Annotated in this window: 230 protein-coding genes, 3 tRNA genes, 3 pseudogenes and 1 riboswitch (2 of these 237 only partly in view); of the genes and pseudogenes, 116 read left to right on the top strand and 120 right to left on the bottom strand. The window is 52.1% G+C overall.

Annotation, left to right across the window (positions count from 1 at the left end; genetic code table 11):
• The 6 genes from L3K52_05820 to L3K52_05795 all read left to right on the top strand — a co-directional run.
• Nucleotides 1–2,347, top strand: the end of a protein-coding gene (locus tag L3K52_05820) for an Ig-like domain-containing protein (GenBank protein ID UOG93249.1). It extends 4,730 nt beyond the left edge of the window; only the last 2,347 of its 7,077 coding nucleotides appear in the window; its start codon lies off the left edge, out of view; its stop codon occupies nt 2,345–2,347.
• 150 nt (nt 2,348–2,497) lie between these two features.
• Nucleotides 2,498–3,130 carry a cadherin gene (locus L3K52_05815; GenBank protein ID UOG93248.1) on the top strand — a complete coding sequence of 211 codons (633 nt, stop codon included), beginning with the start codon at nt 2,498–2,500 and terminating at the stop codon, nt 3,128–3,130.
• 62 nt (nt 3,131–3,192) lie between these two features.
• On the top strand, nt 3,193–7,119 hold the full coding sequence (locus L3K52_05810; GenBank protein UOG93247.1) for a hypothetical protein: 3,927 nt from the start codon (nt 3,193–3,195) through the stop codon (nt 7,117–7,119).
• A 68-nt stretch (nt 7,120–7,187) separates the two neighbouring features.
• Complete coding sequence (locus L3K52_05805) at nt 7,188–9,092, top strand: hypothetical protein (protein UOG93246.1); 1,905 nt, start codon at nt 7,188–7,190, stop codon at nt 9,090–9,092.
• 48 nt (nt 9,093–9,140) lie between these two features.
• Nucleotides 9,141–11,525: an IPTL-CTERM sorting domain-containing protein gene (locus L3K52_05800; GenBank protein ID UOG93245.1), complete on the top strand. Its 2,385-nt coding sequence runs from the start codon at nt 9,141–9,143 to the stop codon at nt 11,523–11,525.
• Between the two features lie 334 nt (nt 11,526–11,859).
• A complete protein-coding gene (locus L3K52_05795) occupies nt 11,860–12,396 on the top strand; it encodes a TlpA family protein disulfide reductase (GenBank protein UOG93244.1) in 537 nt (178 codons plus the stop codon).
• A gap of 75 nt (nt 12,397–12,471) precedes the next feature.
• On the opposite strand, the gene L3K52_05790 is transcribed toward L3K52_05795, so the two are convergent.
• From L3K52_05790 to surE, 3 genes are all read right to left on the bottom strand, one after another.
• On the bottom strand, nt 12,472–13,149 hold the full coding sequence (locus L3K52_05790; protein UOG93243.1) for a LysM peptidoglycan-binding domain-containing protein: 678 nt from the start codon (nt 13,147–13,149) through the stop codon (nt 12,472–12,474).
• 137 nt (nt 13,150–13,286) lie between these two features.
• Nucleotides 13,287–13,955: a protein-L-isoaspartate(D-aspartate) O-methyltransferase gene (locus tag L3K52_05785; protein ID UOG93242.1), complete on the bottom strand. Its 669-nt coding sequence runs from the start codon at nt 13,953–13,955 to the stop codon at nt 13,287–13,289.
• Complete coding sequence (surE, locus tag L3K52_05780; GenBank protein ID UOG93241.1) at nt 13,942–14,706, bottom strand: 5'/3'-nucleotidase SurE; 765 nt, start codon at nt 14,704–14,706, stop codon at nt 13,942–13,944. The genes L3K52_05785 and surE overlap by 14 nt, the downstream gene beginning before the upstream one ends.
• On the opposite strand from surE, the gene L3K52_05775 reads away from it, so the two are divergent.
• From L3K52_05775 to L3K52_05765, 3 genes are all read left to right on the top strand, one after another.
• Nucleotides 14,705–15,229, top strand: coding sequence for a Smr/MutS family endonuclease (locus L3K52_05775; protein UOG93240.1), 525 nt, complete (start codon nt 14,705–14,707; stop codon nt 15,227–15,229). The two genes, surE and L3K52_05775, sit on opposite strands and share 2 nt — an antisense overlap.
• A 65-nt stretch (nt 15,230–15,294) precedes the next feature.
• Nucleotides 15,295–17,370, top strand: coding sequence for a M12 family metallo-peptidase (locus L3K52_05770; GenBank protein UOG93239.1), 2,076 nt, complete (start codon nt 15,295–15,297; stop codon nt 17,368–17,370).
• A complete protein-coding gene (locus tag L3K52_05765; protein ID UOG93238.1) occupies nt 17,367–17,798 on the top strand; it encodes a hypothetical protein in 432 nt (143 codons plus the stop codon). Before L3K52_05770 ends, L3K52_05765 begins: the two co-directional genes overlap by 4 nt.
• Here L3K52_05765 and rpiA read toward each other — a convergent pair.
• The gene (gene rpiA / locus L3K52_05760; protein UOG93237.1) at nt 17,795–18,451 is read right to left on the bottom strand and encodes a ribose-5-phosphate isomerase RpiA; all 657 of its coding nucleotides are present in this window, start codon (nt 18,449–18,451) and stop codon (nt 17,795–17,797) included. The genes L3K52_05765 and rpiA overlap by 4 nt on opposite strands.
• Before the next feature lie 93 nt (nt 18,452–18,544).
• On the opposite strand from rpiA, the gene ilvA reads away from it, so the two are divergent.
• Entirely contained in the window at nt 18,545–20,056 is a 1,512-nt protein-coding gene (gene ilvA / locus L3K52_05755) for a threonine ammonia-lyase, biosynthetic (GenBank protein ID UOG93236.1), read from the top strand.
• Between the two features lie 130 nt (nt 20,057–20,186).
• A complete protein-coding gene (locus L3K52_05750; GenBank protein UOG93235.1) occupies nt 20,187–23,336 on the top strand; it encodes a CAP domain-containing protein in 3,150 nt (1,049 codons plus the stop codon).
• Here L3K52_05750 and L3K52_05745 read toward each other — a convergent pair.
• A complete protein-coding gene (locus tag L3K52_05745; GenBank protein ID UOG93234.1) occupies nt 23,326–24,024 on the bottom strand; it encodes a pseudouridine synthase in 699 nt (232 codons plus the stop codon). The two genes, L3K52_05750 and L3K52_05745, sit on opposite strands and share 11 nt — an antisense overlap.
• 52 nt (nt 24,025–24,076) lie before the next feature.
• Here L3K52_05745 and L3K52_05740 point away from each other — a divergent pair, with 52 nt between their 5' ends.
• The gene (locus tag L3K52_05740) at nt 24,077–25,255 is read left to right on the top strand and encodes a PilT/PilU family type 4a pilus ATPase (GenBank protein UOG93233.1); all 1,179 of its coding nucleotides are present in this window, start codon (nt 24,077–24,079) and stop codon (nt 25,253–25,255) included.
• Here the strand turns inward: L3K52_05740 and argS are convergent, their stop codons facing one another.
• On the bottom strand, nt 25,256–26,986 hold the full coding sequence (gene argS / locus L3K52_05735) for an arginine--tRNA ligase (GenBank protein UOG93232.1): 1,731 nt from the start codon (nt 26,984–26,986) through the stop codon (nt 25,256–25,258).
• Nucleotides 26,987–27,084: 98 nt separating this feature from the next.
• On the opposite strand from argS, the gene L3K52_05730 reads away from it, so the two are divergent.
• Nucleotides 27,085–27,822 carry a M48 family metallopeptidase gene (locus L3K52_05730; GenBank protein ID UOG93231.1) on the top strand — a complete coding sequence of 246 codons (738 nt, stop codon included), beginning with the start codon at nt 27,085–27,087 and terminating at the stop codon, nt 27,820–27,822.
• Between the two features lie 3 nt (nt 27,823–27,825).
• Here the strand turns inward: L3K52_05730 and yciA are convergent, their stop codons facing one another.
• From yciA to dusA, 4 genes are all read right to left on the bottom strand, one after another.
• A complete protein-coding gene (gene yciA / locus L3K52_05725; GenBank protein UOG93230.1) occupies nt 27,826–28,221 on the bottom strand; it encodes an acyl-CoA thioester hydrolase YciA in 396 nt (131 codons plus the stop codon).
• A 38-nt stretch (nt 28,222–28,259) separates the two neighbouring features.
• Nucleotides 28,260–29,276 carry a hypothetical protein gene (locus tag L3K52_05720; GenBank protein ID UOG93229.1) on the bottom strand — a complete coding sequence of 339 codons (1,017 nt, stop codon included), beginning with the start codon at nt 29,274–29,276 and terminating at the stop codon, nt 28,260–28,262.
• 77 nt (nt 29,277–29,353) lie between these two features.
• Nucleotides 29,354–29,429, bottom strand: a tRNA-Asn gene (locus L3K52_05715).
• Nucleotides 29,430–29,474: 45 nt separating this feature from the next.
• Nucleotides 29,475–30,443 carry a tRNA dihydrouridine(20/20a) synthase DusA gene (dusA, locus tag L3K52_05710; GenBank protein ID UOG93228.1) on the bottom strand — a complete coding sequence of 323 codons (969 nt, stop codon included), beginning with the start codon at nt 30,441–30,443 and terminating at the stop codon, nt 29,475–29,477.
• 90 nt (nt 30,444–30,533) lie between these two features.
• On the opposite strand from dusA, the gene L3K52_05705 reads away from it, so the two are divergent.
• A complete protein-coding gene (locus tag L3K52_05705; protein UOG93227.1) occupies nt 30,534–30,728 on the top strand; it encodes a hypothetical protein in 195 nt (64 codons plus the stop codon).
• Nucleotides 30,729–30,791: 63 nt separating this feature from the next.
• Here the strand turns inward: L3K52_05705 and mutM are convergent, their stop codons facing one another.
• On the bottom strand, nt 30,792–31,604 hold the full coding sequence (mutM, locus tag L3K52_05700; protein ID UOG93226.1) for a bifunctional DNA-formamidopyrimidine glycosylase/DNA-(apurinic or apyrimidinic site) lyase: 813 nt from the start codon (nt 31,602–31,604) through the stop codon (nt 30,792–30,794).
• Between the two features lie 161 nt (nt 31,605–31,765).
• Between mutM and tpx the strand changes: the two genes are divergently transcribed.
• Together tpx and L3K52_05690 are read left to right on the top strand one after the other, a co-directional pair.
• Entirely contained in the window at nt 31,766–32,260 is a 495-nt protein-coding gene (tpx, locus tag L3K52_05695) for a thiol peroxidase (protein ID UOG93225.1), read from the top strand.
• Nucleotides 32,261–32,333: 73 nt separating this feature from the next.
• Complete coding sequence (locus L3K52_05690; protein ID UOG93224.1) at nt 32,334–32,780, top strand: hypothetical protein; 447 nt, start codon at nt 32,334–32,336, stop codon at nt 32,778–32,780.
• Between the two features lie 10 nt (nt 32,781–32,790).
• Here the strand turns inward: L3K52_05690 and L3K52_05685 are convergent, their stop codons facing one another.
• Together L3K52_05685 and L3K52_05680 are read right to left on the bottom strand one after the other, a co-directional pair.
• Complete coding sequence (locus L3K52_05685) at nt 32,791–35,925, bottom strand: efflux RND transporter permease subunit (protein ID UOG93223.1); 3,135 nt, start codon at nt 35,923–35,925, stop codon at nt 32,791–32,793.
• Nucleotides 35,925–36,962 carry an efflux RND transporter periplasmic adaptor subunit gene (locus L3K52_05680; protein ID UOG93222.1) on the bottom strand — a complete coding sequence of 346 codons (1,038 nt, stop codon included), beginning with the start codon at nt 36,960–36,962 and terminating at the stop codon, nt 35,925–35,927. The genes L3K52_05685 and L3K52_05680 overlap by 1 nt, the downstream gene beginning before the upstream one ends.
• Before the next feature lie 90 nt (nt 36,963–37,052).
• On the opposite strand from L3K52_05680, the gene L3K52_05675 reads away from it, so the two are divergent.
• A complete protein-coding gene (locus L3K52_05675; GenBank protein UOG93221.1) occupies nt 37,053–37,466 on the top strand; it encodes an SCP-2 sterol transfer family protein in 414 nt (137 codons plus the stop codon).
• Nucleotides 37,467–37,542: 76 nt separating this feature from the next.
• The gene (locus L3K52_05670; protein UOG93220.1) at nt 37,543–38,166 is read left to right on the top strand and encodes a DUF302 domain-containing protein; all 624 of its coding nucleotides are present in this window, start codon (nt 37,543–37,545) and stop codon (nt 38,164–38,166) included.
• Here the strand turns inward: L3K52_05670 and L3K52_05665 are convergent.
• Nucleotides 38,163–38,630: a hypothetical protein gene (locus L3K52_05665; GenBank protein ID UOG93219.1), complete on the bottom strand. Its 468-nt coding sequence runs from the start codon at nt 38,628–38,630 to the stop codon at nt 38,163–38,165. The genes L3K52_05670 and L3K52_05665 overlap by 4 nt on opposite strands.
• Before the next feature lie 201 nt (nt 38,631–38,831).
• Between L3K52_05665 and L3K52_05660 the strand changes: the two genes are divergently transcribed.
• A complete protein-coding gene (locus L3K52_05660) occupies nt 38,832–40,025 on the top strand; it encodes an ammonium transporter (protein UOG93218.1) in 1,194 nt (397 codons plus the stop codon).
• Nucleotides 40,026–40,065: 40 nt separating this feature from the next.
• Nucleotides 40,066–40,440, top strand: coding sequence for a PGPGW domain-containing protein (locus L3K52_05655; protein ID UOG93217.1), 375 nt, complete (start codon nt 40,066–40,068; stop codon nt 40,438–40,440).
• Here L3K52_05655 and L3K52_05650 read toward each other — a convergent pair.
• The 23 genes from L3K52_05650 to L3K52_05540 form a co-directional block, all read right to left on the bottom strand.
• Nucleotides 40,437–44,291, bottom strand: a complete 3,855-nt coding sequence (locus L3K52_05650) for a DUF3683 domain-containing protein (protein ID UOG93970.1) — start codon at nt 44,289–44,291, stop codon at nt 40,437–40,439. The two genes, L3K52_05655 and L3K52_05650, sit on opposite strands and share 4 nt — an antisense overlap.
• 85 nt (nt 44,292–44,376) lie before the next feature.
• Nucleotides 44,377–44,862: a hypothetical protein gene (locus tag L3K52_05645; protein ID UOG93216.1), complete on the bottom strand. Its 486-nt coding sequence runs from the start codon at nt 44,860–44,862 to the stop codon at nt 44,377–44,379.
• Nucleotides 44,859–45,092, bottom strand: coding sequence for a hypothetical protein (locus L3K52_05640; protein ID UOG93215.1), 234 nt, complete (start codon nt 45,090–45,092; stop codon nt 44,859–44,861). The genes L3K52_05645 and L3K52_05640 overlap by 4 nt, the downstream gene beginning before the upstream one ends.
• Nucleotides 45,082–45,354 (bottom strand): BrnT family toxin, encoded by a 273-nt coding sequence (locus L3K52_05635; protein ID UOG93214.1) that lies wholly within the window; start codon nt 45,352–45,354, stop codon nt 45,082–45,084. Before L3K52_05635 ends, L3K52_05640 begins: the two co-directional genes overlap by 11 nt.
• Nucleotides 45,355–45,437: 83 nt before the next feature.
• Nucleotides 45,438–46,394, bottom strand: coding sequence for a porin (locus L3K52_05630; GenBank protein UOG93213.1), 957 nt, complete (start codon nt 46,392–46,394; stop codon nt 45,438–45,440).
• A gap of 308 nt (nt 46,395–46,702) precedes the next feature.
• Nucleotides 46,703–47,095 (bottom strand): 30S ribosomal protein S9, encoded by a 393-nt coding sequence (gene rpsI / locus L3K52_05625; protein UOG93212.1) that lies wholly within the window; start codon nt 47,093–47,095, stop codon nt 46,703–46,705.
• 17 nt (nt 47,096–47,112) lie between these two features.
• Nucleotides 47,113–47,541, bottom strand: a complete 429-nt coding sequence (rplM, locus tag L3K52_05620; protein ID UOG93211.1) for a 50S ribosomal protein L13 — start codon at nt 47,539–47,541, stop codon at nt 47,113–47,115.
• Nucleotides 47,542–47,846: 305 nt separating this feature from the next.
• Nucleotides 47,847–48,929 carry a glycosyltransferase gene (locus L3K52_05615; protein ID UOG93210.1) on the bottom strand — a complete coding sequence of 361 codons (1,083 nt, stop codon included), beginning with the start codon at nt 48,927–48,929 and terminating at the stop codon, nt 47,847–47,849.
• A gap of 16 nt (nt 48,930–48,945) precedes the next feature.
• Nucleotides 48,946–49,851, bottom strand: a complete 906-nt coding sequence (locus L3K52_05610; protein UOG93209.1) for a glycosyltransferase family 2 protein — start codon at nt 49,849–49,851, stop codon at nt 48,946–48,948.
• Entirely contained in the window at nt 49,851–50,033 is a 183-nt protein-coding gene (locus L3K52_05605; GenBank protein ID UOG93208.1) for a hypothetical protein, read from the bottom strand. The genes L3K52_05610 and L3K52_05605 overlap by 1 nt, the downstream gene beginning before the upstream one ends.
• A 13-nt stretch (nt 50,034–50,046) precedes the next feature.
• Nucleotides 50,047–52,110, bottom strand: a complete 2,064-nt coding sequence (locus L3K52_05600; GenBank protein ID UOG93207.1) for an HAD hydrolase-like protein — start codon at nt 52,108–52,110, stop codon at nt 50,047–50,049.
• Entirely contained in the window at nt 52,095–53,477 is a 1,383-nt protein-coding gene (locus L3K52_05595) for a glycosyltransferase (protein ID UOG93206.1), read from the bottom strand. Before L3K52_05595 ends, L3K52_05600 begins: the two co-directional genes overlap by 16 nt.
• A gap of 51 nt (nt 53,478–53,528) precedes the next feature.
• Nucleotides 53,529–54,416: a class I SAM-dependent methyltransferase gene (locus tag L3K52_05590; GenBank protein UOG93205.1), complete on the bottom strand. Its 888-nt coding sequence runs from the start codon at nt 54,414–54,416 to the stop codon at nt 53,529–53,531.
• Nucleotides 54,385–55,314, bottom strand: a complete 930-nt coding sequence (locus tag L3K52_05585; protein ID UOG93204.1) for a lipid A biosynthesis acyltransferase — start codon at nt 55,312–55,314, stop codon at nt 54,385–54,387. The genes L3K52_05590 and L3K52_05585 overlap by 32 nt, the downstream gene beginning before the upstream one ends.
• Nucleotides 55,295–56,494, bottom strand: a complete 1,200-nt coding sequence (locus tag L3K52_05580) for an ABC transporter ATP-binding protein (protein ID UOG93203.1) — start codon at nt 56,492–56,494, stop codon at nt 55,295–55,297. The genes L3K52_05585 and L3K52_05580 overlap by 20 nt, the downstream gene beginning before the upstream one ends.
• Complete coding sequence (locus tag L3K52_05575) at nt 56,491–57,267, bottom strand: ABC transporter permease (protein UOG93202.1); 777 nt, start codon at nt 57,265–57,267, stop codon at nt 56,491–56,493. The genes L3K52_05580 and L3K52_05575 overlap by 4 nt, the downstream gene beginning before the upstream one ends.
• Entirely contained in the window at nt 57,260–58,141 is an 882-nt protein-coding gene (locus L3K52_05570) for a peptidyl-prolyl cis-trans isomerase (GenBank protein ID UOG93201.1), read from the bottom strand. The genes L3K52_05575 and L3K52_05570 overlap by 8 nt, the downstream gene beginning before the upstream one ends.
• A gap of 107 nt (nt 58,142–58,248) precedes the next feature.
• On the bottom strand, nt 58,249–60,210 hold the full coding sequence (locus L3K52_05565; GenBank protein ID UOG93200.1) for a hypothetical protein: 1,962 nt from the start codon (nt 60,208–60,210) through the stop codon (nt 58,249–58,251).
• 146 nt (nt 60,211–60,356) lie between these two features.
• Nucleotides 60,357–60,755: a hypothetical protein gene (locus L3K52_05560; GenBank protein ID UOG93199.1), complete on the bottom strand. Its 399-nt coding sequence runs from the start codon at nt 60,753–60,755 to the stop codon at nt 60,357–60,359.
• A complete protein-coding gene (gspD, locus tag L3K52_05555) occupies nt 60,745–63,012 on the bottom strand; it encodes a type II secretion system secretin GspD (GenBank protein ID UOG93198.1) in 2,268 nt (755 codons plus the stop codon). Before gspD ends, L3K52_05560 begins: the two co-directional genes overlap by 11 nt.
• A gap of 125 nt (nt 63,013–63,137) precedes the next feature.
• Nucleotides 63,138–63,923 carry a hypothetical protein gene (locus L3K52_05550; GenBank protein ID UOG93197.1) on the bottom strand — a complete coding sequence of 262 codons (786 nt, stop codon included), beginning with the start codon at nt 63,921–63,923 and terminating at the stop codon, nt 63,138–63,140.
• On the bottom strand, nt 63,907–64,512 hold the full coding sequence (gene gspM, locus L3K52_05545; GenBank protein UOG93196.1) for a type II secretion system protein GspM: 606 nt from the start codon (nt 64,510–64,512) through the stop codon (nt 63,907–63,909). The genes L3K52_05550 and gspM overlap by 17 nt, the downstream gene beginning before the upstream one ends.
• A complete protein-coding gene (locus L3K52_05540) occupies nt 64,502–65,557 on the bottom strand; it encodes a PilN domain-containing protein (protein UOG93195.1) in 1,056 nt (351 codons plus the stop codon). The genes gspM and L3K52_05540 overlap by 11 nt, the downstream gene beginning before the upstream one ends.
• A gap of 194 nt (nt 65,558–65,751) precedes the next feature.
• On the opposite strand from L3K52_05540, the gene L3K52_05535 reads away from it, so the two are divergent.
• From L3K52_05535 to L3K52_05510, 6 genes are all read left to right on the top strand, one after another.
• Nucleotides 65,752–65,839 (top strand) — tRNA-Ser (locus tag L3K52_05535).
• Nucleotides 65,840–66,004: 165 nt separating this feature from the next.
• On the top strand, nt 66,005–67,327 hold the full coding sequence (locus L3K52_05530) for an integrase arm-type DNA-binding domain-containing protein (protein ID UOG93194.1): 1,323 nt from the start codon (nt 66,005–66,007) through the stop codon (nt 67,325–67,327).
• 302 nt (nt 67,328–67,629) lie between these two features.
• On the top strand, nt 67,630–67,920 hold the full coding sequence (locus L3K52_05525) for a DUF6516 family protein (protein ID UOG93193.1): 291 nt from the start codon (nt 67,630–67,632) through the stop codon (nt 67,918–67,920).
• The gene (locus tag L3K52_05520) at nt 67,917–68,291 is read left to right on the top strand and encodes a transcriptional regulator (protein ID UOG93192.1); all 375 of its coding nucleotides are present in this window, start codon (nt 67,917–67,919) and stop codon (nt 68,289–68,291) included. Before L3K52_05525 ends, L3K52_05520 begins: the two co-directional genes overlap by 4 nt.
• A gap of 43 nt (nt 68,292–68,334) precedes the next feature.
• The gene (locus L3K52_05515) at nt 68,335–68,568 is read left to right on the top strand and encodes a DUF433 domain-containing protein (protein UOG93191.1); all 234 of its coding nucleotides are present in this window, start codon (nt 68,335–68,337) and stop codon (nt 68,566–68,568) included.
• Nucleotides 68,565–68,759, top strand: coding sequence for a hypothetical protein (locus tag L3K52_05510; protein ID UOG93190.1), 195 nt, complete (start codon nt 68,565–68,567; stop codon nt 68,757–68,759). Before L3K52_05515 ends, L3K52_05510 begins: the two co-directional genes overlap by 4 nt.
• Before the next feature lie 118 nt (nt 68,760–68,877).
• On the opposite strand, the gene L3K52_05505 is transcribed toward L3K52_05510, so the two are convergent.
• Nucleotides 68,878–69,717, bottom strand: coding sequence for a hypothetical protein (locus tag L3K52_05505; protein ID UOG93189.1), 840 nt, complete (start codon nt 69,715–69,717; stop codon nt 68,878–68,880).
• 326 nt (nt 69,718–70,043) lie between these two features.
• On the opposite strand from L3K52_05505, the gene L3K52_05500 reads away from it, so the two are divergent.
• From L3K52_05500 to L3K52_05475, 6 genes are all read left to right on the top strand, one after another.
• Nucleotides 70,044–70,250, top strand: a complete 207-nt coding sequence (locus L3K52_05500; GenBank protein UOG93188.1) for a hypothetical protein — start codon at nt 70,044–70,046, stop codon at nt 70,248–70,250.
• On the top strand, nt 70,247–70,552 hold the full coding sequence (locus L3K52_05495; protein ID UOG93187.1) for a hypothetical protein: 306 nt from the start codon (nt 70,247–70,249) through the stop codon (nt 70,550–70,552). The genes L3K52_05500 and L3K52_05495 overlap by 4 nt, the downstream gene beginning before the upstream one ends.
• Before the next feature lie 24 nt (nt 70,553–70,576).
• Nucleotides 70,577–70,834 carry a hypothetical protein gene (locus L3K52_05490; protein ID UOG93186.1) on the top strand — a complete coding sequence of 86 codons (258 nt, stop codon included), beginning with the start codon at nt 70,577–70,579 and terminating at the stop codon, nt 70,832–70,834.
• 57 nt (nt 70,835–70,891) lie between these two features.
• Nucleotides 70,892–71,257, top strand: a complete 366-nt coding sequence (locus L3K52_05485) for a hypothetical protein (protein ID UOG93185.1) — start codon at nt 70,892–70,894, stop codon at nt 71,255–71,257.
• Nucleotides 71,241–71,465, top strand: coding sequence for a hypothetical protein (locus L3K52_05480; protein UOG93184.1), 225 nt, complete (start codon nt 71,241–71,243; stop codon nt 71,463–71,465). The genes L3K52_05485 and L3K52_05480 overlap by 17 nt, the downstream gene beginning before the upstream one ends.
• A 166-nt stretch (nt 71,466–71,631) precedes the next feature.
• Nucleotides 71,632–72,198 (top strand): hypothetical protein, encoded by a 567-nt coding sequence (locus L3K52_05475; GenBank protein UOG93183.1) that lies wholly within the window; start codon nt 71,632–71,634, stop codon nt 72,196–72,198.
• A 211-nt stretch (nt 72,199–72,409) separates the two neighbouring features.
• Here L3K52_05475 and L3K52_05470 read toward each other — a convergent pair whose 3' ends face one another.
• Entirely contained in the window at nt 72,410–72,619 is a 210-nt protein-coding gene (locus L3K52_05470) for an Arc family DNA-binding protein (GenBank protein UOG93182.1), read from the bottom strand.
• 111 nt (nt 72,620–72,730) lie between these two features.
• Here L3K52_05470 and L3K52_05465 point away from each other — a divergent pair, with 111 nt between their 5' ends.
• From L3K52_05465 to L3K52_05410, 12 genes are all read left to right on the top strand, one after another.
• Nucleotides 72,731–72,901 (top strand): Arc family DNA-binding protein, encoded by a 171-nt coding sequence (locus L3K52_05465; protein UOG93181.1) that lies wholly within the window; start codon nt 72,731–72,733, stop codon nt 72,899–72,901.
• Nucleotides 72,902–73,005: 104 nt separating this feature from the next.
• Nucleotides 73,006–73,287, top strand: coding sequence for a hypothetical protein (locus L3K52_05460; GenBank protein ID UOG93180.1), 282 nt, complete (start codon nt 73,006–73,008; stop codon nt 73,285–73,287).
• On the top strand, nt 73,284–73,727 hold the full coding sequence (locus L3K52_05455; protein UOG93179.1) for a hypothetical protein: 444 nt from the start codon (nt 73,284–73,286) through the stop codon (nt 73,725–73,727). The genes L3K52_05460 and L3K52_05455 overlap by 4 nt, the downstream gene beginning before the upstream one ends.
• Nucleotides 73,720–74,028, top strand: a complete 309-nt coding sequence (locus L3K52_05450) for a hypothetical protein (protein ID UOG93178.1) — start codon at nt 73,720–73,722, stop codon at nt 74,026–74,028. The genes L3K52_05455 and L3K52_05450 overlap by 8 nt, the downstream gene beginning before the upstream one ends.
• On the top strand, nt 74,025–74,381 hold the full coding sequence (locus L3K52_05445; protein ID UOG93177.1) for a hypothetical protein: 357 nt from the start codon (nt 74,025–74,027) through the stop codon (nt 74,379–74,381). Before L3K52_05450 ends, L3K52_05445 begins: the two co-directional genes overlap by 4 nt.
• Before the next feature lie 9 nt (nt 74,382–74,390).
• Entirely contained in the window at nt 74,391–76,577 is a 2,187-nt protein-coding gene (locus L3K52_05440) for a hypothetical protein (protein UOG93176.1), read from the top strand.
• Nucleotides 76,578–76,644: 67 nt separating this feature from the next.
• A complete protein-coding gene (locus L3K52_05435; protein UOG93175.1) occupies nt 76,645–76,902 on the top strand; it encodes an AlpA family phage regulatory protein in 258 nt (85 codons plus the stop codon).
• Between the two features lie 4 nt (nt 76,903–76,906).
• Complete coding sequence (locus L3K52_05430) at nt 76,907–77,953, top strand: toprim domain-containing protein (protein UOG93174.1); 1,047 nt, start codon at nt 76,907–76,909, stop codon at nt 77,951–77,953.
• Complete coding sequence (locus L3K52_05425; protein ID UOG93173.1) at nt 77,950–79,413, top strand: DUF3987 domain-containing protein; 1,464 nt, start codon at nt 77,950–77,952, stop codon at nt 79,411–79,413. The genes L3K52_05430 and L3K52_05425 overlap by 4 nt, the downstream gene beginning before the upstream one ends.
• A gap of 842 nt (nt 79,414–80,255) precedes the next feature.
• Nucleotides 80,256–81,101 carry an ethylbenzene dehydrogenase-related protein gene (locus L3K52_05420; GenBank protein UOG93172.1) on the top strand — a complete coding sequence of 282 codons (846 nt, stop codon included), beginning with the start codon at nt 80,256–80,258 and terminating at the stop codon, nt 81,099–81,101.
• 28 nt (nt 81,102–81,129) lie between these two features.
• Nucleotides 81,130–83,466, top strand: a complete 2,337-nt coding sequence (locus L3K52_05415; GenBank protein ID UOG93171.1) for a response regulator — start codon at nt 81,130–81,132, stop codon at nt 83,464–83,466.
• Nucleotides 83,447–83,770: an Hpt domain-containing protein gene (locus L3K52_05410; GenBank protein ID UOG93170.1), complete on the top strand. Its 324-nt coding sequence runs from the start codon at nt 83,447–83,449 to the stop codon at nt 83,768–83,770. Before L3K52_05415 ends, L3K52_05410 begins: the two co-directional genes overlap by 20 nt.
• An 11-nt stretch (nt 83,771–83,781) precedes the next feature.
• Here L3K52_05410 and L3K52_05405 read toward each other — a convergent pair whose 3' ends face one another.
• From L3K52_05405 to L3K52_05365, 9 genes are all read right to left on the bottom strand, one after another.
• Nucleotides 83,782–84,801: a sensor histidine kinase gene (locus L3K52_05405; protein UOG93169.1), complete on the bottom strand. Its 1,020-nt coding sequence runs from the start codon at nt 84,799–84,801 to the stop codon at nt 83,782–83,784.
• Complete coding sequence (locus L3K52_05400; GenBank protein UOG93168.1) at nt 84,798–85,487, bottom strand: response regulator transcription factor; 690 nt, start codon at nt 85,485–85,487, stop codon at nt 84,798–84,800. The genes L3K52_05405 and L3K52_05400 overlap by 4 nt, the downstream gene beginning before the upstream one ends.
• Before the next feature lie 16 nt (nt 85,488–85,503).
• Nucleotides 85,504–86,151 carry a hypothetical protein gene (locus L3K52_05395; GenBank protein UOG93167.1) on the bottom strand — a complete coding sequence of 216 codons (648 nt, stop codon included), beginning with the start codon at nt 86,149–86,151 and terminating at the stop codon, nt 85,504–85,506.
• A 119-nt stretch (nt 86,152–86,270) separates the two neighbouring features.
• Nucleotides 86,271–86,939, bottom strand: coding sequence for a DUF2202 domain-containing protein (locus tag L3K52_05390; protein ID UOG93166.1), 669 nt, complete (start codon nt 86,937–86,939; stop codon nt 86,271–86,273).
• Nucleotides 86,940–86,968: 29 nt separating this feature from the next.
• Nucleotides 86,969–87,748, bottom strand: coding sequence for a DUF2202 domain-containing protein (locus tag L3K52_05385; GenBank protein ID UOG93165.1), 780 nt, complete (start codon nt 87,746–87,748; stop codon nt 86,969–86,971).
• Nucleotides 87,749–87,878: 130 nt separating this feature from the next.
• Entirely contained in the window at nt 87,879–89,090 is a 1,212-nt protein-coding gene (locus tag L3K52_05380) for a transposase (protein ID UOG93164.1), read from the bottom strand.
• Nucleotides 89,091–89,320: 230 nt separating this feature from the next.
• Nucleotides 89,321–89,932 (bottom strand): cytochrome b/b6 domain-containing protein, encoded by a 612-nt coding sequence (locus L3K52_05375; protein UOG93163.1) that lies wholly within the window; start codon nt 89,930–89,932, stop codon nt 89,321–89,323.
• A 12-nt stretch (nt 89,933–89,944) separates the two neighbouring features.
• Nucleotides 89,945–90,472: a diheme cytochrome c gene (locus L3K52_05370; protein ID UOG93162.1), complete on the bottom strand. Its 528-nt coding sequence runs from the start codon at nt 90,470–90,472 to the stop codon at nt 89,945–89,947.
• Nucleotides 90,473–90,476: 4 nt separating this feature from the next.
• Nucleotides 90,477–90,893, bottom strand: coding sequence for a DUF1924 domain-containing protein (locus L3K52_05365; protein UOG93161.1), 417 nt, complete (start codon nt 90,891–90,893; stop codon nt 90,477–90,479).
• 164 nt (nt 90,894–91,057) lie between these two features.
• Here L3K52_05365 and L3K52_05360 point away from each other — a divergent pair, with 164 nt between their 5' ends.
• The gene (locus L3K52_05360) at nt 91,058–91,582 is read left to right on the top strand and encodes a helix-turn-helix transcriptional regulator (protein UOG93160.1); all 525 of its coding nucleotides are present in this window, start codon (nt 91,058–91,060) and stop codon (nt 91,580–91,582) included.
• A 95-nt stretch (nt 91,583–91,677) separates the two neighbouring features.
• Nucleotides 91,678–91,971, top strand: coding sequence for a hypothetical protein (locus tag L3K52_05355; protein ID UOG93159.1), 294 nt, complete (start codon nt 91,678–91,680; stop codon nt 91,969–91,971).
• A 52-nt stretch (nt 91,972–92,023) separates the two neighbouring features.
• On the opposite strand, the gene L3K52_05350 is transcribed toward L3K52_05355, so the two are convergent.
• From L3K52_05350 to L3K52_05335, 4 genes are all read right to left on the bottom strand, one after another.
• On the bottom strand, nt 92,024–93,274 hold the full coding sequence (locus L3K52_05350) for an NAD(P)/FAD-dependent oxidoreductase (GenBank protein ID UOG93158.1): 1,251 nt from the start codon (nt 93,272–93,274) through the stop codon (nt 92,024–92,026).
• On the bottom strand, nt 93,274–93,735 hold the full coding sequence (locus tag L3K52_05345; GenBank protein UOG93157.1) for a c-type cytochrome: 462 nt from the start codon (nt 93,733–93,735) through the stop codon (nt 93,274–93,276). The genes L3K52_05350 and L3K52_05345 overlap by 1 nt, the downstream gene beginning before the upstream one ends.
• Nucleotides 93,736–93,768: 33 nt before the next feature.
• Complete coding sequence (locus L3K52_05340; protein UOG93156.1) at nt 93,769–94,311, bottom strand: cytochrome b; 543 nt, start codon at nt 94,309–94,311, stop codon at nt 93,769–93,771.
• Nucleotides 94,312–94,443: 132 nt separating this feature from the next.
• A complete protein-coding gene (locus tag L3K52_05335) occupies nt 94,444–94,956 on the bottom strand; it encodes a LuxR C-terminal-related transcriptional regulator (GenBank protein ID UOG93155.1) in 513 nt (170 codons plus the stop codon).
• Nucleotides 94,957–95,171: 215 nt separating this feature from the next.
• Here L3K52_05335 and L3K52_05330 point away from each other — a divergent pair, with 215 nt between their 5' ends.
• The 4 genes from L3K52_05330 (at nt 95,172) to L3K52_05315 (ending at nt 100,314) form a co-directional block, all read left to right on the top strand.
• Nucleotides 95,172–95,675, top strand: coding sequence for a LuxR C-terminal-related transcriptional regulator (locus L3K52_05330; GenBank protein ID UOG93154.1), 504 nt, complete (start codon nt 95,172–95,174; stop codon nt 95,673–95,675).
• A 149-nt stretch (nt 95,676–95,824) separates the two neighbouring features.
• Complete coding sequence (locus L3K52_05325) at nt 95,825–96,862, top strand: efflux RND transporter periplasmic adaptor subunit (GenBank protein UOG93153.1); 1,038 nt, start codon at nt 95,825–95,827, stop codon at nt 96,860–96,862.
• 3 nt (nt 96,863–96,865) lie between these two features.
• Complete coding sequence (locus L3K52_05320; GenBank protein UOG93152.1) at nt 96,866–99,958, top strand: CusA/CzcA family heavy metal efflux RND transporter; 3,093 nt, start codon at nt 96,866–96,868, stop codon at nt 99,956–99,958.
• Nucleotides 99,959–100,122: 164 nt separating this feature from the next.
• Entirely contained in the window at nt 100,123–100,314 is a 192-nt protein-coding gene (locus L3K52_05315; GenBank protein UOG93151.1) for a hypothetical protein, read from the top strand.
• Nucleotides 100,315–100,361: 47 nt separating this feature from the next.
• Here L3K52_05315 and L3K52_05310 read toward each other — a convergent pair whose 3' ends face one another.
• Both L3K52_05310 and L3K52_05305 read right to left on the bottom strand, forming a co-directional pair.
• Nucleotides 100,362–100,901 (bottom strand): pseudouridine synthase, encoded by a 540-nt coding sequence (locus L3K52_05310; GenBank protein UOG93150.1) that lies wholly within the window; start codon nt 100,899–100,901, stop codon nt 100,362–100,364.
• A 71-nt stretch (nt 100,902–100,972) separates the two neighbouring features.
• Entirely contained in the window at nt 100,973–101,542 is a 570-nt protein-coding gene (locus tag L3K52_05305) for a hypothetical protein (GenBank protein UOG93149.1), read from the bottom strand.
• A gap of 211 nt (nt 101,543–101,753) precedes the next feature.
• On the opposite strand from L3K52_05305, the gene L3K52_05300 reads away from it, so the two are divergent.
• Genes L3K52_05300 through L3K52_05290 form a run of 3 tightly spaced genes read left to right on the top strand, consistent with a single transcriptional unit; the run spans nt 101,754 to nt 104,526 of the window.
• Nucleotides 101,754–101,993 (top strand): ferrous iron transport protein A, encoded by a 240-nt coding sequence (locus L3K52_05300; GenBank protein UOG93148.1) that lies wholly within the window; start codon nt 101,754–101,756, stop codon nt 101,991–101,993.
• A 3-nt stretch (nt 101,994–101,996) separates the two neighbouring features.
• A complete protein-coding gene (gene feoB / locus L3K52_05295; protein ID UOG93147.1) occupies nt 101,997–104,303 on the top strand; it encodes a Fe(2+) transporter permease subunit FeoB in 2,307 nt (768 codons plus the stop codon).
• Nucleotides 104,260–104,526: a FeoC-like transcriptional regulator gene (locus tag L3K52_05290; GenBank protein UOG93146.1), complete on the top strand. Its 267-nt coding sequence runs from the start codon at nt 104,260–104,262 to the stop codon at nt 104,524–104,526. The genes feoB and L3K52_05290 overlap by 44 nt, the downstream gene beginning before the upstream one ends.
• Here L3K52_05290 and L3K52_05285 read toward each other — a convergent pair.
• The 14 genes from L3K52_05285 to gspG form a co-directional block, all read right to left on the bottom strand.
• Nucleotides 104,523–105,362, bottom strand: coding sequence for a DUF1566 domain-containing protein (locus L3K52_05285; protein ID UOG93145.1), 840 nt, complete (start codon nt 105,360–105,362; stop codon nt 104,523–104,525). The genes L3K52_05290 and L3K52_05285 overlap by 4 nt on opposite strands.
• Before the next feature lie 191 nt (nt 105,363–105,553).
• On the bottom strand, nt 105,554–106,363 hold the full coding sequence (locus tag L3K52_05280; GenBank protein UOG93144.1) for a hypothetical protein: 810 nt from the start codon (nt 106,361–106,363) through the stop codon (nt 105,554–105,556).
• A gap of 231 nt (nt 106,364–106,594) precedes the next feature.
• Complete coding sequence (locus L3K52_05275; GenBank protein ID UOG93143.1) at nt 106,595–107,626, bottom strand: FAD:protein FMN transferase; 1,032 nt, start codon at nt 107,624–107,626, stop codon at nt 106,595–106,597.
• On the bottom strand, nt 107,598–109,043 hold the full coding sequence (locus L3K52_05270) for a dynamin family protein (GenBank protein UOG93142.1): 1,446 nt from the start codon (nt 109,041–109,043) through the stop codon (nt 107,598–107,600). Before L3K52_05270 ends, L3K52_05275 begins: the two co-directional genes overlap by 29 nt.
• 2 nt (nt 109,044–109,045) lie before the next feature.
• Nucleotides 109,046–109,810, bottom strand: coding sequence for a hypothetical protein (locus tag L3K52_05265; GenBank protein UOG93141.1), 765 nt, complete (start codon nt 109,808–109,810; stop codon nt 109,046–109,048).
• A 214-nt stretch (nt 109,811–110,024) separates the two neighbouring features.
• Complete coding sequence (locus L3K52_05260; GenBank protein ID UOG93140.1) at nt 110,025–110,759, bottom strand: hypothetical protein; 735 nt, start codon at nt 110,757–110,759, stop codon at nt 110,025–110,027.
• A gap of 41 nt (nt 110,760–110,800) precedes the next feature.
• The gene (locus L3K52_05255) at nt 110,801–111,424 is read right to left on the bottom strand and encodes an AAA family ATPase (GenBank protein UOG93139.1); all 624 of its coding nucleotides are present in this window, start codon (nt 111,422–111,424) and stop codon (nt 110,801–110,803) included.
• A 65-nt stretch (nt 111,425–111,489) separates the two neighbouring features.
• Nucleotides 111,490–112,173, bottom strand: a complete 684-nt coding sequence (locus L3K52_05250; protein UOG93138.1) for a hypothetical protein — start codon at nt 112,171–112,173, stop codon at nt 111,490–111,492.
• Nucleotides 112,174–112,191: 18 nt separating this feature from the next.
• Complete coding sequence (locus L3K52_05245; GenBank protein UOG93137.1) at nt 112,192–115,887, bottom strand: efflux RND transporter permease subunit; 3,696 nt, start codon at nt 115,885–115,887, stop codon at nt 112,192–112,194.
• Between the two features lie 39 nt (nt 115,888–115,926).
• On the bottom strand, nt 115,927–117,075 hold the full coding sequence (locus tag L3K52_05240) for an efflux RND transporter periplasmic adaptor subunit (GenBank protein UOG93136.1): 1,149 nt from the start codon (nt 117,073–117,075) through the stop codon (nt 115,927–115,929).
• 168 nt (nt 117,076–117,243) lie between these two features.
• Complete coding sequence (gene gspJ / locus L3K52_05235; protein ID UOG93135.1) at nt 117,244–117,870, bottom strand: type II secretion system minor pseudopilin GspJ; 627 nt, start codon at nt 117,868–117,870, stop codon at nt 117,244–117,246.
• Complete coding sequence (gspI, locus tag L3K52_05230) at nt 117,867–118,256, bottom strand: type II secretion system minor pseudopilin GspI (GenBank protein UOG93134.1); 390 nt, start codon at nt 118,254–118,256, stop codon at nt 117,867–117,869. Before gspI ends, gspJ begins: the two co-directional genes overlap by 4 nt.
• 1 nt (nt 118,257) lies before the next feature.
• Nucleotides 118,258–118,794: a prepilin-type N-terminal cleavage/methylation domain-containing protein gene (locus tag L3K52_05225; protein ID UOG93133.1), complete on the bottom strand. Its 537-nt coding sequence runs from the start codon at nt 118,792–118,794 to the stop codon at nt 118,258–118,260.
• On the bottom strand, nt 118,763–119,185 hold the full coding sequence (gene gspG / locus L3K52_05220) for a type II secretion system major pseudopilin GspG (protein UOG93132.1): 423 nt from the start codon (nt 119,183–119,185) through the stop codon (nt 118,763–118,765). The genes L3K52_05225 and gspG overlap by 32 nt, the downstream gene beginning before the upstream one ends.
• Nucleotides 119,186–119,242: 57 nt before the next feature.
• Here gspG and rrtA point away from each other — a divergent pair, with 57 nt between their 5' ends.
• From rrtA to L3K52_05195, 5 genes are all read left to right on the top strand, one after another.
• On the top strand, nt 119,243–119,842 hold the full coding sequence (gene rrtA / locus L3K52_05215; protein ID UOG93131.1) for a rhombosortase: 600 nt from the start codon (nt 119,243–119,245) through the stop codon (nt 119,840–119,842).
• Complete coding sequence (locus L3K52_05210) at nt 119,839–120,531, top strand: ComF family protein (protein UOG93130.1); 693 nt, start codon at nt 119,839–119,841, stop codon at nt 120,529–120,531. Before rrtA ends, L3K52_05210 begins: the two co-directional genes overlap by 4 nt.
• Nucleotides 120,532–120,564: 33 nt before the next feature.
• Entirely contained in the window at nt 120,565–121,431 is an 867-nt protein-coding gene (locus L3K52_05205) for a YicC family protein (protein UOG93129.1), read from the top strand.
• 84 nt (nt 121,432–121,515) lie between these two features.
• The gene (locus L3K52_05200; protein ID UOG93128.1) at nt 121,516–122,427 is read left to right on the top strand and encodes a DnaJ domain-containing protein; all 912 of its coding nucleotides are present in this window, start codon (nt 121,516–121,518) and stop codon (nt 122,425–122,427) included.
• Nucleotides 122,428–122,492: 65 nt separating this feature from the next.
• Nucleotides 122,493–123,659: a Do family serine endopeptidase gene (locus L3K52_05195; GenBank protein UOG93127.1), complete on the top strand. Its 1,167-nt coding sequence runs from the start codon at nt 122,493–122,495 to the stop codon at nt 123,657–123,659.
• 317 nt (nt 123,660–123,976) lie between these two features.
• On the opposite strand, the gene yihA is transcribed toward L3K52_05195, so the two are convergent.
• Nucleotides 123,977–124,576, bottom strand: coding sequence for a ribosome biogenesis GTP-binding protein YihA/YsxC (gene yihA, locus L3K52_05190; GenBank protein ID UOG93126.1), 600 nt, complete (start codon nt 124,574–124,576; stop codon nt 123,977–123,979).
• 308 nt (nt 124,577–124,884) lie between these two features.
• On the opposite strand from yihA, the gene L3K52_05185 reads away from it, so the two are divergent.
• The 5 genes from L3K52_05185 (at nt 124,885) to coq7 (ending at nt 130,164) form a co-directional block, all read left to right on the top strand.
• The gene (locus tag L3K52_05185) at nt 124,885–125,496 is read left to right on the top strand and encodes a cytochrome c4 (GenBank protein ID UOG93125.1); all 612 of its coding nucleotides are present in this window, start codon (nt 124,885–124,887) and stop codon (nt 125,494–125,496) included.
• Between the two features lie 100 nt (nt 125,497–125,596).
• Nucleotides 125,597–127,606, top strand: coding sequence for a cytochrome c biogenesis protein ResB (locus tag L3K52_05180; GenBank protein ID UOG93124.1), 2,010 nt, complete (start codon nt 125,597–125,599; stop codon nt 127,604–127,606).
• Nucleotides 127,581–128,759, top strand: a complete 1,179-nt coding sequence (gene ccsB / locus L3K52_05175; GenBank protein ID UOG93123.1) for a c-type cytochrome biogenesis protein CcsB — start codon at nt 127,581–127,583, stop codon at nt 128,757–128,759. The genes L3K52_05180 and ccsB overlap by 26 nt, the downstream gene beginning before the upstream one ends.
• A 91-nt stretch (nt 128,760–128,850) precedes the next feature.
• Nucleotides 128,851–129,504, top strand: coding sequence for a thiol:disulfide interchange protein DsbA/DsbL (locus L3K52_05170; protein UOG93122.1), 654 nt, complete (start codon nt 128,851–128,853; stop codon nt 129,502–129,504).
• A 15-nt stretch (nt 129,505–129,519) separates the two neighbouring features.
• Nucleotides 129,520–130,164 carry a 2-polyprenyl-3-methyl-6-methoxy-1,4-benzoquinone monooxygenase gene (gene coq7 / locus L3K52_05165; GenBank protein ID UOG93121.1) on the top strand — a complete coding sequence of 215 codons (645 nt, stop codon included), beginning with the start codon at nt 129,520–129,522 and terminating at the stop codon, nt 130,162–130,164.
• Here the strand turns inward: coq7 and lipB are convergent.
• The 8 genes and pseudogenes from lipB to ppa all read right to left on the bottom strand — a co-directional run bounded on the left by lipB (nt 130,161) and on the right by ppa (nt 138,253).
• Nucleotides 130,161–130,736, bottom strand: a pseudogene (gene lipB / locus L3K52_05160) (lipoyl(octanoyl) transferase LipB). The gene coq7 and the pseudogene lipB sit on opposite strands and share 4 nt — an antisense overlap.
• Before the next feature lie 74 nt (nt 130,737–130,810).
• Nucleotides 130,811–131,092, bottom strand: a complete 282-nt coding sequence (locus L3K52_05155) for a DUF493 domain-containing protein (protein ID UOG93120.1) — start codon at nt 131,090–131,092, stop codon at nt 130,811–130,813.
• A gap of 22 nt (nt 131,093–131,114) precedes the next feature.
• A complete protein-coding gene (locus L3K52_05150; protein ID UOG93119.1) occupies nt 131,115–132,356 on the bottom strand; it encodes a D-alanyl-D-alanine carboxypeptidase in 1,242 nt (413 codons plus the stop codon).
• A gap of 19 nt (nt 132,357–132,375) precedes the next feature.
• Complete coding sequence (locus tag L3K52_05145) at nt 132,376–133,161, bottom strand: septal ring lytic transglycosylase RlpA family protein (GenBank protein UOG93969.1); 786 nt, start codon at nt 133,159–133,161, stop codon at nt 132,376–132,378.
• Between the two features lie 133 nt (nt 133,162–133,294).
• A complete protein-coding gene (gene mltB / locus L3K52_05140; GenBank protein UOG93118.1) occupies nt 133,295–134,500 on the bottom strand; it encodes a lytic murein transglycosylase B in 1,206 nt (401 codons plus the stop codon).
• 46 nt (nt 134,501–134,546) lie between these two features.
• Nucleotides 134,547–135,659 (bottom strand): rod shape-determining protein RodA, encoded by a 1,113-nt coding sequence (gene rodA, locus L3K52_05135; GenBank protein UOG93117.1) that lies wholly within the window; start codon nt 135,657–135,659, stop codon nt 134,547–134,549.
• On the bottom strand, nt 135,656–137,638 hold the full coding sequence (gene mrdA, locus L3K52_05130) for a penicillin-binding protein 2 (protein ID UOG93116.1): 1,983 nt from the start codon (nt 137,636–137,638) through the stop codon (nt 135,656–135,658). Before mrdA ends, rodA begins: the two co-directional genes overlap by 4 nt.
• 60 nt (nt 137,639–137,698) lie before the next feature.
• Nucleotides 137,699–138,253 carry an inorganic diphosphatase gene (gene ppa, locus L3K52_05125; protein ID UOG93115.1) on the bottom strand — a complete coding sequence of 185 codons (555 nt, stop codon included), beginning with the start codon at nt 138,251–138,253 and terminating at the stop codon, nt 137,699–137,701.
• 103 nt (nt 138,254–138,356) lie between these two features.
• Here ppa and L3K52_05120 point away from each other — a divergent pair, with 103 nt between their 5' ends.
• Nucleotides 138,357–138,950: a DUF2058 domain-containing protein gene (locus tag L3K52_05120; GenBank protein ID UOG93114.1), complete on the top strand. Its 594-nt coding sequence runs from the start codon at nt 138,357–138,359 to the stop codon at nt 138,948–138,950.
• On the opposite strand, the gene rsmI is transcribed toward L3K52_05120, so the two are convergent.
• Nucleotides 138,947–139,789 (bottom strand): 16S rRNA (cytidine(1402)-2'-O)-methyltransferase, encoded by an 843-nt coding sequence (rsmI, locus tag L3K52_05115; protein ID UOG93113.1) that lies wholly within the window; start codon nt 139,787–139,789, stop codon nt 138,947–138,949. The genes L3K52_05120 and rsmI overlap by 4 nt on opposite strands.
• A gap of 28 nt (nt 139,790–139,817) precedes the next feature.
• A complete protein-coding gene (locus tag L3K52_05110) occupies nt 139,818–141,839 on the bottom strand; it encodes a sodium-translocating pyrophosphatase (GenBank protein ID UOG93112.1) in 2,022 nt (673 codons plus the stop codon).
• Nucleotides 141,840–141,995: 156 nt separating this feature from the next.
• Between L3K52_05110 and L3K52_05105 the strand changes: the two genes are divergently transcribed.
• From L3K52_05105 to L3K52_05055, 11 genes are all read left to right on the top strand, one after another.
• Nucleotides 141,996–143,489: a trypsin-like serine protease gene (locus L3K52_05105; protein ID UOG93111.1), complete on the top strand. Its 1,494-nt coding sequence runs from the start codon at nt 141,996–141,998 to the stop codon at nt 143,487–143,489.
• A 94-nt stretch (nt 143,490–143,583) separates the two neighbouring features.
• Nucleotides 143,584–144,099, top strand: coding sequence for a DUF2799 domain-containing protein (locus L3K52_05100; GenBank protein UOG93110.1), 516 nt, complete (start codon nt 143,584–143,586; stop codon nt 144,097–144,099).
• Between the two features lie 54 nt (nt 144,100–144,153).
• On the top strand, nt 144,154–144,378 hold the full coding sequence (locus L3K52_05095) for a hypothetical protein (GenBank protein ID UOG93109.1): 225 nt from the start codon (nt 144,154–144,156) through the stop codon (nt 144,376–144,378).
• A 91-nt stretch (nt 144,379–144,469) separates the two neighbouring features.
• Nucleotides 144,470–145,432 (top strand): tetratricopeptide repeat protein, encoded by a 963-nt coding sequence (locus tag L3K52_05090; GenBank protein UOG93108.1) that lies wholly within the window; start codon nt 144,470–144,472, stop codon nt 145,430–145,432.
• Nucleotides 145,433–145,492: 60 nt separating this feature from the next.
• A complete protein-coding gene (locus tag L3K52_05085) occupies nt 145,493–146,065 on the top strand; it encodes a hypothetical protein (GenBank protein ID UOG93107.1) in 573 nt (190 codons plus the stop codon).
• Between the two features lie 164 nt (nt 146,066–146,229).
• The gene (locus L3K52_05080; GenBank protein ID UOG93106.1) at nt 146,230–146,628 is read left to right on the top strand and encodes a PEGA domain-containing protein; all 399 of its coding nucleotides are present in this window, start codon (nt 146,230–146,232) and stop codon (nt 146,626–146,628) included.
• Between the two features lie 177 nt (nt 146,629–146,805).
• Nucleotides 146,806–148,323, top strand: coding sequence for a penicillin-binding protein activator (locus L3K52_05075; GenBank protein UOG93105.1), 1,518 nt, complete (start codon nt 146,806–146,808; stop codon nt 148,321–148,323).
• A complete protein-coding gene (locus tag L3K52_05070; protein UOG93104.1) occupies nt 148,313–148,678 on the top strand; it encodes a YraN family protein in 366 nt (121 codons plus the stop codon). Before L3K52_05075 ends, L3K52_05070 begins: the two co-directional genes overlap by 11 nt.
• A 3-nt stretch (nt 148,679–148,681) precedes the next feature.
• Nucleotides 148,682–149,272 carry a phosphoheptose isomerase gene (locus L3K52_05065; GenBank protein ID UOG93103.1) on the top strand — a complete coding sequence of 197 codons (591 nt, stop codon included), beginning with the start codon at nt 148,682–148,684 and terminating at the stop codon, nt 149,270–149,272.
• Between the two features lie 4 nt (nt 149,273–149,276).
• Nucleotides 149,277–150,557: an amino-acid N-acetyltransferase gene (gene argA, locus L3K52_05060; GenBank protein UOG93102.1), complete on the top strand. Its 1,281-nt coding sequence runs from the start codon at nt 149,277–149,279 to the stop codon at nt 150,555–150,557.
• Nucleotides 150,558–150,659: 102 nt separating this feature from the next.
• Nucleotides 150,660–151,457: a hypothetical protein gene (locus tag L3K52_05055; protein UOG93101.1), complete on the top strand. Its 798-nt coding sequence runs from the start codon at nt 150,660–150,662 to the stop codon at nt 151,455–151,457.
• Here the strand turns inward: L3K52_05055 and L3K52_05050 are convergent.
• Nucleotides 151,384–152,931: an MFS transporter gene (locus L3K52_05050; GenBank protein ID UOG93100.1), complete on the bottom strand. Its 1,548-nt coding sequence runs from the start codon at nt 152,929–152,931 to the stop codon at nt 151,384–151,386. The genes L3K52_05055 and L3K52_05050 overlap by 74 nt on opposite strands.
• A 1,483-nt stretch (nt 152,932–154,414) precedes the next feature.
• On the opposite strand from L3K52_05050, the pseudogene L3K52_05045 reads away from it, so the two are divergent.
• The 3 genes and pseudogenes from L3K52_05045 (at nt 154,415) to L3K52_05035 (ending at nt 157,962) form a co-directional block, all read left to right on the top strand.
• Nucleotides 154,415–155,407: pseudogene (locus L3K52_05045) on the top strand (hypothetical protein).
• 1,102 nt (nt 155,408–156,509) lie between these two features.
• Nucleotides 156,510–157,622, top strand: a complete 1,113-nt coding sequence (locus L3K52_05040; GenBank protein UOG93099.1) for a glycosyltransferase — start codon at nt 156,510–156,512, stop codon at nt 157,620–157,622.
• Nucleotides 157,623–157,656: 34 nt separating this feature from the next.
• Entirely contained in the window at nt 157,657–157,962 is a 306-nt protein-coding gene (locus L3K52_05035) for a DUF2288 domain-containing protein (GenBank protein ID UOG93098.1), read from the top strand.
• A 54-nt stretch (nt 157,963–158,016) separates the two neighbouring features.
• Here L3K52_05035 and L3K52_05030 read toward each other — a convergent pair whose 3' ends face one another.
• The 8 genes from L3K52_05030 to pip all read right to left on the bottom strand — a co-directional run bounded on the left by L3K52_05030 (nt 158,017) and on the right by pip (nt 164,742).
• On the bottom strand, nt 158,017–158,745 hold the full coding sequence (locus tag L3K52_05030; GenBank protein ID UOG93097.1) for a rhodanese-like domain-containing protein: 729 nt from the start codon (nt 158,743–158,745) through the stop codon (nt 158,017–158,019).
• 46 nt (nt 158,746–158,791) lie between these two features.
• Nucleotides 158,792–159,076: a hypothetical protein gene (locus tag L3K52_05025; protein ID UOG93096.1), complete on the bottom strand. Its 285-nt coding sequence runs from the start codon at nt 159,074–159,076 to the stop codon at nt 158,792–158,794.
• Between the two features lie 164 nt (nt 159,077–159,240).
• Nucleotides 159,241–159,924 carry a hypothetical protein gene (locus L3K52_05020; GenBank protein ID UOG93095.1) on the bottom strand — a complete coding sequence of 228 codons (684 nt, stop codon included), beginning with the start codon at nt 159,922–159,924 and terminating at the stop codon, nt 159,241–159,243.
• Nucleotides 159,925–159,956: 32 nt separating this feature from the next.
• Nucleotides 159,957–161,138, bottom strand: a complete 1,182-nt coding sequence (locus L3K52_05015; protein UOG93094.1) for an SDR family oxidoreductase — start codon at nt 161,136–161,138, stop codon at nt 159,957–159,959.
• A 35-nt stretch (nt 161,139–161,173) separates the two neighbouring features.
• Complete coding sequence (locus L3K52_05010) at nt 161,174–161,464, bottom strand: phosphopantetheine-binding protein (protein UOG93093.1); 291 nt, start codon at nt 161,462–161,464, stop codon at nt 161,174–161,176.
• Nucleotides 161,465–161,470: 6 nt separating this feature from the next.
• Nucleotides 161,471–163,138, bottom strand: a complete 1,668-nt coding sequence (locus tag L3K52_05005; GenBank protein ID UOG93092.1) for an HAD-IIIC family phosphatase — start codon at nt 163,136–163,138, stop codon at nt 161,471–161,473.
• Between the two features lie 213 nt (nt 163,139–163,351).
• Nucleotides 163,352–163,789, bottom strand: a complete 438-nt coding sequence (gene dtd, locus L3K52_05000; protein ID UOG93091.1) for a D-aminoacyl-tRNA deacylase — start codon at nt 163,787–163,789, stop codon at nt 163,352–163,354.
• Nucleotides 163,786–164,742, bottom strand: coding sequence for a prolyl aminopeptidase (gene pip / locus L3K52_04995; GenBank protein UOG93090.1), 957 nt, complete (start codon nt 164,740–164,742; stop codon nt 163,786–163,788). The genes dtd and pip overlap by 4 nt, the downstream gene beginning before the upstream one ends.
• A gap of 132 nt (nt 164,743–164,874) precedes the next feature.
• Here pip and L3K52_04990 point away from each other — a divergent pair, with 132 nt between their 5' ends.
• Nucleotides 164,875–165,810 (top strand): DUF808 domain-containing protein, encoded by a 936-nt coding sequence (locus L3K52_04990; GenBank protein UOG93089.1) that lies wholly within the window; start codon nt 164,875–164,877, stop codon nt 165,808–165,810.
• Here L3K52_04990 and L3K52_04985 read toward each other — a convergent pair.
• From L3K52_04985 to orn, 5 genes are all read right to left on the bottom strand, one after another.
• Nucleotides 165,803–167,812, bottom strand: a complete 2,010-nt coding sequence (locus L3K52_04985; protein UOG93088.1) for a DUF3488 and DUF4129 domain-containing transglutaminase family protein — start codon at nt 167,810–167,812, stop codon at nt 165,803–165,805. The two genes, L3K52_04990 and L3K52_04985, sit on opposite strands and share 8 nt — an antisense overlap.
• Complete coding sequence (locus L3K52_04980) at nt 167,805–168,767, bottom strand: DUF58 domain-containing protein (protein ID UOG93087.1); 963 nt, start codon at nt 168,765–168,767, stop codon at nt 167,805–167,807. The genes L3K52_04985 and L3K52_04980 overlap by 8 nt, the downstream gene beginning before the upstream one ends.
• Nucleotides 168,760–169,695, bottom strand: coding sequence for a MoxR family ATPase (locus L3K52_04975; GenBank protein ID UOG93086.1), 936 nt, complete (start codon nt 169,693–169,695; stop codon nt 168,760–168,762). The genes L3K52_04980 and L3K52_04975 overlap by 8 nt, the downstream gene beginning before the upstream one ends.
• Nucleotides 169,696–169,811: 116 nt before the next feature.
• Nucleotides 169,812–170,090 carry a hypothetical protein gene (locus L3K52_04970; GenBank protein UOG93085.1) on the bottom strand — a complete coding sequence of 93 codons (279 nt, stop codon included), beginning with the start codon at nt 170,088–170,090 and terminating at the stop codon, nt 169,812–169,814.
• A 519-nt stretch (nt 170,091–170,609) separates the two neighbouring features.
• A complete protein-coding gene (gene orn / locus L3K52_04965; protein UOG93084.1) occupies nt 170,610–171,155 on the bottom strand; it encodes an oligoribonuclease in 546 nt (181 codons plus the stop codon).
• Nucleotides 171,156–171,203: 48 nt separating this feature from the next.
• Between orn and L3K52_04960 the strand changes: the two genes are divergently transcribed.
• From L3K52_04960 to L3K52_04920, 9 genes are all read left to right on the top strand, one after another.
• Nucleotides 171,204–172,445 carry a M48 family metallopeptidase gene (locus L3K52_04960; protein UOG93083.1) on the top strand — a complete coding sequence of 414 codons (1,242 nt, stop codon included), beginning with the start codon at nt 171,204–171,206 and terminating at the stop codon, nt 172,443–172,445.
• 13 nt (nt 172,446–172,458) lie between these two features.
• On the top strand, nt 172,459–172,731 hold the full coding sequence (locus L3K52_04955) for a hypothetical protein (GenBank protein UOG93082.1): 273 nt from the start codon (nt 172,459–172,461) through the stop codon (nt 172,729–172,731).
• Nucleotides 172,732–172,772: 41 nt separating this feature from the next.
• Nucleotides 172,773–173,681: a ribosome small subunit-dependent GTPase A gene (rsgA, locus tag L3K52_04950; GenBank protein UOG93081.1), complete on the top strand. Its 909-nt coding sequence runs from the start codon at nt 172,773–172,775 to the stop codon at nt 173,679–173,681.
• Nucleotides 173,682–173,938: 257 nt separating this feature from the next.
• On the top strand, nt 173,939–174,454 hold the full coding sequence (locus L3K52_04945; protein UOG93080.1) for a hypothetical protein: 516 nt from the start codon (nt 173,939–173,941) through the stop codon (nt 174,452–174,454).
• A gap of 75 nt (nt 174,455–174,529) precedes the next feature.
• A complete protein-coding gene (locus L3K52_04940) occupies nt 174,530–176,488 on the top strand; it encodes a transglycosylase SLT domain-containing protein (GenBank protein ID UOG93079.1) in 1,959 nt (652 codons plus the stop codon).
• Complete coding sequence (gspK, locus tag L3K52_04935; protein UOG93078.1) at nt 176,460–177,536, top strand: type II secretion system minor pseudopilin GspK; 1,077 nt, start codon at nt 176,460–176,462, stop codon at nt 177,534–177,536. Before L3K52_04940 ends, gspK begins: the two co-directional genes overlap by 29 nt.
• Nucleotides 177,505–178,701, top strand: a complete 1,197-nt coding sequence (gene gspL / locus L3K52_04930) for a type II secretion system protein GspL (GenBank protein ID UOG93077.1) — start codon at nt 177,505–177,507, stop codon at nt 178,699–178,701. The genes gspK and gspL overlap by 32 nt, the downstream gene beginning before the upstream one ends.
• Complete coding sequence (locus L3K52_04925; protein ID UOG93076.1) at nt 178,698–179,177, top strand: type II secretion system protein M; 480 nt, start codon at nt 178,698–178,700, stop codon at nt 179,175–179,177. The genes gspL and L3K52_04925 overlap by 4 nt, the downstream gene beginning before the upstream one ends.
• Nucleotides 179,174–179,941, top strand: a complete 768-nt coding sequence (locus L3K52_04920; protein ID UOG93075.1) for a type II secretion system protein N — start codon at nt 179,174–179,176, stop codon at nt 179,939–179,941. Before L3K52_04925 ends, L3K52_04920 begins: the two co-directional genes overlap by 4 nt.
• Nucleotides 179,942–180,023: 82 nt before the next feature.
• Here the strand turns inward: L3K52_04920 and L3K52_04915 are convergent, their stop codons facing one another.
• Complete coding sequence (locus L3K52_04915) at nt 180,024–181,388, bottom strand: ammonium transporter (GenBank protein ID UOG93968.1); 1,365 nt, start codon at nt 181,386–181,388, stop codon at nt 180,024–180,026.
• Nucleotides 181,389–181,409: 21 nt separating this feature from the next.
• Nucleotides 181,410–181,748 (bottom strand): P-II family nitrogen regulator, encoded by a 339-nt coding sequence (glnK, locus tag L3K52_04910; GenBank protein ID UOG93074.1) that lies wholly within the window; start codon nt 181,746–181,748, stop codon nt 181,410–181,412.
• A 246-nt stretch (nt 181,749–181,994) separates the two neighbouring features.
• Here glnK and L3K52_04905 point away from each other — a divergent pair, with 246 nt between their 5' ends.
• Nucleotides 181,995–182,243, top strand: coding sequence for an accessory factor UbiK family protein (locus tag L3K52_04905; GenBank protein ID UOG93073.1), 249 nt, complete (start codon nt 181,995–181,997; stop codon nt 182,241–182,243).
• Nucleotides 182,244–182,246: 3 nt separating this feature from the next.
• Here L3K52_04905 and L3K52_04900 read toward each other — a convergent pair whose 3' ends face one another.
• Nucleotides 182,247–184,031 (bottom strand): ABC transporter ATP-binding protein/permease, encoded by a 1,785-nt coding sequence (locus L3K52_04900; GenBank protein UOG93072.1) that lies wholly within the window; start codon nt 184,029–184,031, stop codon nt 182,247–182,249.
• A 103-nt stretch (nt 184,032–184,134) separates the two neighbouring features.
• Nucleotides 184,135–185,178: a c-type cytochrome gene (locus L3K52_04895; protein UOG93071.1), complete on the bottom strand. Its 1,044-nt coding sequence runs from the start codon at nt 185,176–185,178 to the stop codon at nt 184,135–184,137.
• A 226-nt stretch (nt 185,179–185,404) separates the two neighbouring features.
• Between L3K52_04895 and L3K52_04890 the strand changes: the two genes are divergently transcribed.
• A tRNA-Arg gene (locus tag L3K52_04890) sits at nt 185,405–185,480 on the top strand.
• Nucleotides 185,481–185,504: 24 nt separating this feature from the next.
• Here the strand turns inward: L3K52_04890 and L3K52_04885 are convergent.
• The gene (locus tag L3K52_04885; GenBank protein ID UOG93070.1) at nt 185,505–185,849 is read right to left on the bottom strand and encodes a metalloregulator ArsR/SmtB family transcription factor; all 345 of its coding nucleotides are present in this window, start codon (nt 185,847–185,849) and stop codon (nt 185,505–185,507) included.
• A 157-nt stretch (nt 185,850–186,006) separates the two neighbouring features.
• Here L3K52_04885 and L3K52_04880 point away from each other — a divergent pair, with 157 nt between their 5' ends.
• Together L3K52_04880 and arsJ are read left to right on the top strand one after the other, a co-directional pair.
• Complete coding sequence (locus tag L3K52_04880) at nt 186,007–187,005, top strand: ArsJ-associated glyceraldehyde-3-phosphate dehydrogenase (protein UOG93069.1); 999 nt, start codon at nt 186,007–186,009, stop codon at nt 187,003–187,005.
• Entirely contained in the window at nt 187,002–188,195 is a 1,194-nt protein-coding gene (arsJ, locus tag L3K52_04875; GenBank protein ID UOG93967.1) for an organoarsenical effux MFS transporter ArsJ, read from the top strand. The genes L3K52_04880 and arsJ overlap by 4 nt, the downstream gene beginning before the upstream one ends.
• 7 nt (nt 188,196–188,202) lie before the next feature.
• Here the strand turns inward: arsJ and L3K52_04870 are convergent, their stop codons facing one another.
• Nucleotides 188,203–188,667, bottom strand: coding sequence for a YaiI/YqxD family protein (locus L3K52_04870; GenBank protein UOG93068.1), 465 nt, complete (start codon nt 188,665–188,667; stop codon nt 188,203–188,205).
• Nucleotides 188,668–188,766: 99 nt separating this feature from the next.
• On the opposite strand from L3K52_04870, the gene L3K52_04865 reads away from it, so the two are divergent.
• From L3K52_04865 to uvrD, 3 genes are read left to right on the top strand one after another with little or no spacing between them, the layout of a single operon-like run.
• Nucleotides 188,767–189,030, top strand: a complete 264-nt coding sequence (locus tag L3K52_04865; GenBank protein UOG93067.1) for a hypothetical protein — start codon at nt 188,767–188,769, stop codon at nt 189,028–189,030.
• Nucleotides 189,024–189,377 (top strand): type II toxin-antitoxin system PemK/MazF family toxin, encoded by a 354-nt coding sequence (locus L3K52_04860; protein UOG93066.1) that lies wholly within the window; start codon nt 189,024–189,026, stop codon nt 189,375–189,377. Before L3K52_04865 ends, L3K52_04860 begins: the two co-directional genes overlap by 7 nt.
• Nucleotides 189,374–191,584, top strand: coding sequence for a DNA helicase II (uvrD, locus tag L3K52_04855; GenBank protein ID UOG93065.1), 2,211 nt, complete (start codon nt 189,374–189,376; stop codon nt 191,582–191,584). The genes L3K52_04860 and uvrD overlap by 4 nt, the downstream gene beginning before the upstream one ends.
• Here the strand turns inward: uvrD and L3K52_04850 are convergent.
• The 7 genes from L3K52_04850 to msrA form a co-directional block, all read right to left on the bottom strand.
• Nucleotides 191,581–192,201: a precorrin-8X methylmutase gene (locus L3K52_04850; GenBank protein ID UOG93064.1), complete on the bottom strand. Its 621-nt coding sequence runs from the start codon at nt 192,199–192,201 to the stop codon at nt 191,581–191,583. The genes uvrD and L3K52_04850 overlap by 4 nt on opposite strands.
• Nucleotides 192,198–193,025, bottom strand: a complete 828-nt coding sequence (locus L3K52_04845) for a DUF3298 and DUF4163 domain-containing protein (GenBank protein UOG93063.1) — start codon at nt 193,023–193,025, stop codon at nt 192,198–192,200. Before L3K52_04845 ends, L3K52_04850 begins: the two co-directional genes overlap by 4 nt.
• 9 nt (nt 193,026–193,034) lie before the next feature.
• Nucleotides 193,035–193,499 (bottom strand): isoprenylcysteine carboxylmethyltransferase family protein, encoded by a 465-nt coding sequence (locus L3K52_04840; protein UOG93062.1) that lies wholly within the window; start codon nt 193,497–193,499, stop codon nt 193,035–193,037.
• Nucleotides 193,496–194,131, bottom strand: a complete 636-nt coding sequence (pdxH, locus tag L3K52_04835; GenBank protein UOG93061.1) for a pyridoxamine 5'-phosphate oxidase — start codon at nt 194,129–194,131, stop codon at nt 193,496–193,498. Before pdxH ends, L3K52_04840 begins: the two co-directional genes overlap by 4 nt.
• Nucleotides 194,132–194,323: 192 nt before the next feature.
• The gene (locus L3K52_04830) at nt 194,324–194,614 is read right to left on the bottom strand and encodes a hypothetical protein (protein UOG93060.1); all 291 of its coding nucleotides are present in this window, start codon (nt 194,612–194,614) and stop codon (nt 194,324–194,326) included.
• Nucleotides 194,615–194,724: 110 nt separating this feature from the next.
• On the bottom strand, nt 194,725–195,774 hold the full coding sequence (queG, locus tag L3K52_04825; GenBank protein ID UOG93059.1) for a tRNA epoxyqueuosine(34) reductase QueG: 1,050 nt from the start codon (nt 195,772–195,774) through the stop codon (nt 194,725–194,727).
• On the bottom strand, nt 195,775–196,275 hold the full coding sequence (msrA, locus tag L3K52_04820; GenBank protein UOG93058.1) for a peptide-methionine (S)-S-oxide reductase MsrA: 501 nt from the start codon (nt 196,273–196,275) through the stop codon (nt 195,775–195,777). It lies immediately after the preceding gene.
• Between the two features lie 86 nt (nt 196,276–196,361).
• Between msrA and hisA the strand changes: the two genes are divergently transcribed.
• From hisA to tatC, 9 genes are read left to right on the top strand one after another with little or no spacing between them, the layout of a single operon-like run.
• Nucleotides 196,362–197,102, top strand: a complete 741-nt coding sequence (hisA, locus tag L3K52_04815; protein UOG93057.1) for a 1-(5-phosphoribosyl)-5-[(5-phosphoribosylamino)methylideneamino]imidazole-4-carboxamide isomerase — start codon at nt 196,362–196,364, stop codon at nt 197,100–197,102.
• Nucleotides 197,102–197,974, top strand: a complete 873-nt coding sequence (locus tag L3K52_04810; GenBank protein ID UOG93056.1) for a hypothetical protein — start codon at nt 197,102–197,104, stop codon at nt 197,972–197,974. The genes hisA and L3K52_04810 overlap by 1 nt, the downstream gene beginning before the upstream one ends.
• A 1-nt stretch (nt 197,975) precedes the next feature.
• The gene (locus tag L3K52_04805; GenBank protein ID UOG93055.1) at nt 197,976–199,205 is read left to right on the top strand and encodes a site-specific DNA-methyltransferase; all 1,230 of its coding nucleotides are present in this window, start codon (nt 197,976–197,978) and stop codon (nt 199,203–199,205) included.
• Nucleotides 199,205–199,978, top strand: coding sequence for an imidazole glycerol phosphate synthase subunit HisF (gene hisF / locus L3K52_04800; GenBank protein UOG93054.1), 774 nt, complete (start codon nt 199,205–199,207; stop codon nt 199,976–199,978). Before L3K52_04805 ends, hisF begins: the two co-directional genes overlap by 1 nt.
• 5 nt (nt 199,979–199,983) lie before the next feature.
• A complete protein-coding gene (locus L3K52_04795; protein ID UOG93053.1) occupies nt 199,984–200,508 on the top strand; it encodes a hypothetical protein in 525 nt (174 codons plus the stop codon).
• An 18-nt stretch (nt 200,509–200,526) separates the two neighbouring features.
• Nucleotides 200,527–200,847 carry a phosphoribosyl-ATP diphosphatase gene (locus L3K52_04790; protein UOG93966.1) on the top strand — a complete coding sequence of 107 codons (321 nt, stop codon included), beginning with the start codon at nt 200,527–200,529 and terminating at the stop codon, nt 200,845–200,847.
• 26 nt (nt 200,848–200,873) lie between these two features.
• A complete protein-coding gene (tatA, locus tag L3K52_04785; GenBank protein UOG93052.1) occupies nt 200,874–201,119 on the top strand; it encodes a twin-arginine translocase TatA/TatE family subunit in 246 nt (81 codons plus the stop codon).
• 14 nt (nt 201,120–201,133) lie between these two features.
• Nucleotides 201,134–201,421, top strand: coding sequence for a Sec-independent protein translocase protein TatB (gene tatB / locus L3K52_04780; GenBank protein UOG93051.1), 288 nt, complete (start codon nt 201,134–201,136; stop codon nt 201,419–201,421).
• Entirely contained in the window at nt 201,405–202,442 is a 1,038-nt protein-coding gene (gene tatC, locus L3K52_04775; protein ID UOG93050.1) for a twin-arginine translocase subunit TatC, read from the top strand. Before tatB ends, tatC begins: the two co-directional genes overlap by 17 nt.
• On the opposite strand, the gene L3K52_04770 is transcribed toward tatC, so the two are convergent.
• On the bottom strand, nt 202,434–202,859 hold the full coding sequence (locus tag L3K52_04770; GenBank protein ID UOG93049.1) for a hypothetical protein: 426 nt from the start codon (nt 202,857–202,859) through the stop codon (nt 202,434–202,436). The two genes, tatC and L3K52_04770, sit on opposite strands and share 9 nt — an antisense overlap.
• Before the next feature lie 263 nt (nt 202,860–203,122).
• Here L3K52_04770 and gpmI point away from each other — a divergent pair, with 263 nt between their 5' ends.
• The 6 genes and pseudogenes from gpmI to L3K52_04740 all read left to right on the top strand — a co-directional run bounded on the left by gpmI (nt 203,123) and on the right by L3K52_04740 (nt 208,353).
• Entirely contained in the window at nt 203,123–204,694 is a 1,572-nt protein-coding gene (gene gpmI / locus L3K52_04765; GenBank protein ID UOG93048.1) for a 2,3-bisphosphoglycerate-independent phosphoglycerate mutase, read from the top strand.
• A gap of 2 nt (nt 204,695–204,696) precedes the next feature.
• Entirely contained in the window at nt 204,697–204,897 is a 201-nt protein-coding gene (gene thiS, locus L3K52_04760; protein UOG93047.1) for a sulfur carrier protein ThiS, read from the top strand.
• A 15-nt stretch (nt 204,898–204,912) separates the two neighbouring features.
• Nucleotides 204,913–205,695, top strand: a complete 783-nt coding sequence (locus L3K52_04755; protein UOG93046.1) for a thiazole synthase — start codon at nt 204,913–204,915, stop codon at nt 205,693–205,695.
• Between the two features lie 15 nt (nt 205,696–205,710).
• Nucleotides 205,711–206,400, top strand: coding sequence for a tRNA (guanosine(46)-N7)-methyltransferase TrmB (trmB, locus tag L3K52_04750; protein ID UOG93045.1), 690 nt, complete (start codon nt 205,711–205,713; stop codon nt 206,398–206,400).
• Nucleotides 206,401–206,406: 6 nt separating this feature from the next.
• The gene (gene purU, locus L3K52_04745) at nt 206,407–207,270 is read left to right on the top strand and encodes a formyltetrahydrofolate deformylase (protein ID UOG93044.1); all 864 of its coding nucleotides are present in this window, start codon (nt 206,407–206,409) and stop codon (nt 207,268–207,270) included.
• A 25-nt stretch (nt 207,271–207,295) separates the two neighbouring features.
• Nucleotides 207,296–208,353 (top strand): annotated as a pseudogene (locus L3K52_04740) (alkene reductase).
• A gap of 23 nt (nt 208,354–208,376) precedes the next feature.
• Here L3K52_04740 and L3K52_04735 read toward each other — a convergent pair.
• From L3K52_04735 to tkt, 6 genes are all read right to left on the bottom strand, one after another.
• A complete protein-coding gene (locus L3K52_04735; GenBank protein UOG93043.1) occupies nt 208,377–208,895 on the bottom strand; it encodes a hypothetical protein in 519 nt (172 codons plus the stop codon).
• Nucleotides 208,896–208,991: 96 nt separating this feature from the next.
• The gene (gene fba, locus L3K52_04730) at nt 208,992–210,056 is read right to left on the bottom strand and encodes a fructose-bisphosphate aldolase class II (GenBank protein UOG93042.1); all 1,065 of its coding nucleotides are present in this window, start codon (nt 210,054–210,056) and stop codon (nt 208,992–208,994) included.
• Nucleotides 210,057–210,102: 46 nt separating this feature from the next.
• Complete coding sequence (gene pyk, locus L3K52_04725; GenBank protein UOG93041.1) at nt 210,103–211,545, bottom strand: pyruvate kinase; 1,443 nt, start codon at nt 211,543–211,545, stop codon at nt 210,103–210,105.
• A 108-nt stretch (nt 211,546–211,653) separates the two neighbouring features.
• Complete coding sequence (locus L3K52_04720; GenBank protein UOG93040.1) at nt 211,654–212,835, bottom strand: phosphoglycerate kinase; 1,182 nt, start codon at nt 212,833–212,835, stop codon at nt 211,654–211,656.
• Nucleotides 212,836–212,941: 106 nt separating this feature from the next.
• Nucleotides 212,942–213,946 (bottom strand): type I glyceraldehyde-3-phosphate dehydrogenase, encoded by a 1,005-nt coding sequence (gap, locus tag L3K52_04715; protein ID UOG93039.1) that lies wholly within the window; start codon nt 213,944–213,946, stop codon nt 212,942–212,944.
• Between the two features lie 77 nt (nt 213,947–214,023).
• On the bottom strand, nt 214,024–216,021 hold the full coding sequence (gene tkt / locus L3K52_04710) for a transketolase (GenBank protein ID UOG93038.1): 1,998 nt from the start codon (nt 216,019–216,021) through the stop codon (nt 214,024–214,026).
• Between the two features lie 359 nt (nt 216,022–216,380).
• Nucleotides 216,381–216,462: riboswitch (S-adenosyl-L-homocysteine riboswitch) on the top strand.
• A gap of 25 nt (nt 216,463–216,487) precedes the next feature.
• Here tkt and metK point away from each other — a divergent pair.
• From metK to L3K52_04690, 4 genes are all read left to right on the top strand, one after another.
• Nucleotides 216,488–217,651 carry a methionine adenosyltransferase gene (gene metK / locus L3K52_04705; protein UOG93037.1) on the top strand — a complete coding sequence of 388 codons (1,164 nt, stop codon included), beginning with the start codon at nt 216,488–216,490 and terminating at the stop codon, nt 217,649–217,651.
• A gap of 20 nt (nt 217,652–217,671) precedes the next feature.
• Nucleotides 217,672–219,078, top strand: a complete 1,407-nt coding sequence (gene ahcY / locus L3K52_04700) for an adenosylhomocysteinase (protein UOG93036.1) — start codon at nt 217,672–217,674, stop codon at nt 219,076–219,078.
• 71 nt (nt 219,079–219,149) lie between these two features.
• Nucleotides 219,150–220,019 carry a methylenetetrahydrofolate reductase [NAD(P)H] gene (metF, locus tag L3K52_04695; protein UOG93035.1) on the top strand — a complete coding sequence of 290 codons (870 nt, stop codon included), beginning with the start codon at nt 219,150–219,152 and terminating at the stop codon, nt 220,017–220,019.
• On the top strand, nt 220,019–220,750 hold the full coding sequence (locus L3K52_04690) for a 16S rRNA (uracil(1498)-N(3))-methyltransferase (GenBank protein ID UOG93034.1): 732 nt from the start codon (nt 220,019–220,021) through the stop codon (nt 220,748–220,750). Before metF ends, L3K52_04690 begins: the two co-directional genes overlap by 1 nt.
• Nucleotide 220,751: 1 nt before the next feature.
• Here the strand turns inward: L3K52_04690 and L3K52_04685 are convergent, their stop codons facing one another.
• From L3K52_04685 to hemL, 3 genes are read right to left on the bottom strand one after another with little or no spacing between them, the layout of a single operon-like run.
• Nucleotides 220,752–221,711: an FHA domain-containing protein gene (locus tag L3K52_04685; GenBank protein ID UOG93033.1), complete on the bottom strand. Its 960-nt coding sequence runs from the start codon at nt 221,709–221,711 to the stop codon at nt 220,752–220,754.
• Nucleotides 221,699–222,964: a serine protease gene (locus L3K52_04680; protein UOG93032.1), complete on the bottom strand. Its 1,266-nt coding sequence runs from the start codon at nt 222,962–222,964 to the stop codon at nt 221,699–221,701. The genes L3K52_04685 and L3K52_04680 overlap by 13 nt, the downstream gene beginning before the upstream one ends.
• A gap of 18 nt (nt 222,965–222,982) precedes the next feature.
• Nucleotides 222,983–224,263 (bottom strand): glutamate-1-semialdehyde 2,1-aminomutase, encoded by a 1,281-nt coding sequence (hemL, locus tag L3K52_04675; protein UOG93031.1) that lies wholly within the window; start codon nt 224,261–224,263, stop codon nt 222,983–222,985.
• Between the two features lie 67 nt (nt 224,264–224,330).
• Between hemL and L3K52_04670 the strand changes: the two genes are divergently transcribed.
• Nucleotides 224,331–225,827, top strand: a complete 1,497-nt coding sequence (locus L3K52_04670; protein UOG93030.1) for a hypothetical protein — start codon at nt 224,331–224,333, stop codon at nt 225,825–225,827.
• On the opposite strand, the gene thiE is transcribed toward L3K52_04670, so the two are convergent.
• The 4 genes from thiE to L3K52_04650 form a co-directional block, all read right to left on the bottom strand.
• Nucleotides 225,748–226,383, bottom strand: a complete 636-nt coding sequence (gene thiE / locus L3K52_04665; protein UOG93029.1) for a thiamine phosphate synthase — start codon at nt 226,381–226,383, stop codon at nt 225,748–225,750. The genes L3K52_04670 and thiE overlap by 80 nt on opposite strands.
• A 9-nt stretch (nt 226,384–226,392) precedes the next feature.
• Complete coding sequence (locus tag L3K52_04660) at nt 226,393–226,581, bottom strand: type II toxin-antitoxin system ParD family antitoxin (protein UOG93028.1); 189 nt, start codon at nt 226,579–226,581, stop codon at nt 226,393–226,395.
• A gap of 223 nt (nt 226,582–226,804) precedes the next feature.
• Nucleotides 226,805–227,611, bottom strand: a complete 807-nt coding sequence (locus L3K52_04655; GenBank protein UOG93027.1) for a hydroxymethylpyrimidine/phosphomethylpyrimidine kinase — start codon at nt 227,609–227,611, stop codon at nt 226,805–226,807.
• A complete protein-coding gene (locus tag L3K52_04650) occupies nt 227,605–230,316 on the bottom strand; it encodes a bifunctional acetate--CoA ligase family protein/GNAT family N-acetyltransferase (protein ID UOG93026.1) in 2,712 nt (903 codons plus the stop codon). The genes L3K52_04655 and L3K52_04650 overlap by 7 nt, the downstream gene beginning before the upstream one ends.
• 93 nt (nt 230,317–230,409) lie before the next feature.
• On the opposite strand from L3K52_04650, the gene L3K52_04645 reads away from it, so the two are divergent.
• Nucleotides 230,410–230,686 carry the 5' end (the start) of a histone deacetylase family protein gene (locus L3K52_04645; protein UOG93025.1) on the top strand. 653 nt of this gene lie beyond the right edge of the window, so the window shows 277 of its 930 coding nt (coding positions 1–277); the start codon lies at nt 230,410–230,412; its stop codon lies off the right edge, out of view.

Here is a 230,686-nt window from a genome sequence, read left to right as displayed (position 1 = left end):
TAGCGGCGGTGATAGCGCAGAATTGCCTGTGGACGAAAACACCACAGAAGTGACCACCGTTACGAGTACTGATCAGGACGGTGATACCCCCACTTACAGCATTGGTGGGGGTGCTGATGCAGGTTTGTTCCAAATTGACCCGGTAACTGGTTTAATCAGCTTCAAAATCGCACCCGATTTTGAACATCCGCAAGACAGTAATAACGATAACCGCTATGAAGTCATCGTTACCGTAGAAGATGGCAAAGGTGGCACTGATGAGCAAACATTGCTTATTGTTATTCACAACGTCAACGACCCACCAACGATTATTTCCAACGGTGCTGGGGATACTGCCAGTGTGACATCTGACGAAAATCAAGTCGGCGTGACCCTCGTAGATGCTGAGGATGATGACGGTGACACGCTCACTTACAGCATTAGTGGCGGCGCAGACGCTGCACTGTTCGCGGTGAATAATGTGACAGGCAACTTAGTCTTCACCAAAGCGCCCGATTTTGAAAAACCCACAGACAGTGATCGCGATGGCGTTTACCAAGTAGAAGTCAAGGTGGTGGATGGCAAAGGCGGACAAGACACTCAACTCGTTAACGTGACGATTATTGATACCAATGAACCCCCTGCCTTTACCAGCCATGAGGGTGCTACTTCAGCCACGGTGAACGTTGCGGAAGAGCAACTTCATGTAACCACCATGACAGCGGAAGACCCCGACCAAGGTGATAATCTCAGCTACTCCATTACCGGCGGCCCTGATTTCGGCTTGTTTGCGGTTGACCCGAATACAGGTGTCTTAACGTTCAAAACTGCCCCAGATTATGAAAAACCAGCCGATGCTGATAAAAATAATCAGTATGTGGTGGAAGTCACCGTCAGGGATAGCAACGGGCGTTTCGATGTACAAACCCTGACGGTGACAGTGCAAGACACGAATGATGCGCCACAGATCACCTCTAACGGTGGTGGTGTATTGGCTGATCTTGCTGTGCCAGAGCAAACAACACCAGTCACAACCGTCATATCGGTTGATGCTGATAATGACAATGTGACTTACAGCATTAATGGCGGTGAAGACAGTACATTGTTCAGCATTAATCCACAGACAGGTGTACTGACCTTTGTCACAGCACCGCTATTCACTACACCTACCGATGCTGACAACAACAATATCTACAATGTTGGGGTATTGGTTAATGACGGCAAAGGTGGGCAGGATACCCAAGTGCTGAACATTACTGTACAGGACACCAATGATGCCCCAATCATTACCTCCGATGGTGGTACACCCACAGCCGCGTTGAGTGTGGAAGAAAACACCCCTGCTGTCACAACCGTTACAGCAACAGACCCGGATGGTGATACCTTAAACTACAGCATGAGTGGTGGCGCAGATGCCAGCCTTTTCACCTTAGACCCGGTAACAGGCAAACTGACATTCACCAACGCACCAGACTTTGAAAACCCGGCAGATAGTGATCAAAATAACCGTTACGAGATTAGCGTGACTGCTACCGACCCCAATGGCAAACAATCTAGCCAAACGCTAACGATTACGGTCACAGATGATAAGCAGATTGCCCTGAATGTACGAGCCTTCCTGCAAGGTGCTTATGTAGCAGGTACTGGCATGATGACCGATCACCTACGTCTTCAAGGTATTATTCCAATGGCGCAACCTTATACGCTTGGCCTAATCCGTTACAGCGGCAACGAAACCTTAAACCCTGCTATCGCGGGTATTGAAGGCAAGGACGCACCAGTGGACTGGATGCTGGTCGATTTACGCGATGCCACCCAACCAGCTACCATCATCAAGACTCAAGCAGTGATGTTACAACGCGACGGTGATTTGGTTGACCCACAGACTGGCAGTAACAAACTGATCTTCAAAGATACCTTAGCAGGCGATTACCTCGTGAGTGTGCGTCATCGTAACCACTTAGGTGTCATGAATGCCAGTACGATACGGTTGAGTGATACCACCACATTGGTCGATTTCACCACCACCGCAACGGCAACCTATGGTAACAATGCACGCCTAGAAACCACTCAGGCTGCGCTATTATGGGCAGGTGATGCCAACCAAAGCCAACAACTCATTGCGAATGGTCCATTTAACGACACCAACTTAGTATTGGGTACAGTACTCAGTGATACGAAGAATAGTCAGGCTAATAGCAACTATCGTTTGTACGGTTATATATCAACTGACTTGAATTTGGACGGGATTACGCTGTTCGCCGGTCCTAGTAATGACGTCAACATCTTATTAGGAAATGTATTGCTACATCCCAATAACAGTACAGTTGCCGCTAATTACATCGTGAACGGCACACTTCCCAAATAATGCCATCTCCTTTCCACCTATCCCTAAAGCTCAAGCCGAAGGGATAGCGTGGTTAACAATATCCATTTATCAGTAAAAAATTAACTTGCATCTAAAAACATTTATCATCGCTATACCATAACAATGGGCTAACCCAACTGGAGACTATCAATGAAAACAACTAAATCCCTACGCCACGCTTTGACACTGAGCAGCGCACTGGCTATCGCTTTGACAACCGGCAGCCTGATGGCAGCCGACACCGCAAAAGTAGCGAAAACCCCGAAAGCAGAAGCCGCAGCGACTGACATTCTCACTTACAAAATCGCCTTGGCAGAAGACGGCAAAACCTACCAAGTGATTATGAAACCGTCTGTCACCCCAAAACCGGACATCAGTTTGACCGGGCAAGTTACCATCAAAGCCCCACACGACAGCGGCTTTGCCGTGACAGGTCTGACGAGCGCAGTCGAAGGTTCTAACTGGGTCGAAGCCTCCCGCGTGGATGCGCCGAAAGAAGACGCGAAAAGCGACTACATTTCCTTCTCTTTCGTGGGTTTGCAAGGCGCGAGCGCGCGTAACTACAACTGGGAAGCAGGCAAAGAACAAGTCGTGTTCAGTTTCCAAAATGCAGACGGGTGTGTCGACGGCGTTTCCTTGATGGCGAAAGACGATGCCTTCAATGCCGCACCGAACTCCGCCAACACCAATCCCGGCAACCAGTTCACCAATTTGGGCTGGGGTTCCGTCAGCGACAACCATTACGCTGGCAATGAAGGCGCGGCAATTAGCTGTAAAAAATAATACGGCTTTGTTTTACGCAATACTCGATTAAGCATTATAAAAATTAGCGAGAGAGTCCACTTATGCATTCCACAGCACTTCGCAAATACCTTGGGTTGAGCGCCTCCGTCCTGTTACTCGCGGGTAACAGTGCGTGGGCAGCGCAAACCTTGGAATACAGTATCCGTTGGGATACCAAAGATGACCGTTACCATGTTTTCATGAAACCCAACGCGACACCGTCGCCCAAAGACATGAGCATGACGGGGCAATTCACCATTCGCGTTCCCCACGCGACGGGAGCCAGCGCATTCACAGTTGATGACCCTGCCATCACTGTCACCAATACCATTTGGTCAAATGACTCGCGCGTCGATGCGCCGGTTGAAGATGCCGCCGTCGACTATTTGTCGTTCAGCTTGAATATGATCAAATCGGATGCTTTCCAATGGAAAGCGGGCGAAGAAAAAGAAGTCTTCAACTTCAGGAACGCGGGCGCGTGTTTGGGGCCGGTTGCCTTGATCGACAACCAAAACGACCCTTTCAATAAACCGCTATTGAACGGCGGCAACAACTCCGAAGGCACTAACCCCGGCAACCAATTCACCAACTTGGGTTGGGGCGGTTCCGATGAAAATAACTATCTGAGCAATTACGGCACGGCAGCGGATTGTAGCGACAGCTTAGACAGTGACAAAGACGGCCTGAAAGACGGTGTGGAAAAAGCCATCGGCACTAACCCACTGAATCCCGATTCTGACGCTGACGGCATTCCTGACGGCGTAGAAGCACCCGGCGGTGCAACCACTGACACCGATGGCGACAAGCTTATCAATGCCATGGATCCTGATGACGATGGCGACGGCGTATTCACCAAAAATGAAAATTACAACGGCGGCACCCCGGCGGATGATGATAGCGACGGCGACAAAATCCCCGACTATCTGGACGTGGATGACGACAATGACGGCATTCTTTCCAAACAAGAAAATAATGACATCAACACCGACGGCTCGCCAACCGATGCCAAAGACACCGACGGTGACAAGATTCCAGACTACTTGGATAACGAAGATAGCCGTCCTGACACTGACAAAGATGGGATTAAAGACGCGGACGATCTCGACGACGACAAGGACGGCATTTTGGATACCGCTGAAGGCGCTGGCGTCACCGATACCGACAAAGACGGCACGCCCGATAGCTTGGATTCCGACAGCGATAACGACGGCGTAATCGACGCTATCGAAGGCCATGACGCTAACCACGATGGCAAAGCCGATGTTGTACCCGCTGGTAAAGATACCGACAAAGACGGTTTGGACGATGCGTTTGACCCCGACAATGGCGGCAAAGCGGCTACCCTGCCGGATTTGGATGGCGATAAAATTCCCGATTTCCAAGACCGGGATGATGATGGGGATGGCCTGCCTACTACCGCAGAAGATGCCAACACCGATGGTGACACCAATCCATCCACCGCCATAACCGACACCGACAAAGACGGCGTACCCAACTATTTGGATACCGATGACGACGGCGACGGCAAACCTTCCGCGACAGAAGGCAATGACCCGGATAAAAACGAATCCCCCACGGATGCAACTGACGTTGATGGCGATAAAATTCCCGACTACTTGGATGCCAACGACAAAGACGGCCCCAAAGGTGACACCGACGGTGATGGCCTGAGCAACGCCGACGAAACCAAAGCCGGTACTGACCCCACCAACCCGGATACGGACGGCGATGGTATCAACGACAAAGTTGAAGTTGGCGCAGACCCGGCGATTCCTGTCGATAGCGACAAAGACGGCACGCCCGATGCCAAAGACACCGACGATGACAACGACGGCGTTTTGACCAAAAACGAAAACTACAACGGCGGCACCCCAGCGGATGACGACAGCGACGGTGATAAAATCCCAGACTATCTGGATACTGACGATGACGGCGATGGCAAACTGTCCAAAGACGAAAACAACGACCCGAACAAAAACGGCTCCCCAGACGATGCCAAAGACAGCGATGGTGATAGCAAGCCCGATTATTTGGACAAAGACGACACCGACGGCCCTAAAGGTGACCCGGACGGTGACGGCGTAACCAACGCAGACGAAACCAAACTCGGCACTGATCCAAAAAACCCGGACACTGACGGCGACAGCCTCAAAGACGGCGAAGAAGTCACCAAAGGCACCGATCCGAAAAACCCAGACACTGACGGCGATGGCATCAAAGACGGCGAGGAAGTTACCAAAGGTACTGACCCGAAAAACCCGGACACTGACGGCGATGGCCTCAAAGACGGCGAAGAAGTCACCAAAGGCACTGATCCGCTGAAACCGGATACCGACGGTGACGGCCTCAAAGACGGTGATGAAATCAAAGCCGGTACTGACCCACTGAACAAAGACAGTGACGGTGATGGTGTTGACGACAAAACCGAAGTCGGCGCGGATCCTACCAAACCCATCGACACCGACGGTGACAGCAAGCCCAACGCGCTGGATACCGACGATGACAATGACGGCATTTTTACCAAAAACGAAAACTACAACGGCGGCACGCCTACCGATGACGACACCGACAAAGACACCAAACCCGACTATTTGGACAGTGACGACGACGGTGACGGCAAAGTTTCTCAAAACGAGAAAAATGACCCCAACGGCGACGGCAGCCCTGTGGACGCGGTGGATACCGACGGTGACGGCAAGCCAGATTACCTCGACATTGATGAAACCAACGGCCCGAAAGGTGACCCGGATGGTGATGGCGTAACCAACGAGGATGAAGCCAAACTGGGTACCGATCCGAAAAACCCGGACAGTGACGGCGATGGCCTCAAAGACGGTGAAGAAGTCAAAGCAGGCACCAACCCACTGAATAAAGACAGCGACGGTGACGGCATTGACGACAAAACCGAAGTCGGTGCAGACCCCGCCAAGCCGGTGGATAGCGATGCTGACGGCAAGCCGAACGCCGTGGATGCCGATGATGACAACGATGGCATCATGACCAAGAACGAAAATTACAACAGTGGCACGCCGCTGGATGACGACACCGACAAAGACGGCAAACCCGACTATCTGGATACCGACGACGACGGCGATGGCGTTTTGACCAAGGATGAAAAACCGGACACCAACCAAGACGGCAGCCCGCTGGATGCCACCGACGGTGACGTGGACGGCATTCCTGACTACTTGGATACCACCGTCGATGCGGTCAAAATCCAAGTCAAAGCCATGTTACAAGGCGCTTACAACAGCACCAGCAAATTGATGCAAGACGACTTGCGCACCAAGACGCTACTGCCATTGAGCCAGCCTTACAATATCGGCACCATCAAGTACGCGGGTAAAGAATTGGCAGCGGCGGCACAGTTTGCTGTCACGGGTAACAATGCGCCGGTTGACTGGATATTGGTAGAAGTGCGCGATGCCACCACGCCAACCACGATCAAAGCACGGGTAGCGGGCTTGATACAACGCGATGGCGACATTGTGGATGCAGCAACCGGCAGCACTTCGCTGATGTTGACGGGTTTGGTACCGGGCACTTATCACGTTTCGGTGCGTCATCGTAACCATTTGGGGGTCATGACCGCTGCGCCGGTAACGATTGCCGCCGGTTCCGTGCCCAGCATTGACTTTACCAAACCTAGCACCACGGTCTACGGGAAAGAATCCCGGATTCTAGCCAGTGGTGGCACCGTGTCACTGTTGTGGGCAGGTAATGCGAATACGGATGTTCGCGCGATTGCCAACGGCCCTTCCAACGACACCGGCGTGATCTTGGGCGATGTTTTGCTGGCAAAAGAAAACTTGTCGGTGAGTACCAACTTCCGTCTGGCGGGTTATCAAGCCACGGACATCAATATGGACGGTACAACTATCTTCGCAGGTCCATCTAACGATGTGAACATGCTGCTGGGTAACGTCTTGTTGCATCCGGGTAACAGCACTTTCAGTGCCAACTACATCATCAATCAGCAATTGCCTTGATGATCAACGGTCTGGGGGCGGGTTTCCCGCCCTTGGGCTACACCATAACAATGATAAAGAACCCAGTAATGCTTATAAACCTGCGCCAGACCGTTCTCCATTGCCTTACCTTTCTGTTACTGCTGCAACTCAGTGCGGTTGCCTTAGCCAGCGACGGCGGCGTAGCGTATCGGGTGGCATGGGATGCGACCCATGAGCGTTACCGTGTCTATTTACGCCCTAGCAGCACGCCCTCGCCTGACTTAAGTCTGACCGGGCAAATCACGCTGCGGGTTCCTCACGGGGCTGGTGAACACCAGTTCAGCGTGACAGATATTCAATCCAAATCCGGCACCTCTTGGTCACTGGGGTCGCAGGTCATTGCACCCCCGGAAGACCCTAGTGTGGATTACCTTTCGTTTGCCTTCGTGCCGTTGGATGTAAAAGCCTTTGCTTTCAAAGCCGGTGAAGAGCAAGAAGTCTTCAGCTTTAAAAATGCAGACCCGTGTATCGGTGCAGTCGCGTTATTGGATAACGCCACCGACCCGTTTAACCAGCCGCCGAACAATCCTAGAAATTCCATTAACACCAACCCCAGCAATCAGTTTGCGAATGCCGGGTGGGGATCGAGTGACGATAATGATTACCTCGGCAATTATGGTACCCCGGCCAGTTGCGCGGTTGAATGCCTGAGTACACCGGCTGCACCGCTGGCCAATAACGTGTATTACCGCGTTGATTGGAGCAAGACTGACCAGCGTTACCACGTTTACATGTATCCGGGCAGCACCCCAACACCGAATATGAGCTTGACCAGCCAAGTGACGTTGAAAATGCCCCATGCCAGCGGTGCCGAGAGCTTCAAAGCCAGCGCGATCACGTCCGCGCTCAAGGGCATTACTTGGACAGAAAGCTCGCGGGTGAATGCTCCTAAAGAAAACACTGGCGTTGACTACTTGTCGTTCACCATGAATACCAGTGACGTGAAAGCTTTTCAATGGCAAGCCGGTCAGGAACTGGAAGTGTTCAGCTTTGCTAACAGCGGGGCTTGCATGGGCGCAGTCGCGCTGATGGACAATGCCAACGATCCTTTTAATGTATTGCCCAATTCCACGGGAACCAACCCCGGCAATCAATTTGCCAATTTAGGGTGGGGTGCTGCGGATAGCAATAATTACGCAGGTAATTACGGCTGCCCAGCCACCTGCACTGCCCCAACAGTTTTACAGCTTCAAGCACGCGTGTTGCTGCAAGGCGCTTTTGACCGCAGCACAAAGTTGATGCGCGATACGCTACGCACCAAAAACCAATTGCCCAGCAATACGCCGTATACCCTGTCGGATGTTCCCATGCTCGGCAGCCCAACGCTGGCGAATGCGGTGCTTAGCACCACTGGCAATGATGCGCCGGTGGATTGGGTATTGTTGGAATTGCGCGATGCAACTGACCCGACCCTAGTGAAAGCGCGTGTGACAGGTGTGGTTCAGCGTGATGGTGATATTGTAGATGCACAAACGGGGGGAAATACGTTCGAGCTAACGGGCTTGCCAGCCGGTAATTACTATTTGTCTGTCCGTCATCGCAACCATTTGGGAATTATGAGCGCTACCGCACTTAACTTTGGTGAAACACCCCTAACAGTGGATTTCAGTAGTGGAACCACCGCCACCTATGGCGAACATGCACGCGTCAGCGTCGCAGGCACAGCCTTATTGTGGGCAGGCAACACCAGTAATGACGAGCGGATTATTGCGCAAGGTCCGACCAATGATTCGGGCAGCGTCTTGAGCGGTGTATTGATGGCGGCAGGTAACAGCGCTTTCACCACCAATTATAAACTAAACGGTTATCAGGCTACTGATGCCAATATGGATGGGCTGACCATTTTTGCCGGGCCATCCAATGACGTTGATTTGCTGCTGGGGAATGTCCTGCTGCATCCGGTCAACAGCACCACCAGTGCAAATTACATTATCAGGCAACAACTGCCCTGATACCAACAAGCTTTAAAATCCAAAAACAAAATAAGAGAGTCGGTAATCATGAAAAAATCGATCAGACAAGCAGTTTCAAGGGGGTTAGCATTGCTGGTATTGCTACCGGCTGCGCATACGGCATTTGCAGGCGTGGATGGCAGTGTCGAATACCGCGTTGCATGGGATTCCGTGGACAGTCGCTACCGCGTATTTGTGCGCCCTACCACCGCGCCTACCCCAGATTTGAGCATGACAGCGCAGGTGACATTGCGCGTTCCGCACGCCACTGGCGATCAGAAATTCACCGTGTCGGACATTAAAACCAAGGCAGGCACGAGCTGGTCACTCAGTTCGGAAGTCTTTGCGCCAACCGAAGACACCGCCACGGATTACCTCTCGTTCAATTTTACCCCGATTGATGTGCGTGCGTTCGCCTTTAAAGCCGGGGCAGAGCAAGAAGCATTCAGCTTTAAAAATACCGGGCCGTGCTTGGGCAGTGTGGCACTGATGAACAATGCCACGGATCCGTTTAACCAACCGCCGGAAGCGCCGGACAATTCCGCTGGCACCAACCCCGGCAACCAATTTGCCAATGCCGGGTGGGGAACCACTGACGATAACGACTATTCTGGCAATTATGGCAGCGCCGCCAACTGCGCCGATGTGGTCATTCCGACCAATACCGCTCCGACTGCGGTTGCTGACCAAGCAAGCACCACGGCGGGCAATGCCGTGACGGTTGACGTGCTCGTCAATGACAGCGACGCGGACGGTGATACTTTAACCGTTAGCACCGTCACACCGGGCAAAAATGGCTCAGTCGTGCTGCAAAGCGGCAAGCCGGTATACACCCCGAACGCAGGCTTTAGCGGCACAGATAGCTTCACCTACACCGTTTCCGATGGCACCGACACCACCACGGCAACAGTCAATGTGACGGTCACTGCGGTTATGCCACCGTTGGAAGCCAGCACCGACGCGTTCACGATTGATACCGCCAATACCAGCAGCTTGTTGGATGTATTAGCTAACGACTCGGTTCCGAATGCAGCAACGGTTACAGTAGCAATTATTACGGCACCCAGCCACGGCGCTGCTACCGTCAGAGACAATAAGATTATCTACACACCAACAGCGGGTTACACAGGTTCTGACACGCTGCGCTACCGGATCACGGATGCGGATGGCAACACCACAGAAGCAGACATTACGTTGACGGTAAAAGCCTTGCCAACCAATACCGCCCCGGTTGCCGTGAATGACACGGCTGAAACCACCGCCAGCAGTTCAGTGATCGTTGAAGTGCTCGCTAACGATACCGATGCGGATGACGACACACTCACCGTCACTGGCGTTACCCCCGGCGCCAACGGCACGGTGGTATTACAAGCAGGTGAACCGATGTACACGCCGAATGCAGGCTTTAACGGCGTGGACAATTTCACCTACACCGTTTCTGACGGTCAAGACAGCGCTAAGGGTACCGTCACTGTCACGGTAACAGCTTCTTCCAACACCGGCACGGAATGCGCTACTGCCCCGGCAAATCCGCAAGCTGACCGCGCTTACTACCGCGTGGCATGGGACGACGCAGCGAAGCGCTACCGCGTTTACATGTATACCAGCAATATTCCTTCACCCAATGCCCTAACCAGCGCACAGGTAACGCTGAAAGTCCCGCACGTGGGTGAAGGCACGTTTGAAGTCACTGATCTGAAATCCGCGTTCAGTGGTTTAATGTGGAGCAACAATTCCAGCGTGTTTGCACCCAGTGAAAACAAAAATGTCGACTATTTGTCATTCACACCGGCCATCAGCAATGCCACAGCGATGCAATGGCGAGCCGGACAAGAAATCGAAGTCTTCAGTTTTGCAAATGCAGGCGCATGTGCAGGCGATGCTGTTTTGCTGGAAAACGCCACCGATCCTTTCAATCAGCCGCCAGAAGCACCGCAAAACTCGGTTGGCACCAACCCCGGCAACAGCATAGTCAACCTCGGCTGGGATTCAAGCACGGGCGAACATTACGCCGGTAACTACGGCTGCCCAGCGACCTGTACCACCGCAACCGCCCCCACAGACAGTGACGGTGACGGCCTGACCGACGCGGAAGAAGCCGTGCTGAAAACCGACCCCAACAACGCCGACAGCGACGCCGATGGCATCAAAGACAAGCAAGAAGTTGGCGCTGACAGCGGCAAACCACGCGATATGGACTTTGACGGCATTATTGATGCGCTGGATAAAGACGATGACGGCGACGGCATACCCACCAAAGACGAGCGCGGTGATGCGAATAACAATACCGTGCCGGACTACTTGGAAAAGCCTGACGCTATCCCGCCCCGGCAATCCGTTTCGGTTCCAACCCTAACAGAGTGGGGGCAATTATTATTAACGTTCCTGTTAGGTGCCGTTGCCATGCGCAGATACAACAAATTAATCAAGTAACTTATTCCATAAAAACAGCGTATTAAGCAGCAGTTGTGGCTGCCGTATTGATAAAAATCAGTGTGGCAGTCATGGCTTTGTCGTACAAATACCACTTGCGTGAAAAAACATATCCGCTTAGCCTTATGTTCTTTTTGATAAATTAGAAACAACTTAACTGCATTTTGACAGATAAGGTCATTAGCCTAGCTATAAAAGCCGATAGGAAAATTCGACAGGCAATTTGTGCAGGGGCATCTATTATAAGGATTAACCCTAGGATCACAGCACAAAACTGACAGTTGATGAGTGGCTTATCGTAGAGTGTGTTAAGTATTTAAGTTGAGGGTTCAACATGAAACTGATTAAGCAGGCATTTGCCTTTGTCGCATTTTTTTTGATCGCTGTCACGGCAGGCGCATCCGGGACTGAAGTACAAAAAGTACAAAACTTCAGTTTTACTGACGTTGACGGTCAGGCTCACCAATTTTCCGAATACAAAGGCAAGTGGGTGATTGTAAATTACTGGGCAACATTTTGTGGGCCATGCGTTGCCGAAATTCCTGCGCTGAATAGCGTGGCAAAACGTTTCAAAGACGAAGCGGTTGTTCTGGGCATGGAAGCGGGAGAGACCTCAAATGACGAACTCAAGCAATTCATGGCACAGAAAAAGATTGCTTACCCCATCATCCCCACGCAAGACAGCACCATGTTTGCTTTAGGCTTGGTGTATGGCGTGCCAACGACATTCATTGTCAATCCAAAAGGTGAAATCGTCGATACCCACATGGGCGCGATCACCTCTGCGATGCTACAGAACTACCTGAAAGCTGAGAAAGATGGCGGATCCACCATCGCTAAAGACGAAGATTGCGTCAACGGTTTCTGCTAAACAGAAGACGATGACACTCTGATAGGCAGCAAAAAGCCCGCGATGATCACGGGCTTTTTGCTGTTATGAATTGGATTATTTGAGTCGCAAGCGCTGCCCTGGCGTGATGGAATAATTGGGCGCTTCTAAATTATTCAGACGAATAATGTCCTTCCAATAAGCACCCGTGGTGCGCATTACCTGAAACACTGTGTCACCCTTTTGTACAACATATTCACTGCTGTTAGTCGCTGTCGGCGTGGTGGTGCGATAGGTACTGTTGGTATTAGACGACGTTGTTGATGTAGCCGGTGTTTTCGGCGCGGTGTATTCATAATAGCTACCGCTGTTGTAGCTGCCACTGTTGCTGCTACCACTGTTTGCGCTGTAATCAACATAAGGCGTGGTAGTCGGAGCGGTATTGTAACTGCCGTAATTGATCGCCGGTTGCTGAGGAATGGGCGTGGTCACAGGGGTTGTGTAACCATAATTGTAATTTGCCGAATTGGTCGCGGTCGTTGCTGCGCCGCCAGTGCCTGCTAAACAACCGTCACCGTGATGATGCGCCAAGCCTTCCGCCGGTAGCGCGTGGGAGTGGGTGCGTCCACAATGCGTGTGCGTCACCGCGTTACGGTTTACCGCACCACGATTGGTGGTTGTATTGGTCGCGTAGTTATTATAACCAGTACCTGTGTAATACGGGTTGGGGGCGCACGCCGCAGCCGTCAGTGCCAGCAAGGAAGTAGCTGCTGCCACTTTGATTTTTCTATCCATGATTCTTACACCTTAATGTTATTGGGGTTCAGGAATGTGAAGACACTCACATAATTCTTGAATAACTTTGGAATATATACCAAATTTAGGAAAAAACATCGCAATATTCCAATAACGTTCGTATTTGTTACCGGATTTTACTTGATCATGGGCACAAACTGTACCGCTTCATGCTCCACCGTTGCGTAAGTCGCGTCATGCGTGCGCGTAATGACTTGTAAGCGCTGCAATCCTCCCTGCCTGCCCACAGGTATCACCAACCGCGCGCCAATCGCAAGCTGTTCCAATAACGCCAGCGGAACCGTTTCCGGGGCAGCCGTGGCAATAATGGCATCGAACGGCGCTTCGTGAACGACCCCCCAACTGCCATCACTCAAATAAGAGCGAACATTCCGATAACCCAACGCTGCCAGCATCTCACGGGTGCTGCGATACAGCGGCTCAATACGTTCCACCGTGAATACCTTGTCAATCAACGCTGCTAACACTGCGGCCTGATAACCGGAACCTGTCCCGACCTCCAATACTTTGCGCGGTGGATTTTCGCCCGCTAAGAGCAACTCGGTCATGCGCGCCACAATATACGGTTGTGAGATGGTTTGCCCGTGCCCAATCGGTAAGGCAGTGTCTTCATACGCACGGCTGGCAAGTGCTTCGTCCACCAGCAAATGGCGCGGGGTTTTGCTGATAACCGCTAACACCGCTTCATTGCGAATGCCCTTTTCGCGCAACCGCGCCACCAAACGGTTGCGCGTGCGCTGCGAGGTCATGCCGATGCCTTGCACATCCAGCTTACGGGGCAACATGGCACGTCTCTAGCCAATGTGCTGTGGTTGCCAACGCGCTGTGGCGCGTCAAATCCGCGTGCAGCGGGGTAATCGACACAAAACCGGCTTGCACCGCGTGGAAATCCGTACCCTCACCGGCGTCGGCGGCATCACCCGGCGGGCCTATCCAGAAAATCTCACGCCCGCGTGGGTCTTGCGCCCGAATCACCGGCTCCGAGCGGTGGCGATTGCCCAAGCGCGTCACGCAAAAGCCGCGAATTTGCTCCCATGGCACATCCGGCACATTGATATTGAGGATCATCTGGCTGCTATCCGGGTAAGCCTGCACCTGTGGCAACAACTGCAACACCGCTTGCGCCGCCGTTGCATAATGCGAGACCGCTCCGCGCCCCAACGCTGCCAACGACACCGCCAACGCCGGATACCCCAGAAAGCGCCCTTCCATCGCAGCGGCCACTGTACCGGAATACAACACATCATCCCCCATATTAGCCCCGGCATTGATACCGGAAATCACAATGTCAGGGTCATGCGCGTATAATCCTAGGCCAAGATGAACGCAATCGGTCGGTGTGCCATTCACGCTGTAAATGGTGTCAGCGTGTTGCGTCAAGCGTAAAGGGTTGCGCAAGGTCAGCGAATTACTCGCGCCGCTGCAATCCTGATCGGGTGCAACTGTGATAACATCGCCAACTGTTATTAGTGCCTCACGCAAGCGGTTAATACCGGGCGCGTTGACGCCATCATCGTTACTGAGCAGTATATTCATGAGTACTGAAGAGTTTTCCTTGTTTCGAGAATCCATGCACGATGTGAAGCCGTTACGGGTCAAACACCATGCCTTACATCATAGCGCAAAACCGCCCGCTATACCCATGAAGACCTTGGAAGACGAACGCCAAGTTTTACGCGATATGCTCTCGGATGCGTATGACCCGATCGAAATTCAACCCGGTGATATGCTCAGCTACTACATACCCGGTTTACAAAATCGAATCGTGCGCAAATTGCGTTCGGGGCATTACCGCATTGCCAGTGAACTCGATTTACACGGCCTCAGTGCCCGCGATGCCAAATTGCAATTGCTGCAATTCCTGCACGACGCGCACCCCGGCCAGGGCGAATGCGTGCGCATTATTCACGGCAAAGGCAACCGTTCCACTTACAAAGGCCCGGTGATCAAAACCAAAATTAACAATTGGTTACGGCAACACGAGCGTATTTTAGCGTTCCATTCTGCACGTCCGGTTGACGGCGGCACGGGCGCAATTTACGTGTTGTTACGTCGCTAAACCCACCCAAATGGTTTATGATCATGCGCAAATTACCCACACATAAATCACAGAGAAACCAAACAATGAAAATTTTATGGGCTATCCTGTCACTGTTGGTGATGACCAACGTGGATGCCGCCACGTCTTTGTGGCAAGACATTCAAGCACGCGGCAGCGCCACGCCTACGACTGCGGGCTTACAGCATTACCGCTTGCTGCATTTGAATGAAACCGAATGGTTGGCACAACTGGCACAAACCGCCAGCGCTAACACCCAAGCACGCGGCGCATCCCCCAGCCTTGAACTGCCCTTGCCCGACGGCGGCTTTGCCAGCGTCACCGTCACCCCGACCGAAGTGCTCGCCCCCGACATCGCCGCCACCCACCCTGACATTGGCACTTGGAAAGTCTTTGGCACTGACGGTAAAGTCATCAGTGGTGTGTTGGATTTCACCCCCGCAGGTTTACACGCCATGCTCGACATGGCGAATGGCGACACATTATTCATTGATCCGCAGACGAACGGTACCGCCCGCGAATACCTCAGTTTCCGCAAAAGTGCCAATTCGGAAGCGTTCCGCCATGGCGACTGGTCATGCACCACGCACCAACAACCCACCGTGCCAAGTTTTGCCAGTGCCGTCAGCGCTAACACTGCGGCGCGTAGCCTGGCTGCCCGAGCGGGGGAAACCTTGCACACGTATCGGATTGCGATGGCGGCAACGGCGGAATACACCAATTTTCACGGCGGGCAAAGTGCGGCATTTAGCGCGATTGTCACCACCGTCAATCGTCTTAATCAGATTTACGAACGCGATTTATCAACGCGTCTCACCTTGGTCAGCGGCACGAATGTGGTGTATACCAATGCGCGGACTGACCCGTACAGCAACAGCAGCCCCCTGCTGCTGCTCACAGAAAACACCAGCGTCATCAACCAAGCCATCGGCGTGAATAATTACGATATTGGGCACGTACTCGCCACTTTCGGCGGCGGATTAGCCAGTGTTGGCGTGGCTTGCGGAGAATTTAAAGCCGAGGGCACCACCGGCTTGCCTGAACCCGTCGGCGATTCCTTCATTATTGATTACGTGGCGCATGAAATCGGGCATCAGGTAGGCGCCTCCCACACCTTCAACGGTACACGCGGTGCCTGCGCGGGCAACAACCGCCAGAAGGAAACCGCTTACGAACCCGGCAGTGGCAGCACCATCATGGCTTACACCGGCTTATGCGGCGGCGACGATTTACAATTGGACAGTGATGCCATGATGCATTCGGCTTCCATTCAACAGATTCAAGACTACCTGCACAACGGGGCAGGCGCGAGTTGCGCCACTAAAACCAGCTTGAGCAACCGCTTGCCGACGGCAGATGCAGGCAGCGATTACACCATTCCAGCCGCCACGCCTTTCATTTTAAAAGGTTCCGGTGCGGATGCTGACACTGCCAACACCTTGAGTTATTCGTGGGAACAATTGGATGCGGGGAGCGCCGCATTCGTGAATGTTGATCTGGGTGACAATGCGTTGATGCGGGCGCACCTGCCTACAAACTTACCAGAGCGCACCATTCCACAAATGTCCGACTTGGTGGGACGCGTACAATCAGCCGGTGAGGTACTGCCGGTTACTTCCCGCTTCCTCAATTTCCGCCTGCTGGTGCGAGATGCTCGCGGCGGCATTGGCACTGACAACACCGTTATTCGTGTGCAAAACACCGGCAGCGCGTTTGCCATCACCGAACCTAGCGGCACCAATTTGGTTCGGGGCGGCCTGCAAAACGTTGCTTGGAATGTTGCCGCGACCAACCAAGCGCCGATCAATTGCAGCGCCGTCGACATTGCCGTGAGTGCTGACAATGGCAATACGTTTGCCACGCTGCTTAGCAATACCCCGAATGACGGCAACGCCACCGTGACATTACCCACCACTTTGGGGAACACCACCTACTTACGCGTCAAATGCAGCAACAATATTTTCTTTGCCTTGTCTGCCACGAATCCGGCGCAAGCGCGTACCAGCAATGATGCCAGCAGTACCCTCAGCGTTGCCCCGAATGTGCTAAGCAGCGGTGGTGGCGGTTCGCTGCCTTATGCCGGGCTATTGCTGCTGGGGTTTTACGCTTTATTACGTGCACACCGAGGAACACGCCGATGAAAATGACGCTTAGTGCTTTATTATTCGCCAGCAGCTTAAGTGCCTGCCAAGCGCCCGCTACCCCCGAATCCCATCAGGAAAAAGGCGTACACATTCCTTCCGCAGCAGAAATCAGCGGCACGCAAGAACAGCACTACGCCACGCAGTTACCGCTGTTGCAAGCGCGTAACGCCAGTGCTGACGCCGCCACGAGTATCCAACAAGGCAAGCGTTATTTTCTGTGCAATGCGGGGCGCAGTGCTACTGTTCCCGGCATTGCGGCGGAGGTGTTCGCTACAGTACGCGATAAATGCCCGACGGAATGTTTGGAGGGTGTCACCGATGCGATTTATGGGGAGAACCACCGCCGGTATTTGACGGTGGCTTTGGCGTATTCCGCGCAATGGAATCAGGTGAGGTTCACGAACCGCCCTTACATCGCCCATTAAACCAGCGTCCGCACCCCGTTCGCCCCCGCCAAAATCAACACATCCGCCGGACGAATCGCAAACAAGCCGTTAGTAACAACCCCCGGAATCTGATTCAGGCTATTTTCCAACGCCACCGCATCGGTAATTTCCAACCCATGCACGTCAATAATAATATTGCCGTTATCCGTGGTAAAACCCGCCCGCAGCACCGGATTGCCCCCCAGCTTAACCATTTCCCGCGCCACCAACGCCTGCGCCATCGGAATCACTTCCAGCGGCAATGGGAACTTGCCCAGCGTTTTCACCAGCTTGGAATCGTCGGCAATGCACACAAACTTATCGCTTGCGCCCGCCACGATCTTCTCGCGGGTCAATGCACCGCCGCCGCCTTTCACCAAATGCAAATCTTCGTTGGACTCATCCGCGCCATCCACGTACAGCGACAATTGCCCTGCTTCGTTCAAATCCAGCACGCGGAAACCGTGCGCTTCCAAACGGTTAGCACTGGCAATCGAACTGGCAACCGTCGCTTCCACTTTGTGCTTGATCCCCGCCAGCAAGTCGATGAAATGGTTGGCGGTCGAACCCGTGCCAATTCCCACGATCATGCCCGGTTGGACGTATACCAGCGCGGCTTCTGCTGCCGCTTTTTTCATAGCATCTTGGTTCATAAACTTTCCTGTGATGTTGTAAAAATCTTTCGCAAACCGAAGTTTGCAATATACTAGCCCACACGTAAAGGCAGAGCCGCAAAAGTTGGAATTATGAACAAATCGCTGATAAAACGCATTCTCACCGCCCGCGTCTACGACGTGGCTATCGAAACCCCGCTAGAACGCGCCCGCAGTCTGAGTTCGCGCTTGGGTAATGAAATCTACCTCAAGCGCGAAGACTTGCAGCCGGTGTTTTCTTTTAAGCTGCGCGGCGCATTCAACAAAATGTTTTTGCTTTCGCCAGAAGAACGCGCCCACGGGGTTGTCGCGGCTTCGGCGGGCAATCACGCGCAAGGCGTGGCGTTGTCGGGTGCAAAGCTTGGCATTAAAACCACCATCGTCATGCCCGTCACCACGCCCGACATCAAGGTGAATGCGGTGAAAGCGTTTGGCGGCAATGCAGTATTATTCGGCAATTCCTACGACGAAGCCTACGCCCATGCTCGTGAATTAGAACGCGAACACCAGATGACGTTTGTGCATCCGTTCGACGATCTCGACGTGATCGCGGGGCAAGGCACGATTGGCATGGAAATCTTGCGCCAACATTCCGACCCGATTGAAGCGGTATTTTTGTGCGTCGGCGGCGGCGGCTTGATTGCAGGGGTGGGCAGTTACCTTAAATACCTCTACCCCAACATCAAAATTATCGGGGTAGAACACGAAGAAGCGCCCACCTTGCACGCCTCGTTAGCGGCGGGTAAACGGGTACAATTGGCGCAAGTCGGCACGTTTGCGGATGGCGCTGCGGTCAAATTGATCGGTGAAAACACCTTCGAGATTGCCAAACACATTGTCGATGAGGTGATTTTGGTCAGCACCGACGAAACCTGCGCCGCGATCAAAGATGTGTTTGAAGACACCCGCACCCTGCTCGAACCGGCAGGCGCGTTAGCCGTGGCAGGCATTAAAAAATACGTGGCACGCGAAAACATTCAAGGCAAACACCTGATTGCCACCGCGAGTGGTGCGAATATCAACTTCGACCGCTTGCGCCACGTTGCCGAACGTGCCGAGTTGGGCGAAGGGCGCGAAATGTTGCTGGCGGTAACGATTCCTGAACGACCAGGTAGTTTCCGCGAATTTTGCCACGACATTAGCAACCGCCCGATCACCGAATTCAACTACCGCTACGCGGATGCGCGGGATGCGCAAGTGTTTGCGGGAGTAAAAATTGCGGGTAAGCAGGAACGCGCTACCTTGCAGGGGGATTTGCAAGCAAAAGGCTATTCCGTGACGGATTTGACCGATAACGAGGTGGCGAAAATTCACCTGCGTTACATGGTCGGGGGGCATTCTAATGGCGCGGAGCATGAAGTGCTGTACCGTTTCACCTTCCCCGAACGCCCAGGCGCGTTGCTGCACTTCCTCACCAGTATGAGCGCGGGGTGGAATATCAGCTTGTTCCATTACCGCAATCATGGCTCAGATTTCGGGCGCGTGTTGGTGGGAATGCAAGTGCCAGCACAGGAACGCGGCGAGTTCTGCGAGTTTCTGGAGAAGCTGGGATATGAGTATTGGGATGAGACGGAGAATCCGGCTTATCAGCGGTTTTTAGGGTAACAATTTTTATTAACTACTTGTATGCAATGAATATAAATCTTATGATTAAGCTTATTTAATAGCCAATTTATTGATTATTCCATTGATTGGCTAAGGGCATCGGTTAGTTACATCAATGGGGGAATAGGCTATGAGTGTCTTCAGAAGGTTTAAAGCGTTTGCCATATTAGTGATAACGTCAACGGTATTATTGTCCGCCTGCCAAGAAGAAGGTGGACAATCTTCTTATCAAGCATTAGCTAAAGCTACAGAACAATCAGCGTCACCACTATTGGGCGATGCTCTAACATATCCGGGGCTACAACCTCATCATATTTCCGATGAACCGGAACAGGCCTGGCGTGTCCCTGCATCGAATACCGGCGGTTGGGCGATTGATTCCACTAACCGTCAATTAGCCAGAGCGTTTTACAATAGCGTTTATCTGGCTTCAAATGACACTCCGATTGCATGGACAGGCAACCACAGTAGCTGTGCGCCGGGCACAACTAGCAGTGAATTCAAAAATTCCGTGTTGGCACGTATCAATTATTTCCGAGCGATGGCAGGTGTGCCAGCCAATATCACTTTAAATGCCACTTTTAACGCCAAAGCCCAACAAGCCGCGTTGATGATGAGCACCAACAACAGTCTTAGCCACACTCCCCCTTCCACTTGGAATTGCTATACCACGGATGGGTACACCGCTGCGGGCAGTTCTAACATTTCCTTGGGACACAATGCGTGGAATGCGGTAGATGGTCAGATGCGTGATAACGGCACCAACAACACCGTTGTCGGGCATCGACGTTGGCTGTTGCACCCACAAACGCAAACCATGGGAACAGGGGATGTACCGGCGATTGGTTCTTTTAGCGCTGCCAATGCCATCTGGGTATTTGATGGAAATGCGTACAACTCGCGCCCCACTACCCGCGATACCTTCGTTGCTTGGCCAACGAAAGGTTTTAACCCTTATCAAGTGGTTCCGGTACGTTGGTCTTTCGCTTATCCGGGTGCTAATTTTACGAATGCGACTGTCAGCATGACGCAAAGCGGAACCGCTATTCCAGTAGCACTTGAAACAGTTGCGAACGGGTATGGCGAAAACACTTTAGTGTGGCGTCCCAATAATATGACGGCTAACCAGGACTGGCCTAAACCTGCCGCTGATACCCATTATCAAGTCTCCGTCAATAACGTCATCGTCGGTGGAAGCCCACGTAATTTTACTTACACCGTCACTGTCTTTGACCCGCAAACCGCCGGTTCAGGAGAAGAGCGACCTGCGGTAAACGGCAGTACTTCACCACCTGCAAATACTCCTGCCACCTATGCATTTAACTCAGTATCGTTTGCTCAACAATACGAAGCCTACATTGCCGAAATTGCTGCCGCGACAGGCGTATACAATGCGGAAACCGGCAGCCTTAGCGTTACTGATGGAACCGATAGCTCCTATACATTAGTTTATTCCGGCAGCGGCAGTAATGGCACGAATGTTTACCGTCTCGCCCCTGCTACAGCGTCTGAAACTGTTGAATTCCCAATCACCTATGTTCCTTCCTCAAATAGCACACTGCGATTCGACTCCAAACTTGGCTATGCCACCAACGGACAGACCGCAGCCATACAAATTAGCTTGGATGGCGGTGCAAGCTGGCAAGACATTTACAGTAAAACAGGTACAAACTCTGGAAGCGTTGAAGAAACCGATTTCTCCACCAAAAGCATTTCACTGAGTGCCTATGCAAATAAGGTGGTGAAATTCAGAGCACAATACCGCCACACGGGATACCGCTACCTCGGCACAAGCACTAACGTCAGTTTCTTGGTTGATAATGTGCAAATTATGAATGCTCAACAGATTGTTACTGCAAATATTCAGAATACGGGTAGCAACACTAGCTTTAGCTTCACGCCCATTAGCGGCAAACGTTATGCTTTAACTGCACGTGTCATCCCTTGGGTAGGTTATCCGGGGCTTACTCGGCCTTTACTTTACAGCGAAGCCAGCACTGCTGTTGACACCCAACCCAACGCTTTTAGTTTCTCAGCACAAACAGCGGTAGCCCGTTCCACGGTTATCACCTCTAACGCTATTACGGTTAGTGGCATCAACACGGGGGCAGCGATCAACGTCTCAGGAGGGAGCTATAGCATCAACAATGGCGCATTTACCAGCGTTGCTGGTTTGGTTAATAATGGTAACACCGTGCGGGTGCAACATACCTCAGCGGCGAACTATGCTTCTAACACAAACACAAAACTCACTATTGGTGGTATTTCTGGTATCTTTACCAGCACCACGCTACCAACCTCTGCTACTCATGCCCTAACAGTCACCAAAGCAGGAACCGGGTCAGGCACAGTCACCAGTGCGCCTGCCGGGATCAACTGCGGCACAGATTGCAACGAACTTTACGCCAATGGAACCGCCGTTTCGCTCACGGCTAGAGCAACGACCGGCTCCAAATTTACGGGATGGTCTGGTGGGATCTGTTCTGGAACAGGAACCTGTAATGTCAGCATGACCGCTGCTAAATCTGTCACCGCCAACTTCACCAAAGCGTATACCCTAACAGTTGCCAAAGCAGGAACCGGGGCAGGCACAGTCACCAGTGCGCCTGCCGGGATCAACTGCGGCACAGATTGCAACGAACTTTACGCCAATGGAACCGCCGTTTCGCTCACGGCTAGAGCAACGACCGGCTCCAAATTCACGGGATGGTCTGGTGGGGTCTGTTCTGGAACAGGAACCTGTAATGTCAGCATGACCGCTGCTAAATCTGTCACCGCCAACTTCACCAAAGCGTATACCCTAACAGTCGCCAAAGCAGGAACCGGGGCAGGCACAGTCACCAGTGCGCCTGCCGGGATCAACTGCGGCACAGATTGCAACGAACTTTACGCCAATGGAACCGCCGTTTCGCTCACGGCTAGAGCAACGACCGGCTCCAAATTCACGGGATGGTCTGGTGGGGTCTGTTCTGGAACAGGAACCTGTAATGTCAGCATGACCGCTGCTAAATCTGTCACCGCCAACTTCACCAAAGCGTATACCCTAACAGTCGCCAAAGCAGGAACAGGGGCAGGCACAGTCACCAGTGCGCCTGCCGGGATCAACTGCGGCACGGATTGTAACGAACTTTACGCCAGTGGAACCCCCGTTACTCTCAATCATCGAGCGGCGACAGGTTCACGCTTCACAGGCTGGAGTGGTGCATGTACAGGCGTCTCCAGTTGCAATGTTACCATGACAAAAGCAAATACAGTTGTGGCTAACTTTGTTAAACCGTAAGTAACGCTAACTCACTCGCCGCTAACTCCCGCCACTCACCCGGCGGGAGTTCCGCATCCAGCACTAGCCCACCAATCTGCTCCCGATGCAACGCCTCCACCCGATTCCCCACCGCCGCCAACATGCGCTTCACCTGATGGTATTTGCCCTCAGAAATCGTAATCCGCGCCTGATTGTCCGGTAAAATCTCCACCTCAGCCGGTTTGGTCAACCCCTTCTCCCCGTGCAATTGCACCCCAGCACGTAACGCTTGCGCCCCCGCCTCCGACAACTCCCACGCCAACGTTGCCAAATACGTTTTCGGCACATGGTGTTTCGGCGCAGAAATCCGATGTGACCAGTCGCCGTCATTGGTAAGCAACAACAAACCCGTCGTATCCTTATCCAGCCGCCCCACCACATGCAGCGTTTTGCGGTGCGGATGATCAATCAAATCCAACACCGTGGGATGCTCAGGGTCTTCCCGCGCACTCACCACGCCTGCGGGTTTATGCAACATCACATAAATATCACCCGGCAAGCTCAGCGGGGCATCATCCAACGTCACCACCGCCGTGGTCGGCTCAATGTGCGTAGACGTTTTCGTCACGCGCACACCATCCACCTCCACCCATCCGCACCGAATGGCTTTTTGGGCATCCACCCGCGTGAGAGCGGCGGCCTGACTGACGAACTGATCTAAACGCATGATAGGGTTACTGCTATACTGGAAAAAACCAACAACAATAAAGGCAACGTCCATGAAACTCAAAGACTATCTACGCATCCTCGCCCATTACGACGGCTCCGACCTGTATTTAACCGCCGATCTCGAACCCAAAGCCAAATTCCAAGGCAAGCTCAAAGCCGTCGATAAAGTCATCATGACCCCTGAAATGCTCAAAGCGATGGCTTACGAGCTAATGAACCCCGAACAGCAGCAACAGTTTGAAAAGAAACCCGAAATGAACCTCGCCATCAGCGAAGAAGGCATCGGACGTTTCCGCGTCAATATTTTCAAGCAACGTCATAAAATCGCGATGGTGATCCGCAATATCAAAACCGACATCCCCAACGCCGACAAACTCGGTTTACCGCAAGTGTTGAAAGACGTGATCATGGAAAAACGCGGGCTAATCCTCTTCGTCGGCGGCACAGGTTCAGGCAAATCCACCTCGCTCGCCGCCCTGATCGACCACCGCAACGCCAGTGCTGACGGACACATCATCACCATCGAAGATCCTGTGGAATACGTGCATCCCCACAAAAAATGTATCATCAATCAGCGCGAAGTCGGCGTAGACACCGACAGCTACGAAGACGCGCTCAAAAACACCTTACGCCAAGCCCCCGACGTGATTTTAATCGGTGAAATTCGCGCCCAAGAAACGATGGAACACGCCCTCGCCTTCGCCGAAACCGGGCATCTGTGCCTCTCCACCCTGCACGCCAACAACGCCAACCAAGCCCTCGACCGCATTATCAACTTCTTCCCCGAAGAACGTCGCCACCAATTGCTGATGGATTTATCCCTCAACCTCAAAGCCTTCGTCTCGCAACGCCTAATTCCCACGGTGGATGGCAAGCGTGTCGCCGCCATCGAAATCCTGCTCGGCACACCGCTGGTGCGCGACCTGATCATGAAAGGCGACGTTCACGCCATCAAAGAAACGATGGAAAAATCCGAAGAACAGGGGATGCAAACCTTCGACAGCCACTTATACAAACTGTATCTGGCGGGGCAAATTTCGCTGGCAGAAACCTTGCGCAATGCCGATTCGCCTAGCAACTTGAAGCTGAAGATCAACCTGTCAGGGAATTTGAATAAGCCACGCCCGACGACTGCCACACCTGCACCAGAGGCAAAGCCCAAGGCAGCAGATGCTGATTTCATGGCGAAATTGTCGTTACAGCCGAAGCCGGAAGCAGAGTTGACGTAATTACATCCGCTCCAACACCCCAATCCCCAGCAAACCCAAGCCGGTTTGCAGGGTTTGCGCCGTCAAATTCGCCAACTGCAAACGGCTGTTACGCACGTCCTCCGCCACACCCTCTTTCAAGATCGGGCAGGCTTCATAAAAGCTCATGAAGTTACCCGCCAACTCATACAAATACGTGCAAAGATGGTTCGGCAAACCTTCTTTCGCCACACTGTCGGTAGCTTCCGTGAATTGCAGCAACTTCATCGCCAAGGTGCGTTCAGCCACTTCATGCAGCGCAATGGGGGAGCTAATCGCCGCCACATCCACACCAGCACGACGGAAAATGCTCTTAATCCGCGCATACGCATACTGCAAATACGGCGCGGTATTCCCCTCGAAGCTCAGCATGGTTTCCCAATTAAAAATGTAATCCGAGTTACGATTTTTGGACAAATCGGCGTATTTGACCGCGCCAATGCCGACCGTGCGAGCGATGTCATGACGTTCGGCTTCACCCAATTCTGGGTTCTTGGCGGTAACGAGGGTGAACGCCCGCTCTTCCGCCTCCACCAGCAAATCCACCAGTTTCACCGTGCCGCCAGTACGGGTTTTGAACGGCTTGCCATCTTCGCCCTGCATGTTGCCGAACGGCATGTGTTCAAGCGCCACGCCCTCACGCACAAACCCCGCTTTACGCGCCAACAAAAATACTTGCTGGAAATGCAACGCTTGGCGGGCATCGGTGAAATACAACGCACGGTCGATATTCAACACGCCACTACGGTAGCGCAATGCCGCAAGGTCAGTCGTCGCATACAAATAGCCACCACCCGTTTTCTGCACAATTATCGGCGTAATGCTGCCGTCTTTGTTCTTGAATTCATCGAGAAATGCACATTGTGCGCCTTGATTTTCCACCAGCAAGCCTTGCGCCTGCAACTCGCTGACAATGTTGGCTAAATCAGCGTTGTAGGCACTTTCCGGCATCACATCCGCACGGGTCAAGGAAACGCCCAAACGTTCGTAAACCTCTTCGCAATGGTGCAAGGAAATGTCGATGAATTGCTGCCACAGCGCGTGACATGCTGCGTCACCAGCTTGCAGTTTCACCACGTAATCACGGGCGGTATTGGCAAAGTCGGGTTCATCGTCGAAACGTTTTTTGGCTTCGCGGTAGAAAGTTTCGAGGTCGGCGAGTTGGGGTTCGACTTCGCTCACCCCACGAGTGTTGTCGGTAAGGCTGACCATGTGCGCAATCAGCATCCCGAATTGCGTACCCCAGTCACCGACGTGGTTTTGGCGAATAACCTTGTGGCCTTGGAATTCGAGGACGCGGGCGACGGCATCACCGATGATGGTCGAGCGCAAATGCCCGACGTGCATTTCTTTGGCGAGGTTGGGGCCAGAGTAGTCAACCACCACCGTTTGACCCGTAGGGGCGTATTGCATACGCCCTCCCTCCAACGCCTCACTCAACCACCCGTTTTTCAAATAGATGTTGATGAAACCGGGGCCTGCGACTTCGAGTTTGTCGGCGAGATCGGACAAATCCAGCGTTTCCAGCAAGCGCGTCGCCAGTTCTCGCGGGTTGGTTTTCAACTGCTTGGCGGCTGCCATCACGCCGTTGGCTTGATAGTCGCCGAATTCAGGACGGGCGGAAGGTTTCACAATGGCGGTCACGGTGTCAGGTGCGCCCAAGGTGTGCAGCGCGGCGGTAATACGGTCATCAAGCAGTTGGCGAATATTCATCAGACTCTTCGGGTATGGGCAAAAGGGAGATTTTAGGCGGGTTGCGGGGTAGAATCCACTTTCTGAACGAGGATTCTCAGGATAGAAGGATTGGCAGGATGGGACGGTTGACCTTGGTAGACGGGCGGGTGCTGGATTATGAGGTGCGGCAATCGGCACGAGCGAAGTATTTGCGGATGCAATTGCACCCCGACAAAGGGCTGGTGGTAACGCAACCGCTGGGCATCGGGACGCGCCAAGTACAGGATTGGGTCAATAGCCAACGCGCTTGGGTTGCCACCACATTGGACAAGATCGAGCGCGAAACGCCGCCGTCCGTTACGACCGATTTCCTCCTACCCGAACGGTTGGAATTGCTGGCAAACGGCGAAAGTTTGCGGGTTATTTATACCCCGACTGCCCGCCGCAATATTGGGCTGGATTATGTGGCAGACCACACCCTGACCCTCTCCGGCGCAATCAGTGACCCAGAACATTGCCAACTGGCGCTACGCCACTGGTTACGCGGCTATGCAAACATTCATTTGGGCAAGCAGTTACAGCAATTGGCGGCAGAAACGGGGCTGAATTACAGCAACTATAGCGTCAAACACCAGCAGACTCGCTGGGGAAGCTGTTCGAGCAGCGGCAATATCAATCTGAATGCCAAGCTGATGCTGTTGCCGCCGGAATGGGTACGCTATACGTTGATCCATGAGCTGTGCCATACCGTGGAGATGAACCATTCCAAGCGGTTTTGGGCGCTGGTGATGCAGTTTGCGCCGGAATATCAGGCGATTCATGCGGAGATGAAGGGGGCAATGCAACGTTTGCCGCAATGGGTGAAAACAGCCTAAAGCCTAGGGTAACAAGCGCTTATTGCCTTGCTCATCAATCGCAACGTAAGTGAAATTCGCCTCCGTCACCTGCCAACGCCGCCCGCTGTCAGCGTCGTGCAGCAACGATTTCACCCACACTTGGAGATGCAGCGCAATCGAGGTTGAGCCGGTTTTTAGCACATCACCGTAGCAACACACCGCGTCACCCACCTTGACTGGGCGTAAAAACTTCATGCTGTCGACGGCTATGGTTACGACTCGGCCTTTGGCAATTTCTTTGGCAAGAATCCCGCCCGCGATGTCCATCTGCGACATAATCCAGCCGCCGAAAATATCGCCATTGGCGTTAGTATCTTTGGGCATCGCCAAGGTTCGTAAAATCAAAGATCCGCGCGGTTGGGCGTCATTATCGGTCATACACTAATCCTCGAATAATCATCAGCTTCGCCACCCAATCAGGCGTAAATGCCTTCCATTTCCACCATCAAATCAGCCCGGCATACATCGCCCTGCAAATACAAGACCGCTGGCTGGCGGAGCGTAGCCGCAGCCAAATACGCCGTTAAGTGCTCCTGAATCTCCGGCAAATAGGCCGCATCGTGCAAATACACCTTCAACTGCGTGAGTTCTCGCACCTGCCGCGCGGGAATGCCTAACGTAGCATCCCCGTGACTCAGTAATGCTTCGAGATTGCGCAAAGTTTCATCCAATTGCAACACCGGCTTACCGATATGCAACGTTTCGTGCCCCACAATGCTAGTCGTGCCGGAAATATAGACATGCTTGCCCTGCCCCCAGTCCTTAACCGTAGCACGTGAAAACGCAGGGCTGACAGGACCATATTGACGCGGATACAAAAAAGCACTGGTTTGACGCGGGTTTTCCAGTTGCATCCCAGCACGTTTGCCTGCGATAAAATACACCTGCAAACCGGCTTGTTGCGTGCCAATAGCTGTCGCAGCGGGCGGGGAGTAATCAAAATTACCCGCTTCATTTAAAGCATCCTGCCTGCCTAAACAAAACATTTGGTAACGGTTAAATTCGCCTTGTGTCACCACAATCGCGGGGAAGTAATTCCACATGCGCAATAAACAGGGGTAGCCTGCCTGTTGCAATAACGCGAACACATGCTGGTAAGCGGTTTGGCTGGTCACTCGAAAATCGGGAAAATCGGCCTCTTCCAACAACAAATGCCCGAACAATACGGTGCCATTTTCGCTGTAAGTAATGCTGGCCTGTTTACCGTAATGCACCGGCGATGCGCTTAACCATAATTCGGTATAGGGCGTTGCTGTCAACAATGGCAAACCAACGGTGAAGATGGGGCGCTGGTTATCCAATTTAATGGCTTTCTGCGCAAAACCAATGGCTGCCAGCACCTGTTGACCTTGCCCAGCAACAAGCGCGTCGGTATCTGCCAGCGTGGTGACAGTAAAAGGTAAGTCAGCAGTGTGTGGTATTGCGTCGTTCACGTCATTGACATTTTGGCGTTACAAAGGCAAATACAAAAAAGGGCTGCAACCGTCAAATTGCAACCCTTTGTATTTGTTGGCTCCTCGAACTGGACTCGAACCAGTGACCCACGGATTAACAGTCCGTTGCTCTACCGACTGAGCTATCGAGGAACTGTCGGTTTGAGGCGCATATACTATAGAGCAAACAGAGGTCGGTCAAGCAATTTTTTCAGCCGCATTACACAATAATTCAATACCTGCATTTTGCTTATGCGCATTCTCGCTAATCAGCCGCCGAAACGCCCGCGCCCCCGGCATTCCCTGAAACAAACCGAGAATGTGACGGCTCATGTGATTCAATGCCACACCCGCTGCTTGTTGCGCCTGCACGTAATCCAAAAACGCTGCCAACACCGCTTTGCGATCCTGAAACGTGTCATCCACACCGTAAAGTGCCGAATCCACTTGCGCCAACAGCCACGGATTGTGGTAAGCCTCGCGCCCCACCATCACCCCATCAACGTGCTGCAAATGCTGCTGGCATTGTTCCAGCGTCGTAATGCCGCCGTTGATAATAATCTCCAAATGCGGAAACGCTTGTTTGAGTTCATACACCAATTCGTAACGCAGGGGCGGAATCTCACGGTTTTCCTTGGGACTCAGCCCTTTCAGCCACGCCTTACGCGCATGAATAATAAACGTCTGGCAACCGGCTTGCGATACGGTGTTCACAAAGTGATACAAGCCCGCGTAATCATCCTGATCATCAATGCCAATGCGATTTTTGACCGTCACTGGAATATTCACGGCGGCTTGCATCGCGCTAACACATTCCGCAATTAAATCCGGTTCCGCCATCAAGCAAGCGCCAAACGCGCCTTTTTGCACCCGTTCGCTGGGGCAGCCGACGTTGATATTCACTTCATCGTAACCGTAATTTTCCGCCAGACGCGCACATTCCGCCATTTCCTGCGGCTCACTGCCACCCAATTGCAACGCCACCGGGTGTTCTTCTTGATTGAAGCGTAAATGGCGCTCAGGGTCGCCATACAACAGTGCGCCGGTCGTCACCATTTCGGTGTACAACACGGATTTTTTGGTCAATAAACGGTGAAAATAACGGCAATGGCGGTCAGTCCAGTCCAGCATTGGCGCTACGGTAAATTTCCTGTTCAGCTTATTCATATAATATTCTTATTTAAGAGCGACTCTGTTTATTTCGCTTAAAAAACAATCGAATCAATCGCACAACGGTACATTAAGCAAGGGGCTTTTATGTTGGATACAGAAGTTATCATGTATTTTATGATCGGGTTGGTCATTATCGGGATTCCCTCCTTCCTTTTTTACCGCATTGGCATGGATATTGGCGTCAACAAAGGCATCCGCAGGCAGTTGATTCGCGAACTGATGGCGAATGGCGTACTGGAAGAAGCCGATATGTCGATCAGGGGTACGCGCCATACTTGACTCAGCGGCAAGCCGCAAGGCGATGCTGCGGCTACGCTCAGCAACCAAGAGGGTGGCATTGAGTCAAGTTTGGCAGATGGGGCAGAACCAGGTGGAGCGTTGCCCTTGGGTGATTTGGACAATGGGGTTTTGGCACACGGCGCACGGCAACTTAGCCCGGTCGTAAACCTTCAACTCCAGCTTAAAATACCCCGGCGACCCGTCTTCACGTACAAAATCACGCAGAGTAGTTCCCCCGCATTCAATGGCATAGGCCAGAATCTGGCGGATAGTTTGCGCAAGTTTAGCGTAACGTTCGCAGGATACGCGCCCCGCCGCCAGCCGTGGGTCTATCCCGGCTAGAAACAGCGCTTCGTTGGCGTAGATATTGCCTACGCCAACGACAATGTGCGCATTCATGACAAACGCTTTCACGCTCACACTGCGGTTACGCGAACGTTCAAATAAATAATCGCCATCGAAACCCTCTTCCAACGGCTCCGGCCCCAACTCGCGCAATAAAGCGTGTTGCAACGGATCGCCCTCTGCCCATAAAAACGCTCCGAAACGGCGCGGATCGTGGTAACGCACCGCCTTGCCACTGTCTAACACCAAATCGAAATGGTCATGCTTACGCGGTGCTAAATCCGCCTCCACCATCCGCAAACTGCCGGACATCCCCAAATGAATCAGCCCCACGCCTGCATCCGTGTGCAGCAACAGATATTTGCCCCGCCGCGTCAGCTCATGCACCACCTGCCCTGCCAATGCGCTAACCGCATCCGGCACAGGCCAACGTAATTTCGGCTGGCGGATACACACGTTCTTCACCGTATGCCCCTTTAACCAAGGCTCAATGCCTCGGCGGGTAGTTTCGACTTCGGGCAATTCAGGCATCGCACATCCTTGTCTATGGTCAATATAGTGCACGTATGTTATACCCAATGACTCCACCGCCGCACACAAACAAGGTCGAGTGGGTGAATTTTGCTGCTCTACTCGATGACCCGTATCATGCGTTGGCGTTAAACTGCTTCAATCACTCAAGGAGATTTCAGATGGCAACCATCACCTTACAAGGCAATCCGCTGGAAACCTGCGGCGAACTGCCCGCCGTGGGCAGCGCAGCCCCTGCGTTTACCCTGACCAAAACTGACCTGTCTGACGTTACCCTGCAAGACTTTGCAGGCAAAACCGTCATCCTCAACATTTACCCCAGTGTTGACACAGGCGTTTGTGCCGCATCCACCCGCAAGTTCAACGAACTCGCCAGCGGCAAAGCGGATGTGGCGGTCTTGTGCGTATCGGCTGACCTGCCGTTTGCGCATAGCCGTTTCTGTGGCGCGGAAGGCTTGGACAATGTGGTTTCCCTCTCCGACTTCCGCAACAAGGATTTTGGCAACGCTTACGGCGCAACCATTACCACGGGTGTGTTAGCTGGCTTGCTCTCCCGCGCTATTGTCGTCATCAAAGACGGCATGGTCACTTACACCGAACAAGTGCCGGAAATCGCCCAAGAGCCAGACTACGACGCAGCCCTCGCCGCAGTATAAATATCAAGCGAATAGCAGCAGAAATTCGTAATCTTGACTAGACTCGTTTCAGCCCCTTATTGCAGGAACTGATATGAAAACCAAGCTTGCGCTGCTGCTATCCCTCTTACTGGGCATTAGCAGCACATCCGCTACGGCTGCTGAATGCACTTCATCATTTTATTGCTATGGCAATACCGCCAATTCAGTCGTGCGAGTCACCCCGCGCCCACCGCCCATTCCACCGCCGAATCGACGGGTAGTACAGCAGCGCCAACAAGCACAATTGGCCTTACGTAATCGCCCGACCACTACGCCGACGCGCATTGCCACACCACCTGCGCCTGCGCCGCAAATGCGGATGGCACCACGCCCGATGGCTGCGCCTGCCCCCGCTGCACCCGTCAATAGCTGCCAAAATGCAGCGAATCGGGCGGCACAAATCGAAAGCCAAGCGGTACTTGCATCCAAACGCAATGACCGGCAAACATCCGTCAGATTGTTCCGGGAAGCCGCACGCCTACGCCAAGCCTGCCGTTAATGCTCAATGCTTAGGTTTTCGACCGGCTCGACACCCGATACAACACCGGAATCGCAAACAGCGTCAGCACGGTTGAAAACCCAACCCCCCACACAATGGCCGTCGCAACTGGCCCCCAAATCAGCGACTTGCCCCCCAATCCAGTGGCGAGTGAAAACAAACCCGCCATCGTGGTCAAGGACGTAATCAACACCGGAATCACCCGCCGCCGCGCCGCATACACCGTGGCGTGCAACACACTCATGCCCAATTCAAGCCGGTCATTCGCCGCAGCAATCAACACAATCGCCGAATTCACCGCAATCCCCGCCAACGCCACCACCCCGTACAGCGTATACAAACTCAGCGGGTTTTGCGTCACCAGCAAGCCATACACCACGCCAGTAAACGCCATCGGCACAGTCGACAAAATCAGCAATGGCTGCCAATAACTCCCAAATTGCGTCCCCAAAATCAAATACATCAAGCCGATACCAAACAGGAACAACATGCCAATCGCATCCATGCTTTCCTGAATATCATCAAGTTGCCCCGCAAAATCCAAATCAATATTCGGGAATTGCGCCTGATAAGGTTTCCAGCCCTCCAGCAAGATCTGATTCGCCTGCACCGCATCCAACGCACACTGCGCATAATCCGGTGCTGCCCCGCTGAACATCGGTTGCAAGCGGCATTCGTAAAACGGCTCATCCGGGCGTTTCACCAAATCGGCCTCCAAGGTAATCGCCCGCCGAAAGTTGTAATGGCGGATATTGCCCAGCGACACGCCTTTCTGTTCTTCCACCAATTCACGTAACGGCACACTGCCGCCATCCGCAGTAGGCAAACGGAAATCCAGCAACTGATCCACCGTGCGCAAATCCCCCTCTTGGCGTTTGACCCGCACTTCCAGCTTTTCGCCCTGATCCTGCATATCCGCGACCACTTCGCCATCCACCAGCAAGCGCAAGCTGCGGCTGACCTCATCCGGCGACACCCCAGCGCGGCGGATATTGTCGTGGCGCAAGCGCAACGTCATTTCCATCTGACCGGGGCTGGCATCGTCGGTCACGTCTTTGAAACCCGGATTCGCATTCAGAATTTGCTTGAGCGCCGCCGTTGCACCCTGAATTTCGGCGTAATTATCGCCACGCACTTTCACACTGATCGGCTTAGCCGCAGGCGGCCCACCGGCCAATTCCAGAAACGCAATATTCACCGCCCCCGGCACATTCACCACATCGGCACGCATCCCCTCGATAATGGTTTTCACCTCCCGCGAACCGTCCGACATGGGCTTGAGGCTCACCACCATCTGCCCATAACGTGCTCCGTACAGCGGCTCGGTTTCGGTAAACATCATCCCCGCGTAAGCCACGACCGAACGCGCATCCTCCGGCTGCAAATGCTTCTTCACCTGCTGCTCGACTTGCTGCACCTTTTGCATGGTTTCATCCAACGCGGTGGAACTCGGCATTTCCACGTTCACATAAAACAGCCGCAAACTGTCCGCCGCAAAGAAATTCAGCGGAATCAAGCCTGCCCCAACAATCCCCACCGCCAGCACAAACATTAACGCCACCGCACTCAACGCCGCACGCGGGTAGCGCAACACCTTCACCAGCAAACGTGCGTATTTCACTTGCAGCCAATGCGTGCCACGATTGCGCAGTTGCTGAATACGCGACGGCTTATCAAAGCGCATTTTCATGCTGGCAACGTGCGCGGGCAGCATCCAAAACGCCTCAATCAAACTAATCGCCAGTGCCAGCGTCACCACCATCGGAATCACTTGCATGAATTTACCGAGTATTCCCGGCAACAACATCAACGGCAAAAACGCTGCAATCGTGGTCAGCACCGCCGTTGTCACTGGCAAAGCCACCTCGCGCATGGATTCCACCGCCGCCGTGACCGCATCCATGCCGTGTTGCAAGCGGTAATAAATGGATTCGACCACCACCACCGCATCGTCCACCAACATCCCCAACACAATCACAATGCCCAGCAACACCGTCACATTCAAGGTTTCACCCATGCCGGACAACACCCAAAACGTCGCCGCCAGCGTAAACGGAATCCCAATCGTGGTCAGCGCGGCAATCCTAAAACCCAGAAATAACCAAGTCACGAATAACACCAACGCAAACCCCAGCAAGGCATTGCTTTCCATAATGCCAATCGCTTCACGGGTGGGAATGGTTTGGTCATCGACCAACACCAGTTTCACCCCGCTGGCTCCAACCTGCTGGTTACGCGCGTCAATGTAAGTTTTCAGGCGCTCCACCAAATCCAGCACATTGGCTTTGTCTTCCTTCATCACCGCGAACAATACCGCCGGTTCGCCATCCAAACGCACTTTTTGGGTGGCTTCGGCACGGGCGCGTTCCACATTGGCGACCCGTGACAATGGCACTTCGCCCTGCACACCGGGAACGGGCAATTCGCCCAAGGCTTGCGGGTCGCTGGTTTTGCCGCTTAACCGCACCAACCAGCTTTGCTTATCCACATCCAAACTGCCAGCAGATAGGTCACGAAACCAAGCGCGGATGGTTTCTGCCAATTGCCCCGGCGCTAACCCCAAAGATTCGAGCGCCGTGGTATCAAAACGTACCTGTAACTCCGGTTCATCCAACGCCACCGGGTCAACCCGTTCCACGCCCTTGAGTTGCTCAATGGCTTTTTCAATATTTTTGGCTTGCACCCGCAAATTTTCATCGTCGGCAACGCTTTGCACCGCAATCATCGCCGAGGGGAATGCATTCGCCGTGGTGATTTCCAGCACAATCGAATCCACCGCTTCCGCAGGCAGCAAGTTTTCAGCGTTCTGAATTTCACGGCGCAAATCGGCAAGGCGCTTATCGAAAGTACGTTCGTCAATGTCCTCAAAGCGCACCAACAGGCTGGAAATATTCGCCCGGCTATTGCTCGACACAAACTTCATGTCAGGTATGCCGCGAATCGCGTCCTCCAGCGGGTCGGTAATGCGTTTTTCCACGTCTTCCGCACTCGCCCCCGGCAAGGCGGTGATAATCGAAATCCAGTTGAAATTGATGGTCGGGTCTTGCTGGCGCGGCATCGCGTTATAAGCGGTGAAGCCGATGAACAGCACCAACACAAAGGTGAGGTTCGCGAGAACGTGATTTTGTATGAGGAGGCGGTACATCAGGGTTTCTCCACCGTCACGGCTTGCCCATCCCTTGCCCGCAAGCGGTTTTGATCAATCAAACGCACCGAAGTGGGCAAATCAATCAACACCGGCTGCCCTTCTTTGGCATCGGGGAGCGCGTGAAACTTTGCTACGCCATCCACTTCCAACATCACCCCCAACCCCCCTTCGCGGCGCACCACCCAGCTCGCCGGTAATGCCTGTAATTTACCTTGCCACACCACTCGTCCACTGCGTCCGACGGCTAGGGAATGCTCACCTTTGAGGGTAAAACGCACTTCTTGCGTGCGGGTATTTCCGGCGATTTGCCCAACCACGGCACGGCGTTCCAGTGGAATGCTCACGCCATCGGCAACAAAGCGTAACGCTGCTCCTTGCGTTTGATCCTGCACTTCATCCACCGACAAACTGGCGCTCACTTCCAACGCTTTGTCTTGCAGCAATTGGAACGCGGGTGTGCCGGGCGTGGCTTGTTGCCCGACTTGCACGTCACGGCGGGTTATTTGTCCGGCAAACGGCGCTTTAATGGTGCAACGTGAGACAGCGAGTTGGGCAGTGTCGGTTCGCGCTTTGGCAACGGCTACGTCGGCCTTAGCCGCTTCCGCATCGGCGGCGGATTTATCCAAGAGTTCCACCGGAACAACGCCCGTGCTACGCAAACGCTGATTGCGCTGAAGTTGCGTATTCGCTAATTGGTAACGCGCATTCGCCGCATCCACCCCCGCTTTGGCTTGACTCAGAGTGAACAGATGGTCGCGGCAATCCAGTTCCGCCAATACTTGACCCGCTTGCACGGTATCACCCGTATCCGCACGCAACTGGGTAACTTTCGCAGAAATTTCAGCGCTGAGCGTGCTATCGTTCAAACTGATCAGCGTTGCTGTTACACTACGTTCAGATGTTTGCAGCACCTCCCCCAAAGGTCGCACTGTCACCGTTAAGGAGTCCGCTGGGGTATCAGCAACACTGAACCCAGCCAGAGAGACGGTGATTAGCGTCACCAAAATCGGGAGGAGCACGGTTTGATGTAACATCGGTATTATCACTGTTTACAGGTGGCGAAACGTAAGGATGCAAGATATACATCGCCACCGCTATTTTCAACACAAACTAGGAGAGGAACCATGCCACAACTTTTTTCTGCCGATTGGATGAACGAACTCAAAGACCTCTGGAACGGCGACCCTGAAGTCAAAGACAAACTCGCTGCGATTGGGTTCAATTCCACCATCGCGTGCGGTTTGAAAGGCGAAGCCAAGCCCATCGGGGTTTTCGTGGTCGAAAACGGCGAATGCACCCGCGCTGGCGATTACAACGGTGAAACCTTGGATTGGGACATGCGTGCGGATCGCAAAGATTGGATGAAATGGACCAAAGAACCCATGGGCTTGGTCGGTCTGGGAACCGCTTACACGTTCGGCAAATTGAAATTCCTATCCGGTGACTACGGCGCAATGCTCAAAAATCCCGCGATGGCTGGCCCCTTTGTCAAATCATTCGCGCTAATGGCGAAGATTGACACGCAAGAAATAAAATAGTCGTTATTTAGGGAATAAACCCTTTGGGGAAGTCATCATGCAATGGCTTCCCTCGATACATACGCTAGGAGACTTCATGAACTTTATTCGCAATATTCTCGCCATTATTGGCTTGGTCGCCATTGTTGGCGGCGCATACGCTTACACCCAATTTGCCCCGATGATGGCGCAAATGGGTGATATGGACATTGGCGCTGAAAAAGCCGCGCTCGACAGTTTCGACCCGAAAGCCAAAGATGTTTACATGGAAATGTGGACCAAGCTGAAAGCCAGCGGCAATTCGGCGGATGCTACCGTGGTTAAATATTCATTGGCGGACGGCGTTACTTGGCAAGATGCTGAAGAATCCATGAAATCCATTGCTAACAAGCTCAATATTAAAGCCGTGGGTGAATTGCCATTATCCGAGCAAGTGCAGCTTGAAACCGGCAAGGAACAACGCTTCCTGAAAATCTACCAGTTCTGCAACCCGCAAACGGCGATGAAAATGGTGGATTTCAGCGATGCATTCTCGGCTTACCTGCCGTGCCGCATTGCGATGATCGAAGACAAAGAAGGCAAATATCACCTGTATTCCCTGAATATGGACATGATGATTTACGGCGGCAAAACCCTGCCCCCAGAGCTTCATGCCGAAGCGCTTGGGGTACAAGAAATCATGACCGCGATTATGAAAGGCGGCGCGGAAGGCGATTTCTAAGCATCGTTACTTGTTTTGTATCCGACTGGGGGAGAACAACATTCTTCCTCCGTCGGCCCAAAAATCACACCGAGCGTCACTAACACGATACTGGCGTACCACATCCAAAAACCTGTTCCCAGATCAAGAATCCGCATCGTAGCCGCCTGCCCCGGAATTTCGGTAAACCAAAAAGCCTGCCCTGCCAATAGCACACCTAGCACCGCTACGACCATCGCCCGATTCGGGTAGCGCGACATCAGTAACACCCCCAACAATTCCAGCAAATTGGCATACCATGCAAACTGGAATAACCCAAATCCCAACCAACCTGTCGCGGCGACCCAATAGCCCATCACCACGCCGTGATTGGTGTAAAACGTCACTTGGGTAAATGACATTACCCACAATAAGCCACCTAAAAACAGGCTCAAGCCGGGTAATGACAATAAATCGAATCTGATGATGCGCGACACTGTGTTCATCCTGCGTTTCCAAACGTATCCGTACTCCGTAATCATATACGCAAACCCGACGCTGACAAGTCTATTGTGTAAAGACTATGCATCCGCCGTTTCCACACTCACACTTTTTTGGTGCAACCCGACAACCAAAATAGTGCATTAAACCGATTCCAGCGGTTATGATGGTGCCCTTTTTGGCTGCTTAGGTGAGAGAGGTTAGGTATGGAGCAACTGGTTTCCGCATTAAATACCCTGTTCGTGTTAATGGGTGCTGTCATGGTACTGGCAATGCACGCGGGCTTCGCCTTTTTAGAAGTCGGCACAGTCCGTCACAAAAACCAAGTGAATGCACTGGTGAAAATCATTGTGGATTTTGCCGTGTCCACAATAGCGTATTTTTTCATCGGCTATTACGTCGCTTATCAAGTCGGCTTCTTTGAGAGCGCCAGCATTTTGGCGGAAAAGAACGGCTATGACTTGGTGAAATTCTTCTTCCTCCTCACCTTTGCGGCAGCCATTCCCGCGATTATTTCCGGCGGCATTGCAGAACGCGCCCGCTTTTACCCGCAATTGATTGCCACTTTTATTATCGTGGCGCTGATTTATCCTTTCTTTGAAGGCATGATCTGGAACAATTTGTACGGGGTACAAGCGTGGATCACCGGCTTATTCGGCGTTGCTTTTCATGACTTTGCGGGTTCCGTCGTCGTTCATGCGATGGGCGGCTGGATTGCATTGGGCGCCGTGATGTTATTGGGACACCGGCACGGACGTTACACCAAAGACGGCAAACCCGTGTCAGCACATCCGCCTTCCAGCATTCCATTTTTGGCGATTGGGGCATGGATTCTGACCGTCGGCTGGTTTGGCTTTAACGTCATGTCCGCCCAAAAAATCGAAGGTCTCAGCGGTTTGGTGGCGATTAACTCTTTAATGGCGATGGTCGGCGGCATTATTGCGGCGTTAATTGCAGGCAAAAATGACCCTGGCTTCGTCCACAACGGCCCCTTAGCCGGTTTGGTGGCAGTGTGCGCGGGTTCGGACTTAATGCATCCTTTAGGTGCATTGACGGTCGGAGCGGTTGCGGGAGCATTGTTCGTCTGGACATTCACTTTGGCGCAAAACAAACTGAAAATCGACGACGTATTGGGGGTATGGCCGCTGCACGGGCTGTGTGGTGCATGGGGCGGCATTGCGGCAGGCATTTTTGGGTTAGAAGCACTCGGCGGTATTGGCGGTGTCAGTTTCGGAGCGCAAGTGGTGGGCACCTTGCTTGGCGTAGCGATTGCCACGGCGGGCGGCTTTGTGGTGTACGGCATCCTCAAAGCCACGATGGGCATTCGCTTATCACAAGAAGAAGAATACAACGGTGCTGACTTAAGCATCCACAAAATCAAAGCTAACCCGGACAACTAACGTACAATCAACCCCATCGTTTATGACCTTGGGGTTTTTATTGGAAACGTTGTTTATCTGGCTCGGCGCAATCTCTGCCATTACGTTTGTACTGTCACTGCTGTTATTGCCGTGGTTTGTCGCACGGATTCCCAGCGACTATTTCATCCGCCTGCGTGATGTACATCGCTGGCACGTATTATTGCAACCCCGTACTATCGCCCGCAATTTGCTCGGCTTACCCGTGCTATTAGCCGGGATTGCCATGCTGATATTGCCGGGGCAAGGTTTGCTGACCATGATGATTGGCTTGGGAATTATGAATTTCCCCGGCAAATTTGAACTGGAAAAATGGATCGTCACCCGCAAAGGGGTGTTGCAGGCATTGAATTGGATACGGCGGAAGGCAAAGCATCCGCCGATCTCCGCGCCTTAAAGCAGCACTTTCTCTATCCCACCGTGCGTCGCCTTGCCGACAAACCCTTGCTGCCAATCATTGCCCAGCAAATAATTCGCCATTTCCACCACGATATAATCGGTTTCCATCCCGGTATCATCCGCGTAACGTGACAGCCCTTGCTGGCAGGCAGGGCAGGACGTGAGGATTTTCACCTTGCCCTCCTGCGCCATGTCCGCCCCCGTCAGCTCTTTGATACCTGCTTTGAGGCTTTCGGCTTTGCGAAAACGTAACTGGCTGGCAATATCCGGGCGGCTAATCGCAAACGTCCCCGCTTCCCCACAGCAACGCTCACTCAATACCACATTGGAACCCGTCAATTCCTGTGTAACTTTCAACGGGTTAACCTGCTTCATCGGCGTATGGCAAGGGTCGTGATAGACGTATTGGATACCGCTAACCCCATTCATTTTCACGCCTTTTTCCAGCAAATATTCGTGAATGTCGAGCAAGCGACAACCGGGGAAAATCTTGTCGAACTCGTATTTGAGCAACTGATCCATGCACGTTCCGCACGATACCAACACGGTTTTAATGTCGAGGTAGCTCAACGCATTCGCCACGCGGTGGAACAAGACGCGATTTTCGGTGGAAATTTGTGTCCCCTTTTTCAAATCACCGCCCGCGTTTTGCGGGTAGCCGCAGCACAAATACCCCGGTGGCAATACCGTGGTCGCACCCGTTTCGTACAACATTGCCAGCGTTGCCAAACCCACCTGACTGAACAAACGTTCCGAGCCGCAACCGGGGAAATAGAACACCGCATCGCCACGTTTATCCGCTGTTTTCAGCGGATCGCGCAAGATCGGAATCACGCTATCGTCTTCCAAACCCAACATTGCGCGGGTAGTTTTCGCTGGCAAGCCTTTCGGCAACGGCTTTTTAATGAACTGAATCACCTGCTCTTTGATCGCCGGTTTACCCAAGGTTGCCGCCGGACGTTTATCAGCCCCTAACAAATTCGCTGCTTTTGCCAAGGAATACGCGAAACGCTGCGCCTTGTAACCGAACTTGATCATGCCGGTACGCATAATATTGATTTGCGTCGGGTCTTTCAGATTCAGGAATTGCATCGACGCCCAGGTCACCGGGCTGGTCTTTTTCTTGCCACGTTCGCGCAAAATACTGCGCATCCGCACACTGACTTCGCCGAAGTCGATATTCACCGGGCAAGGGTTGAAACACTTGTGGCACACCGTGCAATGATCGGCGACATCGTTCATTTCATCGAAATGGCGAATCGACACGCCACGGCGCGTTTGCTCTTCGTACAAAAACGCCTCAATCATCAAACCCGTTGCCAGAATCTTGTTACGCGGCGAATACAGCAAATTGGCACGCGGAATGTGCGTATTGCACACCGGCTTGCATTTACCGCAGCGCAAACAATCCTTAATGTCGTTGTTGAGCGCACCTAACTCATTGTGTTCCAACAACAAAGCCTCGCGCTCGACCAAGCGTAACGACGGCGTGTAAGCATTCTGCAAACCTGACCCCGGCAGCAATTTACCTTTGTTGAAATGCCCTTGCGGGTCAACGTCTTGCTTATACGCGGCAAACTCGTTGATTTCACGCGCATCCAAATACTGAAACTTGGTAATGCCGATGCCGTGTTCGCCAGAAATCACCCCATCCAATTCCCGCGCCAGCACCATAATCGCATCCACCATGCGCTCCGCTTCGTGCAACATGCCGTAATCGTTGGAATTCACCGGAATATTGGTATGCACATTGCCATCGCCCGCGTGCATGTGCAGCGCCACGAACAAACGGCTGGTGCGAATCTTGCGGTGGATTTTTTCCATCGCCTGCATCAACGGCTCTAACTCACGCCCGGCAAACATTTCCTGCAACGGTCGAATAATTTCCTTGCGGTACGAAATGCGCAATTCACGCCGCAACAGCAAATCAATCACCCGATCGTGCGGGCGTTGCGCTGCTTTCGCGGTGTCATCCAGCAAGTCTTGATGCGCAGCGGCAGGTGCATCGAAATGGGCGAGAATCTGCTCCCAACGCACTTTGCGCTGCTGAAGGTAATCCACTGCATGGGTCAACTTGTTTGCCCAAATGGAACTGCGTTCGGCACTCGCCTCGTAGTCCGCCACTGCCCGCAATTCTGGCAAATCGCTCGCCAAATGTTCCAGCAAACCGTCGATCATGCGCAGCTTGTTTTGCATCGACTGGCGAATATTCAGGGTTTCAATGCCTTCGGTGTAACGCGCCAAATTGTGCAGCGGAATCACCACGTCTTCGTTGATTTTAAAGGCATTGGTGTGCGCCGCAATCGCTGCCGTGCGCGAACGGTCTGCCCAAAACTGGCGACGCGCTTCCGGGCTAATCGCGATGAAACCTTCGGCATTCCGCGCATTCGCCAAACGCACCACTTCGGCAGCGGATTCTGCCACCGCCTTTTCGTCATCGCTCACAATGTCAGCAATCAGCACCATTTTTGGCAACATGCCGCGAGCGCCTTTCGGGGTGTATTTCACCGCTTTGACGTAACGTTCGTCGAGATGCTCCAAGCCAGACAGCAGCACGTCATTGCGCCCGTCGAGGTAGTTTTTCACCTCCACAATCGCGGGGACGGCTTCGTGCAAATCCGTGCCGTAGAATTCCAGACAGACGGTACGAATTTGGTCGGGCATCCGGTGCAAAATGAACTCGCCGGAGGTGATTAAACCGTCACAGCCTTCTTTCTGAATACCGGGCAAGCCACCGAGGAATTTATTGGTGACATCTTTACCCAGCCCTTCTTTGCGGAAATAGCGCCCTTCAAAGGTGAGGATTTCCGCTTCACCCTTGCGGGTTTTGCCATCGGCGAGGAAGCGTTGCACCGAAAATTGCACGGTTTGCTGATCGTGGATTTTGCCGAGATTGTGATTCAGGCGCGTGACTTCCAACCAATCCGCATCCGGCGTGACCATGCGCCAAGAGAGCAGATTGTCGAGACTGGTTCCCCATAAGACCGCTTTTTTACCACCGGCATTCATGGCGATATTACCACCGATAGTGGAGGCATCCTGCGAAGTCGGGTCAACCGCAAACACCAAACCGTGCTTGCCTGCCAAATCCGACACGCGGCGGGTAACGACCCCTGCCCCGGAGCGCACCACTGCCACGGTTTTATCCACGCCCGGCAAATCGTTGCGGTATTGCACTTCACTGAGGGATTCGAGCTTTTCGGTGTTGATCACCGCGCTACGCGCATCCAACGGCACTGCGCCGCCGGTATAACCCGTGCCACCCCCACGCGGAATCACGGTCAGCCCCAATTCAATGCATTCGCCGACCAGCGCCGCCATTTCCTCTTCGGTGTCTGGGGTCAGCACCACGAAGGGCAATTCCACCCGCCAGTCGGTCGCATCGGTGACGTGTGACACCCGCGCCAAGCCGTCAAACTGAATATTGTCTTTGCGGGTAATCTTTTGCAGGCGCTTGCGGGTTTTCTCGCGCAAGTCGTATTCCGCCCGAAACATTTCCGCAAACTGTGCCAAGGCGCTACGGGCAATCTGCATCAATTCGATGGTGAGGGCATTGCCATTGGCACGTTCTTCAATCTTTTCCACGCGCCCATTGAGGGTGTCGAACAGCGATTGCCGCCGTTTCTGGTTTTCCAGCAAGTCATCGTGGATGTAAGGATTGCGCTGCACCACCCACATATCGCCAAGAATCTCCTGCAACATGTGCGACGAAATGCCGGTTTCGCGCTTTTCACGCAATGCCTGCAAAATCTCCCACGCGCGTGCACCCAACAAGCGTTGCACGATTTCCTTGTCGGAGAATGAAGTGTAGTTGTACGGAATTTCCCGAATCGGGTGGCTGGCTGTCATGGCGTTCACGAATGCTCTTATGCAAAGAAGCGTAGTGTAACGCGCTGCACCATTGAAAAAAACCTGTTATATCGGAAGGGATTGTTTAAACCCACAAGCGCTTGCCTTGGGCAATTTGTGCCATGACCTCGCGCTGGAAATCGGGTGGCCCATAAGCAACGGCTTGCTGCTCTTTTTGGAACTTGCCAGCCACAACTTCTTGTTCCAAATACACCAAGGGGCGACCGTGTTGTTCGGCAAACTGTTTCAGCCAATTCAAGGCTCGCGGGGGAATGCGTTTACCGACAGGAAGCGCCACATCGACCGGCACACCGCGCCATTGGAATTTGTTGAACAGCACCATGACTTTAGCTTCATTGGGTTTCATCCAATCCGGTAGCGGACTGTTAGGGATTACCCAACCACAATTGAAATTGTCACACGGATCAACAGGGCGATTGGCGTAGTCATTGCAGCCTTTGCCGGTACTGTGCGGGCAGGGGCAACCGGGGTAGACATCTGCCCCCTTGATATTCATTTGTACCCAGCCGTCGCAACAGGCAGTACAGGGCTGGCAAACCCGGTTTATCATGCCGCTTCTTTGGTTTGCTGCGCTGCCGCTTCACTCGCTGCCATCAAGCGCATCAATGTCCGCAATGCCTGATTAACCGCCTCAGCATCAGGGAACACCTTTGCCACATCAGCTTCTAAACCGACCATAACAATAAAACCTTCGCGATAGGCTTTGTGATGTTTGCCACGTACCGCTGTCGAGAAGTCATACTCAGAACGTAAAGTATCTTGCTCAAGATCAGTTTTCATATTGCTGCTCCTCCTGCTTGGTTGCCTCTCTGGCACTGATAATGCGAATATGGTCATCGTACCTTTCCGTATACGAAACGACAAGTAAGCGTCCATTTATCGAACGCCCGATACTCAGAAACCGATACTCGCCTTCGGAATGTGCAGGGTCGTTCATAGTCATCTCCAGCGGATCACCAAACACCGTCAACGCCTCCCGAAATGACACTTTGTGCTTCTTCTCATTACGCAATGCCTTATTTTCATCCCACTCAAATTGCATTTTTATCCTCCATGCGCATTCCCCACAACGCGAAAAGGCTCCCGAAGGAGCCTTTTCTCTAGCTGTCAACTAAACCCGAAGGATTAGAATTCGCTAACTAAACCAACTACAGCAGCACTCTTGGAGTCTTCCGTGCCAGTCGCAACACGACCAATGTTGGTGTTGTCATTCAACAGCAAGTAAGCAGAAGTTTTCTTACCCAAGCTGTAATCAACACCCAAAGTGGCTTGCGTTTCTTCACCAGCACCGTCACGCTCACCTACACCTACAGCCCCCTTCAGGGTAGCAGCGCCAATTTTGAAACCACCAGCAAGATATACGTTAGCCTCATCATCAGCAGCAGGAGTACCGTCTTTTACAACGCCTTCAGACACATAGTTGACAAAATGACCAGCTTCAGACTTATAGCCAAGGCCAATATTCGCTTTAGTGGTTTCAGCAGTGTCATCAATAGCAGTGACACCCAATGCACCGTAGAAAGGGCCAGTGCTGTAGTTAGCCATCAAGGTGTTAGCAGCATTTTCAGCCGTTGTAGCATCGTCACCACCAACATTTGTTGAGTGAGCAGCAGCAAAACCTACAGGACCAAACTTGTTGATGTAAGCAACGACGTTGTTTACGCGATCACCATCAGAAGAGATGATGTTTTTCATATCGCCATAGGTATCACCGAAAGCATCCAGACCAGCAGTAGCCAGTTTCCCTGGGGTATCGTGAGTACCAACGCGAATTTCACCGAAGCCGCCTTTCAAGCCAACAAACTTGTTACGATTAGCGCCTACAGTGCCTTTCTCATCCAAATTCACGTCAAGTTCCAAGCCGTAAGTTGCACTCAGGCCGTTGTCGAGTGAAGTGGAACCTTTAATACCGAAACGCGAATCGTGGCTTTCTACGACAGTTTCAGAGGTTTCTACGCCTTTAGTAACAGTTTCAACGTTACCAACAGTAGCGTGCACTTTGCCGTACAGAGTAGTATCAGCCATTGCCGCAGCAGGGGCGATCAGTGCAGTAGCAACTGCGATTACGAGTAATTTTTTCATGAGTCGACTCCTATTAAGAAGGTTTGTCCTGTCTTTAAAATATAATCTTCGATTTGTTCAATCTGACGGGAGTATTTATACATCCCTTGCCAGCGTCTTGCAACAGCTTTTTTGCAAATACGCTACAAAGTTTACTGTAGATGTTGCAAAAATGCCACATGATTTGCTAATCAAACCAGCATATCACCGACGAACGGTAGTCATTGCAATTTCAGCACGTTAGACGCAACAAAGCCACAGGCAATGATGCACTGTGGCTTTGTTGATACACGCTTGAGGCTTTCAGAATACCCGAAAGCTTAACCGCATTAACGCTTGGAGAACTGTACAGCGCGACGTGCTTTGCGCAAGCCGACTTTCTTACGTTCAACTTTACGTGCGTCACGCGTCAAGAAGCCTTCAGACTTCAATTCGCCGCGCAGGGTTTCGTCGTATTGCAGCAATGCACGCGCAATGCCAAGGCGGATAGCGCCGGATTGACCCGTGATACCACCGCCCGCAACCGTGACGTTAATGTCGAATTTCTCAGCCATGTTGACGGTGTACAGCGGTTGACGCACGACCATGCTGGCCGTTTGGCGACCAAAAAAGTCACCCAATGCTTTACCATTAACCGTAATCGTACCGCTACCTGCACGCATAAACACGCGAGCTGATGAAGATTTGCGACGACCCGTGCCGTAATATTGTGTTTCAGCCATTTCTCATTCCTGCCCGATCAAAAGTCCAGCGCTTGTGGCTGCTGTGCTTGGTGGTTATGTTCTGTGCCAGCGTAAATTTTCATCTTACGGTACATGGCGCGACCCAATGGATTTTTTGGCAACATGCCTTTGACTGCGAGTTCAATGACTCGACCCGGCGCACGTTGTTGCATTTTTTCAAAGGTGAAAGCACGCATATTACCGATATAGCCGGTATGGTGATAGTAAGTTTTGTCTTTGGCTTTGTTACCCGTGATACCAACTTTATCAGCATTGATAATAACGATATAGTCGCCAGTATCAACGTGCGGGGTATATTCTGGCTTGTGCTTGCCACGCAAACGCCGGGCAACTTCGGAGGCCAAACGGCCTAGCGCCTTGCCTTCGGCATCAACGACGAACCAATCGCGTTTTACCTCAGCTGGCTTTGCACTGAATGTTTTCATCTTGCTCAATCCACTTCTTAAATCTGTTTTGCCGATCCGCCCCAAACCTTGAGAAGGTGGGGGAACGAAGAAACGCGGCATTCTAGGGGAAATGCGGGAAATTCTCAAGTGTTTAGCACTTAACTCTCGACAAAAAAATGCCTCACGCCAAAGCGGAGGCAACAATAAAGAGACAACACATGAAAAACCCAACAACCAAAACTACCGTATTCAAAATAAAAAAACGCGGCTCGTGTGAGCCGCGCAATTACCACCAAAGGAGGATGGAGGAGTGTTAAATCGGTAATGAACAATATATGAATATACTAATATTCAAGCCGTTCTCTGTCAAGATTCTGTAACAAAATTTTTGCTGTTTTGTCACACTTTAGGTGCTTCGAAGCATCTAAAAGGGGCGTATGCAAGACGCCCCTACCCATCTCTACCCGTAGGGACGTATTGCATACGCCCTCTTCTCTCCCCCAATACGCACGTTGCACGCTAATCATCCGGCAAACACTCACGGGTAATTGCCGGTAACGCTGCCCCAAACGAAACCCCATCAATTTCACGAAGGTCTGCAACGCCGCCAACGGCAATAACCCTTTCTGGCGCACATATAAATAATGAATCAGCGAACGCACATACGTACCTGCCTCACGATCGGGCGCACCCACCGCTTGCATCAAGGGCTGTTCCGACGCATGAAACACCCCCACGTCAAAATAACGCCGGAAAATCTGCACCAACGAATAACGGTGCGAATGTTCCACGGTACTTTCCGCCGAATACACCGTTTTCCACCCCGCCAGCAACAGCTGCGCCGCCACATAACTGTCTTCACTCACAATAATGTGTTCGGGAAAGCCACCGATACTGCGCAACGCACTCGCCCGATACACCGCGTACACATCCGACGCAAACGCCGCCCGATACCCCAAGGTTTTGAAACTGTCACGGTCACGCACCGAAGACGTTGCCGGATACGTAAACCCCCGCGCATGGCGTTCCAAATGATCCGCATCCGCACGCGGTAAATGCCGCCCGTACACCATTCCCACCTGGCTATCGTCAGCGGCGTGCTTGAGCAATTGTTCCAGCGAATCCGCTTGTTTCAAAATGGCATCTTGCGTCAAATACACCAGAAATTCCGCATCAGGGCACAATTCCGTCGCCAACTGGCGCGTACCGCCGTGACTGAAATCGCGCGGATGAATCCGCTGCACTTCCAAACCCGCCGCCGCTGCCAGTTCCGCCGTGTGATCTTCTGAGAGCGAATCAATCACCAAATAACGCCCGGCCTGCACGGTTTGGTGCTGAAGCGCCTTAATCCATTCCGGCCACAAACGCCCCGCATTGCGGGTTAAGACGATCACTGCCACATCAGGGCGCTGAATTATTGTTGTCATGGTATCTCCCCTGTTGTTATGCAAATAGCAGCAGCGCCACATTGTTTAATACACCCGGTTTGAACAGCCGATGGTGTAAAATGTGTTGCCGCCGTTTCCAACCGTGCAAATAGCGTAGCCCCGCCACTGCCGTCACCAATTTGAAATCCTCGGCATTCAGCCGCTCGCCAAAACGGTGCAAGAACACTTCCGCTTGCTGGCTCCAACCATCCACCCGTGTACTTAACCCATTAACAGTGGCAGGTTCCGCCCCGATCGCATTCTCATCATGCTGGCGATACAGCAATAAAGGATGCGGCAATGCCTGTATTTGCCCAAACCACGCACACACCAACGCCAACCAGCGATCATGTTCCAGCGCATACACGGGCACTGGAAACGCCAACTCTGCTGCCGCGCGATTAAATGCCGTGGCACACCCTGTCACCACATTGTTCAGCAAATACGCCTGCTTGCGCTGCGCCACTTCAAAAGCGCGGTAATCCCAAAACGATACCGCTTGTATGGCACGTTCCTCATCCACCACCACCAAATCCGAATGCACCAACAGCGGCGTCGCCTCACCGTATTGCGCTTCCAAACGCCGCAACGCGGTGTATTGCAGCTCCACTTTTTCGGGAAACCACACATCATCCTGATCACAAAACAGCAGACACGGCGCGGTGCTGGCTTCCACCAAGCGGCTAAAACTCAGCTTGCTCCCCAAATGACTGCCATCCAGCAACAAACCCGCCAACTTATCCGGGTGTGCCGCTTGCCATTTCAATAAAATGCGCAACGTTTGGTCAGTCGAGCCATCATCCCGAATCAGCAATTGCCAATCTTGAAACGTCTGTTTTTCCAGCGAAGCCAATAACTCCGGCAGCCAACGCTCACCGTTCCAGGTGGACAGTAAAATCTGTACCCGTGCGTTATCCATCATCACACCGACTCAAGCCACCCGCGCCACCATTTGGCAGCCGCCCGATCCAGCACTGCTAAGCGCAAGCGCGTGCCATACCAAATCAGCATGGCTTTAATCCCCGGACTAAAACAGCGCCCCCGCCCCGATGAAAACCGAAACGCCAACGCATACGCGAATAACTTCAATGGACTTACAACCATAACAGCCCCTTTATTATTTTTTTACGGCGTGCAAATACGCGACACGAAACGCGAAATTCGCCATGCCGGTAGGAATTTTCTCAAACAGCGCATAACGCCAAGCACTGATTTCCAAGCGCTGCCACAAACGATGCGGGCGTAATAAATCGCCCCAACCCACCGCCTGATTCGCCAGCGCCAACACATGGTCATGCCCGAAATCTTCGGTATGCACCAACTGCGTCAACGCATGGATTTCCTCCGTCGTTGGGTACACCACCGCACGCTCCAGCAAGCCATGCACATAAGGCAACAATTGTTGACTAGCGTACCCCGTCAGTTGCTGAACAGCGCAAAAATGCTCCCAATGGTGCAAGATGCCTTGCTGCATTTGCGCCACCAACGGGTTACACAAAATTTCCGCCTGCCGATCCGGTGCCGTATCCGCTTTCAACACCGGCACAACCCGCCCATCCTGTTCGGCATACGCAATCGTGGTGGCCTCGTGCGAACGCGCCCCTTGCTCAAAAATCTCCTCAAATTCCGCCGGAATCCGCTCACACGCATTGCCACGCCGTGAATCGTGCACAATGCCTTCGCAGGTATTGTTCTCACCAAAATCCGCGTACAACTTCGGCACAAACGCAAAGTAATAGCCATGCAGTTGCGGAAAATCCGCACGCGCCCCAAACGCTTGCTTGAGAAATTTCTGCACCGTGCCATTCCAACCAATGTCCACCAAAGCGATGCGCTGATGGTCGAAGAAACCCACTTGCTCCAAATACCGCTGCAATAACGCCCGGTGCTGCTGACCTGTGGCACGGATAATGGCCTGAACATTTTGATCTTGCAGAAAATGATGCAAGCGCACGTCGTCCCAATCGTGAAGCGGCGCACTGAAATCCACGAAACCGTGCCGTGTTGCCAAGGGTTGCAACGCCGCTTCCGGCAAACCGTAAACCTTGCAAACCGATGCCAAGCCCTGCTGTTTCGGGTTATAAAACGCCACCAACGCCTGTTCCCGACTCAAACCGTCAGCCGTTGCTGCGGCAGTAATCACGCGGCGCGACAAATACACGTATTCGGCAGGAATCGTCATCCCCGTCGTGCGATACAAACGCTCAAATAAAAACCCATCACGCGCCACAAACAGCAGCTTTTCTAACGGCTTGCCTGCATTGGCTTGCTGTTGCAGACGTTCCTGCAAGCCCTGCATAAACACACTGAACGCGGGCCCTAACACATCACGCCCGTAGCGAAAAAAGAAATCACGCGGTTTCAAACTGTCTTGCTGCTGGCTACGGGTTTCCACGCATTCAAAAAAATGCCGCCCTTGCCAGATGCCGCCACGTTGCGCCATCTGTGCGGACAAGGTTTGACGTTCGCGGCGACGCAATTCGGCTTTCTCATACAACCAAACGCCTTGAATGCCGGTGCGACACGCCATGCGCCGATCGGAAATCGGATTGTCGCCAATGTGTACCACCTGTTGCGCCGCCAAGCCTTTGACTTGCAACATTTTCTCGAACAAGCGCCCGCTGTATTTCCCCAGCTTAAAATCCGCCGAGACGTACACAGCCGTAAAATAATCGACAATGCCAAGGCGTCGGAGCAATTCATGCAACATCTCGCCATCCAAATACATATCGGAGATGGCGATAATCTCAATGCCTTGTTCGCGCACCCAATCCATGAATACCTGCGCATCGCGTTTAACGTGCAAGGTAGCGGCTTCCAAATCCAATTCGGTTTGACGGATAAACGGTGCTAACCTGGCATCCGCCTCCAACCCCAGCGCCTCCACCCAACGGGTAAGCATATCGCGGTAACAACATTCATGGTCAAAACCCGCTTGCACCGCTTCCGCCCGCAATGCTTGTTCCGCTTGCTGCCGCGCTTGCCACACCGTTGCCGCCGCGAGTCCAGTACGCGCACTCACTGCGCGACATACCGCGTGTTGCACTTCAGCGGGATCGCCTACGTAACGCCCCAGCACGGTGTCAAAAATATCCAAGGAAATCATCCGAATACCGTGGAGACGCGGTTCCAGCCAGGCACGAACTTGCCGCCAATCGCGTACAATCAGCTTTTCAGGCATACATCACCTCCGCGCCACCATTGCTTGCAACGCCGTAACGGGTTCAACAATGCCTCGCCTAAGCGGAATGCCCGACTGTTCAAAAGTGCCTGTTGTTGGTGTTGCAAGTGCTGAATCAAACTGTCACGTTCGCGTATCCAGCCATCACGATCGGCGATCCATTGCTCCCGATCCGTCATCCACCGCGCTTGATTCCCCAATGTCGTCGCCTGTTGTTGAATCAAGGTATCACGCTCAGCAATCCAAGCATCGCGCTCCGTCACCCAGCCATCGCGTTCCGCCACCCAAACATCCCGTTCCGCCAACAAGCGCTCACGCAGTGCTAATTCAGCCGCTTGCTGTTGAATCCAGGTATCACGCTCAGTAATCCAACCGTCTCGCTGTGCCACCCAAAGATCACGTTCCGTCAGCCATTGCCGGTGTTGTGCCAACTGCTGCTGTAACGCGCTAATAATGTGGTCGCGTTCCGCAATCCAGCCATCACGGTCGTGAATCAACGGCAACAATTCCTGCTCACGCGCCTGCAACCGCTGATGCACCAGCGTCAACCATTCTTCGCGGGTATAACGGTATAAATCCTGAAGTTGGGAAGAAACCCCTTCTAGCTTCCCCTTATCAAGAGAAGAACAATGCGGCAACCAACGCAACAGCAATTGCATATTTTCTTCAATCGCCGCCAACGGCTGTTCCCGAATGGTATTGCTCTCATGCAAACGGTAGCCCAATAACTTCTCACCGTGCAGAAAACGCACCGTAAAACCCGCTTCCAGCACCCGCAAGGCATACTCGTAATCGTGCACATAACGCAACTCGGCAAAGCCGCCCAATTGCGCATACACCCGCTGATGGAAAAAGAAATTGGAAGTCGTAATCAGAAAATTACCGCGCAATAAAGTTGCCTGAGTATCGGCGTGTGTAGCGTAGTGTTGTTTCAAGCCTTCAAACCACGCGACCCAGTGCGGCTCGGCGGCTTCTTTCGGTTGGGAATCGGCATCCAGCACCGCGACATCGGTGCTAATAAAATCCAGCGACTGGCTTTGCGCCAGCGTCACCAAGCGTTGCAGCCGGGTGACATCCCACACGTCATCGGAATTCAGAATCGCGAGGTAGTCGCCCTGTGCCAGCCGCAACCCTTCATTTAACGTTGCCGGTGCACCCTGATTATGCTCATGCCGCAAGCAACGCACCCGCGCATCCGGCTGTGTGGCACACGCGGCCTGAATCACTGCCCAAGAGTCGTCGGTTGAAGCATCATCAATCACAATCAGCTCGAACGCGCTAAACGTTTGCGCCAAGACCGAATCCAGCGCTTGCTGTACCCACCGAGCATGGTTGTAAACTGGCAGGATCACACTGACCTTAACCACAACATACCCCAACTTGTTATAATTATTACGGTTTAATCAACCGTCACTGTATCATTCCAGCGTGAATCGTGACTGAATACTGCGCCACGCCGTTGCCCCACGGCGTAGCATCTGCCAACTGCGGGTCGAATACACCCGCTCCAATTCAGCGTGAGCCAATGCCAATTCCGAATGCATCCGCCCCCAGGTTTGCCAAGACGCATCAATCGGTTTTAAGTGCTGCGCCTGACTGCTTCTTTCCGCGATACGTGCCGTTTCCGAAGCCAAAGGGCTGCTGGAAATAATGAACTGGTACGCAATGGCATCCGGCTCATGAAACTTCGCCAGCGCCGCCGGAGTCGGTTCCAAGCCTGCGGCTTTCAAGTAGCGCGTAATCACTTCATCCGGCAAATCATGCCAAGTGTAGTCAATATCATTCACCACAAAATCGGCCTCTTCCAACAACGCTTGCACGCTCTCGGCGGTGAAAAACTTCAAGTGTGTGGCATCCAAAATACCAGCCGTTTCGTAATCAAAGCGCCCGTTCAATAATTCCAAGCGTACCGAGGAATGCGCAATATTGGGGATTGAAATCAATATTTGCCCCTCATCCAACAACAAGGGTTTGAGCCGTTGCAATAAGGCTTCGGGGTGTTGCAGATGCTCCAACACATCCACCAAAGTAATCACGTCAAATTTTTCGCCTTCGAGCGCATCGAGGCTGTGCGGGTCATCCAAATCTTCGGTGAATACATAATCGCAATAACGCTGGGCTTGCCAGACAATATCGGGGTTATGATCAATGCCGATGATGTGGGCATCGCAGCGTTCACGCAGCAAACGTGACATACTGCCATCGCCACACCCTAGCTCCAGCACTTGGGCATAGCGCGGCACGCGCCGCACAATTTGGCTATGGGAATGGTTGTCATCCAGCGAGTGAGCTATCACCTGAGTCATTGTTATTGCTCCGTAGCAGAGGCAGTGCAGGCCATAACCACCAGTGACCGGGGCTTTCCCGAATCCGCTGTTCCAGTTGACTGGCAAGCTGTTGCATCAATACTGTTTCGTCATAATCATACGGATCCAGTAGCGCAGAAAATTCTGCTCTCACCCGACCCCCGCCCAAATCACGCATAAAGAATGGCGCGATCACTGCCTTGGTTTTTTTTGCAATTCGATAAATACCGGCAGGCAGGTCAATAGTACCGCTTATAAAATTAACTGTCACCCTTCCTTTATGCGCTTCTGTGTATGGCACATCAAAAATCAATGCAATTAAGTGATCGTTTAATGCCCGATAGAGCGGACGCAACTCATCGCCCTCCACCAAAAACGTACCACCCAAGGCTTGCTGCAAGCGCTGCAACTTAAACAAACGGTAACGGTATTCCGCCGGGTGCAAGCCGTGGCTATTGGTATTGCCCCCATCGCGGGTAATCGTACCCGTGGTAAAACTTTCCGACCGCATCGCAGACCCTGCCATCCAGAACCGTCCGAAATGCCCGCCCGTCAACAACACCCGCTTGCCCTGTCGCCGCGCCGCTGCAATGGCGGCAAAGCCTTCCAGCTCCACAATTTGCTGAATCGGTTGGTGTTGCAAATACCAGGTATCCAACGCTTCTTGCTCCACCATGCGGTAATAATCATCAAGCCAGCCCGCGAGCTGGGTGTCACTCGCCTCAGGCAATGCGCTGCGCATTTGGGCGCGAATCAATGCCGCCTCATCTGCCTTGTTACGCCGAAAAATCGCCGCCTGTTGCGCCGCCAATCCATAACCTAACGCAGGCGGCAAGTGCGCATAAAGCGGAAACAACACCTGATACCGCAAGGAAAAATCATCCGCTCGCCAACGCATAGCCCACCTTTTCCCAACGGTGCGGCAACACCACCACGCCAACACCTTGCTGTTGCCCGACTTGTTGTACCCGAAAATGGCAGCAACGTTCCCGCGAATCGTAGACGTGCACCCCACTGCCATCAATCAGCCACACTTCCAAACAATAATCACCCGACAACAATGGCAAACGCTCAATCACAAATTCTGCCGCGACGATACCATCCGCCAGCGGCTGCATTTGCACCCCATCGTGTAAGGTGCTGATGCCGTAACATTGCACATCATCATTGCGCCGAATCACAATCCCCACATGCACATCAGCAAGCGGACGATCGCCTTGGCTGGCTTGAATACTGAGGCGGAACGGATCGTGGGTTTGAAAAGTGCCTTGGTTCAGTGTGACGGCAAGTAAAGAAACCCCTCCTAACCTCCCCTTGTCAGGGGAGGGACAAGATTGGGAGGGGTTTCTTCCTCTCACACTATCCTGATACGCATCCACCACCGTTTGCGCATCCCCCAGCATCCGCACCCTGCCCTGCTCCAACCACATCGCTTGGCGGCACATTTCCCGCACCTGATACAGATTGTGCGAACAAAACACCAAGGTTGCGCCCTTCCCCAAAATCGCCCGCATCCGATCCAAGGATTTCTTCTGGAAGTATTGATCACCCACTGACAACGCTTCATCCACAATCAATACTGCTGGCTCAATCACCGCCGCTACCGCGAACACCAAGCGCACCACCATGCCGCTCGAATACGTTTTCACTGGCTGTTGCGCAAACTCACCCAATTCCGCAAACGCCAATACTTCTGGCAATTTCGCCGCAATCTCCGCCTGACTCAGCCCACGCAATGCCAAACCCAACCGCGCATTGTCCACCCCGCTAAACTCTGGCTGCAAACCTGTACCCAATTCCAGCAACGCCGAACGCCTACCGCGAATCTCACATTGACCTTCCGTCGGGGGTAAATTGCCTGCCAGCATTTTCAGAAACGTGCTTTTGCCCGCGCCATTATCGCCCACCACCCCTAACGAATCGCCCGCTTGCACCTGCAAACTCACCCCTTGCAAAGCATAAAACGGCACATGACGCGCACGCCGCAACACCCATTCCAGCAAAGCATCACGCGGATGCGCATAACGCCGATACGCCACACCCGCCGCCGTCAACCGAATCGCCCAATTCGTACTCACAGCACATACCTCGCCCGCAACAACAAGTGCTGGAACAACCACCACCCCAATGCCAAACTAGCGCTTGCCAGCAGCAATAATCCCAGAAAGGCTTCCCACAAAAACCGTCCTTCCAGCAACGCCGCCCGATAACCCTCCACCAATTGCGCCAACGGATTCCACGCAAACCACGCCTGAAAACCTTCCGGCACCACGCTCAACGGGTACACAATCGGCGATACCAGCAGCAACACGGTCAATAACGGTGGCATCATCTGCCGTAAATCGCGCAAAAACACCCCCAACACCGCCAAACCATATGCAAATGCCAGCGAAAACAGCAGCCGCACTCCCAAAAATGGCAGGTAAGATACCAAACTCAATGGCTCCAAACGCCCCTGCACCAGCAACCACAACAGCAACAACCCCACCGACAACCCTTCCAATACCAACGAAACGCCCACCGGCAACAGCGGCAATATTGCTGGCGGCAACGGCGAATTCAACAATAAATCCCGCCGTTCAATCAGAAGCGCAGGCGCACGGGTTAACACCTCTGCCAAGGCATTAAATGCGGTTAAACCCGCCAATAACCACGCCGCAAACTGTGCTGAATCGGTGTCTGTCCCCAAGCGCATTTGCAAAATCTCACCGAATACCCATGCGTAAATCACCAACATAAACAACGGCGGTATTAATAACCAAAACACCCCCAATGCTGTGCCAACATAACGCTCACGCAATTCCTGACGAAACAACTGCCAAAGCAATGCTGGGGCAATGGTTTTATTCATCAGTTTGCGGCTTTAAAAAAACTGGATTAACGGTGACATCACGCTTAAATTGTTCACGCAATTGCTGGGTTAACTGTTTCACTTTGTCCGTGCGGTATTCACGTTGCAGCTCTGCGATAATATTGGGTTTGACTTGCTCAAACGTTAGCACTTCTGGTTCTTTGCGATCCAAATATTGCAATAAATAAGCGGTATTGCCTAACACCAATACATTACTTAACGGATCTTTTTTACCAAGTTTAGTGGCCTCGTCATAAAAAGCATCCGGTACTTCACCGCGTCGAAACCAGAATGAATCGCCTTCACGCATTTTATGTGACGCACTGGGTGAATTGGCAATGGCAGCGGCTTTAAAATCCAACGTACCGGCTAATACCTGAGTGCGAATTTCAGCTAATTTCTGCTTAACGGCATCCAGATTGTCTCCCACGATCGGCATTTCCACGGTGCGCACACGCAAACGCAATGGCAATTGATACTTGTCGTGTTGATGCGCTAAATACAATTCTTGCGCGCGACTGGTGAAATCCGGCATACCGGCTTCGCTGGCTTTTTCGAGTGCCAACCGCGAGATTTCAGATTTGCGGAACTCATTAAGCCGCTCATCTAACTCTGCTTGCCGCGCGGTATCTTGATCAATCCCTTGCTTAACCAGCATTTCACGAATGTACAAATCTTCGAGTGTGATTTGGCGAGTTTTGGCATCCATATCCTGTAAATTTAATCCTTGGAACGCCAGTGCTGGCTTCAGCAAATCCTCAGAAAAAGTCATTTGTGGGTCTTTAAAAACCCATTGCGGTGCAGACGCAGTATCATCTGCCCAAATCAAGGGTGCAACAGCACACCACAACAATACGAGATATTGATTTTTCATAGTATTTATTCAGCAAGCAAAACCGAAAAAACTTCCCTCTAATAAATTAAAGGGAAGCCATTGTCTCAACCTAATCGAACCAAGAAATCATTACTTAACAGTAAACATTACTTCGCATCGCTTTCACTGTGTGCACGGATATAAGTATCAGTGCCTTGTGTCTTCTTGTGTGGCAATACGTCACCAAACAAGCTAGTCGTGCCGCTTTTCACATTGCCTTGAATCAAGGCAAAACCAGTGCTAGGCACACCATTGTAAATACCGTTGGTGATACCAAACCCGTTATCTGCCGATTCCCACGGGCAAGACGGCAAGGTGTCATTGGTATTGGAACGTTCGCTGGTAGAACCCAACCAAGTCGTGGCTTTGTCGTCTTTATCGACCAACTCATTACCTGTTTTAGGATCAACCAATGGGCGCATCCCATTGTCCACCAATACCGTGCCATCCAATGCCAAATAATGTGCGCTATTATCTTGTTTCATTAATGTTTTGTACGGGTTAATGGGTGCGGTATTTAAGATCAACCCAGTTTTGTAATCCACTTTACACACGCGGGTTTCAGTATGCGGCCACCACATGCTCAGCCAATAGTCATTCGCATATGTCATGCGTGACCAACCACTAACAAACTTACTGACATTAACAAAATCGTCTAAGTCGTATTTGCCAGCCGGATCCAACACACCCTTCTCATTCGCAGTACGTGTTTTACCCGCAGGCAACATATGATTACTTGCTAACGCCGTCTTAGTAGAATTGTACGCCTTATCCGTGCTGGTAAAGGTCAATACGTTGACTTCACGCTCTAAGACACGCGGGATAAACACGTTAGGTGAGAAGTTAGCGTCTTTAATGCGTGTTTCTTCACGGTCATAAATATCACGGTCGAATGAAGCCCGTACATCAGGGTAACGCTCACAATCATTATTGCCCAAATCTTGCGGCATAATTTGCGCACCGTGAGCATCTTCACACACATATTCGCCAGTCGGCTTGTTATTTGCGTCCAGAACCTTAACTTTGGTTAATTGCTCAACACTGTGACGGTTGAAAATACCCAACTTTTTCATTGGGAATGTCACCACCCAGTCAGTATGACCATCGTAACCCGTTGACGGATCAACAAAATACTCATTCATAATATTGCGAGACAATAAAGCATGAGCCACTGGATACGGGTTTAAACCGCAAGCCGGTGTTTTTGGATCCCCATCATTTAAACAAGGGTCATTTTCCAATTTGTTCCACAGTGTGGTGACCCAAGTCGGGTTACTGTTATTCGCACCGGGAACCAGCACTTCACTGGTCATCACGTCACCGGAAGCCAAGGAGGGAATATCAAAGTTCAATGGGTCATCAGGAAGGGTATGTTGTGAACGTTTGCTGTAATTGTCCAAAGCGACCGGATCAATCGCGTTGGCAGTACCGTTAGCAACGTCAATGATGGCGGATGAACCAAATAAACCACCGCCCGGCGCATCCAAACCAGTTCTGGACAATTTTACTGCGCCATTGGTCACTGCACTGCAATTGGAAGGTTTTCCACCGTTGTGTAACGCACCGGCTGCCATGGCGCCATCCTTGACTTCACCCATTTCGATGACTTCAATATAGCCTTCCAACGTATCTTCAGCAGCTACGTTAGTGAACATCTGATAACCCTTGAACGACTGCTCGGATTCACAACCGGGATCCGCACAAGTAGCCGCCATTTCCTCTGGGTAAGTACAGCTACGGTCAGTCGTGGAAATCGAACCAACACCGTTAGCGTCTTTTTGAATGCTGCCGGTCCAAACGTCTTGAGGCGACATGTAAATATTGAAGTCCAATACGTCTTTACTGGTTTTCCCTTCATTGAAGCGAATGCGGACAGCTTTGGTTTTGTCAGTGGAATTCACCAAGTTAATGTTGGTGACATAGCCTTCCTGTGCGTTAAAGTAAGGGAATAGCAGAACCTGTCCCGTGCCTTCTGGATTAACATGCACTGCCTGAACGCTCGTGATGCCCCCCACAATGCCAAGAATGCCCGTTGCGACACTGATGGCGACTTTATTTTTCTTGAACACTTACGTGCCTCCTTGTTCTATCTTTATATATTGTTGACGGAGTATTGAAAGATTTATTGTTTAAATTTACGGGTTCCCAGACTCACATATTTCTGAAAACTACCCGGTCATTATACGTGATTGATAATTTTTTTTAATGAATACCTTTACTTTTTCACGTACCGCCAGTCTGAAAACCAACTGTCCTTGACCCATGTTTCTTTCACCGTATCGCTGGTATCCACGGGCTGACTTAACCCACGCATTTTCAACGAAACCGTGACCTTAACATCCACCGCACAGCGCTTGCCGGATGCTTCACACTCGACTTTTTGCACCTGCGCCTTGCTCCACAACCCAGTGCTCGACGTGTTGCGTTTGAACACCTCCAACGGGGTCGTGGCTTGAAACGCCTCGGTGTAATAGCCATATGCCTGCTCAAGATTGCCCTTGATCAATGCATCCCAACGCTGTTCTGCACGCTCAGTCAGCACCGACGCTGCCGGGCTGCACGCTGCCAGCAATGCACTTGCCAGCAACACCGAGACTGTATTTTTAATCAACATATTGCCCCTTCAATTGCGGTAAAAACTTATCGCCATCCATCAAACCCTGCATACGTTCGCGCATTTCTTCGCCGGTTTTGACCAAATCGCGCTGGCTTTTAATCGCCGTGGGGGTAATCAACACCAGTAATTCGGTGCGTTTGCCGCCGCTGCTATTCGCGCTGAACAAATTACCCACTACCGGCACTTTGCTCAAACCCGGCACGCCGTTGCGCCCTTGGGTATTGTTATCGCGAATCAAACCGCCCAACACAATCGTTTCACCACTCTTAACCGCGACCGTACTTTTAATATTGCGCTGCAAGAAACTGCGGTTGCCGGTGGCGGAATCAATTTCGCCCACGTCCGTAATGTCTTGCTGAATGTCCATTTTCACCAAACCGTTATTGTTCACCTGCGGCGTTACCTGCAAGGAAACCCCGGTGTCTTTGTATTGCACCGTGGTCGCCGTGGTCAGGCTCGTGCCATTGCCATTCGGCGAAGAAAGACTGCCGGTAAACACGGGCTGCTGATCCCCTACTTTGATCGAAGCGGTCTGATTATCCAGCACCAGAATCGACGGCGATGACAAGACGCGGACTTTCGATTCCCGCGCCAAGGCATTCAGCGCCCCCATCACCCGTTCCGCCCCCAAGGTTGCCGAGAACGAGAAGCCACCCGGCGTCATGTAACCATCGCCATTAGACCCCAGCCCACCAAGACCGTTAGAACCAAAGGCATTACCGTCATTTTTGAAATACCACTGCAACCCGTATTCCAAGCCATCGGTCAGAGTCACTTCCATGATTGACGCTTCCACTTGCACCTGCATTGGCATCACATCCAGCCGCTTGAGCGATTCCTGAATCTGCTTGTAAGCATCTTCGGTCGACATAATCATCAACGAATTGTTGGTTTTATCCGCCACAATGCGTACTTCCGCATCCGGGTTAATGCTTACCCCACCACTGCTGGAATCACCCAACATGGTTTTCAAAGGTTCGGCCGCCACCGGCTGACCATCCGCGCCCACGGTGGCTGGCTCTAAACCCGGTGCAAGGCTGGACGCATTGCTCCCCGGCAAAGCACTTTTGCCACTGCTGCTTTTCTTACCGCCAAAAACCTGATTCAGCATATCCGCCAAGTGCTCAGCATTACCGTTTTGCACGTGGTAAACAAACAATTGTTGACCCGCCGTTTGGCTGGCCTGATCGAAACGGTCTACCCAGTCTTTCATATCCTTCAAGTAATCGGCGTTGGCAGAAATAATCATAATGCTGTTCATGTGTTCAATCGGCATGATTTTAATCATGCCTGCCATTGGGCTATTGCCACTTTCACCAAACAGCGCATCCAGATTTTTTGCCACTACGCCCGCTTCGACGTTTTTGACACGGTAAATACCGACAGACATGCCTTTCAGCACATCCACGTCAAAGGTCTTAATCGTCGCCATCAAATTCGCCAGTTCGGAACTGGTTCCCGCCAATACCAACATATTGCGGTTTGGGTCAACCCGCACAAAGGCGTCTGGGCTGGCCAGTGGTTCCAGTATTTTTTGCATTTCCGCCACCGGGATATAGCGCAACGTTACCACCTGCATACTGTAACCAGGCTTAATTTGACCCGTGGATGGCATAAAACCACGCCCCTTGAGATTGGCACGCGCCGCGACCCGGTAATTGCCGGTATCGTCTTTGTAAAGCACCGCCCCTTGGCTTTGCAGCAAAGATTCCAAGGTAGGAATTAACGCACCGCGATCAATCGGATCGGTGGAATTAATGGTCACTTCGCCCTCAACCCCCGGCTCCACGGTGTAGGTTTCTTTGAGAATATCGCCCAACACCACTTTGACCACTTCACGGATACTGGCTCGCTCGAAATTGAGGGCAATGCCTGCTTCATCCCCGCGCTGACTGGCAGCGGCCGGGCGTTTCACATCCGTGCGGTAATAATCTTGGCTACCCAAGATCAATTCCACGTCATCACCCTTGCCAGAGCGCGACATGGCACTGCCCGCCGACATTGAATCCCAAGCGGGTGCCGCTGAATTATTTTCTTGATAGCCAATCGTTTTAACACTGCCCGCATCGGCAGGGCGTAACACCGGACGTGATAACCCGACAGCGGCAGGCTCCAACTCTTTCACTGCGTTACTGCGCTGAAAACCGGCACTTTTGATATTGTTGCGATAACCCGGACTGCCCTTAATGGATGTGCAAGCGGACATGAGTACCGCCACACTGACCAGCCCTACAATGCTGCTCTTGTGTTTCACAAAGCTAACCCCATTTTTTATTTTTATTCTAAGACCCAATCTAACTAACGCCGTCGGGTTTGATTTTACTTATACTAATGGTTTGTAAATTTAATAAAAAGTACTGTTTATCGGATAATTTGTGCCTACTGTGCGGGCGGTGCTGATGCAGGATTCTCGCCGGTCAAGCCACCCCAGCGTGACGCCATCAAACGCTGCCGCGCTTCCAACGCATCTTGTACCGACAACGCAGGCGGCTGCTTTTGCGCATCAGCCGGGAATGGCATCCCAGCCGCTGTCGGCATATTCGCCGCATTAGCGGTTGGCAATGCAGGGGGCATTGGTGCGGCGGCGGCTGGTTGCGCCACGGCCTGCTGTTGCGCGACCACTTGCTGCCGCACTATCCGGGCTTGTGCCATTTGCGGGTTTTCTTGCGGCGCAGAAAAATCCGCCACTAAGGGAATTTCTTGCTGCTGATCGCCAAGTGCTAAGAACACACGGTCAGGATCAATGCCCTTCACCGCCCAAGCGCCCCACGTATCCCCGGTGCGTAATTGCACCGTGCCGCCCGCTGCATTTTCCATCATAGCAAACAGGCTATTGCCCAAATCCACAATGCCGATCAAACGCCCTTCCGGTAGCGTGGTATCGACAGGTGTTGACACAATCACCGGCGCTTCCAGCTTTTCAGGCTCCACCTTTTTGCGGCTTTCCCAAAACAAGGGAGCGCTCACCATTTGCGCATAACGGTTTAAATCGGGCGCATCCAGCACACTGGCGTCAGGAATTTTCACACTGACAGCACTGGATTGCTGCGACTGTTCGGCTTCCAACAGTTTCAGGCTCACCAAACTCCAGCCGGTGCTGCCCAACAATATTGCCCCACCCAACCACAATAAAGACTGTATCGGTGGTTTAATCAAGCGCTTCATGTTGCACCTCCCCGCCGCGCCAATAGGTTGAAATTTGCACTTCGGCTTTCACCACTTGCGTTTTTTCGTCCTCAGAACCCATGGGTTTAACATCAAGGCTTTCCACAAACATGAGCGGACGCGCTTGATACGCCTGATGCAAGACTTCGCGCAATAACGCCGGTTCGCTCTGAAAAACCGCTTTGACCATCACCCGCTGATACGCGGTATTCGCTTGCTCTGCCTCGGTTTGCTGCACATCCAATACTTCCGAACTCAGCAGTACGCCGTTGTCACGGATAATCACGGTTGCCAGATTCTTCTGCAATTCTTTGGCCACCTGCGCCGAGGTCATGCCTGCGGGGTAAAACAATTTATCCAAACCGTTTTGCTGCACGCGCTCGTATTCCGCCATGAATTCCGGCGTAGCGGCTGCCATTTGCCGAAAGCGGGTAAGCTGTTCATAGCCGGTTTCAATGCGTTCACTCAACTCCCACGACTTTTGCACGCTAGGAATCACCACCAGAAACAGCCCGATAACCAGCAGCAACGCCAATAAACTCCACGCCAGCAATACCTGATGCTGCTGCCAAAATGCCTTATTCAGCATGAGGAACCTCCAAAGTCGCTTCGATATGGAAACGGTCACGCCCATTGTCTTTATTGCGGGTCACAGGCGATTTAAAACGCACTGCGGTAAACTCAGCCGCATCTTCCAGCGTATCAATGAGGCTCAATGCCATCCCCGATTCGCCACGAATTTCCAGCTTACCGCCTTGCATTTCCAAACGTTCCAACCAGGTATGTTCAGGAATCATTGCCGACAGGGTTTCCACCACATCCAGCGCCATGGGTGACGTTTTGCGCTTTAACTCTATAAAGGTTAGTGCCTCTTCAGCAGCCACCAGCTTTTCACGAATCGCCAATTGTTCTGCTGAATTGCTGCGCACTTCGGCTAACGCGGTTTCAATCTGATCCACCCGACGGTATTTGTAACCCAATGGCACCGCCAACGAGAGCACCAATGCCCCCAGAAAAGCGTACAGCGGAATCCGCGACCAACCTTGTGTATTCTTAGAATCTTGGCGAGCGGCGAGATTAATGCCTTTATCCGCCCCTGCGACCGACACCACCCGCACCGGCTCTATCCCAATATCGGCTAATAAGCGGTTAAAGCGTTCCACCACATGCTTGGGAACCACAAAAATATCCGCAAGGATTTCTTTGCGCCCCTTATCGTGCTGCGCCACACGCGCATCAAACAGCGCACTGTCAGCCGTGAACGGCGTCAGGCGATCCAATTGATAACTCAATACTTGTTGCAGATTTTCTTTAACGGCTTCCGGGAAATGGTGTTGCAGCGCCAAAACTTGGCTCTTTCCCAAACACAATTCCACCTCGTAAGGCTTGCCGTTAGCGGCAGCAGGCAGCAAATCGCTGTGTTGGGTATTGCCACCTTGTAATGCGAATTGACCGCGCATTTGTGATTTGCCGTCCTGCGACCACTGCACATCGACGCTGTGCCCGTCGTGCGTGTGCAAGACCAAGCGCGGCAAGGCGGTGCGAAACAGTTTGCGAGCGGCGTTAGGGAGACCGTTGTATAAGCCTTCACCCCACCAGCGTATGAATGTTTGAAATGTTGGAATCAATGCCATGGCTGTTTATTTAGCTTTTATTTATTGTTATGAACCCCGTATTTCACTCTAGCGCATCCCCGCCCCGCTGTCGAACCTTAGCCGACCAACTGCATATTTCGCCCTGCCGCGTGAAAATCCGGTTCCACGGTTTACAAGCTACCGCTGCTGCGTTACGATTGCGCCCTTGATTTTGCCCTTGTGTAGAATCTCGCGGAGAGGTGTCCGAGTGGTCGAAGGAGCACGCCTGGAAAGTGTGTATACGGCAACGTATCAAGGGTTCGAATCCCTTTCTCTCCGCCAATATGTTGTATCAGGCTGTATCAGCTTGAACCAAAAAGCCCTTACAGGCCGCAATCTGTAAGGGTTTTCTTGTATCAGCTTGTATCAAGTTGGCTCACTGAAGCGCATCAAAATGTTTGTATTATTGTTGGTATCCTTCAACCATACCCAAGAGGATACAAACAAATGACCGCAAACCTAGACGCCAAGCCATGCAAGCGCAAACTGACTGACTCACTGGTGAAAGTCACCAAACCCCACAAAGACGGAAAACCACGCAACTATTCAGACGGCGGCGGCCTGTACTTGCACGTAACCACCAACGGCAAAACCACAACTAGAGTCTGGCGCTATAACTACCGTTTTCCGAAACAAAAAACCCTCACCATTGGTCGTTACCCCGATGTGTCGTTGAAGCTGGCACGGGAACGGCACGAAGAGGCGCGGGCATTGCGGGCGCGTGGTATTGACCCTTCGGTATACAAGCGCGAACTACAGGCCAACCAAGCGGATGCAGACAGCAACAGTTTTGAAGCGGTGGCGCGTGAATGGTTTGTGAATCATCTTGCCCACAAGTCCCAAACCCACCAAACCCGCACCGTTAGTTACATGGAACGGGATGTATTCCCCTACATTGGAAAGCGCCCCATAGCGGAACTGAAACCCCGCGAACTGATAACCGTCATTGAGCGCATTCAAAAGCGCATCACGCACGACACCCACTTGAAGGTATTGGGCAGCATTGGGCAGATATGCCGCTATGCCGTGGCGACGGGCAGGGCAGAGACCGACCCAACGCCAAGCCTGAGAGGGTTATTCAAGCCGGGCGAAGAAGAACGGCAAATGCCAGCGATTACCGACCCTATCGAAGTGGGGCGACTGTTGCGGGCTATCGACAATTACCACGGCAATTTTTATACGGTATGCGCTTTGAAACTTTCCGCCCTGGTGATGCTTAGACCTGGCGAATTGATAGAAGCGGAATGGTCAGAAATACACTGGGATAACCAAACGTGGGAAATCGAAGTACGGCGCATGAAAGCCCCCACCCGCATTAAGCAAGCCAACAACCCGAAGAATAAACACATTATCCCGTTATCCGCGCAAGCGCTGGCGATCTTTGAGGAACTTAGGCCGCTATCGGGCCACAAGAAGTACGTGTTTCAGGGTATGCCCAACAACCGCGACAACCCGATGAACCGTAGTACTGTGAACGTGGCACTGAAGCGCATGGGGTTTCATGGTCAAATGACCGCGCACGGCTTTAGGGGCATGGCATCCAGCCTGCTAAATTCCATGTACGTGGAGGGGCGCAAACGTTGGGATGAATCGCTTGTAGAGCAACAGCTAGGCCATAAGGAAAAGAACGCGATTAAAGCGGCTTACGATAGGGCAGATTGCCCCGTGTACGTGGATGTGAGGCGCGACATGATGCAGGTGTGGGCAGACTACCTAGACCAACTGAGGGCGGGCGGGCAGGTGATACCGTTTCAAACCAAAGGGAAGTAAGCCGATACCGTAACAGTTAACGTAACCAAGCCGGGCAAGTTCCCGGCTTTTTTGTGCCTGTTCTTAGAAAAAGAAAAATATCCCAACTTTCCCAACTTTTAAAAAATGTATATGTAAGTGTATGTATTATATAGATATTCAGAGTTGGGATTTATCCCAACTTTTCCCAACTTATCCCAACTCGTTGAAAATAAAGCGCTTTATTTCATGGTTTTCCTATTCTTGGCAGGGCAGGCAAGGGCTTTTGATTGTTGTTACAGAATTCAAAGCACCCACCCCAAAGCGTTGGTATACTTGCCAACATGGAAAAAGCAGTGTTGATTTACAAGCGGCGGCGTGAATTTGCGGACGGCGCAATTATTGAGGGCGTGGCGTGGTCATTGCCCCAAGCCGTTATGGGTTCTAGCCACCTGTACAAATACCGCTTGTTTTATGGTTATCCGGGGCAACGTGTTATCGGTTACGACAACGAACGCGGCAAGGGCGACCATAAGCACTATTACGACACCGAAACGCCTTACACCTTCACCACACCGGAACAGGTATGGCGGGATTTTGTAACTGACATCCTCACAGAGAGGGGCAAGCCATGAGATACGCAATTATTCGCATTGAACCCAACCTAGAAGCCGATTTGCTGGAAATGGGCGCGGCTTTCGTGGATGCACTGGAAACCGGCAGTTATCAGGGTGAGGTATTCACCTTTGAAACGCCTATGGGATTGTTTCAGGCGATTACCCCCAAGCGCTGGGAACTGCTGGACAGGCTGCAAGGCAAAGCGGCGGTGAGTATCCGCGAACTTGCTAAGCAATTGGGGCGGGATGTGAAGAACGTTCACACGGATGTAAGCAGGCTTTTGGAAATTGGCTTGTTGGAACGTGACGAAGCAGGGCGGGTATTTTCCCCCTTTGCGGAAATCAGGACAGAATTCACCTTGAAGGGTGAGAACAAAGCGGCGGCTTGAAATCTGTAACAACAATCAAACTTCAGCATTGGGAGGTTGTGCAATGAGCGCACCGACAAACAACAGAATCACCATTGAAGCGGGCAAGCGCGGCGGTAAGCCGTGCATTCGTGGCTTGCGGATTACGGTTTATGATGTGTTGGGCTGGCTTGCGGCTGGCATGGATACACAAGAAATTATTGAAGACTTCCCGGAACTGGAAGCGGCGGATATTATCGCCTCTCTACAATTCGCGGCGAACCGTGAACACACTTTACAGGTGTTGATAGCGGCATGAACATCACCACCACAGAACCGGGCAACCCCGGCGCTAAGCCTTGTGGTGATGTACCACCAGCACCGGCTAAACCTACCCACAAACGTTACACATTGGCGGAATTGTTGGAGGGATGTAATCCAGAATACGCTATGTCGGAAGAAGCCCGCGAATGGGAGAACATGCCACCCGTAGGTAATGAAGTTATCTAAGTGGGTAGCGATACAGCCACCACCAAAGAGCCGGGCAAGTTCCCGGCTTTTTGCGTTTGGCAGGTATGAAAAAGCCCACCGTGTTGGGCGGGCTTGTTTGGTTAGTTTGCCAGTGGATTTAAAAACGACGATCAATAGGCGGTTTTGCTGCAATTACTTTATGCAGTTCTGGCAGACGATCCATAACCAACTCGGCGGCTTCAGGGTTTACAAATGGCGGTTTGCTGTTAATGATGCGGTCAACCACCATAAGCTCGGCATTCAAGCCACCCTTCAAAACACCAGCGGCATATTCACGGTTTAATTCCGGCTGTATGTTGGCAAGCGTTAAAAGCTGGTTACGATGTTTCCGGTTTTTCTGCCTTGGTTCGTTATGCCATACCTGACAATAGAGTGTTTCACACGCTAGATAACTCACTTTCAAGGGTTCAAAAGTTTCAGCGAATTGCTGCATTTTGGTTTTGTATTCCTCCCAGATGACCGCTTTATTTAGGTATCCCAGCATTCTGGCATGGTGGAATATTTCCTTATTCAAGAGCTTTTCAGCTTCACCAAACCCCGACAACTTGTCATTAATGTTTTGTTGTTTGCCTCTCAGTCGTAAATTTTCAGCCTCCCAAGCATCAGCGGCGGCAATGTCACCTTGTGCAATCAGTTGGGCATAGGTCGGGCGTGGTGCTGAAAGCGTTTCTTGGATACCTGTTAATTCATCTTGCAGGCTGGTTTTCAGTTCCACAAGTTGGGCAAGCCGTTCTGCAAGGGCTTCATGCCGGGAACTGATTATTTCAACATGGGCGGGCGTAATGGTTTGTTCTGGTTCTTCGATCAGCATCAAAATCAGGTAATCAATCGGGTAACTTGACGCTATAGAACCCTGCATGACTTGTTCAATGTATGCCTGAATATCGTCTGAAACGGTTTCATTGGCTGGTTGTGTGTCTTCGGTCAGTTCAAACATGGGGAAATCCTCAAAAAAAATGCAAAAACCCGGCAGGTGAGGAGGAGTGCGGACGCTCCCCCAAGTCGATCACAAGCCACTTAAAGCAGTTTATTAAGTGACACCCCTCAAACCCTTAACCAGTATGGCTATGGGCTTTCGTGGTTGCGCTATGCCCACCGGAAACCCTGAAAATCAGTGCTAGGTCACAGTGTGACACTTTGTGTCATTGTCTTGGTTTCGTCTTTTCAAGGTTTGCCGCGAATCTTGAAACCTCAAAGAACAACAAGGCTTTTTATGTTGCACACTTTGCAAAACCTAACTTTCTTTACGCAATGAGGCACAACATGACAGAGGCACAAGCAACAACGACAGACAGCGAGGAAATTACCCGTAGCGAAGCGGCGGCACTGTTGGGTGTTTCCGTTACAACCGTGAAGGGCTACCCGATACCGTTTAGACAGTACAAGCCGAAATCAAAAGCCGTTTACCTGAAAGCGGATGTTTTGGCATTCAAGCATTCAAAAATTTACCCCGGAGATATTGCAGCATGAAACATAAACCCCCTTTCGGCTTTGGTTCAGCAAAAAATAACAACCAAAGCGAACAAGACGGCGAATTTCAAGAGCTTTTTTTAAAAGCGGTTACTTTGTTAATTGATCGGGTTGATGTTCTGGAAAAGCGGGTTTCTGCTTTGCTGGACAAATTGGAGGAAGCCGAAAAGACACCGGAAAAGACACCGGAAAAGAAACCGGAGAATAAACCAGAGAAGACACCGGAAAAGAAACCCGAAGCCGCTAATGCCGCTAATGCCGCTAATGCCGTTAATCTTGTTGATGGCGGCTTTAATTACTAAACCATGATGCAATTAGGTGAAACCATGACAGTTTCCAGACCACAAAAAAACCTTAACGCTACAGCACACCGTAAAGCAGTTCATGAAATACATGAATACAGCCTGTCAGGAAGAGCGGCGGCGGCAATGGCAAACATGACAGCACCCGCGTTTTTACGCCATGCCAAAAAACACCCTAACTTATTACCCAGAATAGAAATACCCGTGGGTAATCGACACCTTTACCGCTTCAATCCAAAGCATGTTAAAGCCTACATGGTTCGTCATCTGGTTATGGCTTAGGGGTAAACCCACTTTTTTACTTTATACCAACGTCGTGATGACGTAGGAGCAAACACCATGCAACCGCATACACATTCACCCGACCCTATCCGCGTGATGATCGTGCTAGACGTGGCTCGATGTTCGGTAGACCGTGCCGAACGCACTATTGAAGAGCTGGATAAGCACGATCTAGCCACCCAAGCGCAAGCGGCTAAACGACCCGTTAACACTCACAGCAGCGGCAACGGTTCGGCAACATTGCCCGCTATGTTGAGTTTGGGGCGCTATTCGCTGGAATTGGCGGGTTATGACCGGCAGGAAGCGGCGAAAATCCTGCAAACCTTATTTACTGGGCTTGCGGCTGAATACGGCGGTAAATCCCTGTATTTGCCCAAAGCACCGATGATGCAAAGGAAACTGAAGCATGTTCGTGATTTTTAAAAACGGTATCCGGCTGGCAACCCTGCAAACCTTTGAAGCCGCGTGTCGTATGGCTCGCAGCGATGCAGCGGCGAACCGTGGCAACTACTACACCGTGTGGGATTCCGTCACCGCCAACCGCGAAACGCGCAGCCAACACGACAAGCCGCTCTACAAGATCGACGGCACACAAGGCGGGAATCAATACCTGACTCGCACGGAACTCTAAACCACCCGCAACGGGCGGGCGTGAACCTTAACAACCTATTGCAAATTCCCCCGACTTGGTTCTACCTTCCACCAAGTCGGGAACAAAAAAAAGGGGAAAGTTAGCGGCTTTCCCCTTTTGCGTATTCCCGTTTGGATGTTCTGACAATCTGACAGGAAAATGAATTATGGGTAATGCGTGGTACTACTGCAAGGACTTGCTATGTTTCCAGTACAAGAGCATTTGCTATTGTTTCAAAAGCGGCTATCAATCCTTGGATGATATTCAAAAAGAACTGGAAAAAAACCGCGCATCCCAAACGCTGAATGATTGGCTGGTTACTGATTCTGAAGGCTTGCGTCTATTTGTTATGGATGCAAAACACGATAAAAAACAACACATCAGAAAACGCACAGCGAGTACACCCATTCTGCTATGGGCTGAAGTCCTAGAATCTTATTTGAAGGTTAAGCATGACACCCCGTCTTGTATCCAGTTATGGAAGTGGGCAGCACAAGGACACAGGGAACAGCGAAAAACAGAGGAGGAACTGAAACACCTGAATATCAGGCTTGAAAGAAAAATTCTTCATTTTGGTACTGCCTACCGCACCACCTATACAGCTTACCGTAAACTTTTTACTGATCACATCAACACCCAGTCGATTACACCCGACGCAGAGCGGCGCAAGGCTGAAAAACTGATAAAAGCACATGAACGACGGGTTATGAGTGCCAAACAGAACGAAAAGTGATGCAAAAAAAGTGCTACATTTAAATAGTTAACGTATTGATGATAAACAATTTATTTATTTTTATGTTAAAAATACCTCACTGAACTTACCAAACACCACCCATAAAAAACCTCACAGGGCTTAGGAGTGGGGTTTCTGCTTAATTTTTATGACTAATAGGAGTCCATTCTATGGGCTACAGCAACGCTTTGCCTACTAAAAACAGAACTCCCTACTTACCCGCTTTGGTGAGTTCTTCCCTGACGATGCGTCGCAGTTCATCGCCAGTGATGCAGCTTTCTTTTTCGCGCTTGATGCTTTCTTCAAGCCTTACGACTATTTCAGCATTCAGTGAACGCCTGTTCTGTTCTGCCAGTTTTTCAAGCTCTTCCTTCACATCGGACGGCATCCGCAAGCCGAAGGGGTTTACATCTCTACTCATAAGTACACCGTTACACAATGACTTCACAGTGTAATCACAAAATGCTTGACGTGATAGAAACACGGTGTAATTATTGTGACTTCACGGTGTTATTAAAAAGGAAAGACGGAAATGACCGCAACAAGATCAATCAAACCTTTCGGCTTGCGTATGCAACCAGAAGATAAAGCATGGATTGAGGAACAGGCACGTAAGACAGGGCGAAGCGTGAACAGCATGGTATGCCAGCTTATCAAGCAAGCTCGTGAAGTGAAGGAGGCAGACAAAACACAGAAGGCATAAACGAAAACGCCCCACCCGATGAAGGGTAAGGCGCTTACGGGCTGCAAGGTGTTGGAACCACCCAAACAGCCCATTTACTGATCGAAGTTAAGAGAACTCAGCAAATGAAACGTAATCTTATCACAACGCCCAACGGCACAAACAATACCGACCTGAAAACCACCCTCAATCAATTGGGTAATGAATCATGGGCGTTATTCAACCTTGCCAGCATTGGCAGAAAATCGGCACTTAATGAGGTTGTGGAAGTCGCAGAACTTACCCACCTACTCGAAACCCTAGAAACACGCCTTGAAGCCCTGCATGACGCTATTCACGCGCTCGAATATTCCGACGTAGTGAAAACTTTGAATCCTGTAACAGAAATCAAAGGCGGTGCTGTATGAGCGACCTAAACACCCTACTTCGTGACATTCACGCCCGTGCCGACAGTCTGGCGATCTTCGCCCAACACGCGGCGGCGCTGGATAGCACTGTATCCACCCGCAAAAGCGGATACGTCGAAAACGTGATTGATACCCTACGCATTCTCGACTGCTTAAAAGTGGATTTGCTTGATTTGGTACGTGCAGAACAGGCACGCACCAATACGCAAGCCTATACCAACCTCCACGGTAAATGCATCGTTCCCCCCCGCATGGATTGGCTGGAGGATGGGCATTACTGGCAGTGCGACGAAAACGGCGGCTCGTACTATCACGATTACGGCATGGACTCAGGCGATTATCGCGCCTGTTCTTGTTATTGCATCGGCATTGACCCCACCAGCGGCGCAAGCATCAAAGTGTGGCTCAATTGCGATATGCAGGAGGTGCAGCATGGCTAAGCCACTCGATCAACTATCCCTGTTTGCCCTGCCAATAGGCGCACCAGTAACGCCAGAACCAACTATCAGCGGTTTGCATTGGTACAAGCCAGACGGTTCACCGCTAACCATATCCCTGAAAAATGGCGGGCAACTTCCCGCACGATACGAATTTCAAGGCGTGGTGTGGTCAAGGCGTGGGCGTATGCCGTGGGTAATCGACTGCTATCAGCACGATCAACACAAGCGCAACCGTGAGGCGGCTTTTGCTGCTATTGAGGCGGATATGTTGAAACGTGGTTATCGGAGGGCTGAAGCATGAATCCACTACTGACACCCCAAGAGCAAGCGCATGTTGCCTCTGTGAGAGCGTTACAGCACTCACCTGATGCGCACGGCATGGATAGCACTGTATCCAGCTTAACCGCCATCCTAGGCCGTATCGACTGGGAGCGCGTTTTCATCATCACCGCCCGCGTGCTGGTATCCATCGGGATGCTGTTCACCGCCTACCAATATTTTCATTACGCCCTGTTCTTCGGAGCGGGCGCACTGGCGTTTATTGGTCAATTCCTGATAGGCGCGTTTTTTGTCGCAGTGGTGTTTTACACCCGTGACGGCGTGTCGATCATGACGGCGGCGGCTGGCATGTTTTTGCTGGCGAACAGTTTCTAAGGGGGACTTATGAATATTCAAAGCGTATTAGCAACCAAAGCGGGCAACGGTGATTCGGTCTTTAGTGACAAACACCGGGCCATTAAAAACTATAACCTGATGCAGTGGGCGAAATGGGCAACCTTCGGGCTATACATCGTCGCAGTGTTCATGCTGTACGTCGCTGACGTGTGGGGCATTGGCACATTCATTGTTCAGAAAAGTAACGATTGGGTGGCGCTGATTGTGTTCAGCGTGATTGCCTTCACCCTCGCCTTTTTTCTGGCCTCCAGCAAAGAAGCGGTTTACGAAGACATTGCTATTCACAGAGCGGAAGGCTACAAGCTAAAAACCTCGCAGATTATCGCCATGGGCTTGTTTCTCACATCGGGGCTACTGTTTGAGGCGTTCAGCACGTCCAACAACCAGCAACATATCGCCAATTCAGCGGCGGAAAATTCCGGCATGATGAAGGAAGTAACGGGTAGCAACGTCACGTTATCCACGGGTAGCACTGCCCTCACCCAAGACCTGCAAGCCGCACAAATGCGGTTAGCCGATTGCAAAGTGAGGATGGAAAAAGCACTAGCCAAGGGTAAAACGTTCGATTGTGCGCAATCCGAAGCGAATGTAGCGGCGGTACGGGAGTCAATGCAGATGGCAAACGCCATGGCGAACGACACCAATGCAGCGGCGTTAAATGCCAAAACCGACGCCATGCTAAAGGTACGTGAGCATTTTGATAAGCCCATGTTCCAAGCCATTGGGAAAGCAACGCAAACCGACAACAACACCGGAATGCTACTGGTGATCGGCGTGTTGATCTTCGTGTTCGAGTGTCAGCACATTATGGCGCTATTTGCCTATGCCAATGCGTTACGGCGGATTAAGGGGAAAGGCGGTAATACCGAAGATAAACCACGGTCTACCCAAGACGCTTATAACATCACCCCTCCCCTATCAGCATTTGATTCTGCAAAAATGAGCGTAGCGGAATACGCCCAAAAGGTTGAAAGCGGTTTAAAGGCAAGCCCTGAAATTCTCGCCAATGAATACGCACGGGCGCAACACGGAAGGAATCAGCAAATGGAAGCAATGGGCAATGCAGCTAAAGCCGTGGGCGATAAGCTGGAATCAATGTCAGGTAAACCCGATCAGGCGTTTATGAATGAAATGCTAAAATCAATCAAATTCCAGTTATTGCGCAGTGAATTAGAACCAACGGCTGAATCACTCTACCCCGCTGTTTATAAAACCCTGTATGACGCTGGATACGAAACACCGCGAAAAACCGTTATGAAATTAGCGGCGCATTTACTGGAACATTTAGCCACAAAGGACAATGTTTTAGTGAAGCATGGCAATGAATACCAATTGTCCCCACGGTGGCGTAGTGATGCGCCTGTTATTCAAGAGGTGCAAGGCTTTAAACAATCGCCAGAACAAGCGGCTAATGTCAGTAAATTGTATCAGGCAGAAACGGCAAAACATGAAGCTGGCAAGGTTTTCAGAGAATCTCCTACCCCGGAAATTAAACGCCAGTCTGTTGCTGAAACTATCCATGCGTTAGTGGATGCGGTTAAAAAGTCAGGCGCAACAACTGAGGCCGATATTCAGGCGGCGGTATTCGATGGTTATTCAAAGCTATTTAACCCTGCCGATCTTGACGATAAAGACCTGTTAAAAGTTGCGGCTAAGATTGCCAAAAGTTCGGCACCTGCTACCCCTGCCCCGGTCATGCCATTGCAGCAACGCACTGGTGCAACTGGCCTGCACAACCCCGCGTTAGGCACGGCTGAAGCGATCTACCCGCTACCCTTGGCAACCGCCCTACCGTTTCATGAAAGCGTTTCAGAGGCCGTTCTGCCAACCGTGCCCGCACGGTGCGAAACGGTAGCAGACACCGTGCCCGCACGGTCACAAAACGGTAGCGGCGAAACGGTGCAAAACGGTCTTACAGGTGAAGCCAAGCAAGCAGAAATCGACCTTTACCCGCAATGGATTGCAAAGGTAAATGACAAGGAAATCACTCCCGGCGCTCGTGATTGTAAGCGTTTTATCAGCCAATCCACCAAGAGCAAGGACGACAAAACAGGCTTAACAGTGCAGGAAATGGGGCGCATTTGGTTGAACTGGAATCAACGCGCCTTACAGGATGGAATTTTAAAAGCCAATCCTGATTACTCAAACGGTAAGCCTAAATATATTTTAGCTTAATTTATCAACCCAACAGGGCAGGGAGTTAAAACCCTGCCCACCTTTAACACTCATTGGAGTATTTACCATGCAAACCCTAACATCATTAAACACGTTTGATTTCCAAGAATGGAAACAAAAACTACAGCACCAAAAGCCTGAAATGCCTATCGGTATCCGCCTGATTGATATGCATGAAGTTGTAATGAAAACCCGATACGGCAGAAGCACCATAAACCGCTGGCGCAAAGCGGGAACATTTCCCTATGGCACGTTATACGGCACAAGAACCCGCAGATGGTTAGAATCAGAAGTTGACGAATGGATTTATCAAGCAAGAGGGTAATTTTATGAAAAGCGCACAAAGAAAAGCCCCTAGCGCTACCAACACTAGAGGCCATACAAATTTCAACGATTCGAGAATTGATTATAAAACATCAGCCGCAAAACTGCCATTAAGCACCACGGATATTCTCACTAATTTCAGACAAGCGCTGATAGAGAATATTGGTCATGCCCCTAATACGATTGAATGCAGCGGCAAATTAGAACGCTTTTCTAGCAATGGTAAACCCGACGATAAGGCGGGCTGGTATGTCTGCCATGAACACACCCTGATGATTGATCAAGCCTATCAGTGGGGCATTGTCTGCATTTTCGGCAACTGGCGGGAAGGTTCCACTTACCAATGGAACAGCTTTAGCACGTTTTTTCAATTGAGCCGCGAAGCGAAGCAAGAACTAGAGCGCAAGCAACAAGCGCAAGTTGCCCAACAACAAGCGGAACGCGCCGCCAAAGCGGAACAAGCCCACCGCCAAGGCGGGGCAATGTGGGAATCTGGCCAACCTGCCAACCCCGCACACCCTTACCTGATGCGTAAGCGGGTAGGGGCATACAACATCCGGCAAGCGGGCAATCTGTTGCTTATTCCCCTCTGTGACCTTGACGGCACCTTGCACGGCTTGCAAACCATTGCCCCCACAGGTGAGAAACGCTTTTTGACCGGCACACCCAAGCGCGGCAAATTCCACTTAATAGGCGACAACCTCACACACCCCCAAGGTGTGTACGTCTGCGAAGGCTACGCCACCGGCGCAAGCCTGCATGAAGCCTACGGCTTACCCGTGCTGGTAGCCTTTGACGCGGGAAACCTGCTACCTGTTACCCAAAACTACCACAACCGCTTTCCGCATATTCCCTTGACCGTATGCGCGGATAACGACCGCAAAACCCCCGACAACCCCGGCTTAAGCAAAGCGCGTGCCGTGGTTGCCAGCTTACCCAAGGTCGGTTTGATCGTGCCGGAATTCCCCGACACTGCCCCCTTGCACCTTTCCGATTTCAACGATTTAACGGCATTGCTGGGAAGCAACGCCCACAAGGATACTACCCCATGACTACCCCAACACCTCAAACCACTACCAGCGGCAAACCTAACCTGTCAGTCGTGAATAATTTTGTACGCACCGAAAAGCCCACCTACAAACCAGCCGAACCGGAACAGGCGAAACCGCACACACTTGACCTGTTGAAGCACCTCCCTGACGGTGATTTTAAGCAGTACGTGGGCGACGTAGCGCGGATGTGCAACATTTATCCGTCAACTAGCTTATTGGTAGCGTTAGGCATTGTTTCGTCTGTAGCGTGCCGTTCTGTTGCAGTCGCCTATCAGGATGGAAGTTTGTTCCCCGTTGGGGAATACATCATCTGTGGCGGCATTCCGGGCGATGCGAAAAGCCGAATGCTAAAAGCCTTCCAACGCCCAATATTTGAGGCACAAAAGGAAGCCGATAAAGCATGGAAGCAACGCAAAGAAGCACACGAAAATTCGGGATCTGATGGCAAATTTGACGAACCAAGACCGCCCCGTATTTTTATCACTGACTCAACAGTAGAAGCCCTTGAATCGGTATTGGCAGAGTCTGGCGGCTATTTTGCCCTTGCCAGTGCGGAACAAGCCGTGGTGAATACCCTAACTGGCGCTGCATACGGCGGCAAAGATAAAAAGAACAATGGAGACTTGCCCCTAAAGGGCTTCAACGCTGAATATCATGCGGGCGCACGGGCAGCAAAAGAGAGAACGACTTACACCGGAATTGTTGTAGGGGCAATCACTTGCTTTGCGCAACCGGCAGCGATTGAAACCATATTGGCAAAGTCCGAAGGTTCTGGGATGGCGGAACGTTTCATGCTGGCACGGGAACCGACACAACAAGGCACACGCGACCACACCCGACAATACTACCCACAAGAATACAGCCAGAATGTTTACAACCGAATTGTGAAGGATATAACGGCGCAAGTGCTAACACTGGCGAAGGATTTTGACGACTTGCCAGCGTACCGCCTCAATAAAGAAGACTGGCATAAAATCCAACTGTTTAGAAATGAGATGGAGCCACATTTGCTAGAAGGCGGCAAGTACAGCACCGCCACCATGGGCGGCATTGTTTCAAAAGTCGACATGCACATTATGAAAATTGCCACTCTATTAGCGATCTTGGATGAAAAACCAGTGGGTGAAGTAGGGCGGGAATACGTAGAAGCGGGCATCAACATCATGCGCGATATGCTGGAATACATACTAAGCCTGTTAATCGACTTGGAGGTTATCGGCTTAAACGCCTTTGAAAATTCGATCATTGCCTACCTTGGCAAACAGCAGAACGCCACCCGCAAGCTGATACGTACCAACAAATGCGAAGGTAAGCCATGGTCGGAAATTCCCCGCAGCAGCCTAACCAACAAGATCAACGAAACCGTTGATGAACTTATCAGAAAAGGCGTGGTTGTGGAGGAGGAAACGTTCTACCCCAACGGCTTCAGCCAAGGCAAATACCTACGCCTGATTGCTTGATTATCTTGTAAAACCGCCACCATCAAGCCGCGTTCATCGCGGCTTTTTACTATCAAAAATAAATACAAATCGAAAAATCATAATAAATATTACTTTATCCTTTGTGAGTTATTTTTAAGCAAACCTCAAATTCACCTCCAAAACCCCAACTTTCACCCCAAAAAGTTGGGATAAGTTGGGATAAAGTTGGGATTTTTCCCAACCACGAAAGTTATTTATATACAATAACTTAGGTTGCTTTTGAAAAAGCCATCCCAACTGCCATTTTCTTTTAAATACAATAACTTACGCGAAAAGTTGGGGAAAAGTTGGGATTTTCGGAAAAACAACCCCCACACCCCACCCAAGCCCCCCCAAACCCACTAGCGGAAAAACAAATATTTTCTATTTTATTTTGCAATATTTATTATTTATTTAATTTAATATCGACGCACTTACCACGCCACAACCACACAAGGAAACACCGTTAAAGCCTGTACAGACGGGCTAGGCAAACCGCAACCACGGGAAGGGCAGACGATAGCGGGCGGGCTGGTATTGTTGGCAGTGGGGTTACACGCAAAAACAGGGGGTGAAAATCAAAATGTTTGTATCTCTGTTTGTATGACTAGCAAGGCACAAGCAACAATCCATGCAGTTTCATAGGCTTACGCTTACAGTATCAATCCCTTTCTCTCCGCCAATATTTAAAAGCCCCGTACAGTCAATGACTTGCGGGGCTTTTTTTTGACCAAAAATAACTTATTCCAATTAAATAGTTTTATTGATACCATTCTGATAAATACTAGACACAATGTTCACGCAGCTACTAATACATTCAAAAATAAGCGGGGATACAGCGCATGAAACACCCATTACTGATGGCATCAGCTTTCATTTTATGCAGCGCACTGAGCTTGGCTCACGCTGAAACACCAACGATCAAGATCAATACACTCAAAGCCGCGCCCCAACTCGACGGTTCAGCCGAGGATTGGCAAGACATTGCTGCCAGTACCATCAAGCTCACCTACGTCGGCCAACCTGAACGCACCAAAACCGTCTTATTGAAAGCGGGAATCTTTGGCGATGAAGTCTTTTTCCACACCGAATGGGAAGACAGCACCCAAGACATTCAGCACAAGCCCAGCATTTGGGATGAAGCCCAACAAAAATACGTCGAAGGCCCCCAGCTCGAAGACCGTTTTGCCATGGAATTTGCCATGGAAGGCGATTACGACGCCAATTGGTTATCTGGCAAAGAATTCACCTCTGATATGTGGAACTGGAAAGCGGCACGTACCAACCCCATCGGCATTAGCCATGACAAAATCACCGTCATCAGCAAACAGCCCATGGCCGAATCGTACAAAACCACTTTGCCGGACGGTTCACACTTGTACATCAATCGCCCTACCGACATGGGCGTTGAACCCTATGCAACCAAACGCTATTTTAAAAAACAACAAGACTTAATGCCCAAATACGTTCCACAGGAAAAACTCCCTGCCGGAGCCGATGACGTCAAAGCAAAAGGCGTATGGAAAGACGGACGCTGGTCTTTGGAACAACGCCGCAAGCTCAATACGGGTCATGAGGATGATGTGCAATTCACCGTAGGCAATCCCGTTAAAGGCGCAGTGGCAGTGTTTGACCACGATGACAGTGCCCATCACTTTATTTCAGAGACACTGACTTTTGCGTTTTAACACCCACAATAACAACGAATAATTGATTATGCGCGTTTTCAATAACTTACGGATACTGCAAATTATTGACAGTACGTTCCTTATCGCATTGTTGGGAATTATTGCCGTATTGCTGTGGTTTCATCTCACCGACATATCCAACCAAGTGCGCCAGAATATGCAGGTGTCGAATACCTCGTTGCAGCAATCCCATGCCTCATTCATGCGCCAGCTCGAACTGGAAACCGCCATTGATCAACAACGCGCAACGTTTGACCAGTTAAACGATGAATTCTTCAAGTTTGCGTTTAACCCCGACAGTACGCCGGATAATCTGCCGCTGTTGCACCAACTTAGCCGAACATTGCAACAACAAGGTCAACAACTCTTAGCCGTCTGGCCAATTGATGACCGCCCAGACCTGAAAGCCAACTACGAAGAAGTCATTGGCATCATGTCCAACCTCAGTGCCGAGCTTGAAGGTTTAAACTCCCCGCATTGGCGGCAACTCGCGGCGGATGCACGCGATACCGCCAATCAAGCGAAGGATTTGATGGCAGAAATTGAGAAAATCGACAATCAATTAGGGCAAGAAATTGGCGACACCATTCTGCAATCCATCCGAAGTACCGATGCCAGCACCACACAGATGGCGGAACAACTCACGTATTTAAAACAACGCGCCTTGTGGGGAACACTGGGCATTATTGTGTTGCTGATTATTAGCCGCTTGTATTTCTCCACGCGCTTCCAACACATGACCCAAACGGCGCAAACCGCTCAAAAAATCGCCGAAGATGCGGTCAAAACCAAAGCCCGCTTCCTCGCCACCATGAGCCACGAAATCCGCACCCCCATGAACGGCGTGATCGGCATGACGCGCTTGCTGATGAATACGCCCATGAGCAAGAAGCAAACCGAATTCGTGGACAGCATTCACCTCAGCGGCGAACACTTGCTCACCGTCATCAATGACGTGTTGGATTTTTCCAAGATTGAAGCGGGCAAACTCGACCTCAAGCGCGAACCGTTTGAATTACGTGCGTGCATTGAAGAAATTCTCAACCTGCTCAATGCCAAAGCCCTCGAAAAAAATCTGGAACTGGCTTATGCCGTGGGGCCGTCTATTCCGCTATTCATCGAAGGCGACATGGTGCGCTTGCGGCAAATTTTAACCAACCTAATCGGTAACGCCATCAAGTTTACCGACAGCGGTGAAATCACCGTGTTTGTTATCCCACGCAACCATCACGATGACGCTTACGAACTCGAATTCCAAATCAACGACACCGGCCCCGGTATTCCAGCCGACAGGTTAGAAAACATTTTCGAGCAATTCAGCCGTGCTGACGAAACGCTCAGCCGTCGGCACGAAGGTACGGGGCTAGGGCTGGCTATTTCGCGCCATCTCGTCGAGATGATGGGCGGCAACGTTTGGGCAGAAAGCACCGTCGGCGTCGGCAGCCGTTTTTATTTCACCATCAAAACCCGCCAAGCCAATGGCAAACTCAAACCGTTTTTGCACACCAATATCCCTGAAATCATAGGCAAACACTTGCTAGTGGTGGAAAATAATCCTGCTCGCAGCCAAGCCATTCAAGACTTTTGTCAGGGTTGGGGAGCGACCGTCGACGCTGCCAGCACTACTGCCGACGCCATCAATCAGATTGCCGTTGGAAAAATCTATGACATTGCCCTGATTGAAAGCAATTTACCCGGCGATGCCCCGCTGGAATTGGCAAAATACATCCGCCAACGTTTCAGCAAGCAGGAATTGCCGCTGATTTTGATTGCGCCCCCCAATGACCGCCACCCCAAAGAAATCGTGCGCGAACTCTACAACCTGTACCTTACCAAACCGCTGACCCGCAGCCGTTTATTTGACAGCCTCATGACGGTATTGGGGGAACTCAATCTGGTCAGCAATCGCCCAGAAAAATCCCCCCTCAAATTGGGTGAACGTTTGCCACTCAGCATTTTGTTAGCAGAAGACAACCCGATCAACCAAATTGTCGCCTCGTCCATCTTGGATGAAATGGCTTACAAAGTTGACCTTGCCGAAAGCGGCCTCGAAGCCCTGCAAGCCTTGCGCAAAAAAGCCTACGACGTGATTTTCATGGACATGCAAATGCCGGATATGGACGGCCTCGAAGCCACCCGCCGCATCCGCGCGGATTTCCCGCTGGATCAACAACCGATCATCATTGCCATGACCGCGAATGCCATGGAAGGCGACCGGCAAGAATGCCTGCAAGCCGGAATGAATGATTACATCAGTAAACCCGTCTTGCCTGAAGCTGTCGAAATCGCCCTGCAATACTGGTGCACCCCCAACAACCGCTATCAGCCTCGCGAGGAAGCCGATCATGCCATTAGTAGCTACTGAAGCACTCCAACAGCTCCCGGCCGCCATCTTACCGCGCCTCATTCAACTGTTTGGCAGCACCACCCCGGCAATGTTGGCAGACATTCGCCAACACGCCCACAGCAGCAACCTTGTCGAACTCGGCAAAGTCGCCCACAAACTCAAAGGTTCGTGCGTCAGCCTCGGCGCTGTGCAAATGAGCGACCTTTGCAAAACCTTGCAACACAAAGGCGAAAGCGGCGATGCCAGCGGCGTTAATGCCTTGGTCACGGAACTGGAAGCCCTGTATCCCGCCACCTTACAAGCATTGCAACAAGCCGTTTAAAAGATACTGGTTTAAAACGTAACCGTTACGCGCAAGCCACCCAGTTGCGTGGAACGCGCAAACACCAGTGTGCCACCGTACAATTTGGTAATGTCTTTGCAAATCGACAGCCCCAACCCGTGGCCTTCAACGCTTTCATCCAGCCGCACCCCGCGTGCCGTCATTTGCTGTAATTCTGCCTCGGTGCGCCCGTTGCCATCGTCTTCCACGCTAATGTGTACCTTGCCTGCGACACGGCTGATCTGGCAACGCACCTGTTGTTGCGCCCATTTGCAGGCGTTATCCAGCAAGTTTCCCAGCAATTCCAGCATGTCTTCGCGATCGCCGAAACGGGTAATCGTCGGGGCAATGTCCAGCGTAATGCAGCGCGGGGATTTGTGGTGTACCTGCGCCAACACCTCCACCAGCACGGGCAATTCCACACGCGGGTCAAAGCGTTGCGTGGTATTACCAAGACCTGCCATACGCGCACGTTTAAGTTCACGCTCAGTCAATTGGCGGATGCGTTCGGCTTGTAATTGCGCCTGCTGATGGCTGCTCGCTGATATGTCAGCATCGAGGTGTTGCGTGAGTAAATTGAGCGGGGTTTTCAGCGCGTGCGCCAGATTGCCTAACGCATTGCGGGAACGTTCCAAACGCTCCTGCATCAAGCTCAATAAATGATTGAACTCTTTGATAATCGGGTAAATTTCCGCAGGCACGGCTTCATTGAGCTTATTGATAGCGCCCGCATCAAGCTGTTGCAGTTCCGCACGAATGTAATCCAAACGCTGAAAAGTCCGACGAATAACAATGCCTTGAATCACCAAAATCAATGCAATCCCCGCCGCTGCCAATAACGGAAATAACCACTTGAAACGCTGTGGACGGTGTTGAGCCGCGTCTGGCGCAAACACCACCCCTGCCGAATGCACATTTTGCGTTCCTTCAAAAAACCAGGGCAACGCCATCCCCACGCCCCAAATCAGCGCCATCACCAACACCAAAATAATCGCAAGATTAACCTGCAACTGACGTTCCAACGACTTCATAAGGGCAGCTCCGGCTTGTCGGGGTCGATGAAAATATACCCCTGCCCGCGCCGCGTTTGGATGCGCCAATCCCCCAACTTGCGGCGCAAATGGCGCACATACACTTCGATCACATTGCTATCACGGTCAAAATCTTGCTCGTAAACGTGTTCGGTTAAACGTGACTTGGTAAGAATCCGACCGGGGTGCAACATAAAATAGCGCAACAGGCGAAATTCTGTCCCCGTCAACTCGAAGACTTCACCGTCTGGCGTGGTGACTTGCTGATGTGCCTCATCCAATTGCAAGCCGCAGCAATGCAACTTTTGGTCGGGAACTGCCGCTTGCAAATTACGGCGAATCAACGCCTGCACCCGCACCAGCAATTCCTCAAAATGAAACGGCTTGCCGAGGTAATCGTCTGCCCCGGCTTTGAAACCGTCCACCCGTTCGTGCCAGGCATCGCGGGCGGTGAGAATAATCACCGGCACGCGATTGCCGCGCTGCCGCCAGTGTTGCAACACCGCCAGCCCGCTGCGTTGCGGCAAGCCGAGGTCAAGAATCACCGCATCGTAAGGCGTTTCGTCGCCCATGAATTCGCCATCCACACCGTTACTGGCGATGTCCACCGCGAAGCCTTCACGTTTTAAGCGCGTGTGCAAACTGCTGCTGAGTTCGGTGTCGTCTTCCACCAGTAATAAGCGCATGGCTTTCCTGTTAAGGTTACGTGTTTTTCTGAATACCTTTGGGAACGGGCTTCAACCGCGCCGCAATATACGTCTCGATCGCACTGCGGTCGATCGCGCACGCTTCACTGGCAATGACCGCTTCGGCGAGTGGGCTGAAATCCACTTTGATATTGCCTTCAAAAAACTTGCCACTGACGCCTGTCGCATGAGCTTTTAAGAGCTGATAAGCGCACGCATCGGTAGCGAATTTTTCAACCAAGACATTATACCCAGAAACCGACACGCGCGTTTCGTAGCGGTGTTCGGTTTTCATGTAGGCATCGGCTAAAAACAGCTTATCCCACTCGCGGGGATTGCCGCCATTCGTCATTGCCGTCCCCATGAATTCGATGTGCTTTTTCAAGTTTTCAGCTTGTTCTGCTGTTTGCGTGGCAATCAACCATGACAAGGAGTAACTGGTGTCTTGAAAACGGGCACTCGGATTTTCCGTCGTGCCCGTGTTGGTGTAAGCCGCATGATTGCTGGCAAGATAGTCAATGTAAGACTCTGTGGGTGCGCCGCCATCACCGCCCGTAGCGGTGCTATTGCTGCCGCTGCCGCTGCCACCACCACAACCAGCGAGTGCTAGTAGAGAACACAACGTGACCACATACCCTGCCGCCATATTCTTTTTCAATTTCATGCTGAAGAATTCCATTATTTAGTGTTACGAAAAGCGCAAAACTGTAACGGCTCAACCTGAAATGAAGCTGAAAAATCTATCCACCCAAAGCAGAAAATAAGCGCCACAGGCTGGTCATTTTACATCCCGCGACGTTGCCCACGTCCGCCGCCTTGTCCGCCACCACCTTGCCCACGCTCGTTCGGGCTATTGATGATCGCGTCAACTTCCGCTTGTGGCATGGTTTGCGCCACATACTTCACACCTTGGCGCTGAATCTGCTTAACAAACGCTCGCAGGTGGTTGCGTGACGCTCGCATTAAATTATCGTAAGTGTTGAGAAGATCGGGGCGAGTGGTTTCACGCATGGATTTTTGCAAGTCCACAATATCCACTTCCTCAATCAACGCACCAACATACAGCGCATCCAATGCAGAGGTTTGCCCACGCGCCATTAGCGTTGCGTACAAAGCTGCCAAATCCACATTCTGGAACACGCCAACAGCATCATTGGTCACAGGGTCAGCAATCCGGTAGGTTTGCAGCAAGGCTTTAACGCGATCGGTATGTTGCTGTTCAGATTGCGAAATATTGTTAAACACTGGCAATTGCCATTGCTGATACAGACTGATGTATGCATCGCGTGCCAATTTTTCTTCCTCGCGCATGAAACGCAGGGATTGGGTTTCAGCAGCGCTCAATACGGGTGCTTGCTGCTGCCCGTTGCCTTTGGCAAACGTGGGCGTGGTCAGCAGACCTGTGCAAGTCATGGCAATCATGCCTGCGATGAGTGTTTTACGTAAAGTCATGGGAGTATCTCCTTGTATTTATGATGAAGTTATTTGCCACATTGTTCTTCAGGGCTGTTTACAATCGCATCGACGGTGGCTTGTGGAATGACTTGCGCTTGGTAATCCACGCCGTTTTTCTCAATTTGCCCCACGAATGAGCGCAAATGGTTGCGTGAACCGCACATCAAGTTGGTGTAGGCGACAATAATATCGGCGGGTTTGCTGCCAGCGTTGGCTTCGTCGATGGCTTCTTGCAAATCGTTAATGTCGAATTCTTCGATGAAACCGCCCACAAGCAAACCGTCATTCTGCGAGGTTGAGCCACGCATGACCAAATCTTGATACAGCCCCAGCAATACCGGGTCAGTGAATGCGCCAATGGTGTCGGTCAGTACGGGATCTTGCAGGTTGTAGGTATCAACCAGCGTTCCCATCACATCCATGTGTTGCTGTTCGCTGTTGAGGGCGATGTTTTGGAAAGTTTTAGTACCCCACTTGTTGAAGAGCGTGAGGTAAACGTCGCGTGCCAGCTTTTCTTCTTCGCGCACGAATAGCAGCGTGGCGGTTTCGTCGGCTGTCAGCGTGGTAGCAGTGCTGGTAGTCGTCGCGGTAGTCGTAGTATCCGCAACGCTGCCAGTAACATCATCCGCAACGGTAGCGCTGGCTGTTACTGTGTCGGCAACAGATGCTGCTGCCGTAATAGCCGCAGTCGTAACCGCTGTGGTGGTCAGTGCAGCCGTATCAGCAGTGCCGCTGCTGCCGCAACCCATTAACAAGGTTACGGCGCAGGCCAAGACAGTGTGACGGGTTAGGTTTATGGTCTTCATGGTGAGTCTCCAAACAATTAATTTATGCGTGTAGACTAACCGGCTTATCTGAAATGAAGCTGAAAAAATTAAGCGAAGGTATCCGCCTTGACATCCTCCCCTCCCTAAAGGAAGGGGATTCCTACTGCATTCAGCTAGATAGCTGACTTACTTCGGCGAGTTCCTGCTTCATCGAGGCGCGTAATGCTCCATCTCCACAGGCTAACAAGCGGTGTCCCCGCTCTTTAACATTGATCGCGCCGACATGATCGGCGTGATTTTCATAGTGACACTTCAGGCACACAAACTTCGCTTGCGTTTGGCGGTTATTCGCCGAGACGTGATGGCATTCGGGGCATTCTTGGCTGGTGTAATGGGCGGGAACGGCGAATAACATGCCGCCCTTCCATGCCATTTTGTAGTCGAGTTGCCGCCGGAACTCACCCCAGCCTTGGTCGAGAATGGCTTTGTTTAAGCCCGATTTTGCAGCCACGTTCTTGCCGGGGTTTTCTGCCGTGCCTGCCGCTGATCTGGACATATTGCCTACCTGCAAATCTTCGATGAACACGAGCGCGTGGTTTTGGCTGATCGTGGTCGTCGCTTTGTGCAGGAAATCGCGGCGGGTATTGGCGATTTGTGTGTGGAGTTTTTGAACTTTGGCTTTCGCCTTTTTCCAGTTGTTACTGAATTTCTGCTTATGCGCCATGCGCCGTTGGTATTTGGCGAGCTTGGCTTGTTGGGTTTTTAAGATATTGAGCGGGGCAATGTAGCTGCCATCTGAGAAGGTGGCGAAACGTGCTATGCCCAAGTCAATGCCGATAGCCGTGGTAGCGGTGGATACGGGCTGTTCTATTTCCCGCTGGGTTTGAATGCTAATGTACCACTTGCCGTTTTTACCGGACACGGTGACATTGCGCAATTCCCCCAACACTTCGCGGCTGTTGCGGTAGCGTAACCAGCCCAGTTTAGGCAGGAAAACACGGTTGTTACGCTGATCGAGCTTGATTTGTTTGGGGTCTGGGTAGCGAAAGCTATCAGCGCTGCCCTTGCGTTTGAAACGGGGAAAATCAGCACGTTTGGCAAAGAAGTTTTGGTACGCCTTATCGAGGTCTTTCAGGGCGTGTTGCAGCGGATGGACGGGGGAATCTTTCAGCCAAGAGGTTTCTGTGCCATTCCGCCATGCGGTCAGGTGTTTTGCCATTGCCACGTAACCGATGAATTTTTCACCAAACTCATGATTGGCTTGCTGCAACGCTAACGCCCTGTTGTAAACAAACCGACACGAACCCGCGTAACGGCGCAGATTGTGCCGTTGTCCGCCGTCGGGCTTGAGTTCGTATTTAAAGGCTTGGAGTCGTTGCATACCCGTAGTGTAGCTTGGCGGGTAGGCAATTATCTGGGTGAACCGTCTTAAAGGCGTTTTTAGCCGGATGATACGCAAGAAAAATTATACAACATCCGTCATCCAGCAGCAGCAAACACCCCAACATCACTCCGAACACAGGGAGGCTTCGCCTCCCGCGCTATCCTCCCCGCCCTGAAGGACGAGGTTTGCCGCGCAACCTTATCAACAAGTGATTTATTTTTACCCAATCATCCCAAGTAAGCGAAAAAAAACACCCCGATTCCCACCACCATCACCGCCCCCAGCCAAATGTAAACACTACCAATGCTCACGGCATTCTCTGCCTGCTTGTAGCCGGTAAACATCGCCCGCACCAAATTTTCCCGATGCAACACACTGCTAATCAACACCCCAGCAATGTGCACCAGCACCACCAACAACATCAGATTCGCGGCGATTTCGTGCAATTCCTCCATGAAATCTTCATCACCAATTTCCCATTCCAAGCCCAGCCCGCTGACACTGAGCAGCAAGCCCAACGCCAATAGCGCAAAAATCGCCACCCCACCCGCCGGGTTATGCCCCACGTAATGCGGCGGCTGCTTGCTCAGCAAGCCCAGCAAATACGCTTTCACTTGCGAGGGCGTAAAGGTAAACGCGCTGAAACGCGCATACGCCGTTCCCACCAGCCCCCACACCAAGCGAAACACCAACAGCCCCAGCAACACATAACCCAAGGCCAAATGAATATCGCGGTAACGTTCCGATTCCGCCGTCACATACGCCCCAGCAAAGGACAACGCTAACGACCAGTGAAACACCCGTGTCGGCACATCCCACACTAAAATACGTTGCAACATGGGGAACGCTCCTTAACGTGGAATTTTGATAAAATCTTCGTCGTAATTGCCCTGTTCCGCCGTGGTATGGCAAGCCGCACAATTGGCCGGGCTGCTCACCCGCTTCCATACCGCAGGGGATAATTCGTCGTAATGCTCATGCACAAACCAGCGCGTTTCAGTAATGCGCAACGCCGATTTACCTTCTGCCGCCGCGTATTTGCGCTCAGAACCGGCGTTTTGTTCCAAAAATGGCAAAATCTCGGCAATGGTGGCGGCATCCAAACTCGCATCCGTACCGAAATGCTGATCAAGATTGCCCATGATTTCGCGCCAGCCACTGGCGGGTAATAACTTCGCTGGGTACGCAAGGTGACACTCAGCGCATTCGGTTTTCCAAGAAGGTGGCATCGCTGCCGAAGTAGCGTTGCCTCCGCCTTTTTCACGGTATTCATCGCCGTCATCATCCGCCGTCACCGGCAAACTGGCAACGCTGCCGAATAGCAATGCCGCTAACACCCAAGTGATCGCGCGGTTACGCTTGATTTTTAACATTGTCATGCCCTCATTGAATGCTCAGTAAATAGGTCAACACATCGCCTTTTTCCAGCGACGTACAAGTGCGCTCCAGCACATCGTTGCAATTGCGTTTGAACCACTTTTCCACCTTTTTCGGGTTGGTGAAACGCTCGGCATTCGCACTCGGTGCTAATGGCTCGATGCTTTTAGCGGTTTTATCGTGTTTGCCCATGGCAGCAGGATTGCTGGTGTGGCAAGTGGCACAACTCCAGTCGTTGGCGTGCGTCTTATTGAAGAATTGCTCGCCGCGTTGCGGATCAAAGCCGTTGAAATCGGGGCTTTCTGCTTGTGCCTCCGCCTTGTAACCGTCCAACAGTTGTTGCGGCGTGTCTGCCCACAGTGGGGTGCTGCCGCACACACTGCCTAGCAGGATAAGCCAGCCGTATAATTGATGACGTTGCATTTTAAACACTCCATGAATTTAATAATGCGCTTAGAATGCAGTAACAACAGAAGCTGAGGCTATCCGCCAACTGTCTGTTAGGCGTCAGGCATTTACCCGATAGTCAAGGGTTGGGGCGTTTGCTTAGAATGCTTTATCCCACATTAGCGAGGAATGTCACCACCATGGCGCGTTACAAAGACCACTTTTTGCTGTTTATTTTGATCTTGCTGGCAGCACCTTACCTGACTAATTTTATTCATGAATTTACCGAAGATTACCACGGTATCGGTTACTTGGTCATGCAAGGCATCATCACCCTGTTGGCGCTATGCGGTGCCGCCATCCTGATCTGGCAGATGCAACAGCGCTATCAGGAAAACAGGCAATTGCACCGTGCTTTGAGCCTCACCCGCGCCGATTTGCAACACGCGCACAGCGATCTGGATGCGCTCAATACAAAATTGCGTGACACCAGCCAACAATACAGCGCCGTGATTCAAGAACAGCTCACTGCTTGGGACTTAACCCCCAGCGAAAAAGCCGTGGCACTGTTATTGCTTAAAGGATTGAGTTTTGAAGAAATCGCCAGTGTGCGCGATACCAAGGAAAAAACCGTGCGCCAACAAGCCAGCAGCATTTACCGCAAATCGGGGTTGAATGGGCGGCATGAATTTGCGGCGTGGTTTTTTGAGGATTTTCTCGGTTAAGTCGCTGACTGCATTGCACACCCCCGGCTGTAGGGCTATGCTTTTTCACAAAACCGCAACAATCCACTATTTTATTGATACTGCTGGAGCATTTCATGAAGAACCCCGCTATTGCGACCACGCGGGACGCGTTTATCACCGTCAGTAAACATTCCCGCAGCTTTTCAATGCACGTCGTCCACGATGATACCGTGCTTCACAACTTAACTTGCAGCTTTTTGGAACACGATCAGCATTTGTACGCAGCGGTGATTGCGCCAGCGGATGACCGGCAGCGGCTGGCGCAACGGGTGGTGTCTTTTTTAAGTGCGCATTTGCGGATTCGTGACAGACCCGCCATGCAACGTGAGGTGCTGCAATGCATTGAAGGGTGTTTGGGTAAACGCTGAATGCCGGGCTGAAACCCGGCATCCAAGCACAAACTTTACGTCAGCATGGTGTTTAAGCGAAAGTGTCGTTGAACAGATTGGTGGTCCAATCAAACATGCGGTTGTAATACTTATTGCTGGGCGCGGCGGCGGCACCGAAAGATTCCGGCACTAACTTCATGGTGCCGCTCGCCAAATCATACGCATACGCCGCCGTCAACCACGACACGGTATTGCTGGAAATCGGGCTGTAACACGCCGAATTCGTCACCGGCGCAGCATAAGGCTGCTGCCCTGCCAGCAAACGCAAAATCGCATCTGCACACACTTTGGCTTCCGCATTGGCAATATGCCCGGCTTTGGGTTGTGCTGTGCCTTGCGAATCCCCCAAAATGTGAATATTCGGCACTGCGGTGGATTCGTAACTCAACGGGTTCACCCCCGCCCAACGCCCGCCCACGTTCGCCAAACCGGAATTGATGACCAAATCGCCCGCGCGTTGCGGTGGAATCACGTTCAATACGCTGGCTTTGAATTCGCCCGCGCTGGTGTACGCGATGCGTTGCTCAGAATCCACCCGCTGCAAACTGGCATTCGGCACGTATTGCACCCCGTATTCGGCAAACGCAGTCCCAAAAATGGTGGGCTCAACCGTAATCGCCGGGTTCGCATCCAACACCACAACCGTGGAACCGGGCTTGTTGGTGCGTAACCAATCCGCTACCACGCAAGCGCGTTCATACGGCCCCGGCGGGCAACGGTAAGGCGTAGCAGGAATGGTCAGCACAAACGAACCACCGGCAGGCATCGCCGCAAGTTGTTGCTGCAACAAAGTGGTTTGTGCTCCGGCTTGCCAAGCATGAGGGATTTTATTGCTGTCCAAACCCGGCACATCCATGAACTGGATACCCGGTGCGACAATCAAGCGGTCATAATTCAGCACCGCGCCGTTACGCAAAGTAATCGACTGGTTGGGTGCATTAATGCTATCCGCCCATTCCTGAATTACTTTCACCCCGTATTTCTGCGCCAAGGCGTTGTAATTGAAACTGATTTGCCCCAAATTGCGCTGGTTATTCAACACCAAATTGCTGAGGATCGGCGAATAATACGTGGCATTCGGTTCCACCAAAGTCACATCAATGGCATTTGACCAGTAACGTAAATATTTCGCAGCCGTTGCACCCGCAAAACCACCACCGACCACCACCACATGCGGACGCGCCCCCGCTGCCCGGCTGAGTTGGCTGAAACTGAGTGCCGCACCCGCCACGGATGCCAACCCCAAAGTTTGTAAAAATTGACGACGATTTAGGTTAGCCATTAGTCGTTACCTCCGTTAGGGTCTTTGGGCAGGGCAGATAAATATTGCGCCATTGAGCGGATTTCAGCTTCGCTGTAGCCTTTTGCTTGATAATGCATAATGTCGATCTTGGTGCTGTATTTCATTTCAAGCATTTCTTCGATCAAATCTGCGGCGCTATCGCCTGCAATGCTCTCAATGCCGGTGGCAGAAACGCCATTCATGCCATGGCATTGAAAACATTGTGACGCCAACAACCGCGCTCCATCGGGTGCATTGATAGCGGGTGCCGTGCCAGTCGCGGCGGGCGTGGTGACGGTAGTAACAGTGCTGCCAGTGTTAGTGCCACTGCTGGCGCTGCCTGTGCTGGTAGTATCCGTATTGATGTTGGCATCGCTGGTAGTGGTCGTTCCACCGCCACCACACGCTGCCAATAGAGTCCCTAGCATTAGCGCTAGGGAAACATTTCTGCTGATTTTCATGCATTTATCTCCAATTAATGTGTCGTTGTTGGGTTATCCCTGCTGCGGCAACATCCGCAGCAAGGTGTTATCACGCTGAATGTAGTGATGGTACAAGCCAGCGACGGCGTGAAAACCGATCAAAAAGTAGCCCATGGTTCCTACTGTGCTGTGCAAGTCTTCCAACCAACCGGCAAGCTCTTTGTCAGGGGAAATCAGTGCGGGCAATTCCAAGCCGAACCAGATGAGCGCTTTGCCTTCCCCGCTGAGGATCGCCCACCCCAACAGTGGCATTGCCAGCAACAAAACATACAAAGCGATATGCGTGGTGCTGGCGAATAGCCGTTGCCAAGCAGGAACGACGGCTTGATTGGGTGGTGGTGGGTTCAACCAGCGAACCACCAGACGCAGCCCAGTCAAGCCAAAGACAGTCAAGCCCAGCATGAAATGCCAGCTTTTCAACGCATTGCGCGGGTCACTGCCTTTGGGGTAAAACTCGCGCAGTTCGATGCAAGCATAAACCGCTATCAGTAGCAGCAAAGTCAACCAATGCAACGCAATCGGGAAGGGCTTGTAACGTTTTAACGTATCGGGCATAACGACTCTCCTAATTTCAATCCAAATGAGTATCCATCGGCTCAGCGTGCAGGAAAAACTCGCCAGCACCAACCGACAAACCTCGCAGAAGGCCGACTCCGGCCTTGGCTAAATCGCTAAGGTACATTTGTCTCAATGCAGAAAATCCTCAAAAAACCATGCCGCAAACTCGTGCCGTCCATTCAAGCCTGATTTGCGATAAATGGCAGTGGCTTGCTGGCGCACGGTCTTTTCCTTGGAATCACGCACACTCGCGATTTCGTCAAAACTCAATCCTTTGAGCAATAACTGCGCGATTTCTTTCTCACTGGGGGTGAAATCCCACGTGGTGAGTTGTTCTTGAATCACCTCGCTGTATTGGCGGCTGGCCTGACGCATTTTATCGTTGGTTTCACTCAGGTCTTTGCGGGTGGTTTTCAACTGTTGACGCAGGGTATCCACTTCCCGTCCGCGCTGTTGAATCACGCGAATCAGGAAGGCAATCCCCAACGTTGACGCCAGAATAACGAAAGCTTCCAAAGCAAGATTAACGATGCTGTACTCACCGTTCTGATACTCGCCATAGTCGTTGTAAAAATCGTAAATATTCAGCAGGGTGATAATGATCAGCAGATTGATGAAAAATAATTCATTGGTGCGGGGCATAGGGCGTATTCCTTCCGTGGTGACTGCTTCAAACCGAACGCTTGCACCATTTCATGTTAAATACCCACCAGTACAGTGGGCATACGCCGCATTTCTATGCAAAATTTGACAGATGCTGCCGGTGTAGGGCATTTGCCCAACAAGTTGCTTTGCATCCAAAGCGTCATCCCCTAGAATCAATGGTTCGTTAAAACACCCGCACAGGCACAGGCCAGATGTTCCGTTCCCGAGACATTTTTCTTATCGCATTGCTGTTCAGCGTTGCCATTTTGCACACTTATGGCTTCAGTCTTGATCTTTATCATGCTGACCGCCCGCTACTGCATAACCTTGTGGATGCCGTTGTGGTCATTATCTCGTTTATCGGGGTTGGGTATTTAATGTGGGAAAACTACCGCAAGCAACGCGAAATCACTCAACTCCACAGTCAATTACACCACTCGCACGCCCGCATTTCTGACCTGCACAGCAAGCTGCAACAAGCGGGCAAAGGCTATGTCGCCGTTATCCATGAACAATTGCACGAATGGGAACTCAGCCCCACTGAAAAAGAAGTTGCCCTGCTGTTGCTCAAAGGCTTGAGCTTTGATGAGATAGCCAGCATCCGCCATACCAAAGAAAAAACCGTGCGCCAGCAAGCCATTGCCCTCTACCGCAAATCGGGGCTGAACGGGCGACACGAATTCGCCGCGTGGTTCTTTGAAGACTTTCTCAACTGATCAACGGTAGGGCAAATGCCCTAAAACGCCCCCGACTGACCCTTTGCCGCCTGCCAACGATTAGAATGAGCTAATATACTCTGGTTACGACCCAACCAGAGTGAATGCCCGTGATCCCTAAAATAAGACCCAGCCTATTGAGCCTAGCCTTGCTACTGCCCAGCATTGCCACCGCCGCCGCCACCATAACTGTGCCAGCGGAACAACGCAGTGCGCTCGGCATCGAGGTCACGCCACTCACCGCCGTCAGCGCCAGTGCCAACACCGCGCTGGAAGTGAATGCGCAAGTGATGTTACCGCCCTCCAGTGTGCGCGTGGTCGCCGTACCCGCCGATGGACTCATCACCACCTTACTGCATCAAGCCGGTGAAACCGTCAAAGCGGGCGACAAAGTAGCCTCGCTTTCCTCCCCCGACGTGGTGGAGGCACAACGCCAATACCTGCAAGCCCGCCTCAAATACCAACTCGCCGCCGACAATGCCGCCCGCGACCAACGGCTGGCAGATCAAGGGCTAATCGCCAAAAACACCTGGCTGCTGACTCAAAACGACGTCAAATTGGCGCAAGCCGATCAGGAAGCCGCGATTGCCACCTTACGCTTGCTCGGCGTTAAACCCGGCAGCGACAGCGCCGAAATTACCCTAACCGCCCCCATCAGCGGCTGGATACTGGAAACCATGGTCGAACCGGGGCAACGGGTCGAAGCCCCCGCCGCGCTGGTCAAAATCGGCAATTTGCGTCAACTCAGTTTAGAAATCCCCCTCACCCCCGCCCAAGCCAAAGACGTGCAAGCGGGGCAAACCGTCACAATCCGCGACAGCCAACTCAGCGGCACGGTTCGCGCCTTGCAACCCGCTTTGGATAATGCCCAAAACGTCATCGTGCGAGCGGATATAACGCAGGAAGACAGCACCACCCTACATCCGGGGCAAACCGTCAAAGTCACCTTGCAAAGCAGCAGCAATGCAGGGGAAGCCGCCGCCAGCATCCCCACCAGCGGCTTGGTATGGTCGGGCGATCAAGCGTATGTGTTCACCGAAAGTGCAGAGGGTTTCACCCCAACCGCCGTCAAAATTGTGCAACAAAACGACACCCAAGCCACCATCAGCGGCTTGCCAGCCGACAGCCGCATTGCCACCAAAGGCGTTGCTGCCCTCAAAGCCAAGTGGCAAGAGGCGGAGGAATAACCCATGCTTAACTGGCTCACTGAATTTTCCCTCGCACAACGCTGGCTGATTCTCGGTTTGACCGTGCTACTCACCGTGTTTGGTGTCCGCACCTTTCAGGAACTGCCGATTGATGCGTTTCCCGACGTATCCACCACGCAAGTCAAGCTGATCCTCAAAGCCCCCGGCATGACCCCCGAAGAAGTCGAAGCGCGAATCGCCCAACCCGTCGAAACCGAATTGCTGGGGATACCCAACCAAGTCGTGTTGCGCAGTGTCTCCAAATACGCCCTCACCGACATCACCCTCGACTTTGCCGAAGGCACGGACATTTACTGGGCGCGTAGCCAAGTCGCGGAACGCTTTGCCAACGTCAAAAACGATTTGCCTGACAATGTGACTGGCGGTTTAGCCCCGATTTCCACCCCGCTCTCCGAAATTTTCATGTTCACCGTGGAAGGCGATTTGCCGCTGCAAGACAAACGCACCTTGCTGGACTGGACGATTCGCCCCCAACTTCGCGCCCTGCCCGGTGTTGCCGATGTCAACGCGCTTGGCGGACGTGCCACCACCTTTGAAATCACCCCCGATTTAGCCGCCCTCAACGCTCGTCACTTAACCTTGGACGATTTGCGTACCGCGCTGAACACCAATATCCGCAACGATGGCGCGGGGCGCGTCAATGAAGGCGAAGAAACTTGGGTGGTGCGTATCGAAAGCGGCATCAACGGGCTAGACGACTTGCGCCACATTGTCATCAAAAGCGTGGACGGCGTACCCGTCACCGTCGGGCAAGTCGCGCAAGTCACCCTCGGCGAACTCACCCGTTACGGCGCAGTCACCCAAAACGGCAAGGGCGAAGCGGTCGAAGGCTTGGTACTGAGCTTGCGCGGCGCAAATGCGGGGCAACTCACCACCAATATCAAAACCAAACTCGCTGAAATCAGCCAAACCTTGCCGCCCGGTGTCACCATTGAGCCGTTTTACGACCGTTCCACCCTCGTCGATAAAGCGATTCACACCGTCAGTAAAGCCTTGCTGGAAGCGTTTGTGTTGGTCGGCATTATTTTGTTCGCGTTCTTGGGCAATTTGCGGGCGGCGTTCGTGGTGGCATTGATTTTGCCGCTATCGGTGTTAGGCACGTTCATTTTGATGCGCCAATTTGGTTTATCCGCCAACTTGATGAGTTTGGGCGGTTTAGCCATTGCCATCGGCTTGCTGGTGGATGCGGCGGTGGTGATTGTTGAAAATATCGTGGCACATTTGGCACATGACGATGAAAACGCCAAAACCCCGCAGCGGCAAAAAGTCTTGTGGGCAGTGCAAGAAGTGTCCTCCCCCGTCAGCATCGGCATCGTCATTATTGCCTTGGTATTCCTGCCACTGCTGACGCTGGAAGGGTTGGAAGGCAAGCTGTTCTCGCCGGTCGCGCTGACCATTGTGTTTGCACTGTCCATCTCCTTGCTGTTGGCATTGACGGTGATTCCGGTACTGGCGTCGTGGTTGCTCAAGCAAGCGGCACACAATGATCCGTGGCTATTGCGCGTGTCGCGCCGCGTGTACTTGCCGGTGTTAGATGCCGCGTTGAAACGCCCTAGCTTGGTTTATATCCTCACCATCGCGGTGATGTTAGGCGCAGGCGCTACTTACCCCTTGATTGGTAAAACCTTTATGCCGACGATGGATGAAGGCGACTTGCTGGTGCAATTGGAAAAACTGCCTTCAATCAGTCTGGATCAAAGCGTCGCAACCGACTTGCGGGTGCAACAAGCCTTGCTGGATAGCATCCCAGAAATTGAGCGCATCGTCGCACGGGTCGGCTCGGACGAACTCGGTCTTGACCCGATGAGCCTGAATGAAACCGACAGCTTTCTGGTGTTAAAGCCCCGCGAAACCTGGCGAACGCCGGATAAAGAATGGCTGCAAGAAGAAATCCGTCAAGTGTTAGAAAAATTCCCCGGCGTGGGTTACAACTTCACCCAACCGATTGATATGCGCGTCTCCGAAATGCTGACGGGTAGTCGTGGCGATGTCGCCATCAAAATTTTCGGCACGGATCTGGCAGTGTTGGGCGATCTGGCACAGCAAATCGTGACGATTTTGGAGAAAATCCCCGGTGCATCCGACGTTTACACCCAGAAAAACGCGGGCGTGCAATACCTACGCGCCGAAATTGACCGCCAAGCCGCCGGACGCTTTGGGCTATCGGTAGACGACATTGCCAGCCTATTACGCACCCAGCTCGAAGGTGAAATCATTGGCATTATCCAGCAAGAAGGGCGACGCATTCCGCTGCAATTACGCGGTTCTGCCGAATTGCGCCAAGCGCCCCAAGCCTTGCAGCAAATCCGCCTAACACTGCCCGACGGACGCATTATCAGCCTTGATCAGGTGGCAAAACTCGTCCGCACCGAAGGTCCCTTGGCGATTAAACGCGAAAATGCCGGCCGTTTCGTGGTGGCACAAAGCAATGTAGCGGGGCGCGATTTGGTGAGTTTTGTGGAAGAAGCCCAAGCTGCCGTCGCCGCTAACGTGACCTTGCCGACCGGCTACAGCATTACGTGGGGCGGGCAATTCGAGAACCAGCAACGGGCGGCGCAACGCTTGCTGATTGTGGTGCCGATTGCGCTTGCCATGATTGGCTTGCTGCTGTTTTTGACGTTTCGGGATGTGCGCCAAACCGTTCTGGTGATGGCGAATGTGCCGTTGGCGTTGATTGGTGGCATTTTTAGTCTGGGGATTTCTGGGCAGTATTTATCCGTACCCGCGTCGGTAGGTTTCATTGCACTGCTGGGGATTGCGGTACTCAACGGCGTGGTATTGGTGACATTTTTCAACCAATTGCATCAGCAAGGCTACCGAGGCACGGCGGTGGTACGCGAAGGGGCATTGCGTCGCCTGCGCCCAGTGTTAATGACCGCCAGTATTGCGGCATGGGGTTTAGTACCGTTGTTGTTTGCCACCGGCCCCGGCTCGGAAATTCAGAAGCCGCTGGCAACGGTGGTGATCGGCGGGTTGCTTAGCGCGACGATTTTGACGCTGATTTTGTTGCCGTTGCTGTACCGCCAGTTTGTGCTGAAGGGTGAAACTTCGCGCGAACCGACTCACCCACATTGATCAACAGCTAATTTTTAAAGCATCAACTTCCGCACTATGTACCTAAAAACGTGTTAGCTATCACAGAGGTCACGCCAGCGTTTGCGCATAATACCCCTCATGCGCTAGACGCAAACGATTAAGACCAGATGACCCGACCAGCTAATAGAATAGGAGCGAAGAAAATGTTTAAATTTGCCGTTACACTTACTTTATCACTGACCGTTTTTGCGGCGGTTGCCAGCTCTGATCAATTGGCCTCGGCTCCAACCACCAAAAGCACTGTCCAAGTGATTGTGCAAAACGAAGTGATTGCGCCGGGCGTGTGCCGTCTGCATTTTGAAGATACCAGCACCAAAGACGTGGCTTGCAAGTAAAACACCCGTAGAGACGCAAAATCTTGCGTCTCTACCTCAACACCCTTTTACCGTATTTCCCGCCATTCCCCGCTGCCCAGGCCATCCAATGTCCATTGCCCAATCCGATACCGAATCAAGCGCAAGGTAGGAAAGCCAATCGCGGCGGTCATGCGTCGTACTTGCCGGTTACGCCCTTCACTGATGGTGATTTCCAACCACGTATCAGGAATGCTTTGGCGCACCCGAATCGGTGGTACACGCGCCCACAAACCGGGCGGCTCAGCCATGACGCGCACGTCTGCCGGGCGTGTCATGCCATCTTTCAAGCGAATGCCTTGGCGCAAGGGCTGCAAAGCGGCATCGGTCGGCACACCTTCGACTTGCACCCAATAGGTTTTGCTGGTTTTGTGTTTGGGGTCGGCAATGCGGTGTTGCAAACTGCCATCATCGGTTAGCAGCAGCAAGCCTTCGCTATCGCGATCAAGACGCCCGGCGGTGTAAACATCCGGCACGGGAATGTAGTCGGCGAGTGTCGCCCTGCCTTCCTGATCGGTAAATTGGCAGAGTACGTCAAACGGTTTGTTGAATAAAATAATGCGGGGCATAACAACACTGGTGAATCCATGACGCCAGTATCATACCAACATTATGCCCCGCCTGCCCCCTTTGCCCTTCCTTATCCTTGGTGATGCAAGGCTTGCATGACTTGCTTATTGCGAATTTCCAGCCTGACTTTGCCATCACCTAAATCTTTGAGCGTGGCTTCGTCGGTCTCACGCTGCCACAATACTCCCGTGGATTTGGCCTCATCGGGCTTGCCAAACAGATTCAGAATTTTTTTGCCGTGCGCGTCGTACAAGGCTTCGTAATCGCCGCTCGTATTCAGTTGCAATTCCAAACTGCACAATTGGTCTTCCACAAACACGGCTTTGAAGAAACCGAGTGGCTCATTCCATAATTTGCCGACAGTGCCATTGGTTGGCGTGGCGGTGCATTCTTCCAAGCGGTAGGCTTTGCGTTTGTCGCCTAGGCCGGTTTTGCCGGGTTTGCATTGCATCGGCTGATCGAGCAACGCCTGCAATTGCTTGGCTGCCTCTGGGCGTTTTTCGCCTAGCTTCACGGTATCCAAGCCGTAACGGTCAATCGAGGTATCATCGGGTGCGGATAGCATGTCTTGTTCCAGCCGCTCACATCCCGCTAAGGCGAACAAGAGCAACGCTGACACACAGTAATGAATTATTTTCACAGTAGCCCTCATAAGCTGTGGCGGAAAAACACCTCCCCGCCTAATGTTCGGGGAGGAAGATTGTCGGAGGAGTCCACGACTTGATACCAGCGTATCAATGCCTGTATCACCGATTATGACCGATGATTATTTAAAATGTTCAACGCAACTTGAATATTAAGAAAATGTGATATAAAATTGAGAATCATTTTCAGATGCAGGTAGCCAGCGCATGAGCTTAGCCGATGCCCGACCTCTCTCGACCTTGACGGAAAGCAGTTCCGCCCATATTTACGTCATTCAAACCGACAATGCCACGCGTATCCGCTTATTAGGCATGGGTATCGGCAAAGGTTCACGCATCGACATATTGCGCAACCGCAATGGCGATATTGTTTTGGGTAATGGTAACAATCGCATCAGCCTTGGGCGTACTATTACCGATCACATTATGGTTCACGTTCAGGAGTAAGCCATGGCGCAGGAATGTTGTAACGCCAACGAAAAACGGTGTCCCCGAAACGCCCTGCATCGTGAAGTTGCCTTGCTCGGCAACCCCAACGCGGGCAAAACCACGCTATTCAATTTGCTCACCGGCGCACGCCAACGTACCGGCAATTGGCCGGGTGTCACTGTTGAACGCAAGGAAGGCCAATGCCGCTTGCTCAACGAAGATTTAAATGTCGTTGACCTCCCCGGCACGTATTCACTCGATTACAGCGACACCTCAGCGGATGAGCTGGTCGCGCGGCAGTTTGTGCAGCAACACCCGGATTACCTGTACATCAATATTGTGGATGCCAGCACGCTAGAGCGCGGCTTATACCTCACGCTGCAATTACGCGAGTTGAACGTGCCGATGATCGTATTGCTCAATATGATGGATGTGGCCGAACGGCGCGGCAGAAAAATTGACGTGCAAGCCTTGCACGAGCGTCTGGGTTGTCCGGTGATCCCGGTTTCGCTGCGCCAAGACAAGGATTTGCACCCGGTTCATCACGCGATTTGCCACTACATTCCCAGTTATTCCACCCTGCATTTTGACATTGCCTACCATGCAAGTGTTGAAAACGCGCTGCAACAGTTACAAACGCAAGGCCTGTCGCGGGTTGACGCGCTGTTAGCCTTGCAAACCCAGCAGACCGCGCCAGAAATTGCGCCTCTGCATCAACAAGTAGAAGTGGAAACGCACGAGGAACTCGATTTTTTGCTGGCAGATGCCCGCTTTGATCTGGCAACCCGCATTGCACAAGACGTGACGCAAGAACGCGGCAAAATCAGCCGCACCCTTTCCGATAAAGTCGACCGTTGGGTGCTGGGTCATTGGACAGGCGTTCCCATTTTTTTGGTCATGATGTACCTGCTATTCCTGTTCAGTATCAACCTTGGCGGCGCATTCATTGATTTCTTTGACCTCAGTGCGCAAACCTTGGCAGTCGATGGAGTACGGCATCTGTTGAGCAGCATTAGCACACCCGAATGGTTGATTACCCTGCTGGCGGATGGCTTGGGTGGTGGCTTGCAAGTGGTGGCAACCTTTATCCCAATTATTGCGGCACTGTATCTATTTTTGACCTTGCTGGAAGAATCCGGTTACATGGCACGCGCCGCCTTTGTGATGGATCAGTTTATGCGCAAACTTGGCGTATCCGGCAAAGCATTCGTGCCACTGATTGTGGGCTTTGGTTGCAATGTCCCTGCGATCATGGCTACCCGTACTTTGGACAGCCCGCGTGAACGCATCCTCACCGTGTTAATGGCACCGTTTATGTCATGCGGTGCACGCTTAGCCGTTTATGCCTTATTTGCGGCGGCCTTTTTCCAGAGTGGTGGGCAAAATATTGTGTTCCTGCTGTACTTAATCGGGATTGGCTTTGCGATTCTCACCGGGTTGATTATGCGCAAAACCTTGCTGCAAGGCGGCGCTGATCATTTCGTGATGGAAATGCCAACCTACCAAGTACCGGGTTTACGCAATATTTTGATCAATACTTGGAACAAGTTACGCGGCTTTATTGTTGGCGCGGGCAAACTGATTGTCATGGTGGTCATGGTGATTAACGTGGTCAACAACTTGGGTACTGACGGCAGTTTCGGCAACCAAAATACCGAAAAGTCGGTGTTGAGTGCTGCGGCTAAAACCATAACGCCGGTATTTGCACCTATGGGCATTCAGCAAGATAACTGGCCTGCCACCGTTGGCATTGTTAGTGGATTGCTGGCAAAAGAAGTGGTCGTCGGCACATTGGATGCGTTGTACAGCCAGATGAATACTGGCGCGGAACTTGCGCCCGAAACCGCGCCCGTTTTCAGTGTCAGCGCGGGTTTGCAAGATGCCTTCGCAACCATTCCCACCAACCTCGCCGAGGCGCTGGCGAATGTGGGCGACCCCTTGGGTTTTGGGACGATTGATACCGAACCCGAAGTCAGCAGTGCCACGTTTATTGCGATGAATCAGCATTTTGATGGCAAAATCGGGGCGTTTGCTTATTTGCTGTTCATCCTCATGTATTTTCCGTGCGTGGCAGCGACGGGCGCGATGTACCGCGAAGTTGGGGCGCGTTGGGCATTATTGGGTGTCACTTGGAGCACCGGCTTGGGCTACGGGGCGGCAACGGTGTTTTACCAAACTGCAACCTTCAGCCAACACCCCACGCAATCATTGTTGTGGGTAACAGCGGTGCTTGGCGCGTTTGCGGCGGCGGTGTATGCTTTTTATCGAGTGGGGAACAAACCAGATGCTATTAGGGGAAATTCGCGATTACCTGCAACAGCGCGGTAGCGCCAACTTGACGGAAGTTGCTACCCATTTCGACATTGCAGCGGATACTGCGCGTTTTGCTCTGCACTATTGGCAACGCAAAGGCAAAATTCGCGAACAAGCAGCGGGTACGTGTAGCAGTGGCGGCTGCGGCAAAAACAGTTGTGGCGGCACTAAGGCCGCCACACACTACGAGTGGGTGAAGCGCGATGTGCCGCTTCAGTGGTTTCCTACCCGCTCTTAATCAGCGATCAGACGGATGTGGTCATTGATCTGATCAACCATGTTATGCGCTTTAATTTGACCGTTTGCCAATTTATTAGAGAAGCTTACCGCTTCGCGTTGCGACGGCGCCCCAGCAACTGCGGTAGCAGACCAATACGCATACACAAACGGACGACCATCGGTATCGCTACCATCGAATGCAGTACTGCCCAAATCACTGTAAATATAAGGTGCAGTGGTCTTGCTAGTATCCAGCAATCCTAACAATTCAGCCGATGTAGGTAAGCGCCAAGTTGTTTTGTTACACAAGCCTTTGCCAGTATTCATCGCATTCACAGCCTTGACATAAGCGTCTGTATTACACTTGGTCAACGCGGAACCCACACTCGAACATGCACTTGTCGCTACAGTCGCATTGGAAATGGCAGGCGTGCCAGCCGTGGAGCCGACATTAACACCCCAGAAATAACCGTAATCGACATCACGGAAATCAGATTTTGTTACATCAGCAGCATTGGTTTTTACTTCCCAGAACTTCTTGGTTTGAGAATCCTGAACACAACCGATCGTTTGAACGCCATCTGCCACGTAAGCAGCACCCGTGAGATTTAGCTTAGTAAATGTTTTCGCTGCAGGCGTTGTGGGGGTTGTCGTAATCGGCGTTGTAGGGGGAGTCGTAACAGGAGTAGTTACAACTGGTGTTGTTGGAGTAGTTGTAATCGGTGTTGTATCAGCAGTTGCTGCCGTGCCACCACCGCCGCCACAAGCAGTCAGTAGAGAAGCGGAAAGTGCGACTGCCAAAAAAAGCCCACTTTTTTTATAAAAATTCATGTTGGATTGTGCTGTTGTTAACATAGTCATTATCCTGCCCTATAAAATAATTAGTTAATGCGTTACCTTTCAGAAGCAACAATAATATTTATAGCACAGCACAGAAGAAAAGCAGGTTTTTTTGATATATACGCAATAATTTTTATGATAAGTGGTAAGCACGGCAACAATCTGTAGGGCGAAGGGAAGCACCCTTCGCCCTTACTTAAAACATATTATTCGCAAATCAAACGAATATGACCAGCGAGATCTAAGCCAACCGCCGGAGCCATTCCTAATAAACTAATCGCGTCAACGCTACTGCCAGCGGGGATAGAAACACCGTAAGCAACTTGGCGTGCATCACCAGAGTTAAAGTAGAAACCATCAGCCACAATATCAGGGAAGAAGGCGGCAGGCGGCGTATAACCCGTCGTGGTACTTGTCACTTTACCAGCAGTGGTCGGCACTCCGGCTGCAACAGGTGTCAACAATGCATCAGGAAAACTCAAATAAATCAATTCTGGATGCGTAGGCAAGCGGCAAGTCCGAGTCGTGCCACAAGGACGCGTCGGCGCCGCATTCACTGCCGTTACATAAGTGCTAGGCGAGCATACCGCTAACGTGCCGCCACATGTACCAGCCGCTCCTGTCTTTGCATAAGTCCAATCTTTATCACGTAAAGCGGCATCATCCGTTTTAACTTCCCAGAAAGTACCAAGCAGCTTATCTTGTACGCAAGACCATGACGTTGCAGAATCGTCTAACACCGCACCTGTGCTGCCAATTTTGCAAAAACGGGGATCAGCACACCTAGCAGCGGCTGGTGGGGCTACTGGTGTAACAGGTGTGACTACTGCTGGAGGATCAACAGGTGTAGGCGTAGTGACCGCAGGACTAACGGCACTCGCACTGTTTGCGCTGACCGCATCACAATCGCCGTCACAATCACACGCACTCAGTAGGGATGCACACAAAACCATCGCCAACACGAGTCCGCTGTTTTTAATTACTGGGATTTGTTTGGGAGCAAAAACTTCTGGCATAACTATTATCCTGATATATTCTAAACAAAGAAATTTCAGCCCTAATCATTCAGGCTAGAAAAAGTTATAGCATAGCTTAGAAAAATCGTTGGCACATTTTCGCCGCAGCAAGATAAGCCGGATAAAATACCAATTAAAAACAGGGAATTATGATTTGAACAAAAATAAGTCAGTTGCAGAAAATCGAGCAAAACTGTTGTTAAAAACTGCCTTAGCATTTAGCTTCTGCTACTATTTTTCGCGCAATACCCGCCGAAAACCCGCTGTATCGGCTGTTGCAAACCCTTGGTCAGTTCGCCAAATAAAATAAGCATTAATGCCGTGCGCGTCAGCAAATGTTTTGCCCTGCTGTTCACCCAATGCCATTAGTAATGTCGCGTAAGCATCTGCCAAAGTTGCTTCTGCTGCGACTACGGATACGGATGCGAGAGCGTGCGTCACCGGAGCGCCTGTTGCGGGATTCACGGTATGCGAATAGCGTTTGCCACCTTTGACAAAAAAGTTGCGGTAATCCCCGGAGGTTGCCAAGCCTGCGTTTTGCAAATCAACACCTTGCTGAATCACTCGCCCCTCTTCAACGGGCTTTTCAATCGCAATGCGCCATGCATCCCCACGCGGACTCACCCCACGGGTGCGTACTTCGCCCGCAATTTCCACCATGTAATCGTGCACGCCTAACGTCTCGAGATAGCGCCCGGCTTGATCAGCCGCAAAACCGTCAGCGACAGAGGAAAGATTTACCAGAATATCCGCTTGCGACTTGCGTAGGGCCGGTGGCTCCAAGCGCACTTGCAATTTTTGATAGCCCACTTTCGCCCGTGCCGCATCAATAGCGGCTTGCTCGGGCACAACTGTTTTGCTTTCGTGTGAATTAAACCCCCAAAGTTTAATCAACGGCCCGACCGTTACATCGTACACACCATTACTTTGCTGACTAATTTGCAAGGTTAGCTCAACCAACTGCGCCAATTCCGGGGCAACGGCAAACCAATCCGTTCCTTGATAACGGTTAAATTGTGCCAATACCGAGGTTTCATCCCACGTCGCCAACCATTGGTTAGTTTTGGCAAAAGTCTGGTTCAAGCCCGTCTGTAATTCGGGTTGCGTGAGGCGTTCGGGTGGATCAGTCAGGGTGACATGCCAAAGCGCGGTGCCCTGCATTCCTTCTAGCTGCCATGCAGAGCTGCGTTGCTCACACCCAGCAAGCAACAACAATGCGCCTAAGCACAAGGCTTTAAGCAGATTTAGGTTTTTGTTGCTCACCGGAAGGGCTCGTAAAACGGTCATTCAAATGCTGCACAAAACGGTCTGTGGCATGACGGATAGTGTCTAACCGTCGACGCGTTCTGCCACCCCAGCCTGCCGGTGATGATTGGAAAATACTGCGCCAGAAGGGAGTGCTTTTCAGAAAAGCGGTTGACAAATTGCCATAAGATTCATTGGTGCTAAGGGTTGCCGCGATACGCTTTGCCAAACGCTGACGAATCCAATAATGCATTCCTAGCGCCAATAACGTGATCACAACCCACACACCGACAGTCGCCCAAAGATTGCCCGCAAACGCTGCCAGCCAAGGCGGATTGAATAGCAACCCTTCCCAATAACCAAACTCAATGCTCATTGCCACCAGAGCCACCGCTAACAAACCAAATACCAGCCCGTCGGCTGCCAGCACTTGTTTGCGCCAGCGCTGCAATGCTTCACGGATACGCGGCACGGCTTGCTGTTCAATCGCGTTCGCCTGTGATTCCATTGCCCCCACAATGCGGTAAACACGCTCAGTGTTCACCCCATTCACACGCGCCATAATGCGCTGGTAATCCGCGTCGCGCTTTGCCACGTAACGCGCCCAGACGTTCTCATTGGCGACGGGTACAGCCAATTTGTCGTTGAACAAAATATGGAAACTGCCCGCAGAGAGTCCTTGCTGTACCAGCGCTTTTTGCCAAGCGGACACAATATCCTCAAGGTTATCTTCACGCGCTGACGTATCAATTTGATTCAAAATAAACAGGAACTTGCTGCTGTCATTGCGGCGCATTGCACCTTTAACCAGATGCTCCAATGTGTCTTGCATTGCGCCCGGTTCCGGGTGGCGGGCATCAAAAAACACCATCACCAAATCGGATAATTCAATAATGTGATCGGTGATTCTTAAGGTGGCTTTACGCTGTTCGTCAGCATCGAACCCCGGTGAATCAATCAAAATTTTACCGCGCAGCTTTTCACTGGGTGCAACCTTCATCTGAAGGTAACTGTCTATTTTTGCGCCTTCACCTTTGCAAACGTTCTCAATGTCTTCACTGATTTGGTAGAAAGGAAAACGCGGATCGCCATCCAATGCCAAACCGGGTAAAGTACGCACCTGATTATCTGGGCTAAAAGTAATCACGGTGAAACGGTCATCGACCGCCTGATTCCCGGTGCGCTGCAAATCCATGTCCAAAAAGGTATTAATAAAACTGGATTTACCTGCTGAAAACGTCCCCAGTACCGAAATCATCGGCCACCACGAAATTTGCGTCGCGTAGGATTCTCCGCCGTGCAACAAGCCAAGCTTTTGAGCAACAGCATCCAGTTCGCGGTACTGGTTGACTGCTTCGACTAACACCGGATTTTCACGTCTCAGGTGTTCCTGCAACCGCTTTAGGCGTTGCTCCATGCGCTTGGCTGGTGTCATAACTATCCTTTAACTTCCAATAATGAGACAAATTTGCCGTCTTCTGTTATCAGCGAACTGTGTCCGTCTTTTGCTGTTGTAGAATCAAGTGCTGGGACTTGATTCGCAGGCGTTTCCACCACTGGCTGCGCAACCACAGGTACAGGTACAGGTTGCGGTTGAACCGCAACACCTTGCGTCGCAGTGTTAGGGGCATAGTAGCCATAATAAGGGGCGGCGGCAGCGGGTGGCGGCACCACGTAAGGGGCGGTAGAATCATTACCAAATGGGCTGAATTTATTAAACAATTTCATTGGCCCGGAAATATTTTTGTTCATGCTCCACATGTCGCGTTGCATATTGTAAGTTGAGACAGCCATATTCTGGGTGGATGCATTCATTTGCTGAATATTGCCCGCCATGTCTTGAGTACTGCTATTCATGCCAACAATGTTATTGGTCATCTGGCCAGTTGAATTCACCAAACTCCCCATTTGGGTGTTCATTGACTGAATGGAACTCGACATTTTCGTCATATTGGTATCAACCGAGTTGTGCATATTCTCGATGGTCGACGTGAGGCGGTGGACGTCAGTGGTAAGGGATTGCACCAAATAGAAGCCATAGGCAGAAAGAATAATGAACGCTACCATGGCGGGGTAAACAATCATTTGCAAGGTTTGGGTTACATTGACCTGGCGCTCCTCAAAATCCTGCAATTCATCTTCGACACCGTGTAACTCAGCTTCAATGTCGTTAATCCCTGCGGATTTCTCATTCGTTTTCATACTTGACTCCTGATTTCGAGGCGCAATCTATCTCCTTAGATAACATCTCGGCTAACTGTGAATGCGTATTACGCCCTATTCAATGTGTTCTTCATGAATTTTATCTCCCAAACATCCCTAATATTTTATTCTTTTACGAGGCCTGTGGCAGTAGCGGCAGGTCAAGATATGATAACTTAATCCTGCACAACTACTGACACACGGCTATCCGGCTTTATTTTTTCAGTGCAGCATCAATTTGCTTGGCAAGCTCAGGGTTCACCATATCCACGTACAACTTCATGTTTAATGCTTCGGTGACACGACCTTGTGCAGCCAATTTTGGCGCGACTTCAGCAAACAAAGTAGCAGCTTGCTGTGCATTGCCTTGCTTCCAGTACACATTTGCCAACTCACCTTGGTACTCCAAAGAGTCCGGAGCTTGCTTGAGTAAGTCGTTGTACAGACCTACTGCTTTGTCTAATTCATTTGCCCAGTAAGCTTCGCGAGCAGCGCGTAACAAATCCGCCGGATTAGCGACTGGTGCCGGGGCTGCTGCTTGAACCGGCTTTTCCTCAACCACTGGCGCAGGTGCCGGGGCTGGAGCAGCCGCCTGAACTGGCTTTTCCTCAACCACTGGCGCAGGTGCCGGGGCTGGAGCAGGTGCCTGAACTGGCTTTTCCTCAACCACTGGCGCAGGTGCAGGGGCAGGTGCCTGAACTGGCTTTTCTTCAACCACTGGCGCAGGTGCCGGGTTTGCTGCTACTTGAACTGGCTTTTCCTCAACCACAGGTGCCGGTGCCGGGGCAGCCGCTTGGTGTTCTGCCGCAGGCGACTCATGCGTCATTGCAACCTCATTACCGTCTTCAACTGACTTGGTGCCCATGCTGAAGTTCAACAAAATGGCTATGATTGCCAGCAACCATGCCAACAAAATCGGATGTTTCATTAACCAACCTAAAATATGCATCTGAATCTCCTTAAAAACCCCAGATTTATTAAAAATAATGTTTATGCCGGATACAAAGCGCGTCCCAATGCATCCAATTCTACCGCCGCTTTGGAACGCGGCTCCATTTCAAACACCGCCAAACCTTCACTAAAGGAACGCCGGTACGTGGTACGCATGTACAAACGTTGCTCTAGCAAACGCACGCCTGGCAGCAATTGCATCGCTTCAGCCGCTTCTGATGTCTCGCGAACGGCGTGATGGGTATCCGCGCGGTTAATGACGCCAAGTATTTCAACCGGACGCCCCTGACGAATATCCTCAATCATTTTCAGGAAACGTTGGGTAGACCAAATGTCCGCTTGACTGGGTGCCACCGGCAAAATAATGCGCTCTGCTTTGCTAATTGCAGTCTCAACAGCCGCCATGTCAGCCAAACCCATGTCTACCAATACTTCAGATTTATTATCTTGCGCACCCAGATCACTAACAGACGTGAGTGGGGCAATCGCAGGTAAAAAACCTTCTTCCTGACGAATTTCAAACGCATCACTGGTGGTTCCTTGCGGATCAAGGTCATACACCACCACGTGCTTATTGTGGCGCGTGGCCACCCATAACGCCAAATTAAACGTTATGGTACTCTTACCAGTGCCCCCTTTGAGGTTGCCAATCAGCGTGATCATTAAAGCTCTCTTCGTTTGGTTGCATCGGCAACCCGCCCACAGGGGCGGGGTTACGGGTAAGGGTATTATTGTTGCACAGGTGCTGGCGCCGCTGGCATCGGCATCGGGTAAACACCTTGCAGCAGTGGCTGACCTTGTACCGGCGGCACTGTAGTTGGTGCCGGTGGTGTGCCAGCAGCGTTACCGTAACCCGGTGCGCCTTGTGGCATTGGAATAGCGTACAAGTAGTAGTAGGAACCGGGTGGATGCGGCATCGGTGGCGCGGTCGGTGCTGCGGACGCGTCAGGTGCGGTTGGCGCTGCCGGAGCCGCTGGTACAGCAGGGACTTCAGGTTGTGCTGGCGCAGCAGGTGCTGCCGCAGCCACGGCTGGTGCTGCCGTAGGTGCTTCGGGTTGCGCTGGCATCGCAGGCGCTGCCGGAGCCACTGGCACTTCAGGTGCGGTCATGGTAGCCACTGGCGCGGTCGGCGCTGCTGGTGCTTCTGGTGCTTCTTGCATTTCTGGCGTCGCAGGTACAGGCGGAGCACTTGGTGCCGCAGCAGCAGGTGCTGCGGGAGCCGCTGTTGTCGCAGACGTACCGGCAGAACCCGTCATCGTCTCAGCATCCTCAGTAATGAACGGGCCAGGCGGTGGGGGCGGTAAGTCGGCTGCGGCTTCTGCCCACGCATTGGCGCTCAACAAAAACACCGCCGCAGACGTCACTACTGCGGCAACGGCAGTAGCCCGTTGCTTATTGTTAACTCTCTTCATGCTAGTCTTCCTTACAGATTAAATATCCGTCTTGAGTTTTATTCCCCGTCTAGCGGAGGATTTCTTACGCTCTTGCGGTTCGACCGAACCCAAAGGCATCTCATCTTGTTGTTGAATAGTCGTGCTAATCTCAGCTTTATTGGTGCTTACTTCCGGTGCTGCAACGGGCGGTTTTTCCGTAGCCCTTACTGGTTCAGACGATTGCCGCACCGCTTGGGGTTTCGCCGTTTCTTGGGCTTTGGGCTTTTGCAATGACTTACGCAATGCTGCAAAAATAGCAATGATTCCCATCAACAAACTACCCAACATCGACAGCAGGTACATACCCGTGTCAACCAAGACATCTTTGACTGCTGTCCCAGTGCTTTTGCCGGATGTTGACTTGCGCGTCTCACTGGCGACGGCATGTCCGCTGGAGGAACCACCGCCACTGCCGCCCACTGGCGGTAATCCGCCCAAGGAATCGCCAGCACTGATGCAACCCAATGGAATAATCAACAACGTAAGCAAGGTGGCGACGGCCCCACCAAAGATTAGCGATACCGCCATGCCTTGGAAAATAGGGTCTGACAAAATCACCATCGAGCCACCAAACAAAGCCAATGCCGTAATAATAATCGGACGGGTGCGTGCTTCACAAGAACGAATCACAGCCTCCAGCACGCTTTCACCGCTTAGCACGGCTTCGCGGGCAAAATCCACCAACAAAATGGAATTGCGCACGATAATTCCCGCCAGCGCAATGAAACCGATCATGGACGTTGCCGTGAACTCCGCATCCATCAGCCAGTGTCCCGGCACAATCCCGATCAGCGTCAAGGGAATCGGCGCCATGATAATCGCAGGCAAAGTGAAATTACCAAATTGCGCCACGATTAACATATAAATCAGCACCAATGCCGCCGCAAATGCAATGCCCATGTCGCGGAACGTTTCCCACGTTACCGTCCACTCACCGCCCCATTCAAACGCTGTTTTGCTTTCCACGCCTTGGGGTGACTTCAACCAATAAGCCTCATTCATCAACAACGTACCGTCGGGTGAACGATAGCCTTCGCCATTATTGAATTCTGCCAACAAGGTTTCCACCTGCCCTTGACCGTACACCGGAGCAGCCAAGCGCCCAACGGTTTCAGCAGTCACGTATTCAACGGCGCGTAAATCTTTGCGGTAAATCGGCTTGTCTTGTTTATCAAACACAAACGTACCCAATTCGTGCAATGGCACGAACTGCCCAATCTGGTTCGTTACCGGCAATTGTGACAAGCGATAAATTTGTGAACGCGCACTCAATGGCACCTGCATCACAATGCGTGTCGGGTCGATCAATGCATTTTTCTTAATATCGCCAAGAATAAAGCCACCCATCGCCATTTCTAAGGTGCGGTTCACCGTTTCGGCGGTGATGCCATTGCGTTGTGCTTTGTCGGAATCCACAATGAAACGCAAGATTTCATGGTCTTCTTCCATCAAATTATCCACGTCATCCAAGTTTTCCGCCTGATCGAATAACTTAGTCAAATCAGCCGCAACTTGGCGGCGCGTATTCGCATCCGGGCCATAAACCTCTGCCACCACCGACTGTAACACGGGCGGGCCTGGCGGCATTTCCACCACCTGCAATTTGCCCCCCGTTGCCTTTAGCAACGGTTGCAACAAAGCACGCGCCTCCACCGCAATCTCGTGACTGGTGCGCTTACGGTCGTGCTTGTCGGTCAATTGCACTTGAATATCCGCCTGCCAAGACTGCTGACGCAGATAATAATGACGCACCAAGCCGTTAAAATTGAATGGCGAAGCAGTGCCTGTATAAGTCTGTAGCGCCGTTACCTCAGGAATGTCTTTCAATTTAGCCGCCATTGAATGCACTAAATTGGCGGTCACGGGTAATGCGGTGCCTTCCGGCATATTCAAAACCACGTTGAATTCTGGCTTATTGTCCAACGGCAACATTTTCACCCGTACCGATTGCAGCGGGTAAAACAGCAACATGAATGCAAAAAACACCACAATAATCGAGAATAAAAAAGCGTAACCTTTTTTCTTATCGCTTACCAACGGCACAATCATTCCACGGAACAACTTTTCCATGCGTGCCGCCTGTTTATGCTCTTTTTCGGCGGCTTCATGCAAACTTTTCAAAGACGGTTTGAAGCGGTTGGTCAACCAAGGTGTAAACGCAAATGCCGCAAACAACGAAATCACCATCGCCACCGAACCCAATACCGGGATAGGCAACATGTAAGGCCCCATCATGCCGCTGACAAAACCCATCGGCAATAAAGCCGCAATCACGGTGCCGGTCGCCAGAATTGTCGGATTGCCCACTTCACGCACGGCATCGACCGCTGTTTCAACATCGGTGTCTTCAATCAATAACCAACGCCGGTAAATATTTTCCACAACAACAATGGCGTCATCCACCAAAATCCCAATGGAAAAAATCAACGCAAACAAACTCACCCGGTCGATCGTCATGCCCATCAACCACGCCGCGAATACCGTGGTGGTAATCACCGCCGGAATAACGATCAACACCACGCCCGCCGCCCGGAAACCCAAGAAAAACCACACCAATACGGTCACAATGCCGGTTGCCACGAACAGCTTGAAAATCAATTCATTAACTTTCGCCTTCGCGGTTTCACCGTAATTACGGGTTACTTCAACATTCACATTATCAGGAATAATCCGACCCTTCAGTGCTTCTAACTTCGCCAACACCGCTTCGGCAACATCCACCCCGTTCGTGCCGTGTTTTTTCGCAATCGCCACGGTCACCGCAGGTGCGTTATCCGCCTTCTCTGCCCCTTCTGCCACAACATTGCCAGTGTAATACCCGACCGAGCGTCCCGCGTCGCTTGGCTCTTCCGTCACCGTAGCCACGTCACGCACGTACACGGGGCGGTCATCAATCACCGCCACCATCAGCCGTTTAACGTCTTCGGCAGAACTTAAAAATGCACCACTGTAAACCTTGAAAACGCGCTCATCAGGTTCAACTGACCCGGTATTGCGCTCAGAATTTGCCATGCGGATAGCGTTAGCCACCTGCTCCAACGACACCCCGAAGGTCGCCAAACGTTCTGGCAAAATTTCCACCTTGAGTTCTTCGTGACGCCCATCGACAATGAAACTCTGGCTGGTATTCTCAACCTCACGCAGGCTTTGCAACACATCCAAAGCCACCAACCGCAAATTGGCATCGTCCACTTGATTCGACCATAAGGTCAGCGTCACCAGCGGCACATCATCCGCACCCTTCGGCTTCACCAGCGGTTCTTGCACGCCCAAGGGAATGCGGTCTTTATTCGATGCCAATTTGTCATACAGTTTGACCAGTGAAGATTCCAGTTCCTCACCGACGATAAACTGCACCGTCACCATCGACTGTTCGCGTGCTGAGTAAGAATAAACGTGATCAACACCTGTCATTTCTGACAAGATGCTTTCCAACGGACGGGAAATGAGGTTTTCGACTTCTTGGGCTGACGCGCCGGGATAGCGCACAAAAACATCCACCATCGGCACCGAAATCTGTGGGTCTTCCTGACGCGGTGTTACCCACATCCCCAATACACCAACGGCAAAAAAAGCCAATAATAACAATAACGACAGTGGCGATGTGATAAAGGCTTTAGCCATTGCCCCCGCCATACCCAAATTGTGTTGCGGGTGCTGAGGTGAAGCGGCGTTGTGCGGCGAATCATTCATAATCAGTTACATTCCTAGCGGGGAAATCGTATTCATCATTTATTCTGTATGTGGCATCCAACCAGAAGACGCGGTAGCAGGTGGTTTATCAATCACGCGCTCATCTGCACTTAAACCGGAGACCACTTCTATCTTACCCTTCTCTTGTTCAGCGCCCAATCTCACCAAGCGCAACTCGGAAGTGTTATCATTTTTCACAACCAAAACGCTAGGCAGGCTACGCCCCCGCAACAAAGCCGTTTTGGGAATAACCACGATTTTAGCATCACCTGCTTGCGTTTCCGGCAAGTATACCTCAGCGTACATGCCCGGCGCTGCTATTGCATCCACTGGCAAATCGAATTTTACCGTTACGGTGTGACGACTAGGGTCAGCAACCGGGTAAATTTGCGAGAGTTTCACCATTATCGTGGTTTTACTGTCAAGTTTAGCAGGAATAATCATCCCCACCCGCAAATTACTCACCAGACCGGAAGGCACATCTGCCTGCAAACGCTTGTACTTCACGTACCCAAACTTGATCAACGGCTGCCCCGGCTGCACCGTATCGCCGACCTCGACCAATTTTTCCAGCACAATGCCTTCAAACGGTGCTACCGATTTCGTGTCGCCCAAAGCCGCATCAATTTCTTGCAATTGCGACATAACCTGCTGCAAATTGCTTTGCGCTTGCGAAACATCGGTAGCGCTACGCATTAAATCCGAGTAACGCCCCATATCGGAGTCATAATTACCCATCAGAGAGTCTGCAAACGGGCGCACCATCGCCATGTCAAACATAGCAGGCAAGCCAAACCCCGGCATCGCCCCAATGTCTTTGCTGCGCGGTGAGATCAACTCACGGGTATATTGCGCCTGCGCGTTTTGCACGGTTGCCTGAGCAATCGCAATTTGCGCCAGCACCGCGTTGCGCTTTGCCGTGAGTTGCGACTCATCTATACGCACAATCACGTCACCTTGGTTAAAACCTGAGCCTGCCTCACCCGACACAAATTTAACCGCACCCGGCACTTGGGCTGACAACGTTACCTCGCGATAAGGAATAACCGTACTTCCCAAGACCGAGCTAGACAACGACGTCACCGCTTCCACGCGCACAATTTCAGCAGCTCGCGCCACCGTAGGCATTTCACCGACAATGCTAAGCACCAACAATAGCAACCTCAGTGTAGTTGTTGTTATCCTCATTAGCGGTCTTTTTTCCTCAAAGCGGTATGATCTCGAAGGCGCAAAAAAGGCTGCTGGCTACACTATCTGTACCCGCCCCCTCTCCAAACCCTCTGAATAATCTAGGCAGAACTATAGCGTCTAACGCTATTGAATTCCAGTAACCCCCTCAGGAGTATTAGTACATTCTTATAAATACACGGTAAAGACCCGCCGCAGCATCCCGAAGCGCTTGTGCTGCACTGAAAACTCTACCGCCGTTAACATCGAACGCTCTGTTGGCAAGCTCTCCTTGAACTCGCCGCCTCTGCCCGCCTGAAACCGCAAGCGTGGCTCACCTTCTATTTCTGCCAGCAATGTCAGCGACACGGGTTCTGCTTGCTCAACGTGATCCACCAAATTCCACGTTTGCCGCAATAACTTACCTTCCTCCACCACGTAACGCACCCGCTGCAAGCCACTGCGCATTTGCCCCGAAGCCCGCAACTGCCAAGCCACATCCGGGTGTCCACCGCGTGTAAACTCCAGCAATACCCCCATATCTTCCGGCTGAGCAATGCTATTGCTAGGCTTAGGCGCACCAATTGACTGAAAACTCTCCTGCTGAGGCCGCAGCAACGCCAATTGGCGCATATCCCGCTCAATAAACACCATGGCCCGCTGCAACTGCTGCAATTCGGCTTGTGGCTGCTCCACCTGCCGCCCCACATCCAGCAACATATTCACCGACTGATACGCCAAGGAAATCATCAGGGAAAAAATCGCCAATGAAATCATCAACTCCACCAACGTAAAGCCACGGTTGCGTAACCTCATTGCCCCACCTTCCGCACTTTAGGCTGAGGATTCGCCACATAAGCCAACTCCACCGCCAGAATTTGTTGCGGCAGCCCTTCGCGGAATACGCTCACTTTTACCTTGCGCAAATCAGGATCAGGCGTTGCTAAAACTTCCTGCTGCCATTGCCACTTATCCAGCCCCATGTCAGCTTTACCCTCAGACTTGCCCGTTGCCGGAAAGCCTTTGCTCGTCTGCACCACCGCAAGCTGGTTGAACGCCACCCAACGCGCCAACGTCGTGTCTTTCATGCGCTGGTAACTGGCAAAATCACCGCTACTGGTTTCCACGCTGACCGAAATGACCAACCCTAGCAACAGCAACGCAAACATAATTTCGATCAGATTAAAACCTTGCTGCCGCATCTCAGTTGGCCTCCGCCGCACGCGCAACTTCGCGCCCGACATTATCGAACATCACGATTTGCTCACGTTGGGTGTTATCGCGCAAATGCCATTCAAACGGCATCATCTCCCCCGTGGGCAAAATGAAAACCTGCGGGCGAATGTTATCATTATCCGGCAAGCTAACCGCCTGCCCTTGTAAATACAGCACCTGCTCATAACCGCCGTTCCACGCATGGGCTTTCAGCAAGCCATCTTTATCCAATGACTCCCACTGAAGCTGATCATTTTGCGCAAAAAAAGCGTAACCCGTTTCCCCAAAACCCAACGCCAAGGCTTGAGAGCGCACGATGCTTTCATCCTGCGCCATCAGCACGCGCTCACGTAAGCGCGTCACCTCTTCATTCAACGGGTCAGACATCGACAAATTCAACATTGACCCCGCCAAGGCATACAAAATACCGATGACCATGATCACAATCATCATTTCCAGCAAGGAAAATCCCTGCTGGTGAGCGCACGAGTGCTTATAACTGCCAGCTACCCACATCGTCTTCATTGCCTTCACGTTTGTCCGGCCCAATGCTGTAAACCTCCATTTCATCACCGTGCGTACCCGGATTCAGGTAGCGGTAATCATTGCCCCACGGGTCTTTCGGCAATGTCTTCATGTATTGCCGCCAGCGCGGTGCATTTCCCGGATTATTCACCAAGGCATTCAATGACCCAGAAGCGGGGAAAGTGCCGTTGTCAGCGCGATACATTTCCAGCTTAATTTTCAAGTCACCGACTTCTTTTTTGGCTTTCAGGTTTTGCGCATCCCCCATCACGTTCAGATTGCTGAACACCAAACCCAGCAAAATGCCGATGATCACAATCACGATCATCAATTCGGTTAAGGAAAAACCCGCCTGACTTGGCTTACGTTGCCCGGTCTTCTTCATACTCATGCCCACTCATCCTCATAAACAAGATTTGATTCTCACGATTCTGGCATACTGTTTACCATGTTGCACACGTCAGACGCCACCGCCATGCTCCGCAAATGCACCCATACGGGCATTATCGCCATCATTTTCACGGTGTTGCTACCATTATTACAATTTTTTCATGACAGTTTATTGTATTACCGTCACGCCATCGTTGCCGGAGAATATTGGCGTTTCTGGTCAGGCAGTCTGGTGCACACCAATCACTGGCATTTATTATTGAATTTAGCGGGCTTGTGGCTGCTAACGTTTATTGCGCCCCTGCCGTTCCGCATCCGCACCCAACTGCTGCAAATCGGTTGGCTGGCACTCTGTGTCGGCGCGGGCTTGTGGTGGTTTAGCCCTGCTGTCATTTGGTACGCAGGCTTTTCGGGGATTCTGTACGGCTTGTTTATGCTGGGCGGCCTATCCCGTTTACAACAGCGCGACTGGCTAACCGCCGCCATTATCTTATTCGGCGTTTGCGGCAAAACGGGATGGGATTGGTGGCTAGGCGGTAAATCAGCTTCCGCGAGCTTAATCGAAGCGCCCGTGATTTACGCCGCGCATATTTACGGCATGACAGGCGCACTGCTCCTGAGCATCTTCACGCACTGGCAAGGCATTACCAAACCGTGAAATACCTCGCACAACCTTGGCAAACACTGTGCCATCACCTCAATCCCAGTTGTGCTTTTTGCGGGGAAACCCGTATTCCCGGCTACCCGCTCTGCCAGCATTGCCATGCTGAATTGCCTTGGTTATCCGCCGAAGATCAGCGCCCATTACCCGGCTGCACCGCCAGTGTGAGCGCATTTGCTTACCAAGCACCGATCAGCAGCTTATTACTTGGCATTAAATTTGGTAGAAATTTGCGCGAAATCGCCACCCTCGGTGAATTAACCGCCACCGGCATTCTGCCACAATTAACGCAAGTGCCGGATGCCATCCTGCCGGTGCCGTTGCATACCGCCCGCTTACACAAACGCGGCTTTAATCAAGCGCTGGAACTGGCACGCCCGCTCGCCAAGCAGTTGGGCATTCCACTGCTGACACGCCCCATTCAGCGCCGCAAATCTACCCTGCCGCAAACCGAACTGGATGCCAGCCAGCGTCAACACAATGTGCATCAAGCTTTTCAATTGCACACCTCACTCCCCTACCGCCACATTGCGATTTTTGATGACGTTATCACCACCGGCGCAACCGCCCGTGAATTGGCGGCAGTATTACGCGCACAAGGCGTTGCGCATGTTGACATCTGGTCGTGCGCCCGCGCTATCTTGCGCCAAAAGCATGAACTTGACCCACAAATCGACTACCATTAAGCCCTACCCCCAATAAATTGGAAGCAAACACCCATGATTCGCAGCATGACGGCCTTTTCTCACCGCGAACTGACCATTGAACACGGCACACTCCAATGGGAAGCCCGCACCGTTAATCATCGCTACCTCGACATCAGCCTGCGTTTGCCCGAAGAATTCCGCAGTCAAGAAAACAGTTTCCGCGAAACCATCCAAACCAACCTCAAGCGCGGCAAGTTTGAAGCCAGCTTGCGCTTCACGCCCACCACCGGCAACACCAACGAAATTCGCATCAATGAACCGCTGGCACGCGCCCTGATCATTGCCTGCCGCCAATTGGAAACCATTACCGACAACCCCGAACCCCTCAAAGCGGTCGATATTTTACGCTGGCCGGGCGTGGCACAAGACATCGCTCCCGACAAAGACATCCTCAGCGCTCACGCTAAAGCTTTGCTGCAAGACACGCTCGATGATTTGCAGGAAATGCGCGAACGCGAAGGCAAACGCCTTGCCGAATTCATCTACCAACGCCTTGATCAAATTGCCGAAATTACCGTGCGGATTCGCAAACACCGCCCCGGCATCGTTGCCGCGCAACGCGAAAAAATCCTCAACCGTATTGAAGAACTCAGCATTTCCCCCGACTACAACCGTATTGAGCAAGAACTGGTTATCTTGGCGCAACGGCTGGATGTGGAAGAAGAACTCGACCGCCTGATGGCGCATCTGGATGAAATCAATGCCGTATTGGAACGCGACGAACCCGTCGGGCGGCGCTTGGATTTTTTAATGCAAGAACTCAATCGCGAAGCCAATACCCTCGCCTCCAAATCGAACGATTCTGACACCACGCAAGCCGCCGTTGATCTTAAAGTGATGATCGAACAAATCCGCGAGCAAGTGCAAAACATTGAATAACGGTGATAAGATCAGTGCATAGTTCGTCAGAAAACGCCGCGCCTGCGGCGTTTTTTGTCGTAGACTTCGGGGCAGAGGTATGAAATGGAATACAAGGACTACTACAAAACATTAGGGGTGGAACGCAACGCTGATCAAGACAGCATTAAAAAAGCGTTTCGGCGCATGGCAGCCAAATACCACCCTGACCGCAATGCAGAAAAAGGCGCCGAGGCACGCTTCAAAGAAATCAATGAAGCCAATGAAGTCCTAAGCGACCCGACCAAACGCGCCCGTTACGACCAACTGGGTGCTGAATGGCGTGCCGGTCAAAACTTCAAACCGCCGCCAAGCTGGAATAATAATTCCCCGCAATTCGATGCGTCTTTTTTTGAAGGCATTGCGCGGCGTGGTGTCAATAATCAGCAGTCCGCTTCTGGCTTCAGTGATTTTTTTGAAGGCTTATTCGGTGGCAGCTTGCGGCGCAATTCAAGCGGAAATGCCAATGCCGCACACGCCACCTCCGCTGCTGCCACCTTAGACATTGGTATAGAAGACATTTACCGTGGGCTAAAAACGGTGCGCCTGCCGACGGGAGACAGTGTGCAAATCCGCATTCCACCTGACATCTCCGAAGACAAAAGAATCCGCATTCCCGGAAAAGGCGCACACGGAGCCGATGTATTTTTAAAAGTTAAGCTGACGGAACACCCCCTCTACCGACGCGAAGGCAGCCACATTTACCTCGACTTACCGATTGCACCGTGGGAAGCCGCACTCGGCGAAACCGTCACCGTCAAAACACTGGCGGGTAAAATAAGCTTAAAAATCCCACCCGGCTCGCAATCCGGCAGGAAAATGCGCCTGAAAGGACGCGGCCTTGCAGGACAAGAAGCTGGCGATTTGTATATCGTGCTACAAGTTAGTACCCCGCCTGCTGATACGGCGGAACAAAAAGAGTATTATGCGAAAATGAAAACGCTGTTCACTTGGAACCCCCGACAGCACCTCACTTGACAAGGAACCTTATCCTCGGATAACTGTCTGAAAACATTGAATACTCCACACCGAGAAAAGTAGAAATGGCTATGTTACCCCTCACGTCCAAGATAGTTTTATTGGCTGCCTTTATCCTGCCGATTGCTGCACCCAGTGCGGTATCTGGCGCGTTGCCGACTGAAATTAATGGGCAAGCATTGCCGTCACTGGCCACGATGCTGGAGAAAGTTACCCCGGCCGTCGTAAACATTGCCACCGAAGGCCGCCAACCAATTGACGATTCCTTGCTGAACGATCCTTTCTTCAAACGCTTTTTCGGGGATGCCCCTCCGGGCGAGCGGCGCATCAACGGCACAGGTTCCGGCGTGATTATTCACGCACAACGTGGTCACATACTCACCAATTCCCACGTGGTTGAAAGTGCCGACGCGATTCACGTTACCCTGAAAGATGGGCGCAAATACCTCGCAGAAGTGGTGGGAATCGATCCGCGTGCTGACTTAGCGGTGCTACAAATTCCATCGGAACGCTTAACCGCCATGCGCTTTGGCGACTCCGACCGTTTGCGAGTAGGGGATTTCGTGGTAGCAATCGGCAACCCTTACAGCATTGGTCAAACGGTAACGTCGGGCATCATCAGCGCCTTGCACCGCAACCCCGGCATCAGCGAGTACGAGAACTTTATTCAAACAGATGCACCGATTAACCTAGGCAATTCGGGCGGCCCATTGGTTAATTTAAATGGCGAACTGATCGGCATTAACACCGCTATTCTTGGTGATCAAGCGGGTGGCAATTTGGGCATTGGCTTCGCGGTTCCGATCAATACCGCTGCGGGCGTTATCACCCAAATTGTTCAATACGGCAATGTTGAGCGTGGTCAATTGGGGGTTGAAGTACAAGACATTGATACCGCAATGGCGCGTGACTTTGGCATCAAACCTAACGAAGGCGCGATTATCAACCAAGTTCTGGTGGGGTCTCCTGCTGAAAAAGCCGGTGTCGAAGCCGGTGACATCGTGGTAAAAATGAATAATAAAAATGTTCAGGGTGCAGTTGATGTCAAAAACATAATCGGCGATTTGCGAGTAGGCACAGAAGTCAACATGACGTTGTTACGTGCGGGTCGCCCAAGGAATATCACGGTCATTATTGAACCGTCCAAGGCAGAGAAGTCTGCCGCTCCTGCTCGCACTGACAATCTGCGCAATGCAGTGGCTCAACCTTTCTGGGAAAAAGAATTGCGTTAATAGGTGGACACACACCCATCACTAGGGATTCATTTCTCATTAAAGTATTTTATTTTTATAACAGGCAGGAATGCGTTACTATCTTAGTAGATTTAAGATATATTTAATTTATTAAAAGTTTCCGTGAAATATCAAGAAACATGCTGAATGATGCTTAAGCCCGGCATCGGTGTTTCTTGTTTACGGACACAGGTTTGGTTTCCCCAATCCAGACCTGTTCGTTAAACCCCGGCTTTTTAGACCCCCTGTTTGGCCGGGGTTCCTTTTTCTTACTAGGAAGAGGATACCCCTAGGGAAATGAACTCATCCTGAACACTTCACCCCCCCTTCCCCAACCATTTGTCCAAAGTATCCCAACACTCATCCAGTCCCTGCTTGCTAAGCGCGGAAAATGTTTGTACCGAAGCCATGCCGTAATCCGCTAAAGTTTTGCGTACTTGCAACAACACATTCATTCCCGCCCCGCGTGTCAACTTGTCCGATTTGTTGAGCAGCACATGCACCGGCAACATTCTATTGCGTGCCCAGCGCAACATCGCCTGATCGTAATCGGTCATCGGGTGGCGAATATCCATCACCAACACCATCCCGCGTAAGGTATTTCGCTGTGTCAAATACGATTCGATGAACTTCTGCCATTCTAGTTTCACGGCTTCCGGTACTTTGGCGTAGCCGTAACCGGGCAAATCCACCAAAAAATGCGCGTCGGGTAACTGAAAAAAGTTGATCAACTGGGTTCTGCCGGGCGTTTTACTGGTTCTTGCCAACGACTTTTGCGAGCATACGCGATTGATTACGCTAGATTTTCCGGCATTAGAACGCCCAGCAAAGGCAATTTCTAAACCGCCCTCAGCAGGCAGCGTTTTGTGGGTAGTGGCACTTTGCAAAAAAGTAGCCTGTTGGTAATAGCTGTTCATAACGTTAGCGTTCTCTAATATTTTTTGCGGAATACAAGCAGAATATGTTGTACAATTCATTCGTTTTTTTCAGAATACCTTTTCCGCCACCGCGAAAAGGGAGACACTGGGAAAGCTGTAGAGCGTGTGGATATGGTATGCCTGCGTCAGGTTGGGTGCAGATTAAGATGCACTCGGTATGATTGCAAGCAATTGCCACAACCGCGAGAAGACGGTTAGGCAACGTGTGGCATTCAGTGAACATGGGGAGTCACCGGGTGTTGTGCAAAAACATGACAGATTTTGTAGATATTAGGAGCACTTCGATTATGAAAAAAGTACTCATGCTTGTACTGAGTAGCTTGGCTGTCAGTATCGCTACTTCTGCTTGGGCAGAAGGTGGCAATGCTGAAGCAGGCAAAACCAAATCCGCGACATGCGTAGCCTGCCACGGTGCAGACGGCAACAGCGTTAATCCTGAATGGCCTAAACTGGCAGGTCAACACCCAAGCTACATTTTGAAGCAGTTAATGAACTTCAAACACGATGAGCGGGTCAACGCGCTGATGACGCCAATGGCAAAGCCTTTGAGCGATCAAGACATGGCTGACTTGGCGGCTTACTTCTCTTCTCAGGTGAAGAAACCCGGCGAAGCAGACAAAACCAAAGTCGCACTGGGTGAGCAGATTTACAAAGGTGGTAACAATGCCACTGGTGTTGCTGCTTGTGCTGCTTGCCACGGCCCGAACGGTGCTGGCAACCCTGCGGCTAACTTCCCGGCGATCAACGGTCAACACGCGTCTTACATCAAGCTTCAGTTGAACAATTTCCATAAAACTGAACGCGCCAATGACCCTGGCAAAATGATGCGCAATATCGCCGCAGGCATGACAGATGCCGAGATTGAAGCAGTCGCGGAGTACATGGCTGGCTTGCAGTAATGGCATTACCATTCGGTAATATTTTACTGTAGAACAAGGGGTGGCTTTTGCCACCCTTTGTTGTTTTAATCTGTTCATTCTGTCAAGACGATTTTGTGGTATGAGAAACTCGCCAAGCTCCAACGCACGCCTTATTAGTTTTCTGGGTTCGATGAATTTAGCCATCAGTTTGCTGGTGGTAGTTGCTATCGCCTCGGTGATTGGCACTGTACTGCAACAGAACCAACCCTACACCAGTTATCAAATAAAATTCGGCCCTTTCTGGTTCGATTTATTTAAATCACTGGAATTATACGATGTTTATTCAGCATTGTGGTTTTTGGCTATCTTGGCTTTTTTGGTGGTTTCAATTGCCACCTGTGTGGGGCGTAACACGCCCGACATTATCCGCGAATTGCGGCATTTTCGCGAAAATGTGCAGGAAAAATCCCTGCGTGCCATGAAACATCAAGCAGCTCTGAGCAGCGTGCAAGATGCTGACGCCACGCAAGCATTAGCCATTCGAATTTTGCAGGCGCAAGGCTTCAAAACGCGTCAAAAAGTAACGGAAGATCACACCGTTGTGGCAGGTATGAAAGGCGGTGCTAACCACTGGGGTTACTGGCTGACGCACCTTGGTATGATTGTGATTTTTCTTGGCGGTTTGATGGATAGCCGTCTGCCCATTATGATTGCGGAATGGCAGGGCAATCTGAAGCCTGAAACCCGCAATATTCCTGCATCTGAAGTTCCTGCCGTCAGTCAACTGTCGGACAGCAGTTTTTCATACCGTGGTTCTGTCGATATACCGGAAGGCAATCGCGCCAATATTATTTTCCAGCCGGTACGGGATGGCTATTTAGTGCAACACCTGCCGTTTGAGGTGGAAGTCAAAGAATTCCGGGTTGAACATTACAGCACGGGGCAGCCTAAGTCGTTCGAGAGCGACATTGTAATCCATGACAAAGCGCTGAATGCACCGCTGGAAACCACGATTTCGGTTAATCATCCGCTGGTGCATAACGGCGTCGCGATTTATCAAGCAAACTTTGGTGATGGCGGCTCTGAACTCAAGTTGCGATTGAATTCACTGGATAATCGCTATGCCTCGCAGGATGTGGATGGCAAAGTTTTCCGTGATTACACGCTCACCAGTTCCGATCAGCAATATAAGTTAGAGATTAACGATTTCCGCCTCTTCAACATCAATGACATGGAAGACGAAACTGGCAAAATCGACAAAAAGAACGTGGGCCCTAGCGTTACGTTCAAATTGCGTGACGCTACCGGGCAGGCGCTGGAATACCAAAATTACATGAACCCCTTAAACATCAAGGGGCAAAATTATTACATCAGTGGGGTACGCGCCACGCCGAACGAACCTTTCCGTTATTTGCACATCCCGGTTGACCCGAAAGGTGGCATGGAACGCTTTATGCGGTTTTTGTCCAATGTAAAAAATACTGAATTGGTGAAACAATCGGCTCTTCAGACCACGCGTAACTCGATGCAACAAACTACCGTTGCTGACCCGGCGGTTGAAAATCAAATTGTGGAGTCGATGCAACGCCTCACAGCACAATTTGTGACCAAAGGGTCTGAAGGCATTATGCAAGAGATTGCGGCAAAATTCCCGCAAGACAAGCAGCAAAGCGCCGCCGAAGCTTTCATGAAGGTGCTGAACGCTTCCTTGCGTGAGGTTTACAAAGAAACCCTCAAGCAAGAAGGGGTGACGACAGAGCCTACGGAGCAGGATTGGTTGTTCTTTGACGATAGCTTGTTGGCGATGGATAAACTGCCTGCTTACGGTTCGCCGTGGATAATTCACATGAGCAGTTTTAAGCAGATTGAAGCGTCTGGTCTGCAAATCACGCGCTCGCCCGGCAAAGACGTGGTTTACTTCGGTAGTCTCATGCTAACAATAGGGGTATTTCTCCTGTTTTACGTGGCGCATCGTAGAATATGGGTATGGATTAAACCGCTGGGCAATAACCAAGCGGAAATCGTGGTGGCCGGTAGCAGTAATCGCAATCAGCCAGAATTTGAGCGTTATTTCCAACAGTTGCAGGATTTGTTCCAGCAAGTGATGAAACAAGAGGTGAAACATGTCAACTCCCCAACAAACCATTGATTCTCTTATTGATCAACCCAGTCTATTTCAGCAATTGCGCTTGTCGGATTGGTTGTGGGCAGCGCTAGTCATCGCTGCCAGTGTCTGGGTATTCTTCCAATACGGCAGTGTGATGGATGAATACGAAATCGGCATTCTCGCGCTCACCACACCGTCTTTGATAGGCTTGGGTTGGTACTGGAAAGCTTTTCGCCCCTACACTATCGCTGTCGCCTTGTTAAGCTTGCTGGGTATTTGGTTGTATGCCGGTAATTACGCCAATGCGGAGCAAGTTTTTGGCTTGAAATTTCTAGTATCCAGCCAATCTGCCGTGATGTGGATGAGCGCTTTGTTTGTAATGGCGACCGTGACTTACTTCGCTGGGCTGTTCGCCAACAATGCGTTCACCTTGAAAACCGCGTCTTCCATGACGTGGGTAGCCTTGGTGATGGGTTTGACGGGGCTGATGGTACGCTGGTATGAGTCTTATTTGATCGATCCTGAGTTCGGTCACATTCCGGTGAGTAATTTGTACGAAGTCTTTATTCTGTTCAGCATTATCACCGGCTTGCTATACATGTTCTATGAGGGCAAGTATAAAAATCGTTCGCTCGGCGGCTTTGTGTTGTTGGTGATCAGTGCGGCTGTTGCTTTCTTGCTGTGGTACAGCTATGCCAAAGGTGCGCATGAAATTCAACCATTAGTACCTGCATTGAAAAGCTACTGGATGAAAATTCACGTACCGGCTAACTTCATTGGCTACGGTTCATTTGCTTTGGCAGCGATGACCAGCGTCGCTTACTTATTGAAACATCACGGGCAAAAAAGTAATGCCAATGGCTTAATGGCAACTCGCTTGCCGCCATTGGAAATGCTCGATGATATAACTTACAAAGCCATTGCATTAGGTTTCGCGTTTTTCACCATTGCGACCATCCTCGGTGCAATGTGGGCGGCTGAAGCGTGGGGCGGTTACTGGTCATGGGACCCGAAAGAAACTTGGGCATTAATCGTCTGGTTAAACTATGCTGCATGGCTGCATTTACGCTTCTCAAAAGGTTGGCGTGGTACCCCCATGGCTTGGTGGGCGATTGTTGGTTTATTCGTCACGTTGTTTGCGTTCCTCGGAGTGAATATGTTCCTCTCTGGCCTGCATTCTTACGGTGAACTTTAAGCACCACACCTTCTCTAAATAGGGCGAGTTACATAAGCAAGTAACTAATTAATAGTATTTTTAATAAACACAAAAGGGAGATAATAAACCAATGAAACGCACATTAAGCCACACCCTCGGCTTTATGATGGCAGCACTGTTTGCGCTGACGGGCTGTATTCCCGAAGCCAGTCAAGCGCAAGAGTTCAAGGAAGGTACGCATTACGTTACCTTATCACCGACCATTCCCACGCAAGCCCCTGAGGGAAAAGTCGAAGTCGTTGATTTATTCTGGTACGGCTGCCCGCATTGCTATTCGCTGGAACCCACAATTGAGAAGTTCCTCAGCCAAAAGCCTGACAATGTGGTCTTTCAACGTGTGCCTGCTACCCTCAGCCCACGTTGGGAATACCACGCCAAATTGTTCTATGTTGGGCAAATGCTTGATACCGATGGCAGCAAAAATATTCATATAAAAATCTTTGAAGCCTTACAAAAACAGCGCCGTAGAATTAACGATGATGACGCCATGATTCGCTTTTTCAGTGAATTAGGCTTTACGGAGGAGCAGGTGAAGGGCGCATTAAACTCAATGGAAATGAAGACCATGATGGCTCGCGCCAAAGAAGTGGGTGAAAAATCCAAAGCTGATTCCGTGCCAGTTATCATTGTGAATGGCAAATATCGCACTAGCCCTAGCATGGTTGGCAGTGAAGAAACTTTATTGCAAGTTGTTGATTACTTAGTGAAACGCGAGTCCAACTAAGTGTAGGAGAGTAAAATGCGCAAACTCAGTCTGTTGGATAATATTCTAGCCGAAGTCGACCAGTCGTTGCGTGTGGTTCACGCCACCGCACCGACAACAGAACGCCCCAATCCAGCGACGGGTATGCCTGAAACGGCTCCGCTCAATGAAGACGAGCACGCACTGATCGCCAGACTGATGCGCATTAACCATGCCGGTGAAGTGTCTGCCCAAGGTTTATACCGGGGGCAGGCATTAACGGCTAACCGCGCAGACATCCGTGAGCAGATGGAACGCGCTGCCATGGAAGAAAATGATCACCTGAACTGGACAGAAAAACGCCTGCACGAGCTGGGCGGACGCAAAAGCCTGCTGAACCCGCTGTTCTACTGGGGTTCATTCACCATCGGCGCCGTTGCAGGCAAAATTGGTGACAAATGGAGTTTGGGTTTTGTCAAAGAAACCGAAGATCAAGTTGTTAAACATTTGGAAGACCACATTAAGCGCCTCCCTCCACACGCCTTGTCCGACATGGCTATTCTGCAAAAAATGAAAGCCGACGAACAACACCATGCTGAAGTGGCGATGCAAGCCGGTGGTGCTAAATTGCCATTTCTCGCACGCAAATTACTGATGCCGCTGCTGTCCAAAACAATGACAAAAAGCGCCTACTACGTTTAAGTTTGCGCCCAAATGACGTTGGAATAATGCAGGCGTTGCGCGAGACAATCGCACAATGCGTGAGCCAAGTCTGCTAAAGGTTGCTGTACGCCTAAATCTTCGCACTGCGTCACCTGCAAGCCCGCGTAACCACACGGGTTAATGCGCTAAAAGGGTTCTAAATCCATCGCTACATTCAAACTCAAACCGTGGTAAGTGCAGCCTTTGGAAATGCGCAGACCTAACGCCGCAATTTTGCGCCCCGCCACATAAACCCCCGGCGCCTCTCTATCCCCTAAAGCGGTAATGCCATAATGCGCCAGCAAGTCGATTACCGCTTGCTCAATCGCTGTCACCAACTCGCGCACCCCCAACGCTTTACGGCGAATATCCAACAACAGATAAGCCACCAATTGCCCAGGGCCGTGATACGTCACCTGCCCACCGCGATCAATTGGAATCACGGGAATATCACCGGGCGCTAACACATGCGCCATTTTGCCATTACGCCCCAAAGTGAAAACAGGAGGATGCTGTACCAACCAAATTTCATCGGGCGTATCCGCTACACGCTGCTGGGTAAATGCCTGCATTTGCTGCCAAACCGCAACATACTCCAGCAGCCCTAGTTGACGAATGGATAAGGTTGTCGTTAAAGCAGCGGCGCTTACAACGCCCACAACACCAACTCACAGGCTTTTAAATCCTGATACACCGCATCAATTTGCTGCTTACTGGTTGCCCGCAACTTCACGGTCAAGCTGTGGTATTTACCCGCCGAACTGTCACGGCGCTGTACATGCGCTTCGGGGTCAAAATCGTTGTCATGGCGGCATACGATTTCACAAATGCGCACGTGAAATTCCGCGTCTGCCCGCCCCACTATTTTGATGGGGAAATCACAGGGAAATTCCAGTATTAACTCTTCCTGCTGTCCGAAACGTTCCACCGCTCACCTCACGCTTGCGCTATCAATCCGCGAACAACTTCTGGATACCATCCATCACCTGCCGCCACCAGCCGCCCTCACTGACATCTTCCAACGCCAATAAGGGGGTTTCCTTGACGACTTTGCCTAATTCCTGATCCGTAATAATCACTTTGCCCAGTGCGTCACCGCGTTTAATGGGGGCGTCAATGCCTTTATCAAGCTGTATGCCGCCTTTCAATTGGTCATAGCGGCCTTTCACGATGCTCACAAACAAATCATCCACCACCCCGGCAGGCACTTGCGTGGTTTCACCCTTCCAGACGCGCACGTTATCGAGCACCGCGCCCGCACCGTACAACTTGTGCGTTTCAAACGTGCGGAAACCGTATTCCAACAATTGCTGACTCACGTTAGCACGGGCTTCTTCACTTTTGGTACCCAATACCACTGAAATCAAGCGCATGGTGTCACGCTTAGCGGAAGCCACCAAACAATAACCCGCCGACTCGGTATGCCCGGTTTTCAAGCCATCCACCGTGGCATCGCGCCACAATAAGCGATTGCGGTTTTGCTGCTTAATATTGTTGTAGCTGAATTCTTTCTGCGCATACAGCTTGTAATACTCTGGGAAATCATTCACCAACGCTTCGACTAACCGCACAATGTCACGCGCCGTGGTGTAGTGATCGTTGGCAGGCCAGCCAGTAACATTCATGTAACGGGTATCTTGCATCCCCAACTCCAGCGCGGTTTGATTCATGCGCTGTACAAACACTTCTTCACTGCCCGCCACGTGCTCCGCTAGCGCCATCGCCGCATCGTTGCCGGATTGAATAATCATGCCTTTAAGCAATTTCTCAAACGGTACTTTTTTTCCCAGCTCAACAAACATGCGCGAGCCTTCCATTTTCCACGCTTTTTCGCTGATGAGCACTTCATCTTCCAGCTTCACCTTGCCCTTGCCCAAATCCTGATAGATCAGATAAGCGGTCATCAGCTTGGTGATACTGGCTGGCTCCACGCGCATTCCGGGGTTAATGCCCGCCAGCTCTTCACCGCTTTGGAAATCGACCAGCAAATAGCTCTTCGCCTCAATTTCGGGGACACCGGGTGCCATCGCAATAATTTCCGGCGGAATATTCGGATCATTATACGGCGCAGTCGACATATCTTTAGGAGCCGGTTCGCCCGTACTCGGCGCAGCCGACTCAGGGGCAGCCATCACGATGCCGCCAGCCAGCAACCCTGCTAACAATAACGGTTTAAGAATCCTTATAAACATTAACAATCCTTTTACTGAATTACTTACCAGCAACCACCTTGAAATTCGCCAAGCCATTACTTTGCAGTATATCTTTCACGTTATCAATTTGATCTTGGTTGTATAAAGGTCCAACCCGAACCTGATACATTTCGCGACCTTCTTGTTGCGCGGTCGCCATTTCTGTTTTCGCCAGCCCAACCGAAGTCAGACGCACAAACATATCCAGCGAAGTATTGCGATCCGGCCACGTACCGGCGATCACATAATAAGGCTTGGACTTATCCACCGGCTCCGCTGTTTTAGCCAGTGGCGGCAGCGCGTTAGGCTTAGCGGTAGCGGCCTGAAGTTCCGGCGGTAATTGTTCAGGCGGAATAGCAGCCACCTCAACCGGCGCACCGCTTTTCGCCTTAATCCCCAACGCATTTGCGGCAGCAAACGATAGCTGAATTAAATCGCCGCTCTCAAACGGGCCACGATCATTAATACGCACAATAATGTGCTGACCATTTTGTTGATTAGTCACTTTAGCAAAACTGGGCAAAGGCAACGTGCGGTGTGCCGCAGAATAGCTATACATGTCAAACACTTCACAACCAGCGGTCGCAGTGCCTTGGTATTCTGCGCCGTACCACGCTGCCGTGCCTTTCTCGGCATAACCAGCCGCCGAATCAAGCACTTGGTATGTTTTGCCTTCGATTGTGTAAGCGGGATCATTGCCACACGGCGCACGATCTCCAGCATTCGACCCGGCTGGAAGCGGTAGCGCACTGACCGCTTCTTTTTTAGCACCATTGCCGCTGCAAGCCATCAACCCCATAGTCATGGAAGCCAATAAGACTCCCGAAAATCGCCAGTTTATTGTCATCGTATTGTCCAGCTTCTTATCATTGCCCACTGAAAAAACCAATCCACGCAATGATGCGTGGATCATGCCACTATTATTATCACTACCGTCATCAAAAACCAAACTTACGCTTACGGATTTCCTGCGCAAGCTGATGCACCGCCATCGCGTATTTTACACTGGGATTATAACGGGTAATGGCATAGAAATTATCCCCGCCTACCCAGTATTCATCCGTAGTGCCTTCCAGTTTAATCAAACTCACTTTAGCCGAATTAATAGCCCCCTGCGGCCTTACCCCTTTCGCGGCCAAATCAGCCAAAGTACGCGAAGGTTTTTTCGGACTGGTTTCGGCAATACTAGCATAGCCACCACCCGAAACATAAGCCGGAACTGCCACCCCTGTTCCGCGTTTCCAGCCATTTTTTGCAAAATAATTCGCGACACTGGGGATAGCATCTTGCGGACTCCACAAATCACGCTTGCCATCGCGGTTGCCATCAACCGCGTAACTGCGGTAGCTGCTGGAGATAAATTGCCCTAGCCCCATCGCTCCGGCATAAGACCCGTTGAAAATTTGGGGGCGTACTTTTTCTTCACGCGACAACAGCAAAAACTGTTCCAGTTCTTTCTGATAAAAACTGGCACGACGCGGGAAATCAAAGCCTAATGTTGTCAATGCTTGCAAGGTATTGTGCTTGCCAGTATTTTTACCGTACTGCGTTTCCACCCCAATAATTGCCACCAAATACTCCGTATCCACCCCGTATTGGCGCGTCGCCGCATCCAACAGAGCAGCGTTGCGGTTCCAAAAATCCACCCCGCCGCTAATGCGCTCTTCGGTCAAGAAAATGGGGCGATAGGCACGCCATACCTGCCCTTCCGTCGGTGCGCCTGCCTTGGTCAACGCCTCTTTATCCCGTTGCACCCCAGAAAACGTCTGTTCCAAAAACGCAATGTCAAAACCGTGTTGGTTATTCATTTTCCCAATGAATTGGCGCATCGCGGGGTAATTGGCGTAGTCGCCACGCAATCCGGCAGGCGTATTCACCGGCTGGCGAGGTGTTGTCGAAATCGGAGGCTGCTGCTGAGCAGGGATATTGCCCCCCATCGGCGGTGTCACTACCGTCTGCCTAATCACGCTGGAAGGTGAACCGTTTTGCTGTTGGCTAGACGGCGCATTCGCAACAGGTGGCGCGAATACCCACGGCCATTGTGGGCTCGCCGCGCAGCCCCCTAACACCCCGCCGATTAATACCACGCTCACCAGCTTACCCAGTGATTTATGCCTTTGAACAGAATCGTGCATGATTTTCATAGCCTCCGTCTCCAAACTGCTGGGGGGAAAGCATGAAAATCCGTTTTCAGCCATCCCATTGATAAATGCGTTTACGTTTCTTCATTCCCATAATGATACCGAAGGCCATCATCAGCGTAACCACCGAGGTTCCCCCGTAGCTCACTAAAGGCAGTGGCACTCCCACCACCGGCAGCATTCCGCTGACCATGCCGGTATTCACAAACAGGTAAAAGAAGAATGACACACTCAAACTGCCGCCCAGTAGACGTGCAAAAGTATCTTCGCCTTTACTGGCTAAATATAAGCCTCGCCAGATAATAAACAGGTACAAGCCCATTAAAATCAAATTACCGACTAAGCCGAATTCTTCACCAAAAACCGCAAAAATGAAGTCTGTGTGCCGTTCGGGTAGGAAGTCCAGATGCGCCTGATCGCCTTGCATCCAACCTTTTCCATACGCCCCACCCGAACCAATCGCAATTTTTGACTGATAAATATGGTATCCAGTTCCCAACAAATCCGATTCTGGATTCAAAAGTGTATCAACTCGCTTGCGTTGGTAATCGTGCATCCCAAAAAAGTACAACAACGGTGCGGCGATCGTGACAAAAGCAACCGCCCCGCCAATCAACCACCAGGACATCCCCGCCAGATAAATCACAAAAAAACCTGACGTCGCAATTAACAAAGCGGTTCCCAAATCCGGTTGCTTCATCACCAATAGCATGGGTACCAATACCAATATCAGCGCAATCACAATATCAACAAAACGTGGTGGTAACGGTTTCTCAGAAAAGTAATACGCCACCATCATCGGTACCGCCAATTTCATGATTTCCGCAGGCTGTACGTCAACGCCAATGTACAACCATCGGGTCGCTCCTTTTTTAGTGACGCCGATAATCAACACCAAAATCAGCAATACAACCCCAATCCCGTACAACCAGATCGACCACTGCCGCAAGGTTTTGCTGGAAATTTGCGAAAACAGCACCAGCAAACCCAAGCCAATCGAAAAGTGCACCATTTGGCGTTGCACCTGCTCCATATTGCCATCGCTGGCGCTGTAGAGCGTCGCCAAGCCCAGAAAGACCAATAACGACAAAACCGCCAGCAATACCGCATCCACGCGTTGTAGCGCCACAATCAACCACGAAGGCAACAAACTGTTAATCACCGTCTACCTCCTGTTTTTTTCTTCTTGGCGGGTTTTTTTTCAGCTTCGGCAGGTGGTATCGCCACGGTTTCCTGATGCGCCACCTCACCGGCGGGCTTTAACATATTTTCACCGTACTGCTGGAGCAAATACGCATCCATTAATTTACGTGCCAACGGTGCAGCCGTCGCGCCGCCGCCGCCCATCGCATTTTCCATGATCACCGCGACCGCAATTTTGGGATTATCCGCAGGTGCAAACCCCACAAACAACGCATGGTCACGCAAACGCTTGGCAATGCGCCCGGCATTGTATTTCCCGCCCGCCAAACCGAATACCTGCGCCGTACCTGTCTTACCGGCAATGCGGTAATCCGCGCCCGCGCCCGCCGCCCGTGCCGTACCGCCAGGGCGCATCACGTTTTCCATCCCCTGAATGGTCAGCGACCAATAGTTATCCTTCGCCTCAACGCTCGGAAACGGCTCCGGCTTAAGAATACTCTCTTCCTGATTACGCGCAGTGCGCACCCCACGCAGCACGTGCGGCTTCAAACGCACCCCACGATTCGCCATGATGGTGGTGGCATGAGCCAATTGCAGTGGCGTTGCCAACCAATACCCTTGCCCAATCCCAATGTTGACTGTATCCCCTGGAAACCAACTGCGCTTGTGGCGCTTTTCCTTCCACTCTTTGCTCGGCATTAACCCGGACGCTTCTGACGGCAAATCAATGCCGGTTTTTTCACCAAAACCGAAACGCTTCATGGCAGTGGAAAAGCGGTCAATTCCCATCCGGTACGCCAAATCGTAAAAATAAGTGTCACACGATTGCTGAATCGCGTATTTCAAATCCACTGAACCGTGCCCGCGCTTGTTCCAACACCGAAACGCATGTTTCTGGCCTTGCAAACGAAAGAAACCGGGGTCATACACCCGACTGCCAGGCGTAATAACACCCTCAATCAAGCCCGCCACCCCCACCATCGGCTTAATGGTCGAGCCGGGTGGATACGTGCCTTGCAAGGCGCGGTTAAACAAAGGGCGACCGGGGTCTTCACGCAACGTGCTGTAATCTTTCTGCGAAATGCCATTAATAAACAAATTGGGGTCAAACGTCGGCACACTTGCCAAAGCGAGCACTTCACCATTGCTGGGATCCATGGCTACGATAGCGCCGCGCTCATTTTTTAATAATTTTTCAGCAAAAATTTGCAGGTTAATATCCAGCCCAAGGAATAACTCTTGACCACCGATCGGATCTTTTTTATTCAAGACTTTTTGCTGCTTGCCGTGGGCGTCCACCTCGATCAACTGATAGCCCGCTTGACCGTGTAAACGTGCTTCGTGTGAGGCTTCAATGCCTGTTTTGCCGATGTGAGTGGTACCGATGTATTCATCTTTATTGAGTTTTCCCAAATCACTGGCGTCAATACGTCCCACGTAACCGATGACGTGGCTGGCAGTTTCGACCAGAGGGTAATAGCGCTCCATGCGCTTTTCCACCCGTGCACCGCGAAAACGCGGACCGTTTACCGCTAAGATGGCCTGTTCTTCCTCGGTCAAATTGCCTCGAATGAGAATAGGCTGGTATTTGAAATTGCGGGCTTGTGTTTTGAATAAGCGTATGTCTTTTTCCGCCAAGGGAATAACCGTGCCCAAACGTTCCACGAACATGTCGACATCGGCTAACGAAGATTTGCCATCAGCATTTTCATCACCGATATTATCGCGCACCACTTCAAGCACGTATTGCGTATGGCTGTCGGCTAACAGCACACCGTTACGGTCATAAATTTGACCACGGTTAGGCGGAATGGGAATGCGTTTCTGGTAATGCTGGCGGGAAAGCTCAGAATATTTGTTGTGCTCGGAGACTTGGAGCTGGTAAACCCTCCCCAAGATCCCCAACAGGGCAAACAATATAAAAATGCCCGCGACCATAGCCCGCACGTTGAACATGTGCTGCTCATCACGTTCTAATTTGATTGGTCTATCGCTCATACCTTCGCGAGCATCCTGTCTGCCCTAACTAAAATCGGGCGACTATAACAGATTAACGGCTTAAGAAAACGGAATCTCGTCAGGTTGCTCGGTATTATAGCGCTCAATGCTCTTCATGATTTCTTGCTGCGCTTCTTCGAGACCTGCCCAGCCTTCCACCTTGACCCATTTGTCAGCATCCAGCTCTTTATAACGCTCAAAGAAGTGCTGAATTTGGCTCAACAACAATTGCGGCAGTTGGTCATAAGAGTGAATATCACGGTACCCAGAAGACAGCTTGTGTGCCGGAACCGCTACAATTTTAGCATCAATACCGGACTCATCCGACATTTTCAACATACCCACTGGGCGCACCGGAATCACACAACCGTGCATCAAGGGCGTAGGCGTGACCACCAACACATCGGTAGGGTCGCCATCTTCTGCCAAAGTATGCGGAATAAAGCCATAATTTGCCGGGTAAAACATCGGGGTAGACAGGAAACGGTCAACGAATAACGCCCCACTCGCCTTGTCCAATTCATACTTCACGGGGGTAGACAATGCCGGGATTTCAATAATCACATTGACGGAATGGGGTACGTCATTCCCGACAGGAACTTTATCAATATTCATGGTTTACTCTACTCTTGTGTAAAAATCACGGTATTATAACGCCTGTTAGCGATTCCCACAGCAACTAACCACGATTACTTGTCGACAATTTCAAGAGAACAGCATGGCACATTCATTACGCGACCAACTCCTCAAAGCCGGGTTAGTCACCGAAGAACAGCTTGAAAAAGCGAATCAACCTAAACCTGCCCCTCGGCAGCAGTCGCAACCGCGCAACCAAGCCCCGCGCCGCGACAACCGACCTGCTGTGCCGGTAGAAAAACCACCACGCCCCGCCATCAAAGCGCCACGCCCAACGCCCAAAGAAAAAAGCGACCTTGAACAATTTTACGCAGCCCGCGCCAAAACCGAACGCGAAGAGCGCGAACAAGCCGAACAGCGCCAACGCGAAATCGCCGCCCGCCGCAAACAAACCCGCGAACAAGTTGCCGCGCTCATCAGCGCCAACCTACAGAATGTCGACGATGCTGACATTCGCTACAATTTTGTGGTCGGCGAAAACATCAAATACCTCTACGTCACCGAAGCCCAACAGCAAGCCTTAGCCGCTGGCGAACTCGCTATTATTTTCCTTGGCGGCAAACGTTGCCTGATTCCGCTCGACATTGCGCAACAAATTTTAGCACTCGACCCCGACAAACTCATTGTCATCAATAGCCCCGAAGAACCCAGTGAAGCGCCAGAATCAGCCGCTTAAACCATCGCCAGCGCTTGCTTGTATAACTGGTTTTTCGGCAATCCGGTCAAACGGGCAGCAATCGCGGCTGCCTGTTTCACCGGCAACTCTTCCAACAACACCGCCAGAATACTGTCCGCACGCAAGGCACTGAGTTGTTCCTGATCTTCGTTTGCCACCTTACCCGCCACCACCACCACGAATTCACCGCGTGACATATTGGTATCGGTACTCAGTTGCGCGACTAATTCACCCGCGCTACCTCGGTAAATGCTTTCAAACAGCTTGGTCAATTCGCGCAATACCACCACCGGGCGCTCCTCACCCAAGGTGCTTGCCACGTCCGCCAGCATCTCGGCAATGCGGTGGCTGGATTCGTAAAACACCAAAGTGCGCGGTTCATCCTGTAAACTTTCCAGCCATTTGCGTCGCGACACCGCTTTTGCCGGTAAAAAACCTTCAAACACAAACCGATCCGTCGGCAACCCTGCCACCGACAACGCCGCAATCAAGGCACTTGCCCCCGGAATCGGCACGATTTTGCAGCCCGCATTCCCCAAGGCATGAACCAGCTTGTAACCGGGATCGCTGATCAACGGCGTACCCGCATCGCTGACCAACGCCAATTGCATTCCTTGTTCCAATTCGGCTTGGATACTGGCAACACGCCCCGCCTCATTGTAATCGTGCAAACTCGCCAACGACCCTTGAATGCCAAAATGGGTGAGCAAGCCACGGGTCACGCGGGTATCTTCCGCATAAATCTTATCCACTTCCGCCAAGATGCGTTTAGCACGTTCTGTCATATCCGCCAAATTACCGATAGGCGTTGCCACGCAATATAAAATGCCTTGTTTCATTCGATTCCCCAAACAACGAACCGCTACCTTACGCTAACAACGGCACAATCAGCAACGCGACAATATTAATGATTTTGATCAACGGGTTGATTGCCGGGCCTGCGGTATCCTTGTACGGGTCGCCGACGGTATCGCCGGTAACAGCGGCTTTGTGCGCCTCCGAACCTTTGCCACCGAAATGGCCTTCCTCGATGTATTTCTTGGCATTATCCCAAGCACCGCCGCCGGTTGTCATGGAAATTGCCACGAAAATCCCCGTCACAATGGTTCCCACCAACACCCCACCCAGTGCTTGTGCGCCCAAGGTCAGCCCCACAATCACCGGCACTGCCACCGGCAATAATGACGGCACAATCATTTCCTTAATCGCCGATTTGGTCAACATATCCACGCAAGTGCCGTATTCCGGCTTACCCGTGCCTTCCATAATGCCCGGAATCGTTTGGAATTGGCGACGCACTTCCACCACCACCGAACCTGCCGCACGCCCCACAGCCTCCATCGCCATTGCCCCAAACAAATACGGCACCATCCCGCCAATAAACAAACCGATAATGACCAAATGATTGGAAAGGTCAAAGGTCATGGCCGTCTGATGTGCCGCTGACAACGCATAAGTATAATCCGCAAACAACACCAAAGCCGCCAAGCCCGCTGAGCCAATCGCATAACCTTTGGTCACGGCTTTTGTGGTATTCCCCACCGCATCCAGCGGGTCAGTGATATTGCGAATATCATCTGGTAAACCCGCCATTTCCGCGATCCCACCCGCATTGTCAGTAATCGGGCCGTAAGCATCCAACGCCACCACAATCCCCGCCATTGACAGCATTGAGGTTGCTGCAATCGCAATCCCGTACAAACCCGCGAGTTCATAAGCACCCCAGATAGCCAAACACACCGCCAACACTGGCGCAGCCGTGGAACGCATCGACACCCCAAGACCCGCAATCACGTTAGTGCCATGCCCAGTGGTCGACGCTTGCGCAATATGCCGCACCGGGCTGTATTCGGTAGCAGTGTAATATTCCGTAATCCACACCATTGCCGCTGTCAACACCAAACCAATCACCGCCGAGCCGTACAACGCATTCACCGAATAATCCGGGTTATCCCCCATCATAATCACAGTGACAGGGTAGAAAAATATCAGTGACGCCCCACCTGCCACCGCCAAACCGCGATACAGCGCATTCATAATCTTGCCGCCGGTACGCGCTTTCACAAACATAGCGCCCAAAATCGACGCCAGAATGGAAAAGCCCCCCAACACCAGCGGGTACACAATCGCATTTTCCGAACCATTCATCAGCAAGCCGCCGAGCAACATGGTCGCAATAATCGTCACCGCGTAAGTTTCAAACAAATCCGCTGCCATCCCCGCGCAATCGCCAACGTTATCCCCCACATTATCCGCAATCACTGCCGGGTTACGTGGATCGTCTTCAGGAATTCCCGCTTCCACCTTGCCCACCAAATCCGCGCCAACATCCGCGCCCTTGGTGAAAATCCCACCGCCCAACCGCGCAAAAATCGAAATCAAGGAACCACCAAACGCCAAGCCCACTAAAGCATGAATCGCATCGGTCGATGACGTGCCGGTCATGGTCAGTGCCGCGTAATAACCCGCCACCCCCAACAACGCCAAGCCAACCACCAACATGCCGGTAATGGCTCCGCCTTTAAATGCCACATCCAAGGCCGCATTCAAACCGTCTTTGGCCGCTTCCGCCGTGCGCACATTTGCCCGCACCGACACATTCATGCCGATATAACCCGTCGCACCGGATAACACCGCACCTAGCGCAAAACCAATCGCAGTTTGCCAACCCAATGCAATGAAAATGACCGCAAACAGCAGAATTCCCACCACCGCAATCGTGGTGTATTGACGATTCAAATAGGCTTGCGCCCCCTCCTGAATAGCCTGTGCAATACGCCGCATTTCTGCGTTCCCTTCCGGGCGGGCGAGCACCCAGCGCGTCGTCAGTAAACCGTAAGTGAGCGCGGCAAGCGCACACACAATGGCAACAGCCAAACCTGTAGACATAAAACACCTCCTCTATTATTTACTTATGATCATCCCTAATAAGCATAGCTCCCGTTTCAGCACCTGACTCAAAATTAGCGCTCAACCTTAACCCCGAATAGAAAAAAACAGCGTACCCGCCACTGTAGAGTTAATGTTCTTAATGGAGTGTTGAATATGAAATATTTTCGATCGTTGCTGACCCTGTGCGTGTCGCTCGCCATGCTACCCAATTTGTCCAACGCTGAAGAAATTTTGCAAGTACCGGGAAAAATGTTTAACGCCGAACAGGAAAGCTTGCAAACATTCCCCCCCAGCTTGCGCTTGCCCCCGGTAACGATACCCAAACGTGCCGGGCGCAGTGCCACGGCAATCGCAGCACCCAGCGTGTCTGAGGTGGTATTGCCCGAACTTTCAGTGACGGAATTGCAACAAATGCAAGCTGCTGGGGAAGAGAAAAATACGCGAGTAGGGTTAGGGCGTGATTTGCCAGAAACGCTAAATGCAGTAAGCGCCTGGCAGTGGAATGCAGTGGCAGGCGGGATGGTTGCCCATATGAAGCTGACATCCACCAACGCCAAGCGGGTCAGGGTTTTACTGCGGATGGGTGAGTTACCGCAAGGAGCAGAATTGCGCTTTTATGCCCCACAAGACCTTGCTAACGTGATGGGGCCTTACGGTCATGCCGCGATGCAGACACAACCTAAAGATACTGACAATAAAACCCTGTTCTGGTCGCCCAGCATTGAAGGCGATACGCTGGGCATGGAAGTATTTTTACCGAATACCGCGCAAGTCAGCGACCTTGATATGCGCATTGAACGTCTATCCCATGTAGTAATCGACCCTATTTCCGGTGAAGTGCAAGAATCCTATTTAAAAGCAACCACACAAGCGGATACGTTTGCTTGCCAAATCGATGTGGCGTGTGAGGCATCACCTGGCTTGCAGATTCAGTCTAAAGCGGTAGCGGGCTATTTTTTCACAACGGAGTTGGGTGAAACCAGTTTCTGCACCGGAACCTTGCTGAACAATTATAGCGATGACGGCACGCCTTATTTTCTGACCGCCAATCATTGCATTAACGATGAAAAAAAATCTGCGAGCATGGAGTTTTCATGGTTTTTTGCCAGCAGCGGCTGTAATGCCAATGATGGCAACACATTAATAAAAAGAACGTATTTAGGCAGCCAATTGTTGGCAAAACGACCTGAGGCAGATTCTACGTTGCTGCAACTTAACCAAGCGCCACCGGCAGGCGTGGTGTTTTCGGGTTGGTCGGCGAATGGGATGCCACCAGCATCGGCAGTCGCTGGCATCCACCATTCAGGCTTTGCGTCCTTGGTATTGAATGCGGTAATTACATGGCCACAAAAATATTCCCAAGGTTATGTCATCGGTAATGGGCGCAATCCGTTAGATGAACAAACCACGACTACCCTGCCCTTTGATTCAGAAGGGGAATTCGCTTATGTACAATGGACCAAAGGCGTAGCGTTGGCGGGCGGCAGTGGTTCAGCCCTGTTGATGCAAGACAAGGGTAATTACTTCGTGACCGGCGTATTACTGGGTGGAAGCTCCTCCTGCGCTAATCCTACGGGAATTGACTATTACGGGCGTCTGGATAAATCATTTGCAACCTTTAAACCTTGGCTGACCAAGCGCCGCTAATACTTGTATCACCCACCGCATTGAACAGCTTAACTAGAGCTGTTCAATTTAAAGTTTCATCAAAACACTTACCCAGATTAAGAGGATATTCATAATGAAACGCGTCATGATAATTTCGGGATTGAGCCTGTTATTGGCATCTTGTGCATCCTTGGAACCGGAAGAATGTAAAACCGCCGATTGGGAACGCTTGGGTTATGCGGATGCGATGGCAGGACGTGACATCAGGTTGGCGGACTATAATAAAGACTGTGGCAAGATTGGTATCACGCCAAACGAGCAAGTTTATAAGCGGAGTTATGATCAAGGGGCAAAAGCATTCTGCACTTATGAAAACGGGAGGGAAGTCGGCAAGCGCGGCAGTTTCGATTCCAAAGTATGTGACAAACCGGGCTTAGCAGAACCGTTCAAGAAGGGTTACATTGAGGGATACGACTATTACTTGATACAGCAAAAATTGGCACATCAACAAAGTGAAATTCGCGAATTAGAAAAAAAGTTAAAAGAGCAGGAGAACGCAAACAAATCGAAGCAAACACCAGCACCGGAACAGCCACAAGAACCAGAGCAAAACCCAGTACCGGAGCAATCAAAAGAACTAGACAATTAACAACGGCTGTGTATCGTTGACCTAACCGTTTTTTACAACAGGGATGATGCCGCAATGGTCGCAACAAGTCCTTATCGAAAGTTTGTTGGCTTTATTCTTTTGCCACTGCTGATATTGTTAGTGGCAGGCTATTTCTACTGGGATAAAACTGCTCCAGTTGGAAAGCAGCCAATCAATATGCCAGATTTTGAAAACTGGTTGCAACAAAAACAGCATCGGCAAACGGTTGTTGATTACCAGCGGTTTCTGGATGCCAATGGTATGGGTAATGTCATGTAAATTTTGGTAAGGCAACACTTAACCCTATTTGTATCCTGTTAGCGTATAGCTATGCAAAGACAGTTTTTAATTAACTTAAAGGTATAGAAATATGAATAGGCACAAAGGTATCAAGCAATGGGGCAAATTGGCATTACTGTTGTTACTGGGAACACTCCCTGTGTTTGCAGCAGAAGGAGCAGGTAGCGAGTGGGAACAGCTCAATAAGCGAGGCATGGAATTGCTTGATGCAGGTCATTATGCGGATGGCGTCGTAATGACGAAAAAGGCACTTGAACTTGCCGAAAAAAATGTAGGAGTGGATCACCTTGATGTCGCCACGAGCTTGAATAACCTCGCAGTATTATACAAAACCCAAGGTCAGTACGCGCAAGCGGAACCGCTGTATCAACGTTCGTTGGCAATTTCTGAAAAAGCACTGGGGGTGGAGCATCCAGAAGTTGCCACGAATCTGAATAACCTTGCAGCACTGTATGATACCCAAGGTCAGTATGCGCGAGCAGAACCGCTGTACAAACGTTCGCTGGCGATTTACGAAAAGGCATTGGGGGAGGAGCATCCAAACGTTGCCAAGAGCTTGAATAACCTTGCAGTACTGTATGTCAACCAAGGTCAGTATGCCCAAGCGGAACCGTTGTACAAACGTTCGCTGGCGATTTACGAAAAGGCATTCGGGACGGATAATCTATATGTTGCCGCGAATTTGAACAATCTCGCATCACTGTATGACGCTCAAGGTCAGTACACACAGGCTGAACCGCTATACAAACGTTCGCTGGCGATTAATGAAAAAGCGCTAGGAAAGGATCACCCAGATGTTGCCACGAATTTAAACAATCTCGCGTTAATGTATTATGCCCAAGGTCAATACACGCGAGCCGAACCTCTACATAAACGTTCGTTGGCAATTTTTGAAAAGGCGCTCGGAGCGGAACATCCTAATGTTGCCACAAGCCTTGAAGGGTTGGCAAAACTCTACTCAAAAACCGACAAGGAAGATTTAGCCGTATCATTACAGAAGCGTGCCACTGCCATCCGCTCAATCAAACGCTAATACATTATCAATCCCAAGCGGCATGTAATTTTCGCCATATCAAATGAGGATTTTTATTTTATGAATATGCAAGATAAAAAAATATCACAGCGACTTCAAGACAAAGTAAACCGTGAATTGGTGCGAGGTGAACATATTACGTGGGTTGATAAACCCGTACCACAATTTTTTACAACGCGTTCAACCAGTTATTTTGTGTTCGCTATTCCATGGACTGTTTTTTCCGTGTCATTTATGTTTCACAAAATGGATTATAAATTGCCAGATTTTAACAATATTGATATTGACAGCCTCGGCTCTCTTTTGTTTAGTTTGCTATTCGTGCTGATTGGAATTTCAATGTTATTTAACCCTATTGTTGAATTTATGAAAACAAGCAATACTATTTACATTATCACCAATAAAAGAGCAATCGCGTTCGATGGCAAAGGTCTTATAAAAAGTTATTATCCTCATCAACTTTCAAATATTTATCGAAAAGATAAAAGTAATGGTTTGGGTGATATTTTATTGGGAAAAAGAATATGGCGCGATTCTGAGGGAGACGAGCATTCAGAAGATACTGGCTTTCTGAATATTAAAAATCCGCTGAAGATTGAAAGAATGCTGACGGAGCTGGCTAATGTTGGTTAAAACACCCATGCACAGAGGCACCCATCCTAGTTGTAGCGGTAACGCTTGCAGTTCCCGCCTGATCGCTCAGGCTTTTTTATGTAATAGATTTAACCCCTTTTACGAGTCGATAGCGTATGCCTGAACGTGAACATTTTATTCATTGCATTCAAAAAGGAGACCCTATGAAACGTTACTGGCAACTGCCCGCACTGACTCTCATTTTGGCTACTACGCTGTTAAACAGCGGCTGCGCTACCATCACACGCGGTTCGGAACAGGATTTAAAAGTGGAATCTGAACCAGCAGGGGCAAGTGTCACGCTGTCCAATGGCATGACAGGCACCACCCCCGCCAATTTTAAAGTTTCCCGCAAAAATGCGTTGACTGTCATGGTAGCAAAGCCGGGTTACAAAACCGCCACCGTGCAGGTAACACCTGAAGTCTCTGAAAACGGCACCGCTGGCATGATCGGCAACGCGGTATTTGGCGGCGTCATCGGTATCGGTGTGGATGCGACCAGTGGCGCACTCAACGATTTAAAACCTAATCCCGTCAAAGTGACGCTGGAAAAAGGTCGCTAACTGACCACTAGGATGCACAACAACTGACCACAGCCAATCATACAATAAGTGACCCTCCATCCTAGTTTGCCGTGCAGTGACATTGAAATCTGCACGGCTTTTTATTGCTGCTGCATACCCAGCAAAAAATGCTATATTCTGGCAACCATACCCCATTACTAGGTACTAGGACTGACCATGCCATCACAACGCCACCCAAGCATTCTGAAATATTGCGCTATCGCATTATTAACTGTCACATTCATGTTGCAAGGCTGTTCGCCCAACGACTTCATCAATAGCGACGACACCTCATCTGTGCAAGGCAATGCCACGGTTGAACAAGCCAACGCGCTCTTTAATCAGGGGAAAAAACGCGAAGCCGCTCAAGCCTATTTCGCCGCTGCTGCCCGCTACCCTACGCCGCAACGCGAGCGTGTCATTTTGCAAGCGGCTGAAATTGCTGCCTCTATCGGTGATGCCAAATTAACCAACACCTATTTGGCAAAAGTTCCCGCTGCCGCGCTGGATGGCGAAAACCGCGCCCGCCAAGCCTATGTCAAAGCACTCCTCGCCTTGCAACAAAACAACCCAACACTCGCACTGCGTAGTTTACCAACCAATTTGGATGAGCTTTCTCCCGCTTTGCGTGAAAAAGTCAAACACATTCAACAACGCGCCCAAGCAATGGCCAGTGGCAAGGGCGGCGGCGCACCCGGCGTTCAAAATGTACAAGCCGCTCTCGTCCCTACCAGCGTCATGCGCGTCGCCGCACTCCTCCCGCAATCCGGCTCATTGGGCAGTGTCGGGCAAGAAATCTACCGGGGTATCGACGCCGCCCGTAACAGCGTTGCCCGCGAAACCAGCGTACAAGTTTATGATGTGAATGCCGGTGGAGCCGTGGCGCAATACCAACGCGCCGTGGCGGATGGGGCGGATATTGTCATCGGGCCATTGGATAAAGAATCCCTTGCCGACCTCCTCGCGCAACCGCAAGTGCTCTCCAAACCCTTGCTCAGCCTGAATTACCTGACCAATAGCCGCAATATCCCCGGTGCGCTGTACCAATTCGGCTTATTGCCAGAAGATGAAGCCAAACAAGTCGCCGAAACCACCAGCGCACGCGGCTTACGCACCGCCATTGTGTTAGCACCCGCCTCCAGTTGGGGAGATCGCATCTCCGGGGCATTCCGTGCCGCCTACCAAGCCAAGGGCGGGCAAGTCGTGAATATCCAGCAATTCCCCGACGCGCCGTCTAACGTCTATCTGCAAAACGTGCAAAATGCATTAGCGGCGACGCAAGGCCGTGCCAGCATGGTATTTCTTGCCGCCTCCCCCAGCCAAGCCCGCTTAATGCGCCCGTTACTAGCCGCGCAAGCGCCGGAACTGCCGATTTACGCCACCTCGCATATCTTTTCTGGGCGCACTGACCCCGGTAAAGATGCCGATCTTGACGGCATTTTATACACCGAAATCCCGTGGGTCATGGAAGGCTTGCAATCCGGCACTCTGAATAACTCGCAATTCCCGCGCATGTTTGCACTGGGGATGGATGCGTTCCTGATTGCCAAAAACCTGCCCAGCATTGCGCGTAACCCCAGCACGCAAGTCAACGGCAAAACCGGCAATATCCGTTTAGCTGGCAATCGCCAAATCCAACGCACCCTGCTATTCGCCACCTTCGCCAACGGTGTGCCGCAAGCTGTTGGACAATAAGCCGCAAGCGCCGCACCTCATACGCGGCGTCAGCACCGAACAACTGGCTTGTGAACACTTACAAGCCAGCGGTTTGCACCTGCTGCACCAGAATTACCGCCTGAAAATGGGCGAAATCGACCTGATCATGCGCGACGGCGACATTATCGTATTCGTCGAAGTCCGCTACCGCAAAACCGCCCGTTACGGCGGCGCATTGCTCAGTATTGACCCACGCAAGCAAGCGCGTATCATCCGCACCGCGCAACACTACCTGCAATACCGCGCCCCCAACGCCCAAGCGCGTTTCGACGTGGTAGCGGTGGAAGGTGATAACGACATAAATTGGATCAAAAACGCTTTCGAGGCGGGCTAACGCATGAATTTACACACACGCATCCAACAACATTTTGCCGACAGCATCGCCACTAAACAAAAGGCGCTCACGCTGTTGCAAGACCCCATTCTCGCCGCCGCTACGCTGGTATTCGACACCGTGCAACACGGCGGCAAAATCCTCAGTTGTGGCAATGGCGGCTCGGCGGGCGATGCCCAGCATTTTTCCTCTGAAATGCTCAACCGTTTCGAGCAAGAACGACGCGGTTTGCCTGCGATTGCGCTGACCACGGATACCTCCACCCTCACCTCCATCGCCAACGACTACAGCTACGAACGGGTATTTTCCCGCCAGATCGAAGCACTGGGGCGTAAGGGTGACGTATTGCTGGCGATTTCCACCAGCGGCAATTCCACCAACGTGAATCGCGCCATCGACGCCGCGCATGAATGCGGGATGCAGGTGATTGCCCTCAGCGGCAAAGCAGGCGGCAGCATGAAAGATTTGCTGCAAGCGGGTGACGTGGAATTGCGCGTCCCCGCCGATAGCACGGCACGGATTCAGGAAACACACTTGCTGTTAATCCACTGCATCTGCGACTTGGTTGACCAGATGTTGCTAACCGAAGGATAGCGCGATGAGGCCAGCACCCAACCCGCACAGCGTCACATTTTTCCGCGAAGCCGCACCCTACATCCACAACCATCGCGGCAAAACCTTCGTGATCGCGTTTGCGGGTGAAGTGATTGCCACGCCACGCTTTCGGCAAATTGTGCAAGACCTCGCCATCATTTCCAGCCTCGGCGCACGGCTGGTGTTAGTGCATGGCACGCGCCCACAAATTGACGAACGCCTGCACCGCACTAATACGCCGATTCGCTTGCACAAAGGCATTCGCATTACCGACAGCACTTCCTTGCTCGCGGCGCAGGAAGCCATTGGTTTTTTGCGCATTCGCATCGAAAACTTGCTGACTCATGCCCTCAATCAACCGTCGCTGAATAATGAAGGCTTGGGGATTGTTTCCGGCAATTACATCACGGCACGTCCGCTCGGCATTTGCGATGGCATCGACTACGGCTACAGCGGACAAGTGCGTAAAATCAATCACACGCTGATGCAGCAGCAACTCGATTCCGGCAATATCGTGCTGCTCTCGCCGATGGGCTATTCACCGACGGGCGAAGCCTACAATTTACGTTACGAACAAGTCGCGGTGGCTGCCACCCAAGCGATTAAAGCCGACAAGCTGATTTTCCTCAGCCACCAGCCGCTGAATTTGCCGCACGAACTCACCCTTGAAGAAGCCAAAGCGAGCTTGCCCTACAACTCACTACTCCCCGCCGTGATTGAAGCCGCCGAACACCAAGTGGAACGCATCCACCTACTCGATGCCGAGATTGATGGCGCATTGCTGCTGGAATTGTATACCCGCGACGGCGTGGGCAGCCTGATTGCCGCCGAACAATTCGAGCGCTTGCGAGCCGCTGGGGTGGAAGACATCAGCGGCATTTTAGAACTGATCCGCCCGCTGGAAGAGCGTGGTATTTTGATCAAGCGTTCCCGCGAACAATTGGAATTGGAAATTCACAACTTCCGCATCATTATCCGTGACCGCGAAATCATTGCCTGTGTTGCGCTGTATGACACCGCCGATCCGCAAGTAGCGGAGCTGGCTTGCCTTGCCGTAAACGCCGCTTATCAAGGCGGCAATCGGGGCGACAAACTGCTTAAACACATGGAACAACTCGCCAAAACCCAAGGCAAACATCGCCTGTTGGTGCTGACGACGCAAACCACCGACTGGTTCCGTGAACGCGGCTTTGTCAAAGGCAGCGTGGACGAACTGCCTGCGAATAAAAAATCGCTGTACAACTACCAGCGCAATTCGCAAATATTGTTCAAAACTATCAGCTAGTAAGCAAACTGGTAACACTCGTCGCCTCCGCACTGCACCCGTGCCCGCTGCTCGCCTAAACTGTTGTCAACTTGATGTCTTAGAAACACGAGGGAAACAGCCATGCAAACACGTATTCCACGCATTATTCACCAAACGTATTTCACCAAAACCGCGTTACCGCCTCCGTTGCAAGCCAATATTCAGCGGATTCAGCAACTCAACCCCACTTGGGAATACCGCCTGTATGACGACGCGGATATTGAAGCTTTTATTCTGCAACGCTACGGGCAAGACATACTGAACGTCTACCAATGCATCGACCCTGCTTACGGGGCAGCGCGGGCGGATCTGTTTCGGTATCTGTTGATTTATGCCGAAGGTGGGGTTTATCTCGACATGAAAAGCACCATTACCCGCCCGTTAGATGCGGTGCTGCTACCCGATGACCGCTACATTCTTTCCAAATGGGATGACGACAACTACTACGGCTGGGGGCTACACCCGGAACTCGCCGGAATTGAGCGCGGTGAATTCCAACAATGGCATGTGATAGGCGTTGCCGGACACCCTTTTCTGCAAGCGGTAATTCGCCAAGTGCTCCATAACATTTTGCACTACAACCCCGCTGCGGTTGGCGTCGGGTTCAAGGGCGTAATTCGCACCACCGGGCCAATTCCCTACACCGTCACCATTGAAGCGCTTAGAACTTTGCACCCCTACCGCCAAGTCGAAATCGAACAAGATTTAGGCATTATTTACAGCATCTACAACTCGCAAAGCACTGATCGTAACCAAAATCATCGCCACATTTCCAAAAAACACTACACCGAGCTAGACCTCCCAGTCATTGCTCCACCTGCAAATGCTTACCCACCGCCCACACCAACCACAGCACCGGAATCCCAATCAGGGTGGTAAACGTGAAAAAGCCGGGGTAGCCAATACTGTCAACGATCGTGCCGGAATACCCGCCAATGGTTTTCGGCAACAAGGTCATCAACGAGCTAAAAATCGCGTACTGCACCGCCGTGAATGACACACTGGTCAGTGAAGACAAAAACGCCACGAATGCCGCACTCGCGAACCCGGCCGCCAAATTATCCGCCGTCACTGCGGTGTACATCACCACCACGTCATGCCCCACATACGCCAACCACACGAACACCAAATTGGTAAGCGCGGTCAAAATCGCCCCCAACATCAAGGTACGCATCACCCCGTAACGGTTGGCAAACACGCCGCCAAAGAATCCACCCGCAATACTCACAATCACCCCAAACGTCTTCACCGCTGTCGCAATTTCTGGCTTACTGAATCCCAAATCCTGATAAAACACGTTAGAAATGACGCCCGGCACAATATCGGAAATCCGATACAAACCAATCAAAGCCAACAGCAACAGCGCTGTTTTCAAGCCATAGCGCCGGAAAAACTCAGCGATGGGTTCAATCCATGTTTCCTGCGCTATCGTCCGATTCACCGCACCCAACGCGACCAACGCCCAACCAATCAACACCGCCACACCCACCGCCAGTAGCAAACGTAACGCCTCCAAACCAAATTTGATAACGGGATCAGTGCCACTCCACGCCTGTAATATTTCAAAGGCTTTTCCTGTCTCGGAAAATGTGTTGATCAATCCCGTCACTGCACAGGCAAACACCAACACCAAACGGATATAATCCCAAGTCGCGTAGTGATACTTATCCGTTTGACGGGCTGGCGGCTCAGGAATCAGCAATGTCGTCACTACCCCAATCAACATCGTCAAGGCCATCACCAGGTATGTCCATTGCCAAGCCAGATACACATAATGCCCTTTATCCGACCCCCAAGCCGACGCCAAAAACAGCGCACCCGCACCCGCCACAATCATCCCGACGCGATAACCCGCCACATAAGTCGATGACATGATGGGCTGCAAGCGCACTTCTGCTGACTCAATCCGATACGCATCAATCACCACATCTTGCGTGGCGGCAGCAAAACCTAACAACACTGCCGCTTTTGCCATCAGCTCTAACTGATCCGCACCCAGTGCCGGGTCAATGCTTCCCATCAACACAATGGCCAAAATAATTAACAACTGAGCCACCAATAACCATGCCCGACGTTTTCCCAAACCGTCTGTCAGCCACGGAATCGGTAGCTTATCAATCAACGGTGCCCACACAAACTTGAACGAGTATCCCAACGCCGCCCAACTGAAAAATGTCACTGCTTCACGCTTAATGCCCGCCTCGCCCAACCACAATGACAAGGAAGAAAAAATCAGCAGATACGGCACCCCCGCCGAAAACCCTAGGAACAACATCGTGATAACGCGCGGGTGCAGAAACGCTTGCAACGCTTCAGCCCAGCTCAACGGCTTGGCAGGAGAGGATTCAGTCATGAGGCAGCAACCTTCTAAAATGATGGGTGAATACTTAAAACCGCATCATCAGCGAATCATCTGCCGTTGTAAACGCCCAAACAACACCTGCATTTGCACCGCTCGTAAGCGAGTTTGCAACTTTCATCCCTCCTGCCATCACCAACCAAAAAAGCTTGACACATACTCCAGTGCATCGCGCAACGCACCATGACTCAAAGCAGAGCGCGACAAAATTTATTCCGCGTGCAACAGAAACGGCACGTCTGATATGGATTCTTTGGCACGTCTGTTAGCCCTGAATCACTCAGGCTGTTACGCCCGGAATAATAAAAAGCGGCTGAAATGACTTCAGCCACTATTAGTAAAGGCAAAGGAGCAAGAAATGTCCAATTACAACACTCTCAATGGCACCAGCAATCACTCAGTGATTAGCGGTAACTATGGCAGCAGCAACACTAATTCCACGTCTGGTTCAAGCACACCTACTGCGTCCATGACGGGTGGCGCTAGTTCACTACCAGGGATGAGCGGTGATACCACTCAATTGCTGATGAGCTTGCTGCAAATGATCATGCAGATGCTGCAACAGTTGCAGAGCGGTGGCAGCCAAGGTGGTCAAGGCGGCGACGATTGCGGCACTGGTACTGGCAACAGCAACGGTACTGGCAACAGCCACGGTACTGGCAACAGCCACGGTACTGGCAACAGCCACGGTACTGGCAACAGCAACGGTACTGGCAACAGCCACGGTACTGGCAACAGCCACGGTACTGGCAACAGTCACGGTACTGGTCACGGGCGTGGTCATGGCAATTATGGTTCACAAGGTGCAACTGGCGCTCAAGGCGCTACTGGTGCCACCGGATCAGCAGGCGCAACTGGCGCTAAGGGCGACCGTGGCGATACCGGCTTGAAAGGCGACAAAGGTGACAAAGGCGATCGTGGATACACCGGCGCTACTGGTGCCACCGGATCAGCAGGCGCAACAGGTGCTAAGGGCGACCGTGGCGATACCGGCTTGAAAGGCGACAAAGGTGATCGCGGTGACAAGGGTGATCGTGGATACACCGGCTTGAAAGGCGACAAAGGTGATCGCGGTGACAAGGGTGATAAAGGCGATACCGGCTTGAAAGGCGACAAAGGTGATCGCGGCGACAAGGGTGATAAAGGCGACACCGGCTTGAAAGGCGACAAAGGTGATCGCGGTGACAAGGGTGATAAAGGCGACACCGGCTTGAAAGGCGACAAAGGTGATCGCGGTGACAAGGGTGATAAAGGCGACACCGGCTTGAAAGGCGACAAAGGTGATCGCGGTGACAAGGGTGATCGTGGATACACCGGCTTGAAAGGCGACAAAGGTGATCGCGGCGACAAGGGTGATAAAGGCGACACCGGCTTGAAAGGCGACAAAGGTGATCGCGGTGACAAGGGTGATAAAGGCGACACCGGCTTGAAAGGCGACAAAGGTGATCGCGGTGACAAGGGTGATCGTGGATACACCGGCGCTACTGGTGCAGCAGGCATGAATGGCGCTACCGGCGCTACCGGCGCTACTGGTGCAGCAGGCATGAACGGTACCAATGGTACCAATGGTACTGACGGTCAAGACGGTGCTACCGGCGCTACTGGTGCAGCAGGCATGAACGGTACCAATGGTACTGACGGTCAAGACGGTGCTACCGGCGCTACTGGTGCAGCAGGCATGAACGGTGCTACCGGCGCTACTGGTGCAGCAGGCATGAACGGTGCTACCGGCGCTACTGGTGCAGCAGGCATGAACGGTGCTACCGGCGCTACTGGTGCAGCAGGCATGAACGGTGCCACTGGCGCTGCTGGTCGCGATGGCTGTGATGGTGAAGACGGCGCTACCGGCGCTACTGGTGCAGCAGGCATGAACGGTGCTACCGGCGCTACTGGTGCAGCAGGCATGAACGGTGCTACCGGCGCTACTGGTGCAGCAGGCATGAACGGTGCTACCGGCGCTACTGGTGCAGCAGGCATGAACGGCGCTACCGGCGCTACTGGTGCAGCAGGCATGAACGGTACCAATGGTACTGACGGTCAAGACGGTGCTACCGGCGCTACTGGTGCAGCAGGCATGAACGGTGCTACCGGCGCTACTGGTGCAGCAGGCATGAACGGCGCTACCGGCGCTACTGGTGCAGCAGGCATGAACGGTACCAATGGTACTGACGGTCAAGACGGTGCTACCGGCGCTACTGGTGCAGCAGGCATGAACGGCGCTACCGGCGCTACTGGTGCAGCAGGCATGAACGGTGCCACTGGCGCTGCTGGTCGCGATGGCTGTGATGGTGAAGACGGCGCTACCGGCGCTACCGGCGCTACTGGTGCAGCAGGCATGAACGGCGCTACCGGCGCTACTGGTGCAGCAGGCATGAACGGCGCTACCGGCGCTACTGGTGCAGCAGGCATGAACGGTGCTACCGGCGCTACTGGTGCAGCAGGCATGAACGGCGCTACCGGCGCTACTGGTGCAGCAGGCATGAACGGCGCTACCGGCGCTACTGGTGCAGCAGGCATGAACGGTACCAATGGTACTGACGGTCAAGACGGTGCTACCGGCGCTACTGGTGCAGCAGGCATGAATGGCGCTACCGGCGCTACTGGTGCAGCAGGCATGAATGGCGCTACCGGCGCTACTGGTGCAGCAGGCATGAACGGTGCTACCGGCGCTACTGGTGCAGCAGGCATGAACGGTGCTACCGGCGCTACTGGTGCAGCAGGCATGAATGGCGCTACCGGCGCTACTGGTTCTAACGGCTCAAACGGTCAAGGCTTCTTTGATTGGTTCAAAGACACAATCGGCGACTTTGATGCAAACGGCAACACAGACCAGAACGACGTTCGCGCGTGGCTGAAAGGTGACACTGGTGCTCAAGGCGCAACTGGCGCAGCGGGTGCTACAGGCGCAACGGGTAACACTGGTGCAGCAGGTTCTACTGGCGCAACGGGTAACACTGGTGCAGCAGGTTCTACCGGCGCAACTGGCGCAGCGGGTGCTACAGGCGCAACGGGTAACACTGGTGCAGCAGGTTCTACCGGCGCAACGGGTAACACTGGCGCAACGGGCGCAACTGGTCCTAAAGGCGCAACGGGTAACACTGGAGCCACAGGCGCAACTGGCACTCAAGGTGCAACTGGTGCAACGGGCGCAACTGGTCCTAAAGGCGCTACCGGTGCAACCAGCGGGCATCATGACTGCAAACCTGGCCATTACTCAGGCAACGGCAGCAACTGCAACGTTTCATTCGACTGGAAAGGTAGCAACAACTGCAACATGTCAACGTCACACGGCAACTACAACCTGAGTGGCCTGCACGTGAAGAGCGATGGTTGCATGGAAGGCACCGCGACCGACAAGTGGGGCAAATCCAGCAACTTTAGCCTTAAGCCTGATGCGTTTGGCGGCTTCGATTGCAGCTTTGCCAATATCAGCGCTAAGTTGAAGTGCAACTAAGCTGAAGTTATCCACGGATAGCGGGCGGCAATCCTCCATGGTGAGATTGCCGTTTACCAACTAACAGTAAAGCCCGCCAGTTGGTGGGCTTTACTTTTGACAACAGGAGGACTCAACAATGAACACGATCAAACCAAGCATCTGCCTAAACATGATTGTCAAAAATGAAAGCAAAGTCATTACTCGCTGTCTCGACAGTGTTAAAGACAAGATTGATTACTGGGTAATCAGCGACACTGGCTCAACGGATGGAACCCAACAAATCATCCGTGACTATTTTACACAACACAATGTTGACGGCATTCTCATCGAAAATGAATGGCGCGACTTTGCCCACAATCGCAATATCGCACTCGAACACGCCCGCGATAAAGCCGATTACATTCTTATTATGGACGCCGATGACAGCTTGGTTGCTGCCGATGATTTCCAATTTAGCAACCTAAGCGCCGACGGCTACAACCTCAACATTCGTTACAATGAACTCCAATACGCCAACCTCAAACTGATCCGCACTAGCCTTGCGTGGAAGTGGCAGGGTGTATTGCACGAATACTTGGAAGCGAATACACCATTCACTACCGAAATTTTGCAAGGCGACTATTTCATCCGCGCCTCTACCGAAGGCGCAAGAAGCAACGATCCTGACAAATACCTAAAAGATGCAAAAGTCTTGATCAAAGCGTTGCAGGATGAACCCAACAACACCCGCTACCGCTTCTATCTAGCACAAAGTTACCGCGATGCCGGTGATATTGAAGCCGCCATTGAAAACTACCAACAACGCGTCACCATGGGTGGCTGGGAAGAAGAAGCGTGGTATGCATTGTTTGAGATTGCCCGCCTCAAAGAACAAGGTAATTACCCATCAGAGGAAATCATCAACGCCTATCTAAAAGCCCATGAATACCGTCCCCAACGGGCCGAAAGTTTGCATCATTTGGCGCGTTACCTGCGTATGCAAGGCCGCTTTGCACTCGCCTACCCCTACGCACTTGCGGCTGCTCACACCCCACTTCCCAACGACATCCTATTCGTACTGCCGGATATTTACGGATGGAAAGCCAAAGACGAATTAGCCGTCATTGCTTACTGGATAGCGCACTACCAAGAATGCATGAATTTGTGTGATAGTTTATTATCAGACCCTGAATTACCGGCTGACGAGCGTGTCCGAATACAGCAAAATCTCCAATTTGCCGCAGATAAGCTGCCCGCACCCATCAGCTAAGCCCAATCCTGTACAAACTCGGAAAACTTAAGCCATGGAAGAAGCACTCCCACTGCGCGACCGCCTCAATTTAGAAACTGCCCGTATTAGCTGGCCTGAGTTGGAGCGCTATTTTGCTGGTGGCAAAGTCATTCACGTGGTTGCGGCGCTTGACCTCGTTGAAGTCGCCACCACACTCGCAGAAGACAATACCCACAAGCTGCAACAATGGCTTCAAAATCAACAAGTTGAACAGCTTCGCGATGAAACCGCTATCGACTGGGCGAACCGCCACCCTGATAATCTATGGGCAGTCGTGGTAGCTCCATGGGTTTTGGTTCAAGAACGTTTGAGCGCCTAAACACAAAAAGCCAGCAAACGCTGGCTTTTTGTTATTCTGATCAAACTGACGCGCTTACTTTGCAGCGACAGGTTTAACCGTCGTCAAACCAAGAATCGCCCAGTCCTGCATCCCACCGCGATACCATTTGAGTTTATCCGCTGGGTAGCCAAACTTCAGCAAGGTCTTAATATTGGTTGGTGATTGACCACACCACATGCCATTACAGAACATCACCAGAGTTTTAGCCTCGGAATAATCAAATACTTTACTAACCGCGTCGCCACCAGCGGCGACTGCTTCATCCACCGCAAGTGCGTCAGCGTCTTTAGCCAATTTCGCACCGAATTGCTCAGTGAGAATTTTAATAATGTCATCGGTACTAGCGCCTTTGTCGGGTGCTAAGTTTTCCCAAGGCAGGTTCACTGCACCGGGGATCGTACCCTTTTCAACCCAGTCGGCAGTACGGGAATCAACGACCAAAACACTAGCATCGCCACCACTCATTTTTTCAAGATAATCCAACATGCCCATTTCGGCGATGGTTTCAACACCTTTCGCGATGGTATCAGGCTGGATGCAGAATGGCGGGCAAGGACGCGATGTTTTAGCGAAGTCATCAACCACTACTGCTTTATTGTCTTGGTCGCGCTTGATTTCTACCGACTCGCCACCGTGTTTGACGGTAACGCTCATTTTTTCTGCGGTAATGCCCACAGGTTTAGCGTCTTCCGCCAACAATACGTTGGATACACTCAAACCTGCCATTAAAGCAGCCACACCAAATAATTTGATCAATTTCATCTCCATCCTCCAATTAATAGATTTTATAATAAATGTGCACGCAAACCTAATTGCAGTCAGGCTCATCACCGCCTGCGGCTTTCTTCTCCTCTTTAGGTTTAGCGTCAGTCGAAACGGCGGCTTCACCTTCCGCTTTCTTTTCGCCACCGGTAGCGGGTGCAGCGGCTTGATCAGTTTTCGTCGGCAGCGCTGGTGTCTCAACTTGTTCGGTCACGGCGGGTTTGACAACCGCCGCTTCGGTCACTGACGTTGCCGCTTTCTCTTCTGCTTGAGCAGAAAAATGGAACAAAGATAATGTGGCGATTATTACCAATAAGAATAGTTTTTTCACAATTTTCATCCTAAGCACAATGGTGCTTGCCGTTTTTACAAGGTGGGGTATGTTTAACAGAAACGATTTCCATACACAAGAAATCGTTTCTAATCAAAACTTTATAATATAATTAACTACTAATTTGAATTGATGGCTGGTAATTACGGTGTAACTTTACTTTTTTATGATTGTTTTTCAGTTTCAGTAACAGGGAAGCGTTCTTTCACTTTACGTGCCGGATTTCCTGACACAAAACTGTTGGCCTTGATCGGACTCATCACAATGGAATAAGGCGCAACAAAGCATTCATCTTCGATAGTGACGGCGGGTAAAATAACTGCGCCCAAACCAATCCCCACATTATTGCCAATCACAATAGGGGCAGATAACTGCGCCAGTTCCCCGCCCCAACTGTAACAAACGCGCCGTTCTGGATTAGCCGAATCGGTTGGCAAATTAGTTAGCGAGTAAATTTTTGCCCCGGAACCCGTACCGCAATCATTCCCAATCTGCACCCCGCCGTGAGCCTGAATCAATGAAAATGGCGTAATATGCACATTACTCCCCACATGCAATTCACCAATTTCATGCTGATAATTCGGATTTTCCAGCACTTTCGCGCCCTGCTCTAACGGCACTTTACCCGCCATTAAGATGCAATAACGGTCAATCCACACGTTATCGCCTAGGTGAATATCCCTAGCACCCTGAATAATCACCCCCTCATCAATGACGAGGTTTTTACCGCAACTGCCCAAACGACGGCTGTAATACCAATAGCGCACCGTGCGACCGGCAGAACCACCCAGCGGGCGAATCAGGCTTCTCAACAAGTTATCGAAAAATAAGGCAATCGACTTCAACATGAATCATCCTTTTCTAATCGCTATGGGAAAAATCAAGACATCACCTGTCCGCCGTTGACGCGAATGGTTTCGCCCGTCAAATAGTCAGATTGGCGCGAAGCAAGGAAAGCCACAACGCCCGCCACATCGTCAGGCTTGGCAATGCGCCGCAAGGGGACACGCGCCGCCGCCATTAAGCGGATACGTTCCGGCACTTCCGCCAATTGCGCGGTATCGGTCATACCGGGCGCCACCATATTCACGCGAATCCCTTTGGGGGACAGCTCAATCGCCAGCGCATGGCTAAAGCCATCCAACGCCGCCTTCGCGGTGATAAACGGCAACAAATTCCCCATCGGTGCTTCAATCAATTGCGCACTGATGTGGATAATTTTGCCGTAATTTGCGGCTTCCATTTGCGGCGTCACATGGCGCACGAGATAAAACGCACCTTGCAAAGCAGTCTGCAAGTGCGTATCAAAATCCTGCCATTGCACATCTTCCCAGCGGATCGCCGCCATTGGCGCCGTGGTGCAATTGACCAATACCGTAATGTTGCCCAAATGCCGCTGCACGTAATGCGCCATATTCGCAACAGCGGTTTCGTTACGAATATCCGCCGCCACCATCACCGCTTTTTGCCCGGTTGCTTCAACATCGCGCAGCACCGCTTCCGCATTCGCCACTTGTGTGAAATAGTGAACCGCCACATCAAAACCGGCTGCCGCCAAGTGACGGCATACCGCGCTACCAATGCCGCCCGAACCGCCCACGACCAATGCCACCGGGCGCGGGGGTTCCGGCTCGATACTGGGATCGTCTTCGATTTCCACGACTTTGATTTTCGCCACACCCGTGGTGACTTTTTGACGGTGTTGATTAAAAATATCCGTCTGCAATTCAATGACTTGCATCCGATCAATTTTACGCAACACCTCGGCGCGTACTGTCAAGGTATCGCCCACCCGAACCGGCAACAGAAATTCGAGATTTTGGGCGAACCACAACGCGCCATCACCCGGCAAGCGCGTGCCAATAATGGTGGAGATAAACGATACGCCCAACATGCCGTGCGCCACCGGCTTTTTGAAACTGGTACGGGCGGCGTAACTGGGGTCAACGTGCAAGCGATTATCGTCGCCGCTCAATTCCACAAAACGCTCCAGATCTTTATCTGTTACGACATGCTCCAGCTCGGCAACCTGCCCAACCAGAATTTCATCAAAACGCGCCATGCCCGCCCCTTCTACTGCTCAAAAATACAATGCGATTAATAATAGCTAAACAAACCGTCATCAGCCGGTGCTGAGGTTTCATTCTCACACTTGTATAAAGTCAGCGCTACAATATCTGCCGCCGTTTCCAACTGCGCAAATTCTTCTTCGGTATAGCGAATATTGAATTCTTCTTCTAACAGCAGCAAGATTTCCACCTGCTTGAGTGAATCCCAATCCTTGCGCCCGCTCATGCTTAACCATACGCCCTCATCTGCGGCAACCGGCTTACCCAAAATAGCGACCAGCGCCTGCTTCAGGGTATCCTTAATTTTTTGTGAATCCATGTCTTGTTATTCCTCAATTAATTGGACGCTTTGTACAGGCGTAAACTGTTCAAGGGTTTGTCTAGGGATACCGTTCAGCCCTTCTTGAACGGCATCGGATGCTACTTGCAAATGCCCTGCCAACCATGCCTGTGCTGGCTGATTACGCGGGCCGTGTTGCACGCGGAAACACACTTGTGCGCAGGTCTGAAACTGCGGCAAATTGCGAATCGTCCACAACACAATGGTGTCTTCCAATTGTCGCCCTAAAGCGCGGCAACTGATGCACAATTCCTCAATGATGAGTAAATCACCGTGACGCTCCGCCACAATAACGGCAATGATACCACTATCCGACAAGCGATCTTTCAATTGCACGCAAGCGACAGCGGAATTTTCACTGTTATAGCGCTCGGTCAACTCGGACAAACTAAAGCGGCGCATCGCCAAATTAAACTGGTTGGTTTTCTTGCACAAATCAGCCAAGCGCGACAAATGTTCCTGCTGCGCACGGTTAAACACCAGCGTCACCTGCAAATTACGCAGGTATTCTTCGGGATCAGTCACTTCCGTCAGCAGCGCTTCCCGCAAAGCATTGGCTTTCATATCCTGATTACGCTTGACGTCATCAGCGGTCACTTTCCAGCGCCACAATGCCGGGTAATGTTCAAGCGCTCGACGGGTCAATTCGGCATTTTCGTGCGCATGAATTGCGTGTACTTGGGGTAATTGGCTGGTCACTGCGACGAGTTCGCCGAGATTATCATCCACGAATAGCACCGCATCAGGGGAAATCCGCAACGCTTGTGCCACCCGTGCAATCGCACTGGCTTTATCGCCCCACGACACTTCGGTTGCCGCGAAATCGTCCCATTTCAGTGGGAAATCGTCGCGTTGTGCAAACAGATCTTCCACATCCACCCGTTCGTTACGTGAAACGAGTGCGAGAAAAATACCTTTTTGTTGCAACGCTTTGACGGATTCTTGCAAGGCTTTGTGCTGCGGGGTTAAGGCCACCCCGTGAATCCCGTCTTCACCCAAAATACCTTGGTGCAAGGTATTATCCAAATCCAAGGCCAATGCCTTAATCGGTGGCGATAACGCCGCTGGCAACCAATGGCAAGCCAATTTACGCGCCAACAAAGGCTGTGCCGCATTGCTAATTGGTGAACCAGTTGCCACCGCAATGCGCATATCCAGCAATTCCACCCTGGCTTCAGCGCACACGCTGCCAATATCCGCAAAGTAAATATCCGGCAAAGTATCGACCAGCGCTTGCATCTGCTGGTGTTGTTCCGCGTTTTGCAACCAAGTCGCCAAAATAATCGGCACGTTTGACGCCGCACGCAATACACTCAAGCGCGTCAGCAGCCATTCACTCCAAGCCGCAAAATCGGTGTTCGCCAAATAACGGCTGCTATCCAACCACAACAATTCCAGATCAGCGGCTTCGCGCCCCGCAAACATCAAGGAATCGTCATAATCGCCAAAGTTAAACGCCACTTGCCAGCGCCCAAATGCAAAATACGGTTGCGCCAAACTCACGATGGATTCTAAAGCGTGGTTACGCCAAACATTCACGCTGACCGACCGATTTTGCTCAGCTTCTAAACTTAATTGCTGTAAAGACAAACGGGTAGGACGCGCCGTAAACAAAGTCGGCTGGCTTTCCATCCGTTTGATAATTAAAGACATCTCAGGAATCATCACATCCCGCTCCAGACAAATTTCATCAAGTATTGACACTTTTTAACATACATAACGCTACCTTACCTGATTGTCAGGATGCAGTAACAGAATGACCCGATCAACTGTCATAAGGGGCTTAATTGACAAATGACGCTTATTTATTATAGGCGGCGGTTAGCGCATCAGCAACACACTGCTTGTTTATATAGAAGCCCCCGCTCAAACTTGCAACCAAAATGTCACCGGGCCATCGTTGGTGAGTGACACCTGCATATCCGCGCCAAACACCCCGGTTTGCACCATTGCCAAGTGCTGCCGCGCCTGTTCCACAAAGTAAGTAAACAGCGTTTTACCCTGATCAGGCGGCGCTGCGGGCGTAAAACTGGGGCGCATCCCCTTGCGGGTGTCGGCTGGCAACGTGAATTGCGGCACAATCAACAATCCACCCCTAATTTCACGTAACGAAAGATTCATTTTCCCGTGCACGTCGGGAAAAATGCGGTAGCCCAACACCCTTTCCAGTAAACGCTCGGCTTGTGCTTCGGTGTCCGCTTTTTCCACGCCCAGTAATAATAAAATGCCGCGTTCAATTTGACCAACGGTCACGCTGTCAATCTCGACTTGCGCACGGGAAACGCGCTGAAGCAGGCCAATCATGCCAAATAATCCACCAATGCATCGGTCGCTTGCACCAAGGCTTGCTGAATCAGCGCTTCACTCGCCGCATGACCACTGTCGGGAATCACATGAAAATCCGCGTTAGGCCACGCCTGATGCAGCGCAAACGCCTGTTCCAATGGGCAAATCATGTCATAGCGCCCGTGAATAATACTGCCCGGCAAATGCGCAATCCGGTGCGCATTCGCCAGCAATTGATTCGGTTCGAGGAAACCGTTATTGATAAAATAATGCGCCTCAATCCGCGCCACACTCATGGCGGTATACGGGTCGGTGAAATGCGACAACACACTCTCTTTCTGTTGCAAATTCGCGCAACGCGCTTCCCACGTTGACCACGCTTTCGCCGCCTGCATTCGCGCAATTTCGTTGTCACCCGTTAAACGCCGGTAATACGCCGCCACCATATCACCGCGTTCCGCTTCAGGAATGGGCGCGAGATAATCGTGCCAATAATCGGGGTAAATACGCTCAATGCCCTGCCCCACTTGGTAAAACCAATCAATATCCCGTGGGCGACACAGAAAAATACCGCGCAAAATCATCCCGTTCACCCGCGCCGGATACGCTTCCGCATACGCCAGCGCCAATGTCGAACCCCACGAACCGCCAAACAACACCCACTGATCAATCCCCAAATGTTCGCGAATCAATTCCATATCGGCGACCAAATCCCACGTCGTATTGCGCTCCAAGGACGCATGAGGTTTGGAACGCCCACAACCGCGCTGGTCAAACAGAATAATGCGGTACAAATTCGGGTCAAAAAATTGCCGATGCCAAGGTTCACAACCCGAACCGGGGCCACCGTGCAAGAACACCACCGGCAAACCGTCCGGCACGCCGCATTCTTCCACATAAAGTTCATGCACATCATCCACCTTCAGGTAAAAATGACGGTTATCACGGATCGGGGGGTAAAGCGCACTCACGCATTCGTCTCCTTGGTTTAGCAACCGCTCACGGCATCCAGCTAGTATAAAAGAAAATTGTCTGTCAGGTTTGTTGTATATCGGTGTAGCATACGCTGCAATAGATAAACCAATGGAAATCAGGAGTTTTGCATGGCGGGTGGAAGCCTTTTAGCCTTACTCGATGACATCACCACCGTTCTGGATGATGTTTCCCTCATGACCAAAGTCGCCGCGAAAAAAACCGCTGGCGTATTGGGCGACGACCTCGCATTGAATGCGCAACAAGTAGCCGGTGTCCAAGCTGAGCGCGAATTACCCGTGGTGTGGGCGGTTGCCAAAGGCTCATTCCTCAACAAACTGATCCTCGTACCCGCAGCACTGCTGATCAGCGCGATTGTGCCTTGGCTGATTACCCCGTTATTGATGATCGGCGGCGCATTTTTGTGTTACGAAGGCTTTGAAAAAATTGCTCACAAACTCTCTCACCACCACGAAAAAGATCAAGCCGAACTGCTCGAAGTCGCGCGTAACCCCGCTGTCGACATGGTGGCGTTTGAAAAAGACAAAATCAAAGGCGCAATCCGCACCGATTTTATTCTCTCCGCTGAAATCATTGTGATTGCGCTCGGCACGGCGCAAGGCGCGTCATTTGCCATGCAAGCAGCGGTGGTGTCTGGCATCGCGATTATTATGACCATCGGCGTATACGGCTTGGTTGCGGGTATCGTCAAACTCGACGACCTCGGTTTTCACCTCATCAAAGACAACGCCACCGGCTTCCGCCGCGCCTTGGGGAATGGCATTTTGTGGTTCGCGCCTTGGCTGATGAAAACCTTATCCGTGGTGGGAACTGCCGCGATGTTCCTCGTCGGTGGTGGCATTTTGCTGCATGGCATCCCGCATTCGCACGATTTCCTGCACGGCGCAGAACTGTTTGTGCAGCAAGTCGGCGGTATCGGCGGCGCACTCAAAGCCATTGCGCCCACGCTGTTGAGTGGGGTATTCGGCGTATTGGCGGGTGCGGCAGTGCTGGCAGTGGTTGCGCCCACCACTGCCTTGATCCGCAAATTCAAACCAGCTACCTAAGCTTTCCCAACAACGCTTTCAGCCGCCGGGTCGCCTGTTGCCCGTCGGCTGACGGCGCATAACAAATTCCCTCATACACCTGCGTAAACTCGCGAATCACCCCCGCCACCGCAGGCAATGCCTCCGCCGCTTGTGCCGCAAACACCCCCGGCGCATCCCCCGGTTCGCGCAACACCCCACGCTTTGCCAACGCCGCACAAAAACGCCGGTACAATTGATGCTCCAACGCCTCACGCTCACGCCCTGGCGTCATCCCCAACAGCACCAGCCACAACAAGCCAATCGCCGCCAACAAACCGCCCATCAGCAAGGCCACTCCTTGCACCGAAAACGTCCCCAGCAATGACTTTAACAACGCCGCCTGTTCCGCCCCGTCATACCCCAGCACCCACCGCCGCCAGCCGTATTGCACCGTGTCAAGCTGCTGACGGATACCGTTCAACCAGGCAATCTTACGCACCGAAAATACCGAATCCGCCAAAAAACTGCCTTCTGCCTGCATTGCCGCTTCCAGCCCTTGCTCGGTACGGCTCGGCGCAACCATCGTGGTCGGGTCAACCCGCACCCAACCTTGCCCCGCCAACCACACTTCCGCCCAAGCATGAGCATCGTATTGGTGAATAGCCAAATAATCACCCGCCGCATTCCATTCACCGCCCTGATAGCCCACCACGACCCGTGCCGGAATCCCTGCTGCTCGCATCAGAAACACCAAGCTGCCTGCGTAATGCGCACAAAAACCGCGCTGCGACTCAAACAAAAACGCATCAATCGTATCGCTTTCACCCAAGGTCGGCGGTTTCAAGGTGTATTCAAAACGTTGATCCCGAAACCGCGCCAAGATCTTATCCAGATACGCCTGTTCCGTGCCCGTTTCGCGCCACAAGCGTTGCGCCAAATCACGCGTTCGCGCATCACCCGTTTCCGGCAAATGCAAGGCCAACTGCCGCAATTCCGGGGCAAGCGCCAGATCACGCTGGGAATCGGGGTAACTCACCGCCTTCAACAAAAACGGCGCTTGCAAATCTTGCCGTGCCATCACCCGATAATCCGCACCACGCAATACGTCCCCTTCGACTTCCACCGCTGGCGTCAGGGTAAACAACCAAGGCTGCCCGGTTTTTTCGTAAACCGCCTCATAAGCAATCGGTTCGCCTTGCACCCGCAGCGCGTCGGGCTGCCAACGGTAATTCGTCAGCAACGCACTTTGCACTTGCTGCGGGTCAATATCGCGTTCAAATTGCCGCCATTCGCGCCCGTCAAAATGGTTAAACACCATGCCGCGCCAATACAATTCGTGCTGAGCGGGTTTTCTGCCTTTAAACGTTACCCGAAACGCCAGCGCATCCGACTGGCTAAGCTTTTCAATATCACCGGGAGCCATGCGATCCGACACGCCCATTTTCGCCTGTCCGGTCGGCATCGGCAGCGACCACAACGGCGGCAAACGCGGCGCAAACACGAAAATGACCAGCATCAATGGCAAACATTGCAGCAACATAAACACCGACAAGCGCAAATTAAAGCGCACCTGTTGCCCCGCCGAAAACTCCGCCACCGACTGTTGCACCCCGATCAAAGCGCCCGTCAACACGATCATCGACACCATGCCATACAGCGCGGCGGTAATGGATTGCGCGTACAAAAAATGCAGCGCCACCAAAAAATACCCGATAAAAATCACCACCAGCGCATCACGCCGCTGCGCCACTTCCAACGATTTGAACGCAAACCCCAGCAACAACAACGTTGCCATCGCATCCAACGACGGAAATTTCAAACCGCTTAACACCAAACCGCCAATACCCAACACGATCAGCAATGCCTTGGTCACATTCCCCGGCTGCAACGCCGCACCGGATAACACCCGCAAGCGCCAACCTGCCGCAAACAACAATACCGGAATCAACCACAACGGCAAATCAAACACAAACGGCAACATCACCACCAATTGCGCCGCCAGCAACCAAATCATGCCAGTGTAGGTAATTTGCTTATGCATCTTGAACCCCAAACAGTGCCAACGCTTGCAAACAACGCGCTTTGTGCGCCTCGCCTTTGCCCGGCTCAATCAACGTGCCGGGAATCCGCAAACCGTATTCGCGCTGTTCCTGATGAAATTCCAGCACCTTGCGGCACAAATGCGACAAGCGCACCTCGATACCGGGCATGGGCAATTCATCCCACTCCAACCACAAGGCATTACTGGCGTAATCGACAAAAGTTTTGGTATAGAGCTTGCCGGTTTGCGCGTATTTAGCCCAATGAATACGTTTCGAGCCATCGCCCCGCTGATAATCGCGGATGCCGCCGAAATCGTTGCTGCCACCCGCAATTTCACGCCCGTCTGCAACGTTTTCACGCTGGGCATTGCCGCTGGGTTGGAAGGCTTTTTCAATCGGTGCAGGGTACACCAAGCCGCGCACATCAAAGGTCACATACGACCATGCCAGCGCTAACCCGGTGGGGAACTGGGTCGCAATCCGCAACCGTGGTGGTTTGAAATAGCCACGTCCGCTGGTGCTGTGTGACAGTTTTACCCGCAAAGTTTGCGCTGCCACCAGATCCACCTGCACCTGATCTTCGCCCTCCCACGCCAATTCCAAGGCGTATTTGGGCTGATGAGCAGGGCGCGTTAGCTCCACTTCCAACACCGCTTTTTCCCCTGCAAAACACGCTTCGACACCCAAGGCGGTGAGGGTCAAGCCCGCCAAATTGCGCCATGTGTAAAAAATCGTGAGCAGCAGCAAGGACAACAGCCAGAAACAAATGATGTACACCAGCGAATTTTGAAAATTGATCCCCAACAAAAACAGCAGCGCAATGAGCATCAGCAACCCAACAGCGGTTTTGCTGGGCACAATAAAAATCTTGCGTTGATTGAGCGTGGTCACACGAGCGGCAGGCAAACGTTGCTGCACCCAACGTTCCCAGTGTCCGCGCAGTGCCTCAACCATGTTTGCCGCCGACCACATCGACTTTGCTGAGAATTTGGCGTGCCAATTGTTCGCCTTGCGCCTCTTGCCGCCCGACGAGGCGATGCCCAGCGACTGCCACGAATACCGCTTGCACATCTTCTGGCAACACATGCCCGCGTGCTTGCAACAATGCCCAAGCTTGCGCACTTTTCACCAACGCCAATGCACCACGCGGGGATAGCCCTAATTGGCAGATGTCCGGCTGGCGAGTGCTGGCGATTAAGCGTTGCACATAATCCAACAGGGTATCGGTCATTTTCACTTGTGGCACGAGTATTTGCAGCGCTTTCAGGCGCGATTCGTTCAACACTTGCTGCATACTCGCGAGCAAGACGCGCCCGTTACGCCCTTTCAGCAATTCGCGTTCCGCCGCCGGTTCGGGGTAGCCTAAGGAGAGGCGCATGAGGAAACGGTCAAGCTGCGATTCGGGCAGCGGGAAGGTTCCCGATTGGCTTTGCGGGTTTTGGGTGGCGATCACGAAAAATGGAGCGGGCAAGCTATGCGTCGTGCCATCGACACTCACTTGGCGTTCTTCCATCGCTTCTAGCAAGGCGCTTTGGGCTTTGGGAGTGGCACGGTTGAGTTCGTCCGCAAGGAAGACTTGGCTGAAGACCGGGCCGGGGTGAAAGCGGAATTTACCCGTTTGCGGCTCGAAAATTGCCGCACCAATCAAATCGGCGGGCAGCAAGTCACTGGTGAATTGCACGCGCTTGTATTCCAAGCCGCACACCTGCGCCAGCGCGTGCGCGAGGGTGGTTTTACCCATACCGGGTAAATCTTCCAACAGCAAATGACCGTTTGCCAGCAAGCAAGTCAGCGCGAGTTGTATTTGCTGCGGTTTGCCGTGAATGACCTTGTTCAATTGCGCAAGCGTCGCCTGAATCAATTGCGGGGCTGCGGTTGTCATGGTGTGTCCGTTATTGTTATTGATTGGGGTTTTGAGGGACTTTACCTGATGGGCAATGGCTTGACTATGGCGGGGCGACGGGCTGCTACTGTTCCACTCAATGCTAAAAGCGCGGCTTAAGAATCGTTATGCGTAAAACACTTCACGTTCAGATGACTGGGCGGCGGACGGCGAAAGACTGCCTTCAGTGAAAATATTGCCTTGCGTTTGATGCAATACCCGAATATCTGCACGCACGTCTGGCTTCTTAAGCGCACGGTATCGCTGCTTAGCACAATGCCATCGCGAGGCGGCAAGTGTTTCACCAATAAGTCTGCAATTTCCTGAGACATCCGCGCCAATTGCTCATCATCAAACGCCACTGCGCCATTATCCAGATTATCCCGCTTCAGCAATGTCGCTACCCCCTTATCCAGAAACGATTATCACAGCCTATGTACCCAATGCAGATACTAACGGAAAATCAGCCAATTGCAGCACATCTTGTCACTAATTGTAACAGCTTTTAGCGGATAGAGCGCCGCCTCAGACTAAAATATAAACGATATTGTACTACGCTTATCTTGTGTGGAAATGACACGGATCGTTGATTTTCAGCCAGGAGAACGCCATGCCCAGCATACTTAACAGACAACGCAAAACCGATGCATTGTATTTGCGCCCCATCCAATCAAGCATTTGGACAAAAGCCCCTTGCCCCCATTGCGGCAGTTTCACGTGGACGAAACGCCCTTGTATCTGGTGGAAAAAACTCTTGCACCCCAACCGCCAACGGTGTTTCTGCCGACAGTGCCGCGAAGAGTTTTGGCTTAAAAAAGGTAGCTGACCACGCATTGCTGTGGGGTGTGGTCGCACGGGCGACCGATTGGCGTCAGGAGATTGAAAGCTACTAACGCTCTTGTTTTATGAACAAATTACTCCCGGATAAAATGCGCCCGGTAATACGCCAGCTCATCAATCGAATCCCGCACATCCGCCAGCGCCAAATGCTGTGATTCCTTCTTAAAACCTGCCGCCAGCCCCGGCTTCCAGCGATTCGCCAATTCTTTTAACGTGCTAACATCCAGATTGCGGTAATGGAAAAACTTCTCCAGTTCCGGCATTTGCCGCGCCAGAAAACGCCGATCCTGACAAATGCTATTGCCGCACATCGGCGACGCACCCGCTGGCACAAACTGTTTCAGGAAATCGAGGGTCGCCTGTTCGGCTTGCGCCTCTGTCCATTCACTTGCCAACACGCGCTGAATCAGCCCGGAACCACCGTGTTGTTTTTGATTCCACTCATCCATTTTTGCCAGCGTTTCCGCAGACTGATGGATGGCAATCACCGGGCCTTCCGCCAACACATTCAAATCCTTGTCAGTGACGACGGTGGCAATTTCAATAATCACATCGTTGACGGTATCTAAGCCCGTCATTTCCAGATCAATCCAGACCAAATTTTCCTGATTCATGCTCATTCGGGTACACTGCACTTACTTTAGGGAATCTGGAATATAACAGACATTATGCAAACGTTTACCTACATTTTCCTTGCCTTTTTGTTGGCATCGACCTTGGTACAACTGTACTTGTCGTTGCGACAGAAACAGCATGTCGGCGCTCACCGCAGCGCTGTCCCCACCCCGTTTGCGGGCAAAATTTCGCTGGAAGAACACCAAAAAGCAGCCGATTATACCCTCGCCAAAGGCGGCTTAGGGCGCATCGACCTGCTGATCGGCTTGGCAATCTTGCTGGCCTGGACACTCGGCGGCGGACTGGAATGGCTGGATACGCAATGGCGCAGCTTCGGCTGGAACGAGCTGTACACGGGTACGGCGGTCATGCTCAGCCTAATCCTGATGGGCAGCGTCTTGGATATGCCAATGTCACTCTACCGCACTTTTGTATTGGAAGAGCGCTTTGGTTTCAATAAAATGACTGCCATCACCTTTATCACCGATCTGTTTAAAGGCGCAGCACTGGCGTTGATTATCGGCATTCCGGTGATCATGCTGATTCTGTGGCTGATGACCTCGGCGGGCAGCTTGTGGTGGTTGTATGCATGGGCAGCTTTGACCGCGTTTTCATTGCTGATGACTTGGGCATACCCCAAATTCATCGCACCCTTGTTCAACAAATTCAGCCCCTTGGAAGATGGCGAAGTGGCCGAACGCCTCAATGCTTTATTGACGCGCACTGGCTTTAACAGCAAAGGCGTATTCGTGATGGATGGCTCGCGCCGTTCCGCGCACGGCAACGCTTATTTCACTGGCTTTGGCAAAAACAAGCGCATTGTGTTTTTCGACACCCTGCTCAAGCACTTGACCCCCGCGCAAGTGGAAGCGGTACTCGCGCACGAACTGGGGCATTTCAAACGCAAACACATTGTCAAAGGCATGGCACTGTCAATGGTCATGACCTTGAGCGGTTTCATCGTCTTAGCATGGTTAATGACGCAGGCGTGGTTTTATACTGCACTCGGTGTCAGCCAACCCTCGACTTACATGGCGCTGGTATTATTTATGTTAATCAGCCCGGCTTTCACCTTTTTTATCGGCCCGATCATGGCGTGGTGGTCGCGCAAGCACGAATTTGAAGCGGATGAATTCGCCGCGCAACAATCGAGCAGTGCGGAACTGATTGCAGCATTAGTGGGTCTTTACAAGGAGAATGCCAGTACCCTGACACCCGATCCGTGGTATTCGGCGTTCTATGACTCGCATCCGCCCGCAGCGATACGGATTGCGCATTTACAACAACAAATGTAACAAGAGTAGTGACATGAAAGCGAAAGCTCTTCTGATTCTCTGTAGCGGTCTACTGCTGATGCAGACAGCACAAGCCGCCCCTAACCCGGCTAACGGACAAATACTGTTCGTTAATTCACCTTGTGATACGGCGGCGCTCACCACGCCCAACCCCGCTATCACCGACACCGCCAGTTTGGAAAAAGAGGTTCGTCAATGCGACATCAACCGGAACATCAACTGGTATGACGATGAAATCAAGGATGTAGTGGCTTATCTCAACCAAACGTATTACAAATTTCCGTAATACATGGGCAACGCCGACGTTTTCCGTCACAATAGGACGTTATGACGGAAAACTTATCTCACCCTGCCTCCACTGCACCAGAAAACGGGCAAATCATTACCCGTTTCGGCGCTGATTTCTTAGTAGAAACAGCGGACGCGGAACTGTTGCGCTGCACCGCCCGCCGCAAACTTGACCATCTTGCGTGCGGCGACTACGTGCAATGGGAACGCCAAGCCCAAGGCAACGCCGCCGTCACTGCCATGCTCCCGCGCCGCAATGTGCTGGAACGCCCCGATTTTCGCGGCAGATTGCGCCCCATTGCTGCCAATATCGACCTATTGATTGTGGTCGCCAGTTGGCAACCCGCCCCCATTTGGGAAACTCTCGACCGTTACCTGATTGCTGCCAACCGCCTTCCCGCCGACGTGCTCTTGGTTTTCAACAAAGCCGACTTGCGCTCCAGCCTCGCCAGTGCCGAAGCCGAAACCTGTTTGGCAGAATACCAACGCATTGGCATTCCGATTCTGCACGTCTCCGCCAAGCAACAACAGGGCATTCAACCCATCCTTGAGGCCATTCAAGGGCGCACCGCGATTGTGGTCGGGCAATCCGGGGTAGGCAAATCGTCGCTTGCCATGCAATTACTGCCCGAAACCGATATTCGGGTCGGCACGATTTCTGAAACCGGCGAAGGTCGCCACACCACCACCTCGGCAACCCTGTACCGCTTACCGTCCGGTGGCTCGCTGATCGACTCCCCCGGTGTGCGCGACTTTGGTTTAACCGGCATGGACTTTGCCACGCTGGAAACCGGCTTCCCCGAATTCCGCCCGTTTCTGGGTGAATGCCGTTTCCACAACTGCACCCATAACCATGAGCCGAATTGCGCCATTAAAGCCGCCGTCCAAGCCGGGCAACTGCCACCGCGCCGCTTTGCGCGTTACCTGAGTTTATTGGCGAATATTTAACACCTTCCTGCCACCTATCTGCCTTACACACCCATTATCGGCTCGCTTATCCTGATTCATCTGGGATCGGGTTTGCGCGTTACTATAATCGTAGTCAATAAATTAAAAATAAGGCGAACCACACAATCGGTCGATTTTCAAGACGATTCGTTAGGAAAGTGATCATCATCACTTAATGATTCGGAACTTTTCAGTAAAGTCAAGAGCCTGAACAATGAGACTTCCTAGAAAACACCCTAAGCCAATGAGGTAACACCATGAACATCCATCACTTACACCTTGCTGACAAAAACAGCGTTCACGCCGGTATGCAAGAATGCACCCCTTGCGAAACCTCGCCCCGCCCCGAAACATCGCGCTACTGGCCTAAAGTCAGAATGCAGCGCCGCTACCAGAACGGAATGCCCGACGAACGCTTAAGCATTGAAATTGCCAACCCTTGTTCTGACATTATTCTCCGCCACGTCAAGATCGCCTTCCTCTCCACCGGCCCGCAAAATCACTTGAAAAACGGCAACCCTGTTGTCAAATTTGCCCCCACTCACGGTATCGAATTCGGCGACATTGCACACAGCAGCGACACCCACAAACTCAGCAGCGTCACCCGCGACATCATTATGATCGAACACCAAGCCAATGCCGACGGGCGTCAGATCTATGCCGGAATCTGCTTTACCGCTTGCACCAAAACCGGCGAGGTCAAACATTACGGCTATTTGTTGTTCAAAAGCAATGTATTGCCAGCACAAGTCGCTGTCGACCAAGCTGCCTGAGCACAGCATTCATTTGTATCCATGACGGCATTTATGAGACTCTTGACGCACGATTGGTAATGATGATTCTTGTTAATGAGCCGACTGCTTCTCACGTTGATGTGTTGCGCGTTATCCAGCACCCCGCCCGCCCTAGCGGAGTCGCCGGAAAACCCACCGATGCAGCGCCAATTATTTCAGCAAACTTACAGCGACCTGCAAGCCGGAAATCCTGACACGTTTGCCGCACTTCCCGCTGCGATGCGCCAATACCCGCTTTACCCTTGGCTGGAATACACCGATCTTAAGCAGCGCCTCGACACCTTGCCCGATGCCACGGTACTGGATTTTATCCGCCGCAATCCTGATTCGCTGATGGCTGATGCGCTCAATATACAACTCGCCAAACGCCTTGCCGCCAAACAAGACTGGCAAACCCTGCTTGCCACCATCCCCGCCACCTTGGATGACACCGACACCCAATGCTACCGCACCCAAGCACTCGCTGCCGTGGGGCAAAAAGACGCCGCACTGGAACTGGGTAAAAAAACTTGGATGAGCATCAGCAAATCGCTTTCAGACGCTTGCATCCCCGTCACCGACTTATTGCGCCGCCACGTTATGCTTTCCACCAACGATTATTGGGAACGTATTCGAGCCGCACTCGACAAAAATCAAACCACGCTTGCGACTCAACTGGCAGCGGCTTTACCACCTGAAGCGCAAATGGCGGTCAATACCTGGATACAAATCCGCGAAACACCCGCCGAAGCGCTCCCCGTCGCCATGCAGCAACCGGATAACGCTTACCTGCGTGATGCGATTGCTTTCGGGCTGGAACGCCTTGCCAAAAAAGAATCCCAGCAAGCCGAAGCCCTCTGGCAAACCGCTCGCCAAACCCTAAAATTTACCCCCGAAGAAAGCGCTAAAGTCGAAAGCGCCTTGGGAATACAACAAGCCCTGCGCCATGACCCCGCCGCCTTGAAACGCCTTGCCGCCATCCCTGCCGCACAGCGCACCCAAGACGCGAATTTGTGGCTGGCACGCACCGCCGCGCGTCAAGGTGAGTGGAAAACCTTGCTGGATGCCACCCAACACCTGCAATTCGAGCACGAACGTGACGCCGCCGGTTGGCACTATTGGCAAGCCCGCGCCCTCGAACAAACCGGCAAAAAAGCCAAAGCCACCACGCTCTACACCCAAATTGCCCCGCAAGCCACGTTTTACGGGTTTTTGGCTGCCGACCGTTTAGGGCAAACCTACACCAGTCTTAAAACTCCAGCCGTTGACCGCAGCCAGCGCGTCGCCGGATTGCAAAAAGTCGCCGCCATCCAACGCGCTTTCGAGTGGTTTGCCCTGGGCAATCGCGAACAAGGCCGCAAAGAATGGTTTCGCGCCCTCAAACAAATGGATAAAGAAGGTGCTCTTGCTGCCGCTGATCTCGCCATCCGCAGCAATGACCACAACCTCGCCATTTGGACAGTTGCCCGCGCCAAAGAATGGGATGAAACCCACCTGCGCTTTCCCGTGGTACACACCGATCTGGTCATGGCGCAAGCCCGCAACCAAGGCATTCAACCCGCTTGGGTCATGGGGGTCATTCGCCGTGAAAGTGCCTTTGATGCCACGGTCGAATCCAGCGCCAAAGCCCTTGGCCTCATGCAACTGATTCCGCCCACGGCAAAAGCGGTCGGTACCAAACTGGGCTTAAACATCAAGGGGCGCGACGATATACTGCCGCCCGCCACCAATATTCAGCTAGGCAGCGCGTATTTACGTGAAATGCTCGGCAAATTCTCCGGCAATTACGCGCAAGCCACCGCCGCCTACAACGCCGGGCCCGGTCGCCCCCCGCAATGGACACCGCAACAACTGATTAATGCCGACCAATGGATCGAAAGCATCCCCTTCACCGAAACCCGCGAATACGTGCAAGCCGTCATGGGCTACACCACAATTTACGATGAAAAACTGAATCCGGGTAAAGGTCGTCGCCTGTCCGAACGTTTACAACCGATAGCACCCCATGCACCCAAACCAACGCCCAGCCCCTAAGCCCCATCGCCAGCAACGCGGGATCGCCATCCTCTCGGTTTTGGTGATTGCGGTATTGGTCGTCACCTTAGCCGCCGCCGTGTTTGTGCGGCAAAGCCGCGCCGTGCGCCAAACCGACAATTTCCAATCGCTGGAACGCGCTTGGCAATACGTGCTCATGATGGAACAATACGCAGGCTTGCAATTGCAACTGGATGCCAAAGACAATAAATACGACGCCCTCACCGACCGTTGGGCGCAACAATTACCCACCCAAACCCTGAACGAAGACAGCGGCGCTGTCGTCAAATTCACCGGCAAACTGGAAGACCTGCAAGCGCGTTTCAACCTCAATAACCTAATTAATCAAGAAGGTGAACAAAATGGTGCGGCATTTGAGCAACTCAAGACATTTGTGAAGGATGCGGGATTACCCCCCGGTTTCGCCGACGCGATTGCTGATTGGTTGGATAGCAATACCCAGCCACAAGGCTTGGAAGGTGCCGAACGCGATTATTATATGTCGGGGGAAATTGCTTATCTCGCCGCCGATATGCCATTTGCCGATACCAGCGAAGTACGCCTGCTACGGCTGGAGATGCAAGACCCGGACGCAAAAAACAAAGCGCTCAACCGCTTTCTGAGCACTGTCACCGCGCTACCATTTACACATCCCCCCGTTAGTCCAAATAAACAAACCACCATCAACCCCAACACTGCCAGCAAAGCAGTGTTACGCGCCATGCGACTGAGTGATAGCCAAATTGCCAGCATTCTCGACAAACGCAAACTCCAACAAGCCTACAAGAGCAAAGCCGATTTTGTGCAGGAAATGGCCTTCACCCCCGGTAAAGATGATGTACTGCTGAACAGCTTTGACGTGACCTCGCAATATTTTCGCCTGACGGGGGAAGTGCAAATCAGCCGCGCACGGGTTTTCATCAATAGTCTGTTATTGCGTGACGCGAAGGGGAGTGTTCGTGTCATAATGCGCCAATTCGACCGGGTCAACGAACAACCAATGCCAACCACTGACGATGCTAGTAATACGCTTACAAACACCGAATGACACCGAACCCGCTTGGGCAGTGCTGACCAATAAGCCTGCCGACTGGCAACACGGTTCGTGGGAAATGCTCCTGCCTGCGGCACGGGGTCAGGATATTGTGTTGCTGATTCCCAGCCGCGAAGTGCTCTTGACCCAAACCAGCGTCAACACCCGCAACCAGCGCCAATTGCAGCAAGCCGTGCCGTTCGCGCTCGAAGACAGCATTGCGGATGACCTTGATCACCAGCACATCGTCTGGCAAACCCGTGCGGATTCCACCCAAGTAGACGTGGCGATTATCCGCCGCGACCGCCTGCGGGTATGGGTCAATGCCCTGCAAATGCACCAATTGCGTGCGAATAGTATTTTGCCCGACGTGTTTGCGCTGCCGTGGGAAGCGGAAAGCCTGACACTCTGGCAACAAGGCGAGACGATTTGGATCAGAACCGGCGAACTGTCCGGCTACGCCAGCAGCCCCGCCGCCCTGCCATTATTACTGGACAGCCTAACGTCTGGAAAAACCGAAGCGCTACCGTTGCGCCTGTACAGCGACCAAACCGAAACCTGGGCAGCCGATCCACGCTTTGCCCTGCTCACCGAAACCCAAGCCGAGCAACTGTTGCCCAGCAGCCTGCAACCCGCGCTCAAACTCAATTTGCTGAACGGTTTACAAGACGAAAACCGTGCCAACTTCCGTGAACATTGGCAACGTTGGCGCTTAGCCGCGAGTTTAGCCGCCGTTACCGCGCTGCTCGCCGTCGGCATTTACGGGGTGGAAAGCTACCGCTTGCAACAACAACTCGATGCGGTGGATGCGCAAAATGTCGCACTGTTCAGCCAACTCTTTCCCAGCGTCAGTGACGTGGATCCGCGCAGCCTGAAAAATCGCTTAGCCTCGGAACTGGTGCGGATGAAAGGTCAAAACAACGCCAGCGGCACCAGCAGCAGCCCCTTACCGCAGTTAGCCGCCGTCGCTGCTGCCATGCAAACCGCCGGTGGTTTAACGGTAGAAGACATTCGCGCCCAAACCGGCACGCTCACCGTCAACCTGCAAGCGCCCAACCAGCAAGCCATCGAAACCTTACGCGATACCCTCGAAAAAGCGCTGGGCAACCCGGTAGAACTGCAATCGTCGCGCACCGCTGACAGCGTAAAAGCCACCCTAACCCTAGGAGGCAAATCATGAAAGCTTGGTGGCAAAATCTCGCAGCCAATGAACGCCGCTTACTGAGCATTGGCGCAGCGCTGATCGGCTTAACCCTGTTGTGGCTATTTGTGTGGAAACCGCTCAGCGCCCATCACCAATTGCTGCAACAAGACTTGGAAGACGCACAAGCCGCCCACGCTGAAATGCAACGCCAACGCGCCGAAATCTTCGCCCTGCGCGGTGCAGCCTCTAACGCGCCAACCGCCACCAACGGCAGTTTGCACACCAGCGTGATTGCTGCGCTCAAACAATTTCAACTCGACGGCACCGACACCAGCTCCGAAGAAAAAAACAAAAACACCGTCACCCTCAAATTGAAGGCCAAGCCTTTCGACACCTTGGCACAATTCCTCGCCGCGATGGAAACCCAATACGCCGCCAATACCACCAGTATGACCTTGAAACCGGCAGACAAACCCGGCACGGTTGACGCGCAAATAACGCTGGAACGATGAAAACACGCACCCTCATTCTCGCAGGCACGGTCAGTTTCCTGCTAACTTCCTTGACACAATTACCCGCCAAACTGGTATTGGCGCAATTGCCCGCTGACTTGCCGGTGCAATTGCAAGGCATCTACGGCACGCTGTGGGCAGGCGGCGCAAGCAGCTTGAGTGCGCAAGGCGTGCAGATCAACAACCTGCAATGGGAGCTGCAAACCCGTGCCTTGCTGAAGGGTCAACTCGCGGCAGATTTACGCGGCAGCTTGGCACAAGGTGGCGACATCGACGGCTTGTGCAGCATTAACCTCGCGGGTACATTGAATTGCGCCCCGTTGAACCTGAGCAACCTGCCCGCACAAGTGGTTTCGCCCTATTTACAAAACCTGATGATTCCCCCGTTAAGCGGCACGTTTCACGCCAATCTCAACAGCGTGGCGTGGGATCAGCAAACCCTACCGCAACTCAGCGGTCACGGCGAATGGCGCGAAGCCGGGGTGCAAATGCTGCCGCAACGTTACGGCAATTACACCGCGATTATTAGCAGCGGCGAAAATGACGCGCAGCAAATCAGTCTTGCCTCTGCACCAGAAGCAGCCTTCGGTTTGAATGGCACGATTACGTTGGAACCCAGCGGACAGTACCAAACCCAATTAGACATTAAACCGGGCAACAGCATTGAGGAGGGCACCAAGCAATTCCTCACCAGCTTTATCGTGCCACCGCAAGCCGATGGCACTTACCAAATCCGTGAACAAGGGCAGTTGCCCAACTTTTAAGCCCACCAATCGCGCATAAAAAAAGGCGGGAGTGTTAATCCCGCCTCAAATCGACTCGAAGAATAGTCAGTTGAACAATAACTTAGGAATAGGCACGTTCGCCGTGCGATACGGTATCCAAGCCTTCGCGTTCTTCGTCTTGAGAAACCCGCAGACCCATGGTCATTTTGAGCAGGGTGAACAATACAAAGCTCACAACCCCTGACCACACCACCGCAACACCGACACCCCACAATTGGCTGATTACTTGTGCGCTACTGTATTCAGCAACAGCACCTGCCGCGTAGTCGTACACACCAGAACCGCCCAACGCCGGGTTAACCAGAATGCCCGTACCGATGGCACCAATAATACCGCCGATACCGTGAACCCCGAATACGTCAAGTGAATCGTCGTAACCCAGCATGTGTTTCAAGCCGGTCACACCCCACAAACACGCGGCACCTGTCACCAGACCCAGCACGATAGCACCCATCGGGCCTGCAAAACCTGCTGCTGGTGTTACGGCAACCAAGCCAGACACCGCACCGGATACCGCACCCAGTAAAGATGGCTTACCGCGCAATACCCATTCTGCAAACATCCAAGACAGCGCCGCCGCCGCCGTTGCCACGATGGTGTTTAACATCGCCAATACCGCCGTACCCGTCGCTTCCAAGTTAGAACCCGCGTTGAAACCGAACCAGCCAACCCACAGCAATGAACCGCCGATCATGGTCATGACCAAGTTGTGCGGTGGCATCGGGTCACGCCCGTAACCAACCCGTTTGCCGACCACGATTGCGCCTACCAATGCTGCCATTGCCGCGTTGATGTGTACGACCGTACCACCCGCGAAGTCCAAAGCACCTTTAGCAAACAAGAAACCGGCCGGAGCGTCATACGCGGAAGGGCCGCCCCAGAACCACACCATGTGCGCCATTGGCAGGTAAGAGAAGGTAAACCACAATACCGAGAACACCAGCAGCGCAGAGAATTTAATCCGTTCTGCAAAACCGCCCACGATCAACGCAACCGTGATCGCCGCGAAGGTCAATTGGAATACCATGAACATCATTTCATGAATCACCACGCCCTTGCTGAAAGTCTCGACTGTTACCGCCGTATCCACACCTTTGAGGAACATTTTGCTCAAGCCACCGACGAAGCTGTTCAAGCTGCCGCCATCGGTAAACGCCATGCTGTAGCCGTACACGACCCACAAAATGGAAATCACGCAGAAAATGGCGAACACTTGCGCCAATACCGACAACATGTTTTTTGCCCGCACCAAACCGCCGTAAAACAGCGCCAAGCCCGGAATAATCATTAAAATAACCAGCAAGGTGGATACCATCATCCACGCGGTATCCCCTTTATCCGGCACGGGAACCGCTGCCACTTCATCAGCCATTGCCACACCGGAAAATCCGAGTAACGCCGCCAACATCATCAAACCTAAACGCATATTCATGGAATTCCCCCTTCCTTACAGAGCTTCTTCGCCGTTTTCGCCCGTGCGAATGCGGATAACTTGTTCTACTGAAGTGACAAAAATCTTACCATCGCCGATTTTGCCGGTATTCGCAGACTGCGTAATCGCCTCAATCACCTGATCCACTTGTGAATCGGCTACTGCGGCTTCGAGCTTGATTTTAGGCAGAAAATCCACCACGTACTCTGCGCCACGGTACAACTCAGTGTGACCTTTCTGACGCCCAAAGCCTTTCACTTCCGTCACTGTGATGCCTTTAATGCCAATGTTCCCCAATGCATCACGCACATCATCGAGTTTGAATGGCTTAATAATGGCTGTAACCATTTTCATAGAACTAACTCCTTGCTAGTAAGGGATGCCAACTAAATTGCTTAACACAGGGAAATGTTGCAATTGACGTGCCAATCCCTCAAAAGCGGCATAACCACTATTTAGCGGCTTTATCCCTGTTTCGGAGCGTTCCTTCGCACCATAACAGTGCGTCAGCACGCTTTAATGCACTAAGCTTACGGCATACCCACACGCTTACCGAATTTGCTACAATCTGAATCACTTACTTAAGCGGAAGGAAAACGTATGCAAAACTTTGGCAATCTTGACGATTTAGCGAAAAAATTATCAGCACTCCTGCCCGAACCCGTGCGCCACATGCAGGAAGACGTGGAAAAGAACATGCGCGGCCTGCTCGAAGGCGGCCTGCAAAAGATGAATCTGGTCACGCGAGAAGAATTTGAGATTCAATCAGCGGTATTGCTGCGCACCCGCGAGAAGCTGGAAGTGCTGGAAAAGCGGCTCGCTGAGCTCGAAACCCAGCAAACCCAATAGCGCCTAACCGTACAGTTTCCGGTACAAACCATCCTGTTCCAGCAATTCATGATGACTGCCCTGTTCGCTAATGCCGCCATCATCAAACACAAAAATGTGATCCGCTTGGCGCACCGCACTCAAACGGTGTGCCACAATCAGCGTGGTGCGCCCTTGCAGGAAATCGCTCATCGCGGCGTGGAGTTTTTGCTCCGTGGCCGTATCCAGCGCGGAAGTCGCTTCATCCAAAATCACCACGCTGGGGTTGGATAAAATCATCCGCGCAATCGCCAACCGCTGGCGTTGCCCACCGGACAAACGGATGCCTTGCCGCCCCACAATCGTTTCTAAGCCTTGCGCCTGTTCGCGAATGGTGTCATCCAGTTGCGCAATGCGTAAGGCTTCCCACAATTGATCATCCGACGCTTGCCGCCCCAAGGTCAGATTGGCGCGTACCGTGTCATTGAAAAGCGCAGGTTGTTGCAACACCGTGGCAACGTGTTCGCGCACCACATCCAAACCAATCTCGGTCACGGGTACACCGTCGAAATACAATTGCCCCTGCTGCGGCTGATACAAGCCTAACAACACTTGCACGAACGTCGATTTACCGCCACCGCTGGCACCCACCAGCGCGATTTTTTGCCCCGCTCGAATGGTCAGATTCACATCACGCAATACCGGCGGCTTGTCACCGTAAGCAAAGGTGATGTGTTCCGCCCGCACGCTGACCGTGGTTTTGCCTGCAAACGGGTTGTGCGTATGCGGGTAAGCCGGTTCGGGCTGCATTTCCAGCAAGGTATTAATGCGCTGCAACGCGGCTTTTGCGCCGTACCAGCCGTATTGAATCGCCAACACTTCCTGCACCGGCCCCATCATGAACCACAAATAGCTGAACACCGCGAACATTTCGCCAATACTGAGATCGGAAAACACCACCATTAACATGCTGACCGCACGAAACAGATCAAAACCCGCGATGAATACCGTGAAGGATAAACGGCTGGCGGCATCGCTGCGCCATGCAAATTGCCCCGCGTGTTGTTTCACCTGTTGCGCATGTTCAGCAACACGCCCAAAAAAGCTGCTGGCGCGGTTGCTGGCACGGATTTGCTGGATGGTATCGAGGGTTTCGGTCAAGGCTTGCTGGAATAACTCGAATGCGCTGTTTTCCTGTTTTTTCAAATCTTTAACGTAAGAACCCAGCTTGGTGGTCAGCAAGATGACCAGCGGGTTCAGCAGCAAAATGAACAACGCCAATTGCCAATGCAACCACAACAACACCATCGTTACCCCAATCAGGGTGAGAACCGCAACAATCGACTTGCTGATACTGATGCCGAGGAAATTGTCGATGGTTTCCACATCCACCACCAGCCGCGAGCTGACCGTGCCACTGCCGAGGGTTTCGTATTCGGTCATTTCCACCGTTTGAATGTGCGCTAACAAGCGGCGGCGGATACTGTAAGTGAGTTCCTTGCTGATCAAGGTAAATTCACGGTTTTGCCAAACGCCTGCTGCCAGTGCCGTTAAACGCATCAGTACGGTTAACACACTGATGAAACTAATGTAGAGCACTGCGCCGTGCCATTCGGTGGGAAATAAGCCATTCATCCACGCGACTAGCCAGCCGGGTTTGCCGAGCAATACTTCGTCAACCAATAACGGAATCAACAGCGGAATGGGTACGCTGATCAGTACCGCGAAAATCGCCACGAGGTTAGCAATCACCAGTTCTTTGCGGTGAGTAAGCATCCGCTGAAACAGTTCTTGCCAAGAATAGGTGTGTGAGGTGCTAGGTATTTTCATGGGCGCATACTACCCGCAATTGCAGGCATTGCAAAAAAGAAAGGCGCTTTGTAGCGCCTTTCGGTTTTGTGGAGTCGGTTTTGTGGAGTCTAGCCGCGCGTAATCACTGAGCGTTAGCGACCATGTAATCCACGGCTGCTTTGATTTCAGCGTCAGAAAGCACTAGGTTGCCGCCTTTGGCAGGCATTGCGCCCTTGCCCTTAATAGCGCTGCCGTACAGTGCTTCAGCACCCGTGGCTATGCGCGGTGCCCACGCCGCTTTATCACCAAATTTGGGCGAACCGGCAACGCCCACGTCATGGCAAGAAAAACAAATGCCTTTGTAAACCTTCTCACCATCAATAGCCGCAGCAGGCGCCGCCGCAACTTGAATCGGCGCAACCGGAGCCGCCGCTTGCACAGGTGCTGCCGCCGCAACCGGAGCCGCCGGAGCCGCCGGAGCCGCCGGAGCCGCCGGAGCCGCCGGAGCCGCCGGAGCCGCCGGAGCCGCCGGAGCTGCCGCTTGCACAGGTACCGCTGCCGGAGCCGCCGCCGCAACTTGAACCGCCGGAGCTGCCGCTTGCACAGGTACCGCTGCCGGAGCCGCCGCCGCAACTTGAACCGCAGGAGCCGCTGCGTCTGCCGCTTGCGCAACCGCAGGTGCTGCACCCGCTGCTGGCTTAGCTTGCGCAGATAAATCATGCCCTGCTTTACCAGTAATGTAGATAATGGCGTTGGTCAGCTCTTCATCGGTAATGGTCGGATCACCGCCACGGGCTGGCATGGAATTAATGCCGTTGACGGCATTTTTCATCAAACCGTCTAAACCTTTTTCTACGCGCGGTGCCCATGCTGCGGTGTCATCAATTTTAGGCGCACCCAGTGTGCCAGCGGTGTGACAAGACGTACAAACTGCTGTGTAAACCGCTTCGCCAGAACGCGCTACCTTGACGATAGACTTATCAACCGCGTTCACTTTACCAATGGGTGTCAAATTGGCATCTGCCGCTGCGACTTGTGCGGTAGTGTCAATTTCACCTTTAGTGGAATTTTTACCGATAGTAATGAACAAGTTGGAAACCAACACCGCCGTCGCTGTGCCGATCAAAAGAAGACCACCAATCAGCATTGGTTTAGCCATAGGGTCTTTAGGTATAGAGTGAGCCACGTGTATCCTCCTGTAGACTGAGCGCTAATCGCCCAACAATCTGTAAATCTTAAAAGCCGAAAGCATCAATGAATCGTAAACCGACGAATTATATTCAAAATTCCTAATATTCGCTATGTGTCGACGACGAAAACTTGACTTGAATCATACTAAAAAATGCAGTTTTACGCACCAACGCGATGATAGACGTGACGACGCTCCTTGGGTATGATGCACACTCTGCAATGCACCCGTAGCTCAGGGGATAGAGTATCGGCCTCCGAAGCCGAGGGTCGCTGGTTCGATTCCAGCCGGGTGCGCCAATACTTTCAAATAAAACCGCAATTTCAGACAACGCAATTCGGCACTTGCCGCTCTGCTTTCGACAAACGCTGCTGATCCACCTGAAAAATAGCTTCGTCAGCGCTGCCGCTTTGCAGATTAGCCAGCACTTCCAGCGCCCAAGTTGGCAATTCAGCGTGTAAGCAGTAATAAACCCACAACCCCGCTTTGCGATCCTGCAACACACTGGCTTCGCGCAAAATCGCCAAATGCCGGGAAATCTTCGGTTGCGCCAACTCCAGCGCTTGCGTGAGTTCGCACACGCACAGCTCACGACCACTGGCTAACAATAGCAGCAGACGTAAACGGGTTTGATCGGCAAGGGCTTTGGTAAACGTTTCCAATAACATACGGTCGGGCAAATCCTAAAAATTAATGTTGAGTATAACGCGAATACAAGCGCTTACGCAGGCACCTGTCAACATGAAGTTTTTGTAACAGGGGTTTTGTTATATTCGCACTGACGTATATAATCGTAGCTATTGTGCAATAAACGAGAGAATTACAATGGCAACGATTGGCATCAATGGCTTCGGGCGCATGGGGCGCCTAGGTCTTCGCGCCGCATGGGGCAACCCAGCGTTTACCTTCACGCAAGTCAATGAAATTGCAGGCAATGCCGCCACTTCCGCGCACTTGCTGAAATTCGACTCCATCCACGGCATTTGGTCGCCGGAATGCAGTGCTGATGATGACAATATGCTGATTGCCGGGCAAACCATTGCCTACACCTCCAACAAAGCCATTGAAGACACCGACTGGTCAGGCTGCGACATCGTGTTGGAATGCAGCGGCAAATTCCGCAAAATCGAGCAATTGCAGGCGTATTTTGATCAAGGCGTGAAAAAAGTCATTGTTGCCGCCCCCGTCGAAGGCGCGTTGAACATCGTTTATGGCGTGAATGACGACTGGTACAAACCCGAAGAACACCATTTGATTACCGCCGCTTCTTGCACCACTAACTGCTTAGCACCCGTGGTCAAAGTCATGCACGAAAAAGTCGGCATCAAGCACGGCTGCATGACCACGTTACACAATATCACCAACACCCAAACCATTATCGACAAGGGGCATAAGGATTTGCGCCGCGCACGCGCGTGTGGCGAATCCATGATCCCCACCACCACAGGTTCTGCCAAAGCCATCACCAAAATCTTCCCCGAACTCGCGGGGAAATTGAACGGTCACGCCGTGCGCATCCCGTTGCTGAATGCCTCCCTCACCGATTTCGTGTTTGAAGCCTCACGCGAAGTGACCGCCGAAGAGCTGAACGGTTATTTCAAGGAAGCCTCAGAAACCTACCTGAAGGATATTTTGGGTTACGAAGAGCGCCCGCTGGTATCAGTCGATTACAAGCACGACCCGCGTTCGTCCATCATTGACGCGCCCTCTACCATGGTCATCGACGGCACACAGGTGAAAATCTATGCTTGGTATGACAATGAATGGGGCTACATGAACCGCATGATGGAACTGGCGGCAAAAGTGGTCGCAAGCCTGCCATGACAACCGACCTGCGCAATTACCTCACCGTCACCTTCGGCTACTGGGCATTTACCCTTACCGATGGCGCAATCCGTATGCTGGTGGTGCTGTATTTCCACCAGCTCGGTTATTCGCCGTTTCAGGTGGCGATGCTGTTTTTGTTCTACGAATTTTTCGGCATTGTGACCAATTTGGTCGGCGGTTGGCTGGCGGCACGGCTGGGGCTGAATGTCACCATGCACATGGGGATGGTGTTGCAAATCGTAGCGTTGGGGATGCTGGTTCCCACGCATTTGCTCTCGGTGCCGTATGTGATGGCGGCACAAGCCCTTTCAGGTATTGCCAAAGACTTAAACAAAATGTCGGCGAAAGCCAGTGTCAAAACCCTCGTGCCGAAGGATGCGAATACGCGCTTATTCAAATGGGTCGCGATTCTGACCGGCTCGAAAAATGCGTTGAAAGGCGTGGGTTTTTTCCTCGGTGCGGTATTGTTGCAAGTCGTCGGTTTCCAAGATGCAATGCTGATCCTCGCGGGTAGTTTGTTTGCCGTGACCTTGATGACGCTGTTGCTGTTACCTGATGAGATTGGTAAATCCAAATCCAAACCAAAGTTTTCGCAAGTATTCTCCAATAATGCGGCGATTAACTGGTTGTCAGCGGCGCGGTTTTTCCTGTTCGGGGCGCGGGATGTGTGGTTTGTGGTCGCTGTGCCGGTGTTTATGTCGGGCGTGTTGGGCTGGAGTTTTACCCAAGTCGGTACTTTCATGGCGGCGTGGGTCATTGGTTACGGCGTGGTGCAAGCCAGTGCGCCCGCCTTATTGCGCTTGAAAGCGCATTCGCTGGGTGCAGGTGCGGCGCAATTCTGGGCATTGGTATTGCTGGTGATTCCGGCAGGCATTGCCGTCGCACTCGCGCAAGGCTGGGATGCCGGAACGGTGTTAGTCACCGGCTTGCTGATTTTCGGCGTGGTATTTGCCATCAATTCAGCACTGCATTCGTACCTGATTCTGGCGTATGCCGATCACGACAAAGTGGCTCTGAAAGTCGGATTTTACTACATGGCAAATGCCGGAGGACGCTTAGCAGGCACGGTATTATCCGGCTGGGGCTATCAGCAATACGGGCTGGAAGGCTGTTTGTGGTTTTCCGCCGCGTTTGTATTCGCCGCATTATTGCTCTCGTTGCCGCTGACACGGCTACGTCACGCCTGAAATTCGCTCAAACCTTGCGCGGCGTTAAGCCGTGTTTGGTGAGGAAACGGTCTAACTGATTCGCAAACGCCTGCCGATCACTCAAGTTCAAAGTCGCAGGCCCGCCGGTCATCACCCCGCTGTTGCGCATTTCTTCCATCGCATTGCGTACCCGTAAACGTTCGCGAATATTCTCCGGGGTGTAAAATTGCCCGCGTGGATTCAGCGCGTGTCCTTGTTTTTCAATCACCTCTGCCGCCAGCGGAATATCAGCGGTAATCACCAAATCGCCCGCTTCCATATCTTGCACAATGCGGTTGTCTGCCACATCAAAGCCCGCCTGCACTTGAATGGTTTTGATGTAGAGCGACGGCGGAATCCGCAGGGGTTGATTTGCCACCAGCGTGGTGCGAATTTGCAAGCGTTCCGCCGCACGGAACAGGATTTCCTTGATCACATTGGGGCAGGCATCGGCATCGACCCAGATTTGCATGGTGGTTTCCTCACTAACAGTAGTGTCTATAGTATTGACACCAGTATAACCAACGTCAATACTATCAGTGGAATTTGCCCCATTTAAGCAGGTGTCACCGTGTCAACCAGTATCAAAACAGCCATTTCCATTCAGCAAGATTTGTTTGATGCCATCAACCAACTGGCGCAAGAACTGCACATTTCCCGCAGCAAACTGTTCATGCTGGCCGTAGAAGACTTCATTGCTAAAAACAAAAATCGCCAATTACTGGCACAAATCAACGCCGCTTACGACGATGCCGCACCGGATGCAGAAGAAACACACCTACAAACCGCCATGAAACAAAAACAAGCCCGCCGTCTTGAGACAGAGGCATGGTAATCAAGCAAGGCGAGATTTATTGGGTGGATTTAGGCGAACCCACAGGTTCAGAACCGGGCTACCGCCATCCGCATTTAGTGCTGCAAAATGACGTGTTCAATGCCAGCCTGATTAGTACGGTAGTAGTTTGCAGCCTCACCTCCAACATCAAGCGGGCGCAATCCCCCGGCAACGTCCTCCTGAAAAAAGGTGAAGCAAACCTTTCCAAAGCCAGTGTGGTAAACATCTCCCAAATCTACACCGTCAACAAGGACGAACTGACCGAAAAAATCGGTAACGTGTCAGCAGAACGGATACAGGAAATCATTGCAGGCGTGCAACTATTGATCGAACGACGGATATTATGAATACAGACTCCCCCATACTCGCCCCCCTAAACCCGCAGCAACAACTCGCCGTTGCTGCGCCGCCCAAATCCGTCCTCGTCCTCGCAGGCGCAGGCAGCGGTAAAACCCGCGTGCTAGTGCATCGCATTGCATGGCTGATCGAAGTCGAAAACGTCTCGCCATTAAGCATCCTCGCCGTGACCTTCACCAACAAAGCGGCAGCAGAAATGCGCGGACGCATCCAAGACCTGCTGCAACTGCCCAGCGGCGGTATGTGGGTTGGCACCTTCCACGGCATTTCGCACCGCTTGTTACGCCTGCATTGGCAACAAGCCAAATTGCCGCAAACCTTCCAAATTCTCGATTCCGAAGACCAGATTCGCATGGTCAAGCGCATCCTCAAATCCTTGGAACTCGACGAAACCCGCTTCCCGCCGCGTCAAGTTGCTGGTTTCATCAATGCGCGTAAGGACGAAGGTTCGCGCCCGCACCACATTGAAGACAAAGGCGATTTCAACCAACGGCAAATGGTGCAAATTTACAGCGTGTACGAACAAACCTGCCAACGCAACGGCGTGGTCGATTTCGCCGAACTGCTGCTGCGCTCGCTGGAATTGCTGCGCGATAACCCCGACCTGCAACAGCATTACCGCAACCGTTTCCGCCACATTTTGGTGGACGAATTCCAAGACACCAACGCGCTGCAATACGCATGGTTGCGCCTGTTGGCGGGGGATAAGAATCCGGTGTTTGCGGTGGGCGATGACGACCAGTCGATTTACGGCTGGCGCGGCGCGAAGATCGAAAACATCCGCAATTTCACCAAACATTTCCCCGATTGCGAAACGGTGCGGCTGGAACAAAACTACCGTTCCACCGCCAATATCCTCAAAGCCGCCAATGCCTTGATTGATAATAACAAAGGGCGTTTGGGCAAAAACTTGTGGACGGATGGCAAAGACGGCGAACGCCTGCACCTCTACGCCGCCTTCAACGAAATCGACGAAGCGCGTTTTGTTGCCGGACGCATTCAAAAATGGGTAGATCAGGGCGGAATGCGCCGCGACGTTGCCATTTTGTACCGTTCCAACGCGCAATCGCGGGTGTTTGAAAGCACGTTTAACGAAAACCGCATTCCCTACCGCGTCTATGGCGGCTTACGCTTCTTTGAACGCGCCGAAATCAAGGACGCGCTGGCGTATTTGCGCCTCACCGTCAACCACCAAGACGATGCCTCGTTTGAACGCATCGTCAATCACCCACCACGCGGCATTGGCGAACGTACCGTTGACATCTTGCGCAGCCACGCCCGCGCCACCAACCTGTCCTTGTGGGAAGCCGCCGCGCAAGCCGCTGACATTGGCGATTTCACCCCGCGAGCCAGCAATGGCGTGCTCGGTTTCGTGCAACTGATCAAACGCATGGCAAGCGACATTCACAGCTTGCCCTTGCGCGAACAAGTCGAAATCGTCATCGAGCTTGCCGGACTCAAACCGCATTTCCTCGCCAAAGAAAAAGGCGAAGCGGGGCAAGGGCGCGTCGACAACCTCAACGAATTAGTCACCGCCGCACAGGGTTACACCTACGTGCAATCCGAAGAAACCCCGGACATGAGCGAACTTTCCGCCTTCCTCTCGCACGCGGCGTTGGAAGCGGGCGAAGGTCAGGGCGAAGCCGGTGAAGATTGCGTGCAAATGATGACGCTGCACTCTGCCAAGGGTTTGGAATTCCCACTGGTGTTTTTGTGCGGCTTGGAAGAAGGCTTGTTCCCGCATCAAATGTCCGCCGATGACCCGGCACGGTTGGAAGAAGAACGCCGCCTGTGCTACGTCGGCATTACCCGTGCGGAAAAAGAACTGGTGATGAGTTACGCCGAACAGCGCATGTTGCACGGGCGCACCCAATTCAACCCGCCATCACGTTTCTTGCGCGAATTACCGCCGGAATTGGTGGAAGAAGTGCGCCCGAAAGTGAAAACCTACTCCACCGGCTTTGGCGGCAATAACCAATTCCGCGCCCCTGCCAATGCCCCCAAACTGGTGACGCGCACCACCAACCTCAATGAAACCGGCTATCGCGTCGGGCAGCGGGTGCATCATGCCAAATTTGGCGATGGCGTGATCACCGATTCCGAAGGGGCGGGCGCACATTCGCGGGTACAGGTGAATTTCAAAGCGGTGGGCGTTAAATGGCTGGTGTTGGGTTACGCCAATTTGGAAAAAATCTAAGCCATCAACAAGGCATTCAACGCGGCGGCGGCTAACACCCCGCCGCCGCGTGTGCCGTCCACCACAATGCATTCCACGCCCAACTCCTGATGCTGTTTCCATAACAGTTTCTTGGCTTCGGTGGCATTCACAAAGCCGCGCGGGGAAGCAATGATCAGCGCGGGCGGGCGCACACCCTCCTGAAGCAATTCCACCAAATGCAGCAATGCCGTCGCCGATTGCCCGATCAGCACAATTCCACCCGACATATACGGTTTCCAACAATCCACCGCCGTCATCGCACGGGTTTGCTTAGCGCTTTTCGCTTGCGAAATCACCGACGCTCGCCCCATAAACCCCAACGGCTCTTGATACAATAACGATTCTTTCAACGCGTGCTTAACCAGTTCGGTGTCATACAACAAGTTATGACGCTGCTTAATGGCTTTTTTGGCAACGTTCAGGGCATTGTCACTAAAACGAATGTGTTTCGCGAGTTCAGGGTCGCCATACGCCAACACCATCTGGACAACCACTTGCTGTTGCTCTGGCGTGAATGCACTCATATCAACCTGTTCACGTAAACGCGCGTAATTCTGTTCAAGAATACGCTCTGGGTCGCGCAAGTAATCGATCATCGCGCCAACGCTGCCAGCAAACTGCTATCCGGTATCAATTCATTGATGGCATCATACCCCACGGTAACTTCTGTCGCCCCCATCGCATAGGGCGCGATTTCATAAGGGTTAAAGTTGAACACCAACCCATCGCCCGACACGCCCACATTGGTGTTGACCTTAAACGCATTATTGGCAAACCAAAAACCGGCTTCTTCCAAACTGTCATTAGCACCTAACCCGCGTTCGTTGCGGAAAGCTTGCTCACCTGCCACATTCAAACGTTCCTCATAGCCCGCCACCAGCAAATCTTTCAGCGTCAATTGCTGCCCGGTGTTCACATCAAATACCGCGTAACGCTGTCCGCTAAAAGGATGCGCCCCGCCGGTATAACCCGACTCACGAATATTCAGGGTAGCCAAGTGTTCAGAGGCAAAACTCACCTCCACCTCGCGCACCATTTCCCACAAACCGGCGGCTTCCGGCACATTGTTGTAATCCGCCACAAACATGCTGGCAAGTTCATCCGGGGTCGCCGGTGGCTTGCCATCAGCATCGCTGTATTCCAGCAATTGTGCTTGAATGTATTGATTAATCGCTGCCGCAGCCGCAGGCGTGCCCGCCGCCACAATCTTGGGGTAAACCAAGCGTAAGTTCGCACAACGGATATTCTCAGGCGTGGTACCCGCCACGCCCGGGCATTGTGGCCCGCCTGCCCGCTCAAACGTCACCGTTTCCAGCGATAGTGGCCCGCTGATACCACCACTGCCGAAGTTCGGCAGTTCCAATTTACAACCTGTCATCAATAACAGACTTGCTGCTAATAGCATTGATTTCTTTAACATTTTGCATCCTTACCATAACCAACGGCGCACGCGTGCTTTGTAATCACGATACGCGTCACCAAAGGTTTGTTCCAGAATTTTTTCCTCAGGGATAATTTGCATCGCCGTCAAGACCCACACGAACACCGGCAACAGCAAAAACGGGCTAACACTGCCCAGCCAAATCCCCCAACCGCTTAAAATCACCAACATCCCCACGTACATTGGGTTACGGGTGTAACGGTACGGGCCAGTCGTCACCAACGCATGGGTACGTTCGGGGTGAATCGGATTAAACGTGGTGTGCGCGCGAAAAAACAAACCCAACGACCAAAAGTCCACCAACACCGCCACTGCAATCAACAGCAACCCTGCCCGATTCCACGGTTCGGCAATCACATGCAGCAGCGGCAACCACGCATTGATGCCCCACATCAAACCCGCAAACGTCAATAAATAAACCGGCGGGGGAATTTTCAATTGCAGGAAATTCATGGTGCTAACCTCGCAATGTCCCAGCCCTCGGCTTGACGCCGGTATTCAAAGCGATCATGCAAACGGCTGGGGCGACCTTGCCAAAATTCGATGGTATCCGGCACGATGCGGTAGCCGCCCCAAAAATCCGGCAGCGGAATATCACCTGCGCTGAATTTGCGCTTCATTTCATCCAGCTTGATTTCTAGCAACGTGCGTGAAGTAATCACCGAACTTTGCGCCGAAACCCATGCACCCAACTGACTCCCACGCGGGCGCGTCACAAAATAACGCAGGGATTCTAAGGTGGGAATTTTTTCAGCGCGTCCGGTAATTTCCACCTGACGCTCCAACTCTTTCCAGAACAGCAATAAGGCCACCTGCGGGTTTTCGGTAATTTGTTGGGCTTTCTGACTGTGGTAATTGGTGAAAAACACAAAGCCGTTGGCGTCGAAGGATTTCAGCAACACCGTGCGCAGCGTGGGTTTGCCGGTCGCGGATGCCGTCGCAATCTGCATGGCAGTGGGTTCCAGCACTTCACCGTCTATCGCCTGCTGCAACCACAAACTGAACTGTTGGTAGGGATCGGGATCCAATATGTCGCGACTTAAGCCTGCTTTGGTGTATTCATGGCGCAATGATGAAATATCCATGCTGCTCTCACTCCTGATAATTATTGCGTGGCTGACGCGGATTCTACCTGAATTGTTAGCGAACATAAAAAAGCCAGACCCTAAAATAATGGGTCTGGCCAAAAAGACACAAAGGAAGGGCTAAGACCTTTGCGTCAAAGTGGAGTCCGCGTTGGACTCCAGGGGCTAACAAATAGAATTTATAGTATAATATTATTGTAATGAGTAATATTGCGAGATAAATTTTGCATCTTGCTCCGAAACAGTGCGTGAAACGTTCAATAATGCCGCTGAAACGCTTTCCAATGGGCTATTAGGAGCCGGGCGGTACAGCATCGCAGCGCTAAAGGGATTAACCGAGGCGGCTGGTACGGGCATTCCATAAGCACTGTAGGCACGTTCTTCCCACATGCTGTATAGGTTATTATTTTTGACGGTCGTGCAGCCGGGCAATACAACCAAGGCCAATAACGTCCACAACACATTCACTGTTTTTATTTTCATCGCGTTGTTTGCAAGGTTTAGGTTTGTGATGGACTCATCATGCCCAAAATCGGTGCTGCTTCATAGCATTTGCTGATATTCGGATTAAAATATTAGATAAACCGTAAAGACTAGCCGCTAATACCCTGTTTTTGTTGATCAATAGCCCATTGAACATGCTCCCTCACCAAAGCACTCTCTGACACCTCATGCGTATGCTGCAACAACTTCAGCGCACGCTGGCTCGGTGGCGCATTCCCCAACGCAACCGCAATATTGCGCAGCCAGCGTTCGTAACCAATCCGGCGAATCGGCGAACCTTCCAGCTTGCGCATAAATTCGCTTTCACTCCATTGGAACAACTCGCTTAAGCGCGCACTATCCAGCCCATTGCGCACTGCGAAATCCGCTTCAGGCGAGGTTTGCGCAAAGCGATTCCAAGGGCAAATGAGCTGGCAATCGTCACAGCCATAAATACGATTACCCATGAGCGGACGCAACTCAACCGGAATACTGCCTTGGTATTCAATCGTGAGGTAGGAAATGCAGCGCCGCGCATCCAATACATACGGCGCGAGAATGGCTTGCGTGGGGCAGACGTCGATACACGCGGTGCATTGCCCGCAATGTTCCGACACGCTGCCCGTTTCCTCCAAGGACAAATCGGTGTAAATCTCACCGAGGAAGAACCACGAACCTGACTCACGGCTGAGGATATTGGTGTGCTTACCCATCCATCCTAATCCTGCTTTCACCGCAATGGGTTTCTCCAATACCGGAGCACTGTCGGTGAACACGCGGTAGCCAAATGCACCGATTTCGGTTTGCAACTGTTGCGCAAACTTTTCCAGACGCTGCCGAATCGCCTTGTGGTAATCACGCCCCAACGCATAGCGGGAAATGTAAGCGCGTTCGGGGTGATTTAACACCATCACCGCATCCGCGCTATCCGGCGGCAAATAATCCATGCGCACACTGATCACGCTCAATGTGCCGGAAACCAATTCGGCGGGGCGACTGCGTTTCGTGCCGTGGTGCGCCATCCACGCCATGTCGCCGTGATAGCCTTTTGCCAACCAATCCAGCAGACGCTGTTCGGCAAGCGACAGGTCGATATTGCTCACACCAACGGCATTAAAACCGAGTGCCTGCCCAATGGCTTGAATACGCGCAATCTCCATTTAGCCGCACGTCACTCCCGTGCCACCCAAGCCGCAATAGCCGCGTGGGTTTTTCTCTAAATAGCGCTGGTGGTATTCCTCAGCGGGGTAAAACGTTGGTGCAGCCAGAATTTCCGTGGTGATTTTACCCAATCCCGCCGCCGTTAATGCTACCTGATAACGCGCCCGACTCGCTTCTGCCGCCGCTTGTTGCTCAGGCGAATAGGTGTAAATGCCGGAACGGTATTGTTCGCCAACGTCGTTGCCTTGGCGCATTCCTTGAGTCGGGTTGTGTGCTTCCCAAAACACTGTCAGCAAAGCGTCGTAACTGATCTGGTCTGGGTCGAATTCCACCCACACCACTTCATTATGCCCCGTAGTACCACTGCATACTTGACGATAAGTGGGATTTTCGGTGCGCCCCCCCGCGTAACCGACAGCGGTGCGGATGACGCCCGGTGTTTGCCAAAACTTGCGTTCTGCGCCCCAAAAGCACCCCAAACCAAACATTGCCTGCTGCATAACACGCTCCTTTTCTCCTATTTCAAGGCTGTGACTTGTACACCCGTTTTACGGTAGGATACAGCAACCCAACCAAGGATGTGACTATGCTACTGATTCCCGCGATTGATTTGAAAGACGGCCAATGCGTGCGCCTGCGCCAAGGTCGGATGGATGACACCACCGTGTTTGCCAGCAACCCCGTCGATGTCGCCCAACGCTGGGTGGATGCGGGCGCACGCCGTCTGCACTTGGTCGATTTAAACGGTGCGTTTGCAGGCAAGCCGGTGAATGGCGATGTGGTTCGTGCAGTCGCGGCACGTTTCCCGAATGTTCCGGTACAAATCGGCGGCGGTATCCGCGATGCACAGACAGTCGCAGCGTATCTGGAAGCAGGCGTGCAATATTGCATAATCGGCACCAAAGCAGTGCAAGAACCGCAATTCGTTATCGACCTGTGTCAGCAATTCCCCGGTCACATTATCGTCGGCATTGATGCCAAAAACGGCATGGTGGCCACCGACGGTTGGGCGGAAGTGTCTTCCGTTGCCGCGATTGAACTTGCCAAACAATTTGAGCAAGCCGGTGTCAGCGCAATTGTTTACACCGACATTGCCCGCGATGGCATGATGAAAGGCGTGAACGTGGAAGAAACCGCGAAACTCGCCGCCAGCATTAAGATTCCCGTCGTCGCCTCCGGTGGCGTGACCAATATGGATGACATTAAAGCCCTGTGCGCGGTGGAAGACCAAGGCATTATGGGTGCAATCCTCGGTCGGTCGATCTACGAAGGCACGATTGATCTGGCAGCCGCGCAACAATACGTCGATTCCAACGGAAACACCTGATGTCGCAAGAACGGGGATTCAGTGACTACCAGCATGAAGCTGCGGCTTGGATTACGCTGGCAACGGGCGACTACTATCCAGACATTTTGAATGATGCTTGCCGTTTGTATGAACCCGTGCTGGTTGAATTTGGTCAATTATTGCAACGCGCCCATTCTTCTGAATTTCTGTTTAAATCCATTGCCGAAACACCTAATCAATGGATGCGTATTCAACTGTGCCGTGTTTTCAAAAAATATGTCAGTCCACAAACCCCTGTTGAAATGCTCAAGGTTAAAAACAAAGCCACTCAAATCTGTGAACAGTTTGGAGCAGGCTTTCGCCACATTGCCGAAGTCCAGCAACATTTCAATCAACGCCCTATGCCTGATGAAACGTTATGTGCCTTGCTGTGGGAATACAAAGACCGAGGCAAAAAAGGTTACGACCTCACTGAGCGGGCATTCGATTTACTGCGTAGCCGACACCCCGATTGCACCTTGATGGGCCCGGAACGTGCTGGCAAAGACGTGTTGCTAGGCAGCATTTTTGATAATTATCCCAAACCGGATCGCCCGGTGGATTTTGTCATTAGTGAAGGGCAGCGCATTCTCGCGATTGGTTTGGCACGTTATGATTCTGATCGAGGGGGCGCACAAGAAGACGACCGCACCGGGCAGTACCGTGAAGTGGCACAAGAAATTATCAGCTACGCTGATGCTCATGGTATGTCACATATCAAAATTGTGTACGTCAACGATGGCCCCGGATTACTGCTAGGCTCCATGTGGCGCGACTACGCTTATCTGGAAACCCATTGGACGGGGCGGGTAAAAGTAGTCACTTTACGCATGATCCCTGAACGTATCACCGCTGCATGGTTGAGGAGCTGAGATGGCTGTTGGTATTCCGAAACGCTTGTACCCACTGCAACCACGCCAAACGGGAGAGAGCCTACCCGGTGGCTTTCGCCTCGAATATGCTGGAAAAAAACATCCCATTGAGATTCTTGCGACACCCGCAGGCCATTATCAAACCAGCCGTGAGTATTGCGGTGGAGATAATCGCCTATACCATGCTGACAATTTAGGGGCATTGGCAGCATTGGCTCATGACCCCGCACTGGCGGGAAAAATCCGTTTAGTGTATATCGACCCACCCTTTGCCACGGATTCGGCATTTGAATCACGCCAACAACAACACGCTTACGATGACCATCTAACAGGCACTACTTTTGTGGAAGCATTGCGTGAACGCCTGATTCTCATTCATCGCTTATTGGCAGATGACGGCTCATTGTATTTACATCTGGATAGTCGTATGGTTTTCCATATGCGCTTGATTCTGGACGAAATATTTGGCGAACAACAGTTCCGTAACTGCATTACCCGCAAAAAATGCAACCCCAAAAACTACACACGCAAAACTTACGGCACAACCGCCGATTACATTCTGTTCTATACCAAAACCGACCAGTATGTATGGAATCGTGCCTTAGAACCGTGGGATGAAGCCCGCATTCTCAAAGAATACCCGTGTAGCGATGAACGGGGACGGCGTTATAAAAAAGTCCCTGTTCACGCACCCGGTGTGCGCAATGGTGAAACCGGCAAATTATGGCGCGGTATGTCGCCGCCTCCCGGCAAGCACTGGCAATACACCCCCGATAAACTGGATGACATGGATGCACGCGGTGAAATTTACTGGTCGCCAACTGGCAACCCACGCCGTAAAGTTTACTTAGAAAACAGTGCCGGTATCCCCGTGCAAGACATCTGGCTGGACATGAAAGATGCCCACAATCAGAATATCCAGATTACCGGTTATCCAACCGAAAAAAACCTTGCTATGCTGGAGCGGATTATTGAAGCATCTTCTAACCCCGGTGACTGGGTGCTCGATTGTTATGCCGGTTCTGGTACAACACTTGCCGCCGCTGCCAGCCTGAACCGGCAATGGATTGGCATTGACCGCAGCGATGAAGCCATCAAAACCATCTTGCACCGCTTCGCGAATGGCACAAAACGCATGGGAGACTTTGTGAATACACCAGCCAAAACCAATACATTGCCGCTATTCGATGCCAGCAATACCGACTTTACACTTTTTGTGGAAAAGAAATAATGGGACTCGCCAAACGCATTATCCCCTGCCTTGACGTGAACAACGGTCGTGTTGTCAAAGGCATGAACTTCGTCGGCATCCGTGACGCGGGCGACCCGGTGGAAATCGCCGCGCGTTACAACCGTGAAGGCGCGGACGAAATCACCTTCCTCGACATCACCGCCAGCTCTGACAACCGCGATACCATCGTTCACATGGTGGAAGCGGTGGCCTCGCAGGTTTTCATTCCGCTCACGGTCGGCGGCGGTATCCGCAAGCCCGAAGACGTGCGCCGCATGTTGAATGCCGGTGCGGATAAAGTCGGGATTAACACCGCCGCGATTACCAACCCCGATTTGGTGCGCGAATGCACCGACTATTTTGGCTCGCAATGCATCGTGGTGGCGATTGATGCCAAGCGCGTCAATGAACCGGGCGAACCCGATCGCTGGGAAGTCTTCACCCACGGCGGGCGCAACCGTACCGGCATTGATGCGGTGGCATGGGCAGAAAAAATGGCGCAATACGGCGCGGGTGAATTGCTGGTCACGAGCATGGATCGCGATGGCACCAAAGTCGGCTTCGACCTCGGTTTAACCCGTGCGATTACGGATCGCGTAGGCATTCCGCTGATCGCTTCCGGTGGGGTGGGCAATTTGCAACATTTAGCCGATGGCGTACTCAAAGGCGGGGCAGATGCGGTACTTGCTGCGAGTATTTTCCACTTTGGTGAATACACCGTGGGCGATGCCAAACGCTACATGGCAGCCCAAGGCATCGAGATGAGGCTGTGAATCTGATGGCAGCAGCACCGGCGCAAATCCAAATTCGCTATATTCAGGAAGAAGACCGCATCCTGATGCGCATCAATACCGTGGCGAGTGAAGAATTTCGCTTCTGGCTAACGCGGCGCTTTCTCATGCGTCTCTGGCCGGTGTTACAGGACGCCTTAATGTCGTCGCCTGCGGTTAAACAGCACAGCGATTACAGTTCCCGCCAAGCGATTGTCGCGTTTGAACACGAACGGGCGCAAAGCAAAGCCGCGTTCAACAACCCGTTTCGTGACGCTGACCATTTGCCACTGGGCACAGACCCGTTACTGGTGGTAAAAGCAGGCTTTCGGCACAAAGAGAACGGCGCGTTGCAAATTGCCTTCAAAGATAACCACGACAAAGGTGTCGATCTCAACTTGAGCAACGAGCTATTGCACTTGCTGTGCAAATTATTGGACGATGCGGCGCAACAATCCGACTGGAAAATGACCGCTTTGTTACCAAACATTACCGAAACCGCTTCACCAGTCGCCGCACACCAATTGAATTAGGTATACTCCAGCCCCATGATGAATGATAACGTACTTGCACAACTCGCCGAGGTGCTGGAAAGCCGCAAACAGGCAGAGCCAGACAGTTCTTATGTTGCCAAACTCTACGCCAAGGGGCTGGATGCGATCCTCAAAAAGATCGGCGAAGAAGCCACCGAAACCGTGATGGCGGCAAAAGACGGTGAGAAAGATAAAATTGTGTATGAAATCGCGGATTTATGGTTTCATACCTTGGTATTACTGGCACAACAGGGCTTACACCCTGATGCGGTGCTGGCAGAATTAGCCCGACGCTCTGGCGTCTCCGGTCTGGTCGAAAAAGCCAGCCGTCCCTCATAACTGCAAACTGGAAGGATAAAATAACCATGCACTTTAGCCCCCTACAACTGATTCTCGTCCTAGTCATTGTCATTTTACTGTTTGGCACTAAAAAATTGCGCAACATGGGCGGCGATCTCGGCGAAGCGTTCAAAAACTTCAGAAAAGCCGTGAAAGACGGTGATGAAACCGAAACCCCCAAAGCCGAGCAACCAGCCTCAACACAAGTCCCGCACCAAGACCAAGCGGGTCGGGTCATTGATTCAGAAGCCAAAGAAAAAGACAAAGTCTAAGAGCTGGATAACCCATGTTTGAAAGCAGTTTTCTCGAAATGCTGGTGATCGGCGTGGTTGCCTTGCTGGTAATCGGGCCGGAACGCCTGCCCACAGTTGCCCGCACCATTGGCCAATGGGTGGGAAGAATTCGCCGTTTTATTGCTAAAGCGCGGGCAGACGTTGACCGCGAATTGCAAACCGAAGAATTGCGCAACATGTTTTACAAGCAAGAAGAAGAAATACGCAACATGCGTGCCATGATGCAAGAAAAAACCGATTCGGTACGCAAGGAACTGGAGCAGCATGACAAACCCCTCTAATGGCACGCCTCAAGAGGCTGGGTTCAAAGCTTTTCTGGAACACTTGATTGAATTGCGTGACCGTTTGTTACGCATCGTGATCGCCATCGTCGCGGTATTTATTCTGCTTTCGCCGTTCGTGCAGGATTTATACAACTGGCTTTCTGACCCTTTGATGCGCTACTTGCCTGAAGGCGAGAAATTAATTGCGATTGGGGTAGCTTCTCCCTTTTTGATTCCCTTCAAACTGGCGTTGATGGTCGCATTTTTATTGACATTGCCTTACACCTTTTATCAGATATGGGGATTTATCGCCCCCGGTTTGTACCAACATGAAAAGCGTTTGGTCACGCCCTTACTGCTATCCAGTGTTGGATTGTTTTATGTTGGGATGGCATTCGCCTATTTTCTTGTTATTCCGATGATTTCCAAAGCAGCGGTGGCTTTTGCACCGAGCAATGTGAACCCGACACCCGATATTGCGGCTTATTTAGATTTCACCGTCGCCATGTTTCTTGCCTTTGGGTTGAGCTTTGAAACGCCTGTCGCTACCATTCTACTAATCGGCATGGGTGTGGTTAGTGTCGAAACCCTGACCAGAGCGCGGCCTTACATTATTGTTGGCGCCTTTGTGATTGCCATGTTCTTAACCCCGCCCGATGTCGTTTCACAAATCCTTATGGCTATACCTATCTGGCTATTGTTCGAGCTAGGTTTGCTGTTAAGCCGGGTATTTGGCAAACACATTGAGCGTTTCAAAGTAGACAAAGCGGAACACGATACGGCACAAACCATTCATAAGGATGACTTACCTGTTGCTACTGGCGCCGCAACCGTTGCCAGGGCAGCGGCAACGACCACTGCTTGGGAAGATGATCAACACATTTTCGAGGAAACCGTGCCGGTGCAATCCACCGATGACGAAGCCTTCCGCCCACTGACCGATGCAGAAATGGAAGCTGAACTGGAACGCATGGATGCCGAATTCAAACGCATGGAAGACAACTTCCGTCAACAGGAAGAAGACGGCAAATCAAACTGAGTGCGCATTCAGCAAGGTATTGGCGTCACACGGTTTAACCGGGTCGAACACGTCACGGAAGCTGGCATAGCTGGCTGCCGTGACCACCGGAATCAATACCAAGTAGCCCAACCCAAACGCAAACGACGCTAACACGCCTAGCACTATCACCAGCAGCGCAAACGTGGTTAGCGGCACAATATTTTTCAAGCACGCCAGCAAACTGGTGGAAACCGCGTCTAACGGTGTTTGATCTTCAAACAAAATCAAGGGCGTGGCATAAAAAAAGGCCATTACCACGACCGCAATGACACCGGCTTGCACCCACAAATTTAACGAAGAAGACGCCAACATTGCCGCCAATACCTGCGCAACATTGGTATTACTGTTGGGGAAATACAATGCCGTCAACGCTTCAGTACTCAATGGGTACAACATGGCCACTATCACCAACATTCCGACGACCATCATGCTACCAAGCCCCAATAAACGCCCCCGAAAGCGCGTCGAAATCCAACCAATTGTATTTTCATGAGATCGCCCCTTGTAATAAAAGTTGTTGTTATTGCTATGATTAACCTATTTCGTGACAGTTCATTGACGCATTCGGACTTTTTTGCAAACCCAATCCGCAAGCCAAACCAACGGATTACCTGTTACAATACTTAACTTCACGACAGACTGTACGATGGGAACAAGCCATGAAATCAAAACACCCCAACGTGCCGCGCCGCAAAACCATTCTGGTGATTTTGGATGGCGTAGGCGTTAACCCCAGCAAACGCTTTAACGCGGTACACGAAGCCGATACCCCGAATTTTGACCGCTATTTCGGTAGCTACCCGCACACTACCTTGCAAGCCTCCGGGCGGGCAGTCGGGCTACCGGATGGGCAAATGGGCAACTCCGAAGTCGGGCACATGACCATTGGCTGTGGCACGATTTTGCGCCAAGATTTGGTGCGGATCGAAGACGCGATCGAAGACGGCAGCTTCTACAAAAACCATTCCCTGCTGAATGCGCTGGAAAGTGCCAAAGCCGACAAACGCCCGCTGCACTTACTGGGCTTGGTATCGGACGGCGGCGTACACAGCCACATGACGCACATTGTCGCCCTGCTGAAAGCCTGCATGGAACACAATGTCAAACCCGTACTGCACGTGATTACCGACGGGCGCGATACCGCACCTAAAATTGCCAAGCAATTTATCCAGCAAATCCAGAACGTCATGGACATGACCGGCGGTGAAATTGCCACCGTCACCGGGCGCTTTTACGCGATGGATCGGGATAACCGCTGGGAACGCACCAAACTGGCGTGGGATGCGATGGTACGCGGCATCGGCACACCCGCCAGCAGCGCCTTGCAAGCAGTCGATGATGCGTATGCCGCTGGCGAAACCGACGAATTCATCAAGCCGCGCATTATGCCGGGTGCTGAGTTAATCCAAAGCAATGACACCGTGCTGTTTTTCAACTTCCGCAATGACCGCCCGCGCCAAACCGCCAAAGCCTTGGCTGACCCGGACTTTGCCGATTTTGACCGGGGTGATTTCGAGCCAGTCTCGCTCACCACCATGACGGAATACGACAAACGCCTGCTGGCTCCCGTGATCTTTTCGCCGGAACGCCCCGCCACCAACTTGGCGCAAACCATTAGCTTAGCGGGCTTGAAACAACTGCATTGTGCGGAAACCGAAAAGTACGCCCACGTCACCTTCTTCTTCAACGGCGGGCGTGAACGCACTTACGCGGGCGAAGACCGTATCGTCATCCCCTCGCCCAAGGTAGAAACTTACGACGAACAGCCGGAAATGAGCGCGAAAGAGGTGGCTGACACCATTATCAGTGCACTGGAGCAGGATAAATATTGCTTCATCGTGGTGAATTTCGCCAACGGTGACATGGTAGGTCACACCGCCGTCCCCGGTGCGGTGATTAAAGCCGTGGAAGCGCTGGATCGTGAAGTCGGGCGTTTGTTAGACAGCGCAGTGGCTCACGATTACTCGGTGATTTTGACGGCTGACCACGGCAACTGCGACGAATACATCGACCCGCTCAGCGGCGAACCCAATACCCAGCACACCGTTTACCCCGTGCCCTGCCTGATTATGGACAAATCCAACTGGCGGCTCTCCACCGAAGGCGGCTTGAGCAATCTTGCGCCGACGGTATTGCACTTGATGGGGCTGCCCAAACCCGACGGGATGCAAGGCAAATCCTTATTGCTGGAAGAACTCCCCAAAGGCCACCGCCCGGCGGGAGCGTACTAAGCATGGAAATACTCGTGAATGGCACACCGCACCTCGTGGCGGAAGGCACGACAGCGGCACAGTTGTTGGTGATTTTAGACTTACAAGGCAAACGCCTCGCCCTCGAAATCAATCAAACACTGGTGCCGCGTAGTCAATTTGACAGCTTGGTATTGCAACCCCATGATACGGTTGAAATCGTCCACGCCATCGGTGGCGGTTAATAGAAGGAATTCATCATGCAACACGACACCCTCACCATTGCAGGCAAGGAATATTCCTCACGCCTGTTGGTTGGCACTGGCAAATACAAAGACTTAGCAGAAACCCAAGCCGCTACCGAAGCCAGCGGTGCGCAAATTATTACCGTCGCGATTCGCCGCACCAACATCGGTCAGAACAAAGACGAACCCAATTTACTGGACGTGATTCCGCTGAGTAAATACACCCTGCTGCCGAATACCGCAGGCTGTTACAACGTGGAGGATGCCGTGCGCACTTGCCGCCTAGCGCGTGAATTGCTGGATGGTCACAAGTTGGTCAAACTGGAAGTGCTGGGCGATGCCAAAACCCTTTACCCTGACACGATTCAAACCCTGAAAGCCGCTGAAATTCTGGTAAAAGATGGCTTTGATGTCATGGTATACACCAGCGATGACCCGCTGATTGCGCGTCAATTGGAAGAAATCGGCTGTGTGGCTGTCATGCCGTTAGCAGCACCGATTGGCTCCGGCTTAGGCATTCGCAACCCGTACAATATCCTTGAAATCATTGAAAATGCCAAGGTTCCCATCATTGTCGATGCAGGCGTTGGCACCGCGTCCGACGCGGCAATTGCGATGGAAATGGGCTGTCATGGCGTGCTCATGAACACCGCCATTGCGGGTGCGAAAAACCCCGTATTGATGGCATCTGCCATGAAAAAAGCCATCGAAGCGGGACGCGAAGCCTTCCTTGCGGGGCGGATGCCACGTAAACGTTACGCCTCTGCCTCCTCCCCGCTGGAAGGCACGTTCTTTTAAGATTTTAGCAGTATTATGGAAATAACAGCCGCACACCCGCGAGCCATCAAAAGTTTTGTGTTACGGCAAAGTCGCGTCACGAAAGCGCAGGAAGAAGCGCTAGTTGACTTGTGGCCGGTTTTTGGTATTGAACCCGGCAATACGCCGCTTAACATCCCCGCGCTATTCGAACGGGTTGCTCCGGTAACGCTGGAAATCGGCTTTGGCAACGGCGCTTCATTGGCGCAAATGGCTGTCGCTGCGCCGGAGCGTGATTTCATCGGTATTGAAGTTCACACCCCCGGTGTCGGGCATTTGCTCAAACTGATCGGCGAACAAGGCTTGCAAAATGTGCGGGTGATGAACACCGATGCGGTTGAAATCCTGCAACAGCGCATCCCCGCGCAGTCGCTGGATCGGGTACAACTGTTTTTCCCCGACCCTTGGCACAAAAAAAAGCACCACAAACGCCGTATTGTGCAATTACCGTTTGTGAGCTTATTAGCCGCACGCCTGCAAACGGGCGGCGTATTTCACATGGCGACTGATTGGGAACATTACGCCGCACACATGGCGGAAGTGATGCAAACCAGCCCAGACTTCCTTAATCTTGCGCCTACGCCGCCTTATTCAACCCGCCCAGACACGCGCCCCCTGACCAAATTTGAAAACCGTGGATTAAAATTGGGGCATGGCGTTTGGGATTTGCTTTACCAAAAAAATTAAGACGTTATGCCAACCGAAGCCCATTACATTCTCACCGTCACCTGTCCCGCCAAAACCGGCATTGTCGCTGCTGTCACCGGCTTTCTGGCGGAATCCCAGTGCTACATTACCGAAATGGCGCAATACGATGACGAAATGACCCAGAAGTTTTTCTGCCGGATTATGTTGCGCCGTGACAGCCAGTTATCGCCTGCGATCGAAGCATTGCGCACGCAATTTGCCAAAATTGCTGACAATTTTGAGATGCAATGGGGCATCACCAATGCCACCCGCGCCACCCGCGTGGTGCTCATGGTCTCCAAGGCGGATCATTGTTTGGTGGATTTGCTGTACCGCAAGCACAAAGGCGATTTGAATATGAACGTCGTCTGCGTGGTGTCCAATCACATGGAGTTACGTTCTTTGGTGGAACGCGAAGGCATCCGCTTTGTGTGCCTGCCCGTCGACAAAACCAATAAAGCCGAACAAGAAGCGCGGATGTTGGAAATTGTCGCCGATACCCAAGCCGAATTGGTGGTGCTGGCGCGTTACATGCAAATTCTTTCGGACGACACTTGCCGGAAATTGGCGGGTATGTGCATCAATATTCACCACTCATTTCTACCCGGATTCAAAGGCGCACGCCCTTACCACCAAGCCTACGACCGTGGCGTAAAACTGATTGGCGCTACCGCACATTACGTTACCTCCGACTTGGATGAAGGCCCGATTATTGAGCAATCGGTAGAGCGCGTGGATCACACCTACCAACCCGAAGCCCTCGCTGCCTTGGGGCGCGACCTCGAAAACAGTGCCCTCGCCAAAGCCGTGCGCTTACACATTGAGCGGCGCGTGTTTATGGATGGCAATAAAACCGTGGTATTCAAATAACCACCGCTAACAGGAACCGATTGCAATGACCACTTTATTTGACTCCGCTCAATTGGGCGACCTTACCTTGCGCAACCGCATTATCATGGCACCGTTGACCCGCTGCCGTGCCAGTAGCGGACGTGTGCCGAATGCACTCATGGCACAATATTACCAACAACGCGCCAGCGCTGGCTTGATTTTAACCGAAGCCACCTCGGTGACGCCGATGGGCGTGGGCTACCCCGATACACCGGGCATTTGGTCGCCGGAACAAGTCGCAGGCTGGAAACTCATCACCGATGCGGTACATCAAGTGGGCGGGCTAATTTTCCTGCAACTGTGGCACGTTGGGCGCATTTCTGACTCCAGCTATTTGAATGGCGAGTTGCCCCCAGCGCGATTGCAGCGCAAGGCCACGTGAGTTTGGTGCGTCCCGAAAAAGCCTACGAAGTGCCACGTGCTTTGGAAACAGATGAAATTCCGGGCATTGTCAGCGCTTACCGTTTGGGCGCAGAAAACGCGCAACTGGCAGGCTTTGACGGGGTGGAAGTCCACGGGGCGAATGGCTATTTACTCGACCAATTCCTGCAAGACAGCACCAATCAACGCACCGATGCTTACGGTGGAACGCTGGAAAATCGCGCGCGTTTGCTGCTCGAAGTGACCGATGCCGTGCTTGACGTGTGGGGTGCTGCGCGAGTCGGCGTGCACCTTGCACCGCGTGGCGATGCGCACACCATGGGCGATTCTAACCCGCTGGAAACCTTCACCTACGTAGCGCAAGAACTGGGCAAACGCAATGTCGCGTTTATTTTCACCCGCGAAGCCGTGGGCACTGACAGCATTAGCCCCGCAATCAAACAAGCCTTCGGGGGATTTTTCATCGCCAATGAAAACTTCGATGCGCAAACGGCACAACAGGTATTGGATGCCGGTCATGCCGACGCCGTGGCGTTTGGTAAGACTTTTATTGCCAACCCCGACTTACCACGCCGTTTGCAGGAAAACTTGCCACTGAATCCGCCTAACTTTGATACCTTCTACCCGCTGGGCAATCCAGATTTCGCGGTGGGGTATACCGACTATCCCTTTAGCAACTAAAAAGTCGCTGGCGGCATTGCGCATTAGATGACCGCCAGTAATTTTTCGCGTAAAGCCTTACCCTGCTTTTGACCTTGCCGTGTATTGGCAATTTCTTCGTACCACTGCTCAAATAAAGCACGTAATTCGGCATGAGTTTGGCAACGATCAATATTCCGTACCAAATTGGTCGCGCCATAAGCACCCTTGAAAGCATTTAGGCTGTTCATCATAAAGTTTTTTGCCATATTGAATTTAGCAGGGTCAGTGCTTGCTGGTAATTCGCGGAACAAGCTGGAATCTGTGGCGGCAACGGGCGAAGCATCATGTGTCGTAACAACATCAGCGGTAGCATTGTTAAGCGGGGCAATGTAACCGCCCGTCGCTAAAAAACCCAGTATGCTGGCTAAGTCATCCACTCGCGGCAACGTTTTCAATTCTGCTATGCCGCGCTTACCGTCGACGTAAATCAATACCGAGCGCTCTATTCTGGATAAACCGTTGGCTTTGGTTTCAACTTCCTCGACGCCCTTGGGAGTCTTAGCAAAGATTGTATTGGTCATTAATTAATCCTCCTTGCATTTTATTTGTTATAAGCCGTCAATCTAGCGGCGCTAAACTAAAAAAGGGAGCCGAAGCTCCCTTTTTAACGCTAAGCGTTACGACACTTTCGGGTCAAGCTTGCCCGCTTTGTACATGCCGAACATGGTTTCCAGCGAAATTGGCTTGATTTTATCAGCCATGCCTGCTGAACCGAACGCTTCAAAACGTGCTTGGCAAATGCCTTTCATCGCCGCAGTGGATTCTTTTAAGAATTTGCGCGGGTCAAAGTTAGCCTTGTTTTCAAACAAATGCTTACGAACAGCACCTGTTGAAGCCATGCGCAGGTCGGTGTCGATATTGACTTTACGCACGCCGTGCTTGATGCCTTCGACGATTTCTTCAACGGGTACGCCGTAGGTTTGACCCATGTCGCCGCCGTAGTTATTGATGATTTCGAGCCAATCTTCCGGTACAGAAGAAGAGCCGTGCATAACCAAGTGAACGGTTGGGATGCGAGCGTGAATTTCTTTCACGCGGTCAATACGCAATACATTGCCGGTAGGTTTCTTGGTGAACTTGTAGGCACCGTGTGACGTGCCGATCGCAATTGCCAGCGCATCAACGCCCGTCTTGATTACAAAGTCAGCCGCTTCTTCCGGGTCAGTCAACAGCATGGAATGATCCAATACGCCATCTGCGCCGTGACCGTCTTCTTCGCCCATCATGCCGGTTTCGAGTGAACCCAAGCAACCCAATTCGCCTTCCACAGAAACGCCGCAAGCGTGTGCCAATTCAACCACTTTACGTGTCGTTTCAACGTTGTATTCGTAAGTAGACGGGGTTTTCGCATCCGCCATCAACGAGCCATCCATCATCACGGATGAGAAGCCGGATTGGATGGAACGGAAGCAAACCGCCGGTTCAGCACCGTGGTCTTGGTGCATAACCACCGGGATATGCGGGTACATTTCGACCGCAGCCAGCACCAAATGACGCAGGAACGGTTCGCCCGCATAAGAACGCGCACCCGCAGAACCTTGCAGAATAACCGGGGAGTTGCACGCATCAGCCGCTTGCATGATGGCGTGGATTTGCTCCATGTTGTTGACGTTGAACGCTGGCATCCCGTAGCCATGCTCGGCTGCGTGATCCAGTAATTGACGCAAAGAAATCAAAGCCATGTTGTTCTCCTCAAAATGTTATCTAAACTATTAATGTGTATGCGCTTCAGCCGTTCTGGTGTTCACCGACACGCAGAATCTTGAGCTGGTTAGTGCCGCCTTTCGCGCCCATCAAATCGCCCTTGGTGATAATGACCAGATCACCGTTTTTCACGATGCCCTCTTCGATCATCAATTCGACCGCTTGACGGTTAGCGATTTTCGGATCTTTCAATGGCTCGTGCAATTTCACCGGGTAAACCCCGCGATACATGCTGACACGGCGTGCCGCATCATCGCTGGAAGTCAGCGCGTAAATCGGAATGCCCGAACGGATTCGTGACATCCACAACGGCGTAGCACCCGATTCAGTCAAGGTGGCAATGGCGCTAACCCCCATATGATTGGCGGTGTACATGGTTGCCATTGCGATGCCTTCGTCGATGCGCTCGAAACGGTCTTCCAGGCGATGCCCAGAGCGGCGCGTTTCCAGCGAATTTTCCGCTTCCGCACAAATGACCGCCATCGTTTTCACGACCAGTGCCGGGTGCTTGCCGGTCGCGGTTTCACCGGAGAGCATGACCGCATCGGTACCGTCCATCACCGCGTTTGCCACGTCGAACACTTCCGCCCGCGTCGGGATCGGGTTTTCGGTCATGGTTTCCATCATCTGGGTCGCGGTAATTACCGCACGATTCAGGGTACGCGCCCGGCTAATCAGGCATTTTTGCGCGGCTGGTAACTTAGCGTCACCGATTTCCACGCCCAAATCACCACGCGCAATCATAATCACATCGGATGCCAGAATAATTTCGTCGCGAATGACTTCCTGCATGGTCTCAGCGCGTTCCATTTTGGCGACGATAGCCGCGTTGCAACCCGCCTCCAACGCCAAGCGCCGCGCTTCGTGAATATCATCGGCAGAACGCGGGAATGACACCGCCAAGAAATCCACCCCAATACTGGCAGCAGCCAGGATGTCTTCCTTGTCTTTTTCGGTCAAAGCTTCGGCACTCAAACCGCCGCCGCGCCGGTTCAAGCCTTTGTTATTAGAAAGAATACCGCCGTTGATGGCGCGGGTATGAATTTCCTGCCCACGCACTTCGGTAATTTCCAACACAATCCGCCCGTCATCCAACCAGAGTTCGTCTCCGGCGCTCACGTCATTGACCAATTCCTTGTAACCAAGGCCGACGCGCTCTTGCGTTCCGGCATCGCTGGCAAGGTCGGCATCCAAAATAAAGGTATCGCCCGCTGTCAGGGTGATTTTGCCGTCTTTAAAGCGTGAAATGCGTAATTTAGGCCCTTGTAAATCGCCGAGAATGCCGACAATGCGTCCCGCTTTGTGCGCTAATTCACGCACCAAAGCCGCACGTGCCGCGTGTTCTGCATGGGTTCCGTGCGAGAAATTCATCCGCACTACGTCTACGCCCGCCCGGATAATGGCTTCAATCGCCTCCGGTGTGTCGGTAGCAGGCCCCATAGTCGCTACAATTTTTGTCCTTCTCAATGGATTACCTATTAACTGTGTGCTGTAAAGTGCTTAGTTTATGCTTGTTTTATGTCATTTGTGTGGGATTGTTGGGGTGAAATATTTTTCACCCCCAACATCAAGCGCTTAACCTTCGGCGCGTTTTTCCAACATCGCTACCGCCGGGAGCACTTTGCCTTCGAGGTATTCGAGGAAAGCGCCGCCCGCAGTGGAGATGTAAGAAATTTTGTCGTAAATATCGTACTTCTGAATCGCTGCGATGGTATCGCCACCGCCTGCCAGTGTGAAGGCGTTGGTTTCCGCCATTGCCAATGAAACCGCTTTAGTGCCTTCACCGAATTGATCAAACTCAAATACACCAACCGGGCCGTTCCACACTACGGTGCCAGCGCTCATAATAATGTCGACCAACTCTTGTGCCGATTTAGGACCGATGTCAAAAATCATATCGTCATCAGCCACGTCTTTTGCATCTTTCAATACGGCGGGTTCGGCTGGATCGAATTTCTTGCCGCACACCACATCCGTTGCAATGGGGATGGTAGCGCCACGTGCCGTCATTTTGCCAATCAGCGCATTGGCCGTGTCGACCAAATCGTCTTCACACAAAGATTTGCCAACGTTGTGGCCGGTCGCTTTCAAGAAGGTATTCGCAATGCCGCCGCCGACCACCAACTGTTCGCATTTTTCCGACAAGGCTTCTAGCACGGTCAGCTTGGTGGAAACTTTGGAGCCGCCGACGATGGCGACCATGGGGCGAGCGGGGTTTGCCAGTGCTTTATCCAGTGCGATCAATTCTTCGGTCAGCAAGATGCCAGCCGCTGCAACCGGCGCAAACATACCGACGCCATAAGTCGAAGCTTCGGCACGGTGAGCGGTACCAAAGGCATCCATGACAAATATGTCGCACAGCGCGGCGTATTTCTTGGCAGTTTCTTCAACGTTTTTCTTTTCGCCTTTGTTCACGCGGCAGTTTTCCAGCACCACCAATTCGCCTTCAGCCACGTCAAACCCACCGTCAACCCAGTCTTTAACCAAGCGAACGTCTTTGCCTAAGCGTGCCGCGATATTGTCCGCAATCGGTTTCAGGGAAACCGCTTCAGACCATTCGCCTTCGGTCGGACGTCCCAAGTGGGAAGTGACCATGACTTTTGCACCCGCCTCCAGCGCGAATTGAATAGTCGCCATGGATGCCGTAATGCGGGCGTCGGAAGTCACTTTGCCGTCACTGACAGGGACATTCAGGTCGGAACGGATAAGGACACGTTTGCCTTGCAAATCCAGATCGGTCATTTTGATGAAAGCCATGTGGTGGAACTCCTTGCAGAAATCAAATCAGTCAAATAAAGCGCGGGTGATTTATGTGATTGATCTGGGAAGGCGGGCGAGGCATTCCTCACCCACCGTTTGAACTTTAGTTCGCGGCGACGTGCTCGACAAAGCGCAGCATGTTCGCGGTATAGCCGTATTCGTTGTCGTACCAAGCCACGACTTTCACGAAAGTGCCATCCAGCGCAATACCCGCTTCAGCATCAAACACAGAAGAGAACGCCACGCCACGGAAGTCAGTGGAAACCACTTTCTCATCGGTGTAGCCCAGTGTTCTGCTCATCTCGCCCGTGGTAGCGGCGGCTTTCATGGCGGCACAAATGTCAGCGTAAGTCGCTTCTGTGTTCAGCTCAACCGTCAGGTCAACCACGGAAACGTCAGACGTTGGCACGCGGAACGCCATGCCCGTCAGTTTGCCTTTCAGCTCTGGCAATACCACGCCAACCGCTTTCGCTGCACCCGTGGAAGATGGAATGATGTTTTCCAAAATCCCACGACCACCACGCCAGTCTTTCATGGAAGGGCCGTCAACCGTTTTTTGCGTAGCGGTTGCAGCATGAACAGTCGTCATCAGACCACGCTTAATGCCCCAGTTGTCGTTCAGAACTTTCGCAACAGGTGCGAGGCAGTTAGTGGTGCAAGATGCCGCAGAAATAATCGCTTGACCCGCGTAAGTGCTATGGTTTACGCCATAAACGAACATCGGAGTCGTGTCTTTGGAAGGCGCGGACATAACCACTTTCTTCGCACCCGCGTCGATGTGCTTTTGGCAAGTTTCTTCGGTCAGGAAAAAGCCAGTGCATTCCAACACGATGTCAGCGCCCACGTCGCTCCACTGCAAATTAGCCGGGTCACGCTCCGCCGTCAGGCGTACCATTTTACCGTTTACCACCAAGTTGCTGCCTTCGACTGCCACGTCACCGTTGAAGCGACCGTGTACGGAATCGTATTTCAACATGTAAGCCAAATAATCGGGGGCTAACAAGTCATTAATGGCAACCACTTCCATATCGGGAAAGTCGCGGGCGATAGCGCGGAAAGCCATGCGACCAATGCGGCCGAAACCGTTGATACCAACTTTAATTGTCATGGAGAACTCCTCTAAAAATTATTCAAATTAAATGGGGGACGGCTTCCCTCCTCAGCAAAGCCGCCGGGCATTCAAGCTTACGCGACGCTGTTAATAGCGCTCAGCACGTTCTCAGCCGTAAAGCCGAACTGCTTGAACAACAAGCCTGCGGGCGCCGATTCGCCGAAGGTATCCATGCAAATGACTTTGCCATTCAGACCCACGTACTTGTACCAACCGTCGCCGATTGCTGCTTCAACCGCCACGCGTGCAGTCACAGCGGCTGGCAATACGGATTCTTTGTACGCCGCATCCTGTGCGTCAAACACATCGCAAGACGGCATGGAAACCACGCGCACTTTCTTGTCGGATTGCGCCGCAGCTTGCATCGCCAAATCGACTTCAGAGCCCGTCGCAATCACGATCACGTCAGGCGTGCCGTCGGTGTCTTTCAACACATAGCCACCTTTGGCGATATTGGCGATTTGCTCAGCCGTGCGCACCTGATGCTTGAGGTTTTGACGCGTGAAGATCAGGCAGCTAGGGCCTTTGTATTCAATCGCGTGTTTCCAAGACACCGCCGTTTCCACCGCGTCGCACGCACGCCATACCGTCATGCGTGGAATCATGCGCAAGGTTGGAATTTGCTCAACCGGCTGATGGGTCGGGCCGTCTTCGCCCAAACCGATGGAGTCATGCGTGTAAACAAAAATCGTTTGAATTTTCATCAACGCCGCCATGCGCAGGGCATTACGCGCGTACTCAGAGAACATCAGGAACGTCGCGCCGTAAGGCAGCAAACCGCCGTGCAATGCCATGCCGTTCATGATTGCGCTCATGCCGAATTCGCGCACACCGTATGACAGGTAGTTACCGCTGAAATCCTGACCCTTACCGTGACCCGCACTGATGTGCTTGCTGCACTTGTTGAAGGTATTATTGGAAGGTGTCAAGTCAGCCGAGCCACCGAGGAATTCAGGCAGCAACGGAGCAAACGCATCCAGCGCATTTTTAGAGGCCACACGGGTGGCAGGAGATTCTGCTTTCGCGTCGATTGCGGCGATGATTTTTGCCGATTCTTCCGCCCAGTTTGCAGGCAATTCGCCCGCTGTACGGCGCTTGAATTCAGCCGCTTCTGCTGGATAAGCTGCTGCGTAAGCGGCAAACGTGCCGTTCCATGCTTCTTCCGCTGCTGCGCCTTTCGCTTTCGCATCCCAACCCGCGTAAACGTTGTCAGGAATCGCAAACGGTTCCGCATTAGTCCAACCCAGTGCTTGGCGGGTCAGCGCGATTTCAGCGTCACCCAAGGGTGCGCCGTGGCAATCGTGCGAACCGGCTTTGTTGGGTGAACCAAAACCGATGGTGGTTTTGCAGCAAATCATGGAAGGCTTGCCGGTTTCTGCTTTCGCTGCTGCGGTTGCTGCTTTGAGCGCGTCAGCATCGTGACCATCAACGCTCAGCACGTGCCAGCCGTAAGCTTCAAAACGCTTCGGGGTATCGTCGGTGAACCAACCATCGACTTCACCGTCGATAGAGATGTTGTTGTCATCGTAGAAGCAAATCAGTTTGCCCAGCCCCATCGTGCCTGCGAATGAGCACGCTTCATGGGAGATACCTTCCATCAAGCAGCCATCGCCCAAGAACACGTAGCTGTAATGGTCAACAATCGTGTGACCCGGCTTATTGAATTGTGCAGCAAGGACTTTTTCAGCCAAGGCCATGCCCACAGCGTTGGTAATACCCTGACCGAGTGGGCCTGTGGTAGTTTCAATACCCGGTGCGTAACCGTACTCCGGGTGACCAGGGGTCTTAGAATGCAATTGGCGGAACGCTTTCAAATCGTCCATGCTCAGGTCGTAACCTGTCAAGTGCAGCACTGCGTATGGCAGCATTGAACCGTGCCCATTGGACATGACAAAGCGGTCACGGTTAGCCCAGTGTGGATTTTGTGGGTTGTGGGACATGAAATCGTTGAAGAGGACTTCGGCAATATCAGCCATCCCCATCGGGGCGCCCGGATGCCCAGAATTTGCTTTTTGTACGGCATCCATAGCCAGTACGCGTATTGCGTTAGCCAACTCGCGGCGTGTAGTCATTGACGGGTCTCCTGTAGTTTTCAAATATCGTAATCAGCCACGCAAGCGGCGCAGCTTAAAATGGTGAATGCAAGATGCCGATACTGACTGTTACCACCGAAGGATGCAGTCCAATACGGGATTCCTGCATTGCCCTGATATTGACTGCGGTTTCATCAGCGCGACCAAAACGAAACGGCAGTGCCCTGCGTGTATTTATTATTCAGGCAAATTAAAGCACATCTATTGTGGCTAAGTTCGCAGGCAGGGGCAACTCCCCCTAGTTGGATAGACAATGCCTTATTGACCGGAAATTTATGCCCAATCTACTGCCCAACAGTGCTGCATGATGGTTTTTTTTCCGTTATGATTGCATTTACCGATTCGAGGAGCGTTGCGACAAAGCTATTGATGCTTTGCCAGGCTCGAATTGTGATGAACATACAACGGCGCTCAGTCATTTAATTTTTAGTTTAGGAGAACATTAATGACTGAGAGAAGTTACCTCTTCACGTCCGAATCTGTTTCTGAAGGCCACCCAGACAAAATGGCGGATCAAATTTCCGATGCCGTTTTGGATGCCATTATTGCCAAAGACCCGTATGCGCGAGTTGCGTGCGAAACCTTGACCAAGACCGGCATGGTTGTGCTCGCGGGCGAAATCACCACCAATGCTGAAATCGATTACGAAGGTATCGTGCGTGGCGTGGTCAATGACATCGGCTACAACAATTCCGAAATCGGCTTCGACGGTCATACGTGCGCTGTCATCAATGCCCTCGGCAAGCAATCCCCTGACATCGCGATGGGCGTTGACCGTGCGAAACCTGAAGACCAAGGCGCGGGCGACCAAGGCTTGATGTTCGGTTACGCCAGCAATGAAACCGACGTATTAATGCCAGCCGCTCTGACTTATGCCCACCGTTTGGTGAAGCAACAAGCGGATATGCGCAAAAACGGCACGCTGCCTTGGCTGCGCCCGGATGCTAAATCCCAAGTCACCGTGCGTTACGAAGGCGGCAAAATCGTTGCCATCGACGCGGTAGTGCTTTCCACCCAACACAGCCCAGACATCAGCTTGGATGACTTGCGAGTGGCTGTCATGGAAAATGTTATCTTTCCAGTGTTACCGAAAGAATGGTTACACAAAGACACCAAATTCCACATCAACCCCACCGGCAACTTCGTGATCGGCGGCCCAGTGGGTGACTGCGGTTTGACGGGGCGTAAAATCATCGTCGACACTTACGGTGGCATGGCACGTCACGGCGGCGGCGCATTCTCCGGCAAAGACCCCTCTAAAGTTGACCGTTCTGCGGCGTATGCAGGTCGTTACGTCGCGAAAAACATCGTCGCGGCGGGCTTGGCGGATCGTTGCGAAATTCAAGTCTCCTATGCAATCGGTGTTGCGCAACCGACTTCCATCACAGTGGCAACCTTCGGCACTAACAAGGTCGATGAAACCCTGATCGAAAATCTGGTACGCGAACACTTCGACCTGCGTCCTTACGGCATCACCAAAATGTTGGATCTGCTGCGCCCGATTTATCGCGGTACCGCAGCTTATGGTCACTTCGGTCGTGACGACCTTGACCTGCCTTGGGAACGCACTGACCGCGCTGACGCATTACGCGCTGCTGCTGGCCTGTAAAATATTTAGGAGATTACACAATGACTGCATTTACCGATTATATTGTTGCTGATATGGGCTTGGCTGCTTGGGGTCGTAAAGAACTTAACGTGGCTGAACATGAAATGCCGGGCTTGATGGCGATTCGTCACGAATACGCAGCGGCTAAACCATTGGCAGGGGCGCGTATTTCTGGCTCATTGCACATGACCATCCAAACCGGCGTGCTGATCGAAACATTGACGGCGCTGGGTGCGGACGTGCGCTGGGCTTCTTGCAATATTTATTCCACGCAAGACCATGCCGCTGCTGCTATTGCGGCGACAGGTGTGCCGGTATTCGCGTACAAAGGCGAATCATTGGAAGAATACTGGGATTACACCCACAAAATCTTCGAGTGGCCGAATGGCGAACAAGCCAATATGATTCTGGATGACGGCGGCGACGCGACGCTGTTGCTGCATTTGGGCGCACGCGCTGAACAAGACATCAGCTTGGTTTCCAAACCTGAAACCGAAGAAGAAACCTACCTGTACGCGGCGATTCGCGCCCGTCTGGAAACGTCTCCGAATTGGTACAGCACCCGTTTGGCAGAAATCCGTGGCGTAACCGAAGAAACCACTACCGGCGTGCATCGCTTGTACCAAATGCACGAACGTGGCGATTTGAAATTCCCCGGCATCAATGTCAATGATTCCGTGACCAAATCCAAGTTCGACAATTTGTACGGTTGCCGCGAATCATTGGTAGACAGCATCAAGCGTGCTACCGACGTGATGATTGCAGGCAAAGTAGCCGTGGTTGCGGGTTATGGCGACGTGGGCAAAGGTTCTGCACAAGCCTTACGCGCACTGTCTGCCCAAGTGTGGGTCACAGAAATCGACCCGATTTGCGCCCTGCAAGCGGCAATGGAAGGCTACCGTGTGGTCACGATGGAATACGCGGCTGACAAAGCTGACATTTTCGTCACCGCCACGGGTAACTTACACGTCATCACCCATGACCACATGGTGGCGATGAAAAACGAAGCCATCGTTTGTAACATCGGTCATTTCGACAACGAAATCGACGTTGCTTCACTGGAACAATACGAGTGGGATGAAATCAAGCCACAAGTTGATCACGTGATTTTCCCCGACGGCAAGCGTATTACCCTGCTGGCAAAAGGCCGTTTGGTAAACTTGGGTTGTGCGACTGGGCATCCGTCTTACGTCATGTCGTCGTCATTTGCGAACCAAACCATTGCGCAAATTGAGTTGTGGACAGAACGCGATTCCGGCAAATACCCAATTGGCGTTTACACCCTGCCCAAGCATCTGGATGAAAAAGTAGCGCGTTTGCAGTTGAAGACCCTCAACGCGCAACTCAGCACCTTGACCGAAAAACAGGCGCAATACATCAGTGTTGCGGTGGAAGGGCCTTACAAGGCTGACCATTACCGTTATTAAGGTGTAAGAACCCCTCACCCCCTAGCCCCCCTCTCCCGCAAGGGGCGAGGGGGAACTTGAGAGGCAACGTTATGATTGACGACCATCACCACGATCATCAACCCGATGATCTCGTTTTTAGCTTCGAGTTTTTCCCGCCCAAAACTGACAAAGGCGCGGAAAACTTGCGCGAAGTTCGCAACCAACTAGCAGCATTAGAACCGCGTTTCTTTTCCGTCACTTACGGCGCGGGCGGCTCAACGCAAGCGAATACCTTGAACACCGTGCTAGAAATCCAACGCGATTCTGGCATTGAAGCCGCGCCACACTTGTCGTGCGTGGGTTCGAGTGCCGAACAAATCCGCGAAACGCTGGACACCTACCGCAATAACGGCATCAAGCACATTGTCGCCCTGCGCGGTGATTTGCCGTCCGGTTCACGCGATTTGGGGCAATTCCGCTACGCCAACGAGCTGGTGGAATTTATCCGCAAGGAAACCGGCGACCATTTCAATATCGAAGTGGCAGCCTACCCCGAAATGCACCCGCAAGCCCCGAATCTTAGCGTCGACATCGACAATTTCGTGCGTAAGGTCAAAGCAGGTGCGAACAGCGCGATCACCCAGTATTTTTTCAATACTGACGCGTATTGGCACTTTGTGGATGAATGCGTGAAAAAAGGCGTGGACATTCCCATCGTCCCCGGCATTATGCCGATCACCAATTACGCACAACTGTCGCGTTTTTCGGACATGTGCGGCGCAGAAATTCCGCGCTGGTTGCGCAAGCAACTGGAAACGTATGCGGATGATACCGATGCGATTACCCAATTTGGCGAGGAATTCATCAGCCTGCTGTGTGAAAACTTGCTGGAAACGGGTGCGCCCGGCTTGCATTTTTACACCATGAATCGGGTCGAACCGACCATGAGCATTTGGAAAAACATCGGGTTAGCGGATTAATGCGCGTTCCGCGTTTTTATGTGCCGCAACCTTTCGCTGTCGGGCAGGAATTTGTCTTGCCCGACACGACTTTTCGCCATGCCATCCAAGTGTTGCGCTTAGGTGTGGATGAACCATTCATCCTCTTCAACGGTGAAGGTGGGGAATATCGCGCACAGATAAGCAACGTCAGCAAACGTGCTGCATCGGTGCTGATCGACAGTTTTTCCGCACTTGATACCGAATCTCCCCTTCACCTCACCCTCGTGCAAGCGGTTATCAAACCCGACAAGATGGATTTTGCCCTGCAAAAAGCCGTGGAGTTAGGGGTAAATACTATCCAGCCATTGATCACGCAACGTAGCGTCATCCGCATCGGCAAAGAACAGGCGGATAAAAAATTGCAGCATTGGGAAGGAATTATCATCGCGGCTTGCGAACAATCGGGGCGTAGCCGAATGCCGGAAGTGTCAGCACCACTGACACTGGAACGTTGGCTGGCCATGCCGTTTACGGGCACGCGGCTGATTCTCGCCCCCGGTAATTTTCCGCGCATTAATGCCCTGCCCTCGGATTTATCCACCCCGATTGCGCTCGTGATAGGCCCCGAAGGTGGGTTTACCGATGAGGAAGTGGGAAGCTGCGTGCAAGCAGGCGTTATGCCGGTCTCATTGGGGCCACGCATATTGCGCGCGGAAACGGCGAGTATCGCGGCACTGGCATTGCTCCAGCACCGCTTTGGCGATTTATAAGCTATTCGTCTACCAGTGGCGCGGGTAAGGCGTCGGTGGCCCGTTGCAAATACGTTTCCAGCGGCAACGGTGGGTTCGCGTGAATATTCAACGAACTCAACGCCTGATGGTAATACGGCTCGCTGGAAAACTCATTTGCCAGCGTCACTTGATCCAACACGCTAATCGCCCGCAACCCTAACGGCAACGCGCTCAACACCAAGGCAATGCCCAACGCAGGCAAGCGTTTCTGACTCAATACCCAATGCACATAGGCATACGACAACGCCGGTATCAACACAAAACCGCTCAGACCTGTCATTAACCATGTCGACGGTGCATCCGATGTCAGGAAATAGTCCAACCAGCCGCTAACTTCCTGCAATACCATCGGTACTAAATTAAACAGCGACACCACGCTCAAAGCCGGGGCGAACTCCCAACGGTGCGTCACCGCCCGTGTAATGCCACTAATCACCAAAGTCGCAATAATCATCCACAGCAATGTCGGCAACACGCCACTGATGTAAAACAACGCCTCTTTAGCCGTCGGCACATTCAAATAATCATTCAGCAACAACGATACCAGCGTTAATAGCAGCAGTAATGCGGCCCACACTGGCTTGCAAAAAGGCGTAAAAAGCCCCCCGCAACGGCTCACGTGCGTGGTTTCCACCGGCATCGCGGTCGATGCTAACCGCAGGCGGCGATTGCCCAACAATAACTGACTCGGAATCGGCGCTTGCGCGGGCTGCAACCCAAGCTGGTGTTTATTCAAACGCGTACCGTTTTCAGTCGACAAATTGTGAACGAATACCTGCCCCTTAGCGTCTTGCTCCAAGCGCAAATGGTAGGGCGACACCGAGTTATCGGAGAGAATCACATCATTATCCAATGCCCGCCCAATCGTTACCGGGAACTGCTCCAAACGGTGGTATTGATTCAAACCGCGTGTTTGGATCTCCAAAATCATGGTTGCCATTTGAAATCCCCCAACATGCGCCGCAACAACGCCATGCCACTCTCAAAAGTCGTGCCGGTCATGTCCAAATTAAACAGCATCCCCTGGCGCTTATGCCCCACCAACGCCGCTGTCACCAGCAAATCACTCAGCCCGGTATAATTGAGGTAATCACGCCGACACACCGTCATCTTGAACTCCTGCCCCGCAATCAGCGTAAAATCGGTAAAGCATTTGAAATCGGTCACGTCTTGCTTGCCCGCACCGCTGGCGGAAACGCTGACGTTCAAGCCTTCGTATTGGCGGTAAAAACGCGCCGGAAGCATTTCCCCCGCATCCAACCACACGTACTCATAATCCAAGGTGCCCACTTCCAGCTCATCATCCAAATAAATGCTGCTTTCATTGCTGCACTGGGTGAAATACGCACGCATTAAGGTATCCGGTTTGGGTTTATCGCTGTTATCCCAGCAACGCACCACGCCAGTAACATCCATCGGCACTTTGAAATGCCCCAGTTGCTGAAGCGTCCATTCCCGCTTCTGCAAATTTTGCACGTACTTATCGGCATTGCTTTTCAACTGCTCGGTAATGCGCTGCCCAATATCCGCATCCGCCTGAAACCCAGTCATTGTCAGCCGTTCCAGAATGATTGCCAAATAGTCAGCCGGTACGAGGTAACTCAAGCCATTGCCCGACGTCGCCACGTTGATCCCCACCACGTTTTTGTTCTCATCCAAGGTAGGGCCGCCACTCATCCCGGAATTCAGGCTGCCGGAAAACAGGATATTGTTATCATCGCTGGATTTCATCACGCCGTTATTGGTGCCTTCCACAATTGAAAAGCCCTTATCCATTGGATTGCCCAAAGAATATAACCGCGCCCCCTTGGGTGGAATCTTCGCAATTTGCAACGGTGTGCCCAAGTTGGTGTCGGCTTTCAACACCGCAAGGTCGTGCAACACATCCACCGCCAGCAATTCCAAACGCCCGGTATTGCCGGAAGTCGACAAATAATCCAAAGCAAAATCGCCTTCCGGGTTATTGATGTAGGTGCTGACCACGTGATAATTGGTCGCAATAATATCCGGGCGCATCACCACAAACGCCGAGCCAATCGCGGTTTTTTTGCCGGTTTGCTGATTGATCACCCGCACTTGGTACACCGACGCTTCCACATCGGAATAAATGGAAGAAGAACTGTTTTCCGCCCACGACGGCGAGGCGACCCCCAACCACAGGGTCGCCAACAAAAGCAAAAGTCTTAACGACACTAGGGCATTCCTTACCGCTTATAAGCTGGCAAATACATCTTTGGCAATGGCGATGGTTTCATCCAAATCGGCTTGGCTATGAGCGTTGGAAACAAATCCCGCCTCATACGCAGACGGCGCGAGATACACGCCCCGGTCTAACATGCCGTGGAAAAAGCGGTTGAATTGTGGAACATTGCATTGCGTCACTTGCGCGTAAGTGTCAATGCGGGATTCCGTGGTGAAGAACAAACCGAACATCCCCCCCACGTGCTGGGTGATAAACGGCACACCGGCAGTGTCGGCGACTTCCTGCAAACCTTCCAGTAAGTACTTGGTTTTGCTGGTCAACTCCGCGTAAAAATCATCGCGGGCAATGATTTCCAGCATTTTCAACCCTGCCGTCATCGCAATCGGGTTGCCGGATAACGTGCCAGCCTGATACACCGCGCCCAACGGCGACAACTGTTCCATAATGTCACGCCTGCCGCCGAACGCGCCGACCGGCATTCCGCCACCAATGATTTTACCCAGCGTGGTAATGTCGGGTTTAACGCCATACACCTGCTGCGCCCCGCCCAATGCCACGCGAAAGCCGGTCATGACTTCATCGAAAATCAGCACCGCACCCGACTGATCACAGACCTCGCGCAAGGTTTCGAGGAAACCGTCGACAGGCGGGATGCAATTCATATTGCCGGAAACGGGTTCGACGATAATGCAGGCAATTTCATGCCCACGCGCCGCGAACACTTCGCGCACCTGTGTGCTATTGTTATAGTCAAGCGTCAGGGTGTATTGCGCCAATGCTGCGGGAACACCGGGCGAACTCGGTTGTCCAAACGTCAATGCACCCGAACCGGCTTTCACCAGCAACGAGTCGCCATGACCATGATAGCCCCCTTCAAACTTGACCAAGAAATCGCGCCCGGTAAAACCACGCGCCAAGCGAATCGCCGACATGGTGGCTTCCGTGCCCGAACTGGTCATGCGCACCATGTCAATCGACGGCATGAGGGCGCAAATGCGCTCTGCCATAGTGATTTCCAACGCGGTGGGCGCACCGTAGCTCAAACCATCCACCGCAGCGGCTTGCACCGCAGCAACGACTTCGGGATGCGCGTGACCGGCGACCATCGGCCCCCACGAACCGACGTAATCAATCAGGCGATTGCCGTCTGCATCCCACATATACGCCCCTTGAGCACGGGCAATAAAACGGGGAGAACCGCCGACACTGCGAAAGGCACGTACCGGGGAATTAACCCCACCGGGAATGGAATGTTTGGCTTGCTCAAATAACGTTTCAGAACGGGTCACGGCTGGCATCCTTGGCAGAATTGACGATAACAGGGAAGGTTTATAATCTTACGCGAGAGGTTTACGCTTGAACAGTTACAAACTGAGTTTCAGCTTATTGGTAGCCATTGCTATCACCTTGGCTTATTTGTACGGCAAGCCCGATACACCGGCTACACCCTCGCAATCTGTCGCCACAGTAGCACACCTTGACGCCCCGAATACAGCCGCACGCTTGCCTTTTGCAGCAAGTACACCATTAACAGCAACGGCGCTGAAGGCTACCCAACGCCTTGCCCCGCCAACGCCAACGGCAATCACTGGATTGCTCGCCAAACTTGACCCCTTACTCAGTGAAATCCACACCCTTTTGCTGGAAATTTCCAGCTTGCAGCAACTGCTCTACAACCCTTATGACCCTTATCAACCCGTCGATGAAACCCTTCGCGAAACCTATCAACCGCGCATCGATGAATTATCCGAGCGCCTCGACAAACGCTTTGCGCAAGCCAAAGACATTTCCATCCCGCTTACCTTACGTGCCATGTGGGAACAAATACTCAACTTAGGACTGGAAGACCCCGCCAGCTCACAAGCACTCAGTTTAATGAGTTACGCGCTGGATGATGCCTTGTTTGAAGACATGCTCAGTGTGTTAGCCTCCGGCACCCATTCCGGCGTGGCGCGTTCCAACTTGGCATTCAGCACCTTACTGCCGCCAGAAACCCGGTATTACGACAACAACGTCACCGCAGCCAGCACCCAACCTGCTACCCCGCGCCAACAGCGCATTAAAGAATTTCTCGAAACCCAATTTCCGCGCGAAACCGACCCGGAGGTGCTCGGCACTTACCTGAACATTTATCAAACCATGTCACGCGATGCACATGGCTTGGTTTCACCGACACAATTTGCGCAACAAGTTGAAAACTTGCGCAACCACCTCGCACCGGATCAGTACTTCAGCTTTCGGTTGCAACAACAAGCACTGACATCCGCCAATACGGATGTGCCCGCTTTATTGCGCGACCTCAATAGCACCCCCATGACACCGCAACAACGCCAAGGCATGATGGCAATGCTCAGCAACACCCTTTTTATGGAACTTTCGCCCAATGCAGCAGAAAGCAATGTCAACCGCGTGATACCGGAACAACACCGGCAGTTATTGTTGCAATACCTCGACAATGGCTTAGCGCAACCCACCTTGCAAGACCGCTATGCGCTCTCCGAATACGGGACGCAGCGCTATGCCATGGAATTGCTCAAACACCGTGAACAAGCCGATGCGGTGTACTACCAACGCATTGTCGACAGCAAAACCTTAGCCGAACAGGTGGGCTTGATTTTGGGCGCACAAATGGCAGGCACACCCATTATGGATAAACTGCAAAACAATACGGCATTGCGCCAACGCCTCACCGCGCAATTGCAACAACCCAACTTAAGCGCGGATGCACGCTCGGCATTACAGGACGCGCTTAGCATGATCACGCTAGAAACGCCTATGCCGACTGAGCCAGACTATGTTCCCGAATCAGTGCCTGATAGCGGCTCGCCTGTTCTGCAATCGCCGGGCTACTGAATACATCGGTGATAACCGCCAGCATATCCGCGCCGTTTGCCAGCAAATCGGAAGCATTGTCCAACGTAATACCACCGATCGCGCAAATGGGTAGCGTGAGTTGCTGACGGGCTTCTTGCAGCAATTCCAGCGTAGCGCGGGGCGCATTGGGTTTGGTGGGTGAAGGGAAAAAGCTACCAAAAGCGATGTAATCCGCGCCCTGCTCCGCTGCACTCAGTGCCAGCTCTAATTGGTTGTAGCAGGATACACCGATAATCGCGGCTGTTCCCAAGGCTTCCCTTGCAGCAGTTAGGGCGGAATCGTCTCGCCCCACATGTACACCGTCGGCTTGTACCGCTTTTGCCAATGCCACATCGTCGTTGATGATGAAGAGTGCGTGGTGTTGCTGGCAGATGGAGTGCAAAGCAGCGGCTTCTTGTTCGCGCCGTGCTTGATCGGTGGTTTTGTCGCGGTATTGCACGATAGCTGCACCGCCGTGCAGGGCTTGTTCGACTTTGCTTAACAGTGTGTCGCCGGTTGAGCCGTCGGTGATGACGTAGAGTCCGTTTGGTGTCACGTTAATCCTTTAGTTGTCTTGCAAATGCCGTTCGCTATCCATGCTTTTGTGCAGAATTTTGCGCTCAAACGCTTCGCGGTCAAAGGATTGGGGTTGCCCACTGTTTTCACCCGCTATCAGAGATTCCCGCAAGCGTTGCACCCGTAACTCCTGCCCCTCAAAGTGATCAATGGGGGATATAGGTGTATTTTGAGACATCACACAATCCTCACGGCTATTGGCTTGCTTTCAGTTATACCCGAATTTGGTACTTTCGTCATGATCTAGTAGGGCAGATTTTCCTAGCAAGGCGTGAATAACACATGTGAACAAAAGTGTGATTTTCTTCATCCGGCTTCCGTTACCCCTCACCCCAACCCCTCTCCCTCAAGGGGCGAGGGGTTGTTCGGAGTGCGATGGCTGAAGCAACATCACACTTTTTTCATGTCTGCCGCCAATAAAACCGATCCGGTATCCACTGCCCCCGCCCCAGCTTCCGCCCCGCCTGCAAACTGCCCCACGTATACGCCTGCGCCGCTGCCACTGCTTTGCTCATCTCCATCCCCTTCGCCAGATTCGCCGCACACGCTGACGCCAGCGTACACCCCGAACCGTGGTAAGTTTCCGGCAGCCGTTCCCACAACCAGGTGCGCAAGCGCTTACCATCGCCATACAGCGCATTTTCCACGCGCTCGGTTGCGGCATGAGTCCCGGTCAGCAACACGTATTCACAGCCCTGATCCAGCAAGGAAAAGGCTTGTTCATCCAGCGTCTCACCACGTACCGCCAGTTGCGTAGCTTCCGGCACATTCGGCGTCAGTAACGTGGTAAGGGGCAACAAATACTCACGAATTGCCCCCAATAATTGCGCATTGGCAAAGTCCTTGCCGCCCCCTGCCGCCAACACCGGGTCAAGAATCACCGGCACATCCGGCGCTTGCAACAGAATACGATGCACCGCTTGCACCACCTCCACACTGCCCAGCAAACCGATTTTGAACGCCGCAATCGGCATATCCGCCAACAACGCTTCCGCTTGCTGCTCGATCAAATAATCCGCCAGCGGCTCAATGCGTTGCACATTGCGGGTATCTTGCACCGTCAAACAGGTAATAACACTCACCGCATGACAGCCTTGACTGGCAATCGCCTCGCTATCCGCCTGAATACCTGCCCCACCCGTGGGGTCATGCCCCGCCAAGGTCATTACCACCGGCACTGCCGATGCAACGCTATGCTCTGTTAGCAACAGGAATCTCCTAACCGTTTACTCACCATGACAACACCATCGTCCATCCCATCCTGATGACGGGTGAACCCCAAGCGCTGCATCAATTTCAGCATCCCGTGGTTATGCGGCAACACCTCGCCCTCAATGGTACGCAAGCCTTTTGCCCGCGCTGCCTCAATCAAGGTTTGCATCATTAAGCCACCCAAGCCCCGATTCTGCCAGCCATCGGCAATCACCAGCGCAAATTCGCAACTCATTTTATCGGGGTTAATCGCATACCGCGCCACCCCCATTTCCACTTCCTGCCCGTCTTGGCGGGTCAGTGCCAGAAACGCCATTTCACGGTCATAATCAATTTGCGTAAGACGCACCAGCATGTCGGGCGTGAGTTCGCGCAATGCCTGCATGAAACGCATGTACCGCGATTCTTTCGACAGGTTACGCACGAATTCCTGCTCCATTTCCGCGTCTTCGGGGCGAATCGGGCGAATCACAATGTCCGTGCCATCCGGCAATTGCTGGCGCTTCACCAAATCATTCGGGTAAGGGTGAATCGCCATGTGATCATAACGCCGCGCCGTGGTCGGCGGGTAGTTGATAATGAAACGCGCATCCACCGCCATTACCCCGTTAGCATCCGCCATCAGTGGATTGATGTCCATTTCCACTATTTCGGGCAATTCACACACCATTTCGGAGACGCGCTGCATCACTTTCCACAAGGAATCGAAATGGATCGGCGGCATATTGCGGAATTTACCCAGCAAACGCGCCACGCGGGTACGGCACACGGTTTTCTTGATCATGTAATCGTTCAACGGCGGCAATGCCACCGCACGGTCACGGTGAATTTCCACCGAGGTACCGCCCATGCCGAAACTGATCACCGGGCCGAATACCGGGTCACGCACCACGCCGATCATCAGTTCACGCGAGGAATTGCTGTGGTACATGCTTTCCACGGTCACGCCATCAATCCGCGCTTCCGGCAAATTACGGCGCGTGGTTTCCAGCAATTCTTGGTAAACGCTGCGTACCGCGTGGGCGCTGGCAACGTTGAGGCGCACCCCATCCACGTCCGACTTGTGGTGAATATCGGGGGAACTGATTTTCAGCACCACCGGATACCCCAACGATTCCGCCGCCACCAACGCTTCCGCCGGACTGCGCACCAAAATGGTCGGCAATGCGGGAATACGGAATGCTGACAAAATCGCACGCGATTCGGTGGTGGACAGCGCCCGCCGCCCTTCTGCCAACACGCTTTCAATAATCAAACGCGCCCCGTCCACATCCGGCTCGGTTTTTTGCTCCTGCACCGACGGCGGGACTTGCATCAGCAATTTCTGATTGCTGCGGTATTGGGTGAGGTAAGCAAACGCTTCGACCGCTGCTTCGGGGGTGCGGAAATGCGGCACACCGGCTTCTGCCAACAGCTTGCGCCCAACAGCGACCTGTTGCTCACCCATCCAGCAGGTCAGAATCGGTTTGCAATGCTTGGCTTTTTTATTGGCATCGCACGTACCGATCACCGTAGCAGCCACACCAGCGGGGTCGGTCATCGCCTGCGGGGTCAACATCACCAGAATGCCGTCGATGTTCTCATCCTGCATACAGATTTTCAGCGCTACCGCGTAACGTTCCGGGTCAGCATCACCGAGAATATCCACCGGATTGCCGTGCGACCACGTGAATGGCAATACTTTGTTCAATTCAGCCAACGTATTCGGCGCAAGTTCTGCTAGGCGCAAGCCCATTTCCACCGCCCGATCCGTCGCCATCACGCCGGGACCGCCGCCATTGGTAATAATCAGCAAGCGGTCTTGCTGCACGCGAATGCCGGAAGAAAGGATTTGTGCCGCCGAAAACAGTTGCGCAATGGTATTAGCGCGTACCACACCGGCACGTTCCAACGCGGCATCGAACGCGTCATCCCGCCCCACAATCGCGCCGGTGTGCGACATCACGGCGCGCGAACCTTCTTCGTAGCGCCCGGCTTTCAACACAATCACCGGCTTCATGCGCGAAGCGGTGCGCAAACCGCTCATGAAACCGCGTGCATCGTGAATCCCTTCCACGTACAGCAAAATGCTGTCAGTTTTGGGATCAAGCGCCAGATAATCGAGCGTGTCGCCGAAATCCACATCCGCCGTATCGCCCAAGGTAATCACGGTCGAAAAGCCAATACCTTGCGTGGCTGCCCAATCCAAAATCGCGGTACACATCGCACCGGATTGCGACACCAGCGCCAAATTGCCCGGTTGCGCCTGATTGCGGCTAAAGGTGGCATTCAAACCGACCGAAGGACGCATGATTCCCAAGCAATTGGGGCCAATAATGTGCATCGCGTACTGCCGCGCAATCTCAGTAATGTCTTTTTGCAGGCGTTGCCCGCGATTGCCCGCTTCAGCAAACCCAGCAGATAATACCACTACGCCTTTCACGCCGTGCTCGCCGCATTGCCGAATGATGCCGGGGACAGTCGCCGCCGGTGTTGCTACCACCGCCAAATCCACGGGCTTGTTTAATGCCAACAGATTCGGGTAAGCCGCCAGCCCTTGAACCTCAATGTGTTTGGGGTTAATCGGGTAAAGCGCCCCTTTAAAGCCAGCGGACAATAAATTCTGAAACACCACGGTTCCCACGGCCTTTTCTCGCTCACTCGCACCGAATACCGCGACGCTTTGCGGGGCAAATAGTTGATTTAAGTAATGGTGGCTCATGGCCAAAACCTCTATGATGAATAGTTACAAAAGCATGAAAACCGTCTTTTGCTGCATTGCAACATATCTTACTCTGATTTGTGTGAAAATAATATGACTGTCGCTGTAATTACCCATTCGCACTGCCATTTGCACGATAATGGCTCGCCTCACCATCCCGAATGTGCGGAACGTTTGGATGCCATTAACAACCGCATGATTATGTCGGGTGTCGACTGGATTTCACGCCATTACGACTCGCATTGTGCGGAGCGCGAACACTTGTTGCGGGTGCATGACGCGGAATACGTGGAGCGCGTGTTTGCTACCGCGCCCGCCAAAGGTCACACCATGCTCGACGGCGATACCGGCATGAATCCGCATTCGCTGG

Origin of the sequence: Candidatus Thiothrix sulfatifontis, assembly GCA_022828425.1 — a bacterium.
Classification (GTDB): domain Bacteria; phylum Pseudomonadota; class Gammaproteobacteria; order Thiotrichales; family Thiotrichaceae; genus Thiothrix; species Thiothrix sulfatifontis.
The sequence above is the reverse complement of the archived record's forward strand: the minus strand, read 5'-3'. Positions and strand labels throughout refer to the sequence as shown.

What these genes read in the sequence shown, in the direction of transcription:
- L3K52_05815 (UOG93248.1), top strand. Translation starts at nt 2,498, where the DNA reads ATGAAAACAACTAAATCCCTACGCCACGCTTTGACACTGAGCAGCGCA.
- L3K52_05810 (UOG93247.1), top strand. Translation starts at nt 3,193, where the DNA reads ATGCATTCCACAGCACTTCGCAAATACCTTGGGTTGAGCGCCTCCGTC.
- L3K52_05805 (UOG93246.1), top strand. Translation starts at nt 7,188, where the DNA reads ATGCTTATAAACCTGCGCCAGACCGTTCTCCATTGCCTTACCTTTCTG.
- L3K52_05800 (UOG93245.1), top strand. Translation starts at nt 9,141, where the DNA reads ATGAAAAAATCGATCAGACAAGCAGTTTCAAGGGGGTTAGCATTGCTG.
- L3K52_05795 (UOG93244.1), top strand. Translation starts at nt 11,860, where the DNA reads ATGAAACTGATTAAGCAGGCATTTGCCTTTGTCGCATTTTTTTTGATC.
- L3K52_05790 (UOG93243.1), bottom strand. Translation starts at nt 13,149, where the DNA reads ATGGATAGAAAAATCAAAGTGGCAGCAGCTACTTCCTTGCTGGCACTG.
- L3K52_05785 (UOG93242.1), bottom strand. Translation starts at nt 13,955, where the DNA reads ATGTTGCCCCGTAAGCTGGATGTGCAAGGCATCGGCATGACCTCGCAG.
- L3K52_05775 (UOG93240.1), top strand. Translation starts at nt 14,705, where the DNA reads ATGAGTACTGAAGAGTTTTCCTTGTTTCGAGAATCCATGCACGATGTG.
- surE (UOG93241.1), bottom strand. Translation starts at nt 14,706, where the DNA reads ATGAATATACTGCTCAGTAACGATGATGGCGTCAACGCGCCCGGTATT.
- L3K52_05770 (UOG93239.1), top strand. Translation starts at nt 15,295, where the DNA reads ATGAAAATTTTATGGGCTATCCTGTCACTGTTGGTGATGACCAACGTG.
- L3K52_05765 (UOG93238.1), top strand. Translation starts at nt 17,367, where the DNA reads ATGAAAATGACGCTTAGTGCTTTATTATTCGCCAGCAGCTTAAGTGCC.
- rpiA (UOG93237.1), bottom strand. Translation starts at nt 18,451, where the DNA reads ATGAACCAAGATGCTATGAAAAAAGCGGCAGCAGAAGCCGCGCTGGTA.
- ilvA (UOG93236.1), top strand. Translation starts at nt 18,545, where the DNA reads ATGAACAAATCGCTGATAAAACGCATTCTCACCGCCCGCGTCTACGAC.
- L3K52_05750 (UOG93235.1), top strand. Translation starts at nt 20,187, where the DNA reads ATGAGTGTCTTCAGAAGGTTTAAAGCGTTTGCCATATTAGTGATAACG.
- L3K52_05745 (UOG93234.1), bottom strand. Translation starts at nt 24,024, where the DNA reads ATGCGTTTAGATCAGTTCGTCAGTCAGGCCGCCGCTCTCACGCGGGTG.
- L3K52_05740 (UOG93233.1), top strand. Translation starts at nt 24,077, where the DNA reads ATGAAACTCAAAGACTATCTACGCATCCTCGCCCATTACGACGGCTCC.
- argS (UOG93232.1), bottom strand. Translation starts at nt 26,986, where the DNA reads ATGAATATTCGCCAACTGCTTGATGACCGTATTACCGCCGCGCTGCAC.
- L3K52_05730 (UOG93231.1), top strand. Translation starts at nt 27,085, where the DNA reads ATGGGACGGTTGACCTTGGTAGACGGGCGGGTGCTGGATTATGAGGTG.
- yciA (UOG93230.1), bottom strand. Translation starts at nt 28,221, where the DNA reads ATGACCGATAATGACGCCCAACCGCGCGGATCTTTGATTTTACGAACC.
- dusA (UOG93228.1), bottom strand. Translation starts at nt 30,443, where the DNA reads ATGAATAAGCTGAACAGGAAATTTACCGTAGCGCCAATGCTGGACTGG.
- L3K52_05705 (UOG93227.1), top strand. Translation starts at nt 30,534, where the DNA reads ATGTTGGATACAGAAGTTATCATGTATTTTATGATCGGGTTGGTCATT.
- mutM (UOG93226.1), bottom strand. Translation starts at nt 31,604, where the DNA reads ATGCCTGAATTGCCCGAAGTCGAAACTACCCGCCGAGGCATTGAGCCT.
- tpx (UOG93225.1), top strand. Translation starts at nt 31,766, where the DNA reads ATGGCAACCATCACCTTACAAGGCAATCCGCTGGAAACCTGCGGCGAA.
- L3K52_05690 (UOG93224.1), top strand. Translation starts at nt 32,334, where the DNA reads ATGAAAACCAAGCTTGCGCTGCTGCTATCCCTCTTACTGGGCATTAGC.
- L3K52_05685 (UOG93223.1), bottom strand. Translation starts at nt 35,925, where the DNA reads ATGTACCGCCTCCTCATACAAAATCACGTTCTCGCGAACCTCACCTTT.
- L3K52_05680 (UOG93222.1), bottom strand. Translation starts at nt 36,962, where the DNA reads ATGTTACATCAAACCGTGCTCCTCCCGATTTTGGTGACGCTAATCACC.
- L3K52_05675 (UOG93221.1), top strand. Translation starts at nt 37,053, where the DNA reads ATGCCACAACTTTTTTCTGCCGATTGGATGAACGAACTCAAAGACCTC.
- L3K52_05670 (UOG93220.1), top strand. Translation starts at nt 37,543, where the DNA reads ATGAACTTTATTCGCAATATTCTCGCCATTATTGGCTTGGTCGCCATT.
- L3K52_05665 (UOG93219.1), bottom strand. Translation starts at nt 38,630, where the DNA reads ATGAACACAGTGTCGCGCATCATCAGATTCGATTTATTGTCATTACCC.
- L3K52_05660 (UOG93218.1), top strand. Translation starts at nt 38,832, where the DNA reads ATGGAGCAACTGGTTTCCGCATTAAATACCCTGTTCGTGTTAATGGGT.
- L3K52_05650 (UOG93970.1), bottom strand. Translation starts at nt 44,291, where the DNA reads ATGACAGCCAGCCACCCGATTCGGGAAATTCCGTACAACTACACTTCA.
- L3K52_05645 (UOG93216.1), bottom strand. Translation starts at nt 44,862, where the DNA reads ATGATAAACCGGGTTTGCCAGCCCTGTACTGCCTGTTGCGACGGCTGG.
- L3K52_05640 (UOG93215.1), bottom strand. Translation starts at nt 45,092, where the DNA reads ATGAAAACTGATCTTGAGCAAGATACTTTACGTTCTGAGTATGACTTC.
- L3K52_05635 (UOG93214.1), bottom strand. Translation starts at nt 45,354, where the DNA reads ATGCAATTTGAGTGGGATGAAAATAAGGCATTGCGTAATGAGAAGAAG.
- L3K52_05630 (UOG93213.1), bottom strand. Translation starts at nt 46,394, where the DNA reads ATGAAAAAATTACTCGTAATCGCAGTTGCTACTGCACTGATCGCCCCT.
- rpsI (UOG93212.1), bottom strand. Translation starts at nt 47,095, where the DNA reads ATGGCTGAAACACAATATTACGGCACGGGTCGTCGCAAATCTTCATCA.
- rplM (UOG93211.1), bottom strand. Translation starts at nt 47,541, where the DNA reads ATGAAAACATTCAGTGCAAAGCCAGCTGAGGTAAAACGCGATTGGTTC.
- L3K52_05615 (UOG93210.1), bottom strand. Translation starts at nt 48,929, where the DNA reads ATGACAACAATAATTCAGCGCCCTGATGTGGCAGTGATCGTCTTAACC.
- L3K52_05610 (UOG93209.1), bottom strand. Translation starts at nt 49,851, where the DNA reads ATGATGGATAACGCACGGGTACAGATTTTACTGTCCACCTGGAACGGT.
- L3K52_05605 (UOG93208.1), bottom strand. Translation starts at nt 50,033, where the DNA reads ATGGTTGTAAGTCCATTGAAGTTATTCGCGTATGCGTTGGCGTTTCGG.
- L3K52_05600 (UOG93207.1), bottom strand. Translation starts at nt 52,110, where the DNA reads ATGCCTGAAAAGCTGATTGTACGCGATTGGCGGCAAGTTCGTGCCTGG.
- L3K52_05590 (UOG93205.1), bottom strand. Translation starts at nt 54,416, where the DNA reads ATGACTCAGGTGATAGCTCACTCGCTGGATGACAACCATTCCCATAGC.
- L3K52_05585 (UOG93204.1), bottom strand. Translation starts at nt 55,314, where the DNA reads ATGCGTTGGCGAGCGGATGATTTTTCCTTGCGGTATCAGGTGTTGTTT.
- L3K52_05575 (UOG93202.1), bottom strand. Translation starts at nt 57,267, where the DNA reads ATGAATAAAACCATTGCCCCAGCATTGCTTTGGCAGTTGTTTCGTCAG.
- L3K52_05570 (UOG93201.1), bottom strand. Translation starts at nt 58,141, where the DNA reads ATGAAAAATCAATATCTCGTATTGTTGTGGTGTGCTGTTGCACCCTTG.
- L3K52_05560 (UOG93199.1), bottom strand. Translation starts at nt 60,755, where the DNA reads ATGTTGATTAAAAATACAGTCTCGGTGTTGCTGGCAAGTGCATTGCTG.
- L3K52_05550 (UOG93197.1), bottom strand. Translation starts at nt 63,923, where the DNA reads ATGAAGCGCTTGATTAAACCACCGATACAGTCTTTATTGTGGTTGGGT.
- gspM (UOG93196.1), bottom strand. Translation starts at nt 64,512, where the DNA reads ATGCTGAATAAGGCATTTTGGCAGCAGCATCAGGTATTGCTGGCGTGG.
- L3K52_05540 (UOG93195.1), bottom strand. Translation starts at nt 65,557, where the DNA reads ATGGCATTGATTCCAACATTTCAAACATTCATACGCTGGTGGGGTGAA.
- L3K52_05530 (UOG93194.1), top strand. Translation starts at nt 66,005, where the DNA reads ATGACCGCAAACCTAGACGCCAAGCCATGCAAGCGCAAACTGACTGAC.
- L3K52_05525 (UOG93193.1), top strand. Translation starts at nt 67,630, where the DNA reads ATGGAAAAAGCAGTGTTGATTTACAAGCGGCGGCGTGAATTTGCGGAC.
- L3K52_05520 (UOG93192.1), top strand. Translation starts at nt 67,917, where the DNA reads ATGAGATACGCAATTATTCGCATTGAACCCAACCTAGAAGCCGATTTG.
- L3K52_05515 (UOG93191.1), top strand. Translation starts at nt 68,335, where the DNA reads ATGAGCGCACCGACAAACAACAGAATCACCATTGAAGCGGGCAAGCGC.
- L3K52_05510 (UOG93190.1), top strand. Translation starts at nt 68,565, where the DNA reads ATGAACATCACCACCACAGAACCGGGCAACCCCGGCGCTAAGCCTTGT.
- L3K52_05505 (UOG93189.1), bottom strand. Translation starts at nt 69,717, where the DNA reads ATGTTTGAACTGACCGAAGACACACAACCAGCCAATGAAACCGTTTCA.
- L3K52_05500 (UOG93188.1), top strand. Translation starts at nt 70,044, where the DNA reads ATGACAGAGGCACAAGCAACAACGACAGACAGCGAGGAAATTACCCGT.
- L3K52_05495 (UOG93187.1), top strand. Translation starts at nt 70,247, where the DNA reads ATGAAACATAAACCCCCTTTCGGCTTTGGTTCAGCAAAAAATAACAAC.
- L3K52_05490 (UOG93186.1), top strand. Translation starts at nt 70,577, where the DNA reads ATGACAGTTTCCAGACCACAAAAAAACCTTAACGCTACAGCACACCGT.
- L3K52_05485 (UOG93185.1), top strand. Translation starts at nt 70,892, where the DNA reads ATGCAACCGCATACACATTCACCCGACCCTATCCGCGTGATGATCGTG.
- L3K52_05480 (UOG93184.1), top strand. Translation starts at nt 71,241, where the DNA reads ATGTTCGTGATTTTTAAAAACGGTATCCGGCTGGCAACCCTGCAAACC.
- L3K52_05475 (UOG93183.1), top strand. Translation starts at nt 71,632, where the DNA reads ATGGGTAATGCGTGGTACTACTGCAAGGACTTGCTATGTTTCCAGTAC.
- L3K52_05470 (UOG93182.1), bottom strand. Translation starts at nt 72,619, where the DNA reads ATGAGTAGAGATGTAAACCCCTTCGGCTTGCGGATGCCGTCCGATGTG.
- L3K52_05465 (UOG93181.1), top strand. Translation starts at nt 72,731, where the DNA reads ATGACCGCAACAAGATCAATCAAACCTTTCGGCTTGCGTATGCAACCA.
- L3K52_05460 (UOG93180.1), top strand. Translation starts at nt 73,006, where the DNA reads ATGAAACGTAATCTTATCACAACGCCCAACGGCACAAACAATACCGAC.
- L3K52_05455 (UOG93179.1), top strand. Translation starts at nt 73,284, where the DNA reads ATGAGCGACCTAAACACCCTACTTCGTGACATTCACGCCCGTGCCGAC.
- L3K52_05450 (UOG93178.1), top strand. Translation starts at nt 73,720, where the DNA reads ATGGCTAAGCCACTCGATCAACTATCCCTGTTTGCCCTGCCAATAGGC.
- L3K52_05445 (UOG93177.1), top strand. Translation starts at nt 74,025, where the DNA reads ATGAATCCACTACTGACACCCCAAGAGCAAGCGCATGTTGCCTCTGTG.
- L3K52_05440 (UOG93176.1), top strand. Translation starts at nt 74,391, where the DNA reads ATGAATATTCAAAGCGTATTAGCAACCAAAGCGGGCAACGGTGATTCG.
- L3K52_05435 (UOG93175.1), top strand. Translation starts at nt 76,645, where the DNA reads ATGCAAACCCTAACATCATTAAACACGTTTGATTTCCAAGAATGGAAA.
- L3K52_05430 (UOG93174.1), top strand. Translation starts at nt 76,907, where the DNA reads ATGAAAAGCGCACAAAGAAAAGCCCCTAGCGCTACCAACACTAGAGGC.
- L3K52_05425 (UOG93173.1), top strand. Translation starts at nt 77,950, where the DNA reads ATGACTACCCCAACACCTCAAACCACTACCAGCGGCAAACCTAACCTG.
- L3K52_05420 (UOG93172.1), top strand. Translation starts at nt 80,256, where the DNA reads ATGAAACACCCATTACTGATGGCATCAGCTTTCATTTTATGCAGCGCA.
- L3K52_05415 (UOG93171.1), top strand. Translation starts at nt 81,130, where the DNA reads ATGCGCGTTTTCAATAACTTACGGATACTGCAAATTATTGACAGTACG.
- L3K52_05410 (UOG93170.1), top strand. Translation starts at nt 83,447, where the DNA reads ATGCCATTAGTAGCTACTGAAGCACTCCAACAGCTCCCGGCCGCCATC.
- L3K52_05405 (UOG93169.1), bottom strand. Translation starts at nt 84,801, where the DNA reads ATGAAGTCGTTGGAACGTCAGTTGCAGGTTAATCTTGCGATTATTTTG.
- L3K52_05400 (UOG93168.1), bottom strand. Translation starts at nt 85,487, where the DNA reads ATGCGCTTATTACTGGTGGAAGACGACACCGAACTCAGCAGCAGTTTG.
- L3K52_05395 (UOG93167.1), bottom strand. Translation starts at nt 86,151, where the DNA reads ATGAAATTGAAAAAGAATATGGCGGCAGGGTATGTGGTCACGTTGTGT.
- L3K52_05390 (UOG93166.1), bottom strand. Translation starts at nt 86,939, where the DNA reads ATGACTTTACGTAAAACACTCATCGCAGGCATGATTGCCATGACTTGC.
- L3K52_05385 (UOG93165.1), bottom strand. Translation starts at nt 87,748, where the DNA reads ATGAAGACCATAAACCTAACCCGTCACACTGTCTTGGCCTGCGCCGTA.
- L3K52_05380 (UOG93164.1), bottom strand. Translation starts at nt 89,090, where the DNA reads ATGCAACGACTCCAAGCCTTTAAATACGAACTCAAGCCCGACGGCGGA.
- L3K52_05375 (UOG93163.1), bottom strand. Translation starts at nt 89,932, where the DNA reads ATGTTGCAACGTATTTTAGTGTGGGATGTGCCGACACGGGTGTTTCAC.
- L3K52_05370 (UOG93162.1), bottom strand. Translation starts at nt 90,472, where the DNA reads ATGACAATGTTAAAAATCAAGCGTAACCGCGCGATCACTTGGGTGTTA.
- L3K52_05365 (UOG93161.1), bottom strand. Translation starts at nt 90,893, where the DNA reads ATGCAACGTCATCAATTATACGGCTGGCTTATCCTGCTAGGCAGTGTG.
- L3K52_05360 (UOG93160.1), top strand. Translation starts at nt 91,058, where the DNA reads ATGGCGCGTTACAAAGACCACTTTTTGCTGTTTATTTTGATCTTGCTG.
- L3K52_05355 (UOG93159.1), top strand. Translation starts at nt 91,678, where the DNA reads ATGAAGAACCCCGCTATTGCGACCACGCGGGACGCGTTTATCACCGTC.
- L3K52_05350 (UOG93158.1), bottom strand. Translation starts at nt 93,274, where the DNA reads ATGGCTAACCTAAATCGTCGTCAATTTTTACAAACTTTGGGGTTGGCA.
- L3K52_05345 (UOG93157.1), bottom strand. Translation starts at nt 93,735, where the DNA reads ATGAAAATCAGCAGAAATGTTTCCCTAGCGCTAATGCTAGGGACTCTA.
- L3K52_05340 (UOG93156.1), bottom strand. Translation starts at nt 94,311, where the DNA reads ATGCCCGATACGTTAAAACGTTACAAGCCCTTCCCGATTGCGTTGCAT.
- L3K52_05335 (UOG93155.1), bottom strand. Translation starts at nt 94,956, where the DNA reads ATGCCCCGCACCAATGAATTATTTTTCATCAATCTGCTGATCATTATC.
- L3K52_05330 (UOG93154.1), top strand. Translation starts at nt 95,172, where the DNA reads ATGTTCCGTTCCCGAGACATTTTTCTTATCGCATTGCTGTTCAGCGTT.
- L3K52_05320 (UOG93152.1), top strand. Translation starts at nt 96,866, where the DNA reads ATGCTTAACTGGCTCACTGAATTTTCCCTCGCACAACGCTGGCTGATT.
- L3K52_05315 (UOG93151.1), top strand. Translation starts at nt 100,123, where the DNA reads ATGTTTAAATTTGCCGTTACACTTACTTTATCACTGACCGTTTTTGCG.
- L3K52_05310 (UOG93150.1), bottom strand. Translation starts at nt 100,901, where the DNA reads ATGCCCCGCATTATTTTATTCAACAAACCGTTTGACGTACTCTGCCAA.
- L3K52_05300 (UOG93148.1), top strand. Translation starts at nt 101,754, where the DNA reads ATGAGCTTAGCCGATGCCCGACCTCTCTCGACCTTGACGGAAAGCAGT.
- feoB (UOG93147.1), top strand. Translation starts at nt 101,997, where the DNA reads ATGGCGCAGGAATGTTGTAACGCCAACGAAAAACGGTGTCCCCGAAAC.
- L3K52_05290 (UOG93146.1), top strand. Translation starts at nt 104,260, where the DNA reads ATGCTATTAGGGGAAATTCGCGATTACCTGCAACAGCGCGGTAGCGCC.
- L3K52_05285 (UOG93145.1), bottom strand. Translation starts at nt 105,362, where the DNA reads ATGTTAACAACAGCACAATCCAACATGAATTTTTATAAAAAAAGTGGG.
- L3K52_05280 (UOG93144.1), bottom strand. Translation starts at nt 106,363, where the DNA reads ATGCCAGAAGTTTTTGCTCCCAAACAAATCCCAGTAATTAAAAACAGC.
- L3K52_05270 (UOG93142.1), bottom strand. Translation starts at nt 109,043, where the DNA reads ATGACACCAGCCAAGCGCATGGAGCAACGCCTAAAGCGGTTGCAGGAA.
- L3K52_05265 (UOG93141.1), bottom strand. Translation starts at nt 109,810, where the DNA reads ATGAAAACGAATGAGAAATCCGCAGGGATTAACGACATTGAAGCTGAG.
- L3K52_05260 (UOG93140.1), bottom strand. Translation starts at nt 110,759, where the DNA reads ATGCATATTTTAGGTTGGTTAATGAAACATCCGATTTTGTTGGCATGG.
- L3K52_05255 (UOG93139.1), bottom strand. Translation starts at nt 111,424, where the DNA reads ATGATCACGCTGATTGGCAACCTCAAAGGGGGCACTGGTAAGAGTACC.
- L3K52_05250 (UOG93138.1), bottom strand. Translation starts at nt 112,173, where the DNA reads ATGAAGAGAGTTAACAATAAGCAACGGGCTACTGCCGTTGCCGCAGTA.
- L3K52_05245 (UOG93137.1), bottom strand. Translation starts at nt 115,887, where the DNA reads ATGAATGATTCGCCGCACAACGCCGCTTCACCTCAGCACCCGCAACAC.
- L3K52_05240 (UOG93136.1), bottom strand. Translation starts at nt 117,075, where the DNA reads ATGAGGATAACAACAACTACACTGAGGTTGCTATTGTTGGTGCTTAGC.
- gspJ (UOG93135.1), bottom strand. Translation starts at nt 117,870, where the DNA reads ATGAGGTTACGCAACCGTGGCTTTACGTTGGTGGAGTTGATGATTTCA.
- gspI (UOG93134.1), bottom strand. Translation starts at nt 118,256, where the DNA reads ATGCGGCAGCAAGGTTTTAATCTGATCGAAATTATGTTTGCGTTGCTG.
- L3K52_05225 (UOG93133.1), bottom strand. Translation starts at nt 118,794, where the DNA reads ATGAAGACGATGTGGGTAGCTGGCAGTTATAAGCACTCGTGCGCTCAC.
- gspG (UOG93132.1), bottom strand. Translation starts at nt 119,185, where the DNA reads ATGAGTATGAAGAAGACCGGGCAACGTAAGCCAAGTCAGGCGGGTTTT.
- rrtA (UOG93131.1), top strand. Translation starts at nt 119,243, where the DNA reads ATGTTGCACACGTCAGACGCCACCGCCATGCTCCGCAAATGCACCCAT.
- L3K52_05205 (UOG93129.1), top strand. Translation starts at nt 120,565, where the DNA reads ATGATTCGCAGCATGACGGCCTTTTCTCACCGCGAACTGACCATTGAA.
- L3K52_05200 (UOG93128.1), top strand. Translation starts at nt 121,516, where the DNA reads ATGGAATACAAGGACTACTACAAAACATTAGGGGTGGAACGCAACGCT.
- L3K52_05195 (UOG93127.1), top strand. Translation starts at nt 122,493, where the DNA reads ATGGCTATGTTACCCCTCACGTCCAAGATAGTTTTATTGGCTGCCTTT.
- yihA (UOG93126.1), bottom strand. Translation starts at nt 124,576, where the DNA reads ATGAACAGCTATTACCAACAGGCTACTTTTTTGCAAAGTGCCACTACC.
- L3K52_05185 (UOG93125.1), top strand. Translation starts at nt 124,885, where the DNA reads ATGAAAAAAGTACTCATGCTTGTACTGAGTAGCTTGGCTGTCAGTATC.
- L3K52_05180 (UOG93124.1), top strand. Translation starts at nt 125,597, where the DNA reads ATGAGAAACTCGCCAAGCTCCAACGCACGCCTTATTAGTTTTCTGGGT.
- ccsB (UOG93123.1), top strand. Translation starts at nt 127,581, where the DNA reads ATGTCAACTCCCCAACAAACCATTGATTCTCTTATTGATCAACCCAGT.
- L3K52_05170 (UOG93122.1), top strand. Translation starts at nt 128,851, where the DNA reads ATGAAACGCACATTAAGCCACACCCTCGGCTTTATGATGGCAGCACTG.
- coq7 (UOG93121.1), top strand. Translation starts at nt 129,520, where the DNA reads ATGCGCAAACTCAGTCTGTTGGATAATATTCTAGCCGAAGTCGACCAG.
- L3K52_05150 (UOG93119.1), bottom strand. Translation starts at nt 132,356, where the DNA reads ATGTTTATAAGGATTCTTAAACCGTTATTGTTAGCAGGGTTGCTGGCT.
- L3K52_05145 (UOG93969.1), bottom strand. Translation starts at nt 133,161, where the DNA reads ATGACTATGGGGTTGATGGCTTGCAGCGGCAATGGTGCTAAAAAAGAA.
- mltB (UOG93118.1), bottom strand. Translation starts at nt 134,500, where the DNA reads ATGAAAATCATGCACGATTCTGTTCAAAGGCATAAATCACTGGGTAAG.
- mrdA (UOG93116.1), bottom strand. Translation starts at nt 137,638, where the DNA reads ATGAGCGATAGACCAATCAAATTAGAACGTGATGAGCAGCACATGTTC.
- ppa (UOG93115.1), bottom strand. Translation starts at nt 138,253, where the DNA reads ATGAATATTGATAAAGTTCCTGTCGGGAATGACGTACCCCATTCCGTC.
- L3K52_05120 (UOG93114.1), top strand. Translation starts at nt 138,357, where the DNA reads ATGGCACATTCATTACGCGACCAACTCCTCAAAGCCGGGTTAGTCACC.
- rsmI (UOG93113.1), bottom strand. Translation starts at nt 139,789, where the DNA reads ATGAAACAAGGCATTTTATATTGCGTGGCAACGCCTATCGGTAATTTG.
- L3K52_05110 (UOG93112.1), bottom strand. Translation starts at nt 141,839, where the DNA reads ATGTCTACAGGTTTGGCTGTTGCCATTGTGTGTGCGCTTGCCGCGCTC.
- L3K52_05105 (UOG93111.1), top strand. Translation starts at nt 141,996, where the DNA reads ATGAAATATTTTCGATCGTTGCTGACCCTGTGCGTGTCGCTCGCCATG.
- L3K52_05100 (UOG93110.1), top strand. Translation starts at nt 143,584, where the DNA reads ATGAAACGCGTCATGATAATTTCGGGATTGAGCCTGTTATTGGCATCT.
- L3K52_05095 (UOG93109.1), top strand. Translation starts at nt 144,154, where the DNA reads ATGGTCGCAACAAGTCCTTATCGAAAGTTTGTTGGCTTTATTCTTTTG.
- L3K52_05090 (UOG93108.1), top strand. Translation starts at nt 144,470, where the DNA reads ATGAATAGGCACAAAGGTATCAAGCAATGGGGCAAATTGGCATTACTG.
- L3K52_05085 (UOG93107.1), top strand. Translation starts at nt 145,493, where the DNA reads ATGAATATGCAAGATAAAAAAATATCACAGCGACTTCAAGACAAAGTA.
- L3K52_05080 (UOG93106.1), top strand. Translation starts at nt 146,230, where the DNA reads ATGAAACGTTACTGGCAACTGCCCGCACTGACTCTCATTTTGGCTACT.
- L3K52_05075 (UOG93105.1), top strand. Translation starts at nt 146,806, where the DNA reads ATGCCATCACAACGCCACCCAAGCATTCTGAAATATTGCGCTATCGCA.
- L3K52_05065 (UOG93103.1), top strand. Translation starts at nt 148,682, where the DNA reads ATGAATTTACACACACGCATCCAACAACATTTTGCCGACAGCATCGCC.
- argA (UOG93102.1), top strand. Translation starts at nt 149,277, where the DNA reads ATGAGGCCAGCACCCAACCCGCACAGCGTCACATTTTTCCGCGAAGCC.
- L3K52_05055 (UOG93101.1), top strand. Translation starts at nt 150,660, where the DNA reads ATGCAAACACGTATTCCACGCATTATTCACCAAACGTATTTCACCAAA.
- L3K52_05050 (UOG93100.1), bottom strand. Translation starts at nt 152,931, where the DNA reads ATGACTGAATCCTCTCCTGCCAAGCCGTTGAGCTGGGCTGAAGCGTTG.
- L3K52_05040 (UOG93099.1), top strand. Translation starts at nt 156,510, where the DNA reads ATGAACACGATCAAACCAAGCATCTGCCTAAACATGATTGTCAAAAAT.
- L3K52_05035 (UOG93098.1), top strand. Translation starts at nt 157,657, where the DNA reads ATGGAAGAAGCACTCCCACTGCGCGACCGCCTCAATTTAGAAACTGCC.
- L3K52_05030 (UOG93097.1), bottom strand. Translation starts at nt 158,745, where the DNA reads ATGAAATTGATCAAATTATTTGGTGTGGCTGCTTTAATGGCAGGTTTG.
- L3K52_05020 (UOG93095.1), bottom strand. Translation starts at nt 159,924, where the DNA reads ATGTTGAAGTCGATTGCCTTATTTTTCGATAACTTGTTGAGAAGCCTG.
- L3K52_05015 (UOG93094.1), bottom strand. Translation starts at nt 161,138, where the DNA reads ATGGCGCGTTTTGATGAAATTCTGGTTGGGCAGGTTGCCGAGCTGGAG.
- L3K52_05010 (UOG93093.1), bottom strand. Translation starts at nt 161,464, where the DNA reads ATGGATTCACAAAAAATTAAGGATACCCTGAAGCAGGCGCTGGTCGCT.
- L3K52_05005 (UOG93092.1), bottom strand. Translation starts at nt 163,138, where the DNA reads ATGTCTTTAATTATCAAACGGATGGAAAGCCAGCCGACTTTGTTTACG.
- dtd (UOG93091.1), bottom strand. Translation starts at nt 163,789, where the DNA reads ATGATTGGCCTGCTTCAGCGCGTTTCCCGTGCGCAAGTCGAGATTGAC.
- L3K52_04990 (UOG93089.1), top strand. Translation starts at nt 164,875, where the DNA reads ATGGCGGGTGGAAGCCTTTTAGCCTTACTCGATGACATCACCACCGTT.
- L3K52_04985 (UOG93088.1), bottom strand. Translation starts at nt 167,812, where the DNA reads ATGCATAAGCAAATTACCTACACTGGCATGATTTGGTTGCTGGCGGCG.
- L3K52_04980 (UOG93087.1), bottom strand. Translation starts at nt 168,767, where the DNA reads ATGGTTGAGGCACTGCGCGGACACTGGGAACGTTGGGTGCAGCAACGT.
- L3K52_04975 (UOG93086.1), bottom strand. Translation starts at nt 169,695, where the DNA reads ATGACAACCGCAGCCCCGCAATTGATTCAGGCGACGCTTGCGCAATTG.
- orn (UOG93084.1), bottom strand. Translation starts at nt 171,155, where the DNA reads ATGAGCATGAATCAGGAAAATTTGGTCTGGATTGATCTGGAAATGACG.
- L3K52_04960 (UOG93083.1), top strand. Translation starts at nt 171,204, where the DNA reads ATGCAAACGTTTACCTACATTTTCCTTGCCTTTTTGTTGGCATCGACC.
- L3K52_04955 (UOG93082.1), top strand. Translation starts at nt 172,459, where the DNA reads ATGAAAGCGAAAGCTCTTCTGATTCTCTGTAGCGGTCTACTGCTGATG.
- rsgA (UOG93081.1), top strand. Translation starts at nt 172,773, where the DNA reads ATGACGGAAAACTTATCTCACCCTGCCTCCACTGCACCAGAAAACGGG.
- L3K52_04945 (UOG93080.1), top strand. Translation starts at nt 173,939, where the DNA reads ATGAACATCCATCACTTACACCTTGCTGACAAAAACAGCGTTCACGCC.
- L3K52_04940 (UOG93079.1), top strand. Translation starts at nt 174,530, where the DNA reads ATGAGCCGACTGCTTCTCACGTTGATGTGTTGCGCGTTATCCAGCACC.
- gspK (UOG93078.1), top strand. Translation starts at nt 176,460, where the DNA reads ATGCACCCAAACCAACGCCCAGCCCCTAAGCCCCATCGCCAGCAACGC.
- gspL (UOG93077.1), top strand. Translation starts at nt 177,505, where the DNA reads ATGCTAGTAATACGCTTACAAACACCGAATGACACCGAACCCGCTTGG.
- L3K52_04925 (UOG93076.1), top strand. Translation starts at nt 178,698, where the DNA reads ATGAAAGCTTGGTGGCAAAATCTCGCAGCCAATGAACGCCGCTTACTG.
- L3K52_04920 (UOG93075.1), top strand. Translation starts at nt 179,174, where the DNA reads ATGAAAACACGCACCCTCATTCTCGCAGGCACGGTCAGTTTCCTGCTA.
- L3K52_04915 (UOG93968.1), bottom strand. Translation starts at nt 181,388, where the DNA reads ATGCGTTTAGGTTTGATGATGTTGGCGGCGTTACTCGGATTTTCCGGT.
- glnK (UOG93074.1), bottom strand. Translation starts at nt 181,748, where the DNA reads ATGAAAATGGTTACAGCCATTATTAAGCCATTCAAACTCGATGATGTG.
- L3K52_04905 (UOG93073.1), top strand. Translation starts at nt 181,995, where the DNA reads ATGCAAAACTTTGGCAATCTTGACGATTTAGCGAAAAAATTATCAGCA.
- L3K52_04900 (UOG93072.1), bottom strand. Translation starts at nt 184,031, where the DNA reads ATGAAAATACCTAGCACCTCACACACCTATTCTTGGCAAGAACTGTTT.
- L3K52_04885 (UOG93070.1), bottom strand. Translation starts at nt 185,849, where the DNA reads ATGTTATTGGAAACGTTTACCAAAGCCCTTGCCGATCAAACCCGTTTA.
- L3K52_04880 (UOG93069.1), top strand. Translation starts at nt 186,007, where the DNA reads ATGGCAACGATTGGCATCAATGGCTTCGGGCGCATGGGGCGCCTAGGT.
- arsJ (UOG93967.1), top strand. Translation starts at nt 187,002, where the DNA reads ATGACAACCGACCTGCGCAATTACCTCACCGTCACCTTCGGCTACTGG.
- L3K52_04870 (UOG93068.1), bottom strand. Translation starts at nt 188,667, where the DNA reads ATGCAAATCTGGGTCGATGCCGATGCCTGCCCCAATGTGATCAAGGAA.
- L3K52_04860 (UOG93066.1), top strand. Translation starts at nt 189,024, where the DNA reads ATGGTAATCAAGCAAGGCGAGATTTATTGGGTGGATTTAGGCGAACCC.
- uvrD (UOG93065.1), top strand. Translation starts at nt 189,374, where the DNA reads ATGAATACAGACTCCCCCATACTCGCCCCCCTAAACCCGCAGCAACAA.
- L3K52_04850 (UOG93064.1), bottom strand. Translation starts at nt 192,201, where the DNA reads ATGATCGATTACTTGCGCGACCCAGAGCGTATTCTTGAACAGAATTAC.
- L3K52_04845 (UOG93063.1), bottom strand. Translation starts at nt 193,025, where the DNA reads ATGTTAAAGAAATCAATGCTATTAGCAGCAAGTCTGTTATTGATGACA.
- L3K52_04840 (UOG93062.1), bottom strand. Translation starts at nt 193,499, where the DNA reads ATGAATTTCCTGCAATTGAAAATTCCCCCGCCGGTTTATTTATTGACG.
- pdxH (UOG93061.1), bottom strand. Translation starts at nt 194,131, where the DNA reads ATGGATATTTCATCATTGCGCCATGAATACACCAAAGCAGGCTTAAGT.
- L3K52_04830 (UOG93060.1), bottom strand. Translation starts at nt 194,614, where the DNA reads ATGAAAATAAAAACAGTGAATGTGTTGTGGACGTTATTGGCCTTGGTT.
- queG (UOG93059.1), bottom strand. Translation starts at nt 195,774, where the DNA reads ATGGAGATTGCGCGTATTCAAGCCATTGGGCAGGCACTCGGTTTTAAT.
- msrA (UOG93058.1), bottom strand. Translation starts at nt 196,275, where the DNA reads ATGCAGCAGGCAATGTTTGGTTTGGGGTGCTTTTGGGGCGCAGAACGC.
- hisA (UOG93057.1), top strand. Translation starts at nt 196,362, where the DNA reads ATGCTACTGATTCCCGCGATTGATTTGAAAGACGGCCAATGCGTGCGC.
- L3K52_04810 (UOG93056.1), top strand. Translation starts at nt 197,102, where the DNA reads ATGTCGCAAGAACGGGGATTCAGTGACTACCAGCATGAAGCTGCGGCT.
- L3K52_04805 (UOG93055.1), top strand. Translation starts at nt 197,976, where the DNA reads ATGGCTGTTGGTATTCCGAAACGCTTGTACCCACTGCAACCACGCCAA.
- hisF (UOG93054.1), top strand. Translation starts at nt 199,205, where the DNA reads ATGGGACTCGCCAAACGCATTATCCCCTGCCTTGACGTGAACAACGGT.
- L3K52_04795 (UOG93053.1), top strand. Translation starts at nt 199,984, where the DNA reads ATGGCAGCAGCACCGGCGCAAATCCAAATTCGCTATATTCAGGAAGAA.
- L3K52_04790 (UOG93966.1), top strand. Translation starts at nt 200,527, where the DNA reads ATGAATGATAACGTACTTGCACAACTCGCCGAGGTGCTGGAAAGCCGC.
- tatA (UOG93052.1), top strand. Translation starts at nt 200,874, where the DNA reads ATGCACTTTAGCCCCCTACAACTGATTCTCGTCCTAGTCATTGTCATT.
- tatB (UOG93051.1), top strand. Translation starts at nt 201,134, where the DNA reads ATGTTTGAAAGCAGTTTTCTCGAAATGCTGGTGATCGGCGTGGTTGCC.
- tatC (UOG93050.1), top strand. Translation starts at nt 201,405, where the DNA reads ATGACAAACCCCTCTAATGGCACGCCTCAAGAGGCTGGGTTCAAAGCT.
- L3K52_04770 (UOG93049.1), bottom strand. Translation starts at nt 202,859, where the DNA reads ATGTTGTACCCATTGAGTACTGAAGCGTTGACGGCATTGTATTTCCCC.
- gpmI (UOG93048.1), top strand. Translation starts at nt 203,123, where the DNA reads ATGAAATCAAAACACCCCAACGTGCCGCGCCGCAAAACCATTCTGGTG.
- thiS (UOG93047.1), top strand. Translation starts at nt 204,697, where the DNA reads ATGGAAATACTCGTGAATGGCACACCGCACCTCGTGGCGGAAGGCACG.
- L3K52_04755 (UOG93046.1), top strand. Translation starts at nt 204,913, where the DNA reads ATGCAACACGACACCCTCACCATTGCAGGCAAGGAATATTCCTCACGC.
- trmB (UOG93045.1), top strand. Translation starts at nt 205,711, where the DNA reads ATGGAAATAACAGCCGCACACCCGCGAGCCATCAAAAGTTTTGTGTTA.
- purU (UOG93044.1), top strand. Translation starts at nt 206,407, where the DNA reads ATGCCAACCGAAGCCCATTACATTCTCACCGTCACCTGTCCCGCCAAA.
- L3K52_04735 (UOG93043.1), bottom strand. Translation starts at nt 208,895, where the DNA reads ATGACCAATACAATCTTTGCTAAGACTCCCAAGGGCGTCGAGGAAGTT.
- fba (UOG93042.1), bottom strand. Translation starts at nt 210,056, where the DNA reads ATGGCTTTGATTTCTTTGCGTCAATTACTGGATCACGCAGCCGAGCAT.
- L3K52_04720 (UOG93040.1), bottom strand. Translation starts at nt 212,835, where the DNA reads ATGGCTTTCATCAAAATGACCGATCTGGATTTGCAAGGCAAACGTGTC.
- gap (UOG93039.1), bottom strand. Translation starts at nt 213,946, where the DNA reads ATGACAATTAAAGTTGGTATCAACGGTTTCGGCCGCATTGGTCGCATG.
- tkt (UOG93038.1), bottom strand. Translation starts at nt 216,021, where the DNA reads ATGACTACACGCCGCGAGTTGGCTAACGCAATACGCGTACTGGCTATG.
- metK (UOG93037.1), top strand. Translation starts at nt 216,488, where the DNA reads ATGACTGAGAGAAGTTACCTCTTCACGTCCGAATCTGTTTCTGAAGGC.
- ahcY (UOG93036.1), top strand. Translation starts at nt 217,672, where the DNA reads ATGACTGCATTTACCGATTATATTGTTGCTGATATGGGCTTGGCTGCT.
- metF (UOG93035.1), top strand. Translation starts at nt 219,150, where the DNA reads ATGATTGACGACCATCACCACGATCATCAACCCGATGATCTCGTTTTT.
- L3K52_04690 (UOG93034.1), top strand. Translation starts at nt 220,019, where the DNA reads ATGCGCGTTCCGCGTTTTTATGTGCCGCAACCTTTCGCTGTCGGGCAG.
- L3K52_04685 (UOG93033.1), bottom strand. Translation starts at nt 221,711, where the DNA reads ATGGCAACCATGATTTTGGAGATCCAAACACGCGGTTTGAATCAATAC.
- L3K52_04660 (UOG93028.1), bottom strand. Translation starts at nt 226,581, where the DNA reads ATGTCTCAAAATACACCTATATCCCCCATTGATCACTTTGAGGGGCAG.
- L3K52_04650 (UOG93026.1), bottom strand. Translation starts at nt 230,316, where the DNA reads ATGAGCCACCATTACTTAAATCAACTATTTGCCCCGCAAAGCGTCGCG.